The sequence below is a fragment of the Xanthobacter pseudotagetidis genome, assembly GCF_043194795.2.
GTDB lineage: Bacteria > Pseudomonadota > Alphaproteobacteria > Rhizobiales > Xanthobacteraceae > Xanthobacter > Xanthobacter tagetidis_A.
This window is the reverse complement of the sequence record NZ_CM195534.1, coordinates 2961409-3184487: the sequence shown is the minus strand read 5'-3', so window position 1 is coordinate 3184487 and position 223079 is coordinate 2961409. Positions and strand designations below refer to the sequence as shown.

Sequence of the window (223079 nt, the reverse complement as noted above, 5' to 3'; positions counted from 1 at the left end):
ACAAGTGGCGGGCCCAGCGCTATGGCGTCCACGGATCGTTCGTGGACCTCGCCCAGCGCCGCGCGCTCTCGGTGCGCGACGCGGTGGAGGGGCTGGTGAACCTCGTCGCCGAGGACGCCGAGGAGCTCGGTTGCCTCGACGCCCTGCTGCATGCGCGCACCATCGCCGAGGCCGGCACCAGCGCCGACGTCCAGCTCGCGGTGTTCGAGGAGGCCAAGCACCGCACCGGAAACAAAGGCGAGGCGCTGAAGGCCGTCCAGACCTGGCTCGCCGGCGCCACCGTGCAGTGAGGGAAAGAGGGGCGCGGCAGGCCGCGCCCACCTCGGCTCTCCGGACAAGCTTCGGTTTGTGAACTGGAAATGTCTCATATATGATGCATGAAGGTGGTTTGCGTCTTATATGAGTGACACAATGCGGAAGGCAGGCCCGCGTCCTTATTCACGGTATGCGCTGGAAGCGATGACGCTGCTCGGTAAGCTCATCCGCCTGGCGCGGATCGAGCGCAAGCTGACGGCGCAGGACTTGGCGGAGCGCGCCGGGATTTCGCGCGCCCTTCTGCATCGCATCGAGCGCGGCGATCCCAAATGCTCCATCGGCGCGGTGTTCGAGGTCGCCGCCATCCTCGGCGTGCCGCTCTTCCAGGTCGACCATGGCCGCCTCGACCGCCGGCTGGAGGAGGTGGACGGCAGGCTCGCCCTGCTGCCGGAGGCGGTACGGACGCGGCAGGCGCCGGTGCGCGATGACTTCTAGCGCGCCGGAGGAGGCTTATGTCTGGATCTGGATTCCGGGCGCGATCCAGCCCGTGGTGGCCGGGCTTCTCACGAAGGAGGGCGGCACGGTCGCCTTCACGTACGGGCGCTCATACCTCGCGCGCGCCGATGCCATCGCGCTCTATCTGCCGGAACTGCCGCTGGAGCGGGGCCTGCAGCCGCCACCTTCCGGTCTTGCCATCGCTGGGTGCATCCGCGATGCGGCGCCCGACGCCTGGGGACGGCGGGTCATTGCCAGCCGGTTGCTCAGCCAGCGTGGCGCCGACATCGACGTGGACCTGCTGGATGAGCTGACCTACCTGCTCCAGTCCGGGTCGGATCGCACCGGCGCGCTCGATTTTCAATCTTCCCCCCGGGAGTATGTCCCGCGCGGGGAAAGCGCGACGGCGTCCCTCGACGACCTCGCCAATGCGGCTGAGCTCGTGATGCGCGGGGAGCCTCTGCCGCCGGGTCTTGACGAGGCGCTGCTGCACGGAAGCTCGATCGGCGGCGCGCGGCCGAAGGCGCAGATCACCGCCGGGGGTCGCAAGCTGATCGCCAAGTTTTCCTTGCGCTCGGACGTGTTCGACATGGTCAAGGGCGAGTTCGTCGCCATGCGGCTGGCCAAGCGGGTGGGGCTCGATGTTGCCGAGGTGAGCCTCGCCCGCGCGGCGGGCAGGGACGTGCTGCTGGTGGAGCGGTTCGATCGCTGGCGTGCGGCCAGTGGCTGGGCGCGCCGCATGATGGTCTCTGGCCTGACCCTGCTCGGCCTCGGAGACATGCAGGGCCACTACGCGAGCTATGAGGATTTGTGCACGCAGATACGTCACCGCTTCGACGATCCAGGCGCCACATTGCGGGAGCTGTTCGGGCGGCTAGTGTTCAACGTCCTGATCGGCAACACCGACGATCACGCGCGCAATCATGCGGCATTCTGGGACGGGCGGGCGCTGCGGCTCACCCCGGCCTACGACATCTGCCCCATGGAGCGTTCCGGCGGAGAGGCGTCCCAGGCGATGTTCATCCATGGCCGGGATCGCCTGAGCCGGCTTGCGGCCTGCCGGGCGGCGGCGCCGGGCTTCCTCCTTTCGGAGCAGGAGGCTGACGCCGTCATAGCCGCCCAGATCCAGGCCATCCGCGAGGGCTGGGAGGACGCCTGCCGGGAGGGCGAGGTGCCGCAGGTGGAGCGCCGGAGGCTTTGGGGTCGGGTGGTGTTCAACCCCTTTGCCTTCGAGGGGCTGCCCGAGCCCCTGGCGCGGCTCGGGCGGCAGGCTCTCACATCCTGAACGGCACCACGCTCTGGCGCTGCTCGCCGAGGCCGGCGATGCCGACGCGCATGACGTCGCCCGCCTTCAGGTAGCGCGGCGGCTTCATGCCGAGGCCGACGCCGGGCGGGGTGCCGGTGGTGACCACGTCGCCGGGGTCGAGCACCATGAACTGGCTGATGTAGTGCACCAGGAACGGCACGCGGAAGATCATGGTCCTGGTGGAGCCGTTCTGCATCTTCTCGCCGTTCACCTCCAGCCACATGGACAGGTCCGAGGTGTCGGGCAGCTCGTCCGGCGTCACCAGCCACGGGCCCAGCGGACCGAAGGTCTCGCAGCCTTTGCCCTTGGTCCACTGGCCGGAGCGCTCGATCTGGAAGTGGCGCTCGGAGACATCGTTGCAGATGCAGTAGCCGGCGACGTGGGAGAGGGCGTCCTTCTCCTCCACGTAGCGTGCGCGCTTGCCGATGACGAAGGCGAGCTCCACCTCCCAGTCGAGCTTCTGCGAGCCTTTGGGGATCATCACGTCGTCATCGGGGCCGGAGATGCAGTTCGGTGCCTTGTTGAAGAGCACCGGCTCCTCGGGGATGGGATTGTTGGTTTCGGCCGCGTGGTCGGCGAAGTTGAGGCCCACCGCGACGAAATTGCCCGGCCGGGCGACGCAGGCGCCGAGGCGGGCGCCGGCGGGGGCGAGCGGCAGCGTGGCGGGATCGAGGGCGGCGATGCGCGCGAGGCTGTCCGGCAGCAGGGCATCGCCCGCCAGGTCCTGGATGATGCCGGAAAGGTCGCGGATCTGGTTGTTCAAATCGATTAGACCCGGCTTCTCCTGTCCTTTGGCGCCGAAGCGGACGAGCTTCATCGGTCAACTCCTTGGGATTCGATCTTGGTGGTGCGGAGGCGGTTGGGTGATGGGTCGCGGTCTCGCCCCCGAAAGGCGCGCCACGCTGGCGCGTTCGCGCGCCGCGGTCAATGGGGCGCGGCATGCATTCGCCCCGCGGCGGACCACGGCCGCGACGCAGCACGGGGCATGCGCCCCCAGGATGTTAAGTCCTTCGTGGCACTATCGGATTGTGCGTCGCCGAAGCGATGGTCGTCAGCCGCGAGCGGTGGCGGCCTTCCAGCTCTTTTGCCGCCGCATCGAAGAAATCGGAGCGGCTCCGTCAGCCGAATATTAGCCGCCTTTCGACAGCAGGTCCCAATACTGCCGAATATCTGGGCAGGAACGTCGATTGGGCAATTTTGCCTTTCCTCTTCCCCAAGGTCGTCATAAAATAGATACACGACTCCGGCTAAGTCCTCCCGCTGCCCTCCATGGGCAGGTATCCGGTGAGGCCCGTCGCGGGGAGGCCAAAGCGTGAGCGACAATTCCGAAGCGCGCCGCTACCGCGCCCTCTTCATCTCGGATGTCCATCTCGGCACCAAGGGGTGCCAGGCCGAGCTCCTGCTCGACTTCCTGAAGTATCACGAGTCGGACGTGCTCTATCTGGTGGGCGACATCGTCGACGGCTGGCGGCTGCGCCAGTCCTGGTACTGGCCGCAGAAGCACAACGACGTGGTGCAGAAGCTGCTGCGCAAGGGCCGCAAGGGCACGCGCATGGTCTACCTGCCCGGCAACCACGACGAGTTCCTGCGCGACTATTACGGCACCCATTTCGGCGGCATCGACGTGGTGGAGACCATCATCCACGAGGCCGCGGACGGGAAGAGGTATCTCGTTATCCACGGCGATGTGTTCGACGTGGTGGTCCGCCACGCCAAGTGGCTCGCCTTCCTGGGCGACTGGGCCTACACTGCCGCGCTCGGGGTGAACACCTACGTGAACCTCGTGCGTCGCCGGCTCGGGCTGACCTACTGGTCGCTCAGCCAATGGGCCAAGCTCAAGGTGAAGAACGCCGTGAACTATATCGGCAAGTTCGAGGAGGCGGTGGCCGACGAGGCGAAGCGCCACGACGTGGACGGGGTGATCTGCGGCCACATCCATCATGCCGCGATCCATGACCAGTTCGGTGTGCGCTACGTCAATTGCGGCGACTGGGTGGAGAGCTGCACCGCCATCGCCGAGCATGACGACGGCCACATGGAGATCATCCGCTGGACCCGTCGCGTCGAGGCGGCGCCGCAGGAGGAGGCCGATCTGGTCGAGGGGGCTCGCGCCGCCGCCTGATGCGCGTCCTCGTCGCCACCGATGCGTGGCATCCGCAGATCAACGGCGTGGTGCGCTCGCTGGAGCACACCGCCGCCGAGGCCGCAAACCTCGGTGCCGAGATGGAATTCCTGACCCCGCAGGGGTTCAGGACCGTGCCGCTGCCGTCCTACAACGAGATTCGGCTCGCGCTGGCCACGCCGCGCATGATCATGCGCCGCATCGAGAAGGTGCAGCCGGACTTCGTCCACATCGCCACGGAGGGGCCGATCGGCATCCTGGTGAGGCGCGCCTGCATCGCCTCGCGGCGCACCTTCACCACCTCCTACCACACCAAGTTCCCCGAATATCTCTCCGCCCGCGCCCCGGTGCCGGAGCGCCTGACCTACGCCTGGCTGCGCTCGTTCCACAATGCGGGCGGCGGCGTCATGGTCTCCACGGCGACCCTGGAGCGGGACCTGGAGGCGCGCGGCTTCAAGCGCCTGATGCGCTGGACGCGGGGCGTCGACGCCGAGCTGTTCCGGCCCCGCCCCGAGGCCGACCTTCCCGGCGTGCCCGGACCGCGTTTCCTTTTCGTCGGCCGGGTGGCGGTGGAGAAGAACATCGAGGCGTTCCTCAGCCTCGATCTGCCAGGCTCCAAGGTGGTGGTGGGCGGCGGCCCGGCGCTCGCCAGCCTGAGGCAGCGCTATCCGGACGCCCATTTCCTCGGCCCGAAGGAGGGCGAAGAGCTGGCGCAGGTCTATGCCGCCTGCGACGTGTTCTGCTTCCCCTCGCGCACCGACACGTTCGGCATCGTGCTCCTGGAAGCGCTGGCGAGCGGGCTGCCGGTGGCCGCCTATCCCGTCACCGGTCCCAAGGATGTGCTGGCGGACATGACCGAGCCGGTGGGCGTTCTGGACGAGGACCTGCGCACGGCCTGCCTGAAGGCGCTGGAGCTGTCGAAGGAGGCCGCGCGCCGCTTCGCGCTGCGCCACACCTGGCGCGAGAGCGCCCGCCAGTTCCTGGACAACGTGCTGATCGCGCACGATATCGGCCCGATTGCCCGGCGCTATCGCCTCCGCCGCCGCGCTCGGCTAGTTTCCGGGGCATGAACGCCCCGATTTTCGCCCTTCCCACCGCCGCCGACGTCGACGCCGCCGCCCTCCGCCTGAAGGGCGTCGCGGTGCGCACGCCGCTTCTGGCCGCCCCGGTCCTCGACGAGGCGACAGGCCGGCGCGTGTTCCTGAAGCCAGAGACGCTCCAGCGCACCGGCTCCTTCAAGTTCCGCGGCGCCTACAACCGCATGGTCCAGATCCCCGAGGCGGATCGTCCGGCCGGCGTGGTGGCCTGCTCCTCCGGCAACCACGCCCAGGGCGTCGCGGCGGCCGCGCGGCTGCTCGGCATGCCGGCGGTGATCGTCATGCCGCACGACGCGCCGGCCCTGAAGCGCGCGCGCACCCTGGCGCTGGGCGCGCAGGTGGTGGGCTATGACCGCGTCACCGAGGACCGCGACGCCATCGCCGCCGCCATCGCGGCGGAACGCGGCGCGACGCTGGTGCCGCCCTATGACGATCCCGGCGTCATCGCCGGGCAGGGCACGGTGGGGCTGGAGATCATGGACGACCTTGGCGCGCTGGGCCTCGTGCCCGACGTGGTGGCGGCCAACACCTCCGGCGGCGGCCTGATCGCCGGCATCGCGCTGGCGGTGAAGGTGCGCGCGCCTGGCGCCCGCGTGGTGGCCTGCGAACCCGCGGGCTTCGACGATCATGCCCGCTCCTTCGCCTCCGGCACCCGCGAGCGCAACCGCGCCGCCGCCGGCTCGTTCTGCGACGCGCTGCTGGCGCCGACGCCCGGGCGCATCACCTTCGAGATCACGCGGCCGATGGTGGGACATGCCGCCACCGCCACCGATGCCGAGGTGGCGCGCGCCGTGGCTTTCGCCTTCCAGGAGCTGAAGCTGGTGGTGGAGCCGGGCGGCGCGGTGGCGCTCGCGGCCTTGCTGGAAGGCCGCCTCGGCGCGCCCGGCGACACCGTGGCCGTGGTGCTCTCCGGTGGCAACGTGGACCGCGAGATCTTCATCGCCTGCCTCGAAGGCTGATGGCGATGCCGTGCGGCGCGCTCTTCCGCCGTGCGTGCGACGGCGGCCTGCCATGACCGCCGCTCCAGGTGCCGCCGGCCATCCCCGCCGCGATGCCATCGCCATGGGCGCGGCCTATGCCGCCTTCTACCTCGCCATCGGCATCCAGCTGCCCTTCCTGCCGCTGTGGCTGACCGAGCGCGGGCTCTCGCCGCAGGAGATCGGCGTGGTCATCGCCGCGCCGCTGGTGGCGCGCCTGTTCGCGACGCCGCTCATCGGCTTCCTGTCGGACCGTCTCGGCCGGCCCAAGGCGGTGCTCGTCACGCTGGCGCTCGTCACCTGCGCGGGGATGGCATTGCTGGCGCTGAGCCGGGATTTTCTCCTCATCGTCCTGGTGCTGGGCGCCACCGCGCTGTTCTGGAACCCGAGTTTCGCGCTGCTCGATTCCTACGCCACACGCCTCGCCCGCGCGGGGCGGGCGGACTATGGGCGCGCCCGGCAATGGGGCTCGGCCTCCTTCGTGGTCGCCAATCTCGCGGGCGGCGCCATCATCGGCGCCACCGGCAATGGCGGCATCGTGCTGATGATGCTCGCCGGCCAGCTCATCTATCTGGCGGTGAGCACCCGCCTGCCGCCCCTCGCCCCGGCCCCGGCGCCGGTGGCCGGTGCGGCCGGCGTCTCGGGCGTGCCGTGGCGGCTCGTCGCCGCCATCGTCGCGGTGGCGCTGGTGCAGGCGAGCCACTCCGTCCTCTACGTCTTCGGCTCGGTGCACTGGCGCGGCATCGGGCTCGCCACCACCACCATCGGCCTTCTGTGGTCGCTCGGGGTGATCGCGGAGATCTGCGTGTTCCGGTGGGGCACGGTGCTGATGAACCGGTTCGGACCCCATCTTCTGATCGCGGCCGGCGGCGTTTGCGCCATCGTCCGCTTCGGCGCACTGGCATTCGGGCCGCCGGAACCGGCGCTGTTCGCGCTCCAGCTGCTGCACGGGCTCACCTTCGGGGCCACCTATCTCGGCATGGTGGAGCTGATCGCCCGCTCGGTGGGGGAGCACCGCTCGGGCTCGGGGCAGGCGCTCGCCTCCTGGGCGGTGAGCCTTGCCATGTCGGGAGCGAGCCTTGCCGCCGGGCCGCTCTGGGCCGCGTTCGGCATCCATGCCTTCCTGATGTCCGCCGGCCTCGGCCTCCTCGGCGCGCTGGTGGCGCTCGTCGCCCGGCCTCAGCCCCACAGCTCGGGGGCGGGGGGAAAGGCGAGCGCGCCCTCGTAGCGCAGCCCCGGCTCGCGGTCGCGGGCGAGCAGCAGCGGGCCGTCGAGGTCGACGATACGGGCGCGCTGCGCCACCAGCATGGCCGGCGCCATGGCCAGCGAGCTCGCCAGCATGCAGCCAACCATGAGGAAGAAGCCCTCGCGCTCCGCCGCGTCGGCGAGCGCCATGGCCTCGGTAAGGCCGCCCGCCTTGTCGAGCTTGATGTTGATGGCGTCGTAGCGGTCCCTGAGCGCCGCGAGGCCGGCGCGGTCGTGCACGCTCTCGTCAGCGCAGACCGGAACCAGCCGTTTAACGCTTTCCAGGGCGCCGTCGTCGGCCGCGGGCAAAGGCTGCTCGATCAGTTCCACCCCGGCGGCGGCGCAGGCATCCATCATCTGCGGCAGGATGTCCGCGTTCCAGCCCTCGTTGGCGTCCACCACGAGGCGGGCGCCGGGCGCGGCAGCGCGGATGGCCCGGAGGCGCGCCTCGTCGCCCAGCGCGCCGAGCTTGAGCTTCAGCAGCGGCCGGCCCGCGGCCGCGGCGGCCATAGCCATGGCCTCGGGCGCATCGAGGCTGAGCGTGTAGCAGGTGAGGCGAGGTTCCGGCGCAGGCAAGCCCAGGAGGTCGGCGACACGGCGGCCGGAGGCCTTCGCCTCCAGGTCCCACAGGGCGCAGTCGAGCGCGTTGCGCGCCGCGCCGGCGGGGAGGCGGTCCTGCAATGCGGCGCGGCCGAGCCCGGCGGCGATCTCCCCTTCGAGGGAGGCGATAAGCGCCGCGACACCCTCCACGCTCTCGCCGTAGCGGGCATAGGGCACGCATTCCCCGCGCCCCGTGTGGCCGCCGGCCGCGATCTCCGCCACCACCACCGCCGCCTCGGTCTTGGAGCCGCGGGCGATGGTGAAGCTGCCACGGATGGGAAAGCGCTCGACGCGCACGGTGAGCTTCGGCCGGACGTTAATCATGTGGGCGATTTCATGGGCCAGGACGGCCGGGGAGGGAAGCGATCGACGCCGCGTGGCTCGACGCGGCGCGGCAGGCCGAGTATGTGCTAGGGGAGGGGGCTTGCTCAAGCGCGGGGCGAGGGAGGGGCGACTTGCCCAATGCCGGTCTCATCTCGGTACGGACTCAGGACGACCGCCTGACGGTCGCGGGGCGCGGCGCGTGGACCTTCGACCATGCCGACGACCTCGAGTCCGCCGTGGATCAGACGGTGCATGATTACCGTTCACCCAAGGGTGCGGTCGAGATCGACCTCGCCGGTGTCGAGCGCATGGACACGTTCGGGGCATTGCTGCTCGAGCGCCTAAAGCGCACCTGGACCAAGTCCGGCGTCGAGCCGCGCGTGGTCGGCCTGTCCCCGCGCTATGCCGTCCTGATGGAGGAGATCGAGCGCACCGGCCACGAGCCGCCGCCGCCGGTCCGCCGCCACGAGGCGGTGCTGGAGCGGCTCGGACGCGAGATGGTCCATGTGGGTCAGGACGCGCTGGCCTTGCTCAACTTCGTCGGTGCCACGGTCGCCGCCTTCGGGCGCGTGCTGCTCCGCCCGCATACGTTCCGCTTCACCTCGATGGTGAACCAGCTGGACCGGGTCGGCTTCCGCGCCGTGCCCATCATCCTGCTCATCACCTTCCTGATCGGCTGCATCCTGGCGCAGCAGGGCATCTTCAACTTCCGCCGCTTCGGCGCCGACATCTACGTGGTCGACATGGTCGGCGTGCTGGTGCTGCGCGAGCTGGGCGTGCTCATCGTCGCCATCATGATCGCCGGCCGCTCGGGCTCGGCCTACACCGCCGAACTCGGCTCCATGCGCATGCGCGAGGAGATCGACGCCTTGCGGGTCATGGGCTTCGACCCCATCGAGGTGCTGGTGGTGCCGCGCCTGATGGCGCTCATCATCGCCTTGCCGCTGCTCACCTTCATCGGCTCCATGGCGGCCATCTTCGGCGCCGGCCTCGTGTCCTGGGGCTATGGCGGCATCACGCCCGAGGTGTTCCTCGACCGCCTCAAGCAGGCCATCACCCTCGATCAGTTCAAGGTCGGCATGTACAAGGCGCCCTTCATGGCCGCCACCATCGGCATCGTCGCCTGCATGGAGGGCATGCGGGTGGGCGGCAGCGCGGAATCGCTCGGCGAGCACACCACGGCCTCGGTGGTGAAGGCGATCTTCCTCGTGATCGTCATGGACGGTGTGTTCGCCATGTTCTTCGCCGCGATCGACATGTGAGGCCGCATGGACGCGCGCGTGGACAACCAGGCCCCGGTGAAGGACGCGATCATCAAGGTGCGCGACCTGGTGGTGGGGTTCGGCGACAAGGTCATCCTCAACCACCTCAATCTCGACGTGTATCGCGGCGAGATCCTCGGTTTCGTCGGCACCTCGGGCGGCGGCAAGTCGGTGCTCACGCGCACCATCCTCGGCCTGGTGCCGAAGCGCTCGGGCAAGGTCGAGGTGTTCGGCGAGAATCTGGACGACCTGAGCGAGAGCGAGCGCTCGGCGCTGGAGCGGCGCTGGGGCGTGCTGTTCCAGCAGGGCGCGCTGTTCTCCTCGCTGACGGTCCGGCAGAACATCCAGTTTCCGCTGCGTGAGACCCTGCACCTCTCGCAGCGGCTCCTCGACGAGATCGCCTACACCAAGATCGAGATGGTGGGCCTCAAATGCGATGTTGCCGAAAAGCTGCCCTCCGAGCTTTCCGGCGGCATGATCAAGCGCGCGGCGCTGGCGCGCTCGCTCGCGCTCGATCCAGAAATTCTCTTTTTGGATGAACCGACTTCGGGCCTTGACCCCATCGGTGCCGGCGACTTCGACGAGCTCATCCGGACGCTGCAGCAGACTTTGGGACTGACCGTTTTCATGGTAACGCACGATCTCGACAGCCTGCACACGGTTTGCGACCGCATCGCGGCGCTGGCGGACGGCAAGGTGATCGCCGAGGGCACCATCGAGACCATGATGGCGGCCACGCATCCCTGGCTGAAGCAGTATTTCCACGGCACGCGGGCGCGGGCGGTCCAGCAGGCGCACGGATAGGACTGAGGAGCGGGGAGAGCGGAAGGGACCAGATGGAGACACGCGCGAACTACACCATTATCGGGGCCTTCACGCTCGCCGTCATCGCGGCGGCGTTCGGCTTCGTCTACTGGTTCGCGGGTCCCCAGGATTCCGCCGGCCGCAAGGAATACGAGATCGTCTTCGACGGCTCGGTGGCCGGCCTGCGCCAGGGCAACTCGGTGCTGTTCAACGGCATTCCGGTGGGCCAGGTCACTTATCTCGGCCTCGTTCCCGGCCAGCCCGGCCAGGTGAAGGTGCGTGTGGGCATCCGCCACGACGTGCCGATCCTCTCCGATGCCCGTGCGGGGCTCGAATCCCAGGGGCTCACCGGCATCGTCGCCGTATCGATCCGCGGCGGGCGGCCGGACGCGCCGCCGCTCCCCTTGGCCCAGGACGGCTACCCCATCATCATCGCCGACGGCGGCGCCGGCATGACCGGCCTCATCAACACGGCGCAGGGCGTGGCGCGCAAGATCGAGGAGGTGCTCGACGCCATCCCGCCCGATCAGGTGCGCTCGATCATCGCCAGCGTCGACACCTTCTCCAAGACCCTGGCGGACAAGTCTTCGGATATCGCCGGCCTGATCGAGCAAGCCAACGGCCTGACAAAGCAGCTCAACGATATCGCCGGCAAGGTGGACAAGGTCGTGGTGAGCCTCCAGCACGCAGCCGAGGACAAGGAAGGCCTTCTGGCCCAGGCCACCGACGCCGCCACCTCGGTGCGCAAGCTGGCCGACAACCTGGACCAGCGCACGGCGCTGCTCACCCAGGAGATCAGCCGCTTCACCGGGCCGGGCCTGCGCCAGTACGAGGCGCTCGCCACCGACGGCCGGCGCACCCTCGCCGAGATCGATCGTGTCCTGAAGAGCCTGGAGCGCAATCCCCAGCGGCTCATTTACGGCGGCGGAAGCGGCGCCATTCCCGAGTACAGGCGGTGAGCGGCGCATGACCCTGCTGAAGCTGACGAGACCCACTGGCCTTCTGGCGAGCGCGGCCCGCCTCGCGCTGGGCCTGCTTCTCGCCCTTGGCCTCGCGGCCTGCGGCGCCGCGGCGGTGCCCACCTACAACCTTACCGCGCCGGCGAACTTCCAAGCCGGTGGCGGCGGCAGCGGCCAGCTGCTGGTGGTGGCGCCCACCGCGCTGGCGGTGCTCGACACCGACAAGATTGTCGTGGAGCCGGGCGGCGGGCAGGTGACCTACCTCTCCGACGCCCAGTGGAGCGACCGCCTTCCGGCGCTGCTCCAGGCGCGCACCATCCAGGCGTTCGAGAACGGCAGCAAGCTGCGCCGCGTGGCGCGCCCCGGCGACGGGGTGAACGCCGACTACCAGCTCGTCACCGATGTCCGCGCCTTCGGCCTGCGCATCACCCCCGAAGGGCCGATGGCGGTGGTGGAGCTCTCCGCCAAGCTGATCGGCGCCCAATCGGGCCGAATTCTCGCCGCGGAGGTGTTCAAGGCCCGCGTGCCGGCGGCCGGCACGTCCGGCGAGGTGGTGACGCTGGCGCTCGACCAGGCTACGGACCAGGTGCTGGTGGCGCTGGTGCGCTGGGCTTCCCGGCGCTTCTGATCGCGGCGAGGGCAGGCTCCTGGCGTGCGGGAGCGCTGGGCCGATTTTTCTCAACCTCCGGACACCCCCCACGCCCTCACCCCTCCCTACAAGGGGGAGGGGAGCCGTTCGGCTTTTCGAGATGGGGCGGCGCGGCGTCAGGATTTTCGGTGTGCGCGCCCAGTGGGGTCACCCCCCCCCCCCTTGTGGGGAGGGGCAGGGACGGGGGTGTCGGAACGTTCGCCGTTTCCGCCGCCGTCCCTGGGCATGTCCTCAGATGCCGACCTTGGCGAGCTGCGCATAGACCTCGTCAGCCCAGGTGCGCAGGTCCATGAGGCCGGCATAAGCGGACCAGATCTCGATGCCGAACTTCTCGGCTAGGTCGTTCTCGGTGGATGCCAGCGCTTCCTCCACCGGTGTGAAGGTGCGCTCCAGATGCGGCCAAAGCTCCGAGGAGCAGCGCGGGATGGTGATGAAGTGCAGGTTGCGTCCCGACGCCGCCTTCTGGATGCGGGCCATGGACTGGCCCTCGAACGTGCCGCCAACCTCGTTCTGCACGATGACGACGTTGGCCACCGGCAGCGCGCCGCCCACCACCACGTCCTCGATCAAGGTCGCGACGTTCTCGATGGAATGGGTCTCGGGCTTGGTGATCACCAGGAGGTCGATCTCCGGCGAATTGCGCTGCTGCATGATGTAGGCGACACGCCGATGGTGCGCCCACTGCACCAGCTGCGGCACCACGTTGGCGCCCATGTCCAGCACCGCCCCGCCGGTGAGCAGCAGTCCGCCGAAGCGGTCCCAGTAGCGCAGCGGCGCGTTGGCGTCGTTCTCGGTCTTGCTGGAGGCGAGGGATGAGCCGATGCCCAGCTCCAGCACCCGCGAGGGAAAGAACTTGCCGATCTTGGAATGGCCCGTGCCGTCGGTGAAGTCGGCGGCGACCAGCTTATATGCGAGCTCCCGCTTCCTCAGCGCGGAATAGACCATCTGGGCGAGGGTCGTCTTGCCCTGACCGCCGGCATAGGCGGCGCAGATATAGGTTTTCATGAAAGAGGGGCTCCCGCTGGGCCGGTGGGATGGCAACCGTCAGCGCACCGGCTGTCGCTCTGGAACACAGACGACGCAGCCGAAAAAGTCAATATCTGCAAGGTCCGGAGCGGGGTCAGTCGCGCTCATCCTCCGGCACTGCGAAGCCCTTGGACGCCATCTGCTTTGCGGCGCAGCACGGTGCGACGAGGCGGTTCGCGCGGCGGCAAAAAATACCGGAGCCGGACACCGGCCGCATGGGCCTCGGGTCTCCGGCTCCGGCATCACGCGGGAGGGAAGGGGCGTGTCGCGCCCCTCAGTCCAGACGGCCCGAGAGATGGGCCAGCATGGTGTAGACCTTGCCGGTGTCGGAGGTCAGGTAGGCGCGGGTGAGGGCGGCGCCGCGGTCGTCCTCTGACACCTCGTCGAGCACATGCTCGAACTCGGCGACGTAGCGGTCGACCGCGCCGCGGAACTCGGCGTCGGACCGGTACTTGCGGCGCAGATCCTCGAAGGTCTGCTGGCCCTGGGCGGTGTAGAGACGCCGTGTGAAGGTTCCGCGCTCGCCGCGCTGCTGGCGATCCCAGGCGTCCGCCGCCGCGCGGTGGTCCACCATGCGGGCGATGTCCGCAGCCAGGCTGTCGAGGGGCGAGGCCTCGGCCGCCGCACCGCGTTCGGCGCGCGGGGCACGCGGCGCGGGGCGCTCGGCGTCGTCCTGTTCGAGGTCGCCGCTGGCGCGGGCGAGCAGGTCGTTCAGCCAGCCTTCGGAGGGCTCGCTGTCCTCGCGGCGGGCGGCCGGGCGCTGGGCCGGCCGGGGCGCCTGGGTCTCCGGGCCCTCGGGACGGCGCTGCGGCGCGGCCGGGCGGCGGGTCGCCTCTGCCGGCGCCTGATCGCGGCCCCGGGGGGCGATGGCATCGCGGACGGCGGTGCTGCGGGCTATCCCTTGCACCGCGGCGCGGGCGTCATGCTCCACCACATCGAGCGCCTGACCCTGGCGGGCGACGATCTCGTTGAGCTCCGCGAGCGCCTTGATCTGCTCGGCGACGGCGCGGCGCATGGTGGCGGCGCTGGCCTCGGTCTCGGAGGGCAGCTCCAGGATGCCGCGCTTCATCTCCTCGCGGGCGAGCTCGATCGCCTTCTGCACATCCTCGGCGGCCTGCTTGAGGTCCGCGGCGACGGCGGTGAAGCGTCCGCCGCTCTCGGAGAACAGGCGGTTCACGTCGGCGAGCGCGTTGGCATGGACCTCGCGCAGGGCCGCGGCGGTGCGCTCGCGCTCCGCCTCGGCGGTCTCGCGCACCAGCTCGAACTGGCTCTCGATGCTGCGCGCCGAGCCGGCGGCCGATTCCGACACCAGGCCGGTGATCTGCCGCGCCCGGTCCTGGGCATTGCGGAAGGTCTCCTCCAGCATGGTGTGGAAGTTCTGCAGGCGGCCGTCGATGTCGGCGATGCGCCGGGCGATGGTGGTGGACACCTCCTCGATCGCCGTCCGGCGGGCGTTGAGGGTGGCGTCGATGCGGTCGTGCGTGGCGCCGAGCGCCTGCGAGGCCTCCGCCATGAAGCGGCTCTGCTGCTCGAAGCGGTCGGTGAGGCCGGCGATCTCGGACAGGGCGCCCTGCGAGAGCTCCTTCAGCGAGCGCACCTGGCCGTCGAAGCGCGAGGCGGTGGTTTCCGCCGTCTGGCCGATGCCGGACACGGTGGTGTTGAACGCCTCCACCTGCTTGGAGAAGGTGGTCGAGAAGTGGCCGAGATTGCCGACCGCGCTGGTCATGGCGTGCTGGAACGTGGAGTTGGCCTCGCCGAGGCGCTCGATGATGGACTGCACGTCGCCCTTGAGCGAGGTGTTGGTGGCGGTGATCTCGGCCACCGCGCGCTGGCTGGTGCGCTCGAGCGCGAGGAGGAACGTCCCGTTCTTGTCGTCGATGAGATGGGCGATCTCGGTGAGGCGCGTGCCGAGCGCCTCGGCCACCTTCTCGGCGTGGGTGGTGAGCGACTGGCCGACATTCTCGGACAGAAGCGAGAGCGAGCGTTCCACCTGGACCGCCTCGCCGCGCAGCTGGCTGGTGACGCCTTCGATCTTGTTGGTGAGCACGTCCGCCATCGCGGCGCCGCGCACCTCGATGGAGGTGGCGACCCCTTCCAGGCGGCCGAGCACCAATTCCTCGATGCGGTTGACGCGGCCGTCGAGCACGGAGGCGATCTCCTGGGCGCGGCCGCCGATGGAGCGATGCACGGTCTCGGCGCGGTCCATGAGCACCTCGCCCAGCGCCTTGCCGCGGCTGGCGAAGAAGGCCTCCAGCTGCTCCAGCGACTTATCCACCGCCTCGGTGGCGCCGCGGGTGCCGTCGGCGATGGTGCGCGAGAACGTCACCGTGCGGGTGGCCAGCGTCTCGGTGAGGCTCTGGGCACGCTGGTCCAGGGTCTGCTCGATGCGGGCGATGCGCTGGTCCATGGTGCTCGACACCGTGGAGGTGGTGGTGGCGAGCCGCTCGTCGAGCGTGGAGACGGCGACACGCAGGTTCTCGTTCACCGAGTTCACACGGTGGGTGATCTGGTCCACCAGCTCGGGAGCGTGGACGCGCACCGTGGTGTCGAAGCTCTTGATGCCCTCCTGCATGGCGCGGGCGAGGTTCGAGCCGTCGTGGTGGATGCGGTCGGCGAGCTCGTTGCCGCGCACGGTGATGGTCTCCTCCATCGCCTTCAGGCGGGAGGTGAGCATCTCCTTGATGGCGTCGCCCTTGTTGCCGATGGTCGCCACCAGCATGTCGGCGGTCTCGCGGAAGGCGTCGGTCACCTTGGAGCCGCGGGTGCCGATGGCCTTCGTCACCTCGCCGGCCACCAGCGACAGGCGCTCGGTCATGTCGGCGCCGGCATTGGTGAGGGAGGAGGCGATCTCGTCGCCCTTCTCCATCAGCGCCGAGGTCACCTGGCCGCCGGAGCGGTCGAGCGAGGCGGCGATCTTCTCGCCGGTGTCCTGGAGCCGCTGCTGGAGCGACTCGCCGCGCACCGCCACCGCCTCGTAGATGCGGTTGCCGGTGGTCTCGATGCGCTCGGCGAGGTCGGACCCGTTGACGGACAGCGTTTCCGCCACGCGCTCGCCGGTCTCGGCGATCTTGCGCACCATGTCGCCGCCGCGCGTGGAGAAGTCGAGCACCAGGGCGTCGCCCACCTCGCGCATGGCCGCGTTCACGTCCGCCACCCGCTCGCCGATGTCGTCGGCGAGGCGGCTCGTGTGGTCGTTGAGCGTGTCCGAGATGCCGAGCTTCAGGCGGTCGATGTTGTTGTTCACATCGTCGCCCCAGGTGGAGATCAGCGCCGCCACGTCCGTGGTGGTGCCGAGCAGGTTGTTGGCGACGTCGTCGGTGCGCTCCTTGAGCAGGCGGATCAGGTCGTCGCCGGACTGGGCGAGATCCTGGCGGATGTCGGTGCCGGTGATCTGGAGGCGGTCGATCAGCTCGCTGCCCTTGGCGGTCAGGCTATCGATCATGCTGTCGCCCACGCGGGCGAGGGCGGCGGTGATGTGCTCGCCCTTCTGGCCGAGGATGTCGGTGACGCGGTCGGATGCCTCCATCATGGTGGCATTGATGCGCTCGGCGACGTCCTTGACCTCGTTCGAGAGCAGGGACTCCGCGTTGGCGATGTTCTCGCGCAGCTGCTCGGTCTGCTCCTTGATGCTGAGGCGTTCCGACTGCAGTTCCTCGATCAGGTTGCGGACGCGCGCCTCGTTCTGCTCGTAGGCGCGCTCCAGGATCGAGACCTCGGCACGCACCATGGTCTCGAGCTCGGTGGCGCGGGCCACCGTGCGCTCGATGCCGTCGCCCATGGCGGCAACCTCCCGCCGCACCGCCTGGCCGACCGTCACCACGGATTCCGTCGCGATGGCCTCGGGCTGGGCGAGGCGCAGCGCCACCTCGGTCATGGAGCGGGCGATGCCCTGCAACTCGCGCGAGCGGCGGATCACGCTCGCCATGGCGAAGAAGGCGATGGGCGGAAGGAAGATGCCGGCGAAGATCGCGAGCAGCGCCGGCGAGCTGCCGAGCGACTGGACGCCGCCGGAGCTCGCCATGAGGCCGCGGTGATAGACCAGCGCAAAGGCTGCTCCGAGGGCGATCCAGCCAAGCGAGGCGCCGCCGGCCCACCAGTAGGGCGTTGCCGAGGAGCGGCGCTGAAGCTGGCCCACCAGCTGGCCGACGGTCTGGCGGTCGTCGTTGGCCGCGCGGCGCTCGGCCACGTCGAGACGCGGGCGGCCGGGACCCTGGCGACCTTCCGGCCGACGCGGCTCAGGGCGGCCTTCTGCCTGATCCGGGCGCGCCTCGCCGTCATTGCGGGGAAGGCGGCGCGGCCGGCCGTCGCGGCCGGGCGGCCCCATGCGGTCCGCGGGACGCTCGCCCATCCGTTCGGGAGCTGCCGGCTCCGCGCGCCGCTCGATCGGCTGCACGGGTTCAATCTGCGGGCGTTCGGCGGAAGCGGGCTGTTCCACCTGGTCCAGTTCCAGCGTCAGAGCCTCCTGGATCGCCGAGAGCGCCGCCTCCGTCGGATCCTGGATCTTCTTCGGGTTCTTCATGTCGCTGTCGCCTCTGCCGCCGGGAGGGGTACGGGAATACGAATGTTCCGCCCCGCCGCCGATGCCTCGTGCTCCCGCCTCCGCGCTCCGGAAGGATGCGGAATTGGTTTACCATGCCTTATCTTAGCCGCACCGGTGTAGGGATTGAACCAGCCCCGCCATGATTATGAAGATATCGTTAACGTTGCGGGCCAAGCACTGGCGCGCTTAGGCGCGGGCGGCTATAGGGCGCTCTTCCCCACCGCGGCAGCGCTGGCGCTATGCGCCCGGTCCGCTCCGCAGGCAGGCACAAGGCTAGATCAGGCATGGTCGCCATCACCTTCATCGAGTTCAACGGTATGGCCCACAAGGTGGAGGCCCAGGAAGGGGCAACCGCCATGGAGGCGGCGGTGCGCAATGGCGTGCCGGGGATCGACGCCGAATGCGGTGGCGCCTGCGCCTGCGCCACCTGCCACGTCTATGTGGACGAGGCCTGGCGCGAGAAGGTGGGAGAGCCCTCCCAGATGGAGGAGGACATGCTCGACTTCGCCTCCGAGGTCGCGCCGAACTCGCGCCTGTCGTGCCAGATCAAGCTGACCGCCGCCCTCGACGGGCTGGTGCTGCGGCTGCCGGAACGTCAGGGCTGAGCGGGCTCGCGCCGACGATCGCGCTCGACCACTGCTGCCCCACGCCCCGGCTTGATCGGCGGGAGTCCCCTTGTCTTTATGCCGCGCGCTTCAAGCCCGATCGCCGGCCCTGCTGCGGCGTCCAGGCTCCGGTCGGTCATCGGGCGGGAGCATGACGGTGGCCTGCCGGCGCTGAAGCGCGCGCCTGCGCGTCCGCGTCAGCTGAACAGCAGCGCCTGGGCGATCGCGCCGAGCAGGATCAGGCCGATCAGCAGTCCGTCGGCGCGTCGGTAGAGCGCGAGCGCCTGCCGCACGTCGGTGGCCACGGCCTCCCGCCGGCCGTCGCCCATGTGGGCGTCACCGGTAGGCACGCCGCCATAGACCTTCGGGCCGTTGAGCTTGAGGCCCAAGGCGCCGGCCATGGCCGCCTCGGGCCAGCCGGCGTTGGGCGAGCGGTGGCGCGGCGCGTCCCGCTGCATGGCCTCGGCTGCCTGGCTCGCGGAGGCCCCGGGCATCACCGCTGCGGCGGCGATGAGGAGCCAGCCGGTGAGGCGCGAAGCCGGCATGTTGACGAAATCGTCGAGCCGGGCGGAGGCCGAGCCGAAGGCGGAATGGCGCGGCGTGAGGTGGCCGATCATGCTGTCGGCCGTGTTGATCGCCTTGTAGGCGGCAGCGCCGGGCAGGCCGGCGAGCGCCATCCAGATCACCGGGGCGACCACACCGTCGGAGAAGTTCTCGGCGAGGCTCTCGATGGCGGCGCGCGCCACGCCGTGGGCGTCGAGCGTGTCGGGATCGCGTCCGACGATGTGGCTCACCGCGGTGCGCGCGGCGCCGAGGTCGCCGCCCTCCAGCGCCTCGGCGACCCGCTCCACGTGCTGGTGCAGCGAGCGCTGGGCGATCAGCGTGCTTCCCAGCAGCGCCAGCAGCAGGAGCCCGAGGGCGGACCCGGCCAGCGACAGCTCCAGCACGAGCGCCGGCGCCGCCGCGGCCAGGACGATGATGGCAATGGCGACGGCGCCGCGCTTGCGCCGCCTCTCCTCCGGCAAAGCGGGCCGATTGAGCGCGCGGTCAAGCAGCCCGATCAGCCATCCGATCCACATCACGGGATGGCCGATCCGGCGCACCAGCCAGGCCGGGTATCCGACCAGCACCTCGATCACCATGGCGAGGGCTGCGATCTCGAATGCCATTCCTTCCCCCAGCGTCCGATCTGGACAGCGGCGCGATTTGCGGCGAACTAACCGGCGTGGTCAAACCCGTGTGAGTCACCCGAGAGGAGTACCGCCGATCATCGCTTCCGTATGGTGCACTGCAACAATTGCTTGGCAACGCGGACGCATTCGATGTTAGCATTCCACCGGTCGTCCAAAGAACGATCGACCATGGGAGCGCGGCATGGCGGTTAAGTCTCTCCTGAAATCCCGCCCCGGCTGGCAGGCCGAGGATCTTCGAGAGCCGACCGTGCCTATGATTCCGGACAATATGCGGGTCTATGCCGTGGGCGACATCCATGGCCGCCTCGATCTTTTGAAGACCCTGCACGAGGCGATCGACGAGGACGCCGAGCTTCACCCCGGTCCCCAGTGCATCGAGGTCTATCTCGGCGACTACGTGGATCGCGGCCCTCAATCCGCCGGCGTGATCGATGCGCTGATGGAGCGCGTGCGTACCCGCAACGCGGTCTGCCTCGCGGGCAATCACGAGGAGATCATGCTCGATGCGCTCTCGTCCCAGGAGGCGTTCGCGAACTGGCTGCGCCTGGGGGGCGTGGAGACCGTGTTCTCCTACGTTCGGCCGTCCGGCACCCTCGACCAATCCCAGCTGTGGACCGAGTGGCGGGCCGGCATGCGGCTCGACCATGTGGATTTTCTGCGCCAGCTCCCCGTGACCTATGTCTGCGGCGACTACCTCTTCGTGCATGCGGGGCTCAGGCCGGGCCTGAGCCTGGCGGCTCAGGACCGCAACGACATGCTGTGGATCCGCCGGGAGTTCCTCGACTATCCCCATTCCTTCGGGCACCTGGTGGTGCACGGCCACACGCCTATCCCCACCCCCGAAGTGCTCAGCAACCGGATCAACATCGACACCGGCGCCTATGCGACCGGACACTTGACCTGCCTCGTGCTCGAAGGCGTCGACCGGTTCCTCATCTCCACCTGATCCATCGCGGATCGGTGCAACGCGCGGGCCAATCGTTTCCGTAGCAACCGATGGAAAAGCTCGTCTGGCGGCGAAGTATCCGCGCGAATCGTTTGTTTCCCGGCTTTCGCGCTCGATGCGTGCAGATTTTCACATAGACAAGATGCGATTTTGCCCAATCGAGGTATCATGAAACGTTGAATATTAACAGCCTGTTGCATTCTGGGCACAGGCTGACCCCAATCGCCCCCGCGTCGTGCCGCGAAACCCCCGGTAGATGTTCACTTTTGGACGCCCGTGTTACTAGCTCCCTACGACCGGAAGAGGGGTGGGCTGTGGCGAAGCTTCGGGACGTTCTGCGCACGTGCGCTTTGACAGCAGGCAGCCTTGCCATGCTCGGCGCGCTCGCCGGATGCAACTTCCTTCCCGCCTCAGGTCCCTATACCTCCGAAATTCATAACAATAAAAAGGACACGGACGGGTTCAGCTACAAGCTTGTCCCGATGGGCGCCGAAGCGGTCCGCGTGCTTTTTTCTCAGGAGCGGGAAGGGCTTATTGGCACCTTCCGCGGCGACCAGCGCCCGCCGCCCCGTGTCAAGGTCGGCATGGGAGACGAAGTCGCGGTCAGCATCTTCGAAGCCTCCTCGGGAGGCCTCTTCATCCCGGCGGAGGCCGCGTCGCGGGCGGGTAACTTTGTCGACATTCCCCGGCAGACCGTGGACAACAACGGCAATATTTCAATTCCGTACGCCGGCTTGATCAAGGCCGTCGGTCGCGAGCCGGCGCAGATCGAAGCGGAAATCGTCGAGCGCCTGCGCAACCGCGCGATCGAGCCCCAGGCGGTGGTTACCGTGACCCAGCAGCGCTCGTCCTGGGTCACGGTGATCGGCGAAACGAGCGGGTCGATCAAGTTTCCCCTGCGCTCCACCGGCGAGCGCGTGCTGGATGCGGTTGGGCAGGCCGGCTCCCTCGCCAACAAGGGATTTGACACGTTCCTGACGTTGCAGCGCAGTGGGCGCGAGGCGACGATCAGCTTCAACCGGCTCATCCGCGAGCCCGCCAACAACGTCTATCTGCAGCCGGGCGACACGATCTACATCTATGCCCGCTCGCGCAAGTTCCTGGCTTTTGGCGCCTCCGGCGAGCAGGGTGAGTTCGCGTTCGGCGACGACACCGTCACACTCAGTCAGGCGCTCGCCAAGGCCGGCGGCCTCGTGGATGGTCAGGCCGATCCGCAGTCGGTCTTTATGTTCCGCATGGAGTCCCGCAGCACGCTGGAGCGCATGGGCGTGGACGTGAGCGACATACCTCCGGGTACGGCCCGCGTGCCGACCATCTACACTGTCAATCTCGGCGATCCGACCGGCTTCCTGCTCGCGTCGAAGGTCTATATGCGCGACAAGGACATTATCTACATCTCGAATGCCGGCTCGGTGGACCTCGCGAAGTTCCTGCAGATTGTCCTCCTCGCAGCCACCACGGCCCGAGAGATCGGAGATGCCCAGAATGTCCTCGTCCCCTGACGAGGTATCCGGGAGCCGGCCTCGGCTCCCGTTGCTCCCTGGACCGCTCTCGAATTGAGTTCAGCGGACGCCGTGCTACACCAAAGGCGGGGCGCCTTCCCGCCGTTCGACAAGGCATAGCGCGCGGTCCAATGCTGCCTTCTCGAACGTTTGCGCTAGGTCGTAGATCGGCACGGCCAACGGCGCCCTAGGTGGACATTCCTCTTCTATTCTCGCATCGGCTCGCTCGCGCGGATGGCGCGCGCGAGCCGCTGTTCTGGTAGCATGGACGGCGCGTGCAAATGGTGCGCGCCACAGCCATAGCCACGGCCCGCTGGCCGGATAAGGCCGTAGCGTGCCGGCCATGCCGGACGCCAGACACGACGAGGCAGCATGTTCATCGCCTTCTTCGAGGCTCTGAAGTCGGCCGGCGTCCCGGTCTCGGTGCGCGAGTATCTCACCCTCATGGAGGCCATGGACGCGGACCTTGCCGAGCGCAAGGTGGACGCCTTCTATTTCCTCGCCCGCGCCTGCCTGGTGAAGGACGAGCGCCATCTCGACCGGTTCGACCGGGTGTTCGGTCAGTGCTTCAAGGGCCTTGAGGCGGCGCTCGGCGAGGAGGGGCACGACATTCCGGAGGAGTGGCTGCGCAAGCTCGCCGAGAAGCACCTCACCGAGGAGGAGAAGCGCCAGATCGAGGCCCTGGGCGGCCTCGACAAGCTGTTGGAGACCCTCAAGAAGCGCCTGGAGGAGCAGAAGGGGCGCCACCAGGGCGGGTCGAAATGGATCGGCACCGCCGGCACCTCGCCCTTCGGCGCCTACGGCTACAATCCCGAGGGCGTGCGCATCGGCCAGGATGGCAACCGCAACTTCCGCGCCGTGAAGGTGTGGGACAAGCGCGAGTTCCGCGACCTCGACGGCGAGGTCGAGCTGGGCACCCGCAACATCAAGGTGGCGCTGCGCCGCCTGCGCAAGTTCGCCCGCATCGGCGCCGCCGAGGAGCTGGACCTGGACGGCACCATCCGCGAGACCGCCCGCCAGGGCTATCTCGACGTGCGCCTGCGCCCGGAGCGGCGCAACGCGGTGAAGGTGCTGCTGTTCCTCGACGTGGGCGGCTCCATGGATTGGCACGTCGCCCAGTGCGAGGAGCTGTTCTCGGCCGCGCGCTCCGAGTTCAAGCACCTGGAGCACTATTACTTCCATAATTGCGTCTATGAGAGCGTGTGGCGCGACAACCGCCGTCGCTCCAGCGAGCGCACGCCGCTCCATGAGGTGCTGCACACCTATGGCGGCGACTACAAGCTGATCTTCGTCGGCGACGCCTCCATGAGCCCCTACGAGATCACCATGGCCAACGGCTCGGTGGAGCATTCCAACGCCGAGCCGGGGAAGGTATGGCTGTCCCGCCTGCTCTCGACCTATCAGAAGGCGGTGTGGCTCAATCCCGTTCCCGAGGCCCATTGGGGCTACACCGAATCCATCCGCCTGGTGCGCCACATTCTGGAGGGCCGCATGTTTCCGCTCACCGTCGAGGGGCTCGACTCCGCCATGCGGGAGCTGACGTGAGCGCGGATGTCCGGAATGATCGCCTGAGCCCGGCCCAGGCGGCCGAGCGCGTCTGGTGGGGCGAGGATGCGGCGTATGCCTATCAGCCGCGCCTTGGCGGCCCGGGCACGCGGGTGACTCTGTCGGGCGATGGCATGTCCTACGCCATCGGCCCGCGCGAGGGCCGGCTTTCGCTGCGCGACGTGGCGGGGGTGCGGCTGCGATTCCATCCCGCGAAGTTCGCCCATTCGAGCTTCGAGACCGAGATCCGCGCCTGGGGCGGGGAGAAGATCAAGCTCGGCTCGGTCTCGCGCACCTCCATCACGGGCGTGAAGGACCAGGGGCCGGACTATGCCGCCTTCGTGCGCGCGCTGCACGAGCGCCTCGCCAACCTGGAGACGTCCGGCGGCTTCCGGGGCCAGCCCGGCGTCACCTATCGCGGCGGGTTCTCGCCGCTGCGCTGGTGGCTGGTGGCGGTGCTGGGCTTCGCGACGCTGGCCGGTCTGGTGGCGATCTTCGGCATCGCGCTGATCGACCGGCAATGGAGCTTCGCGGCTTTCCTCGCCGTGGTGTCGGCGTTCGTCGCCTGGCCCACGGTGGAGATGATCGCCCGCAACCGGCCGGTGCGCTATACGGCGCGCGCGCTGCCCGAGCGCCTGCTACCGGGCTGAGGTGGCGGCAATAGCTCCAGCCTTCATTTTGAGAGCTCCAGCCTTCATTTTGAGCGAAGGCTCAGGTGTCCCCGAGCCTTGCATCTTTGGTGGCTGCCGCACGCTGCCCCGAACCGATTCACGATTCGGTTGACGAAACCTTATTTGAAGTATGGACGCCGGGTGCAACAGGCGTAAACCGAGATCGCAGCCGACTGATAAGAATTTCTATCAGATTAACCATTGAATTTTTGCGATCAAGAATCGGCTTTTCGATGCAGTGCCAAGAAAAAGCTGCGTAACAAATGCTTAATGGAAGTGCGATCAAGAAAATAATCCACCAGTACCTCAGCGAATGAAATGATACAATATACTGCTGGATTGGAAATGCGAATAGATAAACTCCGTAAGAATAATCACCTCCAATGATTTTTTTAGGGGTTTGGAGGCCTAGGAAAACGGTAAGGTAGGCAGCTGGGATAACTCCAAGTGCCCGCGTCTCGGGAAGGGGGTATAATGTAAAAATAGAGAGAAGCGAGACGAGTGCTAGCCATTTTGAAAGAGGAATATGATTTTTAAATAAATAAATTGTGCTGCCCCATAAAAAGGCTAGCACGAGCATCCGACCATTGCGGCCGCCCGTCATGCCACCTCCAGAAATTTTATACAAAATTAGGGCTGTTAGGGCGACTGTTAAAAACAGTGTTGTTGCGGCAAACAATTTCGGACGAGCGAAAATGCCAAACACGGCAAATCCGACGATGGCTAGATAGCACTCCAGCTCGTAAGGCACCGTCCATAGTGAAATATTGACAATACCTGCCATTGGGTTGTCGTCAAAAACACCGGGAAGTTCGAAATGAATATGGCCAACAATGTTCCAGAAATAGCGAAAAAACTCTGGATCTGAAAAATACTGATAGAACGTCTTTGTGGTAAGTAATGGTCCGATAAACAATGCGGAAAGCAGAACTTCCACGCTCAGGGCAGGCATCAACCGCAGTACGCGCAGGGTAACAAACCCGGTGATCGTCCGGGAGCGGTGAAGACTTCCAGACACGAGGAAGCCACTCAAGGCAAAAAACATCGGAAGGATTAGCCATTGAAAAGGCCCCACGATGGGTCCGAGCGCCACCGCTCTGGCGACGGCGTCGCCCGATGCGGCCACCGAATGCCAGAGCACCACTGCCGCAGCCAATCCGATGCGCAGGTAATCAAAGCCCGTTGTGTAGCCCGACCTTTCCATCCTTTCGGCAAAAGTCTCGGGCGCCATCCTGTACTCTCCCATTGACAGACAAGGTTCATCGACCGCTGAGGTACAGTCGCTGCGATGCGCAATTTGCGCTCCTGGGAACATTTTATATGTAGCAGCTTTTGGGCAAAGACCGCTAGGAATGAACGCTCAGACCGCGCCGCCGGCTGAGACCTCCTCCTCCGCCTTCTTAACCAGGCCGGTGGCGACGTCGGCGAGCCGCGGGGCGGGCAGAGCGGTGAACGGCATCGGCCGCGTCACGGCGATGGCGGCGAGGCCGAGGCGCGCGGTGAGCAGCCCGTTCACCACGCCCTCCCCAAGGCGGGCGGACAGGCGCGCGGCGAGCCCCTGGCCGACGATCTGCTGCACCAGCGTGTCGCCCGCCGCCATGCCGCCGGTGATGGCGAGATGGCCCACCACGTGCCCGGCGAGGCGCAGCATGCCGAGCGCGCCCGGCCGTCCGCCATAGAGCAGCGCCAGCGACCGCACGAGCCGCGCCGCGGTGAACAGCACGAAAGCGAGGTCCACCAGCGCCTTCGGCGAGACGGCGGTGACCACGGATACGCTCTTCGCCGCGTCCGAGACCATCTGCCGGGCGCGCGCGTCGAGCGTCGGCAGCAGCGTGCGCTCGGTGAGGCGCACCAAATCGGCGCCGTCGATGATGCCGCCGAGGTGGCTCTCGAGGTCGGCGCGGGCGCGGGCCAGCGTCGGCTTCTCGGCGGCGAGGCGGAGCATGTCGCGGGCCACGGTGTCGGCCACCGGGCGGTCGTCTCCGGCGAGGGCTGAGGCGGCGCGGGCGCGGATGTCGTCGAGCTTCGACAGGCGCGAGAGGCCCGCCACCTCGCGGGCGACGATGATCACGCTCGCCAGCACCAGCAAGGCGGCGAGCGCGAGGCCCACATAGCCGAGCCATTCGGCCTGGGCGAACAGGTCGGTGATCAGCCGGCTGACCGCGAGGTAGAGGCCGAGGCTCGCGAGCCCGCCCACCGCCGACCAGAACAGGCCGCTCCAGGAGATGCCCCTGCGGCGCGGGCGCGCCTCCGCCGGCACGTCGAGGGCGGCGATTTCCGCCTCCAGCGGCTCGGGGGCGAGCGTGATCTCGGCCTCGTCGAGCTTGAACACCTGCGGCCGGTGGCGCCGCGGGCCGGAATGGGCCGCCGCGCGGCTCGACTTGGGCGCCCCCTCCGGGCGGGCGCCGTGATCCTGGCTCATGGGGCCTTCCGTTCCTTGCCGCGCCGCGCGCTTCAACCCAGCCGGTCACCCAGGAGGAACTGAAGCGCCCGGTCGAGGCGAATATGGGGAATGGGCTTGTCGGCGCCAATGCCGGCCGGCGGGCGGAAGCGCAGGAAGCGGAAGTCGGCGTCCTCGGCGCTGGCGGAAGCAAGGCCCCGGAACCCCGCGCCGGAGGGATCGAACAGCGCGTCCGGGTCCGCCGGCAGCTCGCCGGGGAACACCGCCACCTCCTCGATGCCGTCGAACACATGGCCGCCCGCCTCCTGGCCGGCCTCGGGCGTGCCGACGATGGCGTCGAGCTCGTGGCCGGCGCGCGAGACCCGCGCCTCGCGCGTGGCGCGGATGGCGGCCAGCGCCACCACGTCGAGGGCGGCGCCGCCCTCGCTCGCGCGGCCACGGGCGCGCTCCACGAGGCGGGCGAGGATCGCCTCCAGCCGGTCGTGGCTGGTGCGGTGCAGGTGGTCGGCCTTGGTGGCGGCGAACAGCACCTTCTCGATGCGCGGCCGGAACAGGGCGCTGACGAGGCTGTTCCGCCCGGTGCGGAACGCGGCGAGGATGCCGTCCAGCGCGCGTTCGAGGTCCGCGAGCGCCGCCGGGCCGGCATTGAGCGCGGCGAGCGCGTCAACGAGCACGATCTGCCGGTCGAGCCGGGCGAAGTGATTGCGGAAGAAGGGGCGCACCACGGCGCTCTTATAGGCCTCGAAGCGGCGCGCCATCATCGCCCCGAGCGAGCCGGACGGGAAGGCGTGGTCCGGCGGGTCGAGGGGCGCGAAGGTCAGAGCGGGGGAGCCTTCCAGCTCGCCCGGCATCAGGAAGCGGCCCGGCGGCAGCAGGCTCATGGCCACCGTCTCGGCCCGACAGGCGGCGAGATAGGCGGTGAACAGGCCGGCAAGCTCGCGCGCCTTGCTCTCGTCCGCCGGCCGGGCCGGGTCGGCTGCCTTGAGCGCGGCGAGATAGGGGCCGGCGAGCGCCGCCCGCGCCGGGGCGCGGGCGAGCTCCAGGCTCTGGCGCGAGAAAGCGGAAAAATCCATGTCCAGCAGCGGCAAGTCGAGCAGCCACTCGCCGGGATAGTCCACGAGGTCGAGCGTGAGCGAGCGCATGGCGCCGCGCGGATTGGCGTAGCGCACCAGGATGCGCAGCTCGCTCACCCGCGTGGTGGAGGAGGGCCACGCCCGCTCCTGCGCCAGGGTGGCGAGGTGGTCCTCATAGGCGAAGCGCGGCACCGCGTCGTCGGGCTGCGGCTCCAGCACCGCGCGGGCGATGCGGCCGGACTGGGCGGCCTCGAACACCGGCAGCCGTCCCCCCTTCGTGAGGGCGTGGATCAGCGCCGTGGTGAAGATGGTCTTGCCCGCCCGCGACAGTCCGGTGACGCCGAGCCGCAGCGTGGGATGGGCGAGGCCATCCATGCGGTCGGCGAGCGACATCATGGCGATGCGCGCGCCCTCGACGGCATCGTTCCAGGCGGCCACGGCTACTTGTCCGGCGCGCGAGAGCGGGGCGTGACGAAGCGGTCGAGCCGGCCGGAGGCGGGCGCGAGCTCCGCCCAGTCGTCCACCGGAATGTCGATGACCGCCAGCGCGCCGGTGGGGAACTTCTCCGCCATCTGCTCGATCGGACGGATCGGGCCGGAGGCCACCAGCAGGTCGGACAGGTCCTGGAGGCCGGGATTGTGTCCCACCAGCATTAAGGTGTGCGCGGCGCGCGGCTGCTCGCGCAGCACGGCGACGAGGCGGGCGGCGCTCGCTTCATAGAGCCGCGGCTCGCTCGCCATCTCCACCACCTGCGGCAGGGCCGCGCCCACCAGCTCCCAGGTCTCGCGCGTGCGGCGCGCGGGCGAGACCAGGACGTGGTCGGGAATGAGGTTCTCGGCCGCCATGTAGGCGCCCATGCGCGGCGCGTCCGCGCGTCCGCGCGCGCCGAGCGGGCGCTCGGGATCGGCCACGCCGTCGGGCCAGTCGGACTTGGCGTGACGCAGGAGCAGCAGGCGGCGCATGGCGATGTCCCGGTGAGGGGAGGGGCAAGCCATCCCTTATGGCGCCCGAAGGCGTGGCGCAAGCCGCGACACCTGCCCGGCCGGCGTCACGGCAACGCCACAGCCGCGCCCCACAAGACGCGCAATCCCCGGCCACCCCGGACGCGAATCGCGCCATAGTTCCTCTCCGAAGCAGGACCCCATGACGAGCATTCTGCCCCGCCCGAAGAGCAAGGGCGCCTCCCAGCAGGGCACGCCGGCCGCCGAACGCGGCGCGGACCGGCGCCGTGTCGTCGACTGCGAGGTGGCGATCGTCGGTTCAGACCTCGCCGCGCTGGCGCTGGCCCATCGGCTCGCCGGCGTCGGGCGGGAGGTGGTGCGCCTCGCCGTCCCGGCCGATCCCGCCTTGCCGCTCGACGACCTGCTGGCGCCCGGCTTCGCCATGCCGGCCGGCGCGCTGGTCCAGCGCATCGGCGAGGACGATGCCGGCGCGTTATGGGCGCTGTCCCGCGAGGTCGCCGCCCAGGGGCGTGATCTCGCCGCGGCGGTGGGCGTCCCGCTCGGGCCGAAGGGCGCCCTGCTGGCGGCCCGCGCGCACGCGGCGGGCCGCTTGGCCGAGGAGCAGGCGCTGCTCGCCCGCATCGCGCCGGGTACGGCGCGGCTGGTGGGCGCGTCCGATCTCGAGCGCCTGCTGGGCGGCAGCAGTTTCGTCGCCGCGCTAGGGCTGGTGCCGGCGGTGCGCATTCCCTGCGGGGCGCTGGCCGGGGCCCTGGAGCGGGCGGCCGCGTCGGTGGGCATCCATGAGATCGCCGCCGATGGCCCCGTCTCTTGCGATCTCAACGGCTTGCGTAAATATGTGGACACGCCGAGCACCCGCATCCGCGCCTTCGAGGTGATCCTGTGCGGCACCGGGGTCCTGCGCGCCGGCGCGCCACACCTCGCCGCCGGGCTGAAGGCGGTCCATTTTGCCGCCGGGCGGGTGCCGCTGTCCGGCGCGCCGCCGGCCTATGGCGGGCGGGTGCGCGAATTCGCCGGCTTCGGCATCGACTACCATGTGGACGAAGGCGGGCTGGTCCTGGCCGTGGAGACGGCGCTGCCCGTGCGCACGCTGTCCGGCGCCGCGCGCATCCTCTCCCGCCACGCCCGCGGCCTCCTGCCGGATGGGATCGGCGGCAAGGCCGAAGGGCGCGGCTACCGCATCCTCGCGGCACCCCACGGCATGCCGCTCGTCGGCCGGATCGACAAGGGCGTCCATGTGATCGCCGGCCTCGGCCTCCAGCCGCTGTCGGCGCACCTGCTCGCCGCGGCGCTGGTGGCGGAAGCGATCGGCGGGCGGGACGACCGGTTGGCGCTGCTTCAACCATTCCTCGCCTTGGAGCCCCGCGGCGCCCTGGCATCCCTGCGGGATATCGCGTCCGTCTGGCGTGCGCGCCTCGCCGCGCGCACGGGGGTGGCAAAGGCTGCCCGAGCATCGAGCGCAAGCGTGGTTGCCCAGAGCGCCGGGCCACGCCCGCTCCCGGCCCGGCCACGCTCGGAGGCTCCGCCGACGGCCAGCCCAAAGCCGTCAGGAGCCTCCCGTTCCGACGGACGCGGGGGTCCGCGCCGCGAGGCGTGAGCAGGGCAGCGCCGTCCGGGCTGTTGCCGGATTCGCTGCGTTCATCTCCGTTCCGCGCATCCCGCGGCGGCGTCTCAGGAGGTCGCGCGGCGCACGGCGTGGCCAATCTGCCACGCCGCCGGTCTATCGTGCCGGTGGCGTTGACCGAACAGTGGGTTAACCCTCATTTTGCATCCATGGCCCGGTCTGCCTGATTGCGGCGTGTCGGCGCCGCGGTCTTTGGATTTTCTAAAGCCGCCGGGTCGCAGAATGGCCGCAGGTTCTTCAGAGGTTGCCCCGATGGTTGTGTTTGCGCGGCTGCGTTCGTTCTTCCTCGCCACCGTTCTTTCCGCGGGGGCGTGCGGCGGCGCGACTGCGGCCGACCTGTTCTCGCCGCCGCCGACGACCCCGGTGGCGCCCTCGGCCAATGAGGATTGGTACCTCACCATCGGCGTCTCGGGCGCCGCCGAGCCGAGCTATCCCGGCGCCGACAACTATTCCTTCCGTCCCGGCCTCGTCTTCTCCATCCGTAAGGCGAGCCAGCTCAACGTCTTCCGCAGCATCGACGACAATCCGTCGCTGGCCTTCTTCGACACCGGCAATTTCCGTGTCGGCGCGGTGGGTCGCATAGACTGGGGCCGCAATGCGAGCGATTCCTCGCGCCTGCTCGGGCTCGGCGACGTCGGCGCGTCGGTCGAGGCAGGCGGCTTCGCCGAATGGTACGTCACCGACTGGCTGCGCACCCGCGCCGAGCTGCGCTACGGCGTCGGCGGCTTCGACGGCATCCGCGGCCTGCTCGGCGCCGACGTGATCGTGCCCTACGGCCAGTGGCGCTTCGCCGTCGGCCCGCGCCTGACCTACGGTGGCTCGGGCTATATGGAGGCCTTCTTCGGCGTCACGCCGCAGCAGGCGGCGGTCGCCACCTTCCTCGGCAATCCCATGCCGGCCTACAAGGCCGGCGCCGGCTTCGACCTGATCGGTGCCACGGCGCAGCTGACCTACAATTTCCGCAACGGCTTCGAGACCGGCGTGTTCGGCAGCTACGGCCGGCTGCTGGGCGACGCGGCCTCCTCGCCTCTCACCAGCGACGCCAACCAGTTCATGGCCGGCGCCTCGGTCAGCTACACCTTCAACATCGGCAAGTCCTGGTGGTGATCCGCGGCCGGTAAGAGCGCGCGCGGGGCGGCCCCCGCCGCTCAGTTGCCGCCACCCCCGTCGCCGCCGCTTCCACCGCCATCGCCATCCCCGCTTTCGCCGGAGCCGCCATCGGTATCGTCGCCGTTCTCGGCGTCGTCGCGGGCGCTGGCGGAATCGCGGTGCGCATGGGCGGCGGCATAGCCGATGACGACAGCGCCGCCGGCCGCCGCTGCCATGGCGCCGGCATTGGGCGAGGGCGCCTCGGTCCCAGCCCCGCTTTCAGCAGGCGCGCTGGCCTCGCGCGACAAGCCATAGTCGTGGGGCGGGACGGCTTGCGGATCGGCCTTCTTGGGCGCCGGCGCCGCGCCACGCCCGCGCACCACCAGGAAGCCGGCGAGCAGGACCAGCGCGAAGGCGAGCCCCGCGAAGAAGCCGAGATCGCCGAGCCCGTCCATGGGATCAGCGCTGCTCACGCCGGGAGAGGAAGGCGAGGCGCTCGAACAGGTGCACGTCCTGCTCGTTCTTGAGCAGCGCGCCGGCGAGCGGCGGGATGGCCTTGCGCACGTCCTTCTCGCGCAGGGTGTCGGCGTCCATGTCCTCGGAGACCAGCAGCTTCAGCCAGTCGATCAGCTCCGAGGTGGACGGCTTCTTCTTGAGGCCGGGCACCTCGCGCAGGTCGTAGAACAGGCGCAGCGCCTCGGAGACCAGGCGCGGCTTGATGCCGGGGAAGTGCACCTCGACGATGGCGCGCATGGTGTCCGCGTCCGGGAATCGGATGTAGTGGAAGAAGCAGCGGCGCAGGAACGCGTCCGGCAGCTCCTTCTCGTTGTTGGAGGTGATGATGACCACCGGCCGCTGGCGCGCCTTCACCTGCTCCCCGGTCTCGTAGACGTGGAACTCCATGCGGTCGAGTTCCTGCAGCAGGTCGTTGGGGAACTCGATGTCCGCCTTGTCGATCTCGTCGATCAGCAGCACCGGCCGCGCCTCGGCGGCGAACGCGGTCCACAGCTTGCCCTTGCGGATGTAGTTGGCAATGTCGTGGACCTTGGGATCGCCGAGCTGGCTGTCGCGCAGGCGCGCCACGGCGTCGTACTCGTACAATCCCTGCTGCGCCTTGGTGGTGGACTTGACGTGCCATTCGATGAGGTTGGCGCCGATGGACTGGGCCACCTCCTGCGCCAGCACCGTCTTGCCGGTGCCGGGCTCGCCCTTCACCAGCAGCGGGCGTTCGAGGACGATGGCCGCGTTGACCGCCACCTTCAGATCGTCGGTGGCGACGTAGCTTCCCGTTCCCTCGAACCGCATGGGCCTCATCCTTTGGTCGGCGGTCATCCCGCGATGCGGCAAGGTCGGCACCCTTCGGCGCGCCGTCAAGTCCCGCCTGCGCCGGCGTGCGATGCGAAGGGCGGTTGTCGCGGCGGGCGGGCGTCGATATAAGCGCGGCGACCTTGGAGTTCCCCCGAGCCCGGCACGGCGCCCGCCGCAGGGGGCGGAGGGCTCCGGATCGTTGATGGGGCAGGGGTCTCGCGTGCGCCGCTCATCTCCGGGCGGGGGCACGGGAGCGCCTGCGCCACGGGGATCAGCGACGTTGTAGCGAGGACATGGCTGATGTCGATCCAAATCGACGAGGACTATCGCCCCCGCGAGGACGAGCCCTTCATGAACGACCGGCAGCGGGAATATTTCCGCCAGAAGCTGCTGCGTTGGAAGGACGACATCCTCAAGGAGGCGCGCGAAACCCTGCAGCACCTTCAGGACGAGAACCAGAACCATCCCGACCTTGCGGACCGGGCCTCCTCGGAGACCGACCGCTCCATCGAGTTGCGCGCCCGCGACCGCCAGCGCAAGCTCATCGCCAAGATCGACGCCGCCCTCCTGCGCATCGAGGACGGCACCTACGGCTATTGCGAGGACACGGGCGAGCCCATCGCCCTGAAGCGGCTCGAGGCACGCCCCATCGCCACCCTCTCGGTGGAGGCGCAGGAGCGTCACGAGCGCCGCGAGCGGGTCTATCGCGACGACTGAGGCACCGATCCGGAAAGCCGGGTCGCAATGAAAAGGCCGGCGCGGGGTGACCCGCGCCGGCCTTTCGCGTTCAGGGGCCGCTGCGGGCCAGCCTCAGCGGCCGGAGCTGCGCCCGAGCAGGTTTGCCATCTCGGAATCGAGATCGTTGAACGGATCGTTGGCCGGGCTCGGCGCCGGCTCGGCCGGCTTCTCCGCCTTGAGAACCGGCGCCGGCTCCGCCGCGGGCCGGGACGGCGCAGGGGGGCTCTCCCACCGGCGCGGCGGGCTGAGCGGCGCCGGACGGGCCGTCGCCTCGTCGGGCCGGCGCTCGCCTTCGCGACGCAGCGGCTCGCGCAGGCGTGCCACGGACGGCGTGCGTTCGGCCGGCTCGGCCGCCGGCCGCCGCAGGGCGTCGAGCCGCGGTGTATCGAGCCGCGGCGCGTCGCGCGGCGCACGGACGGCGCCCTCGCCGGGGCGGAAGGCGAACTCGCGCGGACGCAGGCCGGGCTCGCGCGCACCCGGCTCGCGCGGCGCGAACTCGGGACGGGGCGTCGGCTCAAGGCGCGGGCGTTCGGGCCGTTCACCAGCGGGCGGCAGCGCCGGGCGGGTGTCGCGAAGGCGCTCGCGCGGGCGCTCCGGGGCGGGCGCCACGGGCGCGTCCGCGAGGCGCGGCTCGTTCTCGGGGCCGGCCGGCTCGACCTGAGGCACCTCGACCCTGGGCGCTTCGGCCCTGGCCGGCTCGGCCTTGGGCGCGTCGACCGCGCCCTTCAGGTCCTCGTCCGCCGGCGCCTCGGCCGCGGCCGCATCCGCCGCTGTCGTGGCAACCTCCAGGTCCAGCTCGGCCGCGAGCTCGGACACGAGGTCGATCTCGATCCGGTCCGCGGTCGCGGTCTCCGCCGGCGCTTCGTCCAGGAGGTCCGCGAGGCTGAGGCGGGACGCCTCGGCCGCGGGCTCGGACAGCGCGAGGTCGAGCCTCTGGGCGATGTCGTCGAGGTTGGGCTCTGGCCTGTGCGCCGGCTCCGGCACGGTGGCGGCCGGCGAGCGGGCGGCCTCGACCGGTGTCGGGGCGGCGATGGCAGGAGCAGGATCGGTCTCAGGCGCCGTCGCGAGCGGCGCGACCACGGGCCGCTCAAGCATCGGGCGACGATCGGCCGACGGCTCCTGAGGCGAGCCCGACGTGCTGCGGCCCATGGCCGGTGCCGGGGCGCCGCGCGAAAGGCTGGGACGGGGCGCCGGGGCGGGCGCTGCCGGACGGCCGGACAATGTGCCGTCGGATCGCGGCAGCGGACGGCGCGACGGCATCGGCCGCCGGACCTCCTGGGCCGTCGGCTCCTCTGCGCTTGCGGCGGACGGGTCGGGGCGCGACGCTTCGGCGGGAGGCAGTGCGTCGAGGGCAGGGGCGGGCGCGATCCGCGGCGCCGGAGCTTCGCGCGTCAGCGCGGGCGCCGGCTGAGGAGCCTGGATCTGGACTGCCTCGCGGACCTCGATCGGCTGCGCCGCGGCGAGCGGCTTGCCGATGTCCGCCTCCACGACGATGTCGGACGTGCCGCCGATCAGGATCAGGTGCTCCACATCGTCGCGGCGCACCAGCATCAGCTTGCGGCGTGCGTCGACGCTGAGGGTATCGACGAGCGTCAGGCGCGGCCCCGAGCGTCCCCGCGCCACGGCCGTCCGGCGTCCGCTGAGGGCGCGCACGAGCATGACCGTAGCGCCGAGCAGCACGGCGATCACGAGAAGGGCGACGCCGAGCCGAACCGGGAAGTCGAGCTGGGTGCCGAAAATCTGCTGCAACATCATGCCTCCGCTTGCTGCATGCGGGAACGGGAGTCAGGGCGGACGGATGACCTAGGGTCCGGAAGGCGCGATCTTGCGCGCCTATGCCCTAAGGTTTTCTTGATAATCATGGCAGGATTTAAACCGGACGCGAATCTGATGTGCGTTCGATGCGGGGGAATGCGCCCGGGCGCGTTCCCCTGTGTTGGCGATCGCTCCTCAATCAATGGGTTAGAGACCAATTTACCGGTCTGGGCGTATCACTCCGACCAGACCGGGCTGAACAGGCGAAGAGCCAGCTTGCGCCTGGGGCGCCGGGGAGGAGCCGTCATGGCTGACGCATCGCGACGGGGCATGCGCCCGAGGGCACGGGCGAGCGGTGGGCTGCTGCCGCAGGGACCAGGGGGGCTTTTCGTCCTCGCCGTGGCGGCGCTGGCGGGCGGCCTCATCGCCACCGGCGCATTCCAGGGCGACGGCCTGCGGTCGGCGGTCGTGGGCATGTTCGCCGTGCTGGGCGTGCTCGCTGCCCTGGCAGGGGTCGCGCGGACCTTCCGGCGCCGCACGATCGAGACCGACCGGCTGGGCGCCGCCGCGCTTGCCTCCACTGGTGACGCCATGGCGGTGGTCGAGAGCGGGAACAAGGTCGTGGAGGCCAACGCCGCCTATCGCCGCCTGTGCCACGGCGGGGCGGACGAGCTACCAGTGCCGGAGACGGTGCTGGCCCGCATTCCCGGGGCCCAGGCGCTGACCGCCGAGCTCTTGAACGCGGTGGCGGACTCCCGCGTGCACCAGCAGTCGACCGCATTGGACGCGGCCGATCCGGCCCGGCGTCTCCAGGCCTCGGTTGCTCCGCTCGAAGGCCCGCGCCGCGTGCTGTGGACGCTGCGCCTGCCGCCGGAGCCCGCGCCACCGATGCCCGGCCCGCCTGCGCCAGTGCGCGCCCAGCCGACGGCGACGCTCGCCGCGCCCCTGGCTTCCCCGGCGCCCGCGTCCGTTCTGCCGGCCGCTTCGGCGGCTGCCGCGACGCTGGTGCCGGCCATGCCCGCGGCCGCTACCCAGCGGGAGTCCATGCGGGCGGAGACTTTGCGCCAGGAGGCTCTCCGGCACGAGGCATCGCGTGCGGAGGCCCGCGCCGACGCGCTGGTGGAGGCCTGGGAGCAGGCGCCGGCCGGCGTCGCGCGCCTGTCGCAGCGGTTCGTGCGCACGCCGAGCACCGCCTTCTGCCGCATGCTGGGCTACGGGCTCACCGCCTGGGAGCCGGCGGGCAAGGCGATCGAGGAAGTGTTCGCGCCTGCCGACGTCGCCGCGCTGCGCGGCCGCCTCGCGCGCAAGGATGCCGGCGCCGAGGTGCTGGCGGTGACGCTGGTGATGCAGGACGCGAGCCGCCTGCCGGGCCTTGTCGCCCTCGGCCCGAGCGATGCCTCCGGCGAGGCCACGGTGGTGATCCTGCCCGGCGCCAGCCGTTCCGCGCTGCCGGCCGCATTCGCGCCGCCGGCCGGCGGGAAGGGGCAACAGGCGGACCAGGGGCAGGCGCAGGACCGGGAGAAGGGCGAGGGCCGGTTCTTCCTCAATGCCCCGCTCGCCATGGCGCTGACCGATGCCGCCGGCGCCATCCGCTCTTCCAATGCCGCGTTCGATCAGCTGTTCGGCCGCTCGACCGATGCGCCGGAGGTGCGGCTCGCCGATCTCGTGGGCGATGCCGACGGCGTGGCGGTGGCTGCGCTGCTGGCGGGCGCGCAGGCGGGCCAGAGCGCCCCCTGCGACGTGGTCCGGCGCGGCGAGGGGGGGCGTAGCGCCCGGCTCTATGCCGCCCCCCTCGGCGGCGGCGAGATCGCGCTGTGCGCCATCGACACCACCGAGCAGAGGACGCTGGAGGCGCAGTTCGCCCAGTCCCACAAGCTCCAGGCGGTGGGGCATCTCGCCGGCGGAGTGGCGCACGACTTCAACAACCTGCTCACCGCCATCATCGGCTATTGCGACCTGCTGCTGGCCAAGCACCGTCCCTCCGACCCGTCCTTCCCGGACATCATGCAGATCAAGCAGAACGCGAACCGCGCCGCGGGCCTTGTGCGCCAGCTGCTTGCCTTCTCGCGGCGCCAGACCCTGCGCCCGCAGGTGATCGAGCTTTCCGATGTGATCGCTGACGTCTCCGAGCTGTTGCGCCGCCTCATGGGCGAGCGCGTCGTGCTGGAGGTGGAGCACGGGCGCGGCCTGTGGCCGGTGAAGGCGGACCTGAACCAGTTCGAGCAGGTGATCGTGAACCTCGCCGTGAACGCGCGCGACGCCATGCCCGACGGCGGAACGCTCCGGCTGCGGACGCGCAACGTCCCCGCGGATGAGGTTTTTTCCATCGGCGCCAATGACCTGCCGCCGGGTGACTACGTTCTGGTCGAGGTTGAGGACACCGGTGCCGGCATCCCGCCGGACATCATGGACAAGATCTTCGAGCCGTTCTTCACCACCAAGGAGGTGGGCAAGGGCACCGGCCTCGGCCTCGCCACCGTATATGGCATCGTCCAGCAGACCGGCGGCACCATCCTCGCCTCCAGCGTCGAGGGGCTGGGCACGACCTTCCGCGTGCTGCTGCCGCGCCACGAAGGCGGTCCTGACGCCGAGGCGGTGCCCGCCGCCGATGCGCGCGCCTCCGATCTCACCGGCCAGGGCACCGTCCTGCTCGTGGAGGACGAGGACGCCGTGCGTGCCTTCGCCAGCCGTGCCCTGAGCGGACGGGGCTACGACGTGCTCACCGCGGCGAGCGGCGTCGAGGCGCTGGAGGTCATGGAGACCTGCGGCAAGAAGCTGGACCTCGTGGTCTCCGACGTGGTGATGCCGGAGATGGACGGCCCGACCTTGCTGAAGGAGCTGCGCGCGCGCGATCCCCGGCTCAAGGTGGTGTTCATCTCGGGCTATGCGGAGGACGCGTTCGCGCGCAACCTGCCGCCGTCCGAGCATTTCGCCTTCCTGCCGAAGCCCTTCTCCCTGAAGCAGCTGGTGGCGGCGGTGGGCGAGGCGCTGAAGGCCTGACCCCATTTGGCGCCCGTCGCCCGCCCGGTCTCGACGCGGCGCGATTGAGCAATGTCATTTTGCATCGGCCGAGCCGGCGCGAGTCTGAAAACGGCCGATATTCCATGCGTCTTACTCTGGGGAGGCATGGCCTGAGCGAAGCGCTCGCCCCGGTCCCGATGGAGACGAACATGAAGCAGCAAGGGCGGCGTTGGGGGGCGGCGGCATGGTCGCGGCTCGCGGTGGCGCTTGCGTTGGGCTGGACCTCCAGCCTCTATCCCGCGCTGGCGCAGACGCCCGCGGGCACCGGCTCGGCCGCCGGCGATCCGGTCCCGGCCGGGGCGGCCTCCACGGCGCCGGTTTCCGCGCCAGCGCCGGACGCCGCCGCCCAGACGCCCATTCAGACGCCGCCCGCCGCACCGGCGATGCCCCAGGCGCCGACCGACGCCGGCGTCGCGCCCGCCGGATCCGCCCAGGTGCCTCCCGCGCCGCCGGCGCCGCCCGTTCCGGCGCAGATTCCGGACGCGCCCGCACCGGCCGGCGCAGCCCAGGCACCGGCGGTGCCCGGCGCCCCCGCTTCGGCTGCCGGCCAGCAGCAGACCTATTCGGAAGCGGAGCTTCAGCAGCTGCTCGCGCCCTACGCCCTTTATCCCGACACGCTGCTGGCGCAGCTTCTGCCGGCGACCGTCTACCCCATCGAGCTGGTGCAGGCGCAGCGCTGGCTGGAGCGCAACAAGCAGGCGGTGAAGAAGGGCAATTTTTCAGGCGTCGACGCCCAGAAGTGGGACCCGAGCGTGAAGGCGCTGGCGCGCTTCCCCTCGGTGGTGGCCAAGCTCAACCAGGACCTCGACGCGACCACCGCCATCGGCAGCGCGTTCGTCTACCAGCCGGAGGATGTCAGCGTCGCGATCCAGGTGCTGCGGGCCAAGGCGGAGGCCAATGGCGCGCTGAAGTCCAATGACCGCCAGCAGGTCACCTCCCGCAGCGAGAACGGGCGCAACACGATCTACATCACCTCGGCCGATCCCAATGTGGTGTACGTGCCGTATTATGACACCGATATCTATACCATTGCCGGCCTGGGGCTTTTGACCTTCGGCGCCGGCGTTGTGGTGGGCAATGCCTGGTACGGATCGTGGAACTGGTGGAATGGCTGGGTCTACCCGCCGGTGTGGCCGGGCTATCCCGGCTGGCGCCCCTGGGTGGGCCCGCGTCCGCCGTGGCCCGGGCCCGGCCCCTGGCCCGGTCCTGGACCATGGCCCGGTCCGGGGCCGCGTCCTTGGCCGGGTCCCGGTCCTGGTCCCGGACCGGGCCCCTGGCCCGGACCCGGCGGCCTGAAGCCCTGGCAGCCCATCCCCGGCAAGCCCTTGCCCGGTCGGCCGGGCGGCGTCTGGGGGCCGGGCCGGCCCGGCGTCGGGCCGGGACCGGGATTCCGGCCCGTTGGTCCGGTCCAGCCTGGCGTGCGGCCGGCCATTCCCGGCCGGATTCCCGGCGGCGCCGGGCAACTGCGGCCGCCCGCGGTGAACCGGGCCGTCGGCGCCCAGCAGCTGCGGCGCGGCGCCGTCAATCGCGGGCCGACTCAGCTCCGGGCGCAGCAATTGCGGAGCCAGCAGTTCCGCTCGCAGCAGCTTCGGAGCCAGCAGTTCAGGTCGCAACAATTCCGCTCGCAGCAGTTCCGGAGCCAGCAGTTCCGGGCGCAGCAGTTCCGGGGAGGCGGGGCGCAGTTCCGCGCCGCGCCGCAGTTCCGCGGCGGCGGGGGCGCGGGAATGGTGCGCGGGGGCGGCGGCTTCCGCGGCCGCCGCTGAGCCCTCGGCCGGGCGGGGGCGCCTCCCTCTCCCGGCCCGGCCAGCGGCGCACGTCATTGTGTCGCGGTGTCGGCCGGGGACGGTGCCCCCAGATTTTTTCAGGGACGCCGGCGGCCCCGCTCGCGCCCGCGCCGGAGCGGCGGCAGCGGGGTGCCGCCCGGATCTTGCGGCAGCGCAACAGGACCGTGGCCGAAGCGTGTCCCGACCATGGCTGCGCCGTGTCGGAAGGGCAGGGGCCACTTGGCCGAACCGCGCTCTTGCCTCCCATCTGGCGCTGCGATAAGGCTGCCACGTCGTTTCGAATTCCTCCAACCGAGGCCGGCGCGGTAACGCTTCAGGCGGATCGCCCACGCGCCCCGAGGTGCGGACACATGAACGCCTTGCTCATGGACTACCTGCCGGTGGTCATTTTCATCGGCGTCTCGCTGGTGATCGGTCTGGCCCTTTTGGTGTCGCCCTTCATCGTCGCCTACCAGAATCCGGACCCCGAGAAGCTCTCCGCCTACGAGTGCGGCTTCAACGCCTTCGACGACGCGCGCATGACCTTCGACGTCCGATTCTACCTAGTGGCGATTCTGTTCATCATCTTCGACCTGGAAGTGGCCTTCCTGTTCCCCTGGGCGGTGACGTTCGGGGGCCTGGGCGATCTCGGCTTCTGGTCGATGATGCTGTTCCTCGGCGTGCTGACGGTCGGCTTCATCTACGAATGGCGCAAGGGAGCTCTGGAATGGGATTGACCCCTTCGGCCACGGTGCCCGATGTCGAGACCGACCATCAGGGCATCGTCGACCCCTCCACCGGCCGGCCCGTGGGCGCGGATGATCCCTTCTTCCAGGAGATCAGCGCCGAGCTGGCCGACAAGGGCTTCCTCACCACCACGGTGGACGACCTCATCACCTGGGCGCGCACCGGCTCGCTCATGTGGATGACGTTCGGCCTCGCGTGCTGCGCGGTGGAGATGATGCAGGCCTCCATGCCGCGCTACGACGTGGAACGCTTCGGCTTCGCGCCGCGCGCCTCGCCGCGCCAGTCGGACGTGATGATCGTCGCCGGCACGCTGACCAACAAGATGGCGCCCGCCTTGCGCAAGGTCTACGACCAGATGCCGGAGCCGCGCTACGTCATCTCCATGGGCTCCTGCGCCAATGGCGGCGGCTATTATCACTTCTCCTACTCGGTGGTGCGCGGCTGCGACCGCGTCGTGCCCGTCGACATCTACGTGCCCGGCTGCCCGCCGACGGCGGAAGCGCTGCTCTACGGCATTCTGCTGCTGCAGAAGAAGATCCGCCGTATCGGAACCATCGAACGCTGAGCCGCCACGCGGTCCAGAACGGGACGTGTCGAGATGGACGAGACGTTGAATGACCTTGCGGCCCACGTCACCGGCGCCGTTGCGGGCGGGGTGAGCGCGTGGTCGCTCGCGCACGGCGAGCTGACCCTTCAGGTCGAGCCGGCGCAGATCGTGAAGCTCGCCACCTTCCTGCGGGACGACCCGGCGTGCCTGTTCCAGTGCATCGTCGATGTCTGCGGCGCCGACTATCCGGCGCGCGAGAAGCGCTTCGACGTGGTCTACCACCTGCTGTCGCTGAAGCAGAACCTGCGCATCCGCCTCAAGGTCGCGACCGACGAGGATACGCCGGTGCCCTCCATCACCTCGGTGTTCCCGGGCGCCAACTGGTTCGAGCGCGAGGCCTACGACCTCTACGGCATCCTGTTCACCGGCCATCCGGAGCTGCGGCGCCTGCTCACCGACTACGGCTTCGACGGCCACCCGCTGCGCAAGGACTTCCCGACCACCGGGTTCGTGGAGGTGCGCTACGACGACGAGCTGAAGCGCGTGGTCTACGAGCCGGTGCGCCTGCCGCAGGAGTTCCGCAACTTCGACTTCCTCTCTCCCTGGGAGGGCGTCGAATACGTCCTGCCGGGCGACGAGAAGGCGACGCAGCCCGCGCCGCCCAAGGCCGGGTGAGGGAAAAGGCCATGGCACAGACCCTCGACGACATGAAGCCGGTGGACAAGGTCCGCAACTTCCAGATCAATTTCGGCCCGCAGCATCCGGCCGCGCATGGCGTGCTGCGCCTGGTGCTGGAGCTGGACGGCGAGGTGGTGGAGCGGGTCGATCCGCATATCGGCCTCCTGCACCGCGGCACCGAGAAGCTGATCGAGACCAAGACCTATCTCCAGGCGGTGCCCTATTTCGACCGGCTCGACTATTGCGCGCCGATGAACCAGGAGCACGCCTTCTGCCTCGCGGTGGAGAAGCTGCTGGGCATCGAGGTGCCCAAGCGCGCCCAGCTGATCCGCGTGCTCTATTCCGAGATCGGCCGCCTGCTCTCGCATCTGCTCAACGTCACCACGTTCGCCATGGACGTGGGCGCGCTCACCCCGCCTCTGTGGGGCTTCGAGGAGCGCGAGAAGCTCATGATCTTCTACGAGCGCGCCTCGGGCAGCCGCATGCATGCGGCCTATTTCCGTCCCGGCGGCGTGCACCAGGACCTGCCGCGGCAGCTGGTGGAGGACATCGGCGCCTTCTGCGACCCGTTCCTGAAGCTGGTGAAGGACCTCGACGACCTCGTCACCGAGAACCGCATCTTCAAGCAGCGCACCGTCGACATCGGCGTGGTGTCGCTCGAGGACTGCCTGGCCTGGGGCTTCTCCGGCCCGGTGTTGCGCGGCTCCGGCGCCGCCTGGGACCTCAGGCGCGCGCAACCCTACGAGTGCTATTCCGAGCTCGACTTCGACATCCCGGTGGGCCGCCACGGCGACTGCTACGACCGCTACGTGGTGCGCATGGAAGAGATGCGCCAGTCCACCAAGATCATGAAGCAGTGCGTCGCGCGCCTGCTGAAGGAGCCCGGCCCGGTGCACACGGGCGACCACAAGGTGGTGCCGCCGAAGCGCGGCGAGATGAAGCGCTCCATGGAGGCGCTCATCCACCACTTCAAGCTCTACACCGAGGGCTTCCACGTGCCGGAAGGCGACGTCTATGCCGCGGTGGAGGCGCCCAAGGGCGAGTTCGGCGTCTATCTCGTCTCCGACGGCACCAACAAGCCGTATCGCTGCAAGATCCGCGCGCCGGGCTTCGCCCATCTCCAGGCCATGGATTTCCTGTGCCGCGGCCACATGCTGGCCGACGTCTCGGCGATCCTCGGCTCGCTCGACATCGTGTTCGGGGAGGTGGACCGGTGATGGCCGCCCTCCGCCTTCGTCCTTCGCTCCGGCGCCTTTGCCGCGCCGACGCCCGCATTGCCGGCCTGGGATACTGATATGTCCGTCCGCCGCCTCGCCGCCGAGCAGCCCGAGAGCTTCGTCTTCACGCCGGAGCTGGAGCAGATCGCCGTCCAGCTGATCGCCAAGTATCCGGAAGGGCGCCAGGCGAGCGCCGTGGTGCCGCTGCTGTGGGAGACCCAGAAGGCCGCCGGGGGCTGGCTGCCGGAGCCCGCCATCCGCGCGGTCGCCGACCGCCTCGGCATGCCGCACATCCGCGTGCTGGAGGTGTGCACCTTCTACACCATGTTCAATTTGGAGCCGGTGGGGAAGTATTTCGTCCAGCTCTGCGGCACCACGCCCTGCATGCTGCGCGGCGCCGAGGACATCAAGGCGGTCTGCCGCAAGAAGATCGGCGAGGAGCGCCACGTCACCGCCGACGGCACCTTCTCCTGGCTGGAGGTGGAGTGCCTGGGCGCCTGCACCAACGCGCCCATGGTGCAGATCAACGACGATTACTACGAGGATCTCACCCCCGCGAACTTCGAGAAGCTGCTCGATGACCTCGCCGCCGGTCGCCCGGTGAAGACGGGGCCGCAGAATTCGCGCCACGGCGCCGAGCCCGAGGGCGGCGCCCGGGTGCTCACCGACCCCGCGCTCTACACCCGCGGATCGAGCGTCGACGGGACCTCGACCGCCGAGGCGCCCGCCACCGGCGACGCCGCGCCGACCCCCGGGGAGTGACGACCATGCTCGCCGACAAGGACCGCATCTTCACCAACCTTTACGGCCTGCACGATTTCGGCCTGAAGGGCGCGCTCGCGCGCGGCAACTGGGACGGCACCAAGGCGATCCTGGAGAAGGGCCGCGACTGGATCATCAACGAGATGAAGGCCTCGGGCCTGCGCGGCCGCGGCGGCGCCGGCTTCTCCACCGGCATGAAGTGGTCATTCATGCCGAAGCAGTCGGACGGCCGGCCCCACTATCTGGTGGTCAACGCCGACGAATCCGAGCCCGGCACCTGCAAGGACCGGGAGATCATGCGCAACGATCCGCACACGCTGATCGAGGGCTGCCTGATCGCCTCCTTCGCCATGGGCGCGCACGCGGCCTACATCTATATCCGCGGCGAGTACATCTTTGAGCGCAAGCGGCTCCAGGCGGCCATCGACCAGGCCTACGAGGCGCGCCTCATCGGCAAGGACAACATCCACGACTATCCCTTCGACCTCTATCTGCACCACGGCGCCGGCGCCTATATCTGCGGCGAGGAGACGGCGCTGCTGGAGAGCCTCGAAGGCAAGAAGGGCATGCCGCGCCTGAAGCCCCCGTTCCCGGCGAACATGGGCCTCTACGGCTGCCCGACCACGGTGAACAACGTGGAGAGCATCGCCGTCGCCCCCACCATCCTGCGGCGCGGCGCGGCGTGGTTCTCCGCCATCGGCCGCCCCAACAACGTGGGCACCAAGCTGTTCTCGCTCGCCGGCCACCTGAACACGCCCTGCGTGATCGAGGAGGCCATGAGCATCCCGTTCCGCGAGCTGCTGGACAAGCATGGCGGCGGCGTGCGCGGCGGCTGGGACAACCTGCTCGGCATCATCCCCGGCGGCGCCTCCTGCCCGGTGATCCCGGCCGAGCAGTGCGCCGACCTGATCATGGACTTCGACGGCACCCGCGCGGTGAAGTCGTCCTTCGGCACGGCGGGCGTGCTGGTGATGGACAAGTCCACGGACATCATCAAGGCCATCGCCCGCATCTCGGCCTTCTTCAAGCACGAGAGCTGCGGCCAGTGCACGCCGTGCCGCGAGGGCACGGGCTGGATGTGGCGCGTGGTCAACCGCATGGCCGAGGGCCGCGCCCAGAAGCGCGAGATCGACATGCTGCTGGAGGTGACGACCCAGATCGAGGGCCACACCATCTGCGCGCTGGGCGACGCGGCAGCCTGGCCGGTTCAGGGGCTGATCCGGCATTTCCGCCACGTGATCGAGGAGCGCATCGACCAGTATGCGGCCAACCCGCATCCGGACCCGGTGCCGGTGGCGGCGGAGTGAGGTGATGGCCCGCATCACCCAGATCTGTCCCACGTTCGAGGTCGCCGACCCGTCGGCGGCCGCGACCTGGTACCGGGACAAACTGGGCTTTGCGGTGAAGTGGTCGATGGCGGACTACGCCATCGTCGGCCGCGACGACGACGTGGAGATCCATTTCTGGCCGCGTCCCGCGACCCGGCCGGCGGACCATTCCTCGTCGGTCTATGTGCGGCTGGACGATATCGACGCCCTGCACGCGACCATGACGGGCGCGGCGGAGGGCGGGCGCATCTCGCCGGTCCAGGACCGGGACTGGGGGATGCGCGAGTTCTACGTGTGGGACCCGGACGGCAACCTGCTGCGGTTCGGGGTTCCGATTCCGGGCTGGGTGCCCGGGGCGGAGTGATGAAGCCCTACGTGCCACCGCCTCCGGGCCCGAGCCCGGAACGCTGGGAGCGCATGGGGATCTGGGTGACCCTCGGCGGCATCGCGTTCACCGTCGGGGCGATCTGGTGGCTGGTTCATGACGGGATGGCGTGGCGCACCGCGGTGCTGGTCATGCTGCCCTTCGCGCTGCTGGCGGCGGCCTTCGGGTGGATCTTCCACACCAAGAAGAGCCGCGCGCCGGTCTTGATTGGGACGATCTGGGGCGTGGTCGCGCTGACCGTCGCCTTGGTTGAAAGTTGTTCGGGGAAGTGAGCGGATGGCCAAGATCATCGTCGACGGCACCGAGGTCGATGTGCCCGCCGAGTTCACGCTGCTCCAGGCGTGCGAGGCGGCGGGCGTCGAGATTCCGCGCTTCTGCTTCCATGAGCGCCTGTCCATCGCCGGCAACTGCCGCATGTGCCTCGTGGAGGTGAAGGGCGGCCCGCCCAAGCCCACCGCGTCCTGCGCCATGGCGGTGAGGGACCTGCGCCCCGGCCCCAACGGCGAGCCGCCGGTGGTGCTCACCAAGAGCCCGATGGTGAAGAAGGCGCGCGAAGGGGTGATGGAGTTCCTGCTCATCAACCACCCGCTGGACTGCCCGATCTGCGACCAGGGCGGCGAGTGCGACCTGCAGGACCAGGCCATGGCCTACGGCGCCGACACCTCGCGCTTCGCCGAGAACAAGCGCGCGGTCGAGGACAAGTATATCGGCCCGCTGGTGCGCACCTCCATGAACCGGTGCATCCAGTGCACCCGCTGCGTGCGTTTCTCCACCGAGGTGGCGGGCGTCGCCGACCTCGGCGCCATCGGCCGCGGCGAGGACATGGAGATCACCACCTATCTCGAGCACGCCATGCGCTCGGAGCTCCAGGGCAACGTCGCCGACCTCTGCCCGGTGGGGGCGCTGACCCACAAGCCCTACGCCTTCCACGCCCGCCCGTGGGAGCTGATCAAGACCGAGTCCATCGACGTCATGGACGCGGTCGGCTCGAACATCCGCATCGACACCCGCGGCCGCGAGGTGATGCGCATCCTGCCGCGCACCAACGAGCTGGTGAACGAGGAGTGGATCTCGGACAAGACCCGCTACGTGTGGGACGGCCTGAAGATGCAGCGCCTCGACCGGCCCTACGTGCGCAAGGACGGCCGGCTCGTCCCCGCCTCCTGGAGCGAGGCCTTCGCCGCCATCGCGGCGAAGGTGAAGGCGGCGGCGCCCGCCAAGGTCGGCGCCATCGTCGGCGACCTCGCCAGCGTCGAGGAGGTGTTCGCCCTCAAGACGCTGATCGGCAAGCTCGGCTCGAAGAGCATCGACTGCCGCCAGGACGGCGCCGCGCTCGATCCGGCCGCCGGCCGCGCCAGCTACGTCTTCAATCCCGGCATCGCCGGCATCGAGGACGCGGACGCGATCCTGCTGGTGGGCACCGACCCGCGCCACGAGGCGAGCGTGATCAATGCCCGCATCCGCAAGCGCTGGCGCATGGGCGGCCTGAAGGTGGGCGTGGTCGGCCCGCAGGTGGATCTGACCTATTCCTACGAGTATCTCGGCGCCGGCCCCGACAGCCTCGCCGACCTCGCCGGCGCCGGCACCTTCGCCGAGACGCTGCGCGCCGCCGAGCGGCCGATGGTGATCGTCGGCCAGGGCGCGCTCGCCCGTCCGGACGGCGCCGCCGTGCTGGCGCTCGCCGCCAAGGTGGCGCTGGCGGTGGGTGCGGTGAAGGACGGCTGGAACGGCTTCGCGGTGCTCCACACCGCCGCCGCCCGCGTCGGCGCGCTGGACGTGGGCGCGGTGCCGGGCGAGGGCGGCCTCGACGTCGCCGCCATGTGCGCCCCCGGCGCGCTGGACGTCGCCTTCCTCATGGGCGCCGACGAGGTGGACGTCGCCCCCGGCGCCTTCGTGGTCTATCTCGGCACCCATGGCGACCGCGGCGCCCACCGGGCGGACGTGATCCTGCCCGGCGCCGCCTATCCCGAGAAGAGCGGCCTCTACGTGAACACGGAAGGCCGGGTGCAGTTCGCCAACCGCGCCGCCTTCCCGCCCGGCGAGGCGCGCGAGGACTGGGCGATCCTGCGCGCGCTCTCCGAGGTGCTGAAGCAGACCCTGCCGTTCGACAGCCTCACCGCGCTGCGCGCGCTGCTGGCGGAGGCCTATCCGCACCTCGGCCACGTGGACGAGGCGCTCCCCGCCGATCCGGCCGCGGTCTCCGCGCTGGCGCAGAAAGGCGGGGCGACCGACAAGGCGGCGTTCGTCTCGGCGGTCGAGGACTTCTACCTCACCAACCCCATCGCCCGCGCGTCGGCCGTCATGGCCGAATGCTCGGCGCTGCGCCTGGAGGCCGCCGCGGAAGCGGCGGAGTAGGGCATGGGCGCAACCGAAATCTCCCTCTCCCGCTTGCGGGGGAGGGCCGGGGAGGGGGCCAGGGGGGCATCGCGTGATCGCGCCATTGCCCGGCCGGCGCCTTTCCCCCTCCCAACCCTCCCCCGCAAGCGGGAGAGGGCAAGCCGCCAGACAAGCCGCACGGGATCAAGGACATGAACTGGCAGGACACCCTTATCCAGGTGCTGATCATCCTCGGGCAGAGCCTTGCTCTGCTCGTGGCGCTGCTGATCTTCATCGCCTACATCCTGCTCGCCGATCGCAAGATCTGGGCGGCGGTGCAGCTGCGGCGCGGGCCCAACGTGGTGGGGCCGTTCGGCCTCTTCCAATCCTTCGCCGATCTTCTGAAGTTCGTCCTGAAGGAGCCCACCGTCCCGGCGGGCGCCAACAAGACCATCTTCCTGCTGGCCCCGCTCGTCACCTGCGTGCTGGCGCTCGCCGCCTGGGCGGTGGTGCCGATCGCCGACGGCTGGGTGATCGCCGACCTGAACGTGGGCGTGCTCTACATCTTCGCCATCTCGTCGCTCGGCGTGTACGGCATCATCATGGGCGGCTGGGCTTCGAACTCGAAGTATCCCTTCCTCGCCTCGCTGCGCTCGGCGGCGCAGATGGTGTCCTACGAGGTCTCCATCGGCTTCGTCATCATCACCGTGCTCATGTGCGCCGGCTCGCTGAACCTCAGCGAGATCGTCGAGGCGCAGAACGGCAGGCTCGGCCTGCTGAACTGGTACTTCCTGCCGCTGTTCCCGATGTTCGTGATCTTCTACGTGTCGGCGCTGGCGGAGACCAACCGCCCGCCCTTCGACCTCGTGGAGGCCGAGTCGGAGCTGGTCGCCGGCTTCATGACCGAGTACGGCTCGACGCCCTACCTCCTGTTCATGCTGGGCGAGTACGTGGCCATCCTGACCATGTGCGCCATGGCCACCATCCTGTTCCTCGGCGGCTGGCTCTCGCCGCTGCCGTTCGCCCCCTTCACCTGGGTGCCGGGCCTCGTGTGGTTCGTGCTCAAGGTGTGCTTCATGTTCTTCATGTTCGCCATGGCGAAGGCCATGGTGCCGCGCTATCGCTACGACCAGCTCATGCGGCTCGGCTGGAAGGTGTTCCTGCCGATCTCGCTCGTCGCCGTGGTGGTGGTCGCGGGTATCCTGCACTTCACCGGGATGGCGCCGAAATGACCCGCTCCACCCTTCACTCGCACCGCCTTTCGGGAGAGCGCACATGAAGCTCGATCAGGCCGCGCGCGCCATCTTCCTCACCGAGCTGGTCTCGGGGTTCTTCCTCGCCATGCGCTATTTCTTCAAGCCCAAGGCGACGCTCAACTACCCGTTCGAGAAGGGCCCGCTCTCGCCGCGCTTCAGGGGCGAGCATGCGCTGCGCCGCTATCCGAACGGCGAGGAGCGCTGCATCGCCTGCAAGCTGTGCGAGGCCATCTGCCCGGCGCAGGCCATCACCATCGAGGCCGGCCCGCGCCGCAACGACGGCACGCGCCGCACCACGCGCTACGACATCGACATGGTGAAGTGCATCTATTGCGGCTTCTGCCAGGAGGCGTGCCCGGTGGATGCCATCGTCGAGGGGCCGAACTTCGAGTTCGCCACCGAGACGCGCGAGGAACTCTACTACGACAAGGAAAAGCTGCTCGCGAACGGCGACCGGTGGGAGCGCGAGATCGCGCGCGCCATCGCCATGGACGCGCCGTACCGCTGAGCATGAGAGGGTCGGCCGGCCTCACGCCGGCCTCGGGGTTGGATCGGTGCCGGGCGTCCTGCGCGGCATCTCGACAGTGGACTTTTGGGATGCGTGAAGGCAATCGATCGACCGGCCGCCGTCCGGCGCCGGCAATGACCGGCGCGGGCGCGCCGCGGGCAGGGGGGCTCGGCGCATGAGTGTCGCGGCAGCGTTCTTCTATCTCTTCGCCTTCGTGCTGATTGCGTCCGCCTTCATGGTGATCTCCTCGCGCAATCCCGTGCACTCGGTGCTGTTCCTGATCCTCGCCTTCGTGAACGCGGCGGGCCTGTTCATCCTGATCGGCGCCGAGTTCCTGGCGCTGATCCTGGTGGTGGTCTATGTGGGCGCGGTGGCGGTGCTGTTCCTGTTCGTCGTCATGATGCTGGACGTCGATTTCGTCGAGCTGCGCCAGGGCTTCCTGCAATACCTGCCGGTGGGCATGGTGGTGGGCGTCATTTTCCTCGCCGAGCTGGTGCTGGTGGTGGGCGCCTGGGCCACCGGGCCGGGGGTGACCAAGGCGGTCTCGGCCGCGGCCAACGTGCCACCGGCCGGCACCGAGGTGGTGAGCAACGTGCGCGCCATCGGCCAGGTGCTCTACACCGACTACATCTACTTCTTCCAGGCGGCGGGCTTCGTGCTCCTCGTCGCCATGATCGGCGCCATCGTGCTGACCCTCCGCCACAAGGCGGGTGTGAAGCGCCAGAGCATCTCCGCCCAGGTGGAGCGCACCGCCAAGACCGCCATCGAGGTGGTCAAGGTGCGCCCCGGCCAGGGCATTTGAGGGGGCGGCAATGGAGATCGGTCTCTCCCACTACCTCACCGTCGCGGCGATCCTGTTCACGCTCGGGACGCTCGGCATCTTCCTCAACCGGAAGAACGTGATCGTCATCCTGATGTCGGTGGAGCTGATCCTGCTCGCCGTGAACATCAACCTCGTGGCCTTCTCCGCCTTCCTCGGCAACCTCACCGGACAGGTGTTCGCGCTGCTGGTGCTGACGGTGGCGGCGGCCGAGGCGGCCATCGGCCTCGCCATCCTCGTGGTGTTCTACCGCAACCGCGGTTCGATCGCCGTCGAGGACATCAACGCCATGAAGGGCTGAGGCCATGTACCAGGCGATCGTCTTCCTCCCCCTCGTCGGCTTCCTCATCGCCGGCCTGTTCGGCCGCTCCATCGGCGCCCGCGCCAGCGAGATCGTCACCACCTCGCTGCTGTTCGTGGCCTGCCTGCTCGCCTGGATCGCCTTCATCGACGTCGGCTTCTCCGGCCACGACGCGCGCGTGCAGGTGATGAAGTGGATCTATGTGGGCGACCTGAAGATCGACTGGGCGCTGCGCATCGACACCATGACCGCGATCATGCTGATCGTCGTCACCTCCGTGTCCTCGCTCGTGCACCTCTACTCCATCGGCTACATGCACGAGGATCCGAGCCGGCCGCGCTTCTTCGCCTATCTGTCGCTGTTCACCTTCGCCATGCTGATGCTGGTGACGGCCGACAACCTGGTGCAGCTGTTCTTCGGCTGGGAGGGCGTCGGCCTCGCCTCGTACCTGCTCATCGGCTTCTGGTACGAGAAGCCGTCCGCCAACGCCGCCGCCATGAAGGCGTTCGTGGTCAACCGCGTGGGCGACTTCGGCTTCATGCTCGGCATCTTCGCGATCTTCGTGATGACCGGCTCGGTGGCGTTCGAGACCGTGTTCGCCCAGGCGCCCTCGCTCGCCGGCAAGACCATCAACTTCCTCGGCCACCACTGGGATGCGCCGACGGTGATCGCGCTGCTGCTGTTCGTCGGCGCCATGGGCAAGTCGGCGCAGTTCCTGCTGCACACCTGGCTGCCCGACGCCATGGAGGGCCCGACCCCGGTGTCGGCGCTCATCCACGCCGCCACCATGGTGACGGCGGGCGTGTTCATGGTGGCGCGCATGTCGCCCATCTTCGAGCTCTCGCCCACCGCGCTCGACATCGTCATGCTGATCGGCGCCACCACCGCCTTCTTCGCCGCGACCATCGGCCTGGTGCAGAACGACATCAAGAAGGTGATCGCCTACTCCACCTGCTCCCAGCTCGGCTACATGTTCGTGGCCATGGGGGCGGGCGCCTACTCCATCGGCATGTTCCACCTGTTCACGCACGCCTTCTTCAAGGCGCTGCTGTTCCTCGGCGCCGGCTCGGTGATCCACGCCATGCACCACGAGCAGGACATGCGCCACATGGGCGGGCTCTGGAAGAAGATCCCCTTCACCTACGGCGTGATGCTGGTGGGCACGCTCGCCATCACTGGCGTGCCGCCGCTCGCGGGCTATTATTCCAAGGACGCCATCATCGAGGCGGCCTATGCCAGCCACAACTACTTCCGGGTCTACGGCTACTGGCTGACCGTGATCGCCGCGGCGCTCACCGCCTTCTATTCGTGGCGCCTCGTGTTCATGACCTTCCACGGCAAGCCGCACGACCACCACCACTACGACCACGCCCATGAGAGCCCGCTGGTGATGACCATCCCGCTGGCGGCGCTGTCGGTCGGCGCGATCTTCGCCGGCTTGGCCTTCAAGGACGTGTTCATTGGCCACGGCGTGGAGCACTTCTTCCGCCACTCCATCTTCATGGGGGCGGAGAACCACATCCTGCACGCCATGCACGACATCCCCGGCTGGGCGGTGTGGGCGCCGACCCTCATGATGGTGATCGGCTTCGCCTTCGCGCTCTGGTTCTACATCCTCGACCCCTCGGTCCCGGTGCAGCTTGCCCGCTCGCAGGACGCCCTCTACCGCTTCCTTCTGAACAAGTGGTACTTCGACGAGATCTACGACTTCCTGATCGTCAAGCCGACGCTCTGGCTCGGCCGGTTCCTGTGGAAGCGGGGCGACGGCACCGTCATCGACGGCTTCGGGCCGGACGGCATCTCCGCGCGCGTCATCGACGTGACGGGGAGGGTGGTGCGGCTCCAGTCCGGCTACCTCTACCACTACGCCTTCGTGATGCTCATTGGCGTCGCGGCCTTCATCACCTGGTTCATGTTCGCCGGAGTGTGACGCGATGACCGGTTGGCCCATCCTCTCCGTCGTCACCTTCCTGCCTTTGGTGGGGGCGCTGTTCATCCTGGCGGTCCGGGGCGACAGCGAGGTCACCGCGCGCAACGCCCGCTGGGTGGCGCTGTGGACGACGCTCGTCACCTTCGTGGTCTCGCTGCTGCTGCTGCCCGGCTTCGACCCCGCCGCCCCCGGCTTCCAGTTCGTGGAGAAGAAGGCCTGGCTCGGCGACGTCGCCGCCTACCACATGGGCGTCGACGGCATCTCGCTGCCGTTCGTGATCCTGACCACCTTCCTCATGCCGTTCTGCATCCTCGCCTCGTGGGAGAGCGTGCACAAGCGGGTGAAGGAGTACATGATCGCCTTCCTGGTGCTCGAGACCCTGATGGTCGGCACCTTCTGCGCCCTCGACCTCGTGCTGTTCTACTTCTTCTTCGAGGGCGGCCTGATCCCGATGTTCCTCATCATCGGCATCTGGGGCGGGCAGCGGCGCATCTACGCGGCGTTCAAGTTCTTCCTCTACACGCTCGCCGGCTCGGTGCTGATGATGCTCGCCATCATGGCCATGTACTGGCAGGCCGGCACCACCGACGTGCCCACCTTGATGAAGTTCGGCTTCCCGTCCGGCATGCAGACCTGGCTCTGGCTCGCCTTCTTCGCCTCGTTCGCGGTGAAGATGCCCATGTGGCCGGTGCACACCTGGCTGCCCGACGCCCACGTGGAGGCGCCCACCGCCGGCTCGGTGATCCTCGCCGGCATCCTGCTGAAGATGGGCGGCTACGGCTTCATCCGCTTCTCGCTGCCCATGTTCCCGGAGGCGAGCCACCTGTTCGCGCCGCTGGTGTTCACGCTTTCGGTGGTGGCGATCATCTACACCTCGCTGGTGGCCCTCGTTCAGGAGGACATCAAGAAGCTGATCGCCTATTCGTCCATCGCCCACATGGGCTTCGTGACCATGGGCATCTTCGCCATGAACGAGGCGGGGCTTCAGGGCGCCATGTTCCTGATGATCTCGCACGGCTTCGTCTCGGGCGCCCTGTTCCTGTGCGTGGGCGTGATCTACGACCGCATGCACACGCGCCAGATCGCCGCCTATGGCGGGCTCGTGCACCGCATGCCGCTCTACGCCACCGTGCTCATGGTGTTCACCATGGCGAACGTGGGCCTGCCGGGCACCTCGGGCTTCGTCGGCGAGTTCCTCACCATGCTCGCCGCCTTCGAGCGCAACACCTGGATCGCCTTCTTCGCCGCCACCGGCGTGATCCTGTCGGCGGCCTACGCGCTGTGGCTCTATCTGCGCGTGATCTTCGGGCCGCTGGAGAAGGACAGCCTGAAGGCCATGGCCGACCTCTCGCCGCGCGAGATCGCGATCATGGCGCCGCTGGTGGTGCTCACCGTCCTCTTCGGCGTTTGGCCGGCGCCCATCCTCGACATGACGTCGAGCGCGGTGGGCACGGTGATCGCGCGCACCGACGAGGTGGCGGCGGCGGTGAAGACCGCGCTGCTCCTTCCCTTCTGATCCCGGATGACCGCCATGTCGCAGCTCCTGCCCCCCATCGCCGCGGTCCTGCCCGAGCTGCTGCTCGCGGTATCGGCCATCGTGCTGATCCTGATCGGCGCGTTCCGCGGGGAAGCCGCGGCGAACCTCGTGACGGGGCTCGCCATCGCCGTGCTGGCGGCGGCGGCGCTGCTGGTGCTGCTGGCCCCGGCCGGCGAGGTGGTCGCCTTCAACGGCTCGATGGTGATCGACACCTATTCGCGCTTCATGAAGTTCCTGGCGCTCGCCGGCGCCACCGTCTCGCTGGTGATGGCGGTGGACTGGCTGAACCGGGAGAAGCAGCAGAAGTTCGAGTATGCGGTGCTGGTGCTGCTGGCGACGCTCGGCATGTGCATCCTGGTCTCGGCCGGCGACCTGATCGCGCTCTATCTCGGCCTCGAGCTGATGAGCCTATCGCTCTACGTGGTGGCCGCCATCAACCGCGATTCGGTGCGCTCCACCGAGGCGGGCCTGAAGTATTTCGTCCTCGGCGCGCTGTCCTCGGGCATGCTGCTCTACGGCGCCTCGCTGATCTACGGCTTCACCGGATCGGTGAACTTCTCGGTCATCGCCACGGTGGTGAAGGAGCCCTCGCTGGGGCTCATCTTCGGCCTCGTCTTCCTGCTGGCCGGCCTGTGCTTCAAGGTCTCGGCGGTGCCGTTCCATATGTGGACGCCGGACGTCTACGAGGGCGCGCCGACCCCGGTCACCGCCTTCTTCGCCACCGCGCCCAAGGCCGCCGCCATGGCGATCTTCGCGCGCGTGACGGCGGAGGCGTTCCCGCACGTTACCCACCAGTGGCAGCAGATTGTCGCCTTCGTCGCCATCGCCTCCATGGTGCTCGGCGCCTTCGCCGCCATCGGCCAGCGCAACATCAAGCGCCTGCTCGCCTATTCCTCCATCGGCCACATGGGCTTCGCGCTGGTGGGCCTCGCCGCCGGCACCGAGCAGGGGGTGCGCGGCGTCCTGGTCTACATGGCGATCTACGTCGCCATGACGCTCGGCTCGTTCGCCTGCGTGCTGGCCATGCGCCGCAAGGGGCAGGCGGTGGAGAGCGTGGACGATCTCGCCGGCCTCGCCTCCCGCAGCCCGCTGATGGCGCTGATGCTGGCGGCGCTCATGTTCTCGCTCGCCGGCATCCCGCCGCTGGCCGGCTTCCTCGCCAAATACTACGTGTTCCTGGCCGCCATCCAGGCCGGGCTCTACTGGCTGGCGGTGATCGGCGTGCTCGCTTCGGTCGTGGGCGCCTTCTACTACCTGCGCATCGTCAAGATCATGTATTTCGACGAGCCGGCGGAGGCGTTCGACCCCATGCCGTCGGAGCTGAAGGCGGTGCTGGGCGTGAGCGGGCTTTTCACGATCTTCTATTTCGTCTATCCCGCTCCCCTCATCGAGGCGGCGGGTGCCGCCGCCCGCTCGCTCTTCTGATCGAATGGCCGCATACGAATTCCAGGGTTCCACGGTTCCCATCGTCCGCTACACCGAGATCGGCTCCACCAATGCCGAGGGGCTCGCGCGCCTCGCGCGCGGCGAGACCATGCCAGTGTGGCTGGTGGCGGACGTGCAGACCGCCGGCCGCGGCCGGCGCGGGCGTCCCTGGACCTCGGAGGTGGGCAACCTGTTCGCGACCCTGGTGCTGCCGAATCCGGCGCCGGCCGCGAACCTCGCCCAATTGTGCTTCGTCGCCGGCCTCGCCTTGCGCGATGCGGTGGCGCGCGCGGCGCCCGACATCGCGAGCGACCGCCTCAAGCTCAAATGGCCCAACGACCTGCTCGTCGACGGCGCCAAGCTGGCCGGCATCCTGGTGGAGGGCGGTTCCGACGCCTACAGCCGCCCGGCGGCGGTGATCGGATTCGGCGTCAATTGCCTGCACCATCCCGACGGGCTTGCCTATCCCGCCACCTCCCTTGAGGCCGCGGGCGCCCCGGCCGCCCCCGACCGGGTGCTGGAGGCGCTCGACATCGCCATGGCGGCGCGCATCAGCCAGTGGAACGCCGGCGCCGGCTTCCCGGATATCCGCACCGAATGGATGCGCCACGCGCTCGGCATGGGCGACCAGGTGAGCGTGAAGGTGGGCGAGCGCGAGGTGGTGGGGCGATTCGAGAACATCGACGCGCGCGGAGCCCTGATGCTGAGGCGCAAGGACGGCGTCGCGGAGATCATCACGGCGGGCGACGTCTCCCTCATCAAGCCGGACTGAAGCGGTCCGGGAATGCGGCGCGTCGCGCGCCGCGGGATGGAAACGGCGGAACAGATGGCACATCCCGACGAGTTGGTATTCGCGCCCCTGGGCGGCGTCGGCGAGATCGGCATGAATCTCGCCCTGTACGGCTTCGGTCCGCGCAAGGCGCGCGCCTGGCTGGTGGTGGACCTCGGCATGAGCTTCGCCGGCCCCGAGGCGCCCGGCGTCGACCTGGTTCTGCCCGACATCCGCTTCCTGGAGGCGGAAAGGAAGAACATCGCCGGCCTCGTCATCACCCACGGCCACGAGGACCATGTGGGGGCGGTGCTGGACCTGTGGCCGCGCCTCAAGTGCCCCATCTACACCACGCGCTTCACCGCCGGGCTGCTGGAGGCCAAGCGCGCCGGCGAGCCGGGGGCGCCGTCCTCGCTGCCCGTGACCGTGGTGCGCTCGGGGGCGACGGCCGAGATCGGCCCGTTCGCGGTCGAGTTCGTGCCGGTCGCCCACTCGATCCCGGACAGCCATGCGCTGGCGATCCGCACCGGCGCCGGCCTCGTCATCCATACCGGCGACTGGAAGCTCGACCCGACCCCGCTGGTGGGCCTGCCCACCGACACCGCGCGCCTGAAGGCGCTGGGCGACGAGGGCGTCAGGGCGCTGATCTGCGATTCCACCAACGCCATCCGCGACGGCGTCTCGCCCTCCGAGGCGGATGTCGCCGCCGCGCTGACCGAGATCGTCGGCAAGGCGAAGCACCGCGTCGCCTTCACCACCTTCTCGTCCAACGTCGCGCGCGTGCGCGCCATCGCCCAGGCGGCGCGCGCCAACGGGCGCGAGGTTGTGGTGGTGGGCCGGGCGCTGGAGCGCGTCATCGGCGTGGCGCGGGAGGAGGGGCTGCTCGACGGCGTGCCGGCCTTCCGCGGCGCCGACGCCTTCGGCTTCCTGCCGCGCGACAAGGTGGTGGCGATCCTCACCGGCAGCCAGGGCGAGCAGCGCGCGGCGCTGCGGCGCATCGCCGACGACGACCATCCCGAGATCGCGCTCTCGCCGGGCGACCTGGTGGTGTTCTCCTCGCGCACCATCCCCGGCAACGAGAAGGTGGTGAACCACATCATCAACGCTCTGGTGCGCCGCGGCGTCGGGGTGATGACCGACCGCGACGGGCTGGTGCACGTTTCCGGCCATCCGCGGCGCGGCGAGCTGAAGCAGATGTACGAGTTGGTGCGCCCCCAGGTGGCGATCCCGGTGCACGGCGAGGCGCTGCACCTGCACGAGCACGCCAAGCTCGCGAAGAGCCTCGGCGTGCCGGAGGTGCTCACCTGCTATGACGGCCACGTGGTGCGGCTCGCGCCCGGCCCGGCGGAGCGGGTGGACGACGTGCCGTTCGGCCGGCTCTACAAGGACGGTCGCCTCCTGGTGCCCGAGGCCGCCCGCGCGATCCCGGAGCGGCGCAAGCTCTCCTTCGTGGGCGCGGTGTCGGTGGCGGTCGCCGTGGACCGGCAGGGCGGCATAGCCGGCGACCCGTCGGTGGAGATATCGGGCATTCCCGAGCGCGGGGAGGGCGGCATCGACATGCTCGACCACGTGCTCGACACGGTGAGCGCGACGCTCGAAGGCCTGCCGAAGGCGCGCCGGCGCGATCCCGAGGCGCTCGCCGAGACGCTGGAGCGGGCCGTGCGCGCGGCGGTGAACGCGGTGTGGGGCAAAAAGCCCGTTTGCCACGTGCACGTTCTCGAAGTGTGATGGCGTGATCCACAAGGGCGCCGGCAGGGCGCGAGGAGGGGTTCCATGATCGGACGGCTGAACCACGTGGCCATCGCGGTGCGCGACCTGTCCGCCGCGGCGGCCCTCTATCGCGACACCCTGGGCGCGTCGGTGTCCGAGGCGGTGCCCCAGCCCGATCACGGCGTCACCACCGTGTTCGTCCATCTGCCCAACACAAAGATCGAGTTCCTGGAGCCGCTCGGCGCCGATTCGCCGATCATGAAGTTCCTGGAGCGCAACCCGGACGGCGGCATCCACCACATCTGCTACGAGGTGGACGACATCCTGGCCGCGCGCGACCAGCTCAAGGCCAACGGCGCCCGCGTGCTGGGCTCGGGCGAGCCGAAGATCGGCGCCCACGGCAAGCCGGTGCTGTTCCTTCACCCGAAGGACTTCAACGGCACGCTGGTGGAGCTGGAGCAGGCGTGACGCCGTGAGCCCGCTGACCCTCATCGCCATCTATTTCATCGTCTGGTGGGTGACGCTGTTCGCGGTGCTGCCGTGGGGCGTGCGCTCCCAGGCCGAGAGCGCGGACGTGACGCCGGGCACGGACCCCGGCGCCCCGATGCGCCCGCTGCTGGCGAGGAAGCTGCTGGCCACCACCCTCGTGGCGGCGCTCATCACCGGCGCCCTGGTCTATCTGGTCGCCAGCGGCATGGTCTCGCTGGACGACTTCCCGATGCCGTTCGACACAAGGCCGTATTGAGGCTGGCTTCTCCACCGCGGCGCCGGGGCCGACGGGAGCCTGGCGCAGTGACAGCCGGCATTCTGTGATCGTCATGCCCGGGCATCCACGGGCAGCGTTCGGAGGCTGGGAGATCGGCCCGGCGTGGATGGCCGGAACCCGGCGCCCCGTTCTGGAGACAAGGGGCAAAAAACAAAGGCGAGACCCGGAAGGTCTCGCCTTTCTCGTCCACGGCTCCTGAAGGACGTCCGAAGGTCTCAGCCTTCTTGGTGCGCCCGCGGCCAATCCGTGATGCCGATTCCGTATTGTGCCCCCGCAAGGTGGCCATCGGTCGGCGATTTTTGTCGATTCCTCCCGAGACCTGGACCACGTTCACCGGCCAAAGGCTGCGGTGACGATCCCCTTTCTTATGCAGGAACACGTTAGAACAAGAATCTGTCGCTTGTCATCCTTGCAGCGCAATAACCATTCGCTGCAATGCAATAACCGAGAATGGTACCGCTGACATTCCCGTTCGGCGTGCACGGCGCCGGCGGCAGGAGCGGGCGAGCGCCGGAAGGCGGTCCGGGCGCCCGTCCGATCCCGCTTCGGCCCCGAAAGGTGTGACGCGGCCGGCCATCGCTCTTGTGTTTCGGGACCGGTTCCGGTTTCTCTGCGCCCCACCTTCCCCTCGCATGCCAGGGACGACCGATGCGCCTCTCCCGATATTTCCTGCCCATCCTGCGCGAGGTGCCCAAGGAGGCGGAGATCGTCTCCCACCGGCTGATGCTGCGCGCCGGCATGATCCGCCAGGAGGCGGCGGGCATCTATGCCTGGCTGCCGCTCGGCCACCGCGTGCTCAACAAGGTGTGCAACATCATCCGCGAGGAGCAGAACCGCTCCGGCGCCATCGAGATGCTGATGCCCACCATCCAGTCGGCGGACCTGTGGCGCGAGAGCGGGCGCTACGACGACTACGGCAAGGAGATGCTGCGCATCAAGGACCGGCACGAGCGCGACATGCTGTTCGGGCCCACCAACGAGGAGATGATCACCGAGATCGTTCGCGCGTATGTGAAGTCGTACAAGGCGCTGCCGCTCAACCTCTACCACATCCAGTGGAAGTTCCGGGACGAGGTGCGCCCGCGCTTCGGCGTCTACCGCTCGCGCGAGTTCCTGATGAAGGACGCCTATTCCTTCGATCTCGACGCCGCCGGCGCACGGCACTCCTACAACAAGATGTTCGTCGCCTATCTGCGCACCTTCGCGCGCATGGGCCTGAAGGCCATCCCCATGGTGGCCGACACCGGCCCCATCGGCGGCAACCTCTCCCACGAGTTCATCATCCTCGCCTCCACGGGCGAGAGCGAGGTGTTCTGCCACGGCGACTATCTCGACATGGCGCCGCCCTCCGCGAACCTCGACTTCGACGACGCGGCGGGCCTGCAGGCGATCTTCGACCAGTGGACCAGCCTTTATGCCGCCACATCGGAGAAGCACGACGAGGCGGCCTTCGCCGCCGTCCCCGAGGCGCGGCGCATGGCGGCGCGCGGCATCGAGGTGGGTCACATCTTCTACTTCGGCACCAAATATTCCGAGCCCTTCGGCGCCAAGGTCCTCGGCCCGGACGGCAAGGAGCACACCATCCACATGGGCTCCTACGGCATCGGCCCCTCGCGCCTCGTGGCGGCCATGATCGAGGCCTCCCATGACGAGGCCGGCATCATCTGGCCGGACGCCGTCGCCCCGTTCGACGTGGGCATCCTCAACCTGAAGACCGGGGACAGCGCCACGGATGCTGCCTGCGCCGAGCTTTACGCGACGCTTACCGGCCAGGGCTACGATGTCCTGTACGACGACACCGAGGAGCGCGCCGGCGCCAAGTTCGCCACCGCCGACCTCATCGGCCTGCCCTGGCAGGTGCTGGTGGGGCCGAAGAGCCTGGCGGAGGGCAAGGTGGAGCTGAAGCGCCGGGCCGACGGATCGCGCGAGCTCCTGTCGCCCGCCGATCTGGTGGAGAGGCTGAAGGCATGAGTGAAGGCCGGGTCGAGACCAGCGCACTGACCGAGGCGACGGGCACGCGGCCCTTCGCCCCCTTCGAATGGATGCTGTCGCTGCGCTACCTCAGGGCGCGGCGCAAGGAAGGCTTCATCTCGGTCATCGCCGGCTTCTCCTTCCTCGGCATCGTGCTCGGCGTGGCGACGCTGATCATCGTCATGGCGGTGATGAACGGCTTTCGCCAGGAGCTGCTGTCCAAGATCCTCGGCCTCAACGGCCACGTGCTGATGCAGCCGCTCGAATCCCCGCTCACCGACTACCAGGCGGTGGCCGAGCGCATCTCCAAGCTCAACGGCGTGCGGCTCGCCGTGCCGCTGGTGGAGGGGCAGGCGCTCGCCTCCTCGCCATTCGGCGCCTCGGGCGTGCTGGTGCGCGGCATGTCCGAGCAGAGCCTGCGCGGCCTGCCCTCGGTCTCCGGGCACCTGGTCGGCGGCACGCTGGAGAATTTCGACCGCGGCCAGGGCCTCGCCATCGGCAAGCGCCTCGCCGACCAGCTTTCCCTCAGGGTGGGCGACAACATCACGCTCGTGGCGCCGCGCGGCGCGGTGACGCCCATGGGCACCTCGCCGCGCATCAAGGTCTACAAGGTGGCGGCGATCTTCGAGATCGGCATGTCGGAGTACGATTCGGCGTTCGTCTTCATGCCGCTGCCGGAGGCCCAGGCCTATTTCAACCGCAACGGCGACGTGAGCGCGATCGAGATCTACGTCGACAATCCCGACGACGTGGAGGAGCTGCGCGGCGCCATCCAGGCGGCGGCGCAGCGGCCCGCTTATCTCGTCGACTGGCGGCGGCGCAACGCCACCTTCTTCAACGCGCTCCAGGTGGAGCGCAACGTGATGTTCCTGATCCTCACCCTGATCGTGCTGGTGGCGGCGCTCAACATCGTCTCCGGCCTCATCATGCTGGTGAAGGACAAGGGCCACGACATCGCCATCCTGCGCACCATGGGCGCGACCCAGGGGGCGATCATGCGCGTGTTCCTGATCACCGGCGCCGCCATCGGCGTGGTGGGCACCTTCGTCGGGCTGATCCTCGGCGTGGTGGTGTGCCTCAACATCGAGAGCATCCGCCAGTTCATCTCCTGGCTCACCGCCACCGAGCTGTTCTCGCCCGAGCTCTACTACCTGAGCCGCCTGCCGGCGCAGATGAACGTGGGCGAGACCACCTCCGTGGTGGTCATGGCGCTGGTGCTGTCGCTGCTCGCGACCCTCTATCCCTCCTGGCGGGCCGCGCGGCTCGATCCGGTCGAAGCCCTGAGGTACGAGTGATGGACCAGCCGGTGGAGACCCGCGGGCCGATGGCCGCGCCGCCCGGCGGGGCGGGCGGCGGCGAGAAGCGCGAGCCGGCGCTGCTGCTCGCCGGCGTGAAGCGGCGCTACGCCCAGGGCGCCCAGGCGCTGGAGATCCTGCGCGGGGTGGACCTGAAGGTGGCGCAGGGCCAGTCGGTGGCGCTGGTGGCGCCCTCGGGCTCGGGCAAGTCCACGCTGCTGCACATCGCCGGCCTCCTGGAGCATTCCGACGAGGGCGAGGTGTTCATCGCCGGCACCTCCACGGCGCGGCTCGCCGACCGGGAGCGCACGCGCCTGCGGCGCCTCAACATCGGCTTCATCTACCAGTTTCACCATCTGCTCGGCGAGTTCTCGGCGCTGGAGAACGTGGCCATGCCGCAGATGATCCGCGGCCTGTCCCGCGCCCAGGCGGACGCGCGGGCCAAGGAGCTGCTCACCTATCTCGGCCTCGGCGCGCGGCTCACGCACCGGCCCTCGGAATTGTCCGGCGGCGAGCAGCAGCGCGTCGCCATCGCCCGCGCGCTCGCCAACGCGCCGCGCCTGCTGCTGGCGGACGAGCCCACCGGCAACCTCGACCCGCGCACCTCCGATCATGTCTTCGGCGCGCTCACCGAGCTGGTGCGCGCCACCGGCGTCGCGGCGCTGATCGCCACCCACAACCTGGAGCTGGCGAGCCGCATGGACCGGCGCGTGACGCTGCGCGAGGGCAAGGTGGTGGAGCTCGCCTGAGCGCTCCGGCCGTGCACCGAGCGTGGACGGGCAGGGGCGCGGATAGGCAGGGGCGTGGACGGGCAGGGCCCGATAGGCGCGCGGAACCCCCGCGCGCCGCGCTCACACCAGCCGGCTCTGGTCCTTCGCCGCGCCCACGAACGAGGCGAACAGCGGGTGCGGCTCGAACGGGCGCGACTTCAGCTCGGGATGGAACTGCACGCCGATGAACCAGGGGTGGTTGGAATATTCCACGATCTCCGGCAGCAGGCCGTCCGGCGACATGCCGGAGAATTTCAGCCCGTGCTGCTCCAGCCGGTCGCGGTACGAGGTGTTCACCTCGTAGCGGTGGCGGTGGCGCTCGAAGATGTCGCGCTTGCCGTAGACGCCCTCCACCCGGCTGCCGGGCTCCAGGTGCGCCGGATAGGCGCCGAGGCGCATGGTGCCGCCGAGGTCGCCGGCGGCGTTGCGCTTCTCCAGCTCGTTGCCGCGCATCCATTCGGTGAGCAGGCCCACCACCGGCTCGTTGGTGGGGCCGAACTCGGTGGAGTTGGCCGCCTCGATGCCGGCGAGGTTCCGCGCCGCCTCGATCACCGCCATCTGCATGCCGAAGCAGATGCCGAAATAGGGCACCGCCCGCTCGCGCGCGAACTGGGCCGCGCGGATCTTGCCCTCGGCGCCGCGCTGGCCGAAGCCGCCGGGCACCAGGATGCCGTGCACGTGCTCCAGGAACGGGGCGGGGTCCTCGCGCTCGAAGGTCTCGCTCTCGATCCAGTCGAGGTTCACCTTCACCTTGTTGGCGATGCCGCCATGGGCGAGCGCCTCGATCAGCGACTTGTAGGCATCCTTGAGGCCCGTGTACTTGCCGACGATGGCGATGGTGACCTCGCCCTCGGGGTTGCGCACCCGGTCCTCTATGGTGTGCCAGCGCTGGAGGTTCGGTGCCGGCGCCGGCTCGATGTGGAAGGCGGCCAGCACCTCCTTGTCGAGCCCCTCGGCGTGATAGGCGGAGGGGACGGCGTAGATGTTGTCCACGTCGCGCGCCTCGATCACCGCGCTTTCCCGCACGTTGCAGAACAGCGAGAGCTTCCTGCGCTCCTCGCGCGGGATCTCCCGGTCGGTGCGGCAGAGCAGGATGTCCGGCTGGATGCCGATGGAGCGCAGCTCCTTCACCGAATGCTGGGTCGGCTTGGTCTTCAGCTCGCCGGCGGAGGGGATGTAGGGCAGCAGCGTCAGGTGGATGAAGATGGCGTGGCCGCGCGGCAGCTCGTTCTTCAGCTGGCGGGTGGCCTCGAAGAAGGGCAGGCCCTCGATGTCGCCCACCGTGCCGCCGACCTCGATCAGCACGAAGTCGAACCCCTCGTTGCCCTCCAGGACGAAGTCCTTGATGGCGTTGGTGACGTGGGGGATGACCTGGATGGTGGCGCCGAGATAGTCGCCGCGGCGCTCCTTGGTCAGGATGTCCTGATAGATGCGCCCGGTGGTGATGTTGTCCTGCTTGGTCGCCGGATGGCCGGTGAACCGCTCGTAGTGGCCGAGGTCGAGGTCGGTCTCGGCGCCGTCGTCGGTGACGAACACCTCGCCGTGCTGGTACGGGCTCATGGTGCCCGGATCCACGTTCAGATAGGGGTCGAGCTTGCGCAGACGGACGGTGTATCCGCGCGCCTGGAGAAGCGCGCCGAGAGCTGCGGAGGCGAGGCCCTTGCCGAGGGAGGACACGACGCCGCCTGTGATGAAGATGTAGCGCGCCATGGGCCTCGACCTTACCTCGTGCAAACGCGATTCGGCGAGGGCGAAGCCGCGACGGCCCCGCCTCGCCTGTGGAGAATGAGGCCGCGCCCTCCTTTTCGGGGAGGGCGCGACGCGGTCACTGGGACTGGGGAACCGCCGGGCCGGACGGGGCCGCGGGCGCCGCCGGGGCGGGCGCCGCGGGCGCGCCGGGCGCGGCCGGAGCGCCGCCCTGCGGGCGAATCTGGTCAAGGATCGAGCCGCCGCTCTGCGGCACCTGCGGGCCCGAGGGCGCGGCCGACGGCAGGATCGAGCGCGGTGCGCGGTGCCAGCCGGCGCTGATGGTCAAGGCCAGGGAGGTGATGAAGAACAGCACCGCGAGGATGGCGGTGGCGCGGGTGAGGACGTTGGCCGAGCCGCGGGCGGTGAAGAAGCCGCCGGCGCCACCGCCGCCACCGCCGCCGATGCCCAGTCCACCGCCCTCGGAACGCTGGATGAGCACGACACCGATGAGCGCGAGCACCACCATCAGGTGAATGACAATCAGAACGGTCTGCATGGAATCCATCATGTTCGCGCCCGGCACGCCGGGAGCGTCGTCGCGGGCGTGTTACACGATCCCGCCGCGGGATGGAAGGGTATCGGCGCCCGGGGCGCGGACCGGCGCGGGCGCTTCCGGCCTCACTGGAGCTCGACAGGGTCCACGGACGGCAGCAGGCGCGTCTGCAGATGCGGCGCGAAGGACGGCAATTCCGCCTGCGCATAGGCGCGCGCCGCGGCGCTCTCGTCGAGCACCTGGATTGACCTCGGCGGCGGTTTCTTCTCGGCGAAGGAATCCACCTCGGTTCCGAGATAGACCACCTCGCCCGCCTCCACCCTGACGCCCTTGTCGATGGCGATCCGGGCGCTGCCGAGGGGAAGCCGGATCTTGTGCGCCAGGGTTCCGTCGCTCTGCAGGTGGATGTTGACCTTGGCCGGCACCCCGGTCGGCACGTATCGGCCCGGCGGCACAACGGCGACGCCCCAGCCCAGCTGGGCCATCGAGCCCCGCTTGCGCAGGAACACAACGCGGACCCTGTCCGTGTTGACCTCGCGCAGCGTGTACACATACGGGAACGGAATCTCGTCGCCGTCCGGCGACTTGGCGTAGGCCCGCACGATGACGACCGCGCCCTTCTCCGTCCTCAGCCGCTCCAGCGTCACGTCCTTCAGCAGATCGGGGTAGACCTCGTGCCAGAAGGCGGGCGGCATCTCCGCGATCGTCTTCACCCGCGCCGCATGCGCGCGCTTCATGACTTCCGGCGCGGCGGGATCGAGCTTCTCGGCGCCCGGCGGCTGGTCGATCGGCCCGTCCTGGGCCTGCGCGCCGCTGGCCATGGCGCCGGCGAGCATGCTGGCAAAGGCGAGGATCGCCATCGGGCGCCGCGCCCGGCGCCAAGGTTCATGATGCATGAGCCGCCCCTTCCCGCCTTGTCCCCGCCCCGCGGCCAGCCGCATCCTTGCCGATTGGGCCGGGAGACCCATCTACCGCGAATTGCATGACACCCCGGCGAACGCCTGTCTACTCCACCGCCATCAGCACTGCCGAGGCGAGCGCGATGGCCCACACCGCCCCGCTCACCTCACGGCCGCGACCGGCGATCAGCTTCACCCCCGCATGGGCGATGAAGCCGAGGCCGATCCCCGTGGCGATGGAGAAGGTGAAGGCGATGGCGAGCGCGGTCAGCGCCGCCGGCAGCGCCTCGGCCGGATCGTCCCAGGGCAGGTCCTTCAGCGGCGCCATCATGGCGAGCGCCACGAACAGCAGCGCCGGCGCGGTGGCGAAGGCGGGAACGGCCAGCGCCAGCGGCGCGATCAGCAGGCAGGCGAGGAACAGCGCCGCCGTGGCGACGCTCGCAAGGCCGGTGCGCCCGCCGGCGGTGATTCCCGCCGCGCTCTCGATGTAGGACACCGTGTTGGAGGTGCCGAGCGCCGCCCCCACCATGGCGCCGCCCGAATCGGCCAGCATCACCCGGCCGAGGCGCGGCACCGTGCCGTCCGCGCGCATCAGCCCGGCGCGGCCCAGGGTGGCGATCAGCGTGCCCATATTGTCGAGCAGCCCCACCAGGAAGAAGGCGAACACCACGCCGGTCATGGAGAGCCTGAGCGCCCCGGCAAGGTCGAGTTGGAGGAAGGTCGGCGCCAGCGAAGGCGGCGCCGAGACCAGGCCCGAAAAGGCGGTGAGGCCGAGCGGTACCCCCGCGAGCGCCGCCGCCGCCACCGCGATCAGGATCGCGCCGGGAATCCTGCGGGCGGCGAGGCCGGCCATCAGCACGAAGCCGGCGCAGGCGATCAGCACCTTGGGATCGGAGATATCGCCGAGACCGATCAAGGTGGCGGGCTTCGCCACCACGACGCCCATGCCCTGGAGGCCGAGCAGCCCCAGGAACAGGCCGATGCCGGCGCCGATGCCGAGCTTGAGCGGGAGCGGGATGGAATTCACCAGCCATTCGCGCACCTTGAGCACGCTCACCAGCAGGAACAGGAGGCCGGACAGGAACACGGCGCCGAGCGCGGTCTGCCACGGCACGCCCATGCCGAGCACCACGGTGTAGGTGAAATAGGCGTTGATCCCCATGCCGGGGGCGAGGGCGATGGGATAGTTGGCGATCAGCCCCATGGCGAGCGAGCCGAGCGCGGCGGCAAGGCAGGTGGCGGTGAAGGCGGCGCCCCGGTCGATCCCGGCCTCGGACAGGATCTGCGGGTTCACGACCAGGATGTAGCTCATGGTGAGGAAGGTCGTGAGCCCGGCGGCGAGCTCGGTCGGAACGGTGGTGTGGTTCTCGCCGAGCCTGAACAGGCGCTCCAGTGTCGTCCGCATGCTTGCCCCCGTGCCGCGCCATCCCGCCAGACCCCGAATATTCTCCGGCATCATGGAAACGAGAAGGGCCGCTGCGGCGTTTCAGCGGGAAAGCGCGCCGTTCGGCGCGGGAGGCTCGGATCGCTCCAATTTGCCCGTAGGGCAGGATCGTCCATTGACGCCGGCCGGACCGCAATAGCATTTTACCATTCGTCATCGCAGAAGCTTCTTTTGTCCGATCGCAACGTCTGGAGAGGGCCTCAAAATGCGTATGTTTGCGAGCATTCTGCTGGCGGTGCCGATTCTGGCCGCTGCCACCGTCGGTGCCGGCGCCTTTCCGGCGTTGCCCGCTCCGGCGGATGCCGGTCCGACATTGGTCGCGCAGGGCTGCGGCTGGGGTGGCTGGCGCGGGCCGTGGGGCGGCTGCCGCTATGGCTATTACGGGCGGCCGGTCGTGGTCGTGCCGGGGCCGGTGGTGGTCAATCCGCAAGGCTGTCCGCCCGGCTACTGGCGCGGGCCCTGGGGCCATTGCCGCGACACGCCCTATCACGGGCCGCTGCCCGGCGGCGGCTACAGGTATTGATGCGCGGCCGCGGCCCGAATGGGCCCGCCCCTGTTCAACCCCAGCGACATGAGACACCCATGATCCGCCATTCCTCGCGCCTTGCGGCGCTCGGCCTGTCCGGCCTCATCGCCGTGACGGCCGCAAGTTTCGCCGGCCCGGCCGCGGCCCAGAACGCGCCGGCCGCTGCCGCGCAGCCCGCCGACCCGGCGCTGACGTCTCCGCCCTTCACCGAGGACGACGCCCGCGCCATCCGCAATGCCCGCATCGCCGCGCTGAAGACGGTGATCGAGCTGACCCCCGAGCAGGAAAAGCTCTGGGCGCCGGTGGAGAAGGCGATCCGCGACATCGCCCGCAACTCCGCCCAGCGGCGCGAGAAGCGCTTCAGCGCGCCGCCGCCCGCCGACTTCCTGGCCGCGCTGGAAGAGGTGGCCGATGCCGAGGCCGCCCGCGCGGCCGACCTCAAGGCGTTCATCGCCGCGGCGAAGCCCTTCGTCGCGTCGCTGACGCCGCAGCAGAAGCATCGCATCCCGGTGTTCCTCGGCCTGGTCGACGCGCCCGGCGGGCCGCCGTCCAGCGCGCTCTGGATCTTCGAGGAAGAGCAGGGCTGAGACCCGCACCCCGGTCCCGAAACGAAGAGCGCCCGGCAGTGCCGGGCGCTTTTTGTATTGTCGGCTCTGAGGGCGCCGGCGGCGATGAGGCGCGCCGCCGGCCGGACGTCATCCGCCGTGGCCCAGCACCGCCAGCAGCAGCAGGGCGACGATGTTGGTGATCTTGATCATGGGGTTCACGGCGGGGCCCGCCGTGTCCTTGTAGGGATCGCCCACCGTGTCGCCGGTGACGGAGGCCTTGTGCGCCTCCGAGCCCTTCATGTGGCGCACGCCGTCCTTGTCCACGAAGCCGTCCTCGAACGACTTCTTGGCATTGTCCCAGGCGCCGCCGCCGGAGGTCATGGAGATGGCGACGAACAGGCCGGTGACGATCACGCCCAAGAGCATGGCGCCGAGGGCCGAGAAGGCCGCCGACTTGCCCGCCGCGCCGCCGCCCGCCACGAAGTAGATGACGAAGTAGCAGACGATGGGCGAGAGCACCGGCAGCAGCGAGGGGACGATCATCTCCTTGATCGCCGCCTTGGTGAGCATGTCCACGGCGCGGGAATAGTCCGGCTTCTCGGTGCCGGCCATGATGCCCGGCTTCTCGCGGAACTGCCGGCGCACCTCCTCGACGATGGCGCCCGCCGCGCGGCCCACCGCCGTCATGCCCATGGCGCCGAAGAGGTAGGGCAGGAGGCCGCCGAACAGCAGGCCTACCACCACGTACGGGTTCTCCAGCGAGAAGTTCGGCGCCACGCCGGCGAAGTAGCTGCCCGGCGCCGCCTGGGCGACGAAGTACTTCAGGTCCTGGCTGTAGGCCGCGAACAGCACCAGCGCGCCGAGGCCCGCCGAGCCGATGGCGTAGCCCTTGGTGACCGCCTTGGTGGTGTTGCCCACCGCGTCGAGCGCGTCGGTGGACTGGCGCACCTCCTTGGGCAGGCCGGCCATCTCGGCGATGCCGCCGGCATTGTCCGTCACCGGCCCGAAGGCATCGAGCGCGACGATCATGCCGGCGACGCCGAGCATGGTGGTGGCGGCGATGGCGATGCCGAACAGGCCCGCGAGCCCGTACGCCACCAGGATGCCGGCGATGATGACGATGGTCGGCAGCGCGGTCGATTCCAGCGACACCGCGAGACCCTGGATGATGTTGGTGCCGTGGCCCGTGACCGAGGACTGGGCGATGGACACCACCGGACGGTAGCCGGTGCCGGTGTAGTATTCGGTGATGACGACGATGGCGCCGGTCACCGCGAGGCCCACGAGGCCGCAGATGAAGAGGCTCGTGCCGGTGTAGCCGGTGGTGCCGATGGGGCCGAAGCCCGGCAGCAGCCAGGTCACCGCCGCGAGCGCGATGACGGAGAAGCCCGCCGTCGCCATGAGGCCCTTGTAGAGCGCGCCCATGATGGAGGAGGTCGGCCCCAGCCGCACGAAGAAGGTGCCGGCGATGGAGGTGAGGATGCACGCGCCGCCGATCGCCAGCGGATAGACGATCATGGTGTCGAGCAGCGCCGGGGTGGCGGCGAAGAAGATCGCGGCGAGCACCATGGTGGCGACCACCGTCACCGCGTAGGTCTCAAACAGGTCGGCCGCCATGCCGGCGCAGTCGCCGACATTGTCGCCCACGTTGTCGGCGATGGTGGCCGGGTTGCGCGGGTCGTCCTCCGGGATGCCGGCCTCCACCTTGCCGACGAGGTCGCCGCCCACGTCCGCGCCCTTGGTGAAGATGCCGCCGCCGAGACGGGCGAAGATGGAGATCAGCGAGGCCCCGAATCCGAGCGCCACCAGCGCGTCCACCACGGTGCGCGAGTTGGGGGCGAGGCCGATGCCCTTCACCAGCACCGCGTAGTAGACCGCGACGCCGAGCAGCGCGAGGCCCGCCACCAGCAGGCCGGTCACCGCGCCCGCCTTGAAGGCGAGGTCGAGGCCGCCCGCCAGCGACTTGGTCGCCGCCTGGGCGGTGCGCACGTTGGCGCGGACCGAGACGTTCATGCCGATGAAGCCGGCGAGGCCGGAGAGAATGGCGCCGATGGCGAAGCCCACCGCCACCAGCCAGCCGAGGAAGATGCCGACCAGGACGAAGATCACCACGCCGACGATGCCGATGGTGGTGTACTGCCGCTTGAGATAGGCCTGCGCGCCTTCCGCGATGGCGGCCGCGATCTCCTGCATGCGCGCCGTTCCGGCATCCGCGGACATGAGGGCGCGCACCGCCCATGCGCCGTAGCCCACGGCCAGCAGACCGCAGACGACAATCAATAGCAAAGCCAGCATTTTCCCACCTTTAGTTTCCAGCCTGTTCTTGTTGGCGCGGGAGTGTGATGGGTGGCGCGCGCGGGCGCAACGGCCTCGATCATTTTTCGACCACATTGGAGCAATTGGACGCGGACCCCGGCGCCGGAACGGGGCGGCGCCCATCCGGCTGCCGCCGCGCGGCCCGGCGGCCGCTTGGCGAGGCACGTCGCGGCGGGTGGGCGGATGGTCCGGTCGACCGATTTGCGTTAATTCGCACCGTTTTATCGAATCATCTTTTTTAGCCTGGAGGTATCCGTCCCCAAGTCCCTCAGGACGCAGGGGAGTTCTTCCCGAAGGCGGCCCGTGCCGCGGCCGATCGGGGCGAAATGGGCGCATTTTCTTGTCCCAATCCGGGCCGCCACCCCTTAAGGTGCCGCTCGCGCCGACGCGCACTTCCGGGGCCGGACGACGTTCTCCTGCGACAGGAGTTCCTCGGCCGTCCCACCCGTGAGAGCCCGCGCCGGCCTGCCGTCCCCGACGGATTCGGCCTGCCCGGCCCAGCCTGAGGGAGACCTGCCTATGCGTCGTGGCCTCGACCATGTCGTCCATCTCGTCCGTGACCTGGACTCCGCGGGGGAGATCTACGATCTGCTCGGATTCACCGTGGGCGCGCGCAACCGCCATCCCTTCGGCACCGAGAACCGCATCATCCAGACGGACGGCTTCTTCATCGAGCTGCTGCAGGTGGTGGAGCCGGAGAAGATCCCGGCCGCGACGGCGACCGGCTTCTCCTTCGGCGCCTTCAACCAGGCGTTTCTGGAGCGCAATGGGGAAGGGCTCTCCATGGCGGTGTTCGAGGGCCGCGATCCGGTGGCCGACAAGGCGGAGTTCGACGCCGCCGGCTTCGGCGGCTTCGACACCGTGGACTTCGCCCGCAAGGCGCGCCGGGCGGACGGCCAGGACGTGGACGTCTCGTTCTCGCTCGCCTACGCCGCCTCGCCGACGGCGCCCGACTTCGGCACCTTCACCTGCCTCCAGCGCAAGCCGGAGAACTTCTGGTCCGCCGACCTTCAGCGCCACGCCAACGGCGCGACGGGCCTCGCCGGCATCGTGCTGGTGTCCGAGAGCCCGGTGGACGACATTCCGTTCCTCGACACGGTGAGCGGCGTCTCGCTCAATCGGGCCTCGGAGGGCTGGTTCGTCGGCCAGACCCCGCGCGGGCAGATCGACCTCATGTCGCGGGCGCTCTATATGGATCGCTACGGCGTGCCCGGGCCGGCGGGCGAGGGCCTGCGCCTCGCCGCCGTCCGCTTCGCCACCTCCGGCGCGCCGGAGCTGCGGCGCGCGCTCGCCGCCCGCCGCATGGTGGAGGAAGCGATCGAGGGCATGGTCGTGGTGCCGCCCCGTGCCGCCCTGGGCGCGACCATCGTGTTCGAGCGGGACGTGTGACCGGCGGGCAGGGGTTTTAATTCCTCCCAAGAAACACTATTTACCCAAGCTAGGGCGGACGGCCGCCCGTTCGTTCGAACCCGGCGGGACGGCCCGCTGCGGAGCGTTCCTCCCATGGCTTGGGTCTATCTGTGTGTTGCCGGCCTCCTGGAAGTGGGCTGGGCCATCGGCATGAAGTATTCCGACGGCTTCACCCGCCTGTGGCCGAGCCTCATCACGCTCGTCAGCATCGCCGTGAGCCTGTTCCTGCTCAGCCTGTCGCTGAAGTCCATACCCATCGGCACCGCTTATGCGGTGTGGGCGGGCATAGGCACGGTGGGCACCGCGATCGTCGGCATCGCGGTGTTCTCCGAATCGACCGACCTGCTGCGGCTCGCCTCGATCGGCCTGATCGCCGCGGGGCTGGTGGGGCTGAAGCTCGTCACCCCCTGAGAAGGGGGGCCAAGGGCGGTGCCGCGCGGCATTCGGGGCGGCAGTCGGGGCGGTTCGGGGGCGGGCAGGGGGGCCGCAGCAGCCGTTCCGGCGGCCGGTGCCCGCGGAAACGGCGCGGAACCCGGCTTTTTGTCGGATCGGCGCCCGCCGCAGGCTTGACGCAGAGCGACTCTGCGGATAGAAGCGGCCCACTTTCGCGGCAGGCGGTCGGCGTCTGAGCGGTCGGTTCCTTATTCCCTGCTTCGGCCCGAAGCCTGGACGGTCCCGACCAGGGGAGCCGAAACGCTGCCAGGAACAGCACTGCGATAACATCAGGTGCACGATCGCGGCGCCGCCCTTCGGGGACCGAGCGTTGTGATCCTCTGTCGCGAACAAGGCGCGTCCGCCCCGCCACGGCGGTGGACGGCGCCTTTTGCGTCGTGGTGCGGCCGGCGGGAAACCGTCGTGCCGAAGCGTTTTCAAGGCCGCCTCCGGGCGGCCACCGTGGCGGCCCGCAGGGGCCGTCGAACCGAAGAAGAAGCGGCCCTGGGCCGCAAGCAGGACGAGGCGAAGGCGTACATGCCGACGATCAACCAGCTGATCCGCAAGCCGCGCGAAGCGCAGAAGGCCCGCGACAAGGCGCCGGCGCTCCAGGCGAGCCCCCAGAAGCGCGGCGTCTGCACGCGCGTCTACACCACGACCCCGAAGAAGCCGAACTCGGCGCTTCGCAAGGTCGCCAAGGTGCGGCTCACCAACAGCTACGAAGTGATCGGCTACATCCCCGGCGAGGGCCACAACCTTCAGGAGCACTCCGTGGTGATGATCCGCGGCGGCCGCGTGAAGGACCTTCCCGGCGTGCGCTACCACATCCTGCGCGGCGTGCTCGACACGCAGGGCGTCAAGAACCGCAAGCAGCGCCGTTCGAAGTACGGCGCGAAGCGGCCGAAGTGAGGAACTGAGCGATGTCCCGTCGTCACAAGGCCGAGCGCCGCGAAGTCATCCCGGACGCCAAGTACGGCTCCACCATCCTGTCGCGCTTCATGAATTCCGTCATGCGCGACGGCAAGAAGTCGGTCGCCGAAGGCATCGTCTATGGCGCCCTCGACGTGGTCGAGGCGAAGGCCAAGCACGATCCGGTGGACGTGTTCATCCAGGCGCTCGAGAACGTGGCGCCGGCGGTGGAAGTCCGCTCCCGCCGCGTCGGCGGCGCCACCTACCAGGTGCCGGTCGAGGTGCGCACCGAGCGCCGCCAGACCCTGGCCATCCGCTGGCTGATCGCCTCGGCCCGCGCCCGCAACGAGAAGACCATGGTCGAGCGCCTGTCCTCGGAGCTGCTCGACGCCGCCAACAACCGCGGCAACGCGGTGAAGAAGCGTGAGGACACGCACCGGATGGCGGAAGCCAACCGCGCCTTCTCGCATTATCGCTGGTGATCGGAGAGGACTGAGCCATGCCCCGTACTCACGCGATCGAGGACTACCGCAACTTCGGCATCATGGCCCACATCGATGCCGGCAAGACCACGACCACCGAGCGGATCCTCTATTACACCGGCAAGAGCCACAAGATCGGCGAAGTCCATGACGGCGCCGCCACCATGGACTGGATGACCCAGGAGCAGGAGCGCGGCATCACCATCACGTCGGCCGCGACGACTGCGTTCTGGTCGGGCAAGCGCCTGAACATCATCGACACCCCCGGGCACGTGGACTTCACCATCGAGGTGGAGCGCTCCCTGCGCGTGCTCGACGGCGCCGTGTGCGTGCTGGACGGCAACCAGGGCGTCGAGCCGCAGACCGAGACCGTGTGGCGCCAGGCGGACAAGTACAACGTGCCGCGCATCGTGTTCGTCAACAAGATGGACAAGATCGGCGCCGACTTCTACCGCTGCGTCGAGATGATCGTCGACCGCGTCGCCGGCAACCCCGTGTGCTGCCAGCTGCCGATCGGCTCCGAGAACAACTTCAAGGGCATCATCGACCTCGTCCGCATGAAGGCGGTCGTGTGGGAAGACGAGGCCCTCGGCGCCAAGTACCATGACGAGGAGATTCCCGCCGATCTCGCCGACAAGGCCGCCGAATACCGCAACAAGCTGGTGGAAGCCGCCGTCGAGCTCGACGACGACGCCATGGCCGCGTACCTGGACGGCACCGAGCCCGACGAGGCGACCCTCAAGTCGCTGATCCGCAAGGCGGTGATCGGCCGCAAGTTCAACCCCGTCTTCTGCGGCTCGGCCTTCAAGAACAAGGGCGTGCAGCCGCTGCTCGACGCGGTGGTGGACTATCTGCCGTCGCCCATCGATCGCGGCGCCATCAAGGGCATCGACTTCAAGACCGAGGAAGAGACCGACCGCAAGCCGGCCGACAACGAGCCTCTGTCCGTGCTTGCGTTCAAGATCATGGACGACCCGTTCGTGGGCACCATCACCTTCTGCCGCGTCTATTCGGGCGTGATGGAAGCCGGCATGGGCCTTCTGAACTCCACCCGCGACAAGCGCGAGCGCGTGGGGCGCATGCTCCTCATGCACGCCAACAACCGCGAGGACATCAAGGAAGCCTATGCGGGCGACATCGTCGCCCTGGCCGGCCTCAAGGAGGTGCGCACCGGCGACACGCTGTGCGCCACCGACAAGCCGGTGATCCTTGAGAAGATGGAGTTCCCCGAGCCGGTCATCGAGATCGCCATCGAGCCCAAGTCCAAGGCGGACCAGGAGAAGCTCGGCATCGCGCTGTCCAAGCTCGCGGCCGAGGACCCGTCCTTCCGCGTGTCGACCGACCACGAGAGCGGCCAGACCATCCTCAAGGGGATGGGCGAGCTGCACCTCGACATCAAGGTCGACATCCTGAAGCGCACCTACAAGGTGGACGCGAACATCGGCGCCCCGCAGGTGGCCTATCGCGAGACCATCACCAAGAAGGCCGAGGTCGACTACACCCACAAGAAGCAGACCGGCGGTACCGGCCAGTTCGCGCGGGTGAAGTTCGTGGTGGAGCCGAACGAGGCCGGCAAGGGCTTCCAGTTCGAGAGCGCCATCGTCGGCGGCGCGGTGCCGAAGGAGTACATCCCCGGCGTCCAGAAGGGCCTGGAGAGCGTGCTCGGCGCCGGCGTGCTGGCGGGCTTCCCGGTGGTGGACGTCAAGGTGACGCTCGTCGACGGCGCCTATCACGAGGTGGACTCGTCCGCGCTCGCGTTCGAGATCGCGTCCCGCGCCGGCTTCCGCGAGGCCCTGCAGAAGGGCAACTCGGTGCTGCTCGAGCCGATCATGAAGGTCGAGGTGGTCACCCCTGAGGACTACACCGGCTCGGTGATCGGCGACCTGAACTCCCGCCGTGGCCAGATCCAGGGCCAGGACATGCGCGGCAACGCCAACGTGATCAACGCGATGGTGCCGCTCGCCAACATGTTCGGCTACGTGAACACCCTGCGCTCGTTCAGCCAGGGCCGCGCCACCTTCACCATGCAGTTCGACCACTACGAGCAGGTGCCGTCGAACGTCGCCCAGGAGGTCCAGGCCAAGTACGCGTGACGCGCACGGCCTGAACCCCGCTTCACCCTTTCGGATCACGCCAGAGAGACCCAACGGAGAGTCCCATGGCCAAAGAGAAGTTCAACCGTTCGAAGCCGCACTGCAACATCGGCACCATTGGTCACGTTGACCATGGGAAGACGTCGCTGACGGCTGCGATCACGAAGGTTCTTGCGGAGTCTGGCGGGGCGACGTTCACGGCGTACGACCAGATCGACAAGGCGCCGGAAGAGAAGGCGCGCGGGATCACGATCTCCACGGCGCACGTGGAGTACGAGACCAACAACCGCCACTATGCGCACGTGGACTGCCCCGGGCACGCCGACTACGTGAAGAACATGATCACGGGCGCGGCGCAGATGGACGGCGCGATCCTGGTTGTGTCGGCGGCGGACGGCCCGATGCCGCAGACCCGCGAGCACATCCTGCTGGCCCGCCAGGTGGGCGTTCCGGCGCTGGTGGTGTTCCTGAACAAGTGCGACATGGTGGACGACGCCGAGCTTCTCGAGCTGGTCGAGATGGAGGTGCGCGAGCTTCTGTCGAAGTACGACTTCCCCGGCGACGACATCCCGATCATCCGCGGCTCGGCGCTGGTTGCGCTGGAGAACGGCGATCCGGCGCTCGGCCGCGACGCGGTTCTGAAGCTGATGGAGGCGGTCGACGCCTACATCCCGCAGCCGGAGCGCCCGATCGACCTGCCGTTCCTGATGCCGATCGAGGACGTGTTCTCGATCTCGGGCCGCGGCACGGTGGTGACGGGGCGCGTGGAGCGCGGCATCGTGAAGGTGGGCGAGGAAGTGGAGATCGTCGGCATCCGTCCGACCATCAAGACGACCGTGACGGGCGTCGAGATGTTCCGCAAGCTTCTGGACCAGGGGCAGGCCGGCGACAACGTGGGCATCCTGCTTCGCGGCACCAAGCGCGAGGACGTGGAGCGTGGCCAGGTGGTGTGCAAGCCGGGCTCGGTGAAGCCGCACACGAAGTTCAAGGCCGAGGCCTACATCCTGACCAAGGAGGAGGGCGGCCGCCACACGCCGTTCTTCACCAACTACCGCCCGCAGTTCTACTTCCGCACCACGGACGTGACGGGCGTGTGCACGCTTCCCGAGGGCACCGAGATGGTGATGCCGGGGGACAACGTGTCCATGGACGTGGCGCTGATCGTGCCGATCGCCATGGAGGAGAAGCTGCGCTTCGCCATCCGCGAGGGCGGCCGCACGGTGGGCGCCGGCGTCGTCGCCGCCATCATCGAGTGATCAACAAGAACGAAACGCGCTGCGCACCGGCGTGCGCGTTTCCTCTTCCTGGAGCCAATTGAGCCATGAACGGCCAGAACATTCGAATTCGCCTGAAGGCGTTCGATCACCGCATCCTCGATGCGTCGACGCGCGAGATCGTCGCCACGGCCAAGCGCACGGGCGCCCAGGTGCGCGGCCCGATCCCGCTGCCCACGCGGATCGAGAAGTTCACCGTCAACCGTTCGCCTCACATCGACAAGAAGTCGCGCGAGCAGTTCGAGATGCGCACGCACAAGCGGTTGCTCGATATCGTCGACCCGACCCCCCAGACCGTGGACGCGCTGATGAAGCTCGACCTCGCCGCTGGCGTCGACGTCGAAATCAAGCTCTGACGTGGTGCGAGGAGACACGACCATGCGGTCAGGCGTCATCGCCCAGAAGGTCGGCATGACCCGCATCTTCACCGATGCCGGTGAGCACGTGCCGGTCACTGTGCTGAAAGTTGAGAGCTGCCAGGTGGTCGCCCACCGCACGCTCGACAAGAACGGTTATGTCGCGGTCCAGCTCGGAGCCGGCCGCCGCAAGCCCAAGAACGTGACCCGCGCCGAGCGCGGCCACTTCGCCGTGGCTCACGTCGAGCCCAAGCGGAAGATGGCCGAGTTCCGCGTGCCGGAGGAGGCGCTGATCCCGGTCGGCGCCGAGATCACGGCTGACCACTTCGTCGTGGGCCAGTTCGTGGACGTGACCGGCACCACCATCGGCAAGGGCTTCGCCGGCGGCATGAAGCGCCACAATTTCGGTGGTCTTCGCGCCTCGCACGGCGTCTCCATCTCGCATCGTTCGATCGGTTCGACCGGCGGCCGCCAGGACCCGGGCAAGACCTTCAAGAACAAGAAGATGCCGGGCCACATGGGCGACGTCACCGTCACCACCCAGAACCTGAAGGTGGTGATGACCGACGTCGAGCGCGGCCTGATCGCGGTCGAGGGCGCCGTCCCCGGCCACGCCGGCGGCTGGATCACCGTGCGCGACGCGGTCAAGAAGAAGCTGCCCGAGGCGGCTCCCAAGCCCGGCGCGTTCAAGCTCGCCAACGGCGCGGATGCTCCCGCGGCCGAAGCTGCCGCCGAGGAGGGCGTGTGATGGAACTGACCGTCAAGACGCTCGACGGCTCTGACGCCGGCTCGGTGACGCTCGCGGACGAGATCTTCGGTCTCGAGCCGCGCGCGGACATCCTGCACCGCTGCGTGACCTGGCAGCTGTCGCGCCGCCAGGCCGGCACGCACCGCACCAAGGGCCGTTCGGAAATCAACCGCACGTCCAAGAAGATGTACAAGCAGAAGGGCACCGGCAACGCCCGCCACGGCGCGGCCTCGGCGCCGCAGTTCCGCGGCGGCGGTCGCGCCTTCGGCCCGGTGGTGCGCTCGCACGCCATCGACCTGCCGAAGAAGGTGCGCGCGCTGGCCCTGAAGCACGCGCTCTCCTCCAAGGCCAAGGCCGCCCAGCTCGTGGTGGTGGACAGCGCCTCGCTGGCCGACCCCAAGACCCAGGCGCTGAAGGACCGGCTCGCCAAGCTCGGCTGGTCCTCCGTGCTGGTGGTGGACGGCGCCCAGGTGGAGCAGAACATCGCCCTCGCGGCGCGCAACCTGCCTTACGTGGACGTGCTGCCGATCCAGGGCATCAACGTCTACGACATCCTGCGCCGCGACACCCTGGTCCTGACCAAGGCCGCCGTGGACGCGCTGGAGGCGCGCTTCAAATGAGCACGCGCAACATCGAACCGCGTCACTACGACGTCATCGTCTCCCCCGTCATCACCGAGAAGGCGACGGCGGCGAGCGAGTTCAACAAGGTCGTCTTCAACGTCGCGAGCACCGCCAGCAAGCCCCAGATCAAGGAGGCGGTGGAGAAGCTCTTCGACGTGAAGGTGAAGAGCGTCAACACGCTGGTCCGCAAGGGCAAGGTGAAGATCTTCCGTGGCCGCAAGGGCGTCCAGAGCGACGTCAAGAAGGCCGTGGTGACCCTCGAAGAGGGCCAGAAGATCGACATCACCACGGGCCTGTGAGCTGAAGGAAACGGAAGAAGACCATGGCGCTGAAGCATTTCAAGCCGGTCACGCCGAGCCTTCGCCAGCTCGTGATCGTCGACCGCTCCGGCCTCTACAAGGGCAAGCCGGTGAAGACCCTGACCGAGGGCAAGTCGTCCTCGGGCGGGCGCAACAACAACGGCCGCGTGACCGTCCGCTTCCGTGGCGGCGGCCACAAGCAGTCGTACCGCGTCGTCGACTTCAAGCGCCTGAAGCGCGGCATGCCCGCGAGCGTCGAGCGCCTGGAGTACGATCCGAACCGCTCGGCCTTCATCGCCCTCATCAAGTATGAGGACGGCGAGCTCGCCTACATCCTGGCCCCGCAGCGCCTCGCCGTGGGCGACCAGGTGATCGCCGGCGAGCAGGTGGACGTGAAGCCGGGCAATGCCGGCCCGCTGTCCTCCCTGCCGGTGGGCACGATCGTGCACAACGTGGAGCTGAAGGTGGGCAAGGGCGGCCAGATCGCCCGCTCCGCCGGCACCTACGCGCAGATCGTCGGCCGCGACCAGGGCTACGTGATCGTGCGCCTGAACTCCGGCGAGCAGCGCCTGGTGCTCGGCGCCTGCTACGCCACGGTGGGCGCGGTCTCGAACCCGGACCACATGAACATCTCGCTCGGCAAGGCCGGGCGCAGCCGCTGGCTCGGCCAGCGCCCGCACAATCGCGGCGTGACCATGAACCCGGTCGACCACCCGCACGGCGGCGGCGAAGGCCGCACCTCGGGCGGCCGCCATCCGGTCACCCCCTGGGGCTTCCCCACCAAGGGCAAGAAGACCCGCAACAACAAGGCGACGGACAAGTTCATCGTGTCCAGCCGCCACAAGCGGAAGAAGTGAGGGCCTGAACGATGACACGCTCGGTTTGGAAGGGCCCCTTCGTCGACGGCTACCTCCTGAAGAAGGCGGAGACCGCCCAGGGGTCGGGTCGCAGGGACGTTATCAAGATCTGGAGCCGGCGCTCCACGATCCTGCCCCAGTTCGTGGGCTTAACCTTCGGCGTCTACAACGGCCACAAGCACGTGCCCGTGAGTGTCACCGAGGAAATGATCGGCCAGAAGTTCGGCGAGTTCGCGCCGACCCGTACCTATTACGGGCACGCGGCCGACAAGAAGTCGAAGCGGCGGTGATCGGTCATGGGTAAGCAGGCAAAGCCCCGCGCGCTCGCGGACAACGAAGCCAAGGCGGTGGCGCGCAATCTGCGCGTCTCGCCGCAGAAGCTCAATCTGGTCGCGGGCCTGATCCGCGGCAAGAAGGTGGCGACGGCGCTCGCCGATCTCGAGTTCTCTCACAAGCGGATCGCCCGCGACGTGAAGAAGTGCCTCGAGAGCGCGATCGCCAACGCCGAGAACAACCACGAGCTCGATGTCGACGACCTGATCGTCGCCGAGGCGCACGTGGGCAAGGGTCTGGTGATGAAGCGGTTCTCGCCGCGGGCGCGCGGTCGTGCCTCGCGCATCGAGAAGCCCTTCTCCCACATCACCATCGTGGTGCGGGAAGTCGAGGAGCGGGCCTGATGGGTCAGAAGGTCAATCCGGTCGGGCTCCGGCTCGGCATCAACCGCACGTGGGACAGCCGCTGGTTCGCCAGCAAGGGCGAGTACGGCAAGCTGCTCCACGAGGACATCAAGATCCGCGAGATGCTGCTGAAGCAGCTCAAGCAGGCCGCGGTGTCCAAGGTGGTGATCGAGCGTCCGCACAAGAAGTGCCGCGTGACCATCTACTCGGCGCGTCCGGGCGTGGTCATCGGCAAGAAGGGCGCGGACATCGACAAGCTGCGCAAGAAGGTCTCCGAGATGACGGACTCGGAGGTGTTCATCAACATCGTCGAGATCCGCAAGCCCGAGACCGACGCGACGCTGGTGGCCGAGTCCATCGCCCAGCAGCTGGAGCGCCGCGTGGCCTTCCGCCGCGCCATGAAGCGCGCGGTGCAGTCGGCCATGCGCCTCGGCGCCGAGGGCATCCGCATCAACTGCTCGGGCCGCCTCGGCGGCGCTGAGATCGCGCGCCTGGAATGGTACCGCGAGGGCCGCGTCCCGCTGCACACCCTGCGCGCGGACGTGGACTACGGCACCGCCACCGCCTTCACCACGTACGGCACGTGCGGCGTGAAGGTGTGGATCTTCAAGGGCGAGATCCTCGAGCATGATCCCATGGCGCAGGACAAGCGCCAGGCCGAGCAGGAAGCCGGTCCCTCCTCGCGTCCCCCGCGGCGCGAGCGTGGCGACCGCGACCGCGGCGATCGTGACCGCGGCGACCGCGGTCATGGCGACCGCGACCGCGCCTGACGGCCTGACTGGTTAAGAAGGCGATCAAGCCATGTTGCAACCCAAGCGCACCAAGTTCCGCAAGCAGTTCAAGGGACGCATCCACGGCGTCGCCAAGGGCGGCACGGAATTGAACTTCGGCGAGTTCGGCCTCAAGGCCCTCGAGCCGGAGCGGGTCACCGCCCGCCAGATCGAAGCGGCCCGTCGCGCCCTCACGCGTCACATGAAGCGTGCGGGCCGGGTGTGGATCCGCGTGTTCCCGGACGTGCCGGTGACCTCCAAGCCCACCGAAGTCCGCATGGGCAAGGGCAAGGGCGCGCCGGAATACTGGGCGGCCAAGGTCAAGCCCGGCCGCATCATGTTCGAGATCGACGGGGTGAGCGTCGAGATCGCCCGCGAGGCCCTGACCCTCGCGGCGGCGAAGCTCCCCATCAAGACGCGCTTCATCCAGCGCATCGCCGAGTGAGGAGAGGCTCATGAAAGCCGAGGACGTTCGGGCCCTCAGCCCCGATCAGCTCGCCGATGAGCTGCTCAAGCTGAAGAAGGAGCAGTTCAACCTGCGCTTCCAGAAGGCGACGGGGCAGCTCGAGAACACCGCGCGCCAGCGCGAGATCCGCCGCGACATCGCGCGGATCAAGACGGTCCAGACTGCAAAGCGCGCCGGTGCGGCGCAGAAGGCGAAGTGAGGAAGCGATGCCGAAGCGCGTGCTCCAAGGCGTCGTGGTGAGCGACAAGACCGACAAGACCGTCGTGGTGCGTGTCGAGCGTCGTTTCACCCACCCGCTCTTGAAGAAGACCGTTCGTCGGTCCAAGAAGTATCACGCCCACGACGAAGGCAATGCCTGGAAGGTGGGGGATACGGTGTGGATCGAGGAGCACCGGCCCCTGTCCAAGCTCAAGAACTGGATCGTGATCCAGGGCGAGAAGCGGGCGGAAGTCTGATAAGAGGTTCCCCGCCCGGGTGATTCGTCCGGGCGGGAGCGAAGGCCCCGGCGCCGGGTCCGTCGGCTCGCAAGTCGAGCCGAGTGGAGACCGCACCGCGGCAAGACCGTGTTCCGATGAGCGGCCACGGTATTCGGGTTTGATGGCAATGCCGGCGCGCCGGCTGAGCCGGTGACGAGAACAGGTGCGTCATGATCCAGATGCAGACCAATCTCGACGTGGCGGACAATTCCGGCGCGCGTCGCGTCATGTGCATCAAGGTGCTTGGCGGCTCCAAGCGGAAGTATGCCCACGTGGGCGACATCATCGTGGTGTCGGTCAAGGAGGCGATCCCGCGCGGCCGCGTGAAGAAGGGCGACGTGATGAAGGCCGTGGTGGTCCGCACCGCGAAGGACATCCGGCGCGTGGACGGCTCGGTGATCCGCTTCGACAAGAACGCGGCGGTCCTCATCAACAACAACAAGGAGCCGGTGGGCACCCGCATCTTCGGCCCCGTTCCGCGCGAGCTGCGCGCGAAGAACCACATGAAGATCATCTCGCTGGCGCCGGAGGTGCTGTGATGGCCGCGAAGATCAAGAAGGGCGACAAGGTCGTCGTCCTCGCCGGCCGCGACAAGGGCCGCTCCGGCGAGGTCATCCAGGTGATGCCGAAGGAGGAGCACGCGCTCGTCCGCGGCGTCAATATCGTCAAGCGTCACCAGCGCCAGACGGCGAACCAGGAAGGCGGGATCATCTCCAAGGAGGCTCCCATCCACCTGTCGAACGTCGCCATCGCCGACCCGAAGGACGGCAAGCCGACCCGCGTCGGCTTCCAGGTGCTGGATGACGGGCGCAAGGTCCGCGTGGCCAAGCGTTCCGGGGAGAAGATCGATGGCTGAGGCGACCTACACCCCCCGGCTGCGCACCTTCTATGACGAGGTGGTGCGGCCGAAAATGATCGAAGAGTTCGGCTACAAGAACGCCCTGGAAGTGCCGACGATCGAGAAGATCGTCATCAACATGGGCGTGGGCGAAGCCACCGCGGACACCAAGAAGGCGACCACCGCCGCCGCGGACCTCGCGAAGATCGCCGGCCAGAAGCCGGTGCTGACCCGCGCCCGCCAGGCGATCTCGAACTTCAAGCTGCGCGAGAACCAGCCGGTTGGCGCCAAGGTGACGCTGCGCAAGGTGCGCATGTACGAGTTCCTGGATCGCCTGGTCACCGTCGCGCTGCCGCGCGTGCGGGACTTCCGCGGCCTGAACCCCAAAAGCTTCGACGGCCGCGGCAACTTCGCCATGGGCGTCAAGGAGCACATCGTGTTCCCCGAGATCGAGTACGACAAGGTCGAGCAGGTCTGGGGCATGGACATCATCGTGTGCACCACGGCGAAGACGGACGAAGAGGCGCGGGCCCTGCTGAAGGCCTTCAACTTCCCCTTCCGTCAGTGACGGTCTAGAAGGGCGGCCCTCTCCAGAAAGGGGAGGGCGGCTCTCGCAGAGTTCGAACGAGAGACGTGATTTTCCGGCCGTGAGGGGCATTGGCCGCCTCAGACGCGGAGAACAGGAGCAGAAGATGGCGAAGAAGAGCGCGATCGAGACGAACGAGCGCCGCCGCAAGCTGGCCAAGGGCCATGCGGCCAAGCGCGCGCGTCTGAAGGCGATCGTGAACGACAAGTCCCTGCCGATCGAGGAGCGCTTCCAGGCGACCTTGAAGTTGGCGGAGCTGCCGCGCAACGGCGCCCGCATCCGCATCCGCAACCGGTGCGAGGTGACGGGTCGTCCGCGGGCGTACTACCGCAAGCTGAAGATGAGCCGTATCGCGCTGCGCGAGCTCGGCAACCAGGGCATGGTCCCCGGCCTCGTGAAGTCGAGCTGGTGAGGAGCTAGAAGATGGCCATCAACGATCCCATCGGCGATCTCATCACCCGCATCCGCAACGCGCAGCTGCGCCGCAAGGACAAGACGCAGACCCCGGGCTCGCGCCTGCGCGCCTCGGTTCTCGACGTCCTGCGCGACGAGGGCTACATCCGCGGCTACACGGCGACCGACCACGGCAACGGCCGCACCGAGTTCGAGATCGAGCTCAAGTATTTCGACGGCGTGCCGGTGATCCGCGAGATCGCCCGTGTGTCGAAGCCCGGCCGGCGCGTCTATGCCTCGGTCAAGAACCTTCCCCGCGTCGCCAACGGTCTCGGCATCGCGGTCGTCTCCACGCCCCAGGGCGTGATGGCCGACCATGAAGCCCGCGACAAGAACGTCGGCGGCGAAGTGCTCTGCACCGTGTTCTGAGGCGAGGGAGAACGATATGTCGAAGATCGGCAAATTGCCCGTCGCCATTCCGTCCGGCGTCACCGCGACGCTGGAGGGGCAGACGGTGAAGGTGAAGGGCCCGAAGGGCGCGCTGCAGCTGACGCTCGTGGAAGAGGTCGGCGCCGACATCGAGGGCGGCGAGCTCAAGGTGTCCATGCGCGGCGAGACCCAGCGCCACCGGGCCATGTGGGGCATGTCCCGCACCCTGGTGTCGAACCTGGTCGAGGGCGTCACCAAGGGCTTCGAGAAGAAGCTGGAGATCACCGGCGTCGGCTACAAGGCGGCGGTCCAGGGCAAGAACCTGAACCTCTCGCTCGGCTACAGCCACGACGTGGTCTATCCGATCCCGGAAGGGATCTCGATCGTGACCCCGAAGCCCACCGAGGTGGTCATCTCCGGCATCGACCGGCAGAAGGTCGGCCAGGTGGCGGCGGAGATCCGCGAGTTCCGCGGTCCCGAGCCCTACAAGGGCAAGGGCGTCAAGTATGCTGGCGAGTTCATCTTCCGCAAGGAAGGCAAGAAGAAGTAAGGATGGCGAGCCATGGCTAAGGATCTTCAGGCGCAGGAGCGCCGCAAGGCCAAGGTGCGTCGCGCCCTCCGCGTCGCCGCGAACGGGCGTCCGCGCCTCAGCGTGCACCGCACCTCGCAGCACATCTACGCGCAGATCATCGACGACGCGAAGGGCGAGACCGTGGTCTCCGCCTCCAGCCTCGAAAAGGACCTGCGCGCGTCGCTCAAGACCGGCGCGGACACCGACGCCGCCAAGACCATCGGCAAGCTGGTTGCCGAGCGGGCTCTGGCGAAGGGCGTGTCCGAGGTCGTCTTCGACCGCGGCGCTTACATCTATCATGGGCGCGTCAAGGCGCTCGCCGAAGGTGCCCGCGAGGGCGGCCTTCAGTTCTGACGCGAAGGACGAGCGAAAATGGCCCGTGATCGGGAACAGCGCCACGAGCGCGAGGACCGCGACAACACGTTCGTGGACAAGCTGGTCCACATCAACCGCGTCGCCAAGGTGGTGAAGGGCGGCCGTCGCTTCGGCTTCGCCGCGCTGGTGGTTGTGGGTGACCAGAAGGGCCGCGTCGGCTTCGGCCACGGCAAGGCCCGCGAGGTGCCGGAGGCGATCCGCAAGGCGACGGAGAGCGCCAAGCGCTCGCTGATCCGCGTGCCGCTGCGCGAAGGCCGCACGCTGCACCACGACGTGCACGGCCACCACGGGGCCGGCAAGGTGATCCTGCGCGCGGCTCCGGCCGGCACGGGCATCATCGCCGGCGGCCCCATGCGCGCCGTGTTCGAGACGCTCGGCATGAACGACGTGGTGGCGAAGTCCTTCGGGTCTTCCAACCCCTACAACATGGTGCGCGCCACCTTCGACGCCCTGAAGAACCAGGACAGCCCGCGCTCGGTCGCGGCGCGCCGCGGCCTCAAGGTGTCCCAGCTCCAGTCCCGCCGCCGCGTCGAAGACGCGGAAGCGACGGACTGAGGCGCCAGCGAGAGATCAGGAGCGCCGTCATGAGCGACAAGACCGTCACCGTGGAGCAGATCGGCTCGCCGATCCGCCGCCCGTTCGACCAGGAGGCCACGCTGAAGGGCCTCGGGCTGAACAAGCGGCACCGCCGCTCCACCCTCAAGGATACCCCGGCCGTCCGCGGCATGATCGCCAAGGTCGCCCATCTCGTCCGCGTGGTCGAGTGAGGAGCGGGACATGAATCTCGAAGAAATCAGGGACAATCCCGGCGCCCGCAAGAAGCGCATGCGGGTCGGCCGCGGCATCGGCTCCGGCAAGGGCAAGACCGCCGGGCGCGGCGTCAAGGGCCAGAAGGCCCGCACCGGCGTCGCCATCAAGGGCTTCGAGGGCGGCCAGATGCCGCTCCATCGGCGCCTGCCGAAGCGCGGCTTCAACAACATCTTCCGCCTCGACTTCGCCGAGGTCACCCTCGGCCGCATCCAGGCGGCGGTCGATGCCGGCAAGCTCGACGCCTCCAAGCCGGTCGACGCCGCGGCGCTGATCGCCTCCGGCGTGCTGCGCCGGGCCAAGGACGGCGTGCGGCTGCTCGCCACCGGCGAGATCACCGCCAAGGTGAAGGTGGAGGTGGCCTATGCCACCAAGGCCGCCACCGAGGCCGTGGAGAAGGCCGGCGGCTCGATCACCGTGCTCGCCCGGAAGGCCGAGAAGGCCGCGGACTGACGATGTGAGAGGGCCGGGCGCGCTTGCGCCCGGTTCTCGTTTTGGTGCGCGGCGCGGCATCTCGCTCGGGCCTGTCCGGAATGGCTTTCCGGATACACTCCGGATCGATGCGCCGGCGCCGCCTTGGCACCGCAATTCCCGCCCTCATATAAGGGCTGCGCCCCTTCCTGCGGGGGCGGCCTCAAGCGGAGCAAGGCATGGTCTCGGCGGCGGAACAACTCGCGGCGAACCTCAATTTCGGCGCCCTCGGCAAGGCCGAGGAACTCAAGAAGCGCATCTGGTTCACCCTCGGCGCGCTGCTGGTCTACCGGCTCGGCACCTACATCCCCATGCCCGGCATCAACCCCGATGCCCTCGCGGACGTCTTCAAGACCGCGAACCAGGGGATCATCGGCCTGTTCAACATGTTCTCGGGCGGCGCCGTGGAGCGCATGGCGATCTTCGCCCTGAACATCATGCCGTACATCTCCGCCTCCATCATCATCCAGCTGCTCACCAGCGTGTCACCCACGCTGGAGGCGCTGAAGAAGGAAGGCGAGGCGGGCAGGAAGCAGCTCAACCAGTACACCCGCTATCTCACCGTGGTGCTGGCGCTGTTCCAGGCCTATGGCATCGCCGTCGGCCTGGAAGGCTCGGGCACCGTGGTGGCCGAGCCGGGCTGGTTCTTCCGCATCACCACCGTCATCACGCTCACCGGCGGAACCATGTTCCTGATGTGGCTGGGCGAGCAGATCACCTCGCGCGGCATCGGCAACGGCACCTCGCTCATCATCTTCGGCGGCATCGTCGCGGAGCTTCCGGGCGCCTTCGTGCGCACCCTGGAGCTCGGCCGCGAGGGCGCCATCTCCACCGTGCTGATCCTCGCGGTCCTGGTGATGGCGGTGCTGGTGATCGCCTTCATCGTGTTCATGGAGCGCGCCCAGCGCCGGCTGCTGATCCAGTATCCCAAGAGGCAGGTGGGCAACCGGGTCTATGAGGGCCAGTCCTCGCATCTGCCGCTGAAGCTGAACACCTCGGGCGTGATCCCGCCGATCTTCGCCTCGTCGCTGCTGCTGATCCCGACCACCATCGCCAGCTTCTCGCAGGGCCAGGGGCCGGAATGGCTGCAGACCATCACCACCCATCTCGGCCACGGGCGCCCGCTCTACATGGTGCTCTATGTGGCGCTGATCGTGTTCTTCTGCTTCTTCTACACCGCCATCGTGTTCAACCCGAGCGAGACGGCGGACAACCTGAAGAAGCACGGCGGCTTCATCCCCGGCATCCGGCCCGGCGAGCGCACCGCCGAATATATCGACTACGTCCTCACCCGCATCACCGTGGTGGGCGCGGCCTACATTGCGGCGGTTTGCCTCTTCCCCGAACTGCTGATTTCCTATGCGTCGGTTCCGTTCTATTTCGGTGGAACGTCGCTGCTGATCGTGGTCAGCGTGACCATGGATACCGTGTCCCAGATTCAGGGACACCTCTTGGCCCACCAGTACGAAGGACTGGTCAAGAAGGCCAAGCTGCGCGGGGGGAGGAGGAAATAAGATGAGGCTGGTGCTGCTGGGACCGCCCGGAGCCGGCAAGGGGACGCAGGCGCAACGGCTGGTGGCCCGTCACGGGATCGTTCAGCTCTCCACGGGCGACATGCTGCGCGCCGCGGTGGCGGCGGGCACGCCGGTGGGCCTCAAGGCCAAGGCGGTGATGGAATCGGGCGGCCTCGTCTCCGATGACATCGTCATCGGCATCATCTCCGAGCGCATCGAAGCGCCGGACGCCCGCAACGGATTCATCCTCGACGGCTTCCCGCGCACCGTGGCGCAGGCCGAGGCGCTCGACCGCCTGCTCGCCGAGAAGGGCCTCAAGCTCGACGCGGTGATCGAGCTGGTGGTGGACCAGGAGAAGCTGGTGGGCCGCATCCTCAATCGCGCCGCCGAGGCCCAGGCCAAGGGCGAGCCGGTGCGCAAGGACGACGACCCGGAGGTCTTCAAGGCCCGCCTCGACGCCTATAACCGCGACACCGCCGTGGTCTCGCCCTACTACAGCGCGCGGGGGCAGCTGAAGCAGATCGACGGCATGAAGCCCATCGACGAGGTGACGCGCGCCATCGACGGGATTCTGGCCGAGGCGGCCTGAGCGCTCCGGTATCGGTCGTCCCGGGGCCGTGCAGATTTTTTTCGGCGGAGGACGCGGCGCGTTGCGCGCCCCGTCCCCGCCTTTTTTTCTTGCAGCCAAAGGTTTTCGCGGCCTTTTGCCGTGCCCGGCCGCGGCGCCCGCCGCTTCCTTGATGGCGCGCGGCGGCTTTCGGAGCGTCACCGAAATATGCTGAAGTGGCGGCATCATCCTCCGGGAGGCTGAGGCAGGCCGGCGCCCGGCGGGGCGGCGGATGGAGGCAGCGGCGCATGGTTGAGGACGCATCCGGCACGGTCTCGTCCGGCACGGTCTCGAAGGACGGGGTGGGCGCCGCGCGCGGCCCTTGGCGGTGGCGGCCGGGCGTGCTGCTGCTGGGCCTTGCCGCCCTTGCGCTTCTGGCCATCGTCACCATCGCCACCGCCCAGCGGCCGGTGGAGGACGACCTCACGGCGCGCGCCGTCGCCGTGCTGGACCGCAGCGGCGAATCCTGGGCCGTCGTCTCGTTCGACGGCCGGGATGCGACCCTTGCGGGCGAATCCCTGGCCGAGGAGGCGCGCGCCAAGGTCCGCGCCTCGCTCGATGCCATGTTCGGCGTCAGGATGGTGAAGGACGAGACGACGCTGCTGCCCGAGCGCCGGCCGTTCACCTTCAGCGCCGTGAAGAGCGGCAACGCGCTGGCGCTCAACGGCTACGTTCCATCCAAGGAGGCGCTCCAGCGCATCGCCGCGGCTGCCCGCGCCACCGGCGCCACCGTGACCGGAGAGGAACGCCTGGTGCGGGCGCGCGGCGCGCCGCCCGGTGATTTCGCCGCGCTCGCCACCTTCGCCATCGCCCAGCTCGACCGGCTGCCGTCCGGCCGGATCACGCTCTCGGACGGCGCCGTGGCCATCGAGGGCCGCGCCGCGGATCTCGCCAGCTACGACGCCCTGCGCGCCACCATGGACGGCCCGCTGCCGCCCGGCATGACGCTGGCGCGCTTCGCGGTGCGCCCGCCGGTGGCCTCGCCCTTCCTGTTCGTCGCCACGCGCGACGGCAGCGGCGTCCGCCTCTCCGGCTACGTGCCCTCCGAGGATGCGCGGGCGGAGGCCCTGCGCGCGCTGCGCGGTCTTCTGCCCGGGATCGATATCCGCGACGAGACGCGGCTTGCCGACGGCGCGCCGGCGACCGACCTCTGGCTCCGCGCGGTGCGGCTCGCGGGCCGCGCGCTGGCGGCGGTGCCGAACGGCCGTGTGGGGCTCGCCGACAGCACCATCTCCATCGAGGCCGTGGCGCCGGATTTCGTCGCCTATGACGTGCTCGCCGGGCTTCGGCGCACGCCGCCGGAAGGCTTCCAGATCACGCGCTTCGCGGTCGAGCCGCCGCGCGTCTCGCCGTTCACCTGGAAGCTGACGCGCCTCCCGGACAAGGTGGTGCTCTCGGGCTATGCGCCCTCTGAGGAGGCGCGCCGGCTTCTGGTGGATGCGGCCCGCGGCGCGCTGCCGGGCGTCGGCGTGGTGGACGAGATGCGGCTTGCCTCAGGCGGGCCGAGCCCCGAGGCCTGGGCCGCGGCCTCCAGCTTCGCGGTCGCGCAGCTCGCCAAGCTGCGCAGCGGATCGGCGGACGTGGGCGGCGCGCGGGTGGTGCTCTCCGGCGAGGCGCTCGATTCGGCGACCTACGGCACCCTGCGCCAGGCGGCGGCCCAGCCGCCGGCGGGGCTGAGCGTGGACGCGAGCGCGGTGCGCCCGCCCACCATCTCGCCTTACGTGTTCGCGGTGCGGCGCGAGGGCGATGCGCTGACCCTTTCGGGCTTCTATCCCGACGAGCCCGCCCACCAGGCGCTGCGCGCCGCGCTCGAGCGCGACTTCCTCAAGGAGAAGCTCAACGACGTCTCCGCCATCGGCGGCGGCGCGCCCAAGGGCTTCCTCGACGCGGCGCAGGCCGGGCTGTCCCAGCTCGCGCGCCTCGGCACCGGCGAGATGCGCCTCACCGACACCCAGATGCGCCTGTCCGGCACCACCCTGCGCCCCGGCGCCGACGCGGAGATCGCCGCCGATCTGGCGCGGCGCCTGAAGCCGCCGTTCGCCGTGGAGACGGCGCTGGAGGCTTCTCCGCCGGGCCCGCCCGCCAGCGCGCCCGAGTGCCAGAAGTCGGTCAACGATCTCCTGGTGCGGGCCACGATCCTGTTCGATTCCGGCAGCCAGCGCATCGACCGCCGCAGCCTCGGGCTCCTCGACCGGCTCGCCTTCTCGCTGGCGCGCTGTCCAGGCTCGATCGTCGAGGTGACGGGCCACACCGACTCGGACGGCGATTCCGACTTCAACCAGCGCCTGTCGCAGGCGCGGGCCGATGCCGTGGTGCTCTATCTCGCCGATGCCGGCATCGCCCGCGAGCGCCTTTCGGCGGCCGGCTACGGCACCTCCCGCCCGGTGGCGCCCAACGACACCGAGGCGGGCAAGGCGCTCAACCGGCGCATCGAGATCACGGTGAAGGAGGGAGCCTCGCAATGATCTACCTCGCGCTGGCGCTCTGGCCCTATCTCATCGGCGCGCTGATCCTCGGCCTCCTCACCGGCTATTGCGCGCGCCGGCCGCTGCCGAGAGGGGGAGGACGGCCATGAGGGCGTTCGCCATCGAGACCGCGCTGCTCCTGGCGCTGATTTTCGCCATCGGCTTTGCCATCGGCCTCTATCTGCGCGCGCGCCGGACGCGGGCGGCGGTCGGGCGCGTGGACGCCTTGCCGGCCATCCCGGCCGTGGCCGCGCCCGCCGCCGGCGCCGATGCGGAAACCAGGGCCGCGGCCGAAGCCAGGGCGGACGCCGATGACGTCGCCCCCGCGGTCGCGGCGGAATCGGCCGACGTGCCGCCGCCGGCCGTTCAGGGCGAGCTGTTGCTCGGGACCGCCGAGCCCTCCAATGTCTCCTCGGAGCCGGCCACGGCCGCCGCGAGGCCCGCCGCCCAGCCTCAAGCCAAGACCCAAGCCAAGACCCAAGCCAAGCCTGCCGCCAAGGGCAAGGCCGACGCGGACCATCCGGGGCGCCGGCCTCCGGCACAGGAGGCGCCCGAGGCGGGCAGCGACGACCTCAAGCTCATCAAGGGCATCGGGCCGCAGAACGAGGCGCGCCTCAACGCGCTGGGCATCCACAGCCTGAGCCAGATCGCCGGCTGGACCGAGGAGGAGGCCCTGTGGGTGGGGTCCTATCTCGCCTTTCCCGGGCGCATCGAGCGCGAGGACTGGATCGGTCAGGCCAAGGCGCTCATCGCCGGCGTGAAGCTCGAGGACCTGCGCCTGCCTCCGCGCCGTCCGAGCTGAATCTTCCAGCAGCGCCGTCGGCTGCGGCGGCATCCGCGCGGCGTTGCGGGCGGGGCCGTCCTGATGATGTCGCCCTGAAACGGCACCGGCCGCCCGAAGGCGGCCGGTGGTGCGTCGCGGGCGGCTTGGGGCGTGTCAGCGCTTGCCGCCGCGCAGGTCCGCCTCCAGCTGGAGCTTGGTCGGGATGTTGAAGCGCACCTTGTAGACTTGGTAGTTCTCCATCACCCGCTGCACATAGTTGCGGGTCTCGCCGAACGGGATGCGCTCCACCCAGTCCACCACGTCCACGTCCGGGTCGCGCGGGTCGCCGAAGCGCTCGATCCACTTGCGCACGTTGCCGCGCCCGGCGTTGTAGGCGGCGAACACCAGCACGCAATTGCCGTCATAGATGTCCCACAGCTCGCCCAGCTCGGCGGCGCCGAACTGCACGTTGTAGGACTGGTCGCTCATCAGGCGCGCCTCGTTGTAGGTGGCGCCCGTGACCTTCGCCACCTGGCGGCCGGCGGCCGGCGTCACCTGCATCAGGCCCATGGCCTTGGCGCTCGACACCGTGCCGGGATGGAAATGGCTTTCCTGGCGCGCCACGGCATAGACCATGGCCTTGTCCACCGGGGTTCCGATGGAGGCGTAGTTCGGCAGGCCCGAGGTCGGGAAGGCGATCAGGTCGGTGGGCATGCCGCCGTCGCCGAGGCTCTCGCGCCCCACAGCCAGGGCGCCGCGGGCGTCGCCGTTCGCCTGCGCCAGCTCGGCGAGCAGAGTGAGCTGGCCGGGCTCCTTCAGGTTCCAGGCGAGGTCGTAATAGATGGTCAGCGGGATGTCGCGCTCGCCGATGGCGTAGAGCAGGCGGATCGCCTTCACCGCCTCGATGCGCGGGAAGGTGTTGCGATCCGAGAAGGAGGGCTGCGCCGCGTTGCGCAGCGCCACAGGCTGGACGCCGAGCTCGGTGCGCGCCAATTGGCCATAGTAGGCGGTCGAGAACTGCGCCGCCGCCTGGAAGCGGGCTTGCGCGGTGCCGCGATCGCCGGCGGCGGCCGCGGCCCGGCCCTGCCAGTAATAGGCGCGCGCCAGGGTGATCGGGTGCGACTGCCCCTCGGCGGCGGCCGCGAAGTGCTGGCTCGCCGTGCGCGGGTCCTTCAGGAACCGCAGCGCGATCCAGCCGGCCGTGAACTGCTGCTCGGCGCGGTAGTTGTTGGCCTCCGGCTCGACGCCGGTGGCGGCGATGCGATAGGCGGTGCGCGCATCGCCAGCGTCGATCAGGTCGCGGGCGACGAAACGGCGCTCGATCCACCACTGGTCGGGGGCGAGGGCTGCGTTCTGGCTCTTCGCGCCCTGGAGCAGGGCGCTGGCGGCCTCGGCCGGCTTGTCGTCGCGGCGCAGCAGGCGGCCCTTGGCGAACTGGAAAGCGGGATCGCCGGTCAGGGTGAAAGGCACCTGGGCGAGGAGCTTGCCGGCGCTCGACGCGTTCGCCATCACCGCAAGGCGCGCCTTGGTGAGCGCCACCACGTCGGACCCGGCGCGCTTGGCCGCGCGCAGGGCGCGGTCGCTGTCGCCGGTGTAGCTGAAGCGGTCGGCGCGGGCCTTGTGGTCGGCACGGGTGAGGAGCGAGCCGAACTCGGCCAGCACCTGCTCCTCGAAATTCTCGTTCAGATCGTCCTGGTACCAGGCCTCGCGCAGCCAGTCGGCGGCGTCGGAGCGGCTGCCGGTGGCCATCAGCGCGCGGGCGAGCGCGATCTTGCCCTCGCCGGAGATCGGCGGCTGCTGCGCGAAGAAGGCGCGAATGGTCGCGGGATCGCGCTTCTCCTGGAACAGCATGCGCTCGGCGCGGCGGCGCAGGGTGTTCTGCGTGGGCCAGCCCGGCTTTTCCTGCAGGAAGGCGTTGATTCCGTTGAAGCCGATGTCGTTCGGCGCATGCCGGATCACGAGCCACGTTACCAGCGTGCGCGCCACCTCGTCGTCGAGATCGCGGGCCATGGCGAGGGCCTCGGTGCCCTTGCCGCTGCGCGCGGCGGCCACCGCGGACTTGAGCGTGGAGAGCTCGCCGGTGGGCATCGATGCGGAGGCCGCGAGCGTGGGCGCGGCCGCAGGCTTCGCGGGCGCCGTCGCACGGGTTGGGCCGCCGGCCTTGGACTGGCTGCCGGACGAGGACTTCGGGCTGCTGCTGGAACCGGGCTTGACCGGCGGAATGGGCGCGGACGCGCTTGCCGACTTCGCCGCGTCCTTCTTCGCCGGTTCCTTCTTCGCGGCGGACTTCTTGGCATCCGTCTTCTTCGCGTCCGCCTTCTTCGAATCGGAGCTCTTGGATGTGCCGGACGCCTTCGCATCGGGTGGCGTCGGCGGGAGTGGCGCCGCCTGGGACGCTGCCATCGCGCCGACGGTGGCGACGGTGATCGCCACGGCGCTGGCACGGATCAGGGTCGAAAATGGCGACATGATTGAACCCTCGCGGCCCGGATGTCCGATGAGCGCCGCATGTTCCGCCATGCAAATTGACGAAACCCTAACCACATCGTCGCGGAAGATGAGGGCGAAAGAGGGGCTGCCACAACCTGGGCCTGATGCCCTTTCCCGCCGCGCCAGGACAGGCTAAGGGTTCGGATCGTCGCGCGCTCGATCGCCGACGGAGCCGCAGCGCCGGTCCGGCCACCTGCCGGTCGATCAACTCTTTGTCAGGAAACGAGGCGCCCCATGTCGCCCTTGCCATCGTCGTCGCCCTTTCGCGGGTCCTTCACCGCCCTCGTCACCCCGTTCCGCGACGGCGTCCTCGATGAGAAGGCGTTCCGCGGCCTCGTGGACTGGCAGATCGCCGAGGGGACGCATGGCCTCGTGCCGGTGGGAACCACGGGCGAGAGTCCCACCGTCTCCCATGCCGAGCACAATCTGGTGGTGGAATGGGCGGTCGAGCAGGCTGCCGGGCGCGTGCCGGTGATCGCCGGCGCCGGCTCCAACAACACCGCTGAGGCCATCGCGCTCGCCGAGCACGCCCAGAAGGTGGGCGCGAGCGCGCTGCTGGTGGTGACGCCCTATTACAACAAGCCCACCCAGGAAGGGCTCTACCGCCATTTCAAGGCCATCGCCGACGCGGTGGACCTGCCGATCTTCATCTACAACATCCCGAGCCGCTCGGTGATCGACATGTCGGTGGAGACCATGGCGCGGCTGTTCGAGATCAAGAACATCGCCGGGGTCAAGGACGCCACCGCCAACATGGCCCGGGTCTCGCTGCAGCGGCAGGTGCTGGGCGAGGGCTTCATCCAGCTCTCGGGCGAGGACGCCACCGCGCTCGGCTTCATGGCCCATGGCGGCCAGGGCTGCATCTCCGTGACCTCCAACGTCGCGCCGCGCCTGTGCTCGGAATTCCAGACCGCCTGCCTCGCCGGCGACTTCAGGAGGGCGCTGGCGATCCAGGATCAGCTGATGCCGCTGCACACGGCGCTGTTCATCGAGACCAACCCGGCGCCCACCAAGTATGCGCTCTCGCTGCTGGGCAAGATGAGCGACGAGGTGCGCCTGCCCATGGTGCCGGTGTCCGAGAGCACGCAGGCGGTGGTGCGCAGCGCCATGGTGCATGCCGGCCTCATCAACTGAGGCGGCGTCTGGTATGCTTGGACTATGGTCAAGCTGCTGGACGAAGCCATCGCCGAAATCCGCAAGCTGCCCGACGCGGAGCAGGACCGCGCGGCCGAGCTTCTGCTCGATCTCGCGCGGCGCGGGCGGCTACGAACTGACGCCGGAGCAGGTGAAGCGCATCAGGCTCGGCCTTGCCCAGGCGCATCGCCGCGCATTTGCCGACCCTGCGGAAGTCGAGGACATCTGGCGGCGGTTTGACCTTTGGAGATCCGGTTCACGCCGGTCGCCAAGGGGGATCTCGATCAGGCTCTCGCTCATGTGCGCCGGCATTCGCCGGCCGGCGCACGCAACACCAGCCGGGCGTTGCGACATGCCATAGACCTTCTTTGCTCGTTCCCCCTGATGGACAGGGCAGGTTTCATTCCCGACGCGCGCGAGGTGCTCGTCAACGGCTACCCCTACATTTCGTGTCGATCCGGAAGCCGGCGAGCTCGTCATCGTCTCGATCGTGCACACCGCCCGCCGCCGTCCCTGACCCACACGCCCCTTGCCGCTTGCTTCGGCGCGGCCGTGCGACCACATTCCCCACCATGAGCAGCAAGAAGACCGAAGCGCCGCGCAAGATCGCCGCCGACAACAGGCGGGCGCGGTTCGACTATGAGATCGGCGAGGTGTTCGAGGCTGGGATCGCGCTGACCGGCACCGAGGTGAAGAGCCTGCGCACCGGCAAGGCCACCATCGGCGAGAGCTATGCCGCCCAGAAGTCCGGCGAGATGTGGCTCTACAACGCCTACATCCCGGAATACCTGGAGGCCAACCGCTTCAACCACGAGACCCGGAGGCCCCGGAAGCTGCTGCTGCACAAGCGGCAGATCAGCAAGCTCGGCCATGCGGTGGAGCGCGAGGGCATGACGGTGGTGCCGCTGAAGATCTACTTCAACGACCGCGGCCGCGCGAAGGTGGAGATCGCCATCGCCCGCGGCCGCAAGAGCCACGACAAGCGCGAGGCGCTGAAGGAGAAGTCGTGGGAGCGGGACAAGGCGCGCCTGATGCGCGATCGCGGCTAGGAAGGGCGGAGGGATGGCGCTGCCGGTTTCATTCGACCATTGCGTCGTCCATGTGAGCGATTTCTCGGTCTCGAACCCGTTCTACCGGGACGTGCTCGGCGCCGAGGTGGTCCGGACGCCCACCGGCGGCTTCGCCTATCGCTTCGGCGCGCGGCAGCTCAACCTGCACGGGCCCGGCGTTGAGGCGACGCCGGTGGCGCGGCTCCCGGTCGCGCCCGGCAACAGCGACCTGTGCTTCCGCTGGGACGGCCCCATCGCCGACGCCGTCGCCCATCTCGCGCGCCACGGCATCGTGCCGGAGCTGGGGCCGGTCGCGCGCTTCGGCGCCGGTGGCACCGGCACCAGCGTCTATTTCCGCGATCCCGACGGGTCGCTGCTCGAATTCATCTCCTACGGGAGCCCATCATGAGCGCGTTCCAGACCCTTCCCGACGGCCTGCCGGCCCCCGAGGACGACGGCGCCGCCGTCCACTTGCCCGGACTCGAGCTGCCCATCATCCGCCTGCCGGCGACCGACGGGCGGGTGGTGGACCTGTCCGGTCTTTCCGGCCTTGCGGTGGTCTATGTCTATCCGCGCACCGGCGTGCCGGGCGAGCCGCTGCCGACCGGATGGGACGATATCCCGGGCGCCCGCGGCTGCACGCCCCAGGCCTGCTCCTTCCGCGACCATTTCGATCTGCTGCGTTCGGCGGGCGCCGATCACGTGTTCGGCCTCTCGGTCCAGGAGACGCCGGTGCAGAAGGAGGTGGCGGAGCGGCTGCACTTGCCGTTCCCGCTGCTCTCCGACGCGCGGCACGAGCTTGCCCATGCCATCCGCCTGCCCATGTTCGAGGTGGAGGGGATGCGGCTCCTGAAGCGCATCACGCTCATCATCAACGAAGGCGCGATCTCGCACGTCTTCTATCCGGTGTTTCCGCCGGACAAGAGCGCGGCCGACGTGCTCGCCCACCTTCAGGGGGCGGCGTCGAGATAGGTCCGCGCGGCGGCGAAGACGGCGTGGAACATCGCCGGTGTCAGCACGCCGGTATTGGTGTTGTAGCGCGAGCAGTGATAGCTCGCGATGACGCGCCGCCCGCCCGCCACGCCCTCGGCGCCATGGCCGAACTTCAGGTGCGCGGGGCGGGCGCCCAGCGCCAGAACCGTTGAATCGTGGGCGATCTTGCCCAGCGTCACGATGGCCTGGAGATGCGCCATCTCGGCGATCGCCGCGCCGAGGAACGGCCGGCAGGTGCGGATCTCCTCCGGCGTCGGCTTGTTCTGCGGCGGCACGCAGCGCACGGCGTTGACGATGCGCGCGTCCTTCAGCGCCAGGCCGTCGTCGGGGGTCGCGCCGTAGCGGCCTTCGGCGAAGCCGAACGCGAGCAGCGTCGAGTAGAGCAGGTCGCCGGCGAAATCGCCGGTGAAGGGCCGTCCCGTGCGGTTGGCGCCGCGCAGGCCCGGCGCGAGGCCGACGATCAGCAGCCGTGCCGAGAGCGGGCCGAAACCCGGCACCGGCGCGTTGTGCCATGAGGGCTCCAGCGCGCGCCATTCGTGCCGGAAGGCGGCGAGGCGCGGGCACAGGGGGCAGTCGTGGTCCGGCTCACTGGTTGGGGAAGGGGAGGGGGCCGCCGAAGCGGCCATCACAGGTCGCCGTTCTCGGTCGCGGGCGAGCCGCGGCGCTCCAGGAAGCGCGGGGTCTCCTGCATGCGTCCGGCGCGCTCGCCGGGATCGCGGCCGATCTTGGGCTGAAGCTCCACGAGATCGATGAACACGTCCGCCTGGCGGCGCAGGTCGTCGGCGATCAGCGGCGGCTGTGTGGAGATGGTGGAGACCACCGAGACCCGCACGCCCTTGCGCTGCAGCGCCTCCACCAGCGAGCGGAAGTCGCCGTCGCCGGAGAACAGCACGATATGGTCCACGTGCTCGGCCAGCTCCATGGCGTCGACGGCGATCTCGATGTCCATGTTGCCGCGCACCCGGCGGCGGCCCTGGGCGTCGGTGAACTCGCGGGCGAGCTTCGTCACCACCGCGTAGCCGTTATAGTCGAGCCAGTCGAGAAGCGGGCGGATGGAGGAGTATTCCTGGTCCTCGATCAGAGTCGTGTAGTAGAACGCGCGCAAAAGGTAGCCGCGGCTCTGGAATTCTTTGAGGAGGCGCTTGTAGTCGATGTCGAAACCGAGCGCCTTGGTAGCCGAGTAAAGATTTGCGCCGTCGATGAGGAGAGCGATCTTCTCAGTGCCCTGCATACAAATATCCGCCGCTGGAAGAGGTTGGGGCGTAACGATAGAGCGACTTTAAAATATGCCGTCCGCCGCCTTTCTCCGACGAAGGGCGTTGCAACGCAAGCGAAATCAAGAGCGCTCTTGCCGGAAGTGGTGAATTGCTGTATCGCACGCTCTTCCCTGAGCCCATCCGGCGTTGGCCCTGGTCGCTGGCGCATGAAGGAGTGACGAGCCCATGGCCCGTGTCACCGTGGAAGATTGCATCGACAAGGTGGACAACCGCTTCGAGCTGGTCTTGCTCGCGGCCCACCGCGCCCGCATGGTCTCCTCCGGCGCGCCCATCACGGTCGAGCGCGACAACGACAAGAACCCGGTGGTGGCGCTGCGCGAGATCGCCGACGAGACGGTGAGCCCCGAGGATCTTCTGGAAGACCTCATCCACTCGCTGCAGAAGTACACCGAGGTGGACGAGCCCGAGCCCGAGGCGGTGCCCATGATCACCTCTGGTGAGGGCCTCGGCGACGACGACGTGCAGATGGACCGCATGACCGAGCAGGAGCTGCTGGCCGGCCTGCAGGGCCTCGTGCCGCCCGAGCACACCGACGACGACGAGGGCTGAGCGGCCCGCGCGTTCCGTCATTGAGAAGAACAAAAACGGCCGGGTTTAAGCCCGGCCGTTTTTGTTTGCGTGCCCCTGTCACGCCCGTCTCATTCCGCCCGCCGCAGCACGAAGACGAGCCCTCCTTCGGCCCGCTCCTGGTGCTCCAGCACGTGGCCGCTCTCCCGGACGAAGTGGGGGATGTCGATGGCCGCCATGGGGTCGGTGCAGACGAGGCGCACCCGCCCGCCCGGCGGCAGGGCGGCCAGCGCCTTGCGGGCGCGCAGCACCGGCAGGGGGCACTTCAGCCCCCTGAGGTCCAGGTCGAGGTCCGGCGACGGCGCGCCGTCGCCCCGCTTGCTCACACCGCCTGGTCCTTGAGGCGCGCGAGGCTCTCGTCGCGGCCAAGCACCGTCAGCACGTCGAAGATGGGCGGCGAGGTGCTCTTGCCGGTCAGGGCGGCACGCAGCGGCTGCGCCACCGCGCCGAGCTTCACACCGGCGCCTTCCGCATACTGGCGCACCGCCGCCTCGGTGCCGGCCGCCGTCCACTCGGCCGCCTCCAGCCGCGGCAGGAGCTTGCCGAGATGCGCCCGGCCATCGGCGGTGAGCAGAGCGGCCGCCTTCTCGTCCAGCGGGATCGGCCGCTCGACGAAGATGAACTCCGCGTTGTCCAGCAGCTCCACCACCGTCTTCGCCCGCTCCTTCAGCCCAGGCATGGCCGCGGCGAGCTGGGAGCGGCGCTCGGGCGTCATCCGGGCGAGGCGGTGGGCGGCGTCCGGCAGGTGCGGCACCAGCGCATCGATGGCCGCGAGCAGGTCGGCATCGGAGGCGGCGCGCATGTAGTGGCCGTTGAGGTTTTCCAGCTTCTGGAAGTCGAAGCGCGCTGCCGAGCGGCCCACCTTGGCGAGATCGAAATAGTCGATCATCTCCTTCGTGGAGAACACCTCCTGGTCGCCGTGGCTCCAGCCGAGGCGCACCAGGTAGTTGCGCAGCGCCGCCGGCAGGTAGCCCATGTCGCGATAGGCATCGACGCCGAGCGCGCCGTGGCGCTTGGAGAGCTTCGCCCCGTCCGGCCCGTGGATCAGCGGGATGTGCGCCATGCGGGGCACGTCCCAGCCGAGCGCGCGGTAGATCTGGGTCTGGCGGGCGGCGTTGGTGAGGTGGTCGTCGCCGCGGATGATGTTGGTGACGCCCATGTCGTGGTCGTCCACCACCACCGCCAGCATGTAGGTGGGGGTGCCGTCCGAGCGCAGCAGCACCAGGTCGTCCAGGTCCTTGTTGGGGAAGGTCACGGTGCCCTGCACCATGTCCTCGATCACGGTCTCGCCCGCCTGCGGCGCGCGCAGGCGGATGACCGGGGCGCGGTCCTTCGGCCCCTCGGCCGGATCGCGGTCGCGCCAGCGCCCGTCATAGCGCGGCGGGCGGCCCTCCTTGCGGGCGAGCTCGCGCATCTCGTCGAGCTCCTCCGGCGTCGCCCAGCAGCGATAGGCATTGCCCTTCGCCAGCATCTCCTCCACCGCCTCGCGGTGCCGCGCGGCGCGGGCGAACTGGTAGATCGGCTCGCCGTCCCAGGTGATGCCGAGCCAGTCGAGCCCTGCGATGATGGCGTCGATGGCCTCCTTGGTGGAGCGCTGGCGGTCGGTATCCTCGATCCGCAGCAGCATCTTGCCGCCGGTATGCCGCGCATAGAGCCAGTTGAACAAAGCCGTCCGCGCGCCGCCGATGTGGAGGAAGCCCGTGGGGGAGGGGGCGAAGCGGGTCACGATCTCGGACATGGCGTCTCGGGAAACCTCTGGGGGACGAAGGACGGCGGGTTTAGGCGGGCCGCGCGAAGCGCCCGGACAGCCGCGCGTTGGGAGCTGTTCGCGGGTCGCCCCTGTAGCACAGGAGCGGCGGCAGGCATATGGCCGCGGCTCCGTGGCGCCCGCGCGGAGGAGCGGAGGCGCAGCGCGACTGGGAGGGCCGCGGCGGCGCGTCCGCTTGCCGAGGGTGTGGCGCGGGTCTTTCAACCTGTGCGATCATGACGGCGCGGGCGTTTTCAGGTCCGGGGACCGGCCGATGGGGCAGGGGATGGAGGCGGGGAGGCGGCGGGCCGGCGGACGCACCGCGGCGGCGGGTGCCGTTCTGCCGCTGCCGGGCGAAAGCGTGCTGCGCCCGGCGCCCGGCCGCGCGGGCGCGCTCGTGGATGCGCTCGGGGCCCGCATCGCCGGCGATGCCGCAGCGGAGATGCGGTCCGGCCGGCTGATCCTGTGGCTGCCGGCGGCGTTCGCGGCGGGCATCCTGCTTTATTTCGGCGCCGACCAGGAGCCGTCCCTCGTGGCGTCGGGCGTTCTGGTGGCGGCGCTCGCGGCGGGCGCCGCCGCCGCGCGCGCACGGCCGCTCCTGCTGGCGCTGCTTCTGGCGCTGCTTGCGGTTGCCGCGGGCTTTTCCGTCGCCGGGCTGCGCACCGCGCTGATCGCCCACGGGGTGACGGCGCCGCCGAGCTTCCCGGTGCGGCTCGCGGGCCACGTGGAGCGGGTGGAGCGCCGTGCCAAGGGCGACCGCATCCTGCTGCGGCTCGACGGCCGGCCGGCGCGCGGCCTCGACCGTCCGCCGGACCTGGTGCGGCTCACCTTGCGCAAGGGCTGGGCACCGGCCGTGGGCACGCCGGTGACGCAGCTGGCCCAATTGCTGCCGCCGCTCGGGCCGGCCATGCCCGGCGCGCACGATTTCGGACGCGGCCCGTGGTTCGACGGCATCGGCGCGGTGGGCTACGGCCTCGGCCGGCCGAAGCCGGCGCCGGATATCGGCCCGCCGCCGCCTTCCGTGCGCTTCGCCACCGCCGTCGACGCCATGCGCCAGGACCTCTCCGCCCGCATCCGCGCGGTGATCGGCGGAACGCCGGCGGAGATCGCCGTGGCGCTGGTGGCCGGCGACCGCTCCGCCATTCCCGAGCGGGTGGAGGAGGGCATGCGGGTGTCCGGCCTCACCCACATCCTGTCCATATCGGGCCTGCACATGGCGCTGGTGATGGGGACGCTGTTCGCGGCCGCGCGGGCGCTGCTGGCGCTGGTGCCGCCGCTCGCGCTCTCCTGGCCCATCAAATCCATGGCCGCCGCCGTCGCGCTTGCGGGCGGCGCCTTCTATCTCGTCCTGTCGGGCAACGACGTGCCGGCGCAGCGCTCCTTCGTGATGGCGGCGCTGGTGCTGGCGGGGGTCGCGGCCGGCCGCCCCGCGCTCACGCTGCGCACCGTCGCGGTGGCGGCGGTGCTGGTGCTGGCGCTCTCCCCCGAGGCGGCGCTGGAGCCGGGCACGCAGATGTCGTTCGCGGCGACGCTGGCTCTGGTGGCGGCCTACGAGCAACTGCGGCCGCTGCGCGCTCTGCCGCGGGCGGAGGGATGGGTTACCCGCGCTGCGATCATGCTGTGCGTGTTCTTCGCCGGCATCGCGCTGACCTCGCTGGTGGCGGGCCTCGCCACCGCGCCTTACGGCGCCTTCCACTTCCAGCGGCTCGCGCCCTACGGGCTGCTGGCGAACCTCGCCGCCATGCCGGCGGTGTCGCTGGTGGTGATGCCGGCGGGCCTCGCCGGCGTGCTTCTGCTGCCGCTCGGCTGGGACAGTCTCGCCTGGCCGGTGATGGGATTCGGCATCGAGATCATGCTCGCCGCGTCCGACTGGGTGGCGGCGCTGCCGGGCGCCGACCAGCGGGTCGGCGTCATGGGAGCGGCCAGCCTGTCATGCGTGAGCCTCGCGCTGCTGTGCCTGTGCCTGCTGCGCGGCGCGCTGCGCGCGCTCGCTCTGGCACCGCTGGCGCTGGCGGTGATTGTCGCGCCCGCGCCGTTCCGCCCGGAAATCCTCATCGCGCCCAACGGCGAGACGGTGGCGGTGCGGGCCGCCGACGGGCGGCTGTCGGTCATCGGCGCGCGCGCCCACCGCCTGATCGCCGAGCAATGGCTGACGCGCGAGGGCGACCGGCGCAGCGCCGACGACCCGGCGCTCGCCGCGGCCTTCGCCTGCGACCCCACGGGCTGCGTCGCGCCGCTGCCGAGCGGTGGCGCCATCGCCGTGTCGCGCCGCGCCGAAGGCCTGGCGGCCGATTGCCTGACAGCCCGCATCGTCGTCACCCGCGATGCGGCGCCACATGCGTGCCCGGCGCGGGTGATCACGCCGGCGATCCTGGAGCGCACCGGGACGCTGGCCTTCCTGCCTCAGGCGGGAGCGGATGCGGCGCGCGCCGGCACGGACTGGCATGAGGAGGGGCGCCGGCCCGAGATTCGACGCGGCGGCGCAATCCCGGACCCGGAGATCTCGGAAGCCGGCATGGACACCGCCGCACACGGCATGCGCAGCGCGGATCGGGATCAAACCGGCGAGGCCCTGCCGGCGGGCGAGGAGGCGGGCGGCCCCGATTCGCCGGTACCCGATCGCCAGGCACGATCTCCCGCGCAGGACGGTCCCCCGCAGGATGGCCTGAACCCTCCATCCTCCGCATCGGAGCAGCACCCTGGCCGCCGCGCGCCCGCCGCGCGGGATGACCTGAACCGTCCGGTCCCCGTGCCGGAGCCGGAAACGGCACCGATGATCGCCCCGCTGCAGCAGCGGGGCCCCCTCGCCTGGGTAGCCCTGAAAGCGGTCCCGACCCGGCCGGCTTCGCTTCACCGCCCCTGGATGCCGGTCCTGCCGGCGCTCAGTCAGGAGGACGCCGCCGATGACCTCGATCTCGAAGCCCTGGCAGCGGATGCGGCGGACCCGCGCTGAGGCCATGGGGCGCACCAGCGCCGAGGGCGCGATTCGACGTCTCAGCCTTTTCCCGGCTTTGCCGCGCCGACGGGCCGCCGCCGATCCATTTCCGGACACGGCATCGCGTCCACACATCGCGTCCAGTCATCGCATCGAGACATCGCGCGCCGAGCGCCGGCGCTCGGCTCAATAGCGGCGCATCAGCCCCACGAGGCGGCCCTGGATGCGGACGCGGTCGGGGCCGAAAATGCGTGTCTCGTAGGCCGGATTCGCCGCCTCCAGGGCGATGGAGGCCCCCTTCTTGCGTAGGCGCTTCAGGGTCGCCTCCTCGTCGTCCACCAACGCGACGACGATGTCGCCGGTGTCGGCGCTGTCGCAGCGGCGGATCAGGACCGTGTCGCCGTCGAGGATGCCGGCCTCGATCATGCTGTCGCCGCGCACCTCCAGGGCGAAATGCTCGCCGGAGCCCAGCATCTCGGGGGGAATGTTGAGGTTGTGGCTGCGCGACTGGATGGCGGAGATGGGCGTGCCGGCGGCGATCCGGCCCATGACCGGCACGGCGACGCTCTGGCCGCCGCCGTCCTCGTCCTCGGCCACCGGGCGCACCTTGCCGAGGCTGCCTTCGATCACGGCCGGTGAAAAGCCGCGCCCGCCGCGCGCTGCGGCGAGGCCCGGCGCCACGCTGTCCGGCAGCCGCACCACTTCCAGCGCCCGCGCCCGGTTCGGCAGGCGGCGGATGAAGCCACGCTCCTCCAATGCGGTGATGAGGCGGTGGATGCCCGACTTGGAGCGGAGATCCAGCGCCTCCTTCATCTCGTCGAAGGAGGGGGGTACCCCGGTTTCCTTGAGGCGCTCATGAATGAACCGAAGCAGGTCATATTGCTTTCGCGTCAGCATTCTTCGCCCCCGTGCCGCTTGCCCGCCGGCCGTGGGCACCCCTTGCCCATCCCGCCGGTCCGTCCCCGCCGCCGCAACGGAGGGAAGAAACAAATCATGAACAACTACTATCTGTTCCTTTTGTGTTCCGCAAGTAGTGAAGATGACGTAAAGGCGGCCACGCGGGTCGCTCAGTCCTGGAACAGGATCACCTGGCAGGGCGTCCCCGCGCTGGCGGCGGGCGCGTCGGCATCGCGGACGAGCAGCGCGTCGGCCGCCGCGAGCACCGAGAGCAGGGAACTGTCCTGGACCGGCAGCGGCGTCGCGAGCAGGCCGCCGGCGCCGTCGTCAGAGAGCGTCGCGCGCATGAAGTCCATGCGCCAGTCATTGGCCGGCATGTCGCAGCCGAGCCGGGCCGGAACGGTGCGGTAGGTCGGCGCGGTCTCGCCCTGAAGCGCGCGGATCAAGGGCGCCAGGAACAGCATCCCGCAGACGTGCGACGACACCGGGTTGCCGGGCAGGCCGAGCACCCGCAACGCGCCGCGCCGGCCGAACATCAGCGGCTTTCCGGGGCGCAGCGCGATCTTGTGCACCTCGAGCTCAACCTGCTCGGCCTTCAGCGCCGGAGCCATCAGATCGTGGTCGCCCACCGAGGCGCCGCCGGAGGAGACCAGGATGTCGACGCCCCCATCCATGGCCTGGCGGATGGCGGCGCGGATGGCGGCGAGGTCGTCCCGCACCACGCCGAGGTCCATCACCTCGGCGCCGGCGGCCCGGGCCAGGGCGGCGAGGCCGAACGAGTTGGAGACCACGATCTCGCTGTCGGCGCCGGTGCCGCGGCCCGGCATCACCAGCTCGTCCCCGGTCTGTACCAGCGCCACGCGCGGGCGCCGCGCGACGGGGATCTCGGCGTGATCCATGGCGGCGGCGAGCATCATGTCGCGCGCGGTGATCCGGTGGCCGGCCGAAAGTCCCGGCGCGCCCTTCGCGAAGTCACAGCCGGCCTTGCGGACATTGCGCAGGGCGGCGGTGGGCGCGGTGGTGGTCATCAGGTCGCCGTCGCGGGCGGTGTTCTCCTGGATCACCACCGTGTCGGTGCCCTCGGGCAGCACCGCGCCGGTGAAGATGCGCGTGCATTCGCCCGGCCCCACCGCGCCCGCGAACGGCCGCCCGGCGGCGGATTCGCCGATCACCCGGAGCCGGGAAGGGGTCTCGACGATGTCGGCGGCGCGCACAGCGTAGCCGTCCATGGCCGACATGTCGGCCGGCGGCTGGGACCGGTTCGCCAGAAGGTCGCGGGCGAGCACCCGGCCGGCGGCGGCGGCGACCGGCACCCATTCCTCGGCCAGCGGCTCCACCGGGCCGGCGACCAGGCTCAGGGCCTCAGCAACGCTCATGAGTGCCATGGGAGATGCCTCGCGGGTCAGAGCGGTTCGGCGCGGAAGTGGCCGCTGCGCCCGCCGGATTTCTCGATCAGCCGCACGCCTTCGATCCGCATGGCGCGGTCGACCGCCTTGGCCATGTCGTAGACCGTGAGGGCCGCCACCGAGACCGCCGTCAGCGCCTCCATCTCGACGCCGGTCTGGCCGGAGGTCTTCACCCGCGCGGTGATGCGCAGGCCGGGCAAAGCGGGATCGGGCGCAAGCTCCACCTCCACCTTGGAGAGCATGAGGGGGTGGCAGAGCGGAATCAGCTCATGGGTGCGCTTGGCGGCCATGATGCCGGCAAGCCGCGCCGCGCCGAGCACGTCGCCCTTCTTGGCGTTGCCGGAGAGAATGAGCTCCAGGGCCTCGCGCGCCATGGCCACATGGCCCTCCGCCACCGCCTCGCGGTCGGTCACCGCCTTGTCGGAGACGTCCACCATGCGGGCGGCGCCCTGGGCGTCGAGGTGGGTCAGAGCGGGTTTGGTGGGCGCGGTCATGGCGTCGCGGCGGTTCCTCTGCTGCCGATGCGGCAGGAATCGCCTCCGCCCGGCGGCGCGCAGTCTAGGCGGAGCGGCGACGGGAGGATAGCAGCCGGGCGCCCTGACGCGCCCGGATGGCGGGATCAGCGCGGACGAAAGGCGCCCGGGAGGCGAGCGCCGTTCAGCGCAGGCGGGTCCAGGTCTGCGTCTTGCAGAGCGGGGCGACGACGCAGCCGCGCAGCTTCAGGGTGTCGTCGCCGTCGAGGGTGATGGAGCCGGAATAGGTCTTGCCGTCCTCGGCATTGTAGATGCTGCCGCCGCTCCATTCCTTCGGGCCGCCCGAGAAGCCGCTCATGATGGTGAGGTTCCTCAGCGCCCGCCCGCGCTGCGCGGCGTTGGAATTGGCGGTGTCCTTGAGGTTGGGATCGGCCTTCAGCCCCTCCGAGGACACGAGGCGCCCGCAGAGGGCGGCGCCGCATCTGTAGATTTCCACCTGGCCGCCGCGCGATGCGGTCTGCCACAGGCCCGTGGGCTCGGCCGCCAGGGCGGGCGAGGCGAGCCAAGCAGGGGCGACGAGGAGGGCGGCGAGCGCCGCCACGCCCGGCGACACCTTGGAGCGGATGTTTCGCATGAACTTTCCTCCCGATGAGCACGGCCTCTGCGGGCCGTCTCCCCTATTAAGGAGGAAATTGACGTATGCGGCAATATCAGGCGTTGAGCAGGAATGACGTCGCCGATGCGACATCCTCCTGCCGCATGAGGCTTTCCCCCACCAGGATGGTGCCGATCCCCACCCCGGCGAGGCGCGCCACGTCGGCGGGCGCGAAGATGCCGCTCTCGCCGATGACGATGCGGTCCTTGGGAACGCGCGGGGCGAGGCGCTCGCTGGTGGCGAGGTCGGTCTCGAAGGTGCGCAGGTTGCGGTTGTTGATGCCGATGAGCTTCGAGGGCAGCTTCAGCGCCCGCTCCAGCTCCGCGTCGTCGTGCACCTCGAGAATGGAGTCCATCCCGAGGCCGGCCGCCGCCTCGGCGAGGTCGAGCGCGAGCGCGTCGTCCACGCCCGCCATGATGACGAGGATGCAGTCCGCGCCCCAGGCGCGCGCCTCCACCACCTGGTAGGTGTCGTACATGAAGTCCTTGCGCAGCACCGGCAGGCGGGTGGCGGCCCGTGCCTCCTTCAGGTAGTCCGGCGCGCCCTGGAAGGATGGGGTGTCGGTGAGCACCGAGAGGCAGGTGGCGCCGCCCAGCTGGTAGGCGCGCGCCAGCGCCGGCGGGTCGAAATCGGCGCGGATGAGGCCCTTGGACGGGCTCGCCTTCTTGATCTCGGCGATGAGCGCGGTACGCCCTTCCGCCAGGGTCGCGGCGATGGCGCCGGCGAACGGGCGCACGTGGGGGGCGCTCTGCGCCGCCGCCTCCATGGCCGCCAGCGGCCGGCAGCGCTTGGCGCAGGCGATCTCCTCGCGCTTGTAGGCCTCGATGCGGGTCAGGATGTCGCTCATCGTCCGCCCTCCGGGGCGAGGGCGGAGGAGACCTCCACCAGCTTCTCGAGCCGGGCCCGGGCGGCGCCTTCGTCGAGGCTCAAGCGGGCGAGGGCGACGCCCTCCTTCAGGTCGGCGGCCCGGCCGGCGACGAACAGCGCCGCCGCGGCGTTGAACAGCGCCACGTCGCGATAGGCGCCCGGCGCCCCTGCGAGCACCGCGCGCAGGGCTTCGGCATTGTGCGCCGCGTCCCCGCCCTTCAGCGCCTCTGCCGGCGCGCGGTCGAGGCCCACGTCCTCCGGAGCGATCTCGAAGGTGCGGATGCGGCCGTCCTCCAGGGCCGCCACGTCTGTGGAGCCGGAGATGGTGATCTCGTCGAGCCCGTCCGAGCCGTGCACCACGAAGGCGCGTTCCGAGCCCAGCTCCCTCAGCACCTCGGCGAGCGGGACGATCCAGGACTTGGCGAACACGCCCACCATCTGGCGCTTGACGCCGGCCGGATTCGAGAGCGGGCCGAGCAGGTTGAAGATGGTGCGGGTGCCGAGCTCCACCCGCGCCGGGCCCACATGCTTCATGGCCGGATGGTGAGATGGCGCGAACATGAAACCGATGCCGGCCTCGGCGATGCAGCGGGCGATGCCGGCGGGATCGAGGTCGATGCGCACGCCGAGCGCGCTGAGCACGTCCGCCGCGCCGGACTTTGAGGACAGCGCGCGGTTGCCGTGCTTGGCCACCGGCACCCCGGCGCCGGCGACGATGAACGAGGCGCAGGTGGAGATGTTGTAGGAACCGGAGGCATCGCCCCCCGTGCCCACCACGTCCACCGCGCCCTCGGGCGCCGCCACGGGCAGCATCTTGGCGCGCATCACCGCGACCGCGCCGGTGATCTCCTCCACGGTCTCCCCGCGCACCCTGAGCCCCATGAGCAGGGCGCCGATCTGCGACGGCGTGGCCTCGCCCGACATCATCCGGTCGAACACGTAGGACGCCTCCTCGCGCGAGAGGCTCGCGCCGGTCGCGACCTTGCCGAGGAGAGGCTTGAACTGGTCCATGGCTGGTCCTCAGCGGTTGGTCGGCGCGCGGCGCGTCCGCTCGGCGGCGACCCTCTCCCCGGCGGGGAGAGGGCAGGGTGAGGGGAAACGCAGCCGGGCAGGGAGGAGCAAGCTCCCCCGCTGCGCCGTCCCCTCACCCCATCCCTCTTCGCGCCGGGGAGAGGGGGCGGGCGGCACGGAGGATGCGGCGATACTGGCGCTCATGTCCTGCCCTTGCGCGCGTTGAAGTCGGCGGCGAGGTCGAGGAAGTTCTTGATCAGCGCGTGCCCGTTCTCCGAGGCGATGCTCTCCGGATGGAACTGCACGCCATGGATCGGCAGGCTCTTGTGGGCGAGGCCCATGATGAGGCCGTCCGCGGTCTCGGCGGTCACCTCCAGCGCGTCCGGCAGGCTCTCGCGCTCGACGATGAGCGAATGGTAGCGCGTCGCCTGGAAGGCGCGGTTGAGGCCGCGGAACACGCTTTTTCCCTGGTGGTGGATCTCGCTCATCTTGCCGTGCATGGGCGAGGGCGCGCGCACCACGTCGCCGCCGAACACCTGGCCGATGGCCTGGTGGCCGAGGCACACGCCGAAGATCGGCACCTTGTCCCCCGCCTTGGCGATGAGGTCGAGGCAGATGCCCGCCTCATTGGGAGTGCAGGGGCCGGGGGACAGCACGATGGCGTCCGGCTTCTCGGCCAGCACGTCCTCGACCGAGACCTTGTCGTTGCGGTGCACGGTGACGGTGGCGCCGAGCTCGCCCAGATAGTGCACGAGGTTGTAGGTGAAGCTGTCGTAATTATCGATCAGCGTGACGGTGGTCATGATGGCTCCAGGCCCGAGGTTCTCGGGAAATCCGGGCGGTTAAAGCGCCTCCCGGCGGTCGGGGTCAAGCAAAGGCGGCAAGCGGGTTCAGCGCGCGCCGCACCATCGCCCGTCCGGCAGGCCGAGGGCTGCGAGCGGCCGCGCCGCATGCACCGTCTGAAGCCGGACCCTGACCATGGAGCGTTCTCGTACCTCGCCAGAGCACGCACCCATCAGCTTGCAACGCAAGCTGATCGGATCGCGCGTTGTCTCTCATTCAGTTAGAGGGCGATTTACCGATCAAATTGTTTCAATTTGATCGGATCGCGCTCCAGGCGCGGGCGGAGGCCCGGCGCCGGATGGGGACAGTAGGACAAGGACGGCGGCGAGAAAAGCGCCGCCGCCCGCGGGTTCACTGCCCCCGCTTCGACCGGGCGGCGAAGCGCACCGCCTCCTCGCCGGCGCGGAACAGGGCCTTGGCCTTGTTCACGCACTCCTGCTGCTCGCTTTGCGGCACGCTGTCATAGACGATGCCGGCGCCGGCCTGGACGTACATGCGCCCGTCCTTGACGATGGCGGTGCGCAGCACGATGCAGGTGTCCATCTCGCCGTTGGCGCCGAAATAGCCGATGGCGCCGGCATAGATGCCGCGCTTGTCCTTCTCCAGCTCGTCGATGATCTCCATGGCCCGCACCTTGGGCGCGCCGGAGACGGTGCCGGCCGGGAAGCCCGCGGCGAGCGCGTCGATCACGTCGAAGCGGCGGTCCACCGCGCCCTCGACGTTGGAGACGATGTGCATCACCTGGCTGTAGCGCTCGATGAAGAAGCTGTCGGTGACCTTCACCGTGCCCACCTGCGCCACCCGGCCGACGTCGTTGCGGCCGAGGTCGAGCAGCATCAGGTGCTCGGCCCGCTCCTTGGCGTCGGCGAGCAGCTCGGCGGCGAGCGCCTCGTCCTCGGCGTGGGTGGCGCCGCGCCGGCGCGTGCCGGCGATCGGGCGGATGGTGACGATGCCGCCGCGCAGCCGCACCAGGATCTCGGGGGAGGAGCACACCACCGAGAAGCCGTCGAAGTTCAGATAGACCAGGAACGGCGCCGGGTTGACGCGCCGGAGCGCCCGGTAGAGCGCGAACGGCGGCAGCGCGAACGGACTCTCGAAGCGCTGCGACAGCACCACCTGAAAGATGTCGCCGGCGCGGATATAGTCCTTGGCCTGCTCCACCATGGCGCAGAATTCCGCCTCCGAGGTGTTGGAGGTGGCGGCCACTTCGCCGTGGAACGGGTCGGGAGCGGGGTGGGCGATGGCGCGCTCCAGGCCCTCGACCACCTGCTCCAGCCGGTCGAGCGCCGCCTCATAGGCCGCCTGCGGCGTCACGCCCGGGGCCGGGCGCACCGGGGTGACGGCGGTGAGCTCGTCCTTCACCGCGTCGAACACGATCATGATGGTGGGGCGGATCAGCAGTGCCTCGGGCACGCCGATGGGATCGGGCTTGGCCGGAGCCAGCTTCTCCATCTGCCGCACCATGTCGTAGCCGAGATAGCCGAACACGCCGGCCGCCATGGGCGGCGCGCCCTCCGGCAGGTCGATGGCGCTTTCGGCGATCAGCGCCCTGAGCGCCTCCAGCGGCTTGCCGGGGCAGGGCGCGAAGGCGGCCTTGTCCGTGTCCGGCGTGCGGTTGATCTCGGCGGTGTCGCCCGAGGCGCGGAAGATGAGGTCGGGCTTCAGCCCGATCATGGAGTAGCGCCCGCGCGTCTCGCCGCCCTCGACGGATTCCAGCAGGAACGCGTTGGGCGTGTCGCCGGCGATCTTCAGGAAGGCGGAGACGGGGGTCTCCAGGTCGGCCACCAGGGTGGTCGAGACCACCTGGGCCTCCCCCTTCAGGTAGCGGCTCGCGAACAGCTCGAAGTCCGTGGGGGCGTTCATGGCGGGCCTCAGATTCCCGCCCCGCCGCCCACCGACTGGGAGAGCACACGCTGGTTGACGGTGACGCCGAGCTGCTGCTGGAGCGCGCCGAGATACTGGACCAGGAGATCGTTCTCCATCTGCGCCGAAAGCTGGGCCGCGACCTGCTGATCCTGCGGCCCCTCCGGCGGCACGGTGATCTTCGACACCTGGAACACGATCCGGTCCGGCGCCTCGGCCGCCGCCACCATGCCGACGCCGCCTTCCTTGGCGGCGAACACCTCGGCGATCGCCTCGACCGAGAAGGGCGGTGCGGCGCGGCCGCGCTGGAGGCCTTCGGCCACCTTCAGCGGCAGGTCGGCGCCGCCCGCCACCTGGGCGAGGGCGGTGCCGGACTTGGCTTGGTCGAACAGGGCCTGCGCCTTCGTCTCCACCGCCTTGGCGACGGCCTCCTCCCGGGCGCGCGCCTCGACCTGCGGGCGCGCCTCGTCGAACGTGCGGTCGCGGGCGGGGATGATGGCGTCGGTCTGGAACCAGACGAAGCCGCCATTGCCCGGCAGCTGGATGGTGTCGGTCTCGACTCCCGGCTGGCTGGCGAAGGCGCCGGCGACCACCTCGGTGCGGGCAGGAATGTCCACCTCCTTGCCGTCCGGCGCGCGGCCGGAGCGATCCACCGCGTCGATCACGGCGAGATTGAGCGAGAGCTTCTTGGCGATCTCGCCGAGCGTCGAGCCCGAGGCGCGCTCGTCCTCGATGGCGTCGTGCTGGTCGAGCAGCTCGCGGCGCGCCTTGGCGAGCGCCAGCTCCGTCTCGATCTCGCCCTTCACCTCGTCGAAAGGCTTGCGGCTCGCGGGCTCTGCGCGGGTCACGTTGACGAGCGCGAAGCCGAACCGGCCCTCGATCGGCGCGCCGGTGCTGCCGGGCTCGATCAGGAACGCCACCTCGGCGATCTTGGGATCGAGGATGGAGGCCTTGGTGACGAGGCCGAGGTCCGTGTCGGAGGGCTTCAGTCCGCGCTCGGCGGCGATGTCGGAGAAGCTTGCGCCGGCCTTGATCTTGTCGGCGGCGGCCGCGGCATCCTCGGCCTTGGAGAACACGATCTGGCGCACCTCGCGCCGCTCGGGGGTGCCGAAGCGCACCTGCTCGCGGTCATAGACCGCGCGGGCATCCTCCTCGCCGATCTTGATGTGGGCGGCGAGCGCGTCCGGCGTCAGGGCCAGCACCGAGACCTTGCGGTATTCCGGCGCCCGGAAGGTGATCTTGTGGGCTTCGTAGAATGCGCGCAGCTCATCCTCGGTGGGGGCGGGCAGGGCGCCCACCGCATCGGCGGTCACGAGGATATAGGCCGCGTCGCGCGCCTCGCTCTCGTAGCGGTGCACCGCGTCCACCAGGACGGAGGGCACGGCGAGGCCGGTGCCGAGCGACTGGATCATCTGGTCGCGCAGCATGCGCGCGCGCTCCATCTGCACGAAGCGCGGCTCGGTCAGGCTGTTCGAGCGCAGGAGCTGGGCGAAGTAAGCGGGATCGAACGCGCTCGCGCCCGGCCGGCGATAGGCCGGGTTGGCGGCGACGGCGTCAGCCACCTGCTGGTCGCTCACCGCGAGGCCGAGGCGCTTGGCTTCCGCGCTGAGCGTCGCGTCGGCGATCATCTGGTTGAGAACCTGGCGGTCGAGGCCGATGGCGCGCGCCTGCTCGGGCGAGAGGCCGCGGCCGGTCTGGCGGCCGATCTGCTGCACCTGCTCCAGGTAGCGCGCGCGGAAATCGTTGGCCGAGATGTCGGTGCCGCCGACGCTCGCGACCGTGCTGTTGCCGAATCCGCGGAACACGTCGGCGATGCCCCAGACCGCGAAGGAGAGCATGAGCACCACGAGAAAGATCTTGGCGATCCAGCCGGAAGCGCCCTTGCGGAGTGTCTGAAGTGCCATCGTCCGTTCTTTGAAAAGCATGCGCCGGGGGCCGGCGCTCAAGGGCGCGCATCATAGGGATGGGGTCCGGCGCCCGCAACGGCGCGCCGTCCCGGGGCCCGCGAAGGGTCCTTGGACCTGCCTTGAGCCCCGAATTCGCTGCGGAAACGGGGATAAAAGGCCGCTTGGCGCGCCGCCGGCGGGTCTGCTAGGTGGCGGGAGAGCCAATGTCCGGAGGAAACTCATGCCCGCGTCCCGCCGCCCCCTGATCGCCGGCAACTGGAAGATGAACGGGCTGAAAGCCTCGGCCGGCGAGCTGGCGGCGATCGCCGAGGGCTACGACGCGGCGCTGCGCGCCCGCATCGATCTCCTGGTCTGCCCTCCGGCGACGCTCCTCGCCGGCTTCTCGGCGCAGGTCGCCGGCGCGGCGCTGATGCTGGGCGGGCAGGACTGCCACCCCATGGCTTCCGGAGCCCACACCGGCGACATCTCGGCCGAGATGCTGAAGGATGCGGGCGCGGGCGCCGTCATCGTCGGCCATTCCGAGCGCCGGGCCGATCACGGCGAGGGCGACGCGGTGGTGATGGCGAAGGCCAAGGCGGCCTGGCGCGCCGGTCTCCTTGCCATCGTCTGCGTCGGCGAGAGCCTTCAGGAGCGGGAGGCGGGCGAGGCGGCCCCGGTGGTGACGCGTCAGGTGCGCCAGTCGATCCCGGAAGGCGCTGCCGCGGCTAATCTCGTCGTCGCCTACGAGCCGATCTGGGCCATCGGCACCGGCCGGACGCCCACGGTCGCGGACGTGGCGCAGATCCACGGCACCATCCGCCGCGTGCTGGGCGAGCGATTCGGTGCCGAGGGAGCGGGGATTCGCATCCTCTATGGCGGCTCGGTGAAGCCGGACAACGCCGCGACGCTGCTCGCCACCGCCGACGTGGACGGCGCCCTGGTGGGCGGCGCGAGCCTGAAGGCCGCGGATTTCCTGGCGATCGCCCGGGCGGTGCTCTGAGGGGATCGCCGGGGCTGGCCGGCGACGCGGACCAAAGGACACCCGACGAAAGGCGGGGGCGGCAGGGCCGCCCCCCGTCTTCAGAACGACACGAGCCCGATAAGCTGGCGGATCAGGCTCAGCTCCTCGCCGCTGGTGGGCGTGGTCTGCGACACGAAGTCGAACACCTTGCCGTCCTTCAGGCCGTACTGGGCGATGCGGGTGACGCGCCGGTTCTTGTCGAAATAGACCGCGAGCACCTTCTGGTCGACCACCTCCGGCTTGAGGAACGCCACCTTCTTGGTGGTCTGCGAGATGTAATAAAATACCTCGCCGTTCACGGTGGCGACGGTGGAGGGCGTGCCGAGCACGAGCAGCACCTGCTCCTGGCTCGAGCCGACGGGAATCTGCTCAAGCGCGCCGTCGGCCAGCACATAGCCGCGCTGATAGGTGCGGGTGATGCCCGAGATGGAGGTGCCGGCGCCGGTGTTGCCGCAGCCGGAAAGCGTCGCGAGGCCCAGCATCAGCGCCGCGCCGAAGCTCCAGCGCCGCGCCCGCGGCGCGCCGCCGTTCCGCCAATCCGCCGCCGCCGCTTTCACCTGAGAGCCCACGCGCATTCCCTTCGATCCTCCACGTCTTCGGAGCGGGCCGAGGCCCGCCGGCCTTGCGCGTGCCCTGTGACCGCGCTACGCCGCTCGGCCAGAGGTGCGTACACCACTAATCCTGACCGACCCTTAAGAGCAATGTTCAACCTTTTCCGCCCCGCCGGGACCCGGCGCACCATCGAGCGCCTCTACGGCGGGATCGTGGCGCAGTCGCGGCATCCCCACTTCTATGCCGGCCTCGGCGTGCCCGACACGCGCGAGGGGCGGTTCGAGATGCTCGTGCTCCACACCGTGCTCGTCTGCCGGCGCCTCAAGGACGGCCGCGAGGCCGAGCGCGCCTTGTCGCAGGACGTGTTCGACGCCTTCCTCGCCGACATGGACGCCGCCTTGCGCGAGATGGGCGTCGGCGACCTCACGGTGCCGAAGCGCATGAAGAAGATCGGCGCCGCCTTCTACGGCCGCGCCGCCGCTTATGACGAGGCGCTCGGCGACCCCGACGACGCCGTCCTTGCAGCCGCGCTCGCCCGCAATATCCTGGATGGCGCGGCGGGGGAGGGCGCCGGGGCGCCGCTCGCGCTCGCCCGCTATGTGCGGCGCGCCGCCGCAAGTCTCGAACGCACGCCCTTCGATGTCCTGGCACGCGGCGAGATCGCCCTGCCGGCGCCGGCGGCGGCGGAGGATCAGCAATGACGGACACCCCTTCCGCCTCCGGCCCCCTCACCCGTGTCGTCCCGGTGGTGGAGCTGCCGCCCGCCGGCATCGACGTGACGCTGGAGCCGGACGAGGCGCAGCGCGACGCGCTGGCCCGCCATGTGGGCGCGCTCGCGCTGCCGACCTTCAAGGCGGTGCTCCACCTCGCTGCCGAGAAGGGGGAGGGGGTTCACGTCACCGGACGGCTGGAGGCGAGCGTGCGCCAGACCTGCGGCGTGACGCTGGAGCCCTTCGACGCGCCGCTCGCCGAGGAGATCGACGTGCACTTCGTTCCGGCCGGCACGCCGGTTCCGGAAGAGGAGGAAGGCGAGGAGTTCGACCCGCCCGACGAGATCGTCGGCGGCGCCATCGATGTCGGCGCGCTCGCGGCCGAGTTCCTTGCGCTCGGCATCGATCCCTATCCGCGCAAGCCCGGCGCCGTGTTCGAGCCGCCGGCGGAGCCGGACGGCGCCGCCTCGCCCTTCTCCGCCCTCGCCCGTCTCAAGGATCGCCCGTGACGCGCGCAAAGTGTTGCGAAGAGGCATCAAGCCGCTATTGTCCGCGCGCCCGAACGCCGGCCGAGGCGCGTTCGCCGATTCCGTCAGCGGGCGGCGCGGCGCTTCGCCCGCTCCCGTCTCGCGGGAATGGCGCGCGGTGAGCGCGCGTCGGTTTCGCCCCGGAGCGCCTCCGCGCCGGTTCCCATGTCTCCGAGGCCAGAGTCTGGCGGAAGCGCTGCACAGATGAGCCAAGTCCGCATCGCCATCGACGCCATGGGCGGCGACCACGGTCCCGGGACCGTGCTCGCCGGCGCGGAGATCGCGCTCGGGCGGCACCCCGACGCGGCGTTCATCCTTTACGGGGACCAGGCGCGCATCGCCGAGGTGCTGAAGGCGCATCCCAAGCTCGCGGCGGCCTCCCGCATCGTCCACACCGAGGTGGTGGTGGGCATGGACGACAAGCCGAGCATCGCCTTGCGGCGCGGGCGCTACAAATCCTCCATGTGGCGCGCCATCGATGCGGTGAAGCACAAGGAGGCGGATGCCGCCGTCTCCGCCGGCAACACCGGCGCGCTCATGGCCATGGCCAATTTCAACCTGCGCACCATGCCGGGCATCTCGCGCCCCGCCATCGCCGCCCTCTGGCCGACACTGCGCGGCGAGACCGTGGTCCTGGACGTGGGCGCCTCCATCGGCGCCACCGCCAAGAGCCTGGTGGAGATGGCGCTCATGGGCTCCGCCATGGCCCGGGTGCTGTTCGACCTGGAGAGCCCCACCGTGGGCCTGCTCAACATCGGCGTCGAGGAGATCAAGGGCGTCGAGGAGGTGCGTGAGGCCGGTCGCATCCTCAAGGACGACCACCTGCCGGTGAACTATCACGGCTTCGTCGAGGGCAACGACATCGGCGCCGGCACGGTTGACGTGGTCGTCACCGAGGGCTTCGCTGGCAACATCGCCCTGAAGACCGCCGAGGGTACCGCCAAGCAGCTGGCCGGCTACCTGCGCGCCGCCATGGGTCGGACGCTGCGCGCCAAGCTCGGCTACCTGCTGGCGCGCGACGCCTTCCAGGTGCTGCGGGAGAAGATGGACCCCGGCCGCGCCAATGGCGGCGTGTTCCTCGGCCTCAACGGCCTCGTCATCAAGAGCCATGGCGGCGCGGACGCGCAGGGCTTCGCCTCGGCCGTGGACCTCGCCTATGACCTCGTGCGCCACGAGCTTCTGGCGCGCATCGAGAAGAACCTCGTCAACCGCCTCCCGCCGGCCGCGCCGGGCGAGGCGTCCGAACCTGCCGAGGCGGAAGGACAATCGTGAGCGGCATCAGGTCCGTGGCCCGGGGCGTCGGGTCCTATCTCCCGGAGAACATCGTCACCAACGCGGAACTGGCCGTCCGCGTCGACACGTCCGACGAATGGATCGTCCAGCGCACCGGCATCCGCCAGCGGCACGTGGCGGCGCCGGGCGAGTTCACCTCGCACCTGGGCCTGAAGGCGGCCGAGCGCGCGCTGGCCAACGCTGGGCTGGCTGCGGCCGACATCGACCTGATCGTGCTCGCCACCTCGACGCCGGACCAGACCTTCCCGGCCACCTCGGTCACCATCCAGGCCGAGCTCGGCATCACCCGCGGCGCCGCGTTCGACGTGCAGGCGGTCTGCTCGGGCTTCGTGTTCGCGCTCGCCACCGCCGACGCCTACCTGAAGACCGGCGCCTTCCAGCGCGCGCTCGTGATCGGCGCCGAGACCTTCTCGCGCATCCTCGACTGGGAGGACCGCGGCACCTGCGTGCTGTTCGGCGACGGCGCCGGCGCCGTGGTGCTGGAGGCGGTGGATGTCGACGACGCCAAGGGGCTGGGCGTCCTCACCACCCACCTGCGCTCGGACGGGCGCCACCGCTCCAAGCTCTATGTGGACGGCGGCCCGTCCAGCACCGGCACGGTGGGGCATCTGCGCATGGAGGGCAGGGAGGTCTTCAAGCATGCGGTGGGCATGATCACCGACGTGATCGTCGACGCCTTCGCCGCCACCGGCGAGAGCGCCGAGAGCATCGACTGGTTCGTGCCGCACCAGGCCAACCGGCGCATCATCGATGCCAGCGCGCAGAAGCTCGGCATCGCGCCGGAAAAGGTGGTGACCACCGTGGATCTTCACGGCAATACCTCTGCCGCGTCCATCCCGCTGGCGCTCGACGTGGCGGTGCGCGACGGCCGGGTGAAGCGGGGCGATCTCGTCCTGCTCGAAGCCATGGGCGGCGGCTTCACCTGGGGTTCGGCGCTGCTGCGTTGGTAGTCGATGCCTTAATTGCGTTGACCTTCCTCGCCCGGGGCGGCTAATTTGCGGGAGGACGCCTTTTTCCCGAGCTTTGACCTCGGCCAAGGTCGTGCGGCTGGCTTTCCGTCACAAGGGTAAATTGTACCTGCTACACATTGAGGGGAGAGGTCGAGCCTTTGGCGTGGTGCCGCCGAAGGTGGACGGTGCTCTCTTTTGGGTCGGGGAGAAATATGGCTGGACGGACAGTGACGCGCGCAGATTTGTGTGAAGCGGTCTACCAGCAGGTCGGCCTCTCCCGCACGGAGTCGGCGGCGCTGGTGGAGTTGGTGCTGCGCGAGATCGCCGACTGTCTGGTTCGCGGCGAGACCGTGAAGCTTTCCTCCTTCGGCTCCTTCGTGGTGCGCGACAAGGGCGAGCGGATCGGCCGCAATCCCAAGACCGGCGAGGAAGTGCCGATCGAGCCGCGGCGGGTCATGGTGTTCAAGCCGTCGAGCATCCTCAAGCATCGCATCAACGGAACCACGCCCGACGGCGCCGACGCGGACTGACGCCGGCGGCGCTCTCGCTCTCTTCCATGCCCGTTGGCGCCGGCCCTCCTGCGTGAGCGCGGGCATGGGCGCTGGCGGGGCCTGCGCCTTCCTTTCCGCTCATCGCCCTGCCCGCTATCATCCTCGCCGTAGCGGCCGTCGATTCGGCCGCGTCATGGGGCGCGATGCCGGGTCCGGGCGGACCCCGGGTGGGAGGTCCAGTGGGCGACGCACGCGACACCTCGAAGGCCCCAGACGCCTTCCGCACCATCAGCGAGGTCGCCGAGGACCTCGACCTGCCGCAGCATGTCTTGCGGTTCTGGGAGACGCGGTTCGCCCAGATTCGCCCGGTGAAGCGCGGCGGTGGCCGGCGCTTCTACCGTCCCGAGGACATCGACCTTCTGCGCGGCATCCGCCATCTGCTCTACTCGGACGGCTACACCATCAAGGGGGTGCAGAAGATCCTCAAGGAGCACGGCGTGCGGCACGTGCAGGATCTCGGCGTCGAGCACGATGTGGCGGTGATGCGCAGCGCGCGTGCCAAGGAGAGCCATGACGGCGTGACCTTCGGCGGTCTGCTCGGCCTTCTCCCGCGTCGCAAGCCGCGCCCGTCCGCGGGCGATGAGCTGGCGGGCATGGAGGAGCTGCCGCTCCCCTTTCCCGATGCCGACGCAGACCTGGAGACGGGGCACGATGCGCCGCCGCCCGAAATCCCGCTGCGTCAGCGCCCGGCACCGGCCCAGCGATCGCGGCCGGCGGGCGGAGATCGGGCAGGGATCGGGGAACGGGCAGGGGCACAGGAACGGGGACGGGAGCCGCGTATGGATCCCTCCTTCGCGCCGCCGCGCGGCCCTGGCCACGGCGAGCCGCATCGCGCCGCGCCCGAGAGGCCGTCCGAACCGCCGCGGCAGCGGCCCACCCGAGGACCGGCGGCGCGCATCGCCGCCCCCGGCCCGGCGCGCGAAGCCGGTGCCGATGCGCCTGCGTTCGACGACCCGCTGCTGCCCTTCTTCGACGAGGCGCCGCTGGCGCCGCCCGCACTGTCCGAGCCGCTCGACGCGCGTATCCGCCGGCTGAAGGGCGACATCGCCGCGGAGGCCGAGGGCCGGCGCGGACGCCGGCGGCCGGAAGACGCCCGGCACGACCGCTCCCGCGCCGGGCCGGAGGGGCCGCCGCGGGACGGCTTTCCGGAACAGGATCATGAGCCCGGCCTTTACGACCTCCCGCTCGATGGAGCGCCCGAGACAGAGCCTCCCGGCAGCGCGTTCCGCCCGCGCTCTGCCGCCCTCCCGGACCTGCCGGCAGCGCGCCGGCGGCAGGCGCCGGCCGGCCCTCCGATGGACGATCCGCGCCGCGGGCGCCGGTCCTGGGACGACCTGGAGGCTGAGGAGAGGCTCTCCCACGGCGATGCCGATTTCGATCGCCCTCCGCCGCGCGAGCCGCGCCGCGCCGACGACCGGATGCGGCCCGAACCCCGCGGCCGCGACTGGGAGCCGGAGAGCCTCCCGTACCGGGACGAGGACGATGCCGCCGGACCGCCGCGGCGGTCCGGGCGCGGGCCGCGCACACCTTACCTAGACGAGCACCCGCACGGGGCCGATGCCCTCCGTCCCGAGCTGTCCCGGCCCGAGTTGTCTCGCCCCGAGCCTTGGGCGCGCCGCGCGCCGCCGGCGCAGCGGCATGGTGGGGAGCGGATGGTCTCCGGTCCCGACGAGGTCCGCGACCGGCATGGGTCGGCCGGGATTCCCGGAGCGCCGATCATGAAGGACGACGAGGAGGCCCGCTGGCCCGAGCGCTCACCGGAGCGGCCGCGCCGCGCCGTCCCGAGGTTCGGCCCGTTCGCCGGCCCCCCGGAGGAGATCGAGCCGCCCGTTCCCGAGCATCCGCCCCATCCGGGACCGTCCCATGCTGGACCTGCCGGTCCCGGATCGTCGTCCGGTCCGCAGGCGCCGGTCGTGGGCTGGCCGAGGCGGGCGGCGGACTGGCGCGGCGACGATCCGTTCGACGCGGGGGCGGACGAGATCCAGCGCCGTCCCGTCCCGCCCGAGCCTTTGCGCCATGGCCCGCCGGAGCAGTACCTGCCGCCGCACCTGCGGTCCGAGCCGCGGATCACGGGCCAGCCGCCGGGGGCGGCGCCGGTTCTTTCCCGCGCCGACGTCCACTGCCTGCAGGCGGCGCTCTATGAGCTGACGGAATGCCGGCGCCTCATGGGCGAGGCCATGGGCCGGGAGAAAGGTGCCGGCGGCAGGGAGACGATCGCCCAGGACGATGCCGCGCCGCTCTGATCCCGCAGCCGGTCCCGCTGAACCTGCGCACCGGTCGGCCCGCGTGGCGCGCCGACCGGAAGACATCCTCGCGTCATGGGGCGAGAACGCCGCTTATCGATCAATCTGTTTCAGCTTGATCGGTGAGCGCTCTAGTCGAGCACCGCGAGCTGGACCTTGGTGATGCCATTGCTGGTGAAGCCGAGCTCGGAGGCCGCCGCGCGGGAAACGTCGATGATGCGGCCCCGCACGAACGGGCCGCGATCGTTGATCCGGACCACGACGCTGCGCCCGTTGCGCAGGTTGGTGACGCGCACCTTGGTGCCGAAGGGGAGGCTACGGTGCGCTGCCGTCATGGCCGACGGGTTGAAGCGTTCACCGCTGGCCGTGCTCTGGCCCTGCCAGTAGTAGGAGGCGATGCCGGTATCGGCTCGGGCGGCGGTGGCCGACAGGAGCCCGCCGGACAGGGCCAGGACGGACAGGGACAGGCACAGGCTCACGCGATTCTGCATGCGTTCAAGCTTCCGTGTTGTTGAGGGAGGAGGGCCGAATGCCGGCCGAATGGGGCCTCAGTGTCACCATCCAGAGGCAATTTTCTGGCGAGCTACCCCTGCGTCGCCACACTTCTGCCGTGTGCGGGAAGCCGGAACAGGAGCTTCCCGCATTCGACGAACAGCCGCCGCGGTCGGATCGGGAGCTTGCCGCGCGATCTTCTGGGGAGGGGGCGGGCAGGGGGCGAATAAGGCTTGTCGGCCGAACGGTGATGGTCTAAGGCTCGCCCCCATGTCGGAGCGTAGCGCAGCCCGGTTAGCGCACTAGTCTGGGGGACTAGGGGTCGTGGGTTCAAATCCCGCCGCTCCGACCATTCTCCCCGCAGGGTCTGCCTCAGCTTTCAATCCCCGCTGCTTTCACCCCTCGCACCACGGCGCCCCGGCTTTGCGGCGGGGGTCGTGTGCGTTTCCCGGCCGCCGCAATGCAATGGCGCTTCATCCACGCCGCGCCCGCGACTATCGTGGCCGGGGGAAGCCGAGGGCCGCTGTCATGAAGGATCGCAAGGGGCGGGCGCCGCAGGATCCCGCGGCCGAGAGCCCGGCGATGGCTGCGCGGCGCCGCTGGTTCATCATCGCCATGGCAGGGGTGGCGGGCGCGCTCTCGATCGCGCTCGCGCTGCTGCGTGGCCTCAGCTGACCGCCCTGGACCCTTGAAGCCCGCCGGGGAATCGCCCATCCGCTGAACGCGGCGCGCCGAACGCCAAGAGGAGCGCCATGAGGAGACCGCCTGTCCATGCCGCCTGATTCACCGGCCCCGACACCCCTCACCTTCACCATCCTCGGCTGCGGCTCGTCGGGCGGCGTGCCGCGCGTGGGGCAGGGATGGGGCGCGTGCGATCCGGCCGAGCCGCGCAACCGGCGGCGGCGCTGCTCGCTGCTGGTGGAGCGCCAGGGCCCCGGCGGCACCACGACGGTTCTGGTCGACACCTCCCCGGACCTGCGCGAGCAGCTGCTCGACGAGGAGGTGACGGCGCTCGACGGCGTCCTGTTCACGCATTCCCACGCCGACCATACCCATGGCATCGACGACCTGCGCCCGCTGGCGATCCTGCACCGGCGGCGCCTCGACGTGTGGACCGACCCGGAAACCTCGGCCGCGCTGCACGCCCGCTTCGCTTATTGCTTCGCCACGCCCCAGGGCGGCGCCTATCCGCCCATCCTCACCGAGCACCGGTTCCACGAGGGGCGCGAGATCGTGGTCGACGGTCCTGGCGGTCCGATCACGGCGCTGCCGTTCCGCCAGCGGCATGGCGACATCGACTCGTTCGGCTTCCGCTTCGGCGGCGTCGCTTATTCAAGCGATGTCAACGGATTTCCAGACAACAGCCTGTCGCATTTGAAGAATTTGGATGTCTGGATTCTTGATGCGCTGCGTGAGGCGCCGCATCCTTCCCACTTCACCGTGGGCGAGGCGCTGGACCATATCGCCCGGATGAAGCCGAGGCGGTCGATCCTGACCAATCTCCATACCGATCTCGACTATGCACGCCTCGGCGCCGCGCTGCCCGAGGGCGTGGTGCCGGCCTATGACCGGATGCGCTTCACCTCGCCTTGAGTGCGCGTCGTCCGGCATGCCAGCTTCCGGGGTGCGAAATAAGCTGAGTTGTTAATCTCAAACCACTGTTTTTAAGATATATTTTTGTGAATCGGCGGCGCCTGTTCCGTCCGGTTCAATCCCTGGGTCAACCTTCTGGCGCATGGGCAAGGGAGCATCGCCGGCCGGGCAGCAGGATATGAATGTTCCATAATATATCTTCTGCGTTCTGTGCTGCATCTCCCGATCCATCGCCCCTCCGGCCGCTGCTCCCATCTGGATCGTTGTCGGCAGCCCTCGGCCAGCCCGCCGATGGGCTCCGTCAGGACCCGGCTTCGGGCGGCGAAGCCGGCGCCCCCTCAGCGGGCGTGCGCGCAGGCTTCAGGTCGATCAGCGGCGTGCCGGTCCGACAGTCGAGCCCGCGCACGGTCACGCTCGTGCCCTCCACCGCCACCAGCGCCGCGACCGAGGATGCGATGGGGTTCGGCCGCACCGGCGAGCGCAGCGCGAAGGTGCCGGCCGCCGCGCCGCCGCGGGGCACCTGGAGCACCAGGTCGCGCCGCGCCTCGTCCATCCAGTAGAGCACCTGCACGTGGCGGAACCCCGACAACCCCGTCAGCGCCTGGGCCCAGCGCGGGTCGATGCGCAGCGTGCAGAGCGGCCCGTCCGTCATGTCGCCGCGGCGCGGACAGTCGGCGCGGGTCGTCCACGGCGTCTCGATATGGCCGATGAAGTAGACGCCGGCATCGAAGCCGTCCGGCAGCGTCACCGACCGCTCACCGGCGCGAATGCCCGCGCCCGCCCCGTTCTCCACCACAGACATGGCCCCTTCCCGTTCGTTCCGGCGCCGGGAGAGCTTATGGTGTCCCGTTCGGCCCGCAAGGAGGTTTCCATGGTCCCGTCCCGCGACATCGCGCGCCTCATCGAGATCATGGCGGCGCTGCGCACGCCGGGCAGCGGCTGCCCGTGGGACCTGGAGCAGACCTACGCCACCATCGCCCCCTACACCGTGGAGGAGGCCTATGAGGTGGCCGACGCCATCGCCCGCGGCGATCTCGGCGACCTGAAGGAAGAACTGGGCGACCTCCTGCTCCAGGTGGTGTTTCACGCCCGCATGGCCGAGGAGGACGGCGCCTTCGCCTTTCCGGACGTGGTGGAAGCCATCACCACGAAGCTGGTGCGCCGGCATCCGCACGTCTTCGGGGCCGCGCGCGACCTGTCGCCCGAGGCGGTGAAAGGCCTGTGGGCGGAGATCAAGGCCGAAGAGAAGCGCGAGAAGGCCGCCCGCCGCGCCGCCGCCGGCCTGCCGCCCGACGAGGGCGGCAGCGTGCTGGATGGGGTGCCCCTCCCCCTGCCCGCCTTGACCCGGGCCCTGAAGCTCCAGGAGAAGGCCAGCCGCGTCGGCTTCGACTGGAACGACGCGCGCCAGGTGCTCGCCAAGATCCGCGAGGAGACGGACGAGGTGGCGGAGGCGCTGGATTCGCACGGCCTCGCGGCGGTGCGCGACGAGATGGGCGACCTCCTGTTCGCCGTGGTCAACCTCGCCCGCCATGCGGGGGTGGACCCGGAGGCGGCGCTCGCCGGCACCAACGACAAGTTCATGCGCCGCTTCCGCTTTCTGGAGCAGGCGCTGGACGTGCAAGGCCGCACGCCCGAGGCTGCGAGCCTCGACGAGATGGAGGCGCTGTGGCAGGCGGCGAAGCAGGCTGAGCGCGGAGCGGCCAGCACCACCGGCGAGGCATCGAGCGCCTCGGCCTGATGGAGCCGAGGCCGCTACCCTTTTCCCGCCCTCACGCCGCCGCGTCGCGCCTCCCCTCGCCGAGCGCGCGCTCGGCGAGCCGCACCCAGTAGGAGGCGCCAAAGGCGATGGCGTCGTCGCAGAAATCGTAGGTCGGGCTGTGCAGGCCGGAGCTCGGTCCGTTGCCGACGAAGACATAGGCGCCCGGCAGCGCCTCGAGCATGTAGGCGAAGTCCTCGGCCCACATCATGGGGCTGGTCGCGTCGTCCACATGGTCGTCGCCGGCCACCTCGCGCGCCACCTCGGCGGCGAAGGCGGCCTCGCGCGCATGGTTGCGCGTCACCGGATACCCCTCCTTGAACCGCACGGTGGCGCTGGCGCCGTGGGCGGCGGCGATGCCTTGGGCCACCTCCTCCACCCGCTTGAACACCTTGAGGCGCACCTGCGGATCAAGGGCGCGCACGGTCCCGAGCAGGCGCGCGCGGGGCGGCAGCACGTTGTCCACCTCGCCGGCCTGGAACACGCAGATAGAGATCACGGCGGCATCGAGCGGGGTGATGTTGCGCGCCACCACCTGCTGCAAGGAGGTGACGATGGCGGCGGCGCAGAGCACCGCGTCGACCCCCTGCTCCGGCTTCGCCGCATGGCCGCCGCGTCCCTCGACGATGATCTCCACCTGGTCGGAGGAGGCCATGATCGGGCCCGGCCGCATGGCGAAGCGCCCCACCTCCAGCCCCGGCATGTTGTGCATGCCGTAGACCGCGTCCGACGGGAAGCGGGTGAACAGGCCGTCCTCGACCATGGCCCTTGCGCCCGCCCCGCCCTCCTCCGCAGGCTGGAACACCACATGGACCGTGCCGGCGAAGGCGCGGGTCTCGGCGAGGTGGCGCGCGGCGCCGAGCAGCATGGCCATGTGGCCGTCATGGCCGCAGGCGTGCATGCGGCCGGCATGCTCCGAGCTGTAGGCCGCCCCGGTCGCCTCGACGATCGGCAGCGCGTCCATGTCCGCCCTGAGGGCGATGGCGCCTCCCGGTCCGCGCCCGCGGATCACGCCGACCACGCCGGTGCCGCCGATCCCCTCCACCACCTCGTCGCACCCGAAGGCGCGCAGCTTCTCCGCCACGTAGGCGGCGGTGAGCGGAAGGTCGTATTGCAGCTCGGGCCGGCGGTGGAGCGCCTGGCGCCAGCCGGCGATCTCCCCGGCCGAGGCGGCGATGCGGTTGTTCACGGGCATGAAGCGTCCTGCGTCGCCGGAGCCTGGGAGCTCCGGCTGAAAATATGATCACGAGCGATGCGTCGGCGGCGGGCGCCGCGCCGTCGCGTCCCGTTCCATGCTGCCGCGCGGGACGCCCAAGTCAACCGACCGGCCGCGGGTTCCTGTCGACTCAAGCGATGTATCGGATTAGAATCTCAGTCTATTACATTGATTATAATGGATTATTTTTGAGATTTTGAACTTCCGCGCGAAGGTATGGAGGGGGTTCTGGGCGCCTGCCCTCCGCAAGACGGACAAGCCCTGAATCCCAGCCGCGAAACACCGCCGCAACACCAGGCTGTTGGCGCTTCCGGATGCGATGTCGGTGGAGCTTGAAGGGCGGCTTTCCTGAGCGTTCGGACTCAATGCGGCCCGGCCGAAGCGGCCTCAAGGGCCGGGACGGCGTTCTCCCAGATGCGCTCGAATTGGGCGCCGTAGCGGGCCGCGGCCTGGGCGTCGCGCAGGATGATCAGGTCGTTGTCCTGGTGCTTCAGGGCGTTGACGGAGAAATTGGCGGAGCCGGTGCGCACCAGCTGGCCGTCCACCACATAGGCCTTCATGTGCATGATCGGCTTCTCCGGCTTGCGGCGCACGCTTGCGCCGAGCGGCGACAGCCGGTCGTAGGCCTGCTTCTCGCCGCCATCCACCACCAGCCGCACGGCGACGCCGCGCCGCGCCGCAGCCACCAAAGCGTCGGCGACCGCGCGATCGGTGAGAAAGAAGGCGGCCATGTCGATGCGCGTGCGCGCCGCGGCGATGAGGTCGAGGTCGATCCGCTCCAGGTTCTCGGCGGGCGAGAAATGGATCTCCGCCGCCCCCTGAGCGAGCGCATCGCCCGCGCCGACCCCGGCGCTCAGGACCACGGCGTTCAGCAGCGCCGCGCCGGCGATGCGCGCGAGCGCGCGGGCCGGCGCGCCGGGGGACGGGCGGCAGGTGCGCCGCTGGGCGATGTGGGGCATCACGTCCGTTCCTCCGCTGCGGTTCTGCGCGAGGCTGAGGTCGCCAGGCTATCCTTCTGCGCCGCCACCGGAAAAGGGGGCTGCCGCCCTACCCGATCGCGGCAGCGCCCGACCCGGCGATAAGACGGCCCGAGGAGCGTCGTACGTTCCCCGGCCGGTCTCATGGGATATCATTTTAGGATATGGATGTTTTTGGTGAGCCCGTCGGGATTCGAACCCGAGACCCCATGATTAAAAGTCACGTGCTCTACCGGCTGAGCTACGGGCTCACTTGTGGGAAGCGTGGTTAGGCTGCCGGGCGGGCAGCGTCAAGGCTGGGATCGGGCAAGAAGGCGCGCTCTCCCCATCGCGCCGCCGCAAAGGCGCACTACATGAGGGGGAAGGTCGCGGCCGGGGGCGGCGCGGCTGTGGACAGATTCCGGACTCCCTCATGGCCTCCTTCTCCATCCTCGACCTGGTGCGCATCACCCAGGACACCGACGCGCGCGGCGCGCTGCTCAACGCGCGCGACCTTGCCGCCCATGCCGAGCGCTGGGGCTATGCCCGCTTCTGGGTGGCCGAGCACCACAACATGGCGGGTATCGCCAGCGCGGCGACGGCGGTGGTGATCGGCCACATCGCCGCCGGCACCAGGACCATACGGGTGGGGGCCGGCGGCATCATGCTGCCGAACCATTCGCCGCTGGTGATCGCCGAGCAGTTCGGCACCCTGGAGCAGCTCTTCCCCGGCCGCATCGACCTCGGGCTCGGCCGCGCGCCGGGCACCGATGGCGAGACCCTGCGCGCCCTGCGGCGCACTTATGAGAGCGCCGACGCGTTCCCGCAGGACGTGCTGGAGCTGCAGGCCTATCTCTCGTCCGAGGCCGCCGGCCGGCGCATCCAGGCGGTGCCGGCGGCGGGCACCAACGTGCCGCTCTGGATCCTCGGCTCAAGCACCTATGGCGCGCAGCTGGCGGCGATTCTCGGCCTGCCCTACGCCTTCGCCTCCCATTTCGCGCCGGACCTGCTGCTGGAGGCGCTCGCCGTCTATCGCGAGCGGTTCAAGCCGTCGGCGGTGCTGGAGCGGCCCTATGCCATGGCCGGCCTCAACGTGATCGCCGCCGACACGGATGAAAAGGCGCGCCGGCTCGCCACCACCCAGCAGATGAGCGCGGCAGACCAGTTCCGGGGCGCGCGCGGCTTGAGCAAGCCGCCCATCGACGACATCGAGAGCTATTGGACGCCCATGGAGAAGGTTCAGGCGCGGCGCAAGCTGGCGCGCTCGGTGGTGGGCGGTCCGGATACCGTGCGCGCGGGCATGTCCGCCTTCATCGCCGAGACCGGCGTCGACGAGGTGATGATCGTCTCGGACATCTACGAGCACGCGGAACGGCTGCGCTCGTTCGAGATCATCGCTTCGCTCGGGATGACGTCGGCGCCGGCGCCCGCCCTGACGGCAAGCTGAGGACCGAGACAGGAATGCGCGATCCCGGCCGCCGGGCGCGCCGCCTCAGCCGGCAAGGCTCCGGCGCCGACGCGGCGCGGGCGCCTCTCGGTCCGCAGTGGCCGGCGGTGCGCCCCGCCCCTCCCCGGCGTAAGGCGCGAGGATATCCATGATGTCCCGTCCCCGGCGCCGGGTGGGCTGGACCAGGGCCCGGCTCGCCACCGATTCCAGGTGCTCGTGCATGAGGTCCGCCACCTTCGCTTCGTCGCCCGCCGCCAGGGCGTCGATGAGGGCGCCATGCTCGGCGACTGCGCATTCCGACGAATGGGGCCGGCTGAACAGGGACAGCGTGAGGCAGCAGCGATAGGCGATCTCGCCCACATAGCGGACCAGGACCGGGCTCTGGGTCATCTCCGCAAGCAGGATATGAAATTCGGTGGCAAGGCGGATCGACGTCGAATCCGGGCCGCCGTGAGCCGCCTTCTCGGCCGCCACGTGGGCCCGCAGGCGCGCCACCTGCTCCTTGGTGAGCCGGCCCGCGAGCTTGCGCACCACGAGGCGCTCCAGCTGGATGCGGATGTCGAAGGCGTCGCGGGCTTCGGCCCAGGAGGGGGTCGCCACCACGGCGATGCGGTTGCGGCGCAGCTCGACCAGTCCTTCCGCCGCCAGCTGCCCCAGCGCGTGGCGGGCGATGGTGCGGCTGACGCCGAAGCGCTCGCCCAGCGCGTCCTCCGGCAGCTTGGTTCCGGGCTCCAGCGCCTGCTCGAGGATGGCGCGGCGCAGGGCCCTGCAGATGGTCCCCACCCGGTCGGTCGGCCCCTCGGCCGCACCGTTCTCTCGCGCCATCTCAGCCATCCCGCATGAGCCGCCGCGCCCGCGGCCGGCCCTTCTCCCGGCTCAAGCCATAGCGTGCCCGAGCCGGCGCAGCAACGCGCTTGCGCACGCCTTTCAAACCGCATTCTGAATGCAGTTCGGCAAAAGGATTGCATGCCAAATGGACGATGGCCGCCAAGCCCAAAGCGTGCGCCGTTCGGCCCGAAGCGCGCGGCGTCCCGGACCTTCCCGCAGCCCTCGCGTTCGTCACGGCAGCCGGTCGTTATTTATCGTAATTTCCGATTGATTGTAGAAAAACAACTCGATTGTCTGATTGGTTTTCGACCGCGATCCTGCCGGCCGCAAGGAGCCCCGACATGGTCGACCACACCACCAGCCATACCCCCGCACCGCATCGCGCGCGCCTATCCGATCGCTGGGGCGGCGCGAACATCCTGCCCGGCCTCGCCCTCGGGGTCGTGATCGCCGCCACAGCATATCTGGTGCGCCTGGTCCCAGGCCTCGGCATGGTGAGCCCGCTGGTGATCGCCATCGTCATCGGCATGGCGTTCCACAATGTCGTCGGCACGCCGGTCACCGCCAAGGCGGGGGTGAAGTTCTGCCTGCGCCGCATCCTGCGTTTCGCCATCGTGCTGCTCGGGCTCCAGCTCACCCTCGCGCAGGTGCGGATGGTGGGCGCCACCGGCTTCGCGATCGTCGCCGTCACCCTTGCCGCCACCTTCTTCGCCACCCGCTGGACGGGCCGGCTGATGGGGGTCGACGCCAGGCTGTCCGAGCTGATCGCCGCCGGCACCTCCATCTGCGGCGCCTCGGCGGTCATCGCCACCAACACCGTCACCCGCGGCTCGGACGAGGACGTGGCCTATGCGGTGGCCTGCGTCACCGTGTTCGGCTCGCTCTCCATGCTGCTGGCGCCGGTGCTGCTGCCGCTCACCGGCTTCGACGCCCAGGCCTACGGCCTGTGGACCGGCGCCTCGATCCACGAGGTGGCGCAGGTGGTGGCGGCCGCATTCCAGGGCGGACAGGCGGCTGGCGAGTTCGGCACCGTGGCGAAGCTCTCCCGCGTGATGCTGCTCGGCCCGCTGGTGATCGGCCTCGGCATCGCCGCCTTCCGGCAGGCGCGCCGCACTGGCGGCGAGAGCGGGTCGGCGCGCGTGCCCCTGCCCTGGTTCGTGTTCGGCTTCATCGCCATGGTGGCGGTGAACAGCGCCGGCCTGGTGCCGGACGCGGCGCGCCCCGCCATCGTCTCCGCCACCACCTTCCTGCTGGCGGTGGCGCTCGGGGCCATGGGGCTGGAGACCGACGTCGCCAAGCTGCGGATGAAGGGCCTGCGCCCGCTTGCGCTCGGCGCGGCGGCGTGGCTTTTCATCTCGGCCCTGAGCTTTATCCTCATCGCCGTATTTTTCACGGGGTAAGCCGAACCGGTGATGACGCTGGAGCAATTGCGGGTCTTCGCGACCGTCGCCGACCTGCTGCACATGACCCGTGCCGCCCAGCGCCTCCACATGACGCAGTCGGCGGTCTCCGCCTCGGTGGCGGCGCTGGAGGCGACGTGCGGCGTGCCGCTGTTCCACCGGGTCGGGCGCCGCATCGAGCTGACGGCGGCCGGCCGCGCCTTCCTGCCGGAGGCGCGCGCCATCCTCGACCGGGTGGCGGTGGCCGAGACCGTGCTCGCGGACGTCTCGGGCCTCCGGCGCGGGCGGCTGCGGCTCCACGCCAGCCAGACCATCGCCAATTACTGGCTCGGCCCCCTGCTCCACCGCTTCCACGCGCTCTACCCCGAGATCGCGCTCGAGGTGGCGATCGGCAACAGCACCCAGGTGACGCAGGCCGTCACCGAGGGCGAGGCCGACCTCGGATTCGTCGAGGGCGCGGTGGATGCGCTGCTGCTCGCCAAGATCGCCGTGCCCGGCGATCGGCTGGTGATGGTGGTGGCGCGCGACCATCCGTTCGGGCACGGCCCGGTGGGGCCGCAGGACATCCTCGACGTGCCGTTCGTGCTGCGCGAGGAGGGCTCGGGCACGCGCCAGGTGTTCGAGGAGGGCCTCGCGGCCCACGGCATCGATCCGGCGCGGCTGAAGGTGGCGCTGAAGCTGCCCTCGAACGAGGCGGTGATCAGCGCCGTGGCGGCCGGCGCGGGCGCGACCGTGATCTCGGAGCTGGCCGCGGCGGCCGGCCTCGCGGCGGGCGCGCTGCGCCTCATCCCCCTCACCTTCCCCCAGCGGCGCTTCTTTGTGCTGCGCCATGCCGACCGCTACCAGTCCAAGGCCGAGCAGGCGCTGCTCGCCTTGGTGCGGGGCGAGGCGAAGGGCGGCTGAGGCCGCCTCACCAGCGCAGCCAGCGCCCGCCGGCCAGCGCCCCGAGCGCGCCCATCATCGCCACCACCAGCGAATACCAGACGGCGACGAAGAGCGGGGAATCGTCCGGGCAGTGCGCGGCATAGAAGAAGGTGCCGATGCCGCCCGCGGCGAGGCCCGCCACCAGCCCGGCGCGCCAGGGCACGGCCGGCGCCCCGCGCCGCAAGGCGAGCAGCAGCAGCGCCAGCGGCGCGAGCGAGAGCAGCGGCCCGAAGGTGAGGCAGAGCAGCCAGTTGGTACCCACGAGCCGGCTGGCCCAGTCCCCCTCCGGCACCGCGAGCATTTCCAGCGCCACCGCCCCGGCCAGGAGCACGGCGGGAACCGCGAGCCATGCGGCGGCGCCGGCGAGCCGCGCGCCCGGCCGGCTCATGGCGAGCGCGAGATGCGCCGCCGCCACCACCAGCGCCGCCGTGACCGCGAACTTGAATGCGAAGCGGGCGGAGGACAGGAAGGCCGTCGCCGCATCGGCGCGCGCGCCCAGCATCGACTGCATGGCGAGCGCCGCCACCACCGCGCCGCACGCCAGCGCCAGCAGCAGGCCGGCGCGCAGCGACGGTCCGCGCGGGGCGGCGTCGGCGGCGAGCAGCGCGATGAGCGCGTCGGTGTCGGGACCTCCGGTGCCGGCTCTTTCCGTTCCCGTGGCCTTTCGTGTCATGGCGTCATCCTCCGTGGGCCGCGGCGAGGCGCTTCAGCGCCCGGTGCAGCGCCACACGCACCGCGCCCTCGCTCATGGCGAGCCGGGCGCCGGTCTCCTTCACGCTCGCCCCCGACAGGCACACCGCCTCCACCACGTCGCGCTCGCGGCCGCTGAGGGTGGCGACCATGCGGCCGGCGTCGCGGCCCGCCAGCGCTTCCGGCTCGGCCTCGGCCTCGGCGAGGATCTCCTCCAGCCCGTCGATCGGCACCTCGGCGCGGCGGCCCGAGCGGCGCAGCAGGTCCACCGCCTTGTGGCGGGCGATGGCCCACACCCAGGGCGCGAGCGGGGTCGCCGGGTCCCAGGTCTGGCGCTTGAGATGAAGCGCGAGCAGGGTTTCCTGCACCACATCCTCCGCATCGCCTGCGTCCCGCCCGGCCGCGACCAGCAGCCGGCGCGCGAACACCCTGAGCGCGGGGGCGAGCGCGCTCAGCAGTTCGCGATAGGCGGCGCCGTCCCCATCGAGGGCGGACCGCATGAGCATCGTCCAGGTCTCGGTCATGGAGCCTTGGGTCTTCGTCCCCCTCCTTCGCCCGGCGCCGCGCCTTCGTTACAGCCGGGCACGCTCTTTTTCGCTGCCATCACGGCCACGTGACCAGCGCCGGACACGAGGCCGTGAGCAGCGTAACGGACGGCGTCGGGCGGGCGAACTCCCGGTCATGGCCGCCACCTGAGGCGGCCGACCCGAACGGAGAACAGCCATGAAGACCGCTCTCGACCTCGCCATCCTCGGCGCCCTCGCCGCCGCGCTCGGCGCCGCCACCCCGGCCTTCGCGCAGGATGCGAACGCCGGCAAGGAGAAATGCTACGGCGTCGCCCTCAAGGGCCAGAACGACTGCGCCGCCGGTCCCGGCACCACCTGCGCCGGCACCTCCAAGGTGGACTATCAGGGCAACGCCTGGAAGCTCGTTCCCAAGGGCAGCTGCGTCACCATGAAGACGCCCTCCGGCATGGGCGCGCTGATGCCCATCAAGTCCTGACGCGCATGGCGGGGGCGCCCGGCGCTCCCGCCTCCTCTTCCTCACGGAGGGAACCATGGCCCGGACACCCTTGCCGGCCGGCACCGGCGTCGGCTTCAAGCCGCAGCACTTCGGCGCGATCGCTTCGGCGCGCCAGCCGCTCGCCTTCTTCGAGGTGCACGCAGAGAACTACATGGGGGCGGGCGGGGCGCCCCACGCCCAGCTTTCGGCGCTCAGGGCGGACTATGCGCTTTCGGTCCACGGCGTCGGGCTCGGCATCGGCGGCCTCGCGCCGCTCGACCGCGACCACCTCGCGCGGGTGAAGGCGGTGTGCGCGCGCTACCAGCCTCAAAGCTTCTCCGAGCACCTCGCCTGGGCCACCCACGACGGCGTCTTCCTCAACGACCTGCTGCCTCTTCCCTATACCGAGGCGCGGCTCGCGGTGGTGGCGCAGCACGTGGACGAGGTGCAGGCGGCGCTCGGCCGGACGCTGCTGCTGGAGAACCCCGCCACCTACGTCACCTTCGCCGAGAGCACCATCCCCGAGGCCCAGTTCCTGGCCGAGATCGCCCGCCGCACCGGCTGCGGCCTGCTGCTGGACGTGAACAACGTGTTTGTCTCGGCGGTAAATCACGGCACCGATCCCATCGCCTATCTCGATGCTTTCCCGCTGAACCTTGTGGGCGAGATCCATCTCGGCGGCCATGCCGAGGCGGCGGACGGCGAGGAGGCGCCGCTGCTCATCGACGACCATGGCGCGCCGGTGGCGGATCCGGTCTGGGCGCTGTTCGCCGAGGTCATCCGCCGCATCGGGCCGGTGCCGAGCCTCATAGAGTGGGACAATGACGTTCCGGACTGGCCGGTGCTGCGGGCCGAGGCCGAGCGCGCCGGGGCGGTGCTCGATGCCGCCCGCCGCGTGGCGGCCTGAGGCGCGCCATGGTGTCCCCCGCCCTCCCATCGCCGGCCGACGGGCGTTTCGCGGCTGCCTGCCTCGATGCCGGCCTGCCGGTGCCGGACGGCATCGCCTGCCCGCCCGGCGAGCGCCGGGAGCGGCGCTTCGCGGTCTACCGCAACAACGTGGTGGCCTCGCTCATCGGCGCGCTCGGGGCGAAATATCCCGCGGTCGCGGCCATCGTCGGCGACGATTTCTTCCGCGCCACGGCGCGGCTGTTCATCGCCGCCCACCCGCCGCGCGGGCCGGTCATGGCCTGGTTCGGAGCCGAGTTCGCGGACTTCCTCGCGGCCTTTCCGCCGGTCGCCGGCCTGCCCTATCTGCCGGACGTGGCGCGCCTGGAGGCGCTGGCGCTCGCATCCTTCCACGCCGCCGACGCGCGCCCCCTCGGCGCGTGCGACCTTGCCGGCCTGTCGCGCGGACAGGCGGCGCTGCGCCGGCACCCGGCGGCGTTCGCGCTGCGCTCCCCGTGGCCGGTGCTGACGCTCTGGCGCATGAACACCGGCCGCGCGCCGCTCGGCGAAGTGGACGATTGGCGCGGCGAGGACGTGCTCGTCGTCCGCCCCGGCCTCGATGTCGCGGCGGTGAACCTGCCGCCCGGCGCCGCCGTCTTCCTCGACGCGCTGGACCACGACCCAGCGGCCGCAGCCGCGGCGGCGCTGGCGGTTCCCGGCGCGGACCTTCCCCTCATCGTCGCGACGCTGGCGCAGGCCGGCGCCTTCGCGGCCCCGGAGACCACGCCATGACCGACCATACCCTGCCGTCCCGTCCGGCGCCGCACCTGCTCTGCCGGCTGCGCCGCATCGCCCTTCTGGGCGAGCACATCCCCTATGCCGTGCTCGGCCTTGCCGCGCGGGTGTTCCCGGCGGCCGTGTTCTGGCAGTCGGGGCAGACCAAGCTCGACGCCCATTGGCGGGTCTCGGAAAACGCCGTCTATTTGTTCCAGGAGGAATACCGCCTGCCGCTGGTGGACCCCGCTCTCGCGGCGCATCTCGCGGCGGCCGCCGAGCATCTGTTTCCGGTGCTTCTGGTGCTTGGCCTCGCCAGCCGGTTCGCCGCCCTCGCGCTGCTCGGCATGACGGCGGTGATCCAGCTGTTCGTCTATCCCGACGCCTGGCCCACGCACGGCACCTGGGCCGCCCTGTTCCTGCTGGTGGTGGCGCGCGGACCGGGGGCGATCTCGCTCGACCACCTCATCGGCCGGTGGGCCGGGCGCTGAGGCAGCGGCTCAGCGCGTCTTGCCGCCGGCTTTTTTCGGCGCCTGGTCGAGCACGCACTTGCTGGCGGCGGTGAGCCCGTTGGGCGCGCCCCAGTCGTTCTGCGGCAAGCCCGCGAACGCGCCGGTGAAGACCTGCTTGACCATGTGGAAGGAGGCCGGCGCCTTGGTCGCCGGGTCGAAGTCGATGATCCAGAAATAGTCATAGGTGGCGCTCGGCCAGTTGGCCGGAGCATCGGCGAGCTTGGAGAGGCCGAGCAGGTCGTAGAGCGTCACCGGCGCCGGACCGGGCTTCTCGCCGGCCTTGGCGGGCGGGATGACCTTGGCGATGTGGTCGTGCTCCCAGGCGACCACCACCGTCGCCCCCTCCCAGCGGGGATCGTTGAGAAGGTCGTGCGCCGCCTGCCGCGTCTGGGCGTTGAGCTGCTCCTGGAAACTGGCGGGCGTGCCCTCGGGCAGCACCGGATAGGTGATGACCGGCTGGCCCCAGGAGGTCGCCGCCGGCGTGATCAGCTCCAGCGCGTGGAGCGTGATGGCGAAGAAGCCCTTGGGCGCCTCTCCCGAGCGGAACAGGCTGTCGGCGGCACCCTTGCCCAGGTGCTGCGCCCTGAGCGCATGCGAGCGCTGGACACCGATCGGGCACAGCTGCCAGGCGTTCTGCTTCTCGCCGTGGCGCAGCAGGATGATGCGGGCCGGCGCGGCGTATGCCGCCCCGGCGGCGAGCGTCGCCAGCAGCGCCACAGCGCCCGCGGCAAGGAGCCTCAATGCCCTGCCGTGGCCGATGCGGCCCCTATTGTCCTGCCCCATTGCTCCCGCCCCTCACGGATTGATTCCTGGCCCCATGCGAGCTTAGCGGCTCCGACCCATGCGCCATAGGCCGCGCCGCGATCGCGGCGCGGGGCCTTCACACCTCGGCGCGAACGTGCTTCTAAGGCATCCGATGCCGTGGCGCGCGCCGCCGCGGCCTGCGCCGGGACACCGAAATGATCGACCTTCGCTTGCCCATGGGATTTGGACCCGGACAGAACCGGGCCTGGCCGTTGCTCGGCGCGGTGGCGGCCGCGCTCGCGACCCAGTTCGCGGTCGAGGCGCTGGCCCAGTCCTCGCGGCCGCAGGTCACCATCACCCCGCGCGTGATCCAGCTGCCGGTGATCCCGCAGGGCAACTATCTCGATCCCGGCCCCGGCCCGGCGATCCGTCCCGACGTGAGCATCGGCAAGGGCGAGAACAACGACTACGTGTTCCCGCCGGATCTTTCGGGCGGCTACGGCTCCGGACCGCCCGGCGATCCGACCAACAACGGCCAGTGGAGCCCGCTCGACGGCGACACGCCGAGCTTCTGATCGCCGTTCGGCGCGCTTCTGGCCCCTCCGGCCCGGTCGGCGGGCGCCATTTATGGGCGCCGTGGCCGCGTGGCCGCGCGTCCTGATCGCAAGGCGCCGAAGCGGCGGCCTCACATCTCCCGAACGCGCCGGGCGCCGAACTTGCGCGTCACCAGCCGCGCCCGCTCGGGGGCGATGCGCAGGCTGACATGCACCGCGCCGTCTTCGTCGGCGTTGCGCTCCAGCACCTCGCCGTGACGGTAGAGCCAGCCGAGCCCCTCCCCGTCCTCGGCGGCGAGCGTGACTGCGAGCGTCACCCGCCCGGCGGTGATGCGGCGCTCCATCAATGCGAGCAGGTGGTCGGTGCCCTCCCCGGTCAGCGCCGAGACCGCCACCGGCCCGTCGAGCCCGTCGGCGCGGCGGCACTGGTTCTCCACCGCCTCGCGCTCCTCGCCGGAGAGCCGGTCGATCTTGTTCCACACCTCCACCACCCGCCCGCCGGGCGCGGTCTCGACGCCGAGGTCGGCGAGCACGTCCTCCACGTCCTGGCCCTGGGCATCGGTGTCGGGATGGGAGATGTCGCGCACGTGCAGGATGAGGTCCGCCTCCAGCACCTCTTCCAGCGTGGCGCGGAAGGCGGCGACCAGCTGGGTCGGCAGCTCGGAGATGAAGCCGACCGTGTCGGAGAGGATGATGCGCGTGCCGTGCGGAAGGTCCACCGCGCGCAGCGTCGGGTCGAGGGTGGCGAAGAGCAGGTCCTGCGCCATCACCTCGGCCCGCGTCAGGCGGTTGAAGAGCGTGGATTTTCCGGCATTGGTGTAGCCCACCAGCGCCACCACCGGATAAGGCACCCGCTTGCGGCTCGCCCGGTGCAGGCCGCGCGTGCGCTTGACCTGCTCCAGCTCCTTCTCGATGCGGATGATGCGCTCGCCGATGAGCCGGCGGTCGGCCTCGATCTGGGTCTCGCCGGGACCGCCGAGGAAGCCGAAGCCGCCGCGCTGGCGCTCCAGGTGGGTCCACGACCGCACCAGGCGCGAGCGCTGGTAGTTGAGGTGGGCGAGCTCCACCTGCAGCGCGCCCTCCTTGGTGCGGGCGCGCTCGCCGAAGATTTCCAGAATCAGCGCCGTGCGGTCCACCACCTTGGCGGACCACGCCTTTTCCAGGTTGCGCTGCTGCACGGGCGAGAGCGCGGCGTCGAAGAAGACGAGGTCGATCGCCTCCGCCTTCACGATGCCGGCGATCTCCTCCACCTTGCCGGTGCCGAGATAGGTGGCGGGCCGGATCTCCGACAGCGGCACGAGGCCGGCATAGACCACGTCGAGGCTGATGGCGGCCGCGAGCCCCACCGCCTCGTCGAGGCGCGCCTGCGGGCTGCGCCGCTCGCTCGCCCCGCGGGTCGCGCGCTTGGACAGGACCGGGGAGATGACGGCGCAGCGGGTCGCCGGCTCAAGCCGGTCGACGCCGCCCCGCGCGGAGGCAGGGCCGCCCGCCTCCGATTTCTCGCGCAGATCGGGATGGCCTTCGAGATGCACGGGGCCGGCTTCGGCCGCGTCGCCGGAGCCTTTCGCCCCTCGCTTCGCGGTCCCGGTTCCCTCCCCCTGCTTCACACCCCCTCTGGCGCTGCGGCGCTCCACGGGATCAGGCCTTCTCCCCGGCTTCGTCGGTGGGATCGAACAGCTGCACCGGATGACCCGGCATGATGGTGGAGATGGCGTGCTTGTAGACCAGCTGGGAGTGGCCATCGCGCCGCAGCAGCACGCAGAAATTGTCGAACCAGGTGACGACCCCCTGCAGCTTCACGCCGTTGACGAGGAAGATCGTCAGGGGAGTCTTGTTCTTGCGGACGTGGTTCAGGAAGGTGTCTTGGAGGTTTTGTTGCCGTTCCGCCGCCATTTTGATATCCGTTTTTTTAGGGCGTTGAGCCCTCGCCGCAGGGCGTCCGTGCCCGAAGCGGCGAGAGAGTTGTGCGCCTAGAATGGCACAGTGCTGCGGCGGCGCAATATATTTTGCCGTGCAGCATCCCGATGCCGGCGCTCGTATATCACGATACCTCTGCAAACGTGTGGAAACGGTGCCGCAGGTCCCGCGCCACCGGGCCGGGGCGGCCATCGGCGATCGTGTGCCCGTCGATCTCCACCACCGGCATCACCAGGGTCGAGGCGGCGGTGATGAAGGCCTCGCGGGCGCCATAGGCCTCCTGCGGCGTGAAGGCGCGCTCGACGATCACGAGCCCGAGCGCCTTCGCCGCGTCCAATACCACCGCGCGGGTGATGCCCTTCAGGATGCCGTTCTCCGCCGGCCGGGTGACGATGCGCCCGTCGCCGGTGACGATCCAGGCGTTGGTGGACGAGCCCTCGGTGACATGGCCCGAGGCGTCCACGAACCATGCCTCGCGCGCGCCCGCCTCCTTCGCCTGCTGCTTGGCGAGCACGTTGGGCAGAAGGCCCACGGTCTTGATGTCCACCCGCGGCCAGCGGTTCTCCGGCACGCAGATCACGCGCACCCCCTGTTCCGCGAGCCGCTCCTGGGCCGCCATGTCGGCGCGCCGGGCGGTGACGACCAGGCTCGGCGCGGTGCCGGGCGCCGGGAAGGCGTGGTCGCGCCGGGCGACGCCGCGGGTGACCTGGAGATAGACGATGCCGTCCTTCACGCCGTTGCGCGCCACCACCTCGCGCAGCACGGCGGCAAGCGCCGCGCGGCCCATGGGCAGGGCGATGCGCAGCTCGGAGAGCGAGCGCTCCAGCCGGTCGAGATGCCGCCGCGCATCCACCAGATGGCCGCCGCGCACCTCGCACACCTCGTAGACGCCGTCGGAGAACTGGTAGCCGCGATCCTCCACATGGACGCTGGCGGTGCGATGCGGGACGTAGCGGCCGTTGACGTAGGCGATGCGGGACATGGTTCTGCTCAGGTGCGCCAGAAGAGGAGATGGACCACCACCGCGAGGCCGATGATCTCGAGCCGGCCGGCGATCATGGCGAAGCCGGCCGCGAGCACCGATCCGGTGGGCAGGCTGGCGATGGCGGGCCAGCCCTTGCCGGCGGCGTCATAGACCGGGCCGGTGTTGCTGACCAGGGCCGCGGCGGCGGTGAACGCGGCCTCGAAGCTCGGCAGGCCGGGGCTCACCGCGATCAGCACCGCCGCGAACAGCATGAAGAAGGCGGCCGCGCCCACCCACACCCCGCGCATGGCGGAACCCATGCCGCCCTCCCCCAGCGAGGCGGGCTGGACCAGGTTGGGATAGACGAGACGCATCAGGTCGCCGCGGGTGCGCAGCAGCATGGCGCGCAGCCGCAGCATCTTCAGCCCGCCCGCCACCGAGAACGCGCCGCCACCCAGCAGCGCCACGGCGATCACGAGGGCGAAGGGCAGGCTTTCGAAGGTGCCCTCGCGCGCGCCGATGCCGCTGGTCGAGATCAGCGAGGCGGCGGAGAACAGGCCGTCGCGCACCGCCTCCAGCGTGTCCGCGCCGGCGGCACGGAACAGGACGGCGCCGAACACCACGCCGAGCACCGCCCAATAGGCGAGGATGACGAGGCTCTCCGGCTGGTCCGGGGCGGCGTTGACGCGCCGGGTGACGAGGGCACGGTGCCAGCGCACGCTGGTGGCGCTCCACAACAGGAACGGCAGCAGCATCCACTTCACCTCGGGATCGAGCTCCAGGGCGAGCTGCGCCTCCGGCGGCAGGTGCGCGCCGGCCGAAGCGATGGCGGTGCCGAGGGTGAAGGCGACATAGAGCCCCTCCCCGTCCATCAGCATCAGCAGGATGACCGCGAGCGTCCCGCCGGCATAGAGCGGCAGGGTCTCGGAGGCGATGAGGCGCAGGTCCGCCGCATCCACCGCGCCGCCGCCTCGTACCGTGCGGTCGGGCAGTCCGCCGAGCCCGGCCGGGGCGAGAATGGCGAGCGCGGAAACGATGGTGAGGAAGCCGCCGGCCCATTGCAGCAGGCCGAGCCAAACATAGAGCGAGACCGGGCCGTGCTTGAGCGCCGTGACGCCGGTGGCGGTGAGGGCGGAGGTCGCCTCCAGCCAGGCGGCGAGCGGCGGCAGGCCGGAGGAGATGGCGATGGCCGGCGTCGCCGCGAGCGGCAGCACGATCCACAGCGCCACCAGTCCGCCGAGGCCCTGCGCGTGGCGCAGGCGGATGGCGACGCCCTGGGTGGAGAAGCGCAGCGCGCCGGCGATGAAGATGCAGAACACGCTGGTGGCGAGGAAGGCCGGCGCCTGTCCGGTCCCCATCCTTGCCGCAACGCCGGCGGGAAGAAGCGCCATCACGCCGATGGCGAACAGGGCTCCGGCGAGCGTGCGGGCGGCATCGAGCATGGCGCGCCCGGCTCAGAAGAATTCGAGCGCGACGCGGAACAGCTGTTCCACGCGCTTGATGCGCTCGGCGAGCGCGAACAGCACCACCCGGTCGTGGGCGCGCACCACGAAGTCGCCGGTGGGCAGCATCACGTGGCCGTTGCGCACGATGGCGCCGATCCGCAAGCCATCGAGAAGCCCGAGGTCGCGCAGCGGCTTGCCCACCAGCGGCGAGGTCTCCAGCGCCTCCGCCTCGATCATCTCGCCGGCCCCGTCGAGCAGCGCGTGCACGCCGCGGATGCGCCCGCGCCGCACGTGCTGGAGCACCTTCGAGACGGTGATCTGGCGCGGGTTCACGTGGGCGTCGATGCCGAGCCCGCGGGCGAACGAGGCGTAGCCCTGCTCGTTCAGCAGCGCCAGGATGCGGCGCGCGCCGATCTGCTTGGAGAGCTGGCAGGAGAGGATGTTGATGCGGTCGTCGTTGGTGAGGGCGATCATGGTGTCGGCCTCGCCCACCCCGGCCTCGTCGAGGATCGCCCGGTCGAGCGCGTCGCCGCTCAGAACCACCGAGCGCGACAGCGCCTCGGCGATGGTCTGGGCCCGCTCGCGCGAGGCCTCGATCACCTTCACGCGCGCCGCCTGGTTGCGCTTCTCCAGCTCGCTGGCGACGTAGAGGCCGATATTGCCGCCGCCGGCGATGACGATACGCTGGCCGGGGATCTCGTCATGGCCGAAGATGGACAGGGTGCGCTGCACCTGGTCGGCCTGGGCGACGAAATAGGCGATGTCGCCGATGGCCAGCTGGTCGGTGGAGCGCGGCACGAGGATGCGCCCGCCCCGGTTCACCGCCACCACGGTGGCCTGGAGGTCCGGAAAGGTCTGGGTGAGGTCCTTCAGCGGCGTGTCCACCACCGGGCATTCCTCGCCGCAATGGACGCCCGCCACCACCACCGCGCCGTCGGCGAAGGTCACCGTGTCGATGGCGCCCGGGAGCGAGAGGCGGCGCAGCACCATCTCGCCCACCTCGATCTCAGGCGAGATCACCACGTCGATGGGCAGGTGGTCGCGCGAGAGCAGATCGCGCCATTCCGGGGCGAGGTAGGACTGGGCGCGGATCCGCGCCACCTTGGTCGGCACGTTGAACAGCGCGTGGGCCACCTGGCAGGCGATCATGTTGACCTCGTCGTGAAGCGTCACGGCGATGATCATGTCGGCATGGTCGATGCCGGCCTTGGCGAGCACGTCGGGGTGCGATCCCATGCCCACCACGCCGCGCACGTCCAGCTGGTCGGCCACCATCTGGATGCGGCGCGGGTTCGTGTCGACGATGGACACGTCGTTCTGCTCGCCGGCGAGCTGCTCGGCGATGCCGAACCCCACCTGGCCTGCCCCGCAGATCACGACCTTCATCGCCCCACCCTTCCCCGCCGCTTCGCCCGTCGGCGTCTTCATCGCATGGCGCGCGGCCCGCTGGCCGGGCTGCGACGCCGACACCCTGGGGCAGAACGGACCTGCCGTTCCCCGCGCGGCCAGGGTGCAGGTTAAGCGCCCGCTCGGCTGAAAACGAGCCCCCGCGGCCCCCCTTTTCGGCGGAGGGATCAGCCGACGCCGAGGGCCTTCAGCTTGCGGTGCAGCGCCGAGCGCTCCATGCCGACGAACTCGGCGGTGCGCGAGATGTTGCCGCCGAAGCGGTTGATCTGCGCCGCGAGGTATTCGCGCTCGAACACCTCGCGCGCCTCCCTGAGCGGCAGGCCCATGAGATGCTCGCCGCCATTGCCGTTCGGCAGGCTCGGCACCAGCGCGCCCACGTCCGGCGGCAGCATGGAGGCGGTGATGGTGGCATCTGGGTCGCCGCCGGCGAGAATCAGCAGCCGCTCCACATTGTTGCGCAGCTGGCGCACGTTGCCGGGCCAGTCGTGGGACTGGAGCACCGCCATGGCATCGTCACCGATGGGCCGTCGCGGCAGGCCGGTGGTCTGGGAGATGGAATCGACGAAGAAGTCCACCAGGTCCGGGATGTCCTCGCGCCGCTCGGCCAGTGGCGCCACGCGGATCGGCACCACCGAAAGCCGGTGGTAGAGGTCCTCGCGGAAGCGGCCCTTGGCGATCTCCTCCTCGAGGTTGCGGGCGGTGGAGGAGACGATGCGCACGTCGACGCTGACCTTCTCGGCCGAGCCGACGCGGGAGAAGGTCTGCTCCACCAGCACCCGCAGCACCCGGTTCTGGGTCTCGCGCGGCATGTCGGCGATCTCGTCCAGGAACAGCGTGCCGCCGTGGGCTTCCTCCAGCGCGCCGCGGGAGCGCTCGCGCCCTTCTCCCTCCTCGGTGCCGAACAGCTCGAACTCCAGGCGGTCCGGCGTGATGGCGGCGGAGTTGAGCACCACGAACGGCCCGTTGGCGCGCGAGGACGCGGCGTGGATCATGCGCGCGGTCAGCTCCTTGCCGGAGCCGGACGGCCCGACGATGAGGATGCGCGAGTTGGTGGGCCCCACCCGCTCGATGGTGGCCTTCAGCTGCTGCACCGAGGAGGAGCGGCCGACCATGACCCGCCCGTGGGGGGCGAGCTGCTTCAATTCCTTCAGCTCGCGCTTGAGGCGCAGGGTCTCCAGCGCCCGCTCCGCCACCATGACGAGACGATCGGCGTTGAACGGCTTCTCGATGAAGTCGTAGGCGCCGCGCTTGATGGCGGCGACCGCGGTCTCGATGTTGCCGTGGCCCGAGATCATCACCACCGGCACGTCGGGGTGCTGGGCCTTGATCTCGTTGAGCAGCTCCAGCCCGTCGAGGCGCGAGCCCTGGAGCCAGATGTCGAGGAAGATCAGGTTGGGCCGGCGGAGCGCGACGGCGGCGAGCGCCGAATCCGCGTCCCGGGCGGTGCGGGCGCCATAGCCCTCGTCCTCCAGGATGCCGCACACCAATTCGCCGATATCGGCTTCGTCGTCGACGACGAGAATGTCCATCGCCATGGCTCAGGCCCTCCCCGCCGCGTCTGCCGCTGGCGCCGCGGCGGGCGCGCCCTCCGGCCGGCCATCCTGGCGGATGCGCAGGCGAATCCAGGCGCCGCGCCCGTCGGGGGCGTCGTTCAGCTCTATGCCGCCGCCGTGCTCCTCCATGATCTTGCCGACGATGGCGAGGCCGAGGCCCGTGCCCTTATCGCGGGTGGTCACATAGGGCTCCAGCAGGCGGTTGCGCTTGTCCTGGGGCAGGCCGGTTCCGTTGTCGATCACGTCCATGATGAGGTCGTCGCCCACCTGTTGCGCCTTGATGCGGATAAGGCCCGGTCCCCGCGCCTCGCTCGGCACCGCCTCGATAGCCTCGGCGGCGTTCTTGAGGATGTTGGTGAGGGCCTGGGAAATCAGCCTGCGGTCGTACCGCGCCGGAAGGCTTGCCGGCAGGTCGGTCTCGAACGTCAAGTCGGAGTGGCCCACGCGGGCCAGGAACACCGACTGGCGGATGGTCTCGGTGAGGTCCTGCGCGTCCACCACCGGTTTCGGCATGCGCGCGAAGGAGGAGAACTCGTCCACCATGCGGCCGATGTCGCCCACCTGGCGGATGATGGTGTCGGTGCACTGGTCGAACACGTCGCGATCCTGGGTGATGTGGCGCCCGTACTTGCGCTTGAGGCGCTCGGCGGAGAGCTGGATCGGGGTCAGCGGGTTCTTGATCTCATGGGCGATGCGGCGCGCGACGTCGGCCCAGGCCGAGGTGCGCTGGGCGGCGATGAGCGCGGTGATGTCGTCGAGCGTCACCACCCAGCCATGGTCGTCCTCGGCCGACTGCTCGGTGGTGACGCGCATGGCGAACACGCGCTCGCGGCCCTCGCGCTGCACGGTGATGTTGCCCTGGACGATGCGCTGGCTCGCGCTCTCGGCCTCGGCGAGCAGCGCCGCGGTCTCCGGCACCACCTCGGCGAGCTTGCGCCCCAGCGCCTCCGCCTCGGTGAGGCCGAGCAGCCGCTCGGCGGAGCGGTTGACGATGGTGACGCGCTCGTCGGCATCGAGGCCGATCACGCCGGCGCCGACACCGGCCAGCACCGCCTCGGTGAAGCGGCGGCGGCTGTCGATCTGATCGCGCGCGGTCATGAGGGCGTTGCGCTGGGTGCGCAGCTCGCCGGTCATCTTGTTGAAGGTCTCGCCGAGCGAGGCGAGATCGCCCTCGGCCCGGTTCACGGGCACCTGGACATCGAGGTTGCCGCCTGCGACGCGCCCGGCCGCCCACATCAGGCGCCGGATCGGCGCCACCAGCCATTTCGAGAAGTTGATGCCGAGCCACACCGCCGACAGCAGCACGATCAGCGTGATGACCGCGTACATCGCGGCGAAGGCGAGCTGCACGTTGGTGCGCCGCTCCTCCAGGGAGCGGTAGTCCGCCAGCGTCTCGCGCGTCACCTTCAGGTAGCCGATGACGCGCGGGTCGATGGGCCGCGCCACGTAGAGGAACAGGTCCTCGAAATTCTGCAGCGGGATCACCGCGCCGACGAAGTCCGCGTCCGACGGCAGGTAGATGATGGGCTGGTCCACCGAGGCATCGCCGACGGCGATGTTGACCGGCACCAGGTACTCTTTCTCGGTGCGCAGGTTCGCCCGCTCCACCACCGACAGGTCGCGCCTGATGATCTGCGCCCCCGGAACGTTGCGCAGCGCCGCCTGCGCCGTGAGGATCTGGCGGAACTTCTCCGGGTCGGTGTCGTACAGCTCCTTGAGCCGCGAGATGTCGTTGGCCATGGCCATCACGTCGCCGCGGATCGAGAGCGCGTGCTCGCGGATATAGGTCTGCGCCACCGAGCCGGCGGTGGCGACGATCTCCTGGGTGCGGGAGGAGAAGAAGCGGTCGAGGCTGCGGTCGAGCGTCAGGCTCGCCACCACGGCGACGACGATGGTCGGCACCACCGCGATCACCGCGAACAGGGAGACGATGCGCACATGGAGCCGGGATGCGGCGCGTCCGCGGGCACGCGCCCGCAGGATGCCCCACACTTCGAGGCCGATCACCGCCATCAGCGCCAGCACGGCGACGCCGCTCGCCGCCAGCATGCCCACCACCACCGCCGGCGAGGGAACGACCGACGTGAGCCCCATCAGGACCAGGAAGGTGGCCACCGCCGAGGCCAAAGCGAGGCCGACGATCAGCGGCGCGATGAAACGTCCGAGGCCGCGCCGCTTCGGCAGCATGGGCTCGGCCACGTGGTCCTCGACAGGAAGGTCAGACATCAGGATGGACCACCCCCCAAGGCGGCGCCGCGACCGGGATGAGTCGCGGGCCGGGGTGATGCTGTGGAACGACACCTGGTGCAAAAATGTGACAGAAATCGCCGGCGCGACGTCTTTCCGCAGGCTGCCCACAGAACCGCCGCCATGATTGGTTGGCGCCTACCTTCAACGGCTTGCGGCCGCGGCCCCGGCGAGCCGAGCCGCCGCCGACGGGGTCAGCGGCTGGTGCGGATCACCTGGATGTCGAGGTCCCGGATCTTCTTGCGCAGGGTGTTGCGGTTGAGGCCGAGGAGCTCCGCGGCCTTGATCTGGTTGCCGCGCGTCGCCGCCAAGGCGGCCGACAGGAGCGGATACTCCACGTCCTTCAAGATGCGGTGATAGAGGCCGGGCGGCGGCAGGTCCTCGCCGAAGCCGCCGAAATAGGCATTGAGGTGGCGCTCCACGGAGGCGGCCAGGGTCGCATCGGCGGGGGCGTCCTCGGAGAGCGCGTTCGGCAGCGGCTCGGACAGCTCGGCGTCGATGATCGCCGGGGTGATGATCTCCTGCGGGTAGAGCGCGGCGAGGCGGCGCACCAGGTTCTCCAGCTCGCGCACGTTGCCGGGCCAGCGGTAGCGCTTCAGCCGGTCGAGCGCGGCGGCGTCGATCTGCTTCGCCGGCAGGCCCTCGCGCTCGGCCTGGAGGAAGAAGTGGCGCACCAGGTCCGGCACGTCCTCGGAGCGCTCGCGCAAGGGCGGCAGGCGCAGCGGCACCACGTTCAGGCGGAAGAACAGGTCCTCGCGGAACAGCCCCTGCTGGATCAGGGTCCGCAGGTCCTTGTTGGTGGCGGCGATGATGCGCACGTCGGTCTTGATGGGGGTGCGCCCCCCGACCGTCGTGTACTCGCCCTGCTGGAGCACGCGCAGCAGGCGGGTCTGCGCCTCCATGGGCATGTCGCCGATCTCGTCCAGGAACAGCGTGCCGCCCTCGGCCTGCTCGAAGCGGCCGGCATTGCGGGTGGTGGCGCCGGTGAAGGAGCCCTTCTCGTGGCCGAACAGCTCGCTCTCGATCAGGTCGCGCGGGATCGCCGCCATGTTGATGGCGACGAAGGGCCCGGTGCGGCGCTTGCCGTAATCGTGCAGCGCGCGGGCCACCAGCTCCTTTCCGGTGCCGCTCTCGCCGGCGATCATCACCGTCAGGTCGGTCTGCATCAGCCGCGCCAGCAGCCGGTAGATCTCCTGCATGGCGGGCGAGCGGCCCACCAGCGGGATGTTGTCCTGCTCCTCTGACCTGAGCCCGTTGAGGTCGCCCTTCTTCGGCTCGGCGAGCGCGCGGCCGACGATGGAGATCAGCTCCTTCAGGTCGAAGGGCTTGGGAAGATACTCATAGGCGCCGCGCTCGGAGGCGCGGATCGCGGTCATGAACGTGTTCTGCGCGCTCATGACGATGACCGGCAGCTCGGGCCGCGCCTTCTTGATGCGCGGCAGCAGATCGAAGGCGTTCTCGTCGGGCATCACCACGTCGGTGATGACGAGGTCGCCGTCGCCCTGGCTCACCCAGCGCCAGAGGGTGGCGGCATTGCCGCATGAGCGAACTTCGTAGCCGGCCCGCGACAGGGCCTGATTGAGCACCGTACGGATCGCGGCGTCGTCGTCGGCGACCAGGATGCTTCCGGAGGGCATGGACACCTCAGTTGTCCTCGTTTGCAGGGCTCTTGCCGCGATACATGGGCAGGAGCACGCGGAAGGTTGTGCGGCGCGGCTGGCTGTCGCATTCGATGATGCCGCCGTGGTCGCCGATGATCTTCGCCACCAAAGCAAGACCGAGGCCACTTCCGGTGGGCTTGGTGGTCACGAACGGGTCGAACAGGTGGGGCATGAGGTCTTCCGGCACGCCCTTGCCGTTGTCCCGCACGCAGAATTCCAGCGGCAGGCTGACCCGCGAATTGGACCCCGGCACGGTGAGGCGGACGCCGGGCCGGAAGGCAGTGGTGAGATGAATCTCGCCGTCCTGGTCGGGATCGATCGCTTCCGCCGCATTCTTCACCAGATTGAGGAACACCTGGATCAGCTGGTCGCGGTTGGCGAGCACCGGCGGCAGCGAGGGATCGTACTCCTCGTGGAAGCGGATGTGGCGCGCGAAGCCCGACGAGGCCAGGGTCCGCACGTGCTCCAGCACGGCATGGATGTTGACCGGCTCGCGCTCCACCGGGCGCTCGTCGGAGAACACCTCCATGCGGTCCACGAGCTTCACGATCCGGTCCGCCTCGTCGCAGATGAGGCGCGTGAGCGCGCGGTCCTCGTCGCCGGCCGACTGCTCCAGGAGCTGGGCCGCGCCGCGGATGCCGGACAGCGGGTTCTTGATCTCGTGCGCCAGCATGGAGGCGAGCGCGCTCACCGAGCGGGCGGCGCCGCGATGGGTGAGCTGGCGGTCCATCTTGTCGGCGATGGTGCGCTCCTGGAGCATCACCACCACATGGTCTGGCCGCTCGGTGACCGGGGCGACGTGGATGTCCACCACCCGCTCGCCGCCGTTGCGCGGCGTGCCGAGGTCGACGCGATATTCGTTCACCGGCGCGCCCCGGACGCGCACCTGATCGATCAGGCCGAGCAGCGGCGTGCCGAACGGCACGAACTCCGCGAACGGCCGGCGCCGCAGCAATGGCGCGCTGACCTCGAAGAAGGCTTCCGCCGCCACGTTCGCGTCCACCACGTGGCCGGTGTCCGAGACGGTGAGGACGGGATGGGGAACGGCGTCGAGGATGGCCCGGGTCAGCCCCAGGTCGGCCTCGTGCCGGCGCTTGGCCTCGGCCTTCATGCCGCAGCCCTCCGATCGAGTTCGTCATAGGCCGCGCGGATCCCCGCCGCGACCTTCGCGGGATCATCTTGGATCAGGAGCGGCTTGCGCCAGCGGGCGACAAAGTCCGCCCCGCCGTCCGTCCCCTGCCCCGCGGCCTCAAGCGCCCAGCCGATATGCTTGCGCGCCTGGCGCACGCCGAGCGCGGTGCCGTAATGGCCGAGCCAGCCGTCATAGAGCTCCAGCAGCACGTCGCGCTGCTCGGCGGCGGACGGGTCCGGCGGCACCGCGCGGCCCGCGAGCGCGCGCGCCGCCTGGCCCGGAAACCAGGGCCGCCCCTGCGCGCCACGCCCGATCATCACCCCGTCGGCGCCGGAGGCGGCGCGGATGGCGGGGGCGTGCTCGGGCCGCGTCACGTCGCCATTGGCGATCACGGGAATGGCGAGCGCCTCCTTCACGGCGCGGATGGCGCTCCAGTCGGCGCGGCCGTCGTAGAACTGGCAGCGGGTGCGGCCGTGGATGGTCAACATGGCGACGCCCTCGCCTTCCGCCATGCGCCCCAGGGTGACGGCGGTGGGCGCGCCGTCGTCCCAGCCGAGGCGGGTCTTGAGCGTGACCGGGATGGCGACCGCCTTGCGCACCGCCGCGATGATGCGGCGCGCGAGCGGCAGGTCGCGCAGCAGCGCCGCCCCGGCGGCGCCGGTGATGACGCGCTTGGAGGGGCAGCCCATGTTGATGTCGACGATGGCCGCGCCGGCGCTCTCGGCGAGGCGCGCCGCCTCGCCCATCCAGTAAGGATCGTTGCCGGCCAGCTGCACCGCGTGCAGGCCCATGCCACGTCCCTCCGCCTTGAGCACCATCTCGGGCCTGCCTTCCATCAAAGCGGCGCTCGCCACCATCTCGGACACGGCGAGCCCCGCGCCATAGCGCACCGCCATGCGGCGGAAGGGAGCGTCCGTGATGCCGGCCATGGGGGCGAGGATCACGCTGCTGGGCAGCTCGTGAGAGCCGATCCGCAGCGCGGGGATTGAGTAATCACAACTCTTTTGCACAGAAATTAGGCCACCATGTTTCTGCCTACACATTAGCCAAATGCCGCGCGCGTGCAAGGGGCGTCTGCGAATATGCTGCGCAGTGCCTCCAGACCGCCCGCCGGACCGGCCGCCGTGCCCCCACCCTCCGCGTCCCTCTTGCGCATGCGGCGCCGGCGCGCTTGAAGGTGAGGCTCAACAGGAAGAGGCCTCATGCATTGCGTCGCACTCGTGGTCGCCGCCGGTCGGGGCACCCGGGCCGGTGGGACGTTGCCCAAGCAGTATCAACGCATCGGCGGCGAAAGTGTGCTGCGGCGCACACTGCGTCTCCTTGCGTCGCACCCGGATGTCTCGGCCGTGCTCGCGGTTATCCATAGCGACGATTCGGACCTCTTTAGGGAGGCCGCCGCAGGCTTGCCCAAAATTCTTGCACCGGTGCCGGGCGGCGCCACGCGGCAGGCGTCCGTCCGGGCAGGATTGGCCGCGCTTGACGGTACGGCACACGAAATCGTGCTCGTCCATGACGCAGCCCGTCCCTTCGCCAGCGACGCCCTGATCGCCCGCGCGGTGGCGGCGGCGCGGGCCTGCGGCGCCGCCGTCCCGGTCATGCCGGTGACCGACACCATTAAGCAGGTGGATGCGGGAGGGCGGGTCGAGGCCACCCTGTCCCGCCCGGCGCTGCGCGCGGTCCAGACGCCCCAGGCGTTCCGCCGCGCCGATCTCGCCGCCGCCCACCGGGCCGCCGCCGCGGCCGGCGTCGACGACCTCACCGACGACGCCGCCGTCATGGAATGGGCCGGCCGGCCCGTCTTCACCTTCCAAGGGGAGGCCACCAACGTGAAGCTCACCTCCGCCGCCGACATCGCAGAGGCGGATGCCGCCCTCGCCCGCGCCGAAGGCGGCCTCGCGGTGCTCGCCGACGTGCGCACCGGCACTGGCTTCGACGTGCACGCCTTCGGGCCGGGCGATCATGTGATGCTGGGCGGCGTGGCCATCCCCTACCCGTTCGGCCTCGCCGGCCATTCGGATGCGGACGTGGGGCTGCACGCGCTCACCGACGCTGTGCTCGGCGCCATCTGCGACGGCGACATCGGCACCCACTTTCCGCCTTCCGATCCCAAGTGGAGGGGCGCCGCCTCGGACCAGTTCCTGGCCCACGCGGTGGAGAAGGTGGCGGCGCTGGGCGGGCGCATCGCCCATCTCGACCTCACATTGATCTGCGAGGCGCCGAAGGTCGGGCCGCACCGGCCCGCCATCCGCGCCGCCATCGCCCGCATCACCGGCGTGCCGGAAAGCCGCATCAGCGTGAAGGCCACCACCACCGAGCAGCTCGGCTTCACCGGCCGCCGCGAGGGCATCGCCGCCATGGCAAGCGCCACCGTGCGCCTGCCGCTTTCGGAGTAGCGCCATGCTCGACGCCGAGACCGCCGTCCGCGCCGAGGCCGTGCTCGCCGCCTTCCGGGCGAAGGGGCTGATGCTCGCCACGGTCGAATCCTGCACCGGCGGGCTGGTGGCGGGCGCGCTCACCGCCATCGCCGGCTCGTCGGATGTGGTCGAGCGCGGCTTCGTCACCTACTCCAACCGGGCGAAAAGCGAGCTGGTGGGCGTTCCGGAGGCTCTGCTCGCCGCCCATGGCGCGGTGAGCGAGGAGACCGCGCGCGCCATGGCCGAGGGGGCGCTCGCCCGCGCGCCGGTCGCCGCCGCCGTCTCGATTACCGGCGTCGCCGGTCCGGGGGGCGGATCGGCCGAGAAGCCGGTGGGGCTGGTGCATTTCGGCTGCGCGGTGACGGGGGGCGAAACCGCCCATCGCCGCATGCTGTTCGGCGACCTCGGGCGCGACGAAATCCGCCGCCGCTCGGTGCTGGTGGCGCTCGATCTGCTGCGGGAGGCGGCGGCGCGCGCCTGACCGGCCTCAGGCCTTGGCGCCGTAGACCTCGTTCGCCCGCGCCTCGAACGCGTCGGCGAAGCGGCGGAAGGCGGCGTCGAACATGGCGCCCATGACGAGGCCGAGCGCGCGGGAGCGGAACTCGTAGGAGATGTGGAACTTCACCTCGGACCTGCGCTCGCCGAGGGTGAGGAATTCCCAGCGGTTGTCCAGGCGGCTGAAGGGGCCGTCGAGATACTCCACGTGGATCACGAGCCGCGGCCGGTCGAGCGTGACGCGGGAGGTGAAGGTCTCGCGGATCAGCTTGTAGGCCACCGTCATGTCGGCGACCAGCACCTCGACGCCCTCGTCCGACTTGGTGCGGCGCTTGATGCGCAGCGACTGGCAGAGCGGCACGAACTCGGGATAGCGCTCCACGTCAGCCACCAGGTCGAACATGTCGGCGGCGGAGTGGGCGACCGTGCGGCTGGACGAGAAGGAGGGCATCAGCCCCGCCCGAGCTTCGCCGCGCGCGCCTTGCGCAGCTTTTCGAAATCCTCGCCCGCATGGTGCGAGGAGCGCGTCAGCGGGCTGGAGGAGACCATCGCGAAGCCCTTGGCGTAGGCCACCGTCTCGAACGCCTTGAACTCGTCCGGCGTGACGAAGCGCTCCACCTTGTGGTGGCGCCGGGTCGGCTGGAGGTACTGGCCGATGGTGATGAAGTCCACGTCCGCCGACCTCAGGTCGTCCATGAGCTGGAGCACCTCGGGGCGCTCCTCGCCGAGACCGACCATGATGCCGGACTTGGTGAAGATGGTCCCGTCCAGCTCCTTCACCTTCTGCAGCAGGCGCAGCGAGTGGAAGTAGCGCGCGCCCGGCCGCACCGCGAGATACTTGGAGGGAACGGTCTCCAGATTGTGGTTGAACACGTCCGGCCGCGCCGCGACCACCACCTCCAGCGCACCATCCTTGCGCAGGAAGTCCGGGGTGAGGATCTCGATGGTCGTCCCGGGGCTCGCCGCGCGGATGGCGCGGATGGTGCGCGCGAAGTGCTCGGCGCCGCCGTCGGAGAGGTCGTCCCGGTCCACCGAGGTGATGACCACGTGGGACAGGCCAAGGCTCGCCACCGCGTCCGCCACCTTCTGCGGCTCGCCCTGGTCGAGCGCGTCCGGCATGCCGGTGCGCACGTTGCAGAAGGCGCAGGCCCGCGTGCAGGTGTCGCCCATGATCATGAAGGTGGCGTGCTTCTTCTCCCAGCACTCGCCGATATTGGGGCAGCTCGCCTCCTCGCACACCGTGTGCAGGCCGCCCGCGCGCACGATGCCGGCCGTCTTCGACCACGCCGCCGAGCCCGGCGCCTTGACCCGGATCCAGTCGGGCTTGCGCAGCACCTCGGTGAGCGGGCGGTTCGCCTTCTCGGGATGGCGGGGACGGTTCAGGTTGTCGATGACGGTGACCATGCAACGCTTTCCGGATGCGCGGCCCTGCCGGTGCAAGGACGCGGCGCGCCTCGGGACGAAGGCGGGAGCATAGAATATTCCGGCGCACGCCGGAACCGCCCGCGCGCCGCCCTGCCCTGCGGGAAACGCGGCGCGGGGGCCTGTCCGGTCAGCCTCAGGCCGGCTTCTTGCCGCGTATGGCGCGCCAGATGGCGAGCAGCAGCACCGCGCCGCAGGCGGAGACCACCACGCTGTCCACGAACGCGTCCTTCTGGATGTAGGAGAGGCCGAGCAGCCCCACCACCCACCAGCCGAGCATGCCGCCGACGACGCCCACGAACAGGTTGGTCCACAGCCCGCCGGTGGACTTCATCACCTTCTCGGCGATGTAGCCGGCGAGGATGCCGACGATGATCGAGACGAAGAATCCCATTGGTGCCTCCCTCAGCGACCGCGCAGCGCGCGCCAGGCCCACAGCAGGATGATGGCGCCGACGATGGCGGCCACCAGGGTGCGGAAGAAGCCGAACACCTGGATGTTCAGCAGCGAGCCGAGCTCGCCGCCGACGAACGCCCCCGCCACGCCGACGATGAGGTTGGTGAGCAGGCCGTGATTGCTGTCGGTGATCCGCTCGGCCACCCAGCCGGCGACGATGCCGATGATGATCATGGAGAAGAAGCCGACGCCCGGCTGGCTGAGGAACGCATAGGCCTGGTCGTTCATCTGCGAACTCCTGTCCGCGCCGCCTTCGGTCGGCGCCCCCGCATCCGGCCGGCGCGACTCGGATCGCTCCCCGCCCCGGCGGCGCCACCATCGCACACCCTCAGGTCGCGTGCGAGACACGGCGTCCGGGTCCGGGCCGAAGTTGCGCCGGGCGCGCGCCTATGCTGCATTGCACATCAAGGCCCGCCGCGCGCGAGGGAATTGGTTCCCCTCGCCGCGAAGTCGGGCGGGCCGTCCGGGGGGAAGTTCATGAAGCTGCCGCGCAATTTCTTCAAGCCGCTCGCCATCGGCGCGCCCGCGCCCTATCGCGAGCTTCCGGTGCGGCTGGAGCGCATGATCCATTTCGTGCCGCCGCACCTGGAGAAGATGCGCGCCAAGGTGCCGGACATCGCCGCCCAGGTGGATGTCGTGCTCGGCAACCTGGAAGACGCCATCCCCATGGACGCCAAGGAGGCCGCCCGCGCCGGCTTCATCGAGATGGCGAAGGCGGTGGACTTCGGCGCGACCGGCCTGTGGACCCGCATCAACTGCCTCAACAGCCCCTGGGTGCTGGACGACATCGTCCAGATCGTCGGCAATGTGGGCGCCAAGCTCGATGTCATCATGCTGCCCAAGGTCGACGGCCCCTGGGACATCCACTATCTCGACCAGTTGCTGGCGCAGCTGGAGGCCAAGCACGCCATCGGCAAGCCGATCCTGATCCACGCCATCCTGGAGACCGCCGAGGGCGTCAAGAACGTGGAGGCCATCGCCGCCGCCTCCCCGCGCATGCACGGCATGAGCCTCGGCCCGGCGGACCTTGCCGCCTCGCGCGCCATGAAGACCACCCGTGTTGGCGGCGGCCATCCCGACTACCAGGTGCTGGCGGACCCCGACGGCGACAAGCCCCGGACCGGCTACCAGCAGGATCTGTGGCACTACACGGTCGGCAAGATGGTGGACGCCTGCACCGCCAACGGCATCAAGCCGTTCTACGGCCCGTTCGGCGACTTCGCCGACCTCGCCGCCTGCGAGAGCCAGTTCCGCAACGCCTTCCTCCAGGGCTGCGTCGGCGCCTGGACCCTGCACCCGACCCAGATCGATATCGCCAAGCGCGTGTTCTCTCCCGACCCCGGCGAGGTGGCGTTCGCGCTCAGGATTCTGGAAGCCATGCCAGACGGCGCCGGCGCGGTGATGATCGACGGCAAGATGCAGGACGACGCCACCTGGAAGCAGGCCAAGGTGATCGTCGATCTGGCGCGCATTGTCGCGGCGAAGGATCCGCAAATGGGCAAGGCCTACGGATTGTGACACAATCGCGGCGAACGACGAGGAGTTGTGGGCCATGGGCGCTTCTGTGAAGTCCGGCATGCGGGAGACGGCGGGCGGCGCCGATCAGGCCGCCGCGCTCTCCGCCGCCGCGGCCGCACAGCCGGCGGAGAAGCTCCGGGCCGAGGCCGCGGGGGAGTTCCGCACCGCCAAGTTCCGCATCGGCGAGGTGGTGCGCCACAAGCACTTCCCCTTCCGGGGCGTGGTGTTCGATGTGGACCCGATCTTCGACAACACCGAGGAGTGGTGGCTCGCCATCCCCGAGGAGATCCGCCCCGACAAGGACCAGCCCTTCTACCACCTGTTCGCGGAGAATGCGGACAGCGAGTACGTGGCCTACGTGTCGGAGCAGAACCTGGAACGCGACACCTCGGACGAGCCGGTGCGCCATCCCAAGGTCACCGAGGCGCTGTCGGAGGATGGCGAAGGTGGCTGGCGGGTGCGCTCCGACCTGCTGAACTGAGGTGTCGCCACCCGTCTCGGCGGCGTGACGGGACGACGTCGAACCTCTCAAAAAAACGCCGGGCACGCATCGCGGCCCGGCGTTTTTCGTTTCCAGCCTCTTGGTCACGGCTCCGGCCGAGCCTTCAGGCCCGTCAGGAGAAGGCCGGCCGGCTCAAGCGGTCACTTCGGCGCGGCGCCCTGCGCCTTGGCGCGCTCCAGCTCCTGGCCCTTCTTCAGCAGCGCAGCCTTGCCCTGCTCGTCCTGGGCCTTCTTGGCGGCTTCCGCCTCTTCCATGCGCTTGCGCTCCTGCTCCATCGCCACCTTGGCGTCGACGCCCGGGCCGTCATAGGCCTTGGTGAAGTCGGCGTTGGAGATCGGCAGGCTGAGGGTGCGGCCCTGGCCGTTCATCATCTGCAGATAGATGGCGTTGGCCTTCTTCATCTTGCCGATGAAGTCCGCGTTGATCTCCGCCTCGCCGATGCAGGTGGCGCCGCCGCCCGGCATGGGCTGGCAGATCACGAACGGCACCGCGACCGGGTCCTTGTCGAGGGTGATGCGCATGCCGGGCTGGAGCCGCATGCCGAGCGGCACGGCGATGGTCAGGCGCCGGCGGGCCTCGTCCTTCACCTCGATCAGGTCGACCTTGGCGATGGCCTGGTTCTCGACGCCGAGCACCTGGCTCAGCACGCAGACCTGCTTCTTGGTCTCGGGAATCTCCTGGCAGATCTTCTGCCAGGGCGAGGCCGAGAACTTCGGCTCCTCGGCCGGCGCGCCCTGAGCGGGGGCGGCAGCGGGCGCCTGCGCGGCGGGCTTGGCCGGTGCGGGCTTGGTGGCGGGCGTCTGGGCGAAAGCCGATCCCGCAAGCGCCACAGCGACCAGCGTGGCGGCGCCCCCAGCCGTGAGCCGTCCGATGAATGGGATGTTAATCATTGTGGCCTTTCCTGTGGTGGCTGTCGCCGAAAACGTCCTGCGCTCGGCGCCGGGCCAGCACCCCCTCTAAGACCCCGGCTGTCTCGGGGTCAATTAAGGCAAGATGGTGGCAAATGCGACTCGGTTCCCCGCTCTCGAGGGTGCCGGCCATACCTTGCCCAGGATTGCGGCCAAGAAAGGACGGCCAGCGCCCGCCAGCGGCGGGAAACACAGGAGCGCGGCATGGTATCGCTCAAATGCACGGCGCCCCTTGTCGTCCTTGGCGCTGCGCTCGGTCTCGTGCTCCCGGCCGTCATCGTTCCGGCCGATGCCGCCGCCGACGGCGGGCGCGCCGCGTCGGCCATCGCCATGCGCGGCGCGCCGGACCTTCCGGACGACTTCACCGCCTTTCCCTATGCCGATCCAAACGCGCCGCACGGCGGCCGGCTGACGCTCTCGCTGACCGGCACGTTCGACAGCCTCAATCCCTTCATCGTCAAGGGCTCGCCGGCGTCGTTCGTGCGCGGCTACCTGGTCGAGAGCCTGATGGCGCGCTCGCTCGACGAGCCGTTCACGCTCTATCCGCTCATCGCCCGCTCGGTGACGACCGATGCCGCGCGCAGCTTCGTCGAGTTCGAGATCGACCCCCGCGCGCGCTTTGCCGACGGCACGCCGGTGACGGCGCAGGACGTGTTGTTCTCCCACGCCTTGATGCGCGACCAGGGGCGCCCGAACCACCGGCTCTATTACGCCAAGGTCGCGAAGGCGGAGGAACGGCCGGGCGGGCGGGTGCGCTTCACCTTTGCCGAGCCGGACCCCGAGCTGCCTTTGATCATGGGGCTGATGCCGGTGCTCTCCCGCGCAGCGGTCGATCCGGCACGGTTCGCCGAGACCAGCCTTTCGGCGCCGCTCGGCACCGGCCCCTACAAGGTGGAGGCGGCCGAGGCCGGCGCGAGCCTCACCTTGTCCCGCCGGCCGGACTATTGGGGGCGCGACCTGCCGGCCAATCGCGGCCTCTACAATTTCGATACCCTGCGCATTCTCTATTTTCGCGACGCCAACAGCGAGTTCGAGGCCTTCAAGAAGGGCCTGGTGGACGCCCGCTTCGAGACCGATCCCGGCCGCTGGGAGACCGGCTACGACTTTCCCGCCGCCCGCGCCGGCGAGGTGGTGCGCGAGGTGATCCCCACCGGCACGCCCAAGCCCTATTCGGCGCTGGTGTTCAACACCCGCCGTCCGGTGTTCGCGGACATCCGCGTGCGCCGCGCCCTGACCGAGCTGTTCGACTTCGAATGGCTCGACCGCAATTTCTACCATGGCCTCTATGCGCGCACGACGAGCTTCTTCCAGGACAGCGAGCTGTCGAGCTCCGGCCGGCCGGCGGACGACCGCGAGAAGGCGATCATCGGCCCGTTCGCGGCCGAGATCGTTCCCGAGGCGCTCCTCGGAACGCTGGTGCCGCCGGTCTCCGACGGCTCGGGACGCGATCGCGATCGCCGCCGCGACGCCTTCGCGCTGCTGGAGCAGGCCGGCTGGCGCCTGTCCAACGGCCTGGTGCGGCGCGAGGGCACCGGCGAGCCGCTCGCCTTCGAGATCATGGTGGCGACGCGGGACCAGGAGCGCCTCGCCCTCGCTTATGCGAGCCAGTTGGAGCGCGCGGGAATCACGGCACGGGTGCGCTTCGTCGATGCGGTGCAGTTCGACGCCCGCCGCAACGCCTACGACTTCGACATGGTGCCGGCGATCTGGAGCCAGTCGCTCTCCCCCGGCAACGAGCAGGCCTTCTATTTCGGCGCCGCCAGCGCCGATACGCCGGGCACGCGCAACTATATGGGGGCCAGGAGCCCCGCCGTGGACGCGGCCATCGACGCCCTGGTCGCCGCGCGGGACGAGGACGACTTCATCGCCGCCGCGCGCGCGCTCGACCGGGCGCTGCTCTCGGGCGCCTACGCGGTGCCGCTGTTCCATACGCCCGGACAATGGCTCGCCCGCTGGACGCGCATCGGCCGTCCGGCGCAGCCCTCCCTCTACGGCACGCTGCCGGAGACCTGGTGGCGCGTCCCGGGCCGCTGACGGCTCAGGCCGCGAGCGGGCCGCCGCCCCCGCCCCGGGTCACGGCGCGCCAGCCGAGCACGACGAACACCACCAGGACGATCCCCTGGGCGATGGCGAAGGGCGGCTCGGACTGGGTCGGCGCCAGGGCCTGGAGCGCCGCGATCTTGGCGAAGGCCTGCGCCACGCCCACGAACACCAGCAGATAGAGGCTCGCCACCGCGCTGCCCACATAGATGGCGCGCCAGCGCCCGTCGAGGCCGCGGCCATAAAGCCCGTAGAGCGCGACGGCGAGGATGAGGAGCGCGATGCCGCCGACCACGTGGGACGGCTTCAGCTCGGAGAACGGAAAGAAGAAGCCGGTCACGCTGGTCAGCACCGCCGCCGCGAGGAACACCCCGGTGCCGGAGGGGAGCGCCTCGCCGCGGATCAGGCCGAGGAGCACCACGATCCCCGCCGCGATGGCGATGAGGCTGAGCCAGGTATGGATGCCGGTGAGCGTCAAGGGATCGAACATGGAAGCCCCCTCCATGGAAGACTTCCATGATGACGCAAGGCCGCGATCTTTGCACCCGCTGTTCGCGCGGCGGAGGACGGGATGCACGCTTCCCCGCGAGGCCGCTGCTTCCCAAAAGGACGGTCCATGGGGCTCCGTAATGGCTGCCCTATCGTCCTGTATCGGGCCAATATCGGCCGCAATTGCTTTTCAGTATCCGAACGTATTCGGCCCTTGTGCTTGTCGATGGACCGGATGCCAACTTGAGGAAAGGGATGACGTGAGGTCGGGCGGCTTCACCGAATATCAACCGCCTTCTGCGTGAGCTTGGGCCTGCGCAAAAGGCGAGGAGGGGGATACATGTCAGGCCTCCAGCGCGTGCAGCGGCGTATCGCGCATCGCTCGATGCCCGGTTCCGCGCATACGAATGCCCCGGCGCGGCCACGCGTGGCCGGCGCGCGCGCCCGACTGCCGCGCGCCGAGGGCGTCACTTTGCCCGCCCTCTGGCGCCTTCTCGCGATTTCGGCCTGCGCGCTCATTCTCGGCGGCGGCGGCTTTCTGGCCTTTCAGCTGTCCAGCGCGCCCTCCGCCGCGCCTGGCCCGGAGGATCATCGGCGCCTCGCGGTCAAGGTGGCCTCCATTCTCGGCGCGCTGCCGGCGCCGGACCGTCCGAAGCCGGACGCCGGGCCGACGGCGGAAGATTTCGCGCGACCGGCCTTCCTGGAGCCCCGGCCCGCCACCGCGGAGCCCGCCCCCGCACCGGCCGAGACCGGCGAGTTGCAGGACGCACCGACGCCGCCGCCGCAGCCGCTGGAGGTCGCCGCGCTGCAAGTCCCCGCGCCTTCCCCTTCCCCTTCCCCTTCCCCTTCCCCTTCCCCTTCCCCTGCCCCGCTGCCGCCCCAGCGGCCGTCCGCCGCGCCCGACGCTCGCACCGCCCGCATCCTCTTCGACGTCACCATGCGCTCCGGCCCGCGCCGTGGCGCCTCCGCCATCGGCCAGATCGACCGGAACAGCCGGGTCACCCTGATCGGGTGCAAGTCCTGGTGCGAGGTGATCAGCGCCGGCAAGCGCGGCTTCGTCTATCGTCGCGCCGTGGACCAGAATTCCTGATCATTCGTTGCACGGCCGGGGATCGAAATTCCCGCGCCGAGCATTATCTTGGCTATGACACGCACGGGCGTGCTTTTTGGAGGGATCAGCCATGAAGTCCATCATCAAGGTCATCGCCGTCGCCGCCATCGCGCTTGCGCCCGTCGCGGCGTCCGCGCAGGGCGTTGTCCAGGGCGCGGAATCCGGGGCCAAGAAGGGGGCGGCGGTCGGCAACGAGGCGGCCGGCCCGGTGGGCGCGGGTGTCGGCGCGACCGTGGGCGGTGTCGGCGGCGGAGTCGCCGGCGGCGTCAAGGGCGGTGCCCAGGGCGCGGTGAGCGGCGCTGAGAAGGGCGCCAAGGCCGGCGACAAGGCGGCCGGCCCGGTGGGCGCGGCCGTAGGCGGCACGATCGGCGCCGTGGGTGGAACGGTCACCGGCGTCCTTGGCGTCAAGTAGTCGAGGCGCGGCGCTCCCGTCCCCACCGGGGCTGGAGCGCCGGCCTCCGGGCCTTACAGCCCCTTCTTCTGCGCCAGCGCGGCCAGCTTCTTCAGGATCGCCAGCGTGCCCTTCACCCGCGCCTCGGGCTTCGGCCAGTCGCGCAGGAACACCACCTTGAAGTCGGGCCGCACCTTGGCCTGCGGACCCTCCTGGCCGATCAGCTTCACCAGGCTGGACGGGTCGGCGAACTCGTTGTCGCGGAAGCCCAGGACCACGCCCTTCGGGCCGGCATCCACCTTTTCCACATTCGCCTTTCGGGCCAATGCCTTGATCTTGGCGAGCTCGACCAGGTGCCCCACCTCCTCCGGCGCCGGGCCGAAACGGTCGGTGAGCTCGGCGGCGAAGCCGTCGATCTCCTGGTCCTCCTGGAGATCCGCGAGACGCCGGTACAAGGCCAGACGGACATGCAAGTCCGCCACGTAGTCCTCCGGGATCAGCACCGGAGTCCCGATGGTGATGTTGGGCGACCACTTGTCGTCCACATAGTCGGTGATGCCGGCCTTGATGTGGGCGATCGCCTCCTGGAGCATATCCTGGTACAGTTCGTAGCCCACCTCCTTGATGTGGCCCGACTGCTCGTCGCCGAGCAGGTTGCCGGCGCCGCGGATGTCCAAATCGTGGCTCGCCAGCTGGAAGCCGGCGCCCAACGTCTCCAGCGACTGCAGCACCTTGAGCCGCCGCTCCGCCTGCGCGGTGACGGGCTTGGCCGCCGGCACGGTGAAGATGGCATAGGCGCGCTGCTTCGCCCGGCCCACCCGGCCCCTGAGCTGGTAGAGTTGGGCGAGGCCGAACATGTCGGCCCGGTGGACGATCAGCGTGTTGGCGTTGGGCACGTCGAGGCCCGATTCCACGATGGTGGTTGAAAGCAGGACATCGTACTGGCCGTCATAGAAGGCGGTCATGATGTCCTCGAGCGCGCCGGCGGCGAGCTGGCCGTGCGCCACCGCCACCTTCACCTCCGGCACCGAGGCCTCCAGGAACGTCCGCACCTCGGCGAGGTCCTCGATGCGCGGCACCACGTAGAAGCTCTGCCCGCCGCGATAGCGCTCGCGCAGCAGGGCCTCGCGCACGATCAGCGGGTCGAACGGCGTCACGAAGGTGCGCACCGCGAGGCGGTCCACCGGGGGGGTGGCGATGATGGAGAGCTCCCGCACCCCGGTCATGGCGAGCTGGAGCGTGCGCGGGATCGGCGTCGCGGTCAGCGTCAGCACGTGCACCTCGGCCCTGAGCTGCTTCAGGCGCTCCTTGTGGGCGACGCCGAAATGCTGCTCCTCGTCGACGATGACGAGGCCGAGATCCTTGAAATGGATGGATTTTCCGAGCAGCGCATGGGTGCCGACGACGATGTCGATGGCGCCGTCAGAGATGCCCTTCTTGACCGCGGTCAGTTCCTTGCCCGTCACCATGCGCGAGGCCTGGGCGATGTTCACCGGCAGGCCCTTGAAGCGTTCGGAGAAGGTCTTGAAGTGCTGGCGGGCGAGCAGCGTGGTCGGCACCACCACCGCCACCTGCTTGCCGGAGAGCGCCACCGCGAAGGCCGCGCGCAGCGCCACTTCCGTCTTGCCGAAGCCCACGTCGCCGCAGACCAGGCGGTCCATGGGACGTCCCGAGCCGAGGTCGTCCAGGACCGCGTCGATGGCGGCCTCCTGGTCGTCGGTCTCCTCATAGGGGAAGCGGGCGCGGAACTCGTCATAGAGCCCGGCCGCCGGCACGAGGCGCGGCGCCTCGCCGAGCTGGCGCTGGGCGGCGATCTTGATCAGCTCGGCGGCCATCTCGCGGATGCGCTTCTTCATGCGCGCCTTGCGCGCCTGCCAGCCGCCGCCGCCCAACTTGTCGAGCTGGGCCTCGGTGTCCTCGGAGCCGTAGCGGCTCAGAAGCTCCAGATTCTCCACCGGCAGGAACAGCTTGTCGCCGCCGGCATAGTGGATCTCCAGGCAGTCGTGCGGCGCGCCCATGGCCTCGATGGCCTTGAGACCCACGAAGCGGCCGATGCCGTGGTCCACGTGGACCACGAGGTCGTCGGCGGTGAGCGCGGTCAGCTCCGAGATCACGTCCTGCGGCCGGCGCGCCTTGCGCTTGGGGCGCACCAGGCGGTCGCCGAGGATGTCCTGCTCGCCGATCAGCGCGAAGTCCGGCGTCTCGAAGCCGGCCTCGACGCCGTAGACCGCGAGCGCGGCCTGGGTCTTGGGCAGCGCCGCGAGGCTGTCGAAGCGGGAGATCGAGGCGGAGCCGGTGAGGCCGTGGTCCGCCAGCACCGTGCCGAGGCGCTCGCGCGAGCCTTCCGACCAGCCGGCAAGGATCACCTTCCTGGTCTTCTGAAGCTCGCGCACATAAGCGACGGCGGCGTCGAAGACATTGCCCTCCGGGTCCGCCCGCTCGGCGGCGAAGGAGCGGCCTTGGGTGCCGCCGAGATCGATGACGTTGCCCCCTGCCCCCAAGGGCGCGGCGAACGGGGTGAGTCGGGCGATGCGCCCGTCGGCGATGCGCTTCGTCCATTCCGGCCCGGTGAGGTAGAGCCGGTCGGGCGGCAGCGGATTGTAGACCGGCCCGCCTGCCGGGTGGTCGAGCGCGTCCTTGCGCGCGGCAAAATAGTCGGCGATCTGGGCGATGCGCTCGCCCGCCGCCTCGTCGGCGAGCGGATCGAGCACCAAAGGCGTCGCCTCCACATAATCGAACAGCGTGTCCATGCGCTCGTGGAACAGCGGCAGCCAGTGCTCCATGCCGGCGTGGCGCCGGCCCTCGCTCACCGCCTCATAGAGCGTGTCGCCGCGCTGGGCGGCGCCGAAGGCGCTCACATAGGCCTGGCGGAAGCGGCGCATGGTGTCGGTGGTGAGCTGGAACTCGGCCATGGGCACGAGGTCGAGCGACTTCAATTGCCCGGTGGTGCGCTGGGTCTCGGGGTCGAAGGCGCGGATGCTCTCCAGCGTGTCGCCGAAGAAATCAAGCCGGATCGGCGCGTCGAGGCCGGGCGGGAACAGGTCGATGAGGCCGCCGCGCACCGCATATTCGCCGGTGTCGCGCACCGTGGGGGTGCGCAGGAAGCCGTTCTGCTCCGCCCACTGGGTCACCCCGTCGAGGGCGATGGCGTTGCCCGGCGCCGCCGACAGCGACTGCGCCGCGACCAGGCCCCTGGCCGGCACGCGCTGCACCGTGGCGTTGACGGTGGTGAGGACGACGCTCGCCGGGCCGCCCTTCACCCGCGCGAGGCGGGCGAGCGTCGCCATGCGGCGGGCGACGATGGCGCCGTTGGGCGAGGCGCGGTCATAGGGCAGGCAGTCCCACGAGGGGAAGGCGAACACCTGGAGCTCCGGCGCGAAGAAGGCGAGGCCCCGCTCCAGCGCCGCGAGCCGCTGGCCGTCGCGGCAGATGACCAGCAGGCTGGGCCAGGGCGCGTCCTTTGCCGCCGCCACCGACCGGGCGAGATCGGCCACCGCCATGCCCTCCATGCCGTCGGCGACGCGCGAGAGGATGAGCGGCCGGCCCTTCTGAAGGGCCTCGGCGACGAGGCGGGGACGCTTCACGGTGAACTCCGGATCGGGATTTCGGGCAGCCTGTCAGCCGGCACGGCCGCGGCCGGAGAGGTGGAAGTCCTTCAGCCGGCGAAAGAAGGGCGTGTCCCGCTCGGCGGGCACGGCAATGGTGCCGCAGATCCAGGAGAAGACCTCCTGGTCCTGGGCGTCGAGCAGGATCTCCAGCTCGTCGAGCTCCGGCTCGGCAAGGCCCGCCACCTCGGCATCGACGAAGCGGCCCATGATGAAGTCCATCTCCCGCATGCCGCGATGACGGGCGCGGAACAGGATGCGGCGCCGGCGTTCGTCGAGCCCGCTGCTCGATCTCTCCAGGCCGCTCGAAGTGCCGGACATGGGCCACCTTTCGGCTCAAACACGAACATCGGCCGCGCCCCGGGGAGCGCGTCCGACGCGGTGCTTATACGGGCAAGACCGGGGGTTTGGCCAGATGTGGGGACGTGGATGGCACCGGGCCGGCTCCCCTCCCCCCTTGCGGGGAGGGGTGAGGGGGTGGGGGTCGCGCAAGCCCAGCGGCTGGCTCGCCGGGCATTCCGGAGAAGTCCGAGCACCCCCCTGCCCCTCCCCACAAGGGGGAGGGGCTTCCCGTCGAGGGCGAGGGGCAGCCAATAGGCCCTCCCCCTACTTCTCCGCGAACAGCAGCGCGAGGCGGGTCATGAGCGGCTCGTCGGTCATGTCGAGGCGCAGCGGCGTCACCGAGATGCGGCCCTCGTCGAGGGCGCGCAGGTCCGAGCCCGGCGCGGTGTCGAAGATGCGGCGCTCGAAGGCGATCCAGTAATAGGGATTGTTGCGCCCGTCGCGGCGCGCCTCGATGCGCATCAGCTTCTGGTCGCGCTTGCCCTGGAAGGTGGCGGCGATGCCGGTGATCTCGTCCGGCGTCCGGTCCGGGAAGTTCACGTTCATGACGATGCCGGGCGGAATGCCCTCCGCGAGCAGGCGTCGGATCAGGTCCGGCGCATGGGTCTCGGCGGTGATGAAGTTCGGATTCTCACGGGTCCTGCCGCCGAAGGACTGGGACAGGGCGATCGAGGGAATGCCGAGGATGGTGCCCTCGATGGCCCCCGCCACGGTGCCGGAATAGCTCACGTCCTCGGCGATGTTCTGGCCCCGGTTCACGCCCGACAGCACCAGGTCGGGCGGAGTGTCGAACATCAGGTGGCGCACCGCCATGATGACGCAGTCGGTCGGCGTGCCCTTCACCGCGAAGCGCCGCTCCTCCACCTGCCGCAGGCGCAGCGGGTCGGAGAGCGAGAGCGAATGGGCGACGCCGGACTGGTCGAATTCGGGCGCCACCACCCAGACGTCGTCCGAGAGCGCGGCGGCGATGCGGGCGCAGGCATCGAGACCCGGTGCGTGAATGCCGTCGTCGTTGGTGACAAGGATGCGCATGGGCGGGTCTCGGCTCTCGTGCGGTGGACAGGACCCGCGCGGCGGGCGGCGCATGAATAGGCCCTGGGAGCATGGGCGCCAAGTCGCAATGGCCCGGCGCGCTTTTCCGCTGGGGAAAGCGCGGTCCGATCATCGCTTTGAGGCGGGCTTGCCTCCGGCGTTTACCAAGCCTCAACCATGTTGGGGTCTGCTGCACGGACGTGGCATGGCGCCGCGAATCGAGGCCGTCGGCCGATGACGCACGAGATCGCATACGCGCTCAGCGAAGCGCGACGGGTTCGTCCTTCCGCCCGGGCGATGGCCTGGGCCGGGCTGGCGGTCGCGGCGGTGCTTGCCCTGTTCCCGCTGCGCTTCACCGCTGCCAGCACGGTGGAATTCGAGGTCGGCGCCGAGCCGCCGTCCGCCGTCACCCGCGGCATGGCCCAGCTGATCGCCTCGCGCGAAATGGCGCACGACGCGCTGCAGAAGCTCGATGCCGCCGACGTGGCGCGGCTTTCCGCCGGCGGCACGATCGCCGCCGCGACCCCCGATTTCCGTTCCTCCGCCGCCCGTGCGGCGTGGCGCCTCATGGAGAGCGTCGAGGTGCGGCCCGAGCGCGGCGGCCGGGCGCTGGAGATTTCCGTCTCGGCGCCGAGCGCCGTGCTCGCCGCCCGCATCGCCAATGCCTATGTGTCGGCGCTGCTCGATCTTCAGGCTTCGGCCCGCGCCCAGGCGGAGGCCGAGGCGCAGGGCTTCGCGCTGCCGGTGATGCGGCGCGGACCGTCGGCCGCTCTGCCCATGCTGCCCGATCCGCCGCGGCCGCTGGCCTTGGCGCTGCTTCTCGGCGGTCTCGCCGCCCTGCTCCTGTCGCACCGCATGACGCGCCGTCCCGGCCCGGTGGGACAGGTGGAGGCGGACGACCTGCCGCGCGAGCTCGACGGCACGGTGCGCGTGCAGTGGCTCGATGCGGGCGACGATCGCGGCCTCGACGCCGGCGCGGCGATCGAGCGCCTGATGGATGCCCTGCCCGCCGCCGGCGGCGGGCAGGTCACGCTCCTGGCCTCCGACGACTGGCCCGAGGCCTCGGCGCGCTGCGCCGTCGAGCTGGCGCGCCGGCTGGCGGAGGAGGCGCGGGTGGCCCTGATCGCCCTCGACGGCAGCGCCGAGGAGCTCGGCGCGCTGGTCTCCGATCCGCGCGCGCCGGGCGTGAGCGAGCTTCTGTTCGGCGTCGCCGGCTTCGGCGAGACCATCCACCGCGACGCCCATTCGCGCGCCCACGTGATCCCGCCGGGCCGCGACGCCCGCGGCGGTCCGGGCATGGTGGGCGCGGAGCGCCTCGTCCTGGTGCTCGGCGCCCTGCGCCAGACCTACGACCATGTGGTGGTGGCGGCGCCGAGCCTTGCCGGGAGCCGGGGCGCGGAGCGCCTGTCGCAGCTCGATCCGCTGCTGGTGTGCCTGCATGGCGAGGAGCTGCCCGCCACCGCCGCCGTGGAGGCCTTCGACGCCATGGCCGCGCACAGCTTCAAGCGCGTCGTCATGCTGTGCCTGTCGGCCAATGCCTTCGATCCGCCGGAGGTGGCGGGCGATCCGGATGCGCTGGCGCCGCCCAGCCTCGACGCGCTGGACCCGCTCCCACCGCCGGTCCAGGCGAAGGACGCGCCTCAGCACGAGCGCAAGGCCCGCAGGGCCGGCCAGCTCCAGCTGCCCCTCGCGGGCGCCGCCTGAGCCGCCTCAGGCGCGGCGGTCGGGCCGCTCCATCCACCAGATGAGGGCCCCGGCCGGAATCACCCAGAGCGTGCCCAGCAGCACGTAGCAGACGGTCTGCAGCGCCCAGTGCAGCTCGGTCACCCGCCCCTGCGCCAGCGCCATGGCGCCCAGCGACCAGACCACGACCAGGACCAGCATGAGGACGGCGCCGATCAACTTGCGCAGACGCTGGGGCATCAGGACCTCTCATTCTCCGCGGCGGGCCGCTCGGGCGCTTCCCGGGAGGCATGCCGTCCCGGCAGCGACACCGCATCCCTTGCGCCGCGCGCGCCCCCTCTATAACGGAACCTGCGGGAGGGCTTAAGGACCAGGGCCGGGAGAAGCCGAGAATGTCGCAGGCGGTTTCGAGTTCGGGCATCGGCGCGCCGCGCGCGCTCGCCCCGGTCCGCATCTGGCTCTATGCGGTCGCCGCGCTGATCGTCGCCATGATCGTGGTGGGCGGCGCGACCCGGCTCACCGAATCCGGCCTCTCCATCACCGAGTGGAAGCCCGTCACCGGCGCCCTGCCCCCCATGTCGCAGGCGGACTGGCAGGCCGAGTTCGACCGCTACAAGACCATTCCCCAATACGAGATCCTCAACAAGGGCATGGGCCTTGAGGCGTTCAAGCGCATCTACTGGTGGGAATGGGGCCACCGCCTGCTCGGCCGGCTGATCGGCTTCGCCTTCCTGCTGCCGTTCCTGTGGTTCGCCTGGCGCGGCCTGCTGCGCGGCCGGCTCCTGGCGCAGACCCTCGGCCTGTTCCTGCTCGGCGGGCTCCAGGGCGCGGTCGGCTGGTGGATGGTGGCCTCGGGCCTCACCGAGCGCACCTCCGTCAGCCAGTACCGCCTCGCGGTGCACCTGACGCTCGCCTGCGTCATCCTCGCCGCCGTCGTCGCCGTGGCGCGCTCCGTCTCCGGCGCCGCCCGGGTGGCGGCGGGCGCCGGCCTGCGCGGGCTCGCCTGGGCGCTGCTGGCGCTGGTGCTGGTGCAGATCTTCGCCGGCGGGCTGGTGGCGGGCCTCGATGCCGGCATGGCCTACAACACCTGGCCGCTCATGGACGGCCACCTGGTGCCGCCGCTGGAGCAGCTGGCGGCGGCCCATCCCTTCTGGCGCAACCTGTTCGAGAACGCGCTCACGGTGCAGTTCAACCACCGCATGATCGCCTACGGAATCTGGGCGCTGACCCTGGTGAACGCGCTCGCCGCCCGCTCGCTGCCGGCGCCGGCCGCGGGGCGGGCGTGGCTGCTGTTCGCCGCCGTGACCGCCCAGGCCGCGCTCGGCATCGCGACGCTCGTCCACCAGGTGCCCATCGACCTCGCGCTGGCGCACCAGTTCGGCGCGGCGGCGGTGCTGATCCTCGCGACCTTCAACGTCTATGGCCTCGCCGGGGCGGTCGCGCCCGCTCCCGCGCCGGTCTTCGCCCGAAGCTGACCGGCGGGGCGCTCAGCGCAGGAGCACGGCGACCGCGGGCGCCATCAGCACGTTGAAGAGGCCCGCCAGCACCATGACGAGGCCGGCGACCGAGCCTTCCTCGCCGCCGATCTGGTGCGCCTTGGCGACGCCTGCCCCATGGGCGCCCATGCCGAGCAGGGCCCCGCGCGCCAGCGAGGAGCGCAGCCGCATCGCCTTCATCACCACCTCGCCCAGCGCGGCGCCGCAGATGCCGGTGGCGATCACGAACACCGCCGCGAGGTCCGGCACGCCGCCGAGGTCCTGGGCGATGGTGAGCGCGAACGGCGTCGAGGTGGAGCGCGGCATCAGGCTGAGCTGGAGCTGGTGCGACAGCCCCATCAGGTCCGCCAGCAGGAAGGCGGTGGACATGGACAGCGCCGAGCCCACCATCACCCCCACCGCCAGCACCGGCCAGTGGCGGCGGATCAGCGCGCGCTGCTCGTAGATGGGGATGGCGAAGGCGACCGTCGCCGGCCCCATCATCAGCACCAGCCAGTGGGTGCCGCGGATATAGTCGGCATAGCCGGTGTGGAGGCTCAGCGCGGCGACGCCCACCAGCAGCGGCGTCACGAGCAGCGGCGAGGTCCACCACGCCCGGCAGCGCCGGTGAATCAGGCGCGCCAGCGCGTAGGCGCCGATGGTGACCGCCGACCAGAACACGGCGGCGAGCAGCGGATCATGCAGCACCGCGCCCTCCCCGCACGCGCCAGCGCCAGGCGAGATCGACCGCGAGCGCGGTGCCGCCCATGACCATCACCGTGCCGGCGAGGATCACCGCCGCCACCTTGAGGCCGACGAGGCCCATCAGCTCCCGGTGGTCGAGGATCGCCATCACGGCCGGCACGAAGAACAGCAGCATCTCCGCCAGCAGCCAGCCGGCGCCGCGCCGCACCGCGACCGGCCGCACCCGGCCGGAGACGAGAAGGGCGAGCACCAGCACCATGCCGACGATGCCGCCCGGAAGCGGCAGGCCGGTCACCCGGACCAGCCCCTCGCCCAGGCCCCAGAAGGCCGCCAGCACGCCGATCTGAAGGATCATGCTGCGGTGCAGCATGTACCTCATGTTGCGCAGCATGGAGCGCAGCATTCCGGTGGGCCTCGGACGCGGCGATGCCGCCGATCGGTGATTCGGCGCGGTTTCGGCAGAGCAAGGAGACCGTCGGGCGAAACGCATGGCGAGGCACCTCCAGTGCCGTCGCCTCTTGATAGCGCGCGCTGCAGCATGATGAAAATGAATTGACTGAATTATGATCATTCCATATCGGAATAGAGATGGAACTGCGCACGCTCCGGGCCTTCGTCGAGGTGGTGCGGCAAGGCGGGTTCTCCGCCGCCGCCAAGACGCTGAACGCCACCCAGCCCACCGTCTCGAAGGCGGTGAAGCAGCTGGAGGACGAGCTGGGCGTGCCCCTGCTCGACCGCATCGGCCATCGCAGCCAGCTCACAGCCGCCGGCGAGATCGCCTACCGCCGCGCGCTGGCGCTACTGGCGGAGCGCGAGGCGCTGGTCGCCGAGCTCGACGAACTGCGCGGCATGCGGCGCGGCAGCCTCCGGCTGGGCCTGCCCCCGCTCGGCGCCAGCACCCTGTTCGCGCCGCTGTTCGCGGTCTACCGCGCCCGCTATCCGGGTGTGGATATCCGCCTCACCGAGCACGGCTCGGCACGGCTGGAGGAGATGCTGCTGGACGGCGAGCTGGAGCTGGTCGGCTCGCTGCTGCCGGCCAAGGAGGGGTTCTCCGCCCAGCCGGTGCGGCTGGAGCCGCTGATGGCGGTGCTGCCGAAGGCGCACCCGCTCGCGGGCGCCGAGCGCACCGGCATCGCGGCGCTCAAGGCGTCGCCCTTCATCCTGTTCGAGAGCGGCTTCGCCCTCAACAAGGTGCTGGAGGAGGCGTGCGCGGGCCACGGCTTCTCGCCCCAGGTGGCGGCTCGCAGCGGGCAGATCGACTTCATCGTGGAATTGGTGGGCGCCGGCCTCGGCGTCGCCTTCCTGCCCCGCACCATCGCCATGCAGCGGGCAACGCCTGCGGTCGCCCTCACCCGCCTGGATGAGCCGGGAACGCAATGGCACATGGCCCTGGTCTGGCGGCAGGGAGGCTATCTCTCCCACGCCGCCAGGGCCTGGCTCGACCTCGCCCGCGAGGTCTACGGACCGGATGGCGCGTGAAGGATCAGACCTTCGCCAGCGCCTGGTCGAGATCGGCGATGATGTCGGCCGCGTCCTCGATGCCGATGGACAGGCGCACCACGTCCGGCCCGGCACCCGCCGTCACCTTCGCCTCGTCGGAGAGCTGGCGGTGGGTGGTCGAGGCCGGGTGGATGATGAGCGAGCGCGTGTCGCCGATATTGGCGAGGTGCGAGAACAGCTCGACGTTTGAGACCAGCCCCACGCCCGCCTCGTAGCCGCCCTTGAGCCCGAAGGTGAAGACCGCGCCGGCGCCCTTGGGCAGGTACTTCGTGGCCAGCGCATGGTAGCGGTCGCCGGAAAGGCCGGGATAGCTCACCCAGGCGACCTTGGGATGGGCGGCGAGATATTCCGCCACCTTCTGCGCGTTCTCCGAGTGCTTCGCCATGCGCAGCGCCAGGGTCTCGATGCCGGTGAGGATCAGGAAGGCGTTGAAGGGCGAGAGCGCCGGCCCGAGGTCGCGCAGGCCCAGCACCCGGCAGGCGATGGCGAAGGCGAAGTTGCCGAAGGTCTCGGCCAGCACCATGCCGGCATATTCCGGGCGCGGCTTCGACAGGAAGGGATAGCGATCGGTGGCCATCCAGTCGAAGGTGCCGGCGTCCACGATCACGCCGCCGATGGAATTGCCGTGGCCGCCCAGGAACTTGGTGGCCGAGTGGACGACGATGTCGGCGCCGTCCTTGATCGGCTGCCACAGGTAGGGCGTCGCCAGCGTGTTGTCGACGATCAGCGGCACGCCCGCCTTCTTGGCGATGGCGGCGATGGCGGCCACGTCCGTCACCACGCCGCCGGGATTGGCGATGCTCTCGATGAAGATGGCCTTGGTCTTCGGCGTGATCGCCCGCTCGAAGGACGAGACGTCGTCCGGGTCCGCCCAGGCGACGTTCCAGCCATAGCTCTTGAACGAGTGGGTGAACTGGTTGATGGAGCCGCCATAGAGCTTGCGCGAGGCGACGAACTCGTCGCCCGGCGTCAGCAGGGTGTGGAACACGAGGTGCTGCGCCGCATGGCCCGACGCCACCGCCAGCGCCGCCGTGCCGCCTTCGAGCGCGGCGACGCGCTCCTCCAGCACCGCGTTCGTCGGGTTGGTGATGCGGGTGTAGATGTTGCCGAAGCTCTGCAGGCCGAACAGCGAGGCCGCATGGTTCACGTCGTCGAAGACGAAGGACGTGGTCTGGTAGATCGGCGTCGCCCGCGCGCCCGTGGTCGGGTCGGGCTGGGCCCCCGCATGGATGGCGAGGGTGGCAAATCCGGGTTCGCGCTCGGTCATGGGTGTTCTCCCCTTTTCGGCCTTCGGCGGCTGTCGTTTTCTTAAGTCACTTGTGATTTGAATAAAATAGCGAAATTTTCATGCTATTTCGTGCCTTGCGGCCCGCGGGCGATGGAGAGACGCTGCACGCCGCCGCCCAGCAGCTTCGGCCGGCGCGCCGAGATGGTGCGGGAGTTCACCCCGGTCCAGCCGATCTCGCCGGAGAGGCGGCCATACTCGATCTTCGGGCAGCGGTTCATCACCACCTGCATTCCCGCCGCCTCGGCCCGCGCCGCCGCCGCGTCGTTGCGCACGCCGAGCTGCATCCACAGCACCTTGGGCAAGGGCGAGAGCGCGAGCGCCTCGTCCAGCACCGCCGGCACGTGCTCGGGCGCGCGGAACACGTCCACCATGTCGATGGGCTCCGGAATGTCCTTGAGCGTGCCGTAGAAGGTGAGCCCCGCCACCTCCTTGCCCGCCTGCCCGGGATTGACCGGGAACACGCGGTAGCCGCGCTCGGCGAGGTACTTCATGACGAAGTAGGAGGGCCGCGCCGCGTTGGCACTGGCGCCGACCACGGCGATGGTGGAGACGCCTTCGAGGATGGAGCGGATATAGGCGTCGTCGTAGCGGTCGTGGTCCATGGCTCTCTCCTCGCCCCCTCGTGGCGCCGGCCGTCGCCGAGCTATAGCACCCCGGCGGGAGTCATGGCTTCGCCTTGGAGAACAGGGTGAAGAAGTTGGCCGTGGTGGCGGCGCCGATCTCCTCCAGGCTCGCGCCGCGCGCCGCCGCCAGCGCCTTGGCGGTCTCGCGCACGAAGGCCGGCTCGTTACGCTTGCCGCGATGGGGTGTCGGCGCGAGGAAGGGCGCGTCGGTCTCCACCAGAAGCCGGTCCGGCGGCAGGCTCGCTGCGATGGCGCGCAGGTCCTCGCTCTTCTTGAAGGTGATGACGCCGGAGAAGGAGACATAGCCGCCGAGCGCCACGGCCCGGCGCGCGAGGTCGGCACCGCCGGTGAAGCAGTGCAGCAGGAAGGGAAAGGCGCCCTTGGCGCTCTCCGCCTCCAGGATGGCGGCGACATCGTCGTCCGCCTCGCGGGCGTGGATCACCAGCGGCAGGCCGGTCTCGCGCGCGGCGGCGATGTGGGTGCGGAACCCGTTCTCCTGCGCGTCGCGGGGGCTGGTGTCGTAATGGTAGTCGAGCCCCGCCTCGCCGATCGCCACCACCTTGGGATGGGCCGACAGGCGCACGAGGTCGGCCGCCGTCACGTCCGGCTCTTCCGCCGCCTGGTGCGGATGGGTGCCCACGGAGCAGAAGACGTTCTCGAACCGCTCGGCGATGGCGCGGATCTCGTCGAACCTCTTCACCCGCGTCGAGATGGTGACGAGGTGGGAGACGCCGGCCGCCCGGGCGCGCGCCACCACGTCGGGCAGCTCGGCGGCAAAGTCGGGGTAGTCCAGATGGCAGTGGCTGTCGACGAGCATGGTCGCAATGGAAACCGCAATGGATGGGATGGAGGCAGCGGAAGCCGCGCATCCGGCCTTCACATAGGCGCATCGCCGCGCCGCGTCGAGGCGTGCCGCGCGCGGTGTCCGCGCCGGCCGACTCCCCTCCCCGCAGGGGGATGGCTATCCGCTGAAGCCGATATCCGGGCCGCAAGACGGGCTTGACCCGGACCGCCCGGGGTGCATACCGGATCGGCAGCGCTCCGGCCTCGTCCGGCCGGGCGGATGCCTGAGCGGGTCTTCCGGCTCGGATCGATCTTTCCAGGACCCGCTCATGACCGGCCCAGCCCCCTCCCCCGCGTTCCGCCCCGCCTTCGTGCGCCTCGCCGAGCACACGCCGGCCTGGACCGCCGCGGTGGTGGTGATCGCGGTGGCGCTGATCGCCTGGAGCGCGCAGCTCACCATTCCGGTGGAGCCGGTGCCGATCACGCTCCAGAGCTATGCGGTGCTGACCATCGGCGCATTGCTGGGCGCGCGCCTCGCCTTCCTGGCGCTGGTGGCCTATGTGGGCCTGGGCGTGAGCGGCCTGCATCTGTTCGCCAACGGGCGCACCGGGCTCGAGGTGCTGACGGGGGCCTCCGGCGGCTTCATCGTCGGCTTCATCGTCGCGGCGGTGCTGGTGGGCTGGCTCCAGGAGAACTGGGCGCGGATGAACATCGTCAGGCTGCTCGGCGCCATCCTGTTCGGCCACGCGGTCATCATGGCGCTGGGGGCCGGCTGGCTCGCCTGGCAGAAGGGGCTGACCTTCGCCATCGACAAGGGCACCCTGCCCTTCGTGCCCGGCGCCGTCATCAAGTCCATCGCCGTGCTGGCGACCGTGATCGTGGTCGAGCGCCTCGCCGGCACCCCCCGCGCGCGGTAGCCGTCAGGCCAGGGGAAGCCGGGCGAGAAAGGCGCGCACGCGTTCCCGCATCTGCGCCATGTGCGTGAGCAGGCAGACGTGCTCGCCGCCCGGAACCGCCATCAGCTCCACCGACGGGTCGGCCGCCTTCAGCCGCTCCGCATGGGCGAACGGCACCACCCGGTCGCCGGTGCCGTGGACCGCCAGCACCGGCACGCCCATGGGACCCTGCGGGTGCTCGGGAAGCCCGGCGAACACCGCCACGTCGTTCGCCGTCCCTGGCAGGCGCGCGGCGGCCTTGCGCAGCACGCTTTCCTGGAGCGCGCGTAGCAGCGGCCCGGCCTCCGGATCGGCGAGCGTGCGCCGGCATTCCTCCGGATCGAGGATCGAGGCGCGGGCCGCCCGCTCCGGCTGCCGGGCGGTGAGCCAGGCCATCAGCGGCAGCAGGCCGGGAACGCGCGACATCGCCCGGAGCATGGGCAGCCGCGCGCGCACCCGCGCCGGCACGTCGAGCCGGCCGGTGCAGGTGGACACCAGCACCAGCCCCGCGCACCGGCCGGGATGGCGGCGGGCGAAGGCGAGCGCGCTCGGGCCCCCGGCCGAAACGGCGATCACCACGGCCGGCCCGAGGCCGAGCCGGTCCAGCAGCGCGGCATGGAGGTCCGCCTGCGCCTCGGGGCGCAGATGGGCGCCGAGCGGCGTGCCCAGATAGCCCGGACGCGAAGGCGCGACCACGCGGAAGGCGCCGCGCCCTGCCGACGCGCCGCCGAGGACGGCCTCGGCCAGGATCAGGCCCTGGTCGAAGCCGCCCATGCCGCCATGGAGCGCCAGCACCGGCGGGCCCTGCTCCGCCAGCGCCACCTCCACCGGACCGAGCGCGGTCGCGATGACCGCACATTCAGCCCGCGCCATGCGGTCAGGCATGGCCGCCCTCAGTGCGCCGCGCGGCGGCCGAGATGGCGGATCAGCGCCAGCGCCTCGCCGGGCGGAGCCTGCTCCACCCGGCGATACTGGCGTCCGTCGCGGGTGCGCCAGAGCAGGCCGGCATCCACCAGGAACCGGCGCAGCAGCAGCGGGTCGCCGAAGCCATGCTCCATGGCGAGGAGGCCGTTCACCTCCTTCTCGGCCAGCGTCACGCCGCGCGGCAGGCGCGACCACAGCGCCCAGAGCGCGAGATCGCGCTGGCTTGCCTTGGACGGCCAGCGCGCGAGCCGCCCCGCCGCATCGAAATGGCGGGCGGTGCGGGCGACGCGCGTGAGGTCCACCGGGGCGGGCACGGGCACCGGCTGCTCGGCGGCCGCGAGGTGCGCGCGCGCCGTCTGCTGGGCGCGGAAGTGCTGGAAGTTCCGGAACCCCGCCGCGCGGGCGAGGATGTTCAGGAGCTCGACGTGGCTCGGCTTCTCGCCGGCGGTGCCGATCTCACGCCCGAGCATGCGGGCGAGCGCCGAGACGTCCTCGGCGACGTAGGGAAAGACGGGTCGCGACATGACAAGTCCTCGAAGGGGTGCCGAAGGGGTCTGTCGTGGTCGCTGGCTTGCGACATGGCACCGCGAGGCGTGTCAGGTCGAAGGAAATGGCAGGTTTAGCTTCCCGGGAGGGACAGCGACGCCTCGGTGAACTGCCGACCGAGGCCTCATATAGCGGCGCCGGCGCGCGTTTCAAGGGCTGCGGGGCCGCCTCGGGCCTGCCGCGGGTGCTCTCAAGGATCGGGTCCGGCTGCGCAGGTGCCGGCACTGGGCCCCGGCGCGTCATCGCCTTGCGCCGGGCGCCCGCGCCACGTCGGAGAGCCGGCGCCCGGCGCAAGACGCCGCCGCAGGCGACCTTGTCCCCGCCGGCAACCGGAATTGGACGCAGGCGCGCCTCACGCGGACTCGGAAATCTCCGCCTTCAGCGCATCCGCGTCGGACGACGGCATGGTGATGGGCTGCACCTTCTCGCCCGGACGGCCCGGATTGGTGACGATGGAGGCCTCCAGGGAGACCGTCACCGTGCCGCCGGAGGTGTTGAACACGTAGTCGAGCCGGAACGCGGCGTCGGAGGAGGCGCCGTTGGTGCGCTTCAGCGCCTCGTCCGGCGGCAGGCGCTTCTCGGCGACGAGATGGGACGGCTGGTCGACGGTGATGGCATAGTCGCGCGCCCGGCGGGCGGTGGCGAGGCGCCCGCGCACCAGCGTCGCGTCGGCGCCGGCGAGCTTCACCTCGATGCGCGGCACCGCCGGCCCTTCCGGCACCGGCGCGGGCTCCAGCGGCGCCATCTGCGGCGTCAGGTCGTAGCCGGCGCTGGGCGCGGGCGAACGATCGCTGGCGCAGCCTGCCACCAGCAGCGCCGCGACGATCGTGCCCGCGGTCCTTACGCTCCACATACTCGTACCCTCGCCGTCTCGGTCACATCCGGACAGTCTAATTGAAAGAAGGTTAAGGCATTTTTCCGCCCGGTGCATCCAGGCCGCCGATCAGGGCGGCCCGACGCACCGTCACGCGCCGGCCTCGGGCTCCACATAGCGAGGGAAGACCCCCACCGGCGCGGGCAGGATGCGGCGGGCCGGAAGCCGGCCCGCCGGCCCCAGCGCGGCGAAGCTGCGCTCGGCCTCCGGGGCCGCCACGAGATCGAGCAGCGCCGCGGCGCTCTTCGGCATCACCGGCTGGGCCAGGATGCCCACCTGCCGCACCACCTCCGCCGTCACCCACAGGACGGTGGCCATGCGGGCGGGATCGGTCTTGCGCAGCGCCCAGGGGGCCTGGGCGGCGAAATACCGGTTCGCTTCCGCCACCACGTGCCACACCGCGTTGAGATAGAGGTGGATGGCCTGCGTCTCCATGGCCTCGCGGGCCTTCTCCAGCATGCCGTCGGCGAGCTGGAGCATGGCCTCGTCCTCGGCCGAGAGCGGCCCCGGCTCCGGCACCGCGCCGTCGAGGTTCTTCGCCACCATGGAGAGCGAGCGCTGGGCGAGGTTGCCGAGGTCGTTGGCGAGGTCCGCGTTCATGCGGTTGACGATCGCCTCGTGGCTGTAGGAGCCGTCCTGGCCGAACGACACCTCGCGCAGGAAGAAGTAGCGGATGGCGTCGACGCCGTAGGTAGCCGCGAGGTCGAACGGGTCGATCACGTTGCCCACCGATTTCGACATCTTCTCGCCGCGGTTGAACAGGAAGCCGTGGCCGAACACGCGCTTCGGCGCCGTGAGCCCCGCCGACCACAGGAAGGCGGGCCAATAGACCGCGTGGAAGCGGATGATGTCCTTGCCGATCACGTGCACGTCGGCCGGCCAGTAGCGCTTGAACAGGTCGGCCTGCGTGTCGGGATAGCCGAGCGCGGTGATGTAGTTGGTCAGCGCGTCCACCCACACATACATGATGTGCTTGGGATCGCCCGGAACCGGGATGCCCCAGTCGAAGGTGGTGCGCGAGATGGAGAGATCCTGCAGCCCGCCGGCGACGAAGCTCACCACCTCGTTGCGCCGCGCCTCCGGCATGATGAAGCCGGGATTGTCGCGGTAATAGGCGAGCAGCCGGTCCTGGTAGGCCGAGAGGCGGAAGAAGTAGCTCTCCTCCTCCACCCACTCCACCGGCGTGCCCTGGGGGCCGAGGCGCACGCCGTCGGCGCTGAGGCTGGTCTCCTCCTCGGCGTAGTAGGCCTCGTCGCGCACCGAGTACCAGCCGGCATAGGTGGACTTGTAGATGTCCCCGTTCGCCGCCATGCGTTCCCAGATCGCCTGGGACGAGCGATGATGGCGCTCTTCGGTGGTACGGATGAAGTCGTCGTTGGAGAGGTTGAAAGCCTCCACCATGGCCTGGAAGCGCGGCACGTTCCGCGCCAGCAGCTCGCGCGGGGTCAGGCCCGCCTTCTGGGCGGTCTGGAGCATCTTGATGCCGTGCTCGTCGGTGCCGGTCAGAAAGCGCACGTCATAGCCGTCGAGCCGCTTGAAGCGGGCGATGCAGTCGGTGGCGATCGCCTCGTAGGCGTGGCCCATGTGCGGCACGCCGTTGGGATAGGCGATGGCGGTGGTGATGTAGAACGGCAGCTTCTGCGACATCAGGGGGCTCTTTGGCGGTGTTCTCTCGGCCGACGGGTCCGCCGTCCGTGTCAGGCGCGCACGGCGTCGGCGAGATCGGCGAAGACCCGGAATACCAGCGCCTTGCGGTCGAGGTTGAACACGTCCGCCTCGGCCGCGCTGCGCCGCACCTTCTCCCACACCTCGCCGAGGCGGTAAAGGCGATGGCGGCCGAGGTCGCCGGCCGCCGCGCCGGCGGTGGTGCGCTCCGCCACGAAGTCGCTCACCGCCTCCACGAACAGATCGAGCCCGTCGGCCCGGTCCCCCTGAAGACGCGCGCCGAGGGCATGGAGTTCCTCCGACTTGACGTTCGGCAGCTGCTCCAGGGCCCGCAGGGTGGCGGCGCGCACCTCCATCCCCTCCCCCCGCGCCAGCACGATGGCGCGGCGCACGCTGCCGCCGGAGGCCTGGGCGGCGGCCGGCAGCAGCGCCTCGTCGAGGTCGCCAACCTCGCCCTTCAGGTGGTCGAGCGCGGCGAGCACGTCCTCGGCGCCGAGGGGCCGCATGCGCACCAGGCGCGTGCGCGAGCGGATGGTGGGGAGCACCCGCCCGGGCGCGTGGGAGATCAGCAGGAACAGGGCGTTGGGCGGCGGTTCCTCCAGCGTCTTCAGCAGCGCGTTGGCGCCGAAGGCGTTGAGATCGTCCACCGCGTCGACGATGCACACCCGCCAGCCGCCGGCCGCCGCCGTGGAGCCAAAGAAGGGGCGCACCCGGCGCACCATCTCGGCGGGAATGAGGGTCGGCACCTTCTCCTCCCCCGCCTCGGCCACGCGCCGCAGCACCAGGAGGTCGGGATGGGTCAGGGACGCCACCTGCCGGAACACCGGATGGCTTGGCGACAGCGAGAGATCGTGCGCCGCGTGGGCCTCGGCCGGCCCGGCGAGAACGGTGCGGGCGAGGCGGTAGGCGAGCGTCGCCTTGCCGATGCCCTCCGGGCCGCCGATGAGCAGCGCGTGGGGCAGCCGCCCGGCACGCCAGTCGCCCAGCAGGTCCGCCTCCAGCGCGGCATGCCCGAACAGGCGGTCCTGGGCGCGCGGGGCCGGCGCGTCGGCGAGCACGTCGGCGGCGGGCGCCTCGCTCACGACGCGGCCTCTGGAGCGAGGCGCTCGGCGGCAAGGCGCGCGATCTCGGCAGCCACCTGATGCGCATCACCCGAGGCGTCCACCACCACGCAGCGGGCGGGATCGGCGGCGGCGCGCGCCAGGAAGGCGGCGCGGATCTTCTCGTGGTAGTCCGCGCCTTGCTTCTCGAACCGGTCGGCGACGGCGCCGCGCCCGGCGGCGCGGGCGAGGCCGATCTCGGCCGGCACGTCCAGCACGAAGGTGAGGTCGGGGCGGGCGGCTGCTGCCGCGACCTGCTCGAGCGCGTCGAGCAAACCGTCGGGAACGTCGCCGAGCGCGCCCTGGTAGACCCGCGTGGAATCGATGAAGCGGTCGCAGACCACGGTGCGGCCGGCGGCGAGCGCGGGCACGATCAGCATGTCCACATGGTCGGCGCGGGCGGCGGCGAACAGCAGCGCCTCGGCCTGCGGCCCCAGTGGCTCGGCGGCGCCGGACAGGAGCACGTGCCGCACCGCCTCGGCGCCCGGGGAGCCGCCCGGCTCGCGCGTCTCCACCACCTCCCGCCCGAGCGCGCGCAGGTGCGTGGCGAGACGCCGGGCCTGGGTGGACTTGCCGGTCCCCTCCCCGCCCTCGAAGGTGATGAAGCGGCCGCGGGGCATCAGTGCAGCTTCGCCAGCACCTTGCCCACCACGTCGCGGATGCCGTCCCCGGTCAGGGTCATGGCGCCGTCGAACGCCCGGCGCGCCAGCGAGCCGGAGGGCACGTCCGACATGGTGTAGAGCGGCACCTCCAGCACCTTGGCCTGGCCGCGCGAGACGGTGAGCGTGCCGACCTGGGTATCCTTCGCCACCGGCGCCACCAGCGGCCCGCGATAAGTCACGCGCGCCACCACGCGCTCGGTGGAGACGCGGGAGGCGAGCACGTAGACCGGCCCACGGGCGGCGAGGCCGACCGAGCTTGCCGCGCCGCCGAACACCTTGGCGCGCGCCACCTCCCTGCCGCCCGAGAACAGCGCGCGCTGCTGGAACGACTGGAAGCCCCAGTCCAAAAGGCGCTTGCCCTCGTCGAGGCGCTCCTTCTCGGTCTTGGCGCCCAGCACCACGGCGACGAGGCGCTGCTTGTGGGCGCCGCCCACGGCGGAGATCAGGGCGTTGTTGCCGACGTCCTTGAGCCAGCCGACCTGGAGCCCGTCGGCGCCGATGCCGGCTTCCAGGAACGGATTGCGGTTGCGCTGGCGGATCTTGTTCCAGTCGATGCCGGGCCGGGCGAACACCGGGTAGTAGTCCGGGAAGGTGCGGATCACATATTGGGCGAGGGTCGCGAGGTCGCGCGCGGTGCTCACCTGCGCCGCGTCGGCGAAGCCGGTGGCGTTGCGGAACACCGTGTTCTTCATGCCGATCTTCTGCGCGGTCTCGTTCATGAGCCGCACGAACACGCTCTCCGAGCCGCCCACGCCCTCCGCCAGGGTGAGGGCCGCATCGTTGCCAGAGATGGCGAAGGCGCCGGTGAGCAGGTTGTCCACCGAGACCGGCTTGTTCACCTCGGCGAACATGGCCGCCCCGCCCGAGGGGCCGCCGCCCCGGCGCCAGGCGTCGGGGCTGACGAAGAATTCCGTGTCGAGCTTGATCTTGCCGGACTTCAGGCGGTCGAACACCACGGCGGCGGTCATCACCTTGGCAAGGCTCGCCGGGGCGATGGGCCGGTCGGCCTCCTTCTCGTAGAGGATGGTGCCGGTCTCGTAGTCCACCAGGATCGCCGACGGCGCGTTGGACTGGAACCCGCCCTCGGCGGCGGCGGTCCGGCCGGTCAGGCCGGCGCAGACGAGGAGCGCGGCGGCCAGCAGCGCCCCGGCGCGGCGCAGGGGGGGCGCGCGCCAGCCGGCCGGGCGGGAGGCGTCAGCGTCCATCCGCGGGCACGCCGGCATAACCGAGGCCCGCCACGGGCGCCGCCCCCTGCGACCAGCCGGCCGCGGCGACCGTGGCGCCGGACGGGGTGGACCGGGACGGTGCCGGCGCATCGGCGCGCGGCGCGCCGGCGGATTCGCCGAGATCGTAGGGCCGGCTGAGGGGCAGCGGCGCGCTCTGGCTGCGCGGCATCACTTCCTTCACCTCGGGCACGAAGGATCGGGCCGAGGCGACCATGACGCCGGAATTGCCGTTGAGCTCGGCGGGCTTGCCGTCGTCGCGCAGGGTCAGCGCCAGCTTCTTGTCGTCCGAGCCGTCGAGCGGGGCACGGCCGACATATTCCACCCGGACCTTGGCGAGGCCATTGCCCTGGAAGCCCAGGAGCTCGGCGGTGCGGTAGGACAGATCGATCAGGCGGTCGCCCACGAAGGGGCCGCGATTGTTCACGCGCACGATGATGGAGCGCTTGTTTGAAAGGTTCGTGACCCGCACGTAGGACGGCAGCGGCAGCGTCTTGTGGGCGGCGGAGACCGAGTCCATGTCGAAGATCTCGCCATTGGCGGTCTTGCGGCCGTGGAAGTCCTTCCCATACCAGGAGGCTGTCCCCTCGGCGATATAGTTCGGATTGTCCTGCGGCACATACTGCTTGCCGCCGATGGTGTAGGGCTTGCCGATCTTGTAGTGGCCGCCGCCCCTCGGCACAGGGTCGCCGTCCGCCACCACCCTGGGGCTGGCCGAGACGCCGAGCTCGGGATCGATGGTGGACAGCTTGTCGGCGACGCTGCAGCCCGCGAGCGCCAGCCCGGCGATGACGAGGGCCGCCGCAGGCGGCAGCCCCGGCCACCTGCCGCCGCCCGACGGGGCGCGGCCCGGTGCCTGGCGGTCCGACGTCAGCTCCATGCCTGCCCCTCATCCGTGCCGGCGCGCGGTAGCAACAGCGCGCGAATGCGTAAGGTCCGAGGCGGATGCTCCGCCGATCCGGTCAAAGGGCGGGTCAAAGTCGGCGAAAATGCGGCATTAAGGGGAATATGGTGAACAGCGCCCTAACGGAACACGGTATCGAGATATAGGTGAGGATGGCGGGTCCCATGGCGCGACGCCATCGGCGGCTTGGAAAGTGCGCGACGATCCGCGTCTTTCTGTGCGATCAGCCGCCCTCCCCGCGCCGATCGCGGTCCGACGTGCCTCGACGCCAGGGGAGGCCATGGGGTAAGAGCGTGCAGCCGATGCCCGCGCGCAGCGGGCGCGGAAATGCGGAAGGGTGGCCGAGTGGTTTAAGGCAGCGGTCTTGAAAACCGCCGTGGTGGCAACGCCACCGTGGGTTCGAATCCCACCCCTTCCGCCAGCGGGATTCATACCGGTGATCTGGTCACCGCCGGGGTGATGACCACCATCGGCGCGTGATTGAGGAACGCGCCGGCGACTCCCGTCACGGGGTTGGTGACGCCGGGGCCGTTCTGGCCGATGCACACGCTTGGCCGGCCGCGGGCGCGGGCTTAGCCCTCCGCCATCAGCGCGGCGTTCTGCTGGTGGCGGACCTGGACGAAACGGATACCCGCCCCGGGGAAGATATCGAGGGGACCGGTGAAGGCGGAGCCGGAACTGGTGACCGGCAATTGGTCGGCAGGCGCGCGGATCAGATCTTCTCCGTCAGGGACGGCGGCCGCCCATTGACGAGGAAATCGCCGAGCGCCCGGTACTTCATCGCCACCGGGTCGTGGGTGGTATGGGTGCGGGCGTTGCGCCAGTGCCGATCGAGATTGAGCTGGCGGTCCGTGGCGGAGGCGCCGAACATCCGGAAGATGCCTTCGCTGACGCGCAGCGCGGCGGCGGTCGCGACCGCCTTCGCCGCCGCAACCGCAAGCGAGGCGGAAACACAGGCTTCCTCGTAAGCGGGTGCATCCGGCGCGACCGCCGCGGCAACCTCCAGGGCCTCTGCCGCATGTGCGATCGCGGCGCCTGCGGCGCGTGCCTCCACGTCGAACTCGCCGGCGGCGTGCAGCAGATAAGGATCTTCGCTCACCACGTCCGGAGCACCTGCGGCTGGCGCCCGCGCCATGGCACGCAGGTGGCGCAGGCCATCGTCCAGGGCGCCGCGCGCGATGCCCGCATCGATCGCCGCATGGCAGAGCTGCGCCGTGGCTGAAAGGTGCGTGCGGCGCCGACCCCAGAGCATCAGCGCGAAGGCGTCCCCGGCCGCCACCGCAACGCCGTCGAACCGGACCGTTCCGCTGCCTGTGGTGCGCTGTCCCATTCCGTCCCAGTCGTCCTGGACCGCAACGCCCGGCCGGTTGATGGGGACCACCGCCACCATCTGGCGCCCGGCCTCGTCCAAGGCGAGCACATAGATGGCATCGGCGACGAGGCTGCCGGTGCAATAGTGCTTGACGCCATCGAGGCGCCAGCCCTCCCCTTCCCGCGCGAGCCGGGTGGCAAATGTCGCCGGTGTCTTCCGTCCCCGCTCGGCAATGGCATTGGTGAACACCGCGCCGCCCATCACCTGCCGCCAGAGCCGCGTGCGGTGTTTCTCGCTGCCCTCGAGGCGCAGCAGCTCCATGAAGAAGAAATGCGATTGGAGGCTCTGCGCCACGTTGGGGTCGGCGGCCGCGAGGTTGATCATGATCGCGGCGAGGTCCCGGAAGCCGGCGCCGGGGCCGCCAAGTGCGGCCGGAACCCGCGCCGCCTGAAGCGCGTGGGCCCGCACGATGTCCACCTCCGCATGGGGGATGACGCGGTCGAGATCGCGCCGCGCCGCGCCGGCGGCGATCAGCGCGGCGGCGCGCGCGGAGGCGGCGACGAGGTCTGCGGCCGCCTCGGGCGGGGGCGGCGCCTTCGGCGGAAGGATGGCATCCATCGGGCAGGCTCCTGCGGTCTATCTGCGGGCCGCAGTGTAGTCGGCGATCACCAGATCGGGAGCCCTGACGTCGCCCGAGGCCGCCTTGGCCTGCGCCAGCAGGCCGAGCGCCGCCTCGCCCGCCGCGAAGCCTCCGGGCGCGCCGCCGCGCACGAACGGCGCGCGCAGCCGCTCGATGCCCTCGAGCGCCTCCAGCAGCTTCGGGGCCATGAGCCTGAACCGGGTGAGGTCGATGGCGACCAGGTACTCGGTGTGGACGATGTCCGCGTCCTCGCTCCTGAGGCCGAGGATGTGGAGCGCCCGGTTGACGTAGTGGTTCGCGGCCAGCATGGCGCCGTCGATCCGGATCTCGTAGTCGCGGGGCTCAAGGCGCGCGAGCGAGCGCTCGATGCGCGCGGCCTTCGCCAGATGGGCTTCGGGCGTCATGGGGCGCCTCCCCCGGATGCGGCGTGGTTGGGGATGAGGGGCTTCAGGATCGCCATGAGGTCGCCGTAGGCCGCTTGGCACAAGGCGACCACGTCGGGCATGATCGCCTCGCCGCCGCGCACATAGACCTCGCGCAGGTCCTCGATGGCGGTGAGGTAACCGCTCGCCTCCTCCAGCACCGCGGGGACCGGCCGCGCCACCGGCGGCAGGCCGAGATGGATCACGTCGCCCGGCGCCGCCATGACGAGGCGCCACCGGCCGTCCACCGGCTCCGGCTCCACGTAGATGCCGGGAATCTGGTGCGGGTAGAGGCGGCCGGGCTCGGTCACCCCCAAGGCGTGCATGGCGGCGTTGAGCGCCTGCGTTCCCGCGGTCATGCAGGTCCACATGTAGAGCTCGAAGTCATCCTGCGGATCGAGCCGGCCGAGGAGATCCTCGAGCCGGCCGACCTTCTCCATATGGACCGCGATCTCCATCGCCGGTCACATGTTCGCCGGCAGGGAAACCGCCTTGGGGTCCACCTGGGCCATCAGCTCGGGATAGAACCAGGCCTTGTAGTCGAACGGCTTCTTCAGCCGCCCGTCCGCCAGCATGGCGTCCACCACCGCCTTCGACTGGTTGTAGGACTGCTGGTCGAGCTTGTAGGAGAACGTCACCTTGGTGAGCAGCTCCTTCACCAGCGGCTCGGGCAGCTTGAGATAGTCGACGATCACCTTGAGCACCTTGTCGGGGTCGTTCCTGATCATCAGGTAGGCGTCGTGCAGGCCGCCCATGAAGGCGAGGCTTTCCTTCTTGTTGGCCTCGATCCAGTCGCGGTTCATGTAGACGTAGCCCACGTCCTGGAAGATGTCCTCATTGGTGAGAAGTATCTTCGCGTTCGGCAGCTTCTGCACCGCGCGGGTCAGCCAGGGCTCCCAGCAGGAGAAGGCGTCGATCTGGCCGCGCTCCAGCGCCGCGATCATCTCCGGCGGCTCGATGGGGACGATCCCGGACGTGAAGTCCTTGGCATCGAGCTTGTGGTGCTCCAGCGCCCGGCGCCACATGAGCTCGCTTGCCGACCCGGTCTCGACACCGATCTTCTTGCCGGCGAGATCTTTCAGCGACCCCACCTCCTTCACCGAGACGATGCCGAAGAAGCGGTCGTAGGAGATCATCTGGGCGACGCAGACCACCTTGGGGCTGACCAGATGGGTGCGGATGCCCGGCAGCGAGGAGGCCATGGCCGCGTTGGCCTGACCGCCGATGACGAACGGCACGGTCGCGCCGCCCGAGGGACCGGTGGTCAGCTCCAGCTCGACGCCGCGCTTCTTCATGATGTCGGTCTGGCTGAGCAGGTAGAAGGGCGCGAACCCCGGATCGACGCCGGTGGCGATGCGCATGGCCGGCGCCGCCTTGGCGATGGTCGAGCCGAGCCCGATCTGGGTGATCAGCGGCAGGGCCGCGCCGGCGGCCAGGAAGTTCCGTCTCGTCAACGACATGGCTGTGTTCCCCTGTGATTATATCTGCGGCGAGTAGCGGCCCGCGAAGGTGGAGATCGCCCAGCGGAACAGCCGGTCCATCAGGAAGCCGAGCGCGGCGAGCACCATGAGCGCGACGAAGATGTCGTCGATCAGCATGTAGAGCCGCGCCTTCCAGATGAGTGACCCGATGCCGTTGTTGGCGGACACCATCTCGGCGGCGACGATGGCGGTGAAGGCGTTCGACATGGCGACGCGCATGCCGGTGAGGATCATCGGCACGGTGGCGGGCAGGATGACGAACGCGAAGGTCTGCACCGGGCCCGCGCCCAGCGTCTTGGCAGCGCGGATCTTGTTCTTGGAGATGCCGGCGACACCAGCCGCCGTGGTGATGAGGACGATGAACACCGTGGCGTAGAAGATGATGAAGACCTTCGATTCCTCGCCGATGCCGAACCAGATCACCGCCACCGTGATCATCGCCACCGCCGGGATGAAGCGCAGCGTCTCCAGCATCGGGTCGAGCAGAACGCGCATCAGCCGCGACGAGCCCACCAGCAGCCCGAGCGCCGCACCCACCAGCGAGCCGAGAAGGAAGCCCACGAGGATGCGCCCGAGGCTGGCGGCGATCTCGGAGAGGAGATCACCCTCCACCAGCATTTCGCAGGCGCGCCGGAACACCGGCAAAGGCGGCGGGAACAGCACCGAGCGCACCAGGTAGACCGAGGCCACGTGCCAGGCGCCGATAAGCAGCGCGAAGCCGGCGAGGGTCAGAAGCGGCGTGCCGAGGGCAAGGCGCCGGCGGGCTTGGGTGGGGCGCGATGGCGCGGCATCGATGGGAGCCCGCCCCGACGGGCGCTCGCCGGCGGTGTCCATGGCGCTCACGACGCGCCTGCGGGCGCGGGGGCGTGGATCTCGTCGCGCAGCAGCCCGTGGAGCTGGCGGTAATATTCGGTGAAGGCGGGGCTGGTGCGCTCGCGCACCTCCGGCAGGTCGATCTCGACGATGGCCTTCAGGTTGGAGCGCGGTCCCGCGCGCATGACGCCCACCCGGGTGCCGAGCATGATCGCCTCCTCCACGTCATGGGTGATGAACAGCGCCGTGGTCTTGGTGCGCCGCCAGATGTCGCGCAGGCTCTCCTGCAGCAGCAGGCGGTTCTGCGCGTCGAGCGCGCCGAACGGCTCGTCCATGAGCAGGATGCGCGGCTTGGTCACGAACACGCGGGCGATCTGCACCCGCTGCTTCATGCCGCCGGAAAGCTCGGCGGGAAACTTGTCCTCCTGGCCGGCGAGGCCCACGAGGGCCAGCATGGCGCGCGCCCGCTGGCGCCGCGCCTCGGCCGGCATGCCCTGCATGCGCAGGCCGAACTCGACATTCTGCTGCGCGGTGAGCCAGGTGAACAGGCTGTCGTCACCCTGGAACACCACGCCGCGGTCCGGTCCCGGCCCGGCGGCCGGCGCGCCGAAGATGGACAGCGTGCCGCCGGAGGTGGTCTCGAACCCCGCCACCATGCCGAGCGCCGTGGTCTTGCCGCAGCCGCTCGGCCCCACGAGGCAGAAGAACTCCCCCTCCGCGATGGCGAGGTTCAGGTTCGACAGCACCTCGCTCTCGGCTCCGCCACGCGACTGGAAGGCCTTGCGCACGTTGCGGAAAACAATGGCGCCGGGCGATGGTGCTTCGCTCGCCTGTGGCGGCGCGGCGGTGTCGGTGGCTAGGGTCACGCGGCCTCGCGCCTCTTCCAGTTGAAGTCGAAAACCCAAGTGGAGAAGCCAAGAATTCTACGCGTCATCTCAGCTTCTCTGACTGCTGTTTGGGAATAACAGCTAGAATTTCCTCCCATCACGACTTGCGGACATCAGCCCGGTGCGTGGCTTTCGTTCACGGTGGCGAGGGCACGGCCGAGGCGGTCGAGCGCCTGGTCCACCTGCTGCGGCGTGATGACGAGCGGCGGCGTGACCCGCAGCGTGTTGCCGAAGACCCCCGTGGTGGAGATGAGGACGCCGTTCTTCAGCGCCTCGGCCTCCAGCTGCTTGGCGAGCTTGGGGGCCGGCGTGCGATTGTCGTCGGCGACGATCTCCATGCCGATCATCAGGCCGAGGCCGCGCGCATCGCCGAGGATGGGGAACTTCTTCTTGAAGGCGCGCAGGCCCTCCAGGAACTGGGCGCCGGCCGCCTTCGCGCGCTCGGCGAGGTTCTCCTTGCGCAGCACGTTCATCACCGCCTGGCCGGAGGCCATGCCCAGCATGTTCTTGGCGCCGTAGGTGGTGAAATGGTCCGCCGGCTCGAAGGCGGTGCCCAGCTCCTCGGTGGCGATGAAGCCGCCGAGCGGCACGCCGCCGCCGATCGCCTTGGCGAAGGTCACCACGTCCGGGCTGGTGCCGAAATGATGGAAGGCGAAGGGCTTGCCGGTGCGGCCGAAGCCGGTGAACACCTCGTCATGGATGAGGGTCACGTCATAGCGCTTCAGGATCTCCTCGACCTTAGGCCAGTATTCCGTCGGCGGCACGATGGCGCCGCCGACGCCGAGCACCGGCTCGCCGATCATGATCGCCGGCTCGCCCGCCACGGAGGTCTGGATCGCGGTCTCCACCGCCTCCGCGCACTTCACGCCGCAGGTGGCGGCATTCAGCTTCAGCGGGCAGCGGTAGCAATAGGGCGCGGGAACGTGGGTGATGCCGGGAAAGGTGCCGTAGGGCCCCATGCCACGCTTCTGCTTGGCGATGCCGGTGAGCGCCAGCGGCAGCGAGGTGCGCCCGTGGAAGCCGTGCTGGATGGCGAGGATGCCGAAGCCCTTCTTGCCCCGGTTGACCGCGTGCTTGAGGCCGATCTTGATGGCGCCGTCGGCGGATTCCGCACCGCTGTTGGCGAAGAAGACGCGCTTCATCCCATTGCCGGCGTATTCGCAGATGTCCTTCGCCAGCTCCAGCGTACGGCGCGAATGATACCGGCCGGGGATATGGACGATGCGGTCGAGCTGATCGCGGATGGCGGCGACGATGTCGGGATGGGCATGGCCGACGGAGGACACGCCCGGCCCCGCCTCCAGATCGATGAAGCTCTTGCCGTCCTCGTCGATCACCTCGGCGCCGGAGCCCTTCTCGATGGCGGGCATGATGTTCTGGTTGACGACGAGGTAGTTCTTCAGCTCGTCGATGCTCTGGCCCTGGTCATTCTGGAGCACGCTCATAACGCCCTCGATCTGACGGCCGCCCGCGCCGGCGGCCGGTTTGGAAACGGTGTCGATGTGCGCGAAGGGCCGCCCCGCTTCCGGACACCCGCTTCGGTTCCGCGCGCAGCGGAACGGATTGCGGGGGAGCCTAGACAAGCGGTCGTGGAGGGCTAATTGCGAATTGCGCTAACAGCTATGCCCGTGGCCGCGCGGCCAATGGAGCGCAAAAGGCCGGTGCCGCGCCGGCGGCGGGACGCAGCCTTCGGGACAAATGTCCGGCCGTGAGCCTGTGCCGACGCCGCCGCGCCGATGGAGCCGCGCCTACTAGAGCCGCGCCTACGCGCCGTCGAGCGCGGCCGCCATGCGTCGCGGCGCCGCCGGCGCCACCGGAGGAGCGAGGTTGCGCTCGTCCCCCTGCCCGCTCCAGCGTGTATCGCGCATATGCGCCTCAAGCTCGCTGTTGAGCAGCTCGATGAGCTTCTTCGACAGCAGCGACAGGCTGGCCTTGGGCGAGATGGCGATCACCACCGGCCGGCTGATGAACGGCTGCACGATGCGCGCGGCGGACAGCTCGCCGCGCTCGATCTCCTGGCTCACGGCGGTCAGCGACATGATGGAATAGCCGTGACCGCTGCGCACCAGCTCCTTGATGGCGCCGATGGAATCGAGCTCCACCTCCACCGCGATGTTCAGATCGCGCTTGAGCGCCTCGGCCTCCACCCGGTCGCGCAGGCGGCTCGGGCGGTCCGGCATGATCAGCGGCAGGCCCGCGACGTGGTCGAAGGGACAATCCTTCTGCGAGACCAGTGGATCGCCCGCCGCGCCCACCAGATACAACTCCTCAAGGAAGACTTGCTGGGAGCGCAACTCGCCGCGTTCTTTCGGATCGCACACGATGCCGACATCCACGCGACCAAATTCTAGCCATTCGCAGATCTGCGAGCTCCAACCATCGACCACCTTGAGATTTGCGCGCGAATACTGTGCCCTGAATTTGGTCACCACATTGGCGATGAAGCGCGAGCCGAGCTGCTGGGGAACGGCCAGCGTCACCTCGCCCAGCGGCACCTTCTTGCTCGCCTGGACGTCCGCCTTCACCTGGTAGAGATCCTGCATCAACGTGCTGATGCGGCTGTAGAATTCCTGCCCGGCCGGGTTCAGCGTCACGCCCCGGCCGTCGCGGTCGAACAGCGGCACGCCCAGTTCCTCCTCCAGCTTGCGGATCTGGCGGCTCAGCGCCGGCTGGGCAATGTGGGCGACCGACGACGCGCGGCTGAAGCTCTTCAACTCGGCCACGGTCATGAAATAGCGCAGCTGGCGAATCTCCATGCCACAATATCCTTCGCTTAGCTGGCACCCCAGCAGGCCGAAGCAATTTGCATGCCGCCGCGACGCCACTGCGCGGCCGGCGGAGCACCCGGTATAGCTGTTATCTCCAAACGGCAGTCAGGGCGGCGCCGGAAGGCGACTAGCTTTTCGCCCCATGAGAAACGCACCTCTCGGCGCCCCGCAGCCGGAAACGATCCCCGCCCCTGCTCTTCCCGAATACCCCATGGTGGTCGCCGGCGAGCGCCGCGCCGCCGCGGATGGCGCCTGGTTCGAGACCGAAAACCCATACACCGGCAGGCCCTGGGCGCGGGTGGCCCGCGGCGGTCCCCTTGACGTGGAGGCGGCGGTCGCCGCCGCCGACACCGCGTTCCGCTCCGGCTCCTGGCCGCGCCTCACCCCGGCCCAACGCGGGCATCTGCTCCTGAAGCTCGCGGACCTCGTGGAGCGGGACTTCGAGCGTCTCGCCCAGGCCGAGATCCGCGACAACGGCAAGTCCATCGTCGAGGTCCGCGCGCAGGTGAAGGGCGTGGCGGCGGTCTACCGCTATTATGGCGGCCTCGCCGACAAGATCGAGGGCGCCGCCATCCCGGTCGACGACAGCCAGTACCTTGTCTACACGCGCCTGGAGCCGCTCGGCGTCATCGCCGCCATCACGCCCTGGAACTCGCCGCTGCGCCTGCTCTCGCTGAAGCTCGGGCCGGCGCTGGCAGCGGGCAACACGGTGGTGGTGAAGCCGTCCGAATTTACCTCCACCTCCACGCTCGACTTCATGGACCTCGTCGCCGAGGCGGGCTTTCCCGCCGGTGTCGTGAACGTCATCACCGGGCTCGGCGCCGAGGTGGGCGCGGCGCTCGCGGCGCATCCCAAGGTCGCCAAGGTGTCGCTGACCGGCGGCACGGAATCCGGCCGCAAAGCCTATCTCACGGCCGCGGGAGACCTCAAGACCGTGACGCTGGAGCTGGGCGGCAAGTCGCCCAACATCGTCTTCGCCGACGCCGATCTCGACAAGGCGGCGGAAGGCGCGGCAGCCGGCGTGTTCGGCTCCACCGGCCAGACCTGCATCGCCGGCTCGCGGCTGCTGGCTCACGCATCGATCGCGGAGGAGCTGACCCGCCGCATCGCCGCCCTCGCCGAGGCCCGCCGCCTGGGCGATCCGTGCGACGAGACGACCGAGATCGGCCCGGTGGCGACCCGGCCCCAGTTCGACAAGATCCTGGACTATATCGCGGTCGCCAAGAGCGAAGGTGCCGAGCTCGTCACCGGCGGCGCGCAGGCGACCGGTGCGGGCCTCGGCGATGGCCTGTTCATCGCGCCCACCATCTTCAAGAACGTGCGCAACTCCATGCGCATCGCCCAGGAGGAGGTGTTCGGCCCAGTGCTCTCGATCATCCCGTTCGAGAGCGAGGACGAGGCGGTGGCCATCGCCAACGACATCCCCTTCGGCCTCGCAGCCGCGCTCTGGACGCGCGACCTCGCCCGCGCCCACCGGGTGGCGGCGCGGCTCCAGGCCGGCACGGTGTGGATCAACACCTATCGCCGCAACGCGCCGCAGGTGCCGGTGGGCGGCTACAAGCAGTCGGGCGTCGGCCGCGAAAGCGGTGCCCTCGCCATCAGGGAGTTCATGCAGTCGAAGTCCGTGTGGGTGGCGCTTGCATGAGACTTGCTTTGCTCACCGCTCGGCCATTTCGGGATCGGCGTAAATGATTACCATCGGATTCGACATCGGCGGCACCTTCACCGACATCGTGGTGGAGGATGAGGCCAGCCGGAAAATGACCTTCCTGAAGGTGCCGACCAGCACCGGCCGCCCCGCGGAAGGCGTGGCCTCGGGCCTCGACCAGGTGCTGGAGCGGCTCGGCCGCAGCGCCGGCGATGTGGGCGGGCTGCTCCATGCCACCACCATCGCCACCAACGCGATCCTGGAGCGCAAGGGCAGCCTCACCGGCCTCATCACCACTGCGGGCTTCCGCGACATCCTGCTGATCGGCCGCCAGAAGCGCTACAACACCTACGACCTCTATCTCGACAAGCCCGAGCCGCTCACCCGCCGCCGCCACATCGCCGAGGTGGTGGAGCGCGTGTCCTACGAGGGCGAGGTGCTGACGCCGCTCGACCTCGACAGCGTCGACCGCTGCGTCGCCGCGTTCCTTGCCTCCGGCATCGAGACGGTGGCGGTGGCGCTGCTGCATGCCTACGCTAACCCGGCCCATGAGCGGGCGGTGCGCGATCGCATCCTTGAGATCGCGCCGCAGCTTTCCGTGAGCCTTTCCTCGGACGTGTCGGCCAAGATCCGCGAGTATGAGCGCACCAGCACCACGGTCGCCAACGCTTACGTGAAGCCCATCGTCGCCGATTATATCGGCGCGCTCCAGCGTGCCCTCGCCTCCCGCACGCTGCCCACCGACATGCACATCATGCAGTCCAACGGCGGCCTGGTGACGCCGGAGCTGGCGTCCGAATTCCCGGTGCGCATCGTCGAGTCCGGGCCGGCGGCGGGCGTGCTCATGGCGGCGCGGGTCGGCCTCGACGAGGGCGTGCGCCATGTGCTCACCTTCGACATGGGCGGCACCACGGCCAAGCTCGGGGCGGTGGACGATGGCGAGCCCGTCATCGCCCCCGGCTTCGAGGTGGACGCGCGACACTTCCGCAAGTTCTCCGGGCTGCCGCTGAACATCCAGGCCATCGAGCTTTTGGAGATCGGCTCCGGAGGCGGCAGCATCGCCTCCACCGAGGCGGGGCTGATCCGCGTCGGCCCCAAGAGCGCGGGCGCCTATCCCGGCCCGATCTGCTACCAGCGCGGCGGCGAGAAGCCGACCGTCACCGACGCCAACCTCGTGCTCGGCTACCTGAACCCGGCGCGCTTCAATGCCGGCGCCATGGTGCTGGACGTCGCCGGCGCGCGCGCGGGCATCGACCGCGAGATCGCGGCGCCGCTGGGCCTCTCAGTGGAGGAAGCGGCCTGGGGCATCCATGCGGTGGCCAATTCCAACATGGAGACCGCCATGCGCGTCATCTCCGTGGAACGCGGGCGCGATCCGCGCCTCCATGTTCTGGTGGCGTTCGGCGGCGCCGGCCCGCTGCATGCGGCGCGGCTCGCCCGCGCCCTGCGCATTCCGAAGGTCATCGTGCCCATCGGCGCGGGCGTCGGCTCGGCCATCGGCCTGCTGAACGCCGACCACCGGGTCGACACCTCGCTGACGCGCATCCTCGCGCTCAGCCCCGAGAACGTGCCGCAGGTCGAGGCCATCTTCGCGCAGCTGGAAGCGGACGCGCGGACAGAGCTGGCGCGCCTCGGCGAGACGGAAGGGGTGCGCTGGCGGCGGCAAGCCTACATGCGCCATGTGGGCCAGGGGTTCGAGATCAAGGTGGACCTTCAGGGCGATGCCGCAGACCCAGCGGCCTATGTCACGGCGGCCCGCGCCGCCTTCCAGGCGGTCTACCAGCAGGTCTACGGCTACATCGACGACGAGGCGCAGATCGAGGGCGTGGACTGGCTCGTCACCGCCACCGCGCCGAGCCGTGCGGAAGCCGGCGATGCAACGGCCTATGTGCCGGCATCGTCCGGTCCCGCCGTGACCGGGGCGCGGCCCATCTACCTCCCCGAGGCGGCTGGCTTCGTCGAGGCCAAGGTCATTGACCGGTATGCCATGGTGCCGGGTGACCGGTTCGCGGGCCCGGCCGTGGTGGAGGAAGGCGAATCCACCACCGTCGTGCTGCCCGGCGACAGCGTCGCGCTCTCCCCCTCCGGCCACCTCGTGGTCACCATCGACAAGCGGAGCTGAGCATGGACCAGGCCGTGGCACGCCCCGCACCCGTGGGCAACGGGAAGAAGATCGACGCCGTCACCCTCTCGGTGTTCTGGAACCGGCTTCTCGCCATCACCGAGGAGATGGGATCGACACTGCGCCGTACCGCCTTCTCGGACGCGGTGCGCGAGGGCGACGACTTCTCCACCGGGCTGTTCGACGCCAAGGCGCGCCTGATCGCGCAGGGCAATTTCACCCCCGGCCACACCGGGGCGATGCCCTCGGTGGTCCAGACCATGCTGAAGCTGTTCCCGCCGGACACGCTGAGGCCCGGCGACGCCATGCTGTCCAACGACAGCTTCATCGGCTCCGGGCACTTCCCGGACATCTTCCTCGTCACCCCGATCTTCAAGGGCTACGAGATCATCGGCTACTCGGTCTCCATCGCCCACCACGTGGACGTGGGCGGCTATGCGCCCGGCTCGCAGGAGGTGGCGGGCGTCACCTCCGCGGTGCAGGAGGGGCTGCGCATCCTGCCGGTGAAGGTGATCCGCCAGGGCGAGTTCGACGCCGACATCCTGCGCATCATCTGCGGCAACGTGCGCGTGCCCGAGAAGCTGATGGGCGACCTGAAGGCCCAGCGCAACGCCAATTACGTGGGGGCCCAGCGGCTGCTCGAAGTCCACGAGAGCTATGGCGCGGAAGTGGTCGAGGCGGCGGTGGAGGAGATCCTCGCCAAGTCCGAGGCGCGCATGCGCGAGATCATCGCCGCGCTGCCGGACGGCGCCTACGAGTTCGAGGACTGGCTCGACGATTGCGGCCCCGGCTCGCCGCCTATCCGCGTGCATGTGGAGATCCGGATCAAGGGCGACGGCATGGAGATCGACTTCTCCGGCTCCGGCGACCAGGTCCAGGCGGGCATCAACTCCTACATCAACTATACCACGGCCTACAGCACGTTCGCCGCCAAGGTGCTGATGGATGCCCTCCTGCCGCAGAACGACGGCGCCTCGCGGCCGATCAAGGTCATGGCGCGGGAGGGCTCGTTCTTCAACCCGGTCTATCCGGCGCCGAGCGGCGGGCGCGCGGCGGTGCAGATCCGCATCTTCGAGGCCACCAACGGCGCGCTCGCCAAGGTGCTGCCGGGAAAGACCATGGGCGCCCACGCCCACTGGTCCAACCCCAACATCTCCGGCATCGACGACCGCACGGGGCGCCAGTTCCTCCAGTACGACCTGATCTTCGGCGGGCTCGGAGCGCTCTCCTACAAGGACGGCTGCGAGGCCATGTCGCCGGTGATGAACTGCTCCAACATCCCGCTGGAGATCCTGGAGGCCAACAGCCCGGTGCTGTTCCACCATCTCGGCTTCATCGCCGACTCGTCCGGCCCCGGCACGTACAGGGGCGGCTGCGCCATGCGCAAGGACATCGAGATCGTCAACTCCCGCGCCCTCGTCACCCTGCTCGGCGACCGGCACATCAACCGGCCGTACGGCATCCACGGCGGCAAGCCCGGCGGTCTCGCCACCACCATGCTCATCCGCGAGGGCATCGAGACCCCGCTCCAGTCGAAGGAAACGCGCTGGCTGAAGAAGGGAGACGTGGTGAGCTTCCGCCTCTCCGGCGCCGGCGGCTACGGCGATCCTGCCGCGCGCGATCCGGAGCGGATCCGCGAGGATCTGAAGGACGGCTACATGACGCCGGAGGGCGTGAAGCGGGACTATCCCGGCGTCGATCTCCCTGACGAGGACTGAGCGAGGCACGACGTGAGCGCGCCTTCCCCTTCCCCTTCCCCTTCCCCTGGCCCAAGGCCCGCGCGGCCGTCCGGCACCATCGCGCCGGAGGACCTGCGCTCCATCCTGCGCGGCGGATCGGAGATTGCGCTCCTCGACGTGCGCGAGGAAGGCGCGTTCCTGGAGGGCCACCTCTTCCTTGCGCGCAACCTGCCGCTCGGCCGCATCGCGTCCCGGGTGGAAACTCTGGTGCCCCGCCGGCGCGTGCTCGTGGTGACCATGGACGGCGGCCCGGACGACGGCGGGCGGGCGGCGGATGCCGCGCGGCGCCTCCTGGAGCTCGGCTACACCAACGTTCTGTCGCTGGACGGCGGCCTTGCCGCCTGGCGTCGGGCCGGCGGCGAGGTGTTCTCCGGCGCCCACGTGCCGAGCAAGGCGTTCGGCGAGTTCGTCGCGCTGACCTACCGGACGCCGGCCATCACGCCGCAGGCACTGCGCGACCTCGTCGCCTCGGGCCGCGACGTGAGGGTGCTCGATGCCCGCACGTTTGACGAGTACCGCGCCATGAGCATCCCCGCCGCGATCAGCGTTCCCGGAGAGGAACTGGTGCTGCGGGTCGGCGATATCGCACCCGACCCGCATACGCTGGTGGTGGTGAACTGCGCCGGACGGACGCGCTCCATCATCGGTGCCCAGTCGCTCATCAATGCCGGCATCGCCAACCCCGTCGCGGCCTTGAAGGATGGGACCTCCGGCTGGCAGCTCGCCGGCCTGCCCCTCGTTAACGGCGCGGTCGCGCGGGCGCCGGAGACGAGCGCCGCCGGCCGCATGGCCGCACGCAAGGGCGCCGCCGCGGTCGCGCGCCGCTTCGGGGTCCGCGCGCTTTCCCGATCGCACCTCGCGCGCTGGCAGGCCGAGGCGGCGATCCGCACGCTCTATCTCGTCGACGTGCGCTCGCCCGCCGAGTTCGCCTCGGGCCACATCGCAGGCAGCCGCAACGTGCCCGGGGGCCAGTTGGTGCAGGCCACGGACACTCATCTCGGGGTGGCGAATGCCCGCGTGGCGCTGGTCGACGACGACGGCGTCCGCGCCGCAATGACCGCGTCGTGGCTCATCCAGATGGGATGGAGCGATGTGGGCGTGGTGACGGACGCGCTGGATGGACCCCTGGTGCGCCAGCCGTCCGGCACGCCTGCGGGGGCGGAGGGCATCGATGGGGTCTCGCCCGTTGCACTCTCGGCGCTGCTGCGCTCCAGCCTCGCCGTGGTCGTGCTCGATGTCGCGCCGCCGGCGGAGTTCGAGCGCGGCCATGTCCCGGGCGCTTATGCCGTCGCGGGAGCCGCGCCGGAGGCCGTCTGGAGCGCGGTCGCGAACTTCGATGCGGTGGTGCTCACGGCGCCGACCCCGGCTGCGGCTCGGGCCGAGGCGCTGCGGCTCCGCACCGTCGCGCCCGCGGCGCCGCTCCAGGTGCTTGCCGGCGGAACGCCGACCTGGATCGCCTCCGGCCTTCCGATCGAGGCCGGCGCAGGAATGCGCCTGCCGCTTGCGGGACCAGCCTGCGCCCCGGCAGCCGACCGGGCGGCGCTGGACCGGGAGCTGAGGAAGTACCTGTCCTGGGAAGTCGGGCTCGTGGAACAGCTGCGCCGCAGCGGCGAGGCCCCGTTCCGGTACTTCGCGCGCTAGATCGGCGAAACGCCCTCCCGCTTGACGAGCGGACGCGTCATCTGATCCGTCCGCGGGCGCGGCCGACCGGCATGTTCGTGAGACGCGCCGCGCCTTGGGACTGACGCCAGAACGGGGTCCCCCCTCCGGCGCGGGCAGGCCCGGTCTCGCCCTCCGCACCCTTTCCGCGCCGGAACCGTTCCGCAACGCCTTCCGCGGTGGGACCTGGCACAAATGCTGCAATGCATAACTGATAGCAAAATTCGGCAGCGTTCATGCAGAGGCAGCTGAACTAGGCTCGACCCCAATCCCCGACATGCGGCTCCGGCTCAGTGATCGGCGGGCAAAAAAGCAGCCAGAGGATCAGCTGATGACCGAGATCGACCGCAGGACCCTGGGCGCGCGCGCATTCCTGTTTGCCGCCGCGCTCGCCGTGCCGAGCCTTGCTTTGCCCCATACCGCCTTTGCATTGGGGCCGAAGCCGAGCCCGCTCGAGAAGCCGGCCACCATCACCGTCGCCTACGGCAAGTTCTCCTTCGCCGCGCCGTTGCTCTACGTGCCGGAAATCCTGAAGGAGATGAACATCGAGATGAAGGGGGTGGAGTTCCAGCGCTACGCCGACACCCGCACCGCCATCTCCTCCAAGCAGGCCGACATCGGCATGACCGGCGGCACGCTTCTGGTGCAGGCGCTGGCCGGCGGCAACGAGGACCTGATCGCCCTCATGGGCGTCGCCGGCGAGAAGATCTATCCCGTCGTGCGCGACGGCGTGAAGATCGAGAGCTGGTCCGACCTCAAGGGCAAGAAGATCGCCGCCGCCGTGGGCGGCAACGTGTGGACCCAGTGGGTGGCGAAGCTGGTGGAGGAGAAGATCCCCTACGGCGACCTCCAGGTCTCCGGCATCCAAGGCGGCGGGCAGAACTTCAACATCGCCCTGAAGCGCGGCGACATCGACGTCGCCATCCTGTGGTCGCCGTTCAACGCCATGCCCATCGTCGAAGGCTATGCCTACTGGCCGAAGGCGCTGGAGTTCGGCATGTCGCAGCCGGTGGGCGGCGAGCAGGGCATCTGGACCGTTCACAAGGACGTGCTGAAGGAGAAGCGCGACCTGATCGAGCGCTTCCTGTGGGCCTACAAGGCCGCCGAGGCGCGCGTCGCCAAGGACGAGGCGACCAAGGCCGAGGCGATCGAGAAGTTCACCGGCGTGAAGCCCGAGGTGGCGAAGGCGGTGGCCGAGCTCACCGTCTACGGCGCCCAGGCGACGCCGAAGAGCCTGGAGGCCATGGCCAAGCTCATGGCGCAGCAGGGCATCGTCAACAAGGACGTGAGCGCCATGATCCCGGCTCACTTCGACACGTCGCTCGCCGCCAAGGCGAGCGGCAACTGACCTTTCGGCGTGGCCGGGCTCCGGCCCGGCCACGCCGGCATGGACGAACGACAGGACCAGAGGCGCAGCATGAGCGGAACGGGGACGCAGCAGACCATGAACCCCGCACTGGCGAAGGACGGGGCGCCTCCGCGCGCGGCGGTGCCCGACGCCGCCAGCCTCGCCCGGCTGGGGCGCGGCCTCCAGCCGCTGGCGGTGCCAGGCCTGGTGGTGCTGGCATGGCTCGGGCTCGGCGCGCTCAACATGCTGCCCGCCGGCATCGTGCCGAAGCTGCCGGCGGTGCTGATCGACTGGTACTACTGGGTTTTCGGCCGCCCCGGCGCCACCGCCTTCGACACCTACAGCGGCACCTGGCTGAACGCGGTGCTCTATTCCGGCTGGCGCGTGGTGCGCGGCTTCGCGCTCGGGGTCGCGGCCGGCGTGGTGCTGGGCGTCCTGATCGGCTGGAGCGCCACGATCTCCCGCCTCCTCGACCCCACGATCCAGCTCATCCGGCCGATCCCCATCACCGCCTGGATCCCGTTCGCCATCGCCTGGTTCGGCATCGGCGACGGCAACGCCATCTTCCTGATCGCGCTCGGCGCGTTCTTCCCGGTGGTGCTCAACACCATCCACGGCGCGCGCGACATCAACAAGAACCTGGTGCGCGCGGCCCGCATGATGGGGATCAGCGAGTGGCGCCTGCTGCTCAAGGTGATCCTGCCCAACGCGCTGCCCAACATCTTCACCGGCATGCGCCTCGCCATGGGCATCGCCTGGACCATCCTGATCGTCGCCGAGATGATCTCGATCCGCGGCGGCGTCGGCTACGTGCTCTGGGACGCCTACTACGTCTCGCGCATGGAGATCGTGGTGGCGGACATGATCACCGTGGGCCTGCTCGGCTTCCTCTCCGACCGCATCATCGTCCTGGTCGAGCGCCAGGTCCTCGCCTGGAAGCACGCGCACCATTCATGAGGCCCGCCATGACCGCTCAGTCCTCCGACATCGCCATCGAGGTCCGCCAGGTCGCCAAGACCTTCGGCGGCGTGCGCGAGGTGGTGGCGCTCAAGGGCGTCGACCTCACCCTGAAGCAAGGCGAGTTCGCCGCCGTGCTGGGCGCCAGCGGCTGCGGCAAGTCCACCCTGCTCTCCATGCTCGCCGGCTTCGAGAAGGCCTCATCGGGCACCATGACCGCCTTCGGCCATCCGATCCAGAAGCCGGACCCTGAGCGCGCCGTGGTGTTCCAGGAGGCGGCGCTCTTTCCGTGGCTGAACGTGTGGGAGAACGTGGTCTTCAGCCTGAAGAACCGCTCGATCCCCAAGGCGAGGTACGAGGCCAAGGCGCGCCAGCTCCTGGAGGCTGTGGGCCTCGGCGCCTTCCACCACCATCACCCGGACCAGCTTTCCGGCGGCATGAAGCAGCGCGTCGGCATCGCCCGCGCGCTGCTGATGGAGCCGAAGGTGCTGCTCATGGACGAGCCGTTCGGCGCCCTCGACGCCCAGACCCGGCTGGAGATGCAGGAACTGCTGCTCGACGTGTGGGGCCGCGACCGGCGCACCGTCATGTTCATCACCCACGACATCGAGGAGGCGATCTTCCTCTCCGACGTGGTCTATGTGATGACCGCGCGCCCCGGCACCATGAAGGCGCGCATCGAGGTCCCCCTCGGGCGCCCGCGCCACGTGGACATGCTGACCACGCCGGAATTCTCCGAGCTGCGACGGGAGATCATGGCGCTCATCCGCGAGGAGGTCGCCGCCGCCCGCGCCGCGGCCTGAGGCCGGTGTGGGCGGAGGGGCCGGCGTCCTCGTCCTGTCGCGGCCCGGGCCGGACGCTGCCAGCTTCGCCCGGGAAATCCCCGCGCATGATCCATCCTCCGCCGCCCTAGATTCAGCGGCCAGGGACGGCCGGACGCAAGGTCACGGCGTGCCGCCAAGCAGAGCTTGAGCCAGCTCGCCCAGCCTGGAGCGCTGAATCTTGTTGGAATTCGCGCTCTCGACGACCGGGAAGGCATCGACCACGCCCACACGCACGGGCACCTTGAAACGGGCCAGCTGGGCGGAGCAGCTGCCGATGATCTCCTCCTCACGCAAGGCTTCTCCAAGCTCCGGGATCACGAAGGCGACCGGAACCGATTTGCCGTCCTTGACCGCGCCCACGACCTGGCAGGACGCCACTCCCTCCAGTGCCTCGATGAAGGCCTCGATCTCCCGCGGATTGACCAGAAAGCCGCTCAGCCTCAGGAAGTCGCCGCGGCGGGCGTGGAAGACGAACTCCCGCTCGCTCACGGTATGTCCGAGATCGCCGGTGCGGAAGTAACCACCGTCGTCCACGGCCTGGGCTGTCGCCTCCGGATTGTCCAGGTAGCCTCGCATCAGGCTGGGCGACTTGATCTCCAGCTCGCCGACCTCGCCGTGCGGCAGGACCTCGCCGGACGCCACGTCGCGCGCGCGCACCCGGGCATCGTCGGCGACCAGCGTGCCGCCCGGCTGCTGCCGCTGCTCTAGGGAGGCGGCGGCCGGCTGTCCCGCCACCAGGGCCTGCAACTCGCTGGAGCCGTAGAGGCCCACAAGGGTGATGCCGGCCTTCTCCGATCGCTCCGGAAGGCCTTCGAGCGAGGGCGCGAAGCTCGCGAACCCGGCGATCCGCAACGAGGCCAGGGGCAGCCCGGCGGCATCGGCGGCATCGAGAATGCGGTCGAGAAGCTCGTTGTTCGCGAACGTGTGCGTGATCTCGTGGCGCACGATCTGCCTGGCACATTCGTCCGGATCGATGACCGGGGACGTGACCATCGGCACGCCGGCGGCCAGGGCGCCGAGCGCCGATGAAAAGCCGAAGGCGCCGCAGAACGGAGCGCCCAGCAGCACCGCGTCGCCCTCGCCGATGCCGAAGTGGCGGGCCACGGCCTCTCCATGGCGGATCAGGGTTTCCTGGTCATGAACGACGAGCTTGGGCTGGGTCGTGGTCCCGGACGTGGTGTACACGAGCGCATAGCTGTCGCCGGCGGCCTGCGGCACGCCGTCGAGGGCGGACGCGTCTCCGGCGCGCGTGAACGCGAAGGTCGCAACGCCATCGACCGCCGGCTTGCCCTCCCACGCGCCGACGATCATCACTCCGCGCAGGCTCTGCAGCCGGTCGGGCGCCACGTCGCTCAGGATCTGCTGGAACGGCAGTCCCTTGAACGCGGGCCACATCACCAGCCATTTGGCCTGGCTGCGCGATATGAGATCGCCGACCTCGTGGCTCCGAAATCGCGTGTTCATCGCCACGACCGTGACCCCCAGCCGGGCGCACGCCATGAAGGTGACGAGCCAGGCGGCGCAGTTCGGAAGCCACAGCGCAAGGCGATCGCCGGGCCGCGCGCCCTGGGCGTGGAGCAGGCCGGCCACGCGGTGGACCTCGGACTGAAGCTCGGCGTACCGGACGGGCTGGTCGCCGTCGATCAGGCCGACGGCGTGCGGGCGCTCGGCTTCATGCCGGCGCAGGAGGGTATCGAAGTTCATTTGGCGGTCCGCGATAGCTCGAGGGCTCAGACTGTTGCGATCGGCGTGACGGGCGATCCCACCGCCCCCGGCAGCCGCAGCGGCGGCGCGGTCAGCAGAAAGCGGTTGCGGCCGTGACTCTGGAGCCATTCCGCCAGCTCGCGAAGATACCAAAGCTCCGCCAGCGGCAATCCGAGCTTGAACAGGCAGTGGTGATGCAGCGGCAGGAGCGACTTCTTCTGCCCCTGGTTCAGGGCCGGATACGCCTCGACCGCGTAATTGTCCGCGCAGATGGCCACGATGCCGCTGTCCGTGATCCACTGCAGGAGTTCGCCATCGGCGCCATTGAGAACGGCGCCCGCATTATGCAGCGCTTCCGCATCGGGACGGCCGGCCATTTCGACCACCGTCTCCGCGAACCCGGTGCGCAGGACCAGCATGTCGCCGGGCTCCACGACCACGTCGTCCTCGCGCATGATCGCCATCAGCTCCTGGTAACCAATCACCGTTCGGCCATGTCCGTGATGCTTGGCGATGTCCACCAGGACGCCGCGACCCTGCATGCCCTTGACGGCGAAGTTCTGGATTCCCAGCCGGCGCGCTCCGAAGCTGGGGCCGTGATCGCAGCAGGTTCCGCCGGCGTGGTCGGGCTCCGCGTTCAGAACGTCGGAGCCGGCCCGGAAGCCGTTGTAATAGACCTTGCTGGCCTGGCCGTCGTCCTCGACGTCGAACTGGGCGCCCACATGGGCCAGCGCGTCCCATTGGGTCGAGTACTGAAGCGACAGCGTGACCTGGTCGTCGCTGAGGACGTCGATGGAGGATGCGTCGAGCCGCTCCATCGGGAAGTTCATGTATGGCACGCCGTCGCGTTCCGTCGCGGCGAGCCGGGGCGGCTTGCGGCGCGGATTGAGCGCCATGCCGCCCGGCAGGTCCAGCGGCAGCGAGAGGCAGAACACCCTGCCCTCCCGCACTTCGCGCACCCCCTTGATCACCTGTTCCGGCGTCAGCAGGTTGACCCGGCCGAGCTCGTCGTCGGGGCCGAACTCGCCCCAGTTGGACCCTTCGGGGCGCTTCTTCCAGCGGCTCATGATCTTTTCCATGGATGTTGGAGACAAAAAGAGGGCCTGCGCCCGCGATCAGGTCCGCAGGGAGCGAAGGGCGATGTTGGCCCGCTTGCGGTCCCAGACGTCCGCGTCATCCACCGCGCGGGGCAGGAGCGCGTGCTGGAGCTTGCCGGTCACGGTGCGGGGAAGCGTCGGCAGCTGGTTCAGGTAGCGCGGGACCATGAAGTGCGGCAGCCGCTGGAGCAGGAAGGCCAGGACCTCGGCCGGATCAAGGATGCTGCCGGGCCTCATCACGACATGCAGCAGGATGTCGTCGTCCCCTTCGTAGCCGGAGGGCACGCCGACCGCCGCCGCCTCGACGATCAGGGGATGGAGCAGCGCGGCGGCCTCGATGTCGCCGGCGGAGATGTTCTCCGCGCGGCGGCGAATCCGGTCCTTCGCCCGGTCGAGGAAATAGACGTTGCCGTCGTCGTCGACATAGCCGAAGTCGCCCGTGTGAAACCAAAGATTGCGCCAGCATTCCACCGTGCGCTCGGGCATGCCGAGATAGCCCTGCATGATCGTCCAGGGCAGCCTGGGACGCACCGCGAACTCGCCCGGCGACTTCGGCGGCAGCGGCATGTCCGTGGCGGGGTCGAGCACGGCGAACTCGTACCAGTCCGTGTCCGGCCGGCCGCAGGAGCCCGCGCGCAGGGGCTCCCGCATGTCGGCCCAGCAGACGACGCCCACTTCCGTCATGCCCCAGACTTCCATTCCCCGCACGCCGAACCGGCGCTCGAAGTCGCCGGCGATGCGCTTGGGGAACGGCGCGGTGCGGATCAGCCGCAGCCGGTGGTCGCGGTCCTTCGGCGATGGCGGCAGAGCGTAGACCATCTCCAGCATCGGCCCGTGCGCGGCCGTCATCGTCGCGCCGTGGCTGCGGATGCGATCGAGCCATTCCTCGGGCTTGAAGCCGGAGTCCATGACCAGCTTCGCCCCGACCGACAAAGCGGCGAGCACGGACATGAACTTTCCGGCCATGTGGTACATGGGGTAGAAGGAGAAGAACACGTCCTCCCGCGTCATGCCCATCTTCGACGCCGCAAGCTTCGCCAGCAGCGCCACCTGCCCGTGCGGCATGATGGCGCCTTTCGGCGCCCCACTGGTGCCGGACGTAAAGATGACCGAAGCGGTCTCCCACGGCTTGACGGGCTCTTCGAGCGCCTGGGCGATCGAGCCCTCATCGAGGTCCTGGGCGGATACGATCGGTATCCGCGGGCCTGCGGTCATGTCTGGGCCTTCGGCCTGGTCCAGCACGACGATGGACGCCAGATGCCCGACCTCGCCCGCCACGTTGAGAACGGCCGGGAGCAGGTCCGACGTGACCAGAAGGGTGGGCGCCTGGCTGAGGTTGATGGCGTGGATCAGGCTCCCGCCCTTGAAGCCGGTGTTGACGTTGACGTCGACCGCACCGAGCAGGTTGACGGCCAGCCAGGCATGCACGGACAGGTGGGTGTTGCCGAGCATGAGAATGACGCGGTCTTGCCTGCCGATCCCGTGACCGGCGAGGCGCCGCGCGAGGCGGATCACGCTGTCCCAGGTCTGGGCATAGGTCTCCTGGATGCCGTTGACGATCTGCAGGCTCGGGCGATCCCCGTAGTCCAGCACGGACTTCCTGAGAATTCCCGGAACCGTCCAGTCTTCGTCCATCCGGTCCGGCCTGGCGATGCATGCGCCCATGGTCGGCGTCTCCCCTTCGCCTTTTTTGGTTGATGCCGGGTCGCCTAGAGCACGCGCCGATCAAATTGAGCCAATTTGATCGGATCGCGCTCTAGCCGTCCCAGGCCCCGGTGCCGCCGTCCTTTAGAAGTTCCTGCCTATGCGCGTCGAGTGCCGGGGGAGCGCGGCGCACCTCGGCGGGGGTTCGCGAGAGCCGGATCGGGTTGCCCACCACCCGCATCGGTTCCTGGCCGTCCACCGGAACGTCGACCAGGAGCTCGTTCGCCTGGATTTGCGGATGCTCCAGAACCTGTTCGAATTTCAGGATCGGAGCGGCGAGGACGCCCTGCCCCTGCAGCCGCTCGACGCACGCCTCGACGGTGAGCGCGCGGATCGCCGGCCGCAGCGCGGCGGCGATCTCTTCCCTGTGGGTGGCCTGGTCGAGCTTGGCGCCCCAGCCGGGCCGGGTCGAGAGATCCTCCAGCCCGAGCCCGCGACAGATGAGCTGAAGGGGATTGTCACGGAAGAAGCCGATGACGGTCACCCAGCCGTCGCTCGCCTCGGCGACGAAATTGAGCGCCCGGTCGTACCAGCGCGTCTCGTAGCCGTAGTTCAGCTGCGTGGCCGCCTCCAGGCTCTGCATGGCGACCAGCGCGCTGAGCAGGGAGGTCGAAACCCGCTGCCCACGCCCGGAGCGGGCACGCTCCAACAGCGCCAGAAGCACGCCTTGCGCCAGCAGCAGGCCCGACGTGTAGTCCGCGATGGGAACGTTCAGGAACGAGGGGACGTTCCCCCCGGCCGCAGCCTTCCAGGCGATGCCGCTGATCGACTGGATGAGGAAATCCTGCCCTGCCATGCCCGCCAGCGGGCCGGTTTCGCCGAAGCCGCTGGCGGTCGCATAGACCAGCCCCGGATTGATCTTCTCCAGGGCCTCGTAGCCGAGGCCGAGGCGCTCGAGCACGCCGGGCCGGTAGTTGTGCATCAGCACGTCCGCCTCACCGACGAGACGGAGCAGCACCTGGCGGTCATCGTCGGCCTTGAGGTCAAGGCACAGCGACCGCTTGTTGCGGTTCACCGCCGCGAAATACGAGCCCATCTTGCCGGCGGCGTTGGCGACCGCATCGCTGTGGCGCAGCGAATCCCCGCGACCGGGCCGCTCGATCTTGATGACGTCGGCCCCGTAGTCGCCCAGGATCTGTCCGGCCAAGGGCCCCTGGAAGACCTCGCAGAGCTCAAGGACCTTGATCCCCTCCAGCACCCCAGCCATTCGCGTTCCCATCACTGTCCGTAGATTTCCTTGGCGATCATCAGACGCTGAACCTGGTTCGTGCCCTCCCAGATCTCGGTCACCTTGGCGTCGCGGTACATGCGTTCGATCGGATAGTCCTTCATGTATCCGTAGCCGCCGTGCAACTGCAGCGCGTCCCGCGTCACCGCGACGGCCGCCTCGGTGCAGAGCACCTTGGCCATCGACGCGTATTTCTTCGCCGACGGCTCGCCGTTGATCGCCAGGGTGGCCGCATGCATCAGCACGGCCCGGCCCGCCTCCACGCGCATCGCCATGTCGGCGACCATGCCCTTGGTCATCTGGAAATCCGCGACCGGCCGTCCGAACTGCTCGCGCGTCCGGGTGTATGCGAGCGCCTCGTCGAGGGCGCCTTGGGCGATGCCCAGGCCGTGCGCGGCATATTTCAGGCGCGAGGCCAGGAGCCCGGCCCGGATGTAGGTCCCGCCCTCGCCGGGATCGCCCACCACGCGATCATCGGGGATCAGGCAATTGTCCAGGTTGACGTCGCAGGTCGGGCTGCCGCGAAGTCCCATCTTGCGCTCCGGGGGCCCGAACGACACGCCCTGGTCGTGCTTGCTGACCAGGAAGATGCCGAACCGCTCGGGCGTGGTGCGGGCGAAGATGAGGTACCAGTCCGCCCAGCCGCCATTGGTGATGAAGCGCTTGGTGCCGTTGATCAGCCAGCCGTCGGCGGTCTTCGTGGCGGTGGAGACCACGCCCATCAGATCCGACCCGCCGCGCGGCTCCGTGAGGCCCCAGGCCGAGCGCTCCCTGCCCTCGATGACGGGCGGGAGAATCAATTGCTTCTGGGCGGCGGAACCGAAGCGCTGGACCAGCATCATGATCCAGCAGGTGGAGACCGTGGTGGCCGTGGACGGGCAGACCCGGGACAGTTCCTCGATGGCGAGGATCTGCGTGATCAGGTCGCCGCCCAGCCCGCCGATCTCCTCGGGATACGGCAAGCCCGGCAGGCCGAGCTCGAGGCTGGCCTGGTAGGCTTCGATCGGCGGGCGCGCCTCGTCATCCACTCGGGCCGCGTGCGGCGCCACCTTCTGGCGGGCAAAGCGCTGCATCTGCTCGCGAAACGCGCCGTACGCCTCGTCATACTGGGTCATTTCCAAGAACGTTTCTCCTATCGCGAGGCGTCGCCGCGTTCAGTCCGGCAGCTTGAAACGGGGGGGCCAGGACCGGGACGGAATCCGGTCGCGCTCCGAAGCGGGGCTGGCCAGCGCGATCTGTTCCGGCGTCAGGCCGGCGGCGGCGAGAATTTCGTCGGAGCGATCGGTCGTGTCGATCGCCGGCGGATCGAACGAGGTGTGGCCGAAGCGGGGGATGACCGGGACGCTCTCGCCTGACGCGTTGGGATGGCGGTGGGCGATATGGGGGTGCGACCAGACCTCGTCCGGCGTCAGGACCGGCATCACGCAGGCATCCGTCCCGGCGAAGTGCGCCGACCACTGATCGCGGGTCTTTTCCTTGAACGCGCGCTCGAAGGTCTCCCGGATCTCAGGCCAGAGCCCGATATCCATATGGTCCGGCACCTCGGAGCCGATCAGGCTGGTCCACAGCTGCGCGAAGAACTGCGGCTCGAGCGCGCCGAGGGAAACGTAGCGGCCGTCCGCGCAGGCATAGCAGCCGTAATAGGGCGCGCCGCCGCCCAGCAGTCCGCCTCCGCGCGCGGGCAGAACGTGGGTCTGCCAGACCGGCCAGTGCATGGCCATCAAGGACAGGCAGCCGTCGATCATCGCCGCGTCGAGATACTGGCCCTCGCCGGTGCGCGAGCGGTCGAACAGCGCGGTGACGATGCCGAGAGCCGCCACGAAGCTTCCCGCGGCGAAGTCGGCGAGCAGGTTCAGCGGCGCCGAGGGAGGACCGTCATTCGGACCGATGGCGCCGAGGATGCCCGTCACCGCCAGATAGCTGATGTCGTGCCCCGCCGCGGTCGCGAGAACGCCGTCCTGTCCGTAGCCGGTCAGGGAGCAGTAGACGAGCTTCGGGTTGATTTCCTTGAGCGCGGCGTATCCCGCGCCAAGGCGTTCGGCGACGCCGGGGCGGAAGCTCTCGACGAAGACGTCGGCATGCTCGCACAGGCGGCGCAGGGCCGCCTGCCCCGCCGCGCACTTCAGGTCGAGCTTGATGAAATGCTTGCCGCGGGAAAAGGTCGCCACGGGGTTGCCCGCGCGTCCACCGCCCACGACGATCACCTCCGCCCCGAGGTCGGCGAGCATCATCGTGCAATAGGGACCCGGCGCCAGCCGGGACATGTCGATGACGCGCACGCCTTCGAGCGGGCGGCGGCGCGCTCCGGCGTTCGCTGAGCCGTTGGCATGAACGGTGCTCATGCGTCGAGCTCCAGCGCACCGACGTGGGCTTGCAGGGCATGCGCAGCAAGCAGGAAGAAGCCCTGGCCGAACAAGGTCCAGTCGAACGGGACGCCGGGACCGCCCGGCACCATCGCCACGCCGGGCACCTTGCCCGATTCCTCGACCGAGCCGGCCACGACCACAAAGGCCCGGATCGCCCTTTCCCGCAGGGCCTCGGCAGGCAAGCCGGCGACCGGCACCTGTAGCTGCACCGCGCGCTCGGCGCCGTATGCGTACATCAGCGTCGCCGACGCCTCGAGGTTCGACAGCGGATCATCGAGAACATGGAAGAAGTAGCCGGAGGCGTCCTGGCACTGCGACATCGCCCGCAGGACGACGCCGTAGACCTCGCGGACATGGGCGCACCCCGGATGCTCGGGCGCGATGGTCAGCAACTCGGCGCAGCACGCCAGCAGCCAGCCATTGCCCCGAGCCCAGAACGTGGATTGCGGAAAATGGTTCGGCTTCTCGCACCAGGCATGCCGGGCTAGCCCGACCTCCGGATCCACCAGGCGGCGGACATGGACGGCGAACTGGCGGAACGCCTCGTCGACGGCCTCGGGCCGTCCAGCGTGCTTGCCGTAGCGCGCCATGAACGGGCACATCAGATACGTGAAGTCGATCCAGAGCTCGGGCCCCTCCCCGCGCGACCAGATCCCGCCCTCCGATGTGCGAGGCGCCTCGCACAGCGCCCGATACTGGCGCTCGGCGCTGCTGAGGTAGCGCACGTCGCCGCTGGCTGCGTAGAGCTCCAGCATCGGTGCTCCCATGGCGGAGGTCTCGCTGGCGAGCGGGGTGAAGGAGCGGATGTGGCCCCCGCTGGAGAGGTGCCAGTCGCCGTAGCTCAGGTTGCCGTCCGATTTCTGCGTGGCGACGGCGCGGTCGATCCACTTCTTCACCAACGATCGGAATTCCGGCAGGTCCCACGCGAGCAGACCGCTCAGCGCCGGCGCCTTCTGCCAGCAGTCCCTCTCGTTGGGGTGCGCGGCGATGTACGCGGACACCCGCCGCACCAACGTCTCCAACGTCATATTGGCTTACACCCTCTAGCATACCGACTGGATAGTATGTTAAAAGGCTGCGTGAGTGTGTCAAGACAGGCTTTTGCGGCGACGCGGGCAATCAACAATGGCGGGGGGAATGAGGGCGTGATCGGTTCTGAGAGAATGGTGCGAACGCTCCTCAAGAACGATGTCTCGGTATGCTTTGCGAACCCCGGGACGTCGGAGATGCACTTCGTGTCGGCGCTTGATCGGCTGCCGGAGATGCGCTGCGTGCTCGGGCTGTTCGAAGGCGTGGTGACGGGGGCCGCGGACGGCTACTACCGCATGGCCGATCGTCCCGCCGCCACGTTGCTGCACCTCGGCCCGGGCCTGGGCAACGGCCTGGCGAACCTGCACAACGCCAAGCGGGCGCGCTCCGGCATCGTCAACATCATCGGCCAGCACGCGCGCGACCACATCGCCAACGACGCCCCGCTGACAGCCGATATCGAAGGCATCGCGCGCCCGGTCTCGCAGTGGGTCCGCACCTGCGCCTCGCCTGCGACCGCCGTGGACGACACGGCGGCGGCCGTACGCGCGGCCTCGGGGCCGCGGCCGCAGGTCGCTTCGCTGATTCTCCCGGCCGATGTCGCCTGGCAGGAATGCCCGGCCGAGGCGGTCGCGGCGGCGCCGCATCGTCCCCTGCCCGGCCCGGCGTCCGATGTGGTCGACCGGATCGCCGCGCTGATGACAGCGGGCGGCTATGCGCCGGGATCGGTGGCGCTTCTCCTGGGCGGCCGGGCCATGCGCGAGCCGGCCACCCGCCTCGCCGGGCAGATCGCCGCGCGCACCGGCTGCAGGCTGCTGGCGGAGACCAAGAACGCGCGCTCGGCGCGCGGGCGCGGGCGGGTCAATATCCCCCAGGTCCCCTATCCGTTCGACGCGGCGGTGGAGACGCTCAAGGACATCCGCCTGCTGATCCTCGTGGATGCGGTGCGGCCGGTCGCCTTCTTCGCCTATCCGGGCAAGCCGCTGTTCCTGGCCCATCCCGACTGCCGCATCGAGACGCTGGCATCCGTCGATGAGGATGTGGCGCGCGCGCTGGGCGCGCTGAACGAGGCGGTCGGCGGCCGGGGCGATGCGGTGGCGTATCTGGGCGCGGAACAGGCCGCGGAGCCGCCGGCCGATGGTCCAGCCAGCGCGGAGGGTATTGCAAAGGTCCTCGCGGCCATGCTGCCCGAGAACGCCATCGTCGTCGACGAGGCGATCACGCACGGTCGGCAGCTCCAGCGCATGTGCGCCTCGGCGCCGCCGCACGACTGGCTCGAGATCACCGGCGGCTCGATCGGCTACGGGCTGCCGTGCGCCACGGGGGCGGCGGTCGCCTGCCCGGACCGGAAGGTCGTCGCGATCATCGGCGACGGAAGCGCCATGTACACCCTTCAGGCACTTTGGACCATGGCGCGGGAGGCGCTGGACGTCACCGTCGTGATCTGCGCGAACCGCAAGTACCAGATCCTGCGCGGGGAGCTTGCTGCCATGGGAGGGCCGCCGCCGGCCGAGAATGCGCAGCGCATGCTCACCCTGGACCGGCCGGATCTCGACTGGGTCAGCCTCGCGCGCGGGCACGGCGTGCCCGGCGTCAGGGTGGACAACCTGACGGATTTCGCCCGTGCGCTCGGCAACGGGCTCTCGGATCGTGGCCCCAGCCTCATCGAAGTGGTCCTGCCCTAAGGCCGTCACCCATCTCAATGCGCGGATACAGCGACACACAACAAGGGGAGAGAAACATGCTTTTCAAACGCTGCGGAAATGTCCTCACACGATTGGCGGGCGTGCTCGCGCTGGGCGCGGCATGCGTGGGCGCAGGCCCCGTGCGCGCGGACTATCCGGACCGCACCATCAGCATCGTGGTGCCGTTCAGCGCAGGCGGCTCCACCGATCAGATCGGCCGGATGATCGCCGACCACTTCCAGAAGGAGTTCAAGGTCCCGGTGGTGGTGGAGAACAAGCCCGGCGCCAACGCAGCGATCGGCAACACCTATGTGGCCCGCTCGAAGCCGGATGGCTACACGCTGCTGATCGGCGGAACCGACATCGTCGCCAACCAGTTTCTCTACAAGGACCTGCCCTTCGACCCCGAGAAGGACTTCACCCCCATCGGCATCGTCGCGGAATTTCCGTTCCTGATGCTGATCGACAAGAAGCGCGGCATCGAGACGGTCGCGCAATATGTCGAGTATGCGAAGAAGAACCCCGACAAGCTCAACTTCTCTTCCGCCGGCACCGGCAACTCGACCCATCTGGCGGGTGAGACGTTCAAGCATGCCGCGGATCTGAAGACGGCGGTCCATATTCCGTACAACGGCAGCAGCCAGTCGGTGCTAGCCGTGATCAGCGGTCAGGTCGACTTCACGTTCGATCCGGCCATCAGCTCGATCGGCATGGTCACCGGCAGCAAGGCCAACGCCCTGGCGGTGGTCTCCGAACGCCGGCTCCCCTCGCTGCCGAACGTGCCGACCATGTCGGAGCTCGGCTACAAGCAGTTCGACCAGCTGGCGCCTTGGTCCTGGAAGGGCCTGTTCGCTCCGTCCGGGACGCCGAAGCCGGTGCTCGACAAGCTGCAGGCCTCCCTGGCGCGCCTCCTGCTGGATCCCGTGTTCCAGGAGAAGATCGAGCGGACCGCCTCGCTCGTCGTGCCGCCCCGCTCGACCGATGCGACCGAGGAGTTCCTGCGCAACCAGCGCAAGGGCTGGAAAGAGATCATCGCCAAGTACGCCTCGGACACCAATTGAAGGACTTCGACGCCTCGGCAGCCGGGGTCCGCGACAGGACGCCGGCTGCCGAGCGCAGCGATGCCTGGGCATGAATCGCAACGATCAACATCTCGAATGGCCGTTCTTCGACGACACGCACCGCGACCTGGCGCGAAGCCTGGAGGACTGGTGCGTGGCCGAGGAGCTTTCCGGCCTGGACGACGCGGACGTGTATGGCGCCTGCGCAACGCTGGTCGCGCGCTTGGGACAGGCCGGCTGGCTCGCCTACTGCGTGCCGTCGGGAGCTGACGGCGGCCTGGGCGGAAAGCACGGCCGGATCGATTCCCGCAGTCTGTGCATCCTGCGTGAAACCCTGGCGCGCCACCACGCGCTGGCCGATTTCGCCCTCGCCATGCAGGGGCTGGGCTCGGGCGCCATTTCACTGGCCGGCTGCGACCGGCTGAAGCGTAAGTACCTGCCCGAGGTCGCGGCCGGCCGCAGCATCGCTGCCTTCGCCCTGTCGGAACCGGAAGCCGGGTCCGACGTGGCGGCGCTGAGCTGTTCAGCGGTGCGTGACGGCGACCATTACGTGCTCGACGGCGAGAAGACCTGGATCTCCAATGGCGGATTGGCGCACTTCTACTGCGTCTTCGTGCGCACGGATCCACAGGCGGGGGCGCGCGGCATCACGGCATTCGTGGTCGATGCGGACACGCCCGGCCTGAATGCACAGGAGAGGATCGACGTCACCTCTCCGCACCCGCTCGCGCTGCTGCGCTTCGAGCGGTGCCGCGTGCCGGCCGCGAACATGCTGGGAGAGGTCGGCCAGGGGTTCAAGCTGGCCATGCAGACGCTGGACATATTCCGGTGCTCGGTGGCGGCCGCCGCGCTCGGGTTCGCCCGCCGGGCGCTGGACGAAGGGCTGGCCCATGCGCCCCGGCGCAGAATGTTCGGGCAGACGCTGATGGACCTGCAGCTGACGCAGGCCGCGTTCGGAGACATCGCCGCAGACATCGACCAAAGCGCGTTGCTGGTCTATCGCGCCGCGTGGGTGCGCGACGTGGCGCAGCGGGCGTCGACCATGGAGACCGCCATGGCGAAAATGGTCGCGACGGAAGCGGCCCAGCGGGTCATCGACAGGGTGTTGCAGATGTTCGGCGCGCGAGGCGTCGTGCGGAACTCGGTCATGGAGCGGCTTTACCGCGACATCCGCGCGCTGCGCATCTACGAGGGGGCGACCGAGGTCCAGAAGCTGATCATCTCGCGCCAGCTCATTCGGAACTAGCTTCGCCGCCCGCACCTTCCACTGCGGCCACGGGCTCGCCGTGCTCACCCAGCATGTCCATCGGGCCAATGCACACCGCCATGCGCGCGGCCTGCATGGAGGCGAGAGTGAGACGGCGCCCGACATCCTTGTCCCGTCCGCTGCGATGCCAGAGCAACATGTTGCCGTCGTGGACGGAAATCATCCATGTAACGACGTCGTGCACGGGAAGGTCGGCCCGGAACTCGCCGCTCGCCTTGCCCTCCTCAACAATGCCGGTCAGCACCTGCTCCATGCGCGCATAGATGTGTAGGACCTGCTCGCGGACAGCCGACTTGCGGTTGGCCGATTCGATCGACATCCGGACAAGAATGGCCAGATCGTTGGCATTGCGGCCGGCCCACTCGGCCTGAAGCGTCTTGAAGCGAAGGAGCTTGTCCATCGCAGTGCCCTGCATGTCGGCCAGCTCGCGCGACGTGCGTCCGATGGAACGGTCCTCGATGTCGCGCAGCAAGGACATCAGCAACTCTTCCTTGCTGCCGAAGAAGTGGTAGACCGCGCCTTTGGTGAATCCGGCGAGCGCTGCGATATCGTCGAGGCTCGCGTTGGCATAACCCTTGGTGGCAAAGAGCTTTCTGGCCGCACTTATGATCTTTGCCGCCGACTCCTGGCCCTTTCTTCTCCCTGACATAATCATTCACCCTCAAGGGACGGCCTTGAAAATCACGGTGTCCGCAGGACAGCTGCGCCAAAAAGAGCGTGCTGCTTGCAGCCGTCTCGCGCGCTCTGGCTGATCTCGTCATTGGCGGCGGTGCGTTCGCAGCAGCGCTTCCCCTGCGGACCACGCGCGATCGGAACCAGAATTCGGTGCACTCCCGCTGTCCGGCAGCCTCTCGCTGCTGTCCTAATGCGCCACGAGGCATTCCGTGGCAATGATTTGGGAGTGTAGTGCGGCCGGACCGGCAAGTCACCTGAGGACCCATCCAAACGCGCCTTCCGGCCCATGCCGCGTTCCCAGCGATGCGCGGCTGGAGGAACGGGGGCGAAAGCCGGCGCGACCAGGCGGCGGCGCGCACTGGATGATGCATTCATCGTTCGAAAACAGTGCCCCACATCTGGTGCGCCCCCATTGCGGCCAGTGGGAGCTGGAAATTTCCCGGGTCAAGGCTCGTCCCGGCGCGGATGCCGTGGGGGCGCTGATGAATGTGGGCGATTTCATCGGCCAACCGGTGCCCTTCGGAGAATCCTCCCCCTCCGCCGCCAACAGGCACCAGGCTGTTGGCGGTTCAGTTAGATGTGCAAAAGCAATCGCTTGCCAGGACAGACGCGGTATCCGACTGCTATGCTACCTAAAGTAAGCTCGTCTTGGTTGTGCCTGGCATCGGGATGCATACGCTCGCGAGCCAAGGCGGCGTGTGGTTTTCCTTCGGGATTTTTGGGGGCCTGCGCGCGCTTGCGTGGCCGGCAGGGAAGTTCGCAGCCATGACGCACTGGGTCAGAAGCACGTGGTCAGAAGCACGTGGTCCGCGAAGCATTTGGTCGGGCAGCTGCGCAATCAGACAAGGTTGAGAGTTGGATGCTTCAAGAGATTCTGTTTCGGCTTTCGCAACGCCTCGCGGGCCCGCTCGTCGAACGTCCCTATGTGCCGTCGGAACCGATGGTCTACCTTCACATCCCGAAGTCGGCCGGGATGGCCTTCAACAGCAGCCTGGCGGAAGGCCTGGGAGCCTCCGCCGTCGTCGCGGGCTTCGACCACAGCCTGTTCGGAGCCTTCGACGCGTTCGATAGCCTCGGTCCCGAGGTTGGCGCGACGGTCTATGGTCCCGATGACGCCCTGCCCGCTGGAGCGCATCTCGTCGGCGGGCATTTCGCCTATTCGACCCTTCGGCGCTTCTATCCAGATGGCAATTTCTGCTGCGTGGTGCGTGAGCCGGTCTGCCGCCTGGTCTCGCACTGGCTCTTCTGGAGGCAATTCAGCGACGAGATCCTGGAACCCTGGGGACCCAACTGGAGCCAGCTGGTCAGTCTGGCCCGGCGTCCCCTGGTGGAGTTCCTCAAAGCCCCCGAGATCGCGTGTCAGACCGACAACCTGGCCACCCGGATGCTGCTCTGGCCCGACGCGCGCATCCCGGCGGGGGACTTCATTCCCGGCGGGGTGGACACCCAGCTGCTGGCCGGCGCATCGAAGGCCCTGCGCGGCTTTCACTTCGTGGACTACCTGGAAGACCCGCTGTTCGCCGCCAATGTGGGCTGCTGGCTCGGCACGCGGTTCGAGATGCAGCGATTCAACGACACCCGGCGGGCGCTCGAAGGGTTCCCGGTGGACCTCGATCGGGAGCTGTCGCCGGAGGCCCTGGAGCTGCTCGAGCATCGCAGCCGGCTCGACCTCGTGCTGTGGCGCCTGGTGGTGAGGAGCCGGACCCCGGAGCAGGACCCGGGGGCGCTTCGCGCGCAAGTGGTCTCATCCGTCCTGGATCGGCATCGCGTCGTGCAGGGCTGAGCGCCCGGTTGCCGAGGCTTCAGCCGCGCGGGACCGGCCGCGCATCGCATCCCGTCTCCCGGACGATCTCGCCGATCTGCTCGAACTGGCCGGCCAGCGGGTTGGTCCGCCGCCACACCATGCCGATGGTCCGCGACGGCCGCGGATCGAGCCGCGCCACCGCGACCTCGGCCGAGCGCGTCTCGATCGGCACCGCCATCTCCGGGATCAGCGTCACGCCGATGCCTGCCCCCACCATCTGCACCAGCGTGGTCAGCGAGCTGCCTTCCATCAGGTCGCGCGGCACGCTCGACGTCAGCTTGCAGAAGGACAGGGCCTGGGCGCGGAAGCAATGGCCCTCCTCCAGCAGGAGCAGGCGCATCTCGCGCAAGACCTCGGGGTTCGGCACCGGCTTGTCCGCGTCCTCCAGCGGGCGCACCAGGACGAACTCCTCGTCGAACAGGGGGTATTCCGCCAAGGCGGGTTCCGACACCGGCAGGGCGACGATGGCGGTGTCGAGCCGGCCCTCCACCAGGTCCTCCACCAGGCGCTGCGTCACGGCCTCGCGCGGGCGCAGGTCGAGGCCGGGAAAGCGCTCGCCGAGGCGCTTGATGACGCGCGGCAGGAGATAGGGCGCCACCGTCGGGATGACGCCGATGCGCAGCCGCCCGGCGAGCGGCGTGAGGGAGGAGCGCGCCAGGTCGTCGAGCTCGTCCACCGCGCGCAGGATGTCGCGCACCCTGAGCGCGAATTCCTCGCCGAGGCTGGTGAGGCGGATCTGCCGCGTGCCGCGTTCCACCAGCGGCGCGCCGAGAATGTCCTCCAGCTCCTTCATCTGCAGCGACAGCGCCGGCTGGGAGATGGCGCACGCCTCCGCGGCGCGTCCGAAATGTCCATGCTGCGCCAGCGCGTCGAAATAGCGAAGCTGCTTCATGGAGATGCCGATCATAAGCTCAGCATATTGAGCCGATTAGAAAATGCAAATTTTCATTATCAAAACTCTGGACTAGAACTCCACCGTTGAGCGCAGGGCGCGCGGCGGCTGCCGCCTCGATCCATGCCGGCTGAGCCGAGGGCGGGTGAGGCACCGGTGGCGCTCCGGATTGCGAATTTTTGGATCATGTTGGGAGATCGTCATGGACGGGACTGAGATGAAATCGGCCGGGAAATGCCCGGTCATGCACGGCGCGAACACGGAAGTCAGCATGTCCAACATGGACTGGTGGCCGAACGCGCTGAACCTCGACATCCTCCACCAGCACGACACGAAGACCGACCCCATGGGCAAGGACTTCGACTATCGCGAGGCGGTGAAGACGCTCGACTTCGACGCGCTCAAGAAGGACATGGTCGCGCTGATGACCGACAGCCAGGCCTGGTGGCCGGCGGACTGGGGACATTACGGCGGCCTGATGATCCGCATGTCCTGGCACGCCGCCGGCTCCTACCGCATCGCTGACGGCCGCGGCGGCGCCGGCACCGGCAACCAGCGCTTCGCCCCGCTCAATTCCTGGCCGGACAATGCCAGCCTCGACAAGGCCCGCCGCCTGCTGTGGCCGATCAAGAAGAAGTACGGCAACAAGGTCAGCTGGGCCGATCTGATCACCCTCGCCGGCACCATCGCCTATGAGAGCATGGGCCTGAAGACCTTCGGCTTCGGCTTCGGCCGCCCGGACATCTGGGGTCCCGAAAAGGACACCTATTGGGGCGCCGAGAAGGAATGGCTCGCCCCCTCCGATGCCCGCTACGGCAATGTCGACGATCCCAAGACCATGGAGAATCCGCTCGCCGCCGTGCAGATGGGCCTCATCTACGTCAATCCGGAAGGCGTCAACGGCAAGCCGGACCCGATGAAGACCGCCGCCCAGGTGCGCGAGACCTTCGCGCGCATGGCGATGGACGACGAGGAGACCGCGGCGCTGACCGCCGGCGGCCACACGGTCGGCAAGACCCATGGCAACGGCGACGCCGCCAAGCTCGGCCCCTCCCCTGAAGGCGCCGACGTCGCGCAGCAGGGCTTCGGCTGGGCCAACCCGGATCAGCACGGCCTTGCCAGCCGTGCCGTCACCTCGGGCCTTGAAGGCGCATGGACCACCCATCCGACCAAGTTCGACATGGGCTTCTTCGACATGCTGTTCGGCCATGACTGGGAGCTGCGCAAGAGCCCGGCCGGCGCCTGGCAGTGGGAGCCGGTGAGCATCAAGGAAGAGGACAGGCCGCTCGATGCCAGCGACCCGTCCAAGCGCCACAACCCGATGATGACCGACGCCGACATGGCGATGAAGGTGGACCCCATCTACAACGCCATCTGCCGCAAGTTCATGGCGGACCCGGTCTATTTCCAGGACACCTTCGCCCGCGCCTGGTTCAAGCTGACCCACCGCGACATGGGCCCCAAGGTCCGCTACGTCGGCCCGGACGTGCCGAAGGAAGACCTGATCTGGCAGGATCCGGTGCCCGCCGGCCGCACCGACTATGACGTGGCGGCGGTGAAGGCGGCGATCGCCAATAGCGGCCTCACCATCCCCGAGATGGTGGCGACCGCGTGGGACAGCGCCCGCACCTATCGCGGCTCCGACATGCGCGGCGGCGCCAACGGCGCGCGCATCCGCCTCAGCCCCCAGAAGGATTGGGCGGGCAACGAGCCGACACGCCTCGCCAGGGTGCTCGGCGTGCTGGAGCCGATTGCGGCGAAGGCCGGCGCGAGCGTCGCTGACGTGATCGTGCTCGCCGGCAATGTGGGTGTGGAGCAGGCGGCGAAGGCCGCGGGCTTCGCCGTGACCGTGCCGTTCGCGCCGGGCCGGGGCGACGCCACGGACGCCCAGACCGACGCGGAGTCCTTCGCACCCCTGGAGCCGATCCACGACGGCTACCGCAACTGGCTGAAGAAGGACTACGTCGTCAGCGCCGAGGAGCTGCTGCTCGACCGCACCCAGCTCATGGGCCTCACCGCCAATGAGATGACGCTGCTGGTCGGCGGCCTGCGGGTGCTGGGCGCCAACTACGGCGGCACCAGGCACGGCGTGTTCACGGACCGGGAAGGCGCGCTCACCACCGACTTCTTCGTGAACCTGACCGACATGGGCAATGCCTGGAAGCCGGCGGCCGGCGGCCTCTACGAGATCCGCGACCGCAAGACCGGCGCGGTGAAGTGGACCGCCACCCGCGTGGATCTGGTGTTCGGCTCCAACTCGATCCTGCGCGCCTATGCGGAGGTCTATGCCCAGGACGACAACAAGGAGAAGTTCGTCAAGGACTTCGTCGCCGCCTGGACCAAGGTGATGAACGCCGACCGCTTCGACCTGAAGGCGTGAGGCACTCCCCTCCCCTGCGGCCGGCCACGGCTCCGGGGGAGGGCCGGCCTGAATTCCGGCGCTCAGCCGGAATTCGGTCAGCCCGTGCTGCTCCCATCTGAGCCCGGCGGCGCCGACATCGCGCCGCGCCGCGCGGCGATGAAGATGAGAAAATGCATGGCCAGATAGCTGGTCACGGGCATCAGGAGCACGCTCAGAACCAAGCCGATCCAATAGCCGAGATCACCCAGCGGCTGCGTGACGTAGATCGCGAGCAGAACCACGGCGATGTTGATCACCTGAAGCAGCACATACCGCGCCACCTGGCCGGACCACGGGCCGTCATCGCGGAAGGTCACGCGCTTGTGGCCCAGGAAGGAGACGGGGATTCCCACCAGATAGGCGAGGAACGACGAGACGAACTTGTCCGCCCCGAGGAACCGGTGAAGCGTCACGGCCACGATCAGGTAGACAATGCTCGCCGCCGCGCCCACCAGAACGAAGCGCACGACGCGAAAGCGCGCTGCGGGGTTGCGCCAGGCCTCGGCGAGATGGCTCACGCGCCGACTCTCGCCGTCACCTCGTACTGCGCTCCCAGCGGCAGCGCCGCGAAGAGCCGGTCGAGACGGATCATGGCTGGCGTGAGCGGCGGGAGCGTGAACAGGCTTCTGGCCCTCGCGTCCTTGAATTTCGCGCCCACCATGAGACGGCGCAGCGCGTTGGGCGAAATCAGCACCGCGTCGGCGTCGAACGGGCAGCGCGCCACGCCGAGGCGGGTCAAGGGATTGAACGGATTGTGCTCGAACACCACCACGAGGCCGCCGGGCCTGAGCATCCGCCGCATCTCGTCGGCGAACGCGCGCCGGCCCTCCGGCGGCACGTGGTGGATGACGCACGCGGTGAAGATCAGGTCGAATGTTCCGTCCGCATAGGGCGCGCGCGTGCCGTCATAGACCGCATAGCTGCACCAAAGGTTGGCCGCGCGGGCAATCGCGATACTCGAACTGGAAACGTCCAGGCCGTGCAGTTCACCGAATGCGCCGGCGAGATGGCGATGGAACATGCCGATGCCGCAACCAAGATCGAGCACCTTGAGCAAGGCTGGGTTCGCGAACTGCGCGCGGGCAAGCTCGATCAGGCGTTTCGCTTTGGCCTCGGCGAAGCGTTCGGCGTCCAAACCCAGAAAAGCGATCGCTTCGTTGACTTCTTTGGCATAGTCGGCGCTCGCCGCGTCAAACGTGGTGGAAGCGGTCAGCAATTTTGAATGTTGGCTCACACAGCTGTCTCCGCGCCGGCCTCAATCACCGAGTCCTGCCTCGAACAAGCATCGAGATATCTACAATAGCGCCTCTGATTTCAGCAAACACGGGTGGCAC

General features: G+C 69.7%; 216 protein-coding genes, 3 tRNA genes and 2 pseudogenes (1 of these 221 running past the window's edge). 127 read left to right on the top strand and 94 right to left on the bottom strand.

Features of this window, described 5'->3' with window-relative positions:
• From V5F67_RS14640 to V5F67_RS14630, 3 genes are all read left to right on the top strand, one after another.
• A protein-coding gene (locus V5F67_RS14640; RefSeq protein WP_394017069.1) for a carboxylate-amine ligase crosses the window boundary here: on the top strand, nt 1-290 show its 3' end. It extends 829 nt beyond the left edge of the window; only the last 290 of its 1119 coding nucleotides appear in the window; its start codon lies off the left edge, out of view; its stop codon occupies nt 288-290.
• A 169-nt stretch (nt 291-459) separates the two neighbouring features.
• Nucleotides 460-750 (top strand): helix-turn-helix transcriptional regulator, encoded by a 291-nt coding sequence (locus tag V5F67_RS14635; protein ID WP_394017070.1) that lies wholly within the window; start codon nt 460-462, stop codon nt 748-750.
• Between the two features lie 52 nt (nt 751-802).
• Complete coding sequence (locus V5F67_RS14630) at nt 803-2035, top strand: type II toxin-antitoxin system HipA family toxin (RefSeq protein ID WP_394017071.1); 1233 nt, start codon at nt 803-805, stop codon at nt 2033-2035.
• On the opposite strand, the gene V5F67_RS14625 is transcribed toward V5F67_RS14630, so the two are convergent.
• Nucleotides 2025-2873, bottom strand: a complete 849-nt coding sequence (locus tag V5F67_RS14625) for a fumarylacetoacetate hydrolase family protein (protein ID WP_394017072.1) — start codon at nt 2871-2873, stop codon at nt 2025-2027. The two genes, V5F67_RS14630 and V5F67_RS14625, sit on opposite strands and share 11 nt — an antisense overlap.
• 495 nt (nt 2874-3368) lie before the next feature.
• On the opposite strand from V5F67_RS14625, the gene V5F67_RS14620 reads away from it, so the two are divergent.
• Genes V5F67_RS14620 through V5F67_RS14605 form a run of 4 tightly spaced genes read left to right on the top strand, consistent with a single transcriptional unit; the run spans nt 3369 to nt 7480 of the window.
• On the top strand, nt 3369-4178 hold the full coding sequence (locus V5F67_RS14620; protein ID WP_394017073.1) for a UDP-2,3-diacylglucosamine diphosphatase: 810 nt from the start codon (nt 3369-3371) through the stop codon (nt 4176-4178).
• Nucleotides 4178-5248 carry a glycosyltransferase family 4 protein gene (locus tag V5F67_RS14615; protein WP_394017074.1) on the top strand — a complete coding sequence of 357 codons (1071 nt, stop codon included), beginning with the start codon at nt 4178-4180 and terminating at the stop codon, nt 5246-5248. Before V5F67_RS14620 ends, V5F67_RS14615 begins: the two co-directional genes overlap by 1 nt.
• Nucleotides 5245-6234, top strand: coding sequence for a threonine ammonia-lyase (locus V5F67_RS14610; protein ID WP_394017075.1), 990 nt, complete (start codon nt 5245-5247; stop codon nt 6232-6234). Before V5F67_RS14615 ends, V5F67_RS14610 begins: the two co-directional genes overlap by 4 nt.
• A gap of 52 nt (nt 6235-6286) precedes the next feature.
• Nucleotides 6287-7480, top strand: a complete 1194-nt coding sequence (locus tag V5F67_RS14605) for an MFS transporter (protein WP_394017076.1) — start codon at nt 6287-6289, stop codon at nt 7478-7480.
• On the opposite strand, the gene dgcA is transcribed toward V5F67_RS14605, so the two are convergent.
• Entirely contained in the window at nt 7432-8421 is a 990-nt protein-coding gene (dgcA, locus tag V5F67_RS14600; RefSeq protein WP_394017077.1) for an N-acetyl-D-Glu racemase DgcA, read from the bottom strand. The genes V5F67_RS14605 and dgcA overlap by 49 nt on opposite strands.
• 131 nt (nt 8422-8552) lie before the next feature.
• On the opposite strand from dgcA, the gene V5F67_RS14595 reads away from it, so the two are divergent.
• The 4 genes from V5F67_RS14595 to V5F67_RS14580 are packed head-to-tail and all read left to right on the top strand — an operon-like array spanning nt 8553 to nt 12074.
• Nucleotides 8553-9683 carry an ABC transporter permease gene (locus V5F67_RS14595; protein WP_394017078.1) on the top strand — a complete coding sequence of 377 codons (1131 nt, stop codon included), beginning with the start codon at nt 8553-8555 and terminating at the stop codon, nt 9681-9683.
• A gap of 6 nt (nt 9684-9689) precedes the next feature.
• The gene (locus V5F67_RS14590) at nt 9690-10487 is read left to right on the top strand and encodes an ABC transporter ATP-binding protein (RefSeq protein ID WP_394017079.1); all 798 of its coding nucleotides are present in this window, start codon (nt 9690-9692) and stop codon (nt 10485-10487) included.
• Nucleotides 10488-10519: 32 nt separating this feature from the next.
• A complete protein-coding gene (locus V5F67_RS14585; RefSeq protein ID WP_394017080.1) occupies nt 10520-11446 on the top strand; it encodes an MlaD family protein in 927 nt (308 codons plus the stop codon).
• A gap of 7 nt (nt 11447-11453) precedes the next feature.
• Nucleotides 11454-12074, top strand: coding sequence for an ABC-type transport auxiliary lipoprotein family protein (locus tag V5F67_RS14580; RefSeq protein ID WP_394017081.1), 621 nt, complete (start codon nt 11454-11456; stop codon nt 12072-12074).
• A gap of 252 nt (nt 12075-12326) precedes the next feature.
• Here V5F67_RS14580 and V5F67_RS14575 read toward each other — a convergent pair whose 3' ends face one another.
• Both V5F67_RS14575 and V5F67_RS14570 read right to left on the bottom strand, forming a co-directional pair.
• Nucleotides 12327-13100 carry a hypothetical protein gene (locus tag V5F67_RS14575; RefSeq protein ID WP_394017082.1) on the bottom strand — a complete coding sequence of 258 codons (774 nt, stop codon included), beginning with the start codon at nt 13098-13100 and terminating at the stop codon, nt 12327-12329.
• Nucleotides 13101-13395: 295 nt separating this feature from the next.
• Nucleotides 13396-17640: an apolipoprotein A-IV repeat region-like domain-containing protein gene (locus V5F67_RS14570; RefSeq protein ID WP_394017083.1), complete on the bottom strand. Its 4245-nt coding sequence runs from the start codon at nt 17638-17640 to the stop codon at nt 13396-13398.
• Between the two features lie 305 nt (nt 17641-17945).
• Between V5F67_RS14570 and V5F67_RS14565 the strand changes: the two genes are divergently transcribed.
• Nucleotides 17946-18266 (top strand): 2Fe-2S iron-sulfur cluster-binding protein, encoded by a 321-nt coding sequence (locus tag V5F67_RS14565; protein WP_394017084.1) that lies wholly within the window; start codon nt 17946-17948, stop codon nt 18264-18266.
• Between the two features lie 197 nt (nt 18267-18463).
• On the opposite strand, the gene cbiB is transcribed toward V5F67_RS14565, so the two are convergent.
• Nucleotides 18464-19435 (bottom strand): adenosylcobinamide-phosphate synthase CbiB, encoded by a 972-nt coding sequence (gene cbiB, locus V5F67_RS14560; protein ID WP_394017085.1) that lies wholly within the window; start codon nt 19433-19435, stop codon nt 18464-18466.
• A 277-nt stretch (nt 19436-19712) separates the two neighbouring features.
• Here cbiB and V5F67_RS14555 point away from each other — a divergent pair, with 277 nt between their 5' ends.
• From V5F67_RS14555 to V5F67_RS14540, 4 genes are all read left to right on the top strand, one after another.
• Complete coding sequence (locus tag V5F67_RS14555; RefSeq protein WP_394017803.1) at nt 19713-20405, top strand: metallophosphoesterase family protein; 693 nt, start codon at nt 19713-19715, stop codon at nt 20403-20405.
• 371 nt (nt 20406-20776) lie between these two features.
• Nucleotides 20777-21907, top strand: a complete 1131-nt coding sequence (locus V5F67_RS14550) for a polysaccharide biosynthesis/export family protein (RefSeq protein WP_394017086.1) — start codon at nt 20777-20779, stop codon at nt 21905-21907.
• Between the two features lie 372 nt (nt 21908-22279).
• Nucleotides 22280-23452, top strand: coding sequence for a vWA domain-containing protein (locus V5F67_RS14545; RefSeq protein ID WP_394017087.1), 1173 nt, complete (start codon nt 22280-22282; stop codon nt 23450-23452).
• Nucleotides 23449-24102: a hypothetical protein gene (locus V5F67_RS14540; RefSeq protein ID WP_394017088.1), complete on the top strand. Its 654-nt coding sequence runs from the start codon at nt 23449-23451 to the stop codon at nt 24100-24102. The genes V5F67_RS14545 and V5F67_RS14540 overlap by 4 nt, the downstream gene beginning before the upstream one ends.
• A gap of 118 nt (nt 24103-24220) precedes the next feature.
• Here V5F67_RS14540 and V5F67_RS14535 read toward each other — a convergent pair whose 3' ends face one another.
• From V5F67_RS14535 to V5F67_RS14520, 4 genes are all read right to left on the bottom strand, one after another.
• The gene (locus V5F67_RS14535) at nt 24221-25354 is read right to left on the bottom strand and encodes an acyltransferase family protein (RefSeq protein ID WP_394017089.1); all 1134 of its coding nucleotides are present in this window, start codon (nt 25352-25354) and stop codon (nt 24221-24223) included.
• 129 nt (nt 25355-25483) lie between these two features.
• The gene (locus tag V5F67_RS14530) at nt 25484-26545 is read right to left on the bottom strand and encodes a YcjF family protein (RefSeq protein ID WP_394017090.1); all 1062 of its coding nucleotides are present in this window, start codon (nt 26543-26545) and stop codon (nt 25484-25486) included.
• A 32-nt stretch (nt 26546-26577) separates the two neighbouring features.
• The gene (locus V5F67_RS14525; protein ID WP_394017091.1) at nt 26578-28035 is read right to left on the bottom strand and encodes a YcjX family GTP-binding protein; all 1458 of its coding nucleotides are present in this window, start codon (nt 28033-28035) and stop codon (nt 26578-26580) included.
• A gap of 2 nt (nt 28036-28037) precedes the next feature.
• Nucleotides 28038-28559 (bottom strand): SixA phosphatase family protein, encoded by a 522-nt coding sequence (locus tag V5F67_RS14520; protein WP_394017092.1) that lies wholly within the window; start codon nt 28557-28559, stop codon nt 28038-28040.
• A 181-nt stretch (nt 28560-28740) separates the two neighbouring features.
• Here V5F67_RS14520 and V5F67_RS14515 point away from each other — a divergent pair, with 181 nt between their 5' ends.
• Both V5F67_RS14515 and V5F67_RS14510 read left to right on the top strand, forming a co-directional pair.
• Nucleotides 28741-30153: a hypothetical protein gene (locus V5F67_RS14515; protein WP_394017093.1), complete on the top strand. Its 1413-nt coding sequence runs from the start codon at nt 28741-28743 to the stop codon at nt 30151-30153.
• Nucleotides 30154-30432: 279 nt separating this feature from the next.
• Nucleotides 30433-31287, top strand: coding sequence for a MipA/OmpV family protein (locus V5F67_RS14510; RefSeq protein WP_394017094.1), 855 nt, complete (start codon nt 30433-30435; stop codon nt 31285-31287).
• Nucleotides 31288-31328: 41 nt separating this feature from the next.
• On the opposite strand, the gene V5F67_RS14505 is transcribed toward V5F67_RS14510, so the two are convergent.
• The gene (locus tag V5F67_RS14505) at nt 31329-31724 is read right to left on the bottom strand and encodes a hypothetical protein (RefSeq protein WP_394017095.1); all 396 of its coding nucleotides are present in this window, start codon (nt 31722-31724) and stop codon (nt 31329-31331) included.
• A 4-nt stretch (nt 31725-31728) separates the two neighbouring features.
• Nucleotides 31729-32574: an AAA family ATPase gene (locus V5F67_RS14500; protein ID WP_394017096.1), complete on the bottom strand. Its 846-nt coding sequence runs from the start codon at nt 32572-32574 to the stop codon at nt 31729-31731.
• Nucleotides 32575-32877: 303 nt separating this feature from the next.
• Between V5F67_RS14500 and dksA the strand changes: the two genes are divergently transcribed.
• Nucleotides 32878-33294 carry an RNA polymerase-binding protein DksA gene (gene dksA, locus V5F67_RS14495; RefSeq protein ID WP_121625455.1) on the top strand — a complete coding sequence of 139 codons (417 nt, stop codon included), beginning with the start codon at nt 32878-32880 and terminating at the stop codon, nt 33292-33294.
• A gap of 93 nt (nt 33295-33387) precedes the next feature.
• Here dksA and V5F67_RS14490 read toward each other — a convergent pair whose 3' ends face one another.
• The gene (locus V5F67_RS14490; protein ID WP_394017097.1) at nt 33388-35067 is read right to left on the bottom strand and encodes a hypothetical protein; all 1680 of its coding nucleotides are present in this window, start codon (nt 35065-35067) and stop codon (nt 33388-33390) included.
• A gap of 309 nt (nt 35068-35376) precedes the next feature.
• Here V5F67_RS14490 and V5F67_RS14485 point away from each other — a divergent pair, with 309 nt between their 5' ends.
• The 25 genes from V5F67_RS14485 (at nt 35377) to V5F67_RS14365 (ending at nt 62871) form a co-directional block, all read left to right on the top strand.
• Nucleotides 35377-38070, top strand: coding sequence for a hybrid sensor histidine kinase/response regulator (locus V5F67_RS14485; protein WP_394017098.1), 2694 nt, complete (start codon nt 35377-35379; stop codon nt 38068-38070).
• A 170-nt stretch (nt 38071-38240) separates the two neighbouring features.
• Nucleotides 38241-39854: a DUF3300 domain-containing protein gene (locus tag V5F67_RS14480; RefSeq protein WP_394017099.1), complete on the top strand. Its 1614-nt coding sequence runs from the start codon at nt 38241-38243 to the stop codon at nt 39852-39854.
• A 371-nt stretch (nt 39855-40225) separates the two neighbouring features.
• On the top strand, nt 40226-40591 hold the full coding sequence (locus V5F67_RS14475) for an NADH-quinone oxidoreductase subunit A (RefSeq protein ID WP_394017100.1): 366 nt from the start codon (nt 40226-40228) through the stop codon (nt 40589-40591).
• Nucleotides 40582-41166 (top strand): NuoB/complex I 20 kDa subunit family protein, encoded by a 585-nt coding sequence (locus V5F67_RS14470; protein WP_394017101.1) that lies wholly within the window; start codon nt 40582-40584, stop codon nt 41164-41166. Before V5F67_RS14475 ends, V5F67_RS14470 begins: the two co-directional genes overlap by 10 nt.
• Before the next feature lie 33 nt (nt 41167-41199).
• A complete protein-coding gene (locus tag V5F67_RS14465) occupies nt 41200-41823 on the top strand; it encodes an NADH-quinone oxidoreductase subunit C (protein WP_394017102.1) in 624 nt (207 codons plus the stop codon).
• Between the two features lie 32 nt (nt 41824-41855).
• On the top strand, nt 41856-43043 hold the full coding sequence (locus V5F67_RS14460; RefSeq protein ID WP_394017804.1) for an NADH-quinone oxidoreductase subunit D: 1188 nt from the start codon (nt 41856-41858) through the stop codon (nt 43041-43043).
• Nucleotides 43044-43121: 78 nt separating this feature from the next.
• On the top strand, nt 43122-43805 hold the full coding sequence (nuoE, locus tag V5F67_RS14455) for an NADH-quinone oxidoreductase subunit NuoE (RefSeq protein ID WP_394017103.1): 684 nt from the start codon (nt 43122-43124) through the stop codon (nt 43803-43805).
• Between the two features lie 5 nt (nt 43806-43810).
• Nucleotides 43811-45112, top strand: coding sequence for an NADH-quinone oxidoreductase subunit NuoF (gene nuoF, locus V5F67_RS14450; protein WP_394017104.1), 1302 nt, complete (start codon nt 43811-43813; stop codon nt 45110-45112).
• Nucleotides 45113-45116: 4 nt separating this feature from the next.
• Entirely contained in the window at nt 45117-45497 is a 381-nt protein-coding gene (locus V5F67_RS14445) for a bleomycin resistance protein (RefSeq protein ID WP_394017105.1), read from the top strand.
• Nucleotides 45497-45790 (top strand): hypothetical protein, encoded by a 294-nt coding sequence (locus V5F67_RS14440; RefSeq protein ID WP_394017106.1) that lies wholly within the window; start codon nt 45497-45499, stop codon nt 45788-45790. Before V5F67_RS14445 ends, V5F67_RS14440 begins: the two co-directional genes overlap by 1 nt.
• Nucleotides 45791-45794: 4 nt before the next feature.
• Nucleotides 45795-47873 (top strand): NADH-quinone oxidoreductase subunit NuoG, encoded by a 2079-nt coding sequence (gene nuoG, locus V5F67_RS14435; RefSeq protein WP_394017107.1) that lies wholly within the window; start codon nt 45795-45797, stop codon nt 47871-47873.
• A 173-nt stretch (nt 47874-48046) separates the two neighbouring features.
• On the top strand, nt 48047-49066 hold the full coding sequence (gene nuoH / locus V5F67_RS14430) for an NADH-quinone oxidoreductase subunit NuoH (RefSeq protein WP_394017108.1): 1020 nt from the start codon (nt 48047-48049) through the stop codon (nt 49064-49066).
• A 43-nt stretch (nt 49067-49109) separates the two neighbouring features.
• Entirely contained in the window at nt 49110-49598 is a 489-nt protein-coding gene (nuoI, locus tag V5F67_RS14425) for an NADH-quinone oxidoreductase subunit NuoI (protein WP_394017109.1), read from the top strand.
• A 175-nt stretch (nt 49599-49773) separates the two neighbouring features.
• On the top strand, nt 49774-50400 hold the full coding sequence (locus tag V5F67_RS14420; protein ID WP_394017110.1) for an NADH-quinone oxidoreductase subunit J: 627 nt from the start codon (nt 49774-49776) through the stop codon (nt 50398-50400).
• 10 nt (nt 50401-50410) lie between these two features.
• Complete coding sequence (nuoK, locus tag V5F67_RS14415; protein WP_348833399.1) at nt 50411-50719, top strand: NADH-quinone oxidoreductase subunit NuoK; 309 nt, start codon at nt 50411-50413, stop codon at nt 50717-50719.
• Between the two features lie 4 nt (nt 50720-50723).
• Entirely contained in the window at nt 50724-52649 is a 1926-nt protein-coding gene (gene nuoL / locus V5F67_RS14410; protein ID WP_394017111.1) for an NADH-quinone oxidoreductase subunit L, read from the top strand.
• Between the two features lie 4 nt (nt 52650-52653).
• Entirely contained in the window at nt 52654-54165 is a 1512-nt protein-coding gene (locus V5F67_RS14405; protein ID WP_394017112.1) for an NADH-quinone oxidoreductase subunit M, read from the top strand.
• A 15-nt stretch (nt 54166-54180) separates the two neighbouring features.
• Nucleotides 54181-55611, top strand: coding sequence for an NADH-quinone oxidoreductase subunit NuoN (gene nuoN, locus V5F67_RS14400; protein ID WP_394017113.1), 1431 nt, complete (start codon nt 54181-54183; stop codon nt 55609-55611).
• Between the two features lie 4 nt (nt 55612-55615).
• Nucleotides 55616-56383 (top strand): biotin--[acetyl-CoA-carboxylase] ligase, encoded by a 768-nt coding sequence (locus V5F67_RS14395; RefSeq protein ID WP_394017114.1) that lies wholly within the window; start codon nt 55616-55618, stop codon nt 56381-56383.
• A 54-nt stretch (nt 56384-56437) separates the two neighbouring features.
• Nucleotides 56438-58108 (top strand): ribonuclease J, encoded by a 1671-nt coding sequence (locus V5F67_RS14390; RefSeq protein ID WP_394017115.1) that lies wholly within the window; start codon nt 56438-56440, stop codon nt 58106-58108.
• 45 nt (nt 58109-58153) lie between these two features.
• A complete protein-coding gene (mce, locus tag V5F67_RS14385; protein WP_394017116.1) occupies nt 58154-58558 on the top strand; it encodes a methylmalonyl-CoA epimerase in 405 nt (134 codons plus the stop codon).
• A gap of 4 nt (nt 58559-58562) precedes the next feature.
• Nucleotides 58563-58835: a DUF1467 family protein gene (locus V5F67_RS14380; protein WP_394017117.1), complete on the top strand. Its 273-nt coding sequence runs from the start codon at nt 58563-58565 to the stop codon at nt 58833-58835.
• 669 nt (nt 58836-59504) lie between these two features.
• Nucleotides 59505-60827 (top strand): proline--tRNA ligase, encoded by a 1323-nt coding sequence (proS, locus tag V5F67_RS14375; protein WP_394017118.1) that lies wholly within the window; start codon nt 59505-59507, stop codon nt 60825-60827.
• Nucleotides 60824-62122, top strand: coding sequence for a lipoprotein-releasing ABC transporter permease subunit (locus tag V5F67_RS14370; RefSeq protein WP_394017119.1), 1299 nt, complete (start codon nt 60824-60826; stop codon nt 62120-62122). Before proS ends, V5F67_RS14370 begins: the two co-directional genes overlap by 4 nt.
• Nucleotides 62123-62151: 29 nt before the next feature.
• Entirely contained in the window at nt 62152-62871 is a 720-nt protein-coding gene (locus tag V5F67_RS14365; RefSeq protein WP_394017805.1) for an ABC transporter ATP-binding protein, read from the top strand.
• Nucleotides 62872-62973: 102 nt separating this feature from the next.
• On the opposite strand, the gene pyrG is transcribed toward V5F67_RS14365, so the two are convergent.
• The 4 genes from pyrG to V5F67_RS14345 all read right to left on the bottom strand — a co-directional run bounded on the left by pyrG (nt 62974) and on the right by V5F67_RS14345 (nt 67438).
• Entirely contained in the window at nt 62974-64602 is a 1629-nt protein-coding gene (gene pyrG / locus V5F67_RS14360) for a CTP synthase (RefSeq protein ID WP_394017120.1), read from the bottom strand.
• A 115-nt stretch (nt 64603-64717) separates the two neighbouring features.
• On the bottom strand, nt 64718-65137 hold the full coding sequence (gene secG, locus V5F67_RS14355) for a preprotein translocase subunit SecG (RefSeq protein ID WP_394017121.1): 420 nt from the start codon (nt 65135-65137) through the stop codon (nt 64718-64720).
• 122 nt (nt 65138-65259) lie between these two features.
• Nucleotides 65260-66030 (bottom strand): hypothetical protein, encoded by a 771-nt coding sequence (locus tag V5F67_RS14350; protein WP_394017122.1) that lies wholly within the window; start codon nt 66028-66030, stop codon nt 65260-65262.
• A 109-nt stretch (nt 66031-66139) separates the two neighbouring features.
• Entirely contained in the window at nt 66140-67438 is a 1299-nt protein-coding gene (locus V5F67_RS14345; RefSeq protein ID WP_394017123.1) for an NCS2 family permease, read from the bottom strand.
• A gap of 244 nt (nt 67439-67682) precedes the next feature.
• Here V5F67_RS14345 and V5F67_RS14340 point away from each other — a divergent pair, with 244 nt between their 5' ends.
• Nucleotides 67683-68000: a GCG_CRPN prefix-to-repeats domain-containing protein gene (locus V5F67_RS14340; protein WP_394017124.1), complete on the top strand. Its 318-nt coding sequence runs from the start codon at nt 67683-67685 to the stop codon at nt 67998-68000.
• A 59-nt stretch (nt 68001-68059) separates the two neighbouring features.
• Nucleotides 68060-68590, top strand: a complete 531-nt coding sequence (locus V5F67_RS14335; protein WP_394017125.1) for a Spy/CpxP family protein refolding chaperone — start codon at nt 68060-68062, stop codon at nt 68588-68590.
• A 108-nt stretch (nt 68591-68698) separates the two neighbouring features.
• On the opposite strand, the gene V5F67_RS14330 is transcribed toward V5F67_RS14335, so the two are convergent.
• A complete protein-coding gene (locus V5F67_RS14330) occupies nt 68699-70846 on the bottom strand; it encodes a sodium-translocating pyrophosphatase (RefSeq protein ID WP_394017126.1) in 2148 nt (715 codons plus the stop codon).
• Nucleotides 70847-71386: 540 nt separating this feature from the next.
• On the opposite strand from V5F67_RS14330, the gene V5F67_RS14325 reads away from it, so the two are divergent.
• From V5F67_RS14325 to V5F67_RS14175, 31 genes are all read left to right on the top strand, one after another.
• Nucleotides 71387-72256 carry a VOC family protein gene (locus V5F67_RS14325; RefSeq protein ID WP_394017127.1) on the top strand — a complete coding sequence of 290 codons (870 nt, stop codon included), beginning with the start codon at nt 71387-71389 and terminating at the stop codon, nt 72254-72256.
• Between the two features lie 114 nt (nt 72257-72370).
• Nucleotides 72371-72688, top strand: a complete 318-nt coding sequence (gene sugE / locus V5F67_RS14320; protein WP_394017128.1) for a quaternary ammonium compound efflux SMR transporter SugE — start codon at nt 72371-72373, stop codon at nt 72686-72688.
• 558 nt (nt 72689-73246) lie between these two features.
• Nucleotides 73247-73618, top strand: coding sequence for a 30S ribosomal protein S12 (gene rpsL, locus V5F67_RS14315; protein WP_012113697.1), 372 nt, complete (start codon nt 73247-73249; stop codon nt 73616-73618).
• A gap of 11 nt (nt 73619-73629) precedes the next feature.
• The gene (rpsG, locus tag V5F67_RS14310) at nt 73630-74100 is read left to right on the top strand and encodes a 30S ribosomal protein S7 (protein ID WP_121625404.1); all 471 of its coding nucleotides are present in this window, start codon (nt 73630-73632) and stop codon (nt 74098-74100) included.
• Between the two features lie 17 nt (nt 74101-74117).
• On the top strand, nt 74118-76193 hold the full coding sequence (fusA, locus tag V5F67_RS14305) for an elongation factor G (protein WP_394017129.1): 2076 nt from the start codon (nt 74118-74120) through the stop codon (nt 76191-76193).
• Nucleotides 76194-76258: 65 nt separating this feature from the next.
• Complete coding sequence (gene tuf / locus V5F67_RS14300; RefSeq protein ID WP_394016692.1) at nt 76259-77449, top strand: elongation factor Tu; 1191 nt, start codon at nt 76259-76261, stop codon at nt 77447-77449.
• A 65-nt stretch (nt 77450-77514) separates the two neighbouring features.
• Nucleotides 77515-77823, top strand: a complete 309-nt coding sequence (rpsJ, locus tag V5F67_RS14295; RefSeq protein WP_012113701.1) for a 30S ribosomal protein S10 — start codon at nt 77515-77517, stop codon at nt 77821-77823.
• A gap of 22 nt (nt 77824-77845) precedes the next feature.
• Nucleotides 77846-78571: a 50S ribosomal protein L3 gene (gene rplC, locus V5F67_RS14290; protein WP_394017130.1), complete on the top strand. Its 726-nt coding sequence runs from the start codon at nt 77846-77848 to the stop codon at nt 78569-78571.
• A complete protein-coding gene (gene rplD, locus V5F67_RS14285) occupies nt 78571-79191 on the top strand; it encodes a 50S ribosomal protein L4 (RefSeq protein ID WP_394017131.1) in 621 nt (206 codons plus the stop codon). Before rplC ends, rplD begins: the two co-directional genes overlap by 1 nt.
• A complete protein-coding gene (locus V5F67_RS14280) occupies nt 79188-79493 on the top strand; it encodes a 50S ribosomal protein L23 (protein WP_394017132.1) in 306 nt (101 codons plus the stop codon). Before rplD ends, V5F67_RS14280 begins: the two co-directional genes overlap by 4 nt.
• 23 nt (nt 79494-79516) lie before the next feature.
• A complete protein-coding gene (rplB, locus tag V5F67_RS14275) occupies nt 79517-80350 on the top strand; it encodes a 50S ribosomal protein L2 (RefSeq protein ID WP_394017133.1) in 834 nt (277 codons plus the stop codon).
• A gap of 11 nt (nt 80351-80361) precedes the next feature.
• Entirely contained in the window at nt 80362-80640 is a 279-nt protein-coding gene (rpsS, locus tag V5F67_RS14270; RefSeq protein ID WP_394017134.1) for a 30S ribosomal protein S19, read from the top strand.
• Nucleotides 80641-80646: 6 nt separating this feature from the next.
• On the top strand, nt 80647-81027 hold the full coding sequence (rplV, locus tag V5F67_RS14265) for a 50S ribosomal protein L22 (protein ID WP_238121339.1): 381 nt from the start codon (nt 80647-80649) through the stop codon (nt 81025-81027).
• Nucleotides 81027-81797 (top strand): 30S ribosomal protein S3, encoded by a 771-nt coding sequence (rpsC, locus tag V5F67_RS14260; protein WP_394017135.1) that lies wholly within the window; start codon nt 81027-81029, stop codon nt 81795-81797. Before rplV ends, rpsC begins: the two co-directional genes overlap by 1 nt.
• Nucleotides 81798-81828: 31 nt before the next feature.
• Nucleotides 81829-82242, top strand: coding sequence for a 50S ribosomal protein L16 (gene rplP, locus V5F67_RS14255; protein ID WP_121625636.1), 414 nt, complete (start codon nt 81829-81831; stop codon nt 82240-82242).
• Nucleotides 82243-82252: 10 nt separating this feature from the next.
• The gene (gene rpmC, locus V5F67_RS14250) at nt 82253-82462 is read left to right on the top strand and encodes a 50S ribosomal protein L29 (protein WP_394017136.1); all 210 of its coding nucleotides are present in this window, start codon (nt 82253-82255) and stop codon (nt 82460-82462) included.
• Between the two features lie 7 nt (nt 82463-82469).
• The gene (gene rpsQ, locus V5F67_RS14245) at nt 82470-82718 is read left to right on the top strand and encodes a 30S ribosomal protein S17 (protein WP_121625639.1); all 249 of its coding nucleotides are present in this window, start codon (nt 82470-82472) and stop codon (nt 82716-82718) included.
• A gap of 191 nt (nt 82719-82909) precedes the next feature.
• On the top strand, nt 82910-83278 hold the full coding sequence (gene rplN / locus V5F67_RS14240; protein ID WP_121625641.1) for a 50S ribosomal protein L14: 369 nt from the start codon (nt 82910-82912) through the stop codon (nt 83276-83278).
• Complete coding sequence (rplX, locus tag V5F67_RS14235) at nt 83278-83595, top strand: 50S ribosomal protein L24 (protein WP_394017137.1); 318 nt, start codon at nt 83278-83280, stop codon at nt 83593-83595. The genes rplN and rplX overlap by 1 nt, the downstream gene beginning before the upstream one ends.
• Nucleotides 83588-84145: a 50S ribosomal protein L5 gene (gene rplE, locus V5F67_RS14230; RefSeq protein ID WP_394017138.1), complete on the top strand. Its 558-nt coding sequence runs from the start codon at nt 83588-83590 to the stop codon at nt 84143-84145. The genes rplX and rplE overlap by 8 nt, the downstream gene beginning before the upstream one ends.
• A 124-nt stretch (nt 84146-84269) precedes the next feature.
• Nucleotides 84270-84575, top strand: coding sequence for a 30S ribosomal protein S14 (gene rpsN / locus V5F67_RS14225; protein ID WP_394017139.1), 306 nt, complete (start codon nt 84270-84272; stop codon nt 84573-84575).
• Nucleotides 84576-84586: 11 nt separating this feature from the next.
• Nucleotides 84587-84985 (top strand): 30S ribosomal protein S8, encoded by a 399-nt coding sequence (rpsH, locus tag V5F67_RS14220; RefSeq protein WP_394017140.1) that lies wholly within the window; start codon nt 84587-84589, stop codon nt 84983-84985.
• 16 nt (nt 84986-85001) lie between these two features.
• A complete protein-coding gene (gene rplF / locus V5F67_RS14215; RefSeq protein WP_394017141.1) occupies nt 85002-85535 on the top strand; it encodes a 50S ribosomal protein L6 in 534 nt (177 codons plus the stop codon).
• 12 nt (nt 85536-85547) lie between these two features.
• Nucleotides 85548-85910 (top strand): 50S ribosomal protein L18, encoded by a 363-nt coding sequence (gene rplR / locus V5F67_RS14210; RefSeq protein WP_394017142.1) that lies wholly within the window; start codon nt 85548-85550, stop codon nt 85908-85910.
• Between the two features lie 18 nt (nt 85911-85928).
• The gene (gene rpsE, locus V5F67_RS14205) at nt 85929-86486 is read left to right on the top strand and encodes a 30S ribosomal protein S5 (protein WP_121625656.1); all 558 of its coding nucleotides are present in this window, start codon (nt 85929-85931) and stop codon (nt 86484-86486) included.
• A gap of 29 nt (nt 86487-86515) precedes the next feature.
• Nucleotides 86516-86698, top strand: coding sequence for a 50S ribosomal protein L30 (gene rpmD, locus V5F67_RS14200; RefSeq protein ID WP_394017143.1), 183 nt, complete (start codon nt 86516-86518; stop codon nt 86696-86698).
• A 10-nt stretch (nt 86699-86708) separates the two neighbouring features.
• Nucleotides 86709-87191: a 50S ribosomal protein L15 gene (rplO, locus tag V5F67_RS14195; RefSeq protein WP_394017144.1), complete on the top strand. Its 483-nt coding sequence runs from the start codon at nt 86709-86711 to the stop codon at nt 87189-87191.
• A gap of 197 nt (nt 87192-87388) precedes the next feature.
• On the top strand, nt 87389-88723 hold the full coding sequence (gene secY / locus V5F67_RS14190; protein WP_394017145.1) for a preprotein translocase subunit SecY: 1335 nt from the start codon (nt 87389-87391) through the stop codon (nt 88721-88723).
• A gap of 1 nt (nt 88724) precedes the next feature.
• Nucleotides 88725-89312 carry an adenylate kinase gene (locus V5F67_RS14185; protein ID WP_394017146.1) on the top strand — a complete coding sequence of 196 codons (588 nt, stop codon included), beginning with the start codon at nt 88725-88727 and terminating at the stop codon, nt 89310-89312.
• Between the two features lie 266 nt (nt 89313-89578).
• Complete coding sequence (locus tag V5F67_RS14180) at nt 89579-91795, top strand: OmpA family protein (protein WP_394017147.1); 2217 nt, start codon at nt 89579-89581, stop codon at nt 91793-91795.
• Between the two features lie 106 nt (nt 91796-91901).
• Nucleotides 91902-92597 (top strand): helix-hairpin-helix domain-containing protein, encoded by a 696-nt coding sequence (locus V5F67_RS14175; protein ID WP_394017148.1) that lies wholly within the window; start codon nt 91902-91904, stop codon nt 92595-92597.
• 135 nt (nt 92598-92732) lie between these two features.
• Here V5F67_RS14175 and V5F67_RS14170 read toward each other — a convergent pair whose 3' ends face one another.
• A complete protein-coding gene (locus V5F67_RS14170) occupies nt 92733-94646 on the bottom strand; it encodes a lytic transglycosylase domain-containing protein (RefSeq protein ID WP_394017149.1) in 1914 nt (637 codons plus the stop codon).
• Between V5F67_RS14170 and V5F67_RS14165 the strand changes: the two genes are divergently transcribed.
• The 5 genes from V5F67_RS14165 to V5F67_RS14145 all read left to right on the top strand — a co-directional run bounded on the left by V5F67_RS14165 (nt 94639) and on the right by V5F67_RS14145 (nt 98203).
• Entirely contained in the window at nt 94639-95184 is a 546-nt protein-coding gene (locus tag V5F67_RS14165; protein WP_394017150.1) for a hypothetical protein, read from the top strand. The two genes, V5F67_RS14170 and V5F67_RS14165, sit on opposite strands and share 8 nt — an antisense overlap.
• Before the next feature lie 98 nt (nt 95185-95282).
• The gene (gene dapA / locus V5F67_RS14160; RefSeq protein ID WP_394017151.1) at nt 95283-96182 is read left to right on the top strand and encodes a 4-hydroxy-tetrahydrodipicolinate synthase; all 900 of its coding nucleotides are present in this window, start codon (nt 95283-95285) and stop codon (nt 96180-96182) included.
• Nucleotides 96183-96754: 572 nt separating this feature from the next.
• The gene (smpB, locus tag V5F67_RS14155; protein WP_394017152.1) at nt 96755-97231 is read left to right on the top strand and encodes an SsrA-binding protein SmpB; all 477 of its coding nucleotides are present in this window, start codon (nt 96755-96757) and stop codon (nt 97229-97231) included.
• 13 nt (nt 97232-97244) lie between these two features.
• Nucleotides 97245-97640: a VOC family protein gene (locus V5F67_RS14150; RefSeq protein WP_394017153.1), complete on the top strand. Its 396-nt coding sequence runs from the start codon at nt 97245-97247 to the stop codon at nt 97638-97640.
• The gene (locus tag V5F67_RS14145) at nt 97637-98203 is read left to right on the top strand and encodes a peroxiredoxin (RefSeq protein WP_394017154.1); all 567 of its coding nucleotides are present in this window, start codon (nt 97637-97639) and stop codon (nt 98201-98203) included. The genes V5F67_RS14150 and V5F67_RS14145 overlap by 4 nt, the downstream gene beginning before the upstream one ends.
• Here V5F67_RS14145 and V5F67_RS14140 read toward each other — a convergent pair.
• Together V5F67_RS14140 and V5F67_RS14135 are read right to left on the bottom strand one after the other, a co-directional pair.
• The gene (locus tag V5F67_RS14140; protein ID WP_394017155.1) at nt 98182-98850 is read right to left on the bottom strand and encodes a uracil-DNA glycosylase; all 669 of its coding nucleotides are present in this window, start codon (nt 98848-98850) and stop codon (nt 98182-98184) included. The genes V5F67_RS14145 and V5F67_RS14140 overlap by 22 nt on opposite strands.
• Nucleotides 98850-99455: a LabA-like NYN domain-containing protein gene (locus V5F67_RS14135; RefSeq protein WP_394017156.1), complete on the bottom strand. Its 606-nt coding sequence runs from the start codon at nt 99453-99455 to the stop codon at nt 98850-98852. Before V5F67_RS14135 ends, V5F67_RS14140 begins: the two co-directional genes overlap by 1 nt.
• A 211-nt stretch (nt 99456-99666) precedes the next feature.
• Between V5F67_RS14135 and rpoZ the strand changes: the two genes are divergently transcribed.
• Nucleotides 99667-100050, top strand: coding sequence for a DNA-directed RNA polymerase subunit omega (gene rpoZ, locus V5F67_RS14130; protein WP_394017157.1), 384 nt, complete (start codon nt 99667-99669; stop codon nt 100048-100050).
• An 89-nt stretch (nt 100051-100139) separates the two neighbouring features.
• On the opposite strand, the gene V5F67_RS14125 is transcribed toward rpoZ, so the two are convergent.
• Together V5F67_RS14125 and gltX are read right to left on the bottom strand one after the other, a co-directional pair.
• Entirely contained in the window at nt 100140-100394 is a 255-nt protein-coding gene (locus V5F67_RS14125; RefSeq protein WP_394017158.1) for a sulfurtransferase TusA family protein, read from the bottom strand.
• Nucleotides 100391-101806: a glutamate--tRNA ligase gene (gene gltX / locus V5F67_RS14120; protein WP_394017159.1), complete on the bottom strand. Its 1416-nt coding sequence runs from the start codon at nt 101804-101806 to the stop codon at nt 100391-100393. Before gltX ends, V5F67_RS14125 begins: the two co-directional genes overlap by 4 nt.
• Nucleotides 101807-102089: 283 nt before the next feature.
• Here gltX and V5F67_RS14115 point away from each other — a divergent pair, with 283 nt between their 5' ends.
• Complete coding sequence (locus tag V5F67_RS14115; RefSeq protein ID WP_394017160.1) at nt 102090-104768, top strand: ComEC/Rec2 family competence protein; 2679 nt, start codon at nt 102090-102092, stop codon at nt 104766-104768.
• 168 nt (nt 104769-104936) lie between these two features.
• Here the strand turns inward: V5F67_RS14115 and lexA are convergent, their stop codons facing one another.
• From lexA to V5F67_RS14070, 9 genes are all read right to left on the bottom strand, one after another.
• Nucleotides 104937-105647, bottom strand: a complete 711-nt coding sequence (gene lexA / locus V5F67_RS14110; RefSeq protein WP_394017161.1) for a transcriptional repressor LexA — start codon at nt 105645-105647, stop codon at nt 104937-104939.
• Between the two features lie 170 nt (nt 105648-105817).
• Nucleotides 105818-107032: a molybdopterin molybdotransferase MoeA gene (locus V5F67_RS14105; protein WP_394017162.1), complete on the bottom strand. Its 1215-nt coding sequence runs from the start codon at nt 107030-107032 to the stop codon at nt 105818-105820.
• Nucleotides 107033-107049: 17 nt separating this feature from the next.
• Complete coding sequence (gene moaC, locus V5F67_RS14100; protein WP_394017163.1) at nt 107050-107547, bottom strand: cyclic pyranopterin monophosphate synthase MoaC; 498 nt, start codon at nt 107545-107547, stop codon at nt 107050-107052.
• A gap of 163 nt (nt 107548-107710) precedes the next feature.
• On the bottom strand, nt 107711-108160 hold the full coding sequence (locus V5F67_RS14095) for a DUF2147 domain-containing protein (protein WP_394017164.1): 450 nt from the start codon (nt 108158-108160) through the stop codon (nt 107711-107713).
• Between the two features lie 76 nt (nt 108161-108236).
• The gene (gene trpC / locus V5F67_RS14090) at nt 108237-109028 is read right to left on the bottom strand and encodes an indole-3-glycerol phosphate synthase TrpC (RefSeq protein WP_394017165.1); all 792 of its coding nucleotides are present in this window, start codon (nt 109026-109028) and stop codon (nt 108237-108239) included.
• Nucleotides 109025-110059, bottom strand: coding sequence for an anthranilate phosphoribosyltransferase (trpD, locus tag V5F67_RS14085; protein ID WP_394017166.1), 1035 nt, complete (start codon nt 110057-110059; stop codon nt 109025-109027). The genes trpC and trpD overlap by 4 nt, the downstream gene beginning before the upstream one ends.
• A gap of 200 nt (nt 110060-110259) precedes the next feature.
• Nucleotides 110260-110862 carry an anthranilate synthase component II gene (locus V5F67_RS14080; protein ID WP_394017167.1) on the bottom strand — a complete coding sequence of 201 codons (603 nt, stop codon included), beginning with the start codon at nt 110860-110862 and terminating at the stop codon, nt 110260-110262.
• 391 nt (nt 110863-111253) lie between these two features.
• Complete coding sequence (trpE, locus tag V5F67_RS14075; protein ID WP_394017168.1) at nt 111254-112765, bottom strand: anthranilate synthase component I; 1512 nt, start codon at nt 112763-112765, stop codon at nt 111254-111256.
• An 8-nt stretch (nt 112766-112773) separates the two neighbouring features.
• A complete protein-coding gene (locus V5F67_RS14070; protein WP_394017169.1) occupies nt 112774-114669 on the bottom strand; it encodes a peptidylprolyl isomerase in 1896 nt (631 codons plus the stop codon).
• Nucleotides 114670-114892: 223 nt separating this feature from the next.
• Here V5F67_RS14070 and tpiA point away from each other — a divergent pair, with 223 nt between their 5' ends.
• Nucleotides 114893-115651, top strand: a complete 759-nt coding sequence (tpiA, locus tag V5F67_RS14065; protein ID WP_394017170.1) for a triose-phosphate isomerase — start codon at nt 114893-114895, stop codon at nt 115649-115651.
• An 80-nt stretch (nt 115652-115731) separates the two neighbouring features.
• Here the strand turns inward: tpiA and V5F67_RS14060 are convergent, their stop codons facing one another.
• On the bottom strand, nt 115732-116247 hold the full coding sequence (locus tag V5F67_RS14060) for an outer membrane protein assembly factor BamE (RefSeq protein ID WP_394017171.1): 516 nt from the start codon (nt 116245-116247) through the stop codon (nt 115732-115734).
• A 126-nt stretch (nt 116248-116373) separates the two neighbouring features.
• Between V5F67_RS14060 and V5F67_RS14055 the strand changes: the two genes are divergently transcribed.
• The 6 genes and pseudogenes from V5F67_RS14055 to V5F67_RS14030 all read left to right on the top strand — a co-directional run.
• Nucleotides 116374-116925 (top strand): ubiquinol-cytochrome C chaperone family protein, encoded by a 552-nt coding sequence (locus V5F67_RS14055; RefSeq protein ID WP_394017172.1) that lies wholly within the window; start codon nt 116374-116376, stop codon nt 116923-116925.
• On the top strand, nt 116922-117443 hold the full coding sequence (locus tag V5F67_RS14050) for a YceD family protein (protein ID WP_394017173.1): 522 nt from the start codon (nt 116922-116924) through the stop codon (nt 117441-117443). Before V5F67_RS14055 ends, V5F67_RS14050 begins: the two co-directional genes overlap by 4 nt.
• A gap of 222 nt (nt 117444-117665) precedes the next feature.
• Nucleotides 117666-118733 carry a phosphate acyltransferase PlsX gene (gene plsX / locus V5F67_RS14045; protein ID WP_394017174.1) on the top strand — a complete coding sequence of 356 codons (1068 nt, stop codon included), beginning with the start codon at nt 117666-117668 and terminating at the stop codon, nt 118731-118733.
• Entirely contained in the window at nt 118730-119704 is a 975-nt protein-coding gene (locus V5F67_RS14040; RefSeq protein WP_394017175.1) for a beta-ketoacyl-ACP synthase III, read from the top strand. Before plsX ends, V5F67_RS14040 begins: the two co-directional genes overlap by 4 nt.
• A 212-nt stretch (nt 119705-119916) precedes the next feature.
• Nucleotides 119917-120234 carry an integration host factor subunit alpha gene (locus tag V5F67_RS14035; protein ID WP_394017176.1) on the top strand — a complete coding sequence of 106 codons (318 nt, stop codon included), beginning with the start codon at nt 119917-119919 and terminating at the stop codon, nt 120232-120234.
• A 164-nt stretch (nt 120235-120398) separates the two neighbouring features.
• A pseudogene (locus V5F67_RS14030) lies at nt 120399-120711 on the top strand (MerR family transcriptional regulator); the annotation flags it as partial.
• A 1918-nt stretch (nt 120712-122629) separates the two neighbouring features.
• On the opposite strand, the gene V5F67_RS14025 reads toward V5F67_RS14030, so the two are convergent.
• On the bottom strand, nt 122630-122989 hold the full coding sequence (locus tag V5F67_RS14025; protein WP_394017177.1) for a septal ring lytic transglycosylase RlpA family protein: 360 nt from the start codon (nt 122987-122989) through the stop codon (nt 122630-122632).
• Nucleotides 122990-123264: 275 nt separating this feature from the next.
• Between V5F67_RS14025 and V5F67_RS14020 the strand changes: the two genes are divergently transcribed.
• From V5F67_RS14020 to V5F67_RS14010, 3 genes are all read left to right on the top strand, one after another.
• A tRNA-Pro gene (locus V5F67_RS14020) sits at nt 123265-123342 on the top strand.
• Nucleotides 123343-123518: 176 nt separating this feature from the next.
• On the top strand, nt 123519-123665 hold the full coding sequence (locus tag V5F67_RS14015) for a hypothetical protein (protein WP_394017178.1): 147 nt from the start codon (nt 123519-123521) through the stop codon (nt 123663-123665).
• Nucleotides 123666-123761: 96 nt separating this feature from the next.
• Nucleotides 123762-124583, top strand: coding sequence for an MBL fold metallo-hydrolase (locus V5F67_RS14010; protein WP_394017179.1), 822 nt, complete (start codon nt 123762-123764; stop codon nt 124581-124583).
• Between the two features lie 301 nt (nt 124584-124884).
• Here the strand turns inward: V5F67_RS14010 and V5F67_RS14005 are convergent, their stop codons facing one another.
• Nucleotides 124885-125385, bottom strand: a complete 501-nt coding sequence (locus tag V5F67_RS14005) for an SAM-dependent methyltransferase (RefSeq protein ID WP_394017180.1) — start codon at nt 125383-125385, stop codon at nt 124885-124887.
• A 69-nt stretch (nt 125386-125454) separates the two neighbouring features.
• Here V5F67_RS14005 and mazG point away from each other — a divergent pair, with 69 nt between their 5' ends.
• Nucleotides 125455-126321: a nucleoside triphosphate pyrophosphohydrolase gene (gene mazG, locus V5F67_RS14000; RefSeq protein WP_394017181.1), complete on the top strand. Its 867-nt coding sequence runs from the start codon at nt 125455-125457 to the stop codon at nt 126319-126321.
• Nucleotides 126322-126352: 31 nt separating this feature from the next.
• On the opposite strand, the gene V5F67_RS13995 is transcribed toward mazG, so the two are convergent.
• The 3 genes from V5F67_RS13995 to V5F67_RS13985 all read right to left on the bottom strand — a co-directional run bounded on the left by V5F67_RS13995 (nt 126353) and on the right by V5F67_RS13985 (nt 128783).
• Entirely contained in the window at nt 126353-127534 is a 1182-nt protein-coding gene (locus V5F67_RS13995) for a M20 aminoacylase family protein (protein ID WP_394017182.1), read from the bottom strand.
• Between the two features lie 383 nt (nt 127535-127917).
• Nucleotides 127918-128514 carry a phospholipase D-like domain-containing protein gene (locus V5F67_RS13990; RefSeq protein WP_394017183.1) on the bottom strand — a complete coding sequence of 199 codons (597 nt, stop codon included), beginning with the start codon at nt 128512-128514 and terminating at the stop codon, nt 127918-127920.
• A gap of 193 nt (nt 128515-128707) precedes the next feature.
• A tRNA-Lys gene (locus tag V5F67_RS13985) sits at nt 128708-128783 on the bottom strand.
• Between the two features lie 161 nt (nt 128784-128944).
• On the opposite strand from V5F67_RS13985, the gene V5F67_RS13980 reads away from it, so the two are divergent.
• Complete coding sequence (locus V5F67_RS13980; protein ID WP_394017184.1) at nt 128945-129958, top strand: LLM class flavin-dependent oxidoreductase; 1014 nt, start codon at nt 128945-128947, stop codon at nt 129956-129958.
• A 45-nt stretch (nt 129959-130003) separates the two neighbouring features.
• Here the strand turns inward: V5F67_RS13980 and V5F67_RS13975 are convergent, their stop codons facing one another.
• Nucleotides 130004-130783: a GntR family transcriptional regulator gene (locus V5F67_RS13975; protein ID WP_394017185.1), complete on the bottom strand. Its 780-nt coding sequence runs from the start codon at nt 130781-130783 to the stop codon at nt 130004-130006.
• 344 nt (nt 130784-131127) lie between these two features.
• Here V5F67_RS13975 and V5F67_RS13970 point away from each other — a divergent pair, with 344 nt between their 5' ends.
• Complete coding sequence (locus V5F67_RS13970; protein ID WP_394017186.1) at nt 131128-132186, top strand: YeiH family protein; 1059 nt, start codon at nt 131128-131130, stop codon at nt 132184-132186.
• A gap of 12 nt (nt 132187-132198) precedes the next feature.
• A complete protein-coding gene (locus tag V5F67_RS13965) occupies nt 132199-133089 on the top strand; it encodes a LysR substrate-binding domain-containing protein (protein ID WP_394017187.1) in 891 nt (296 codons plus the stop codon).
• Between the two features lie 7 nt (nt 133090-133096).
• On the opposite strand, the gene V5F67_RS13960 is transcribed toward V5F67_RS13965, so the two are convergent.
• A complete protein-coding gene (locus V5F67_RS13960) occupies nt 133097-133783 on the bottom strand; it encodes an NrsF family protein (protein ID WP_394017188.1) in 687 nt (228 codons plus the stop codon).
• Nucleotides 133784-133787: 4 nt separating this feature from the next.
• A complete protein-coding gene (locus V5F67_RS13955; protein WP_394017189.1) occupies nt 133788-134324 on the bottom strand; it encodes a sigma-70 family RNA polymerase sigma factor in 537 nt (178 codons plus the stop codon).
• 199 nt (nt 134325-134523) lie between these two features.
• On the opposite strand from V5F67_RS13955, the gene V5F67_RS13950 reads away from it, so the two are divergent.
• Genes V5F67_RS13950 through V5F67_RS13935 form a run of 4 tightly spaced genes read left to right on the top strand, consistent with a single transcriptional unit; the run spans nt 134524 to nt 136952 of the window.
• Nucleotides 134524-134802 (top strand): BufA1 family periplasmic bufferin-type metallophore, encoded by a 279-nt coding sequence (locus tag V5F67_RS13950; RefSeq protein ID WP_394017190.1) that lies wholly within the window; start codon nt 134524-134526, stop codon nt 134800-134802.
• Between the two features lie 55 nt (nt 134803-134857).
• Nucleotides 134858-135709, top strand: coding sequence for an MNIO family bufferin maturase (gene bufB / locus V5F67_RS13945; RefSeq protein ID WP_394017191.1), 852 nt, complete (start codon nt 134858-134860; stop codon nt 135707-135709).
• A gap of 8 nt (nt 135710-135717) precedes the next feature.
• A complete protein-coding gene (locus V5F67_RS13940) occupies nt 135718-136479 on the top strand; it encodes an HvfC/BufC family peptide modification chaperone (protein ID WP_394017192.1) in 762 nt (253 codons plus the stop codon).
• Nucleotides 136476-136952 carry a DoxX family protein gene (locus V5F67_RS13935; protein WP_394017193.1) on the top strand — a complete coding sequence of 159 codons (477 nt, stop codon included), beginning with the start codon at nt 136476-136478 and terminating at the stop codon, nt 136950-136952. The genes V5F67_RS13940 and V5F67_RS13935 overlap by 4 nt, the downstream gene beginning before the upstream one ends.
• Before the next feature lie 9 nt (nt 136953-136961).
• On the opposite strand, the gene V5F67_RS13930 is transcribed toward V5F67_RS13935, so the two are convergent.
• Nucleotides 136962-137756, bottom strand: a complete 795-nt coding sequence (locus V5F67_RS13930; RefSeq protein WP_394017195.1) for a histidine phosphatase family protein — start codon at nt 137754-137756, stop codon at nt 136962-136964.
• A gap of 176 nt (nt 137757-137932) precedes the next feature.
• Between V5F67_RS13930 and V5F67_RS13925 the strand changes: the two genes are divergently transcribed.
• A complete protein-coding gene (locus tag V5F67_RS13925; protein ID WP_394017197.1) occupies nt 137933-138292 on the top strand; it encodes a hypothetical protein in 360 nt (119 codons plus the stop codon).
• Between the two features lie 110 nt (nt 138293-138402).
• On the opposite strand, the gene hflX is transcribed toward V5F67_RS13925, so the two are convergent.
• The 10 genes from hflX to dusB form a co-directional block, all read right to left on the bottom strand.
• Entirely contained in the window at nt 138403-139803 is a 1401-nt protein-coding gene (gene hflX, locus V5F67_RS13920) for a GTPase HflX (protein WP_394017198.1), read from the bottom strand.
• Nucleotides 139804-139909: 106 nt separating this feature from the next.
• Nucleotides 139910-140164, bottom strand: a complete 255-nt coding sequence (gene hfq, locus V5F67_RS13915; protein WP_121623711.1) for an RNA chaperone Hfq — start codon at nt 140162-140164, stop codon at nt 139910-139912.
• Nucleotides 140165-140312: 148 nt separating this feature from the next.
• Nucleotides 140313-141170, bottom strand: coding sequence for a D-amino-acid transaminase (locus V5F67_RS13910; RefSeq protein ID WP_394017200.1), 858 nt, complete (start codon nt 141168-141170; stop codon nt 140313-140315).
• Nucleotides 141171-141178: 8 nt separating this feature from the next.
• Nucleotides 141179-142594: a hypothetical protein gene (locus tag V5F67_RS13905; RefSeq protein WP_394017202.1), complete on the bottom strand. Its 1416-nt coding sequence runs from the start codon at nt 142592-142594 to the stop codon at nt 141179-141181.
• Between the two features lie 12 nt (nt 142595-142606).
• Complete coding sequence (gene trkA, locus V5F67_RS13900) at nt 142607-143983, bottom strand: Trk system potassium transporter TrkA (protein WP_394017204.1); 1377 nt, start codon at nt 143981-143983, stop codon at nt 142607-142609.
• Between the two features lie 188 nt (nt 143984-144171).
• Nucleotides 144172-145539, bottom strand: a complete 1368-nt coding sequence (gene ntrX, locus V5F67_RS13895) for a nitrogen assimilation response regulator NtrX (RefSeq protein WP_394017206.1) — start codon at nt 145537-145539, stop codon at nt 144172-144174.
• 3 nt (nt 145540-145542) lie between these two features.
• Entirely contained in the window at nt 145543-147783 is a 2241-nt protein-coding gene (locus V5F67_RS13890; RefSeq protein WP_394017207.1) for a sensor histidine kinase NtrY-like, read from the bottom strand.
• Between the two features lie 215 nt (nt 147784-147998).
• On the bottom strand, nt 147999-149441 hold the full coding sequence (gene ntrC, locus V5F67_RS13885) for a nitrogen regulation protein NR(I) (RefSeq protein WP_394017806.1): 1443 nt from the start codon (nt 149439-149441) through the stop codon (nt 147999-148001).
• Between the two features lie 7 nt (nt 149442-149448).
• Nucleotides 149449-150576: a two-component system sensor histidine kinase NtrB gene (locus V5F67_RS13880; protein ID WP_394017208.1), complete on the bottom strand. Its 1128-nt coding sequence runs from the start codon at nt 150574-150576 to the stop codon at nt 149449-149451.
• Complete coding sequence (dusB, locus tag V5F67_RS13875) at nt 150573-151640, bottom strand: tRNA dihydrouridine synthase DusB (RefSeq protein WP_394017209.1); 1068 nt, start codon at nt 151638-151640, stop codon at nt 150573-150575. Before dusB ends, V5F67_RS13880 begins: the two co-directional genes overlap by 4 nt.
• Before the next feature lie 159 nt (nt 151641-151799).
• On the opposite strand from dusB, the gene V5F67_RS13870 reads away from it, so the two are divergent.
• The gene (locus V5F67_RS13870) at nt 151800-152990 is read left to right on the top strand and encodes a bifunctional 2-C-methyl-D-erythritol 4-phosphate cytidylyltransferase/2-C-methyl-D-erythritol 2,4-cyclodiphosphate synthase (protein ID WP_394017211.1); all 1191 of its coding nucleotides are present in this window, start codon (nt 151800-151802) and stop codon (nt 152988-152990) included.
• Between the two features lie 4 nt (nt 152991-152994).
• The gene (locus V5F67_RS13865) at nt 152995-153492 is read left to right on the top strand and encodes a CinA family protein (protein WP_394017212.1); all 498 of its coding nucleotides are present in this window, start codon (nt 152995-152997) and stop codon (nt 153490-153492) included.
• A 6-nt stretch (nt 153493-153498) separates the two neighbouring features.
• On the opposite strand, the gene V5F67_RS13860 is transcribed toward V5F67_RS13865, so the two are convergent.
• The 4 genes from V5F67_RS13860 to V5F67_RS13845 form a co-directional block, all read right to left on the bottom strand.
• Nucleotides 153499-153957 (bottom strand): type II toxin-antitoxin system RatA family toxin, encoded by a 459-nt coding sequence (locus V5F67_RS13860; protein WP_394017214.1) that lies wholly within the window; start codon nt 153955-153957, stop codon nt 153499-153501.
• Complete coding sequence (gene lipA / locus V5F67_RS13855) at nt 153957-154910, bottom strand: lipoyl synthase (protein ID WP_394017216.1); 954 nt, start codon at nt 154908-154910, stop codon at nt 153957-153959. The genes V5F67_RS13860 and lipA overlap by 1 nt, the downstream gene beginning before the upstream one ends.
• 154 nt (nt 154911-155064) lie before the next feature.
• Nucleotides 155065-155322 (bottom strand): GlsB/YeaQ/YmgE family stress response membrane protein, encoded by a 258-nt coding sequence (locus V5F67_RS13850; RefSeq protein ID WP_394017218.1) that lies wholly within the window; start codon nt 155320-155322, stop codon nt 155065-155067.
• Between the two features lie 11 nt (nt 155323-155333).
• Nucleotides 155334-155612, bottom strand: a complete 279-nt coding sequence (locus tag V5F67_RS13845) for a GlsB/YeaQ/YmgE family stress response membrane protein (RefSeq protein WP_394017219.1) — start codon at nt 155610-155612, stop codon at nt 155334-155336.
• 249 nt (nt 155613-155861) lie between these two features.
• On the opposite strand from V5F67_RS13845, the gene V5F67_RS13840 reads away from it, so the two are divergent.
• Together V5F67_RS13840 and hspQ are read left to right on the top strand one after the other, a co-directional pair.
• On the top strand, nt 155862-156902 hold the full coding sequence (locus tag V5F67_RS13840; RefSeq protein ID WP_394017221.1) for an HpcH/HpaI aldolase/citrate lyase family protein: 1041 nt from the start codon (nt 155862-155864) through the stop codon (nt 156900-156902).
• Nucleotides 156903-157080: 178 nt separating this feature from the next.
• Nucleotides 157081-157383, top strand: coding sequence for a heat shock protein HspQ (gene hspQ / locus V5F67_RS13835; protein WP_394017807.1), 303 nt, complete (start codon nt 157081-157083; stop codon nt 157381-157383).
• A 161-nt stretch (nt 157384-157544) separates the two neighbouring features.
• On the opposite strand, the gene V5F67_RS13830 is transcribed toward hspQ, so the two are convergent.
• Nucleotides 157545-158294 (bottom strand): invasion associated locus B family protein, encoded by a 750-nt coding sequence (locus V5F67_RS13830; protein ID WP_394017222.1) that lies wholly within the window; start codon nt 158292-158294, stop codon nt 157545-157547.
• 222 nt (nt 158295-158516) lie between these two features.
• Here V5F67_RS13830 and V5F67_RS13825 point away from each other — a divergent pair, with 222 nt between their 5' ends.
• Nucleotides 158517-160346, top strand: a complete 1830-nt coding sequence (locus tag V5F67_RS13825) for an extracellular solute-binding protein (protein ID WP_394017223.1) — start codon at nt 158517-158519, stop codon at nt 160344-160346.
• A gap of 4 nt (nt 160347-160350) precedes the next feature.
• Here V5F67_RS13825 and V5F67_RS13820 read toward each other — a convergent pair whose 3' ends face one another.
• Entirely contained in the window at nt 160351-160842 is a 492-nt protein-coding gene (locus V5F67_RS13820; protein WP_394017224.1) for a hypothetical protein, read from the bottom strand.
• A 306-nt stretch (nt 160843-161148) separates the two neighbouring features.
• Between V5F67_RS13820 and V5F67_RS13815 the strand changes: the two genes are divergently transcribed.
• A complete protein-coding gene (locus V5F67_RS13815; protein ID WP_509210574.1) occupies nt 161149-161931 on the top strand; it encodes an SH3 domain-containing protein in 783 nt (260 codons plus the stop codon).
• A 91-nt stretch (nt 161932-162022) separates the two neighbouring features.
• Nucleotides 162023-162364 (top strand): hypothetical protein, encoded by a 342-nt coding sequence (locus V5F67_RS13810; protein ID WP_394017229.1) that lies wholly within the window; start codon nt 162023-162025, stop codon nt 162362-162364.
• 53 nt (nt 162365-162417) lie between these two features.
• On the opposite strand, the gene mfd is transcribed toward V5F67_RS13810, so the two are convergent.
• From mfd to surE, 3 genes are all read right to left on the bottom strand, one after another.
• A complete protein-coding gene (gene mfd, locus V5F67_RS13805; protein WP_394017230.1) occupies nt 162418-165927 on the bottom strand; it encodes a transcription-repair coupling factor in 3510 nt (1169 codons plus the stop codon).
• Between the two features lie 33 nt (nt 165928-165960).
• Nucleotides 165961-166269 (bottom strand): FAD assembly factor SdhE, encoded by a 309-nt coding sequence (locus tag V5F67_RS13800; RefSeq protein WP_394017232.1) that lies wholly within the window; start codon nt 166267-166269, stop codon nt 165961-165963.
• A 285-nt stretch (nt 166270-166554) separates the two neighbouring features.
• Nucleotides 166555-167322: a 5'/3'-nucleotidase SurE gene (surE, locus tag V5F67_RS13795; RefSeq protein WP_394017234.1), complete on the bottom strand. Its 768-nt coding sequence runs from the start codon at nt 167320-167322 to the stop codon at nt 166555-166557.
• A gap of 234 nt (nt 167323-167556) precedes the next feature.
• Between surE and V5F67_RS13790 the strand changes: the two genes are divergently transcribed.
• Nucleotides 167557-169026 (top strand): hypothetical protein, encoded by a 1470-nt coding sequence (locus V5F67_RS13790; RefSeq protein ID WP_394017236.1) that lies wholly within the window; start codon nt 167557-167559, stop codon nt 169024-169026.
• A gap of 6 nt (nt 169027-169032) precedes the next feature.
• Here V5F67_RS13790 and V5F67_RS13785 read toward each other — a convergent pair whose 3' ends face one another.
• Nucleotides 169033-169245 (bottom strand): DUF2842 domain-containing protein, encoded by a 213-nt coding sequence (locus V5F67_RS13785; protein WP_394017237.1) that lies wholly within the window; start codon nt 169243-169245, stop codon nt 169033-169035.
• Nucleotides 169246-169397: 152 nt separating this feature from the next.
• On the opposite strand from V5F67_RS13785, the gene V5F67_RS13780 reads away from it, so the two are divergent.
• Nucleotides 169398-170480: a COX15/CtaA family protein gene (locus V5F67_RS13780; RefSeq protein ID WP_394017239.1), complete on the top strand. Its 1083-nt coding sequence runs from the start codon at nt 169398-169400 to the stop codon at nt 170478-170480.
• A gap of 12 nt (nt 170481-170492) precedes the next feature.
• On the opposite strand, the gene V5F67_RS13775 is transcribed toward V5F67_RS13780, so the two are convergent.
• Together V5F67_RS13775 and V5F67_RS13770 are read right to left on the bottom strand one after the other, a co-directional pair.
• On the bottom strand, nt 170493-171188 hold the full coding sequence (locus V5F67_RS13775; protein ID WP_394017241.1) for an LrgB family protein: 696 nt from the start codon (nt 171186-171188) through the stop codon (nt 170493-170495).
• The gene (locus V5F67_RS13770; RefSeq protein ID WP_394017243.1) at nt 171178-171588 is read right to left on the bottom strand and encodes a CidA/LrgA family protein; all 411 of its coding nucleotides are present in this window, start codon (nt 171586-171588) and stop codon (nt 171178-171180) included. Before V5F67_RS13770 ends, V5F67_RS13775 begins: the two co-directional genes overlap by 11 nt.
• A 185-nt stretch (nt 171589-171773) precedes the next feature.
• Between V5F67_RS13770 and V5F67_RS13765 the strand changes: the two genes are divergently transcribed.
• The gene (locus tag V5F67_RS13765) at nt 171774-172664 is read left to right on the top strand and encodes a LysR family transcriptional regulator (protein ID WP_394017245.1); all 891 of its coding nucleotides are present in this window, start codon (nt 171774-171776) and stop codon (nt 172662-172664) included.
• A 4-nt stretch (nt 172665-172668) separates the two neighbouring features.
• Here the strand turns inward: V5F67_RS13765 and V5F67_RS13760 are convergent, their stop codons facing one another.
• The 3 genes from V5F67_RS13760 to V5F67_RS13750 form a co-directional block, all read right to left on the bottom strand.
• Nucleotides 172669-173952 (bottom strand): O-acetylhomoserine aminocarboxypropyltransferase, encoded by a 1284-nt coding sequence (locus tag V5F67_RS13760; protein ID WP_394017247.1) that lies wholly within the window; start codon nt 173950-173952, stop codon nt 172669-172671.
• Nucleotides 173953-174035: 83 nt separating this feature from the next.
• Entirely contained in the window at nt 174036-174575 is a 540-nt protein-coding gene (locus tag V5F67_RS13755) for a CoA-binding protein (protein WP_394017248.1), read from the bottom strand.
• 61 nt (nt 174576-174636) lie between these two features.
• A complete protein-coding gene (locus V5F67_RS13750) occupies nt 174637-175413 on the bottom strand; it encodes a TatD family hydrolase (RefSeq protein WP_394017249.1) in 777 nt (258 codons plus the stop codon).
• A 295-nt stretch (nt 175414-175708) separates the two neighbouring features.
• Between V5F67_RS13750 and V5F67_RS13745 the strand changes: the two genes are divergently transcribed.
• A complete protein-coding gene (locus V5F67_RS13745) occupies nt 175709-176296 on the top strand; it encodes a biotin transporter BioY (RefSeq protein WP_394017251.1) in 588 nt (195 codons plus the stop codon).
• Between the two features lie 3 nt (nt 176297-176299).
• Here V5F67_RS13745 and V5F67_RS13740 read toward each other — a convergent pair whose 3' ends face one another.
• The 8 genes from V5F67_RS13740 to V5F67_RS13705 form a co-directional block, all read right to left on the bottom strand.
• A complete protein-coding gene (locus tag V5F67_RS13740) occupies nt 176300-177199 on the bottom strand; it encodes an alpha/beta fold hydrolase (protein WP_394017252.1) in 900 nt (299 codons plus the stop codon).
• An 8-nt stretch (nt 177200-177207) separates the two neighbouring features.
• The gene (locus V5F67_RS13735; RefSeq protein ID WP_394017254.1) at nt 177208-177762 is read right to left on the bottom strand and encodes a DUF2087 domain-containing protein; all 555 of its coding nucleotides are present in this window, start codon (nt 177760-177762) and stop codon (nt 177208-177210) included.
• A gap of 374 nt (nt 177763-178136) precedes the next feature.
• A complete protein-coding gene (locus V5F67_RS13730; RefSeq protein WP_394017256.1) occupies nt 178137-178637 on the bottom strand; it encodes a hypothetical protein in 501 nt (166 codons plus the stop codon).
• Nucleotides 178638-178748: 111 nt separating this feature from the next.
• A complete protein-coding gene (metG, locus tag V5F67_RS13725) occupies nt 178749-180305 on the bottom strand; it encodes a methionine--tRNA ligase (protein ID WP_394017258.1) in 1557 nt (518 codons plus the stop codon).
• Between the two features lie 50 nt (nt 180306-180355).
• Nucleotides 180356-181405, bottom strand: coding sequence for a DNA polymerase III subunit delta' (locus tag V5F67_RS13720; RefSeq protein WP_394017259.1), 1050 nt, complete (start codon nt 181403-181405; stop codon nt 180356-180358).
• Nucleotides 181402-182043, bottom strand: a complete 642-nt coding sequence (tmk, locus tag V5F67_RS13715) for a dTMP kinase (RefSeq protein WP_394017261.1) — start codon at nt 182041-182043, stop codon at nt 181402-181404. The genes V5F67_RS13720 and tmk overlap by 4 nt, the downstream gene beginning before the upstream one ends.
• Entirely contained in the window at nt 182043-183290 is a 1248-nt protein-coding gene (locus V5F67_RS13710) for a D-alanyl-D-alanine carboxypeptidase family protein (protein WP_394017263.1), read from the bottom strand. The genes tmk and V5F67_RS13710 overlap by 1 nt, the downstream gene beginning before the upstream one ends.
• Nucleotides 183280-184188, bottom strand: a complete 909-nt coding sequence (locus V5F67_RS13705; protein ID WP_394017268.1) for a septal ring lytic transglycosylase RlpA family protein — start codon at nt 184186-184188, stop codon at nt 183280-183282. The genes V5F67_RS13710 and V5F67_RS13705 overlap by 11 nt, the downstream gene beginning before the upstream one ends.
• Nucleotides 184189-184543: 355 nt before the next feature.
• Between V5F67_RS13705 and V5F67_RS13700 the strand changes: the two genes are divergently transcribed.
• Nucleotides 184544-184633 (top strand) — tRNA-Ser (locus tag V5F67_RS13700).
• A 7-nt stretch (nt 184634-184640) separates the two neighbouring features.
• Here V5F67_RS13700 and V5F67_RS13695 read toward each other — a convergent pair.
• The 9 genes and pseudogenes from V5F67_RS13695 to V5F67_RS13655 form a co-directional block, all read right to left on the bottom strand.
• Nucleotides 184641-184772, bottom strand: a pseudogene (locus V5F67_RS13695) (thiamine pyrophosphate-binding protein); the annotation flags it as partial.
• Nucleotides 184773-184924: 152 nt separating this feature from the next.
• Nucleotides 184925-186142 (bottom strand): acyl-CoA dehydrogenase family protein, encoded by a 1218-nt coding sequence (locus V5F67_RS13690; RefSeq protein WP_394017269.1) that lies wholly within the window; start codon nt 186140-186142, stop codon nt 184925-184927.
• Between the two features lie 18 nt (nt 186143-186160).
• Nucleotides 186161-186568 carry a hypothetical protein gene (locus V5F67_RS13685; RefSeq protein WP_394017271.1) on the bottom strand — a complete coding sequence of 136 codons (408 nt, stop codon included), beginning with the start codon at nt 186566-186568 and terminating at the stop codon, nt 186161-186163.
• Entirely contained in the window at nt 186565-187044 is a 480-nt protein-coding gene (locus V5F67_RS13680; protein WP_394017272.1) for a hypothetical protein, read from the bottom strand. The genes V5F67_RS13685 and V5F67_RS13680 overlap by 4 nt, the downstream gene beginning before the upstream one ends.
• 6 nt (nt 187045-187050) lie before the next feature.
• Nucleotides 187051-188046 carry an ABC transporter substrate-binding protein gene (locus V5F67_RS13675; RefSeq protein WP_394017273.1) on the bottom strand — a complete coding sequence of 332 codons (996 nt, stop codon included), beginning with the start codon at nt 188044-188046 and terminating at the stop codon, nt 187051-187053.
• 18 nt (nt 188047-188064) lie between these two features.
• Nucleotides 188065-188901, bottom strand: coding sequence for an ABC transporter permease (locus V5F67_RS13670; protein WP_394017808.1), 837 nt, complete (start codon nt 188899-188901; stop codon nt 188065-188067).
• A 5-nt stretch (nt 188902-188906) separates the two neighbouring features.
• Nucleotides 188907-189746, bottom strand: coding sequence for an ABC transporter ATP-binding protein (locus V5F67_RS13665; protein WP_394017275.1), 840 nt, complete (start codon nt 189744-189746; stop codon nt 188907-188909).
• 134 nt (nt 189747-189880) lie between these two features.
• Nucleotides 189881-191212 carry an aspartate aminotransferase family protein gene (locus V5F67_RS13660; protein WP_394017277.1) on the bottom strand — a complete coding sequence of 444 codons (1332 nt, stop codon included), beginning with the start codon at nt 191210-191212 and terminating at the stop codon, nt 189881-189883.
• A 318-nt stretch (nt 191213-191530) separates the two neighbouring features.
• The gene (locus tag V5F67_RS13655; protein ID WP_394017279.1) at nt 191531-192523 is read right to left on the bottom strand and encodes a LysR family transcriptional regulator; all 993 of its coding nucleotides are present in this window, start codon (nt 192521-192523) and stop codon (nt 191531-191533) included.
• A 223-nt stretch (nt 192524-192746) separates the two neighbouring features.
• On the opposite strand from V5F67_RS13655, the gene V5F67_RS13650 reads away from it, so the two are divergent.
• The 7 genes from V5F67_RS13650 (at nt 192747) to V5F67_RS13620 (ending at nt 202811) form a co-directional block, all read left to right on the top strand.
• The gene (locus tag V5F67_RS13650; protein WP_394017281.1) at nt 192747-194180 is read left to right on the top strand and encodes an aldehyde dehydrogenase; all 1434 of its coding nucleotides are present in this window, start codon (nt 192747-192749) and stop codon (nt 194178-194180) included.
• 43 nt (nt 194181-194223) lie between these two features.
• Nucleotides 194224-196305 carry a hydantoinase/oxoprolinase family protein gene (locus V5F67_RS13645; protein WP_394017282.1) on the top strand — a complete coding sequence of 694 codons (2082 nt, stop codon included), beginning with the start codon at nt 194224-194226 and terminating at the stop codon, nt 196303-196305.
• A 2-nt stretch (nt 196306-196307) separates the two neighbouring features.
• Nucleotides 196308-198023, top strand: a complete 1716-nt coding sequence (locus tag V5F67_RS13640) for a hydantoinase B/oxoprolinase family protein (RefSeq protein ID WP_394017283.1) — start codon at nt 196308-196310, stop codon at nt 198021-198023.
• Nucleotides 198024-198035: 12 nt separating this feature from the next.
• Complete coding sequence (locus V5F67_RS13635; protein ID WP_394017285.1) at nt 198036-199685, top strand: rhodanese-like domain-containing protein; 1650 nt, start codon at nt 198036-198038, stop codon at nt 199683-199685.
• A 349-nt stretch (nt 199686-200034) separates the two neighbouring features.
• Nucleotides 200035-201051, top strand: coding sequence for an ABC transporter substrate-binding protein (locus tag V5F67_RS13630; protein ID WP_394017287.1), 1017 nt, complete (start codon nt 200035-200037; stop codon nt 201049-201051).
• Nucleotides 201052-201120: 69 nt separating this feature from the next.
• Nucleotides 201121-202008, top strand: coding sequence for an ABC transporter permease (locus V5F67_RS13625; protein WP_394017288.1), 888 nt, complete (start codon nt 201121-201123; stop codon nt 202006-202008).
• 8 nt (nt 202009-202016) lie between these two features.
• Nucleotides 202017-202811, top strand: coding sequence for an ABC transporter ATP-binding protein (locus tag V5F67_RS13620; protein ID WP_394017290.1), 795 nt, complete (start codon nt 202017-202019; stop codon nt 202809-202811).
• Nucleotides 202812-202952: 141 nt separating this feature from the next.
• On the opposite strand, the gene V5F67_RS13615 is transcribed toward V5F67_RS13620, so the two are convergent.
• The 7 genes from V5F67_RS13615 to V5F67_RS13585 all read right to left on the bottom strand — a co-directional run bounded on the left by V5F67_RS13615 (nt 202953) and on the right by V5F67_RS13585 (nt 211932).
• Nucleotides 202953-204665, bottom strand: coding sequence for an AMP-binding protein (locus V5F67_RS13615; RefSeq protein WP_394017291.1), 1713 nt, complete (start codon nt 204663-204665; stop codon nt 202953-202955).
• The gene (locus V5F67_RS13610; protein ID WP_394017293.1) at nt 204563-205603 is read right to left on the bottom strand and encodes a cyclase family protein; all 1041 of its coding nucleotides are present in this window, start codon (nt 205601-205603) and stop codon (nt 204563-204565) included. The genes V5F67_RS13615 and V5F67_RS13610 overlap by 103 nt, the downstream gene beginning before the upstream one ends.
• Before the next feature lie 48 nt (nt 205604-205651).
• Nucleotides 205652-207298 (bottom strand): AMP-binding protein, encoded by a 1647-nt coding sequence (locus tag V5F67_RS13605; protein WP_394017294.1) that lies wholly within the window; start codon nt 207296-207298, stop codon nt 205652-205654.
• Between the two features lie 91 nt (nt 207299-207389).
• A complete protein-coding gene (locus V5F67_RS13600) occupies nt 207390-208544 on the bottom strand; it encodes a CaiB/BaiF CoA transferase family protein (RefSeq protein WP_394017296.1) in 1155 nt (384 codons plus the stop codon).
• Nucleotides 208545-208555: 11 nt separating this feature from the next.
• A complete protein-coding gene (locus V5F67_RS13595) occupies nt 208556-209680 on the bottom strand; it encodes an acyl-CoA dehydrogenase family protein (RefSeq protein WP_394017298.1) in 1125 nt (374 codons plus the stop codon).
• 39 nt (nt 209681-209719) lie between these two features.
• On the bottom strand, nt 209720-210907 hold the full coding sequence (locus V5F67_RS13590) for a CaiB/BaiF CoA transferase family protein (protein ID WP_394017300.1): 1188 nt from the start codon (nt 210905-210907) through the stop codon (nt 209720-209722).
• Entirely contained in the window at nt 210904-211932 is a 1029-nt protein-coding gene (locus V5F67_RS13585) for a glycoside hydrolase family 88 protein (RefSeq protein ID WP_509210573.1), read from the bottom strand. The genes V5F67_RS13590 and V5F67_RS13585 overlap by 4 nt, the downstream gene beginning before the upstream one ends.
• Nucleotides 211933-212094: 162 nt before the next feature.
• Here V5F67_RS13585 and V5F67_RS13580 point away from each other — a divergent pair, with 162 nt between their 5' ends.
• The 3 genes from V5F67_RS13580 to V5F67_RS13570 all read left to right on the top strand — a co-directional run bounded on the left by V5F67_RS13580 (nt 212095) and on the right by V5F67_RS13570 (nt 215952).
• Entirely contained in the window at nt 212095-213645 is a 1551-nt protein-coding gene (locus V5F67_RS13580; RefSeq protein ID WP_509210572.1) for an acetolactate synthase large subunit, read from the top strand.
• 56 nt (nt 213646-213701) lie between these two features.
• A complete protein-coding gene (locus tag V5F67_RS13575) occupies nt 213702-214706 on the top strand; it encodes a Bug family tripartite tricarboxylate transporter substrate binding protein (RefSeq protein WP_394017306.1) in 1005 nt (334 codons plus the stop codon).
• 70 nt (nt 214707-214776) lie between these two features.
• The gene (locus tag V5F67_RS13570; protein ID WP_394017308.1) at nt 214777-215952 is read left to right on the top strand and encodes an acyl-CoA dehydrogenase family protein; all 1176 of its coding nucleotides are present in this window, start codon (nt 214777-214779) and stop codon (nt 215950-215952) included.
• Here the strand turns inward: V5F67_RS13570 and V5F67_RS13565 are convergent.
• Nucleotides 215939-216628 carry a TetR/AcrR family transcriptional regulator gene (locus tag V5F67_RS13565; protein WP_394017309.1) on the bottom strand — a complete coding sequence of 230 codons (690 nt, stop codon included), beginning with the start codon at nt 216626-216628 and terminating at the stop codon, nt 215939-215941. The genes V5F67_RS13570 and V5F67_RS13565 overlap by 14 nt on opposite strands.
• Nucleotides 216629-217507: 879 nt before the next feature.
• Between V5F67_RS13565 and V5F67_RS13560 the strand changes: the two genes are divergently transcribed.
• Entirely contained in the window at nt 217508-218431 is a 924-nt protein-coding gene (locus tag V5F67_RS13560; RefSeq protein ID WP_394017311.1) for a hypothetical protein, read from the top strand.
• A gap of 19 nt (nt 218432-218450) precedes the next feature.
• Here the strand turns inward: V5F67_RS13560 and V5F67_RS13555 are convergent, their stop codons facing one another.
• Nucleotides 218451-219359, bottom strand: coding sequence for a hydrogen peroxide-inducible genes activator (locus tag V5F67_RS13555; protein WP_394017313.1), 909 nt, complete (start codon nt 219357-219359; stop codon nt 218451-218453).
• Between the two features lie 187 nt (nt 219360-219546).
• On the opposite strand from V5F67_RS13555, the gene katG reads away from it, so the two are divergent.
• Entirely contained in the window at nt 219547-221724 is a 2178-nt protein-coding gene (katG, locus tag V5F67_RS13550) for a catalase/peroxidase HPI (RefSeq protein WP_394017315.1), read from the top strand.
• A 77-nt stretch (nt 221725-221801) separates the two neighbouring features.
• Here the strand turns inward: katG and V5F67_RS13545 are convergent, their stop codons facing one another.
• Nucleotides 221802-222263, bottom strand: coding sequence for a GtrA family protein (locus tag V5F67_RS13545; RefSeq protein ID WP_394017316.1), 462 nt, complete (start codon nt 222261-222263; stop codon nt 221802-221804).
• Nucleotides 222260-222979, bottom strand: coding sequence for a class I SAM-dependent methyltransferase (locus V5F67_RS13540; RefSeq protein ID WP_394017317.1), 720 nt, complete (start codon nt 222977-222979; stop codon nt 222260-222262). Before V5F67_RS13540 ends, V5F67_RS13545 begins: the two co-directional genes overlap by 4 nt.
• Between the last annotated feature and the right edge of the window lie 100 nt (nt 222980-223079).

Coding starts and splice junctions, on each gene's coding strand:
- V5F67_RS14635 (WP_394017070.1), top strand. CDS start 460: ATGACGCTGCTCGGTAAGCTCATCCGCCTGGCGCGGATCGAGCGCAAG.
- V5F67_RS14625 (WP_394017072.1), bottom strand. CDS start 2,873: ATGAAGCTCGTCCGCTTCGGCGCCAAAGGACAGGAGAAGCCGGGTCTA.
- V5F67_RS14615 (WP_394017074.1), top strand. CDS start 4,178: ATGCGCGTCCTCGTCGCCACCGATGCGTGGCATCCGCAGATCAACGGC.
- V5F67_RS14610 (WP_394017075.1), top strand. CDS start 5,245: ATGAACGCCCCGATTTTCGCCCTTCCCACCGCCGCCGACGTCGACGCC.
- V5F67_RS14605 (WP_394017076.1), top strand. CDS start 6,287: ATGACCGCCGCTCCAGGTGCCGCCGGCCATCCCCGCCGCGATGCCATC.
- dgcA (WP_394017077.1), bottom strand. CDS start 8,421: ATGATTAACGTCCGGCCGAAGCTCACCGTGCGCGTCGAGCGCTTTCCC.
- V5F67_RS14590 (WP_394017079.1), top strand. CDS start 9,690: ATGGACGCGCGCGTGGACAACCAGGCCCCGGTGAAGGACGCGATCATC.
- V5F67_RS14585 (WP_394017080.1), top strand. CDS start 10,520: ATGGAGACACGCGCGAACTACACCATTATCGGGGCCTTCACGCTCGCC.
- V5F67_RS14580 (WP_394017081.1), top strand. CDS start 11,454: ATGACCCTGCTGAAGCTGACGAGACCCACTGGCCTTCTGGCGAGCGCG.
- V5F67_RS14575 (WP_394017082.1), bottom strand. CDS start 13,100: ATGAAAACCTATATCTGCGCCGCCTATGCCGGCGGTCAGGGCAAGACG.
- V5F67_RS14570 (WP_394017083.1), bottom strand. CDS start 17,640: ATGAAGAACCCGAAGAAGATCCAGGATCCGACGGAGGCGGCGCTCTCG.
- V5F67_RS14565 (WP_394017084.1), top strand. CDS start 17,946: ATGGTCGCCATCACCTTCATCGAGTTCAACGGTATGGCCCACAAGGTG.
- cbiB (WP_394017085.1), bottom strand. CDS start 19,435: ATGGCATTCGAGATCGCAGCCCTCGCCATGGTGATCGAGGTGCTGGTC.
- V5F67_RS14555 (WP_394017803.1), top strand. CDS start 19,713: ATGATTCCGGACAATATGCGGGTCTATGCCGTGGGCGACATCCATGGC.
- V5F67_RS14550 (WP_394017086.1), top strand. CDS start 20,777: ATGCTCGGCGCGCTCGCCGGATGCAACTTCCTTCCCGCCTCAGGTCCC.
- V5F67_RS14545 (WP_394017087.1), top strand. CDS start 22,280: ATGTTCATCGCCTTCTTCGAGGCTCTGAAGTCGGCCGGCGTCCCGGTC.
- V5F67_RS14535 (WP_394017089.1), bottom strand. CDS start 25,354: ATGGCGCCCGAGACTTTTGCCGAAAGGATGGAAAGGTCGGGCTACACA.
- V5F67_RS14530 (WP_394017090.1), bottom strand. CDS start 26,545: ATGAGCCAGGATCACGGCGCCCGCCCGGAGGGGGCGCCCAAGTCGAGC.
- V5F67_RS14520 (WP_394017092.1), bottom strand. CDS start 28,559: ATGCGCCGCCTGCTGCTCCTGCGTCACGCCAAGTCCGACTGGCCCGAC.
- V5F67_RS14515 (WP_394017093.1), top strand. CDS start 28,741: ATGACGAGCATTCTGCCCCGCCCGAAGAGCAAGGGCGCCTCCCAGCAG.
- V5F67_RS14510 (WP_394017094.1), top strand. CDS start 30,433: ATGGTTGTGTTTGCGCGGCTGCGTTCGTTCTTCCTCGCCACCGTTCTT.
- V5F67_RS14505 (WP_394017095.1), bottom strand. CDS start 31,724: ATGGACGGGCTCGGCGATCTCGGCTTCTTCGCGGGGCTCGCCTTCGCG.
- V5F67_RS14500 (WP_394017096.1), bottom strand. CDS start 32,574: ATGCGGTTCGAGGGAACGGGAAGCTACGTCGCCACCGACGATCTGAAG.
- dksA (WP_121625455.1), top strand. CDS start 32,878: ATGTCGATCCAAATCGACGAGGACTATCGCCCCCGCGAGGACGAGCCC.
- V5F67_RS14490 (WP_394017097.1), bottom strand. CDS start 35,067: ATGTTGCAGCAGATTTTCGGCACCCAGCTCGACTTCCCGGTTCGGCTC.
- V5F67_RS14485 (WP_394017098.1), top strand. CDS start 35,377: ATGGCTGACGCATCGCGACGGGGCATGCGCCCGAGGGCACGGGCGAGC.
- V5F67_RS14480 (WP_394017099.1), top strand. CDS start 38,241: ATGAAGCAGCAAGGGCGGCGTTGGGGGGCGGCGGCATGGTCGCGGCTC.
- V5F67_RS14475 (WP_394017100.1), top strand. CDS start 40,226: ATGAACGCCTTGCTCATGGACTACCTGCCGGTGGTCATTTTCATCGGC.
- V5F67_RS14470 (WP_394017101.1), top strand. CDS start 40,582: ATGGGATTGACCCCTTCGGCCACGGTGCCCGATGTCGAGACCGACCAT.
- V5F67_RS14465 (WP_394017102.1), top strand. CDS start 41,200: ATGGACGAGACGTTGAATGACCTTGCGGCCCACGTCACCGGCGCCGTT.
- V5F67_RS14460 (WP_394017804.1), top strand. CDS start 41,856: ATGAAGCCGGTGGACAAGGTCCGCAACTTCCAGATCAATTTCGGCCCG.
- nuoE (WP_394017103.1), top strand. CDS start 43,122: ATGTCCGTCCGCCGCCTCGCCGCCGAGCAGCCCGAGAGCTTCGTCTTC.
- nuoF (WP_394017104.1), top strand. CDS start 43,811: ATGCTCGCCGACAAGGACCGCATCTTCACCAACCTTTACGGCCTGCAC.
- V5F67_RS14445 (WP_394017105.1), top strand. CDS start 45,117: ATGGCCCGCATCACCCAGATCTGTCCCACGTTCGAGGTCGCCGACCCG.
- V5F67_RS14440 (WP_394017106.1), top strand. CDS start 45,497: ATGAAGCCCTACGTGCCACCGCCTCCGGGCCCGAGCCCGGAACGCTGG.
- nuoG (WP_394017107.1), top strand. CDS start 45,795: ATGGCCAAGATCATCGTCGACGGCACCGAGGTCGATGTGCCCGCCGAG.
- nuoH (WP_394017108.1), top strand. CDS start 48,047: ATGAACTGGCAGGACACCCTTATCCAGGTGCTGATCATCCTCGGGCAG.
- nuoI (WP_394017109.1), top strand. CDS start 49,110: ATGAAGCTCGATCAGGCCGCGCGCGCCATCTTCCTCACCGAGCTGGTC.
- V5F67_RS14420 (WP_394017110.1), top strand. CDS start 49,774: ATGAGTGTCGCGGCAGCGTTCTTCTATCTCTTCGCCTTCGTGCTGATT.
- nuoK (WP_348833399.1), top strand. CDS start 50,411: ATGGAGATCGGTCTCTCCCACTACCTCACCGTCGCGGCGATCCTGTTC.
- nuoL (WP_394017111.1), top strand. CDS start 50,724: ATGTACCAGGCGATCGTCTTCCTCCCCCTCGTCGGCTTCCTCATCGCC.
- V5F67_RS14405 (WP_394017112.1), top strand. CDS start 52,654: ATGACCGGTTGGCCCATCCTCTCCGTCGTCACCTTCCTGCCTTTGGTG.
- nuoN (WP_394017113.1), top strand. CDS start 54,181: ATGTCGCAGCTCCTGCCCCCCATCGCCGCGGTCCTGCCCGAGCTGCTG.
- V5F67_RS14395 (WP_394017114.1), top strand. CDS start 55,616: ATGGCCGCATACGAATTCCAGGGTTCCACGGTTCCCATCGTCCGCTAC.
- V5F67_RS14390 (WP_394017115.1), top strand. CDS start 56,438: ATGGCACATCCCGACGAGTTGGTATTCGCGCCCCTGGGCGGCGTCGGC.
- mce (WP_394017116.1), top strand. CDS start 58,154: ATGATCGGACGGCTGAACCACGTGGCCATCGCGGTGCGCGACCTGTCC.
- proS (WP_394017118.1), top strand. CDS start 59,505: ATGCGCCTCTCCCGATATTTCCTGCCCATCCTGCGCGAGGTGCCCAAG.
- V5F67_RS14370 (WP_394017119.1), top strand. CDS start 60,824: ATGAGTGAAGGCCGGGTCGAGACCAGCGCACTGACCGAGGCGACGGGC.
- V5F67_RS14365 (WP_394017805.1), top strand. CDS start 62,152: ATGGCCGCGCCGCCCGGCGGGGCGGGCGGCGGCGAGAAGCGCGAGCCG.
- pyrG (WP_394017120.1), bottom strand. CDS start 64,602: ATGGCGCGCTACATCTTCATCACAGGCGGCGTCGTGTCCTCCCTCGGC.
- secG (WP_394017121.1), bottom strand. CDS start 65,137: ATGCAGACCGTTCTGATTGTCATTCACCTGATGGTGGTGCTCGCGCTC.
- V5F67_RS14350 (WP_394017122.1), bottom strand. CDS start 66,030: ATGCATCATGAACCTTGGCGCCGGGCGCGGCGCCCGATGGCGATCCTC.
- V5F67_RS14345 (WP_394017123.1), bottom strand. CDS start 67,438: ATGCGGACGACACTGGAGCGCCTGTTCAGGCTCGGCGAGAACCACACC.
- V5F67_RS14340 (WP_394017124.1), top strand. CDS start 67,683: ATGCGTATGTTTGCGAGCATTCTGCTGGCGGTGCCGATTCTGGCCGCT.
- V5F67_RS14335 (WP_394017125.1), top strand. CDS start 68,060: ATGATCCGCCATTCCTCGCGCCTTGCGGCGCTCGGCCTGTCCGGCCTC.
- V5F67_RS14330 (WP_394017126.1), bottom strand. CDS start 70,846: ATGCTGGCTTTGCTATTGATTGTCGTCTGCGGTCTGCTGGCCGTGGGC.
- V5F67_RS14325 (WP_394017127.1), top strand. CDS start 71,387: ATGCGTCGTGGCCTCGACCATGTCGTCCATCTCGTCCGTGACCTGGAC.
- sugE (WP_394017128.1), top strand. CDS start 72,371: ATGGCTTGGGTCTATCTGTGTGTTGCCGGCCTCCTGGAAGTGGGCTGG.
- rpsL (WP_012113697.1), top strand. CDS start 73,247: ATGCCGACGATCAACCAGCTGATCCGCAAGCCGCGCGAAGCGCAGAAG.
- rpsG (WP_121625404.1), top strand. CDS start 73,630: ATGTCCCGTCGTCACAAGGCCGAGCGCCGCGAAGTCATCCCGGACGCC.
- fusA (WP_394017129.1), top strand. CDS start 74,118: ATGCCCCGTACTCACGCGATCGAGGACTACCGCAACTTCGGCATCATG.
- tuf (WP_394016692.1), top strand. CDS start 76,259: ATGGCCAAAGAGAAGTTCAACCGTTCGAAGCCGCACTGCAACATCGGC.
- rpsJ (WP_012113701.1), top strand. CDS start 77,515: ATGAACGGCCAGAACATTCGAATTCGCCTGAAGGCGTTCGATCACCGC.
- rplC (WP_394017130.1), top strand. CDS start 77,846: ATGCGGTCAGGCGTCATCGCCCAGAAGGTCGGCATGACCCGCATCTTC.
- rplD (WP_394017131.1), top strand. CDS start 78,571: ATGGAACTGACCGTCAAGACGCTCGACGGCTCTGACGCCGGCTCGGTG.
- V5F67_RS14280 (WP_394017132.1), top strand. CDS start 79,188: ATGAGCACGCGCAACATCGAACCGCGTCACTACGACGTCATCGTCTCC.
- rplB (WP_394017133.1), top strand. CDS start 79,517: ATGGCGCTGAAGCATTTCAAGCCGGTCACGCCGAGCCTTCGCCAGCTC.
- rpsS (WP_394017134.1), top strand. CDS start 80,362: ATGACACGCTCGGTTTGGAAGGGCCCCTTCGTCGACGGCTACCTCCTG.
- rplV (WP_238121339.1), top strand. CDS start 80,647: ATGGGTAAGCAGGCAAAGCCCCGCGCGCTCGCGGACAACGAAGCCAAG.
- rpsC (WP_394017135.1), top strand. CDS start 81,027: ATGGGTCAGAAGGTCAATCCGGTCGGGCTCCGGCTCGGCATCAACCGC.
- rplP (WP_121625636.1), top strand. CDS start 81,829: ATGTTGCAACCCAAGCGCACCAAGTTCCGCAAGCAGTTCAAGGGACGC.
- rpmC (WP_394017136.1), top strand. CDS start 82,253: ATGAAAGCCGAGGACGTTCGGGCCCTCAGCCCCGATCAGCTCGCCGAT.
- rpsQ (WP_121625639.1), top strand. CDS start 82,470: ATGCCGAAGCGCGTGCTCCAAGGCGTCGTGGTGAGCGACAAGACCGAC.
- rplN (WP_121625641.1), top strand. CDS start 82,910: ATGATCCAGATGCAGACCAATCTCGACGTGGCGGACAATTCCGGCGCG.
- rplX (WP_394017137.1), top strand. CDS start 83,278: ATGGCCGCGAAGATCAAGAAGGGCGACAAGGTCGTCGTCCTCGCCGGC.
- rplE (WP_394017138.1), top strand. CDS start 83,588: ATGGCTGAGGCGACCTACACCCCCCGGCTGCGCACCTTCTATGACGAG.
- rpsN (WP_394017139.1), top strand. CDS start 84,270: ATGGCGAAGAAGAGCGCGATCGAGACGAACGAGCGCCGCCGCAAGCTG.
- rpsH (WP_394017140.1), top strand. CDS start 84,587: ATGGCCATCAACGATCCCATCGGCGATCTCATCACCCGCATCCGCAAC.
- rplF (WP_394017141.1), top strand. CDS start 85,002: ATGTCGAAGATCGGCAAATTGCCCGTCGCCATTCCGTCCGGCGTCACC.
- rplR (WP_394017142.1), top strand. CDS start 85,548: ATGGCTAAGGATCTTCAGGCGCAGGAGCGCCGCAAGGCCAAGGTGCGT.
- rpsE (WP_121625656.1), top strand. CDS start 85,929: ATGGCCCGTGATCGGGAACAGCGCCACGAGCGCGAGGACCGCGACAAC.
- rpmD (WP_394017143.1), top strand. CDS start 86,516: ATGAGCGACAAGACCGTCACCGTGGAGCAGATCGGCTCGCCGATCCGC.
- rplO (WP_394017144.1), top strand. CDS start 86,709: ATGAATCTCGAAGAAATCAGGGACAATCCCGGCGCCCGCAAGAAGCGC.
- secY (WP_394017145.1), top strand. CDS start 87,389: ATGGTCTCGGCGGCGGAACAACTCGCGGCGAACCTCAATTTCGGCGCC.
- V5F67_RS14185 (WP_394017146.1), top strand. CDS start 88,725: ATGAGGCTGGTGCTGCTGGGACCGCCCGGAGCCGGCAAGGGGACGCAG.
- V5F67_RS14180 (WP_394017147.1), top strand. CDS start 89,579: ATGGTTGAGGACGCATCCGGCACGGTCTCGTCCGGCACGGTCTCGAAG.
- V5F67_RS14175 (WP_394017148.1), top strand. CDS start 91,902: ATGAGGGCGTTCGCCATCGAGACCGCGCTGCTCCTGGCGCTGATTTTC.
- V5F67_RS14170 (WP_394017149.1), bottom strand. CDS start 94,646: ATGCCCACCGGCGAGCTCTCCACGCTCAAGTCCGCGGTGGCCGCCGCG.
- dapA (WP_394017151.1), top strand. CDS start 95,283: ATGTCGCCCTTGCCATCGTCGTCGCCCTTTCGCGGGTCCTTCACCGCC.
- smpB (WP_394017152.1), top strand. CDS start 96,755: ATGAGCAGCAAGAAGACCGAAGCGCCGCGCAAGATCGCCGCCGACAAC.
- V5F67_RS14150 (WP_394017153.1), top strand. CDS start 97,245: ATGGCGCTGCCGGTTTCATTCGACCATTGCGTCGTCCATGTGAGCGAT.
- V5F67_RS14145 (WP_394017154.1), top strand. CDS start 97,637: ATGAGCGCGTTCCAGACCCTTCCCGACGGCCTGCCGGCCCCCGAGGAC.
- V5F67_RS14140 (WP_394017155.1), bottom strand. CDS start 98,850: ATGGCCGCTTCGGCGGCCCCCTCCCCTTCCCCAACCAGTGAGCCGGAC.
- V5F67_RS14135 (WP_394017156.1), bottom strand. CDS start 99,455: ATGCAGGGCACTGAGAAGATCGCTCTCCTCATCGACGGCGCAAATCTT.
- rpoZ (WP_394017157.1), top strand. CDS start 99,667: ATGGCCCGTGTCACCGTGGAAGATTGCATCGACAAGGTGGACAACCGC.
- gltX (WP_394017159.1), bottom strand. CDS start 101,806: ATGTCCGAGATCGTGACCCGCTTCGCCCCCTCCCCCACGGGCTTCCTC.
- V5F67_RS14115 (WP_394017160.1), top strand. CDS start 102,090: ATGGGGCAGGGGATGGAGGCGGGGAGGCGGCGGGCCGGCGGACGCACC.
- lexA (WP_394017161.1), bottom strand. CDS start 105,647: ATGCTGACGCGAAAGCAATATGACCTGCTTCGGTTCATTCATGAGCGC.
- V5F67_RS14105 (WP_394017162.1), bottom strand. CDS start 107,032: ATGGCACTCATGAGCGTTGCTGAGGCCCTGAGCCTGGTCGCCGGCCCG.
- moaC (WP_394017163.1), bottom strand. CDS start 107,547: ATGACCGCGCCCACCAAACCCGCTCTGACCCACCTCGACGCCCAGGGC.
- V5F67_RS14095 (WP_394017164.1), bottom strand. CDS start 108,160: ATGCGAAACATCCGCTCCAAGGTGTCGCCGGGCGTGGCGGCGCTCGCC.
- trpC (WP_394017165.1), bottom strand. CDS start 109,028: ATGAGCGACATCCTGACCCGCATCGAGGCCTACAAGCGCGAGGAGATC.
- trpD (WP_394017166.1), bottom strand. CDS start 110,059: ATGGACCAGTTCAAGCCTCTCCTCGGCAAGGTCGCGACCGGCGCGAGC.
- V5F67_RS14080 (WP_394017167.1), bottom strand. CDS start 110,862: ATGACCACCGTCACGCTGATCGATAATTACGACAGCTTCACCTACAAC.
- trpE (WP_394017168.1), bottom strand. CDS start 112,765: ATGAACGCCCCCACGGACTTCGAGCTGTTCGCGAGCCGCTACCTGAAG.
- V5F67_RS14070 (WP_394017169.1), bottom strand. CDS start 114,669: ATGGCACTTCAGACACTCCGCAAGGGCGCTTCCGGCTGGATCGCCAAG.
- tpiA (WP_394017170.1), top strand. CDS start 114,893: ATGCCCGCGTCCCGCCGCCCCCTGATCGCCGGCAACTGGAAGATGAAC.
- V5F67_RS14060 (WP_394017171.1), bottom strand. CDS start 116,247: ATGCGCGTGGGCTCTCAGGTGAAAGCGGCGGCGGCGGATTGGCGGAAC.
- V5F67_RS14055 (WP_394017172.1), top strand. CDS start 116,374: ATGTTCAACCTTTTCCGCCCCGCCGGGACCCGGCGCACCATCGAGCGC.
- V5F67_RS14050 (WP_394017173.1), top strand. CDS start 116,922: ATGACGGACACCCCTTCCGCCTCCGGCCCCCTCACCCGTGTCGTCCCG.
- plsX (WP_394017174.1), top strand. CDS start 117,666: ATGAGCCAAGTCCGCATCGCCATCGACGCCATGGGCGGCGACCACGGT.
- V5F67_RS14035 (WP_394017176.1), top strand. CDS start 119,917: ATGGCTGGACGGACAGTGACGCGCGCAGATTTGTGTGAAGCGGTCTAC.
- V5F67_RS14025 (WP_394017177.1), bottom strand. CDS start 122,989: ATGCAGAATCGCGTGAGCCTGTGCCTGTCCCTGTCCGTCCTGGCCCTG.
- V5F67_RS14015 (WP_394017178.1), top strand. CDS start 123,519: ATGAAGGATCGCAAGGGGCGGGCGCCGCAGGATCCCGCGGCCGAGAGC.
- V5F67_RS14010 (WP_394017179.1), top strand. CDS start 123,762: ATGCCGCCTGATTCACCGGCCCCGACACCCCTCACCTTCACCATCCTC.
- V5F67_RS14005 (WP_394017180.1), bottom strand. CDS start 125,385: ATGTCTGTGGTGGAGAACGGGGCGGGCGCGGGCATTCGCGCCGGTGAG.
- mazG (WP_394017181.1), top strand. CDS start 125,455: ATGGTCCCGTCCCGCGACATCGCGCGCCTCATCGAGATCATGGCGGCG.
- V5F67_RS13995 (WP_394017182.1), bottom strand. CDS start 127,534: ATGCCCGTGAACAACCGCATCGCCGCCTCGGCCGGGGAGATCGCCGGC.
- V5F67_RS13990 (WP_394017183.1), bottom strand. CDS start 128,514: ATGCCCCACATCGCCCAGCGGCGCACCTGCCGCCCGTCCCCCGGCGCG.
- V5F67_RS13980 (WP_394017184.1), top strand. CDS start 128,945: ATGGCCTCCTTCTCCATCCTCGACCTGGTGCGCATCACCCAGGACACC.
- V5F67_RS13975 (WP_394017185.1), bottom strand. CDS start 130,783: ATGGCGCGAGAGAACGGTGCGGCCGAGGGGCCGACCGACCGGGTGGGG.
- V5F67_RS13970 (WP_394017186.1), top strand. CDS start 131,128: ATGGTCGACCACACCACCAGCCATACCCCCGCACCGCATCGCGCGCGC.
- V5F67_RS13965 (WP_394017187.1), top strand. CDS start 132,199: ATGACGCTGGAGCAATTGCGGGTCTTCGCGACCGTCGCCGACCTGCTG.
- V5F67_RS13960 (WP_394017188.1), bottom strand. CDS start 133,783: ATGACACGAAAGGCCACGGGAACGGAAAGAGCCGGCACCGGAGGTCCC.
- V5F67_RS13955 (WP_394017189.1), bottom strand. CDS start 134,324: ATGACCGAGACCTGGACGATGCTCATGCGGTCCGCCCTCGATGGGGAC.
- V5F67_RS13950 (WP_394017190.1), top strand. CDS start 134,524: ATGAAGACCGCTCTCGACCTCGCCATCCTCGGCGCCCTCGCCGCCGCG.
- bufB (WP_394017191.1), top strand. CDS start 134,858: ATGGCCCGGACACCCTTGCCGGCCGGCACCGGCGTCGGCTTCAAGCCG.
- V5F67_RS13940 (WP_394017192.1), top strand. CDS start 135,718: ATGGTGTCCCCCGCCCTCCCATCGCCGGCCGACGGGCGTTTCGCGGCT.
- V5F67_RS13935 (WP_394017193.1), top strand. CDS start 136,476: ATGACCGACCATACCCTGCCGTCCCGTCCGGCGCCGCACCTGCTCTGC.
- V5F67_RS13930 (WP_394017195.1), bottom strand. CDS start 137,756: ATGGGGCAGGACAATAGGGGCCGCATCGGCCACGGCAGGGCATTGAGG.
- V5F67_RS13925 (WP_394017197.1), top strand. CDS start 137,933: ATGATCGACCTTCGCTTGCCCATGGGATTTGGACCCGGACAGAACCGG.
- hfq (WP_121623711.1), bottom strand. CDS start 140,164: ATGGCGGCGGAACGGCAACAAAACCTCCAAGACACCTTCCTGAACCAC.
- V5F67_RS13910 (WP_394017200.1), bottom strand. CDS start 141,170: ATGTCCCGCATCGCCTACGTCAACGGCCGCTACGTCCCGCATCGCACC.
- V5F67_RS13905 (WP_394017202.1), bottom strand. CDS start 142,594: ATGCTCGATGCCGCCCGCACGCTCGCCGGAGCCCTGTTCGCCATCGGC.
- trkA (WP_394017204.1), bottom strand. CDS start 143,983: ATGAAGGTCGTGATCTGCGGGGCAGGCCAGGTGGGGTTCGGCATCGCC.
- ntrX (WP_394017206.1), bottom strand. CDS start 145,539: ATGGCGATGGACATTCTCGTCGTCGACGACGAAGCCGATATCGGCGAA.
- V5F67_RS13890 (WP_394017207.1), bottom strand. CDS start 147,783: ATGTCTGACCTTCCTGTCGAGGACCACGTGGCCGAGCCCATGCTGCCG.
- ntrC (WP_394017806.1), bottom strand. CDS start 149,441: ATGCCCTCCGGAAGCATCCTGGTCGCCGACGACGACGCCGCGATCCGT.
- V5F67_RS13880 (WP_394017208.1), bottom strand. CDS start 150,576: ATGAAGGCCGAGGCCAAGCGCCGGCACGAGGCCGACCTGGGGCTGACC.
- dusB (WP_394017209.1), bottom strand. CDS start 151,640: ATGTGTAGGCAGAAACATGGTGGCCTAATTTCTGTGCAAAAGAGTTGT.
- V5F67_RS13870 (WP_394017211.1), top strand. CDS start 151,800: ATGCATTGCGTCGCACTCGTGGTCGCCGCCGGTCGGGGCACCCGGGCC.
- V5F67_RS13865 (WP_394017212.1), top strand. CDS start 152,995: ATGCTCGACGCCGAGACCGCCGTCCGCGCCGAGGCCGTGCTCGCCGCC.
- V5F67_RS13860 (WP_394017214.1), bottom strand. CDS start 153,957: ATGCCCTCCTTCTCGTCCAGCCGCACGGTCGCCCACTCCGCCGCCGAC.
- lipA (WP_394017216.1), bottom strand. CDS start 154,910: ATGGTCACCGTCATCGACAACCTGAACCGTCCCCGCCATCCCGAGAAG.
- V5F67_RS13850 (WP_394017218.1), bottom strand. CDS start 155,322: ATGGGATTCTTCGTCTCGATCATCGTCGGCATCCTCGCCGGCTACATC.
- V5F67_RS13845 (WP_394017219.1), bottom strand. CDS start 155,612: ATGAACGACCAGGCCTATGCGTTCCTCAGCCAGCCGGGCGTCGGCTTC.
- V5F67_RS13840 (WP_394017221.1), top strand. CDS start 155,862: ATGAAGCTGCCGCGCAATTTCTTCAAGCCGCTCGCCATCGGCGCGCCC.
- V5F67_RS13830 (WP_394017222.1), bottom strand. CDS start 158,294: ATGATTAACATCCCATTCATCGGACGGCTCACGGCTGGGGGCGCCGCC.
- V5F67_RS13825 (WP_394017223.1), top strand. CDS start 158,517: ATGGTATCGCTCAAATGCACGGCGCCCCTTGTCGTCCTTGGCGCTGCG.
- V5F67_RS13820 (WP_394017224.1), bottom strand. CDS start 160,842: ATGTTCGATCCCTTGACGCTCACCGGCATCCATACCTGGCTCAGCCTC.
- V5F67_RS13810 (WP_394017229.1), top strand. CDS start 162,023: ATGAAGTCCATCATCAAGGTCATCGCCGTCGCCGCCATCGCGCTTGCG.
- V5F67_RS13800 (WP_394017232.1), bottom strand. CDS start 166,269: ATGTCCGGCACTTCGAGCGGCCTGGAGAGATCGAGCAGCGGGCTCGAC.
- surE (WP_394017234.1), bottom strand. CDS start 167,322: ATGCGCATCCTTGTCACCAACGACGACGGCATTCACGCACCGGGTCTC.
- V5F67_RS13790 (WP_394017236.1), top strand. CDS start 167,557: ATGACGCACGAGATCGCATACGCGCTCAGCGAAGCGCGACGGGTTCGT.
- V5F67_RS13785 (WP_394017237.1), bottom strand. CDS start 169,245: ATGCCCCAGCGTCTGCGCAAGTTGATCGGCGCCGTCCTCATGCTGGTC.
- V5F67_RS13780 (WP_394017239.1), top strand. CDS start 169,398: ATGTCGCAGGCGGTTTCGAGTTCGGGCATCGGCGCGCCGCGCGCGCTC.
- V5F67_RS13770 (WP_394017243.1), bottom strand. CDS start 171,588: ATGCTGCGCTCCATGCTGCGCAACATGAGGTACATGCTGCACCGCAGC.
- V5F67_RS13765 (WP_394017245.1), top strand. CDS start 171,774: ATGGAACTGCGCACGCTCCGGGCCTTCGTCGAGGTGGTGCGGCAAGGC.
- V5F67_RS13760 (WP_394017247.1), bottom strand. CDS start 173,952: ATGACCGAGCGCGAACCCGGATTTGCCACCCTCGCCATCCATGCGGGG.
- V5F67_RS13755 (WP_394017248.1), bottom strand. CDS start 174,575: ATGGACCACGACCGCTACGACGACGCCTATATCCGCTCCATCCTCGAA.
- V5F67_RS13750 (WP_394017249.1), bottom strand. CDS start 175,413: ATGCTCGTCGACAGCCACTGCCATCTGGACTACCCCGACTTTGCCGCC.
- V5F67_RS13745 (WP_394017251.1), top strand. CDS start 175,709: ATGACCGGCCCAGCCCCCTCCCCCGCGTTCCGCCCCGCCTTCGTGCGC.
- V5F67_RS13740 (WP_394017252.1), bottom strand. CDS start 177,199: ATGCCTGACCGCATGGCGCGGGCTGAATGTGCGGTCATCGCGACCGCG.
- V5F67_RS13735 (WP_394017254.1), bottom strand. CDS start 177,762: ATGTCGCGACCCGTCTTTCCCTACGTCGCCGAGGACGTCTCGGCGCTC.
- V5F67_RS13730 (WP_394017256.1), bottom strand. CDS start 178,637: ATGTGGAGCGTAAGGACCGCGGGCACGATCGTCGCGGCGCTGCTGGTG.
- metG (WP_394017258.1), bottom strand. CDS start 180,305: ATGTCGCAGAAGCTGCCGTTCTACATCACCACCGCCATCGCCTATCCC.
- tmk (WP_394017261.1), bottom strand. CDS start 182,043: ATGCCCCGCGGCCGCTTCATCACCTTCGAGGGCGGGGAGGGGACCGGC.
- V5F67_RS13710 (WP_394017263.1), bottom strand. CDS start 183,290: ATGGACGCTGACGCCTCCCGCCCGGCCGGCTGGCGCGCGCCCCCCCTG.
- V5F67_RS13705 (WP_394017268.1), bottom strand. CDS start 184,188: ATGGAGCTGACGTCGGACCGCCAGGCACCGGGCCGCGCCCCGTCGGGC.
- V5F67_RS13690 (WP_394017269.1), bottom strand. CDS start 186,142: ATGGATGCCATCCTTCCGCCGAAGGCGCCGCCCCCGCCCGAGGCGGCC.
- V5F67_RS13685 (WP_394017271.1), bottom strand. CDS start 186,568: ATGACGCCCGAAGCCCATCTGGCGAAGGCCGCGCGCATCGAGCGCTCG.
- V5F67_RS13680 (WP_394017272.1), bottom strand. CDS start 187,044: ATGGAGATCGCGGTCCATATGGAGAAGGTCGGCCGGCTCGAGGATCTC.
- V5F67_RS13675 (WP_394017273.1), bottom strand. CDS start 188,046: ATGTCGTTGACGAGACGGAACTTCCTGGCCGCCGGCGCGGCCCTGCCG.
- V5F67_RS13670 (WP_394017808.1), bottom strand. CDS start 188,901: ATGGACACCGCCGGCGAGCGCCCGTCGGGGCGGGCTCCCATCGATGCC.
- V5F67_RS13660 (WP_394017277.1), bottom strand. CDS start 191,212: ATGAGCGTGCTCCAGAATGACCAGGGCCAGAGCATCGACGAGCTGAAG.
- V5F67_RS13655 (WP_394017279.1), bottom strand. CDS start 192,523: ATGGAGATTCGCCAGCTGCGCTATTTCATGACCGTGGCCGAGTTGAAG.
- V5F67_RS13650 (WP_394017281.1), top strand. CDS start 192,747: ATGGTGGTCGCCGGCGAGCGCCGCGCCGCCGCGGATGGCGCCTGGTTC.
- V5F67_RS13645 (WP_394017282.1), top strand. CDS start 194,224: ATGATTACCATCGGATTCGACATCGGCGGCACCTTCACCGACATCGTG.
- V5F67_RS13640 (WP_394017283.1), top strand. CDS start 196,308: ATGGACCAGGCCGTGGCACGCCCCGCACCCGTGGGCAACGGGAAGAAG.
- V5F67_RS13630 (WP_394017287.1), top strand. CDS start 200,035: ATGACCGAGATCGACCGCAGGACCCTGGGCGCGCGCGCATTCCTGTTT.
- V5F67_RS13625 (WP_394017288.1), top strand. CDS start 201,121: ATGAGCGGAACGGGGACGCAGCAGACCATGAACCCCGCACTGGCGAAG.
- V5F67_RS13620 (WP_394017290.1), top strand. CDS start 202,017: ATGACCGCTCAGTCCTCCGACATCGCCATCGAGGTCCGCCAGGTCGCC.
- V5F67_RS13615 (WP_394017291.1), bottom strand. CDS start 204,665: ATGGCTCCAGAGTCACGGCCGCAACCGCTTTCTGCTGACCGCGCCGCC.
- V5F67_RS13610 (WP_394017293.1), bottom strand. CDS start 205,603: ATGAGCCGCTGGAAGAAGCGCCCCGAAGGGTCCAACTGGGGCGAGTTC.
- V5F67_RS13605 (WP_394017294.1), bottom strand. CDS start 207,298: ATGGGCGCATGCATCGCCAGGCCGGACCGGATGGACGAAGACTGGACG.
- V5F67_RS13600 (WP_394017296.1), bottom strand. CDS start 208,544: ATGGCTGGGGTGCTGGAGGGGATCAAGGTCCTTGAGCTCTGCGAGGTC.
- V5F67_RS13595 (WP_394017298.1), bottom strand. CDS start 209,680: ATGACCCAGTATGACGAGGCGTACGGCGCGTTTCGCGAGCAGATGCAG.
- V5F67_RS13590 (WP_394017300.1), bottom strand. CDS start 210,907: ATGAGCACCGTTCATGCCAACGGCTCAGCGAACGCCGGAGCGCGCCGC.
- V5F67_RS13580 (WP_509210572.1), top strand. CDS start 212,095: ATGGTGCGAACGCTCCTCAAGAACGATGTCTCGGTATGCTTTGCGAAC.
- V5F67_RS13575 (WP_394017306.1), top strand. CDS start 213,702: ATGCTTTTCAAACGCTGCGGAAATGTCCTCACACGATTGGCGGGCGTG.
- V5F67_RS13570 (WP_394017308.1), top strand. CDS start 214,777: ATGAATCGCAACGATCAACATCTCGAATGGCCGTTCTTCGACGACACG.
- V5F67_RS13565 (WP_394017309.1), bottom strand. CDS start 216,628: ATGATTATGTCAGGGAGAAGAAAGGGCCAGGAGTCGGCGGCAAAGATC.
- V5F67_RS13560 (WP_394017311.1), top strand. CDS start 217,508: ATGCTTCAAGAGATTCTGTTTCGGCTTTCGCAACGCCTCGCGGGCCCG.
- V5F67_RS13555 (WP_394017313.1), bottom strand. CDS start 219,359: ATGATCGGCATCTCCATGAAGCAGCTTCGCTATTTCGACGCGCTGGCG.
- katG (WP_394017315.1), top strand. CDS start 219,547: ATGGACGGGACTGAGATGAAATCGGCCGGGAAATGCCCGGTCATGCAC.